At 72.6% G+C, this 171,087-nt stretch carries 138 protein-coding genes and 2 pseudogenes (1 of these 140 cut by a window edge); 76 read left to right on the top strand and 64 right to left on the bottom strand.

Annotated features, from left to right (window positions below):
• Positions 1-6,135, top strand: a 6,135-nt coding sequence (locus KM933_RS08080; protein WP_221349653.1) for a type I polyketide synthase, incomplete at its 5' end; no start/stop codon positions are given.
• A gap of 541 nt (positions 6,136-6,676) precedes the next feature.
• On the opposite strand, the gene KM933_RS08075 is transcribed toward KM933_RS08080, so the two are convergent.
• The 11 genes and pseudogenes from KM933_RS08075 to KM933_RS08030 form a co-directional block, all read right to left on the bottom strand.
• Positions 6,677-7,525, bottom strand: a complete 849-nt coding sequence (locus KM933_RS08075; RefSeq protein WP_173894508.1) for an ABC transporter permease — start codon at positions 7,523-7,525, stop codon at positions 6,677-6,679.
• 130 nt (positions 7,526-7,655) lie between these two features.
• Positions 7,656-8,666 (bottom strand): ATP-binding cassette domain-containing protein, encoded by a 1,011-nt coding sequence (locus tag KM933_RS08070; protein WP_221349651.1) that lies wholly within the window; start codon positions 8,664-8,666, stop codon positions 7,656-7,658.
• A gap of 235 nt (positions 8,667-8,901) precedes the next feature.
• Entirely contained in the window at positions 8,902-11,211 is a 2,310-nt protein-coding gene (locus KM933_RS40545) for an acyltransferase domain-containing protein (protein ID WP_430727291.1), read from the bottom strand.
• A gap of 12 nt (positions 11,212-11,223) precedes the next feature.
• Positions 11,224-11,424 (bottom strand): annotated as a pseudogene (locus KM933_RS40540) (hypothetical protein); the annotation flags it as partial.
• Positions 11,425-11,528: 104 nt separating this feature from the next.
• A pseudogene (locus KM933_RS39080) lies at positions 11,529-14,438 on the bottom strand (beta-ketoacyl synthase N-terminal-like domain-containing protein); the annotation flags it as partial.
• A gap of 188 nt (positions 14,439-14,626) precedes the next feature.
• Positions 14,627-17,035 (bottom strand): aminodeoxychorismate synthase component I, encoded by a 2,409-nt coding sequence (pabB, locus tag KM933_RS08060; RefSeq protein WP_260333213.1) that lies wholly within the window; start codon positions 17,033-17,035, stop codon positions 14,627-14,629.
• Positions 17,036-17,237: 202 nt separating this feature from the next.
• Entirely contained in the window at positions 17,238-18,008 is a 771-nt protein-coding gene (locus KM933_RS08050) for a thioesterase II family protein (RefSeq protein WP_221349649.1), read from the bottom strand.
• Positions 18,009-18,300: 292 nt separating this feature from the next.
• Positions 18,301-18,495, bottom strand: a complete 195-nt coding sequence (locus tag KM933_RS08045; RefSeq protein WP_221349646.1) for a ferredoxin — start codon at positions 18,493-18,495, stop codon at positions 18,301-18,303.
• A gap of 129 nt (positions 18,496-18,624) precedes the next feature.
• Positions 18,625-19,806, bottom strand: a complete 1,182-nt coding sequence (locus KM933_RS08040; RefSeq protein WP_221349644.1) for a cytochrome P450 — start codon at positions 19,804-19,806, stop codon at positions 18,625-18,627.
• A gap of 94 nt (positions 19,807-19,900) precedes the next feature.
• A complete protein-coding gene (locus KM933_RS08035) occupies positions 19,901-20,959 on the bottom strand; it encodes a DegT/DnrJ/EryC1/StrS family aminotransferase (RefSeq protein WP_221349675.1) in 1,059 nt (352 codons plus the stop codon).
• 86 nt (positions 20,960-21,045) lie between these two features.
• A complete protein-coding gene (locus tag KM933_RS08030) occupies positions 21,046-22,422 on the bottom strand; it encodes a glycosyltransferase (protein ID WP_221349641.1) in 1,377 nt (458 codons plus the stop codon).
• 332 nt (positions 22,423-22,754) lie between these two features.
• On the opposite strand from KM933_RS08030, the gene KM933_RS08025 reads away from it, so the two are divergent.
• The 5 genes from KM933_RS08025 (at position 22,755) to KM933_RS08005 (ending at position 33,541) form a co-directional block, all read left to right on the top strand.
• On the top strand, positions 22,755-25,652 hold the full coding sequence (locus KM933_RS08025; protein WP_221349639.1) for a helix-turn-helix transcriptional regulator: 2,898 nt from the start codon (positions 22,755-22,757) through the stop codon (positions 25,650-25,652).
• Positions 25,653-25,735: 83 nt separating this feature from the next.
• Positions 25,736-28,678, top strand: coding sequence for a helix-turn-helix transcriptional regulator (locus tag KM933_RS08020; protein WP_221349637.1), 2,943 nt, complete (start codon positions 25,736-25,738; stop codon positions 28,676-28,678).
• A 4-nt stretch (positions 28,679-28,682) separates the two neighbouring features.
• On the top strand, positions 28,683-31,511 hold the full coding sequence (locus KM933_RS08015; protein ID WP_221349634.1) for an ATP-binding protein: 2,829 nt from the start codon (positions 28,683-28,685) through the stop codon (positions 31,509-31,511).
• 508 nt (positions 31,512-32,019) lie between these two features.
• A complete protein-coding gene (locus tag KM933_RS08010) occupies positions 32,020-32,715 on the top strand; it encodes a PAS domain-containing protein (protein WP_260333212.1) in 696 nt (231 codons plus the stop codon).
• A gap of 52 nt (positions 32,716-32,767) precedes the next feature.
• A complete protein-coding gene (locus KM933_RS08005) occupies positions 32,768-33,541 on the top strand; it encodes an aminotransferase class IV (RefSeq protein ID WP_221349630.1) in 774 nt (257 codons plus the stop codon).
• An 83-nt stretch (positions 33,542-33,624) separates the two neighbouring features.
• On the opposite strand, the gene KM933_RS08000 is transcribed toward KM933_RS08005, so the two are convergent.
• Together KM933_RS08000 and KM933_RS07995 are read right to left on the bottom strand one after the other, a co-directional pair.
• A complete protein-coding gene (locus tag KM933_RS08000) occupies positions 33,625-35,943 on the bottom strand; it encodes an FdhF/YdeP family oxidoreductase (RefSeq protein WP_221349628.1) in 2,319 nt (772 codons plus the stop codon).
• Positions 35,944-35,981: 38 nt separating this feature from the next.
• On the bottom strand, positions 35,982-36,500 hold the full coding sequence (locus KM933_RS07995) for an SRPBCC family protein (protein ID WP_221349626.1): 519 nt from the start codon (positions 36,498-36,500) through the stop codon (positions 35,982-35,984).
• Between the two features lie 229 nt (positions 36,501-36,729).
• Between KM933_RS07995 and KM933_RS07990 the strand changes: the two genes are divergently transcribed.
• The 8 genes from KM933_RS07990 to KM933_RS07955 all read left to right on the top strand — a co-directional run bounded on the left by KM933_RS07990 (position 36,730) and on the right by KM933_RS07955 (position 43,912).
• Positions 36,730-37,290 carry an RNA polymerase sigma factor gene (locus KM933_RS07990; protein WP_221349624.1) on the top strand — a complete coding sequence of 187 codons (561 nt, stop codon included), beginning with the start codon at positions 36,730-36,732 and terminating at the stop codon, positions 37,288-37,290.
• A complete protein-coding gene (locus KM933_RS07985; RefSeq protein ID WP_221349622.1) occupies positions 37,287-38,123 on the top strand; it encodes a zf-HC2 domain-containing protein in 837 nt (278 codons plus the stop codon). Before KM933_RS07990 ends, KM933_RS07985 begins: the two co-directional genes overlap by 4 nt.
• Positions 38,120-38,953 (top strand): ABC transporter ATP-binding protein, encoded by an 834-nt coding sequence (locus tag KM933_RS07980; protein ID WP_221349620.1) that lies wholly within the window; start codon positions 38,120-38,122, stop codon positions 38,951-38,953. Before KM933_RS07985 ends, KM933_RS07980 begins: the two co-directional genes overlap by 4 nt.
• On the top strand, positions 38,950-40,329 hold the full coding sequence (locus KM933_RS07975) for a hypothetical protein (protein ID WP_221349618.1): 1,380 nt from the start codon (positions 38,950-38,952) through the stop codon (positions 40,327-40,329). Before KM933_RS07980 ends, KM933_RS07975 begins: the two co-directional genes overlap by 4 nt.
• A complete protein-coding gene (locus tag KM933_RS07970; protein WP_221349617.1) occupies positions 40,326-40,898 on the top strand; it encodes a hypothetical protein in 573 nt (190 codons plus the stop codon). Before KM933_RS07975 ends, KM933_RS07970 begins: the two co-directional genes overlap by 4 nt.
• A 334-nt stretch (positions 40,899-41,232) precedes the next feature.
• Positions 41,233-42,513 (top strand): MFS transporter, encoded by a 1,281-nt coding sequence (locus tag KM933_RS07965; protein WP_221349615.1) that lies wholly within the window; start codon positions 41,233-41,235, stop codon positions 42,511-42,513.
• A 237-nt stretch (positions 42,514-42,750) separates the two neighbouring features.
• Entirely contained in the window at positions 42,751-43,347 is a 597-nt protein-coding gene (locus KM933_RS07960; protein ID WP_221349613.1) for a hypothetical protein, read from the top strand.
• Between the two features lie 31 nt (positions 43,348-43,378).
• Positions 43,379-43,912 carry a 2'-5' RNA ligase family protein gene (locus tag KM933_RS07955; protein ID WP_221349610.1) on the top strand — a complete coding sequence of 178 codons (534 nt, stop codon included), beginning with the start codon at positions 43,379-43,381 and terminating at the stop codon, positions 43,910-43,912.
• A gap of 179 nt (positions 43,913-44,091) precedes the next feature.
• Here the strand turns inward: KM933_RS07955 and KM933_RS07950 are convergent, their stop codons facing one another.
• From KM933_RS07950 to map, 4 genes are all read right to left on the bottom strand, one after another.
• On the bottom strand, positions 44,092-44,271 hold the full coding sequence (locus tag KM933_RS07950; protein WP_221349603.1) for a hypothetical protein: 180 nt from the start codon (positions 44,269-44,271) through the stop codon (positions 44,092-44,094).
• A gap of 241 nt (positions 44,272-44,512) precedes the next feature.
• Complete coding sequence (locus KM933_RS07945; RefSeq protein ID WP_221349601.1) at positions 44,513-46,243, bottom strand: SpoIIE family protein phosphatase; 1,731 nt, start codon at positions 46,241-46,243, stop codon at positions 44,513-44,515.
• Between the two features lie 12 nt (positions 46,244-46,255).
• Positions 46,256-47,284 (bottom strand): dihydrofolate reductase family protein, encoded by a 1,029-nt coding sequence (locus KM933_RS39075; RefSeq protein WP_308013303.1) that lies wholly within the window; start codon positions 47,282-47,284, stop codon positions 46,256-46,258.
• A 102-nt stretch (positions 47,285-47,386) separates the two neighbouring features.
• On the bottom strand, positions 47,387-48,163 hold the full coding sequence (gene map, locus KM933_RS07935; RefSeq protein WP_221349599.1) for a type I methionyl aminopeptidase: 777 nt from the start codon (positions 48,161-48,163) through the stop codon (positions 47,387-47,389).
• 93 nt (positions 48,164-48,256) lie between these two features.
• Here map and KM933_RS07930 point away from each other — a divergent pair, with 93 nt between their 5' ends.
• A complete protein-coding gene (locus tag KM933_RS07930) occupies positions 48,257-48,523 on the top strand; it encodes a helix-turn-helix domain-containing protein (protein WP_221349597.1) in 267 nt (88 codons plus the stop codon).
• Between the two features lie 234 nt (positions 48,524-48,757).
• Here KM933_RS07930 and KM933_RS07925 read toward each other — a convergent pair whose 3' ends face one another.
• Positions 48,758-50,443 carry a tannase/feruloyl esterase family alpha/beta hydrolase gene (locus KM933_RS07925; RefSeq protein WP_308013302.1) on the bottom strand — a complete coding sequence of 562 codons (1,686 nt, stop codon included), beginning with the start codon at positions 50,441-50,443 and terminating at the stop codon, positions 48,758-48,760.
• Between the two features lie 301 nt (positions 50,444-50,744).
• Between KM933_RS07925 and KM933_RS07920 the strand changes: the two genes are divergently transcribed.
• Positions 50,745-51,125, top strand: a complete 381-nt coding sequence (locus KM933_RS07920; RefSeq protein WP_221349595.1) for a VOC family protein — start codon at positions 50,745-50,747, stop codon at positions 51,123-51,125.
• Positions 51,126-51,157: 32 nt separating this feature from the next.
• Here the strand turns inward: KM933_RS07920 and KM933_RS07915 are convergent, their stop codons facing one another.
• The 3 genes from KM933_RS07915 to KM933_RS07905 form a co-directional block, all read right to left on the bottom strand.
• On the bottom strand, positions 51,158-52,381 hold the full coding sequence (locus tag KM933_RS07915; RefSeq protein ID WP_221349593.1) for an MFS transporter: 1,224 nt from the start codon (positions 52,379-52,381) through the stop codon (positions 51,158-51,160).
• Between the two features lie 250 nt (positions 52,382-52,631).
• Entirely contained in the window at positions 52,632-52,988 is a 357-nt protein-coding gene (locus tag KM933_RS07910; protein ID WP_221349591.1) for an STAS domain-containing protein, read from the bottom strand.
• Complete coding sequence (locus tag KM933_RS07905) at positions 52,985-54,319, bottom strand: PP2C family protein-serine/threonine phosphatase (protein ID WP_221349589.1); 1,335 nt, start codon at positions 54,317-54,319, stop codon at positions 52,985-52,987. Before KM933_RS07905 ends, KM933_RS07910 begins: the two co-directional genes overlap by 4 nt.
• Before the next feature lie 203 nt (positions 54,320-54,522).
• Here KM933_RS07905 and KM933_RS07900 point away from each other — a divergent pair, with 203 nt between their 5' ends.
• Both KM933_RS07900 and KM933_RS07895 read left to right on the top strand, forming a co-directional pair.
• Positions 54,523-58,698 (top strand): SpoIIE family protein phosphatase, encoded by a 4,176-nt coding sequence (locus KM933_RS07900; protein ID WP_221349587.1) that lies wholly within the window; start codon positions 54,523-54,525, stop codon positions 58,696-58,698.
• Positions 58,698-59,012: an STAS domain-containing protein gene (locus tag KM933_RS07895; protein ID WP_221349585.1), complete on the top strand. Its 315-nt coding sequence runs from the start codon at positions 58,698-58,700 to the stop codon at positions 59,010-59,012. Before KM933_RS07900 ends, KM933_RS07895 begins: the two co-directional genes overlap by 1 nt.
• A 39-nt stretch (positions 59,013-59,051) precedes the next feature.
• Here KM933_RS07895 and KM933_RS07890 read toward each other — a convergent pair whose 3' ends face one another.
• From KM933_RS07890 to KM933_RS07875, 4 genes are all read right to left on the bottom strand, one after another.
• The gene (locus KM933_RS07890; protein ID WP_221349583.1) at positions 59,052-59,465 is read right to left on the bottom strand and encodes a DUF4190 domain-containing protein; all 414 of its coding nucleotides are present in this window, start codon (positions 59,463-59,465) and stop codon (positions 59,052-59,054) included.
• A 233-nt stretch (positions 59,466-59,698) separates the two neighbouring features.
• Positions 59,699-59,926 carry a hypothetical protein gene (locus KM933_RS07885; protein WP_221349581.1) on the bottom strand — a complete coding sequence of 76 codons (228 nt, stop codon included), beginning with the start codon at positions 59,924-59,926 and terminating at the stop codon, positions 59,699-59,701.
• A 75-nt stretch (positions 59,927-60,001) separates the two neighbouring features.
• Positions 60,002-61,564: a DUF4139 domain-containing protein gene (locus KM933_RS07880; RefSeq protein ID WP_221349579.1), complete on the bottom strand. Its 1,563-nt coding sequence runs from the start codon at positions 61,562-61,564 to the stop codon at positions 60,002-60,004.
• Positions 61,565-61,571: 7 nt separating this feature from the next.
• Positions 61,572-63,767 carry a DUF4139 domain-containing protein gene (locus tag KM933_RS07875; RefSeq protein ID WP_308013301.1) on the bottom strand — a complete coding sequence of 732 codons (2,196 nt, stop codon included), beginning with the start codon at positions 63,765-63,767 and terminating at the stop codon, positions 61,572-61,574.
• A gap of 173 nt (positions 63,768-63,940) precedes the next feature.
• Here KM933_RS07875 and KM933_RS07870 point away from each other — a divergent pair, with 173 nt between their 5' ends.
• Positions 63,941-64,291 carry a PRC-barrel domain containing protein gene (locus tag KM933_RS07870; RefSeq protein ID WP_260333210.1) on the top strand — a complete coding sequence of 117 codons (351 nt, stop codon included), beginning with the start codon at positions 63,941-63,943 and terminating at the stop codon, positions 64,289-64,291.
• A 30-nt stretch (positions 64,292-64,321) separates the two neighbouring features.
• On the opposite strand, the gene KM933_RS07865 is transcribed toward KM933_RS07870, so the two are convergent.
• Positions 64,322-65,362, bottom strand: coding sequence for a LacI family DNA-binding transcriptional regulator (locus KM933_RS07865; RefSeq protein ID WP_221349577.1), 1,041 nt, complete (start codon positions 65,360-65,362; stop codon positions 64,322-64,324).
• Between the two features lie 439 nt (positions 65,363-65,801).
• Between KM933_RS07865 and KM933_RS07860 the strand changes: the two genes are divergently transcribed.
• The 7 genes from KM933_RS07860 (at position 65,802) to KM933_RS07830 (ending at position 76,122) form a co-directional block, all read left to right on the top strand.
• Complete coding sequence (locus tag KM933_RS07860; RefSeq protein WP_221349575.1) at positions 65,802-67,613, top strand: coagulation factor 5/8 type domain-containing protein; 1,812 nt, start codon at positions 65,802-65,804, stop codon at positions 67,611-67,613.
• A gap of 499 nt (positions 67,614-68,112) precedes the next feature.
• The gene (locus KM933_RS07855) at positions 68,113-69,426 is read left to right on the top strand and encodes an ABC transporter substrate-binding protein (protein ID WP_221349573.1); all 1,314 of its coding nucleotides are present in this window, start codon (positions 68,113-68,115) and stop codon (positions 69,424-69,426) included.
• A gap of 232 nt (positions 69,427-69,658) precedes the next feature.
• Positions 69,659-70,624 (top strand): carbohydrate ABC transporter permease, encoded by a 966-nt coding sequence (locus KM933_RS07850; protein ID WP_221349571.1) that lies wholly within the window; start codon positions 69,659-69,661, stop codon positions 70,622-70,624.
• Entirely contained in the window at positions 70,621-71,466 is an 846-nt protein-coding gene (locus tag KM933_RS07845; RefSeq protein WP_221349569.1) for a carbohydrate ABC transporter permease, read from the top strand. The genes KM933_RS07850 and KM933_RS07845 overlap by 4 nt, the downstream gene beginning before the upstream one ends.
• A 167-nt stretch (positions 71,467-71,633) precedes the next feature.
• A complete protein-coding gene (locus KM933_RS07840) occupies positions 71,634-74,201 on the top strand; it encodes a glycoside hydrolase family 2 protein (RefSeq protein ID WP_221349567.1) in 2,568 nt (855 codons plus the stop codon).
• On the top strand, positions 74,194-75,270 hold the full coding sequence (locus tag KM933_RS07835) for a LacI family DNA-binding transcriptional regulator (protein ID WP_308013300.1): 1,077 nt from the start codon (positions 74,194-74,196) through the stop codon (positions 75,268-75,270). Before KM933_RS07840 ends, KM933_RS07835 begins: the two co-directional genes overlap by 8 nt.
• 174 nt (positions 75,271-75,444) lie before the next feature.
• Positions 75,445-76,122 carry an alpha/beta fold hydrolase gene (locus tag KM933_RS07830; RefSeq protein ID WP_221349565.1) on the top strand — a complete coding sequence of 226 codons (678 nt, stop codon included), beginning with the start codon at positions 75,445-75,447 and terminating at the stop codon, positions 76,120-76,122.
• 27 nt (positions 76,123-76,149) lie between these two features.
• Here KM933_RS07830 and KM933_RS07825 read toward each other — a convergent pair whose 3' ends face one another.
• Complete coding sequence (locus KM933_RS07825; protein WP_260333209.1) at positions 76,150-77,124, bottom strand: glycoside hydrolase family 26 protein; 975 nt, start codon at positions 77,122-77,124, stop codon at positions 76,150-76,152.
• A gap of 386 nt (positions 77,125-77,510) precedes the next feature.
• Between KM933_RS07825 and KM933_RS07820 the strand changes: the two genes are divergently transcribed.
• The gene (locus tag KM933_RS07820) at positions 77,511-77,774 is read left to right on the top strand and encodes an HU family DNA-binding protein (RefSeq protein ID WP_221349562.1); all 264 of its coding nucleotides are present in this window, start codon (positions 77,511-77,513) and stop codon (positions 77,772-77,774) included.
• Positions 77,775-77,879: 105 nt separating this feature from the next.
• Positions 77,880-78,371 (top strand): DUF5949 family protein, encoded by a 492-nt coding sequence (locus tag KM933_RS07815; RefSeq protein WP_221349560.1) that lies wholly within the window; start codon positions 77,880-77,882, stop codon positions 78,369-78,371.
• Between the two features lie 177 nt (positions 78,372-78,548).
• On the opposite strand, the gene KM933_RS07810 is transcribed toward KM933_RS07815, so the two are convergent.
• Both KM933_RS07810 and KM933_RS07805 read right to left on the bottom strand, forming a co-directional pair.
• The gene (locus KM933_RS07810) at positions 78,549-81,836 is read right to left on the bottom strand and encodes a LamG-like jellyroll fold domain-containing protein (RefSeq protein WP_221349558.1); all 3,288 of its coding nucleotides are present in this window, start codon (positions 81,834-81,836) and stop codon (positions 78,549-78,551) included.
• A gap of 615 nt (positions 81,837-82,451) precedes the next feature.
• The gene (locus tag KM933_RS07805) at positions 82,452-83,996 is read right to left on the bottom strand and encodes a hypothetical protein (protein WP_221349556.1); all 1,545 of its coding nucleotides are present in this window, start codon (positions 83,994-83,996) and stop codon (positions 82,452-82,454) included.
• A 285-nt stretch (positions 83,997-84,281) separates the two neighbouring features.
• Here KM933_RS07805 and KM933_RS07800 point away from each other — a divergent pair, with 285 nt between their 5' ends.
• On the top strand, positions 84,282-85,190 hold the full coding sequence (locus KM933_RS07800) for an LLM class F420-dependent oxidoreductase (protein ID WP_221349554.1): 909 nt from the start codon (positions 84,282-84,284) through the stop codon (positions 85,188-85,190).
• A gap of 139 nt (positions 85,191-85,329) precedes the next feature.
• Positions 85,330-85,542: a hypothetical protein gene (locus tag KM933_RS07795; protein WP_221349552.1), complete on the top strand. Its 213-nt coding sequence runs from the start codon at positions 85,330-85,332 to the stop codon at positions 85,540-85,542.
• Between the two features lie 138 nt (positions 85,543-85,680).
• On the opposite strand, the gene KM933_RS07790 is transcribed toward KM933_RS07795, so the two are convergent.
• The 4 genes from KM933_RS07790 to KM933_RS07775 form a co-directional block, all read right to left on the bottom strand.
• Positions 85,681-86,757, bottom strand: a complete 1,077-nt coding sequence (locus tag KM933_RS07790) for a lytic polysaccharide monooxygenase (protein ID WP_221349550.1) — start codon at positions 86,755-86,757, stop codon at positions 85,681-85,683.
• A gap of 160 nt (positions 86,758-86,917) precedes the next feature.
• Positions 86,918-88,045, bottom strand: coding sequence for a glycoside hydrolase family 12 protein (locus tag KM933_RS07785; RefSeq protein WP_221349548.1), 1,128 nt, complete (start codon positions 88,043-88,045; stop codon positions 86,918-86,920).
• A 229-nt stretch (positions 88,046-88,274) separates the two neighbouring features.
• Entirely contained in the window at positions 88,275-89,297 is a 1,023-nt protein-coding gene (locus KM933_RS07780; RefSeq protein WP_221349546.1) for a LacI family DNA-binding transcriptional regulator, read from the bottom strand.
• Positions 89,298-89,523: 226 nt separating this feature from the next.
• Positions 89,524-92,808 (bottom strand): GH92 family glycosyl hydrolase, encoded by a 3,285-nt coding sequence (locus KM933_RS07775; RefSeq protein WP_221349543.1) that lies wholly within the window; start codon positions 92,806-92,808, stop codon positions 89,524-89,526.
• 2,124 nt (positions 92,809-94,932) lie between these two features.
• Between KM933_RS07775 and KM933_RS07770 the strand changes: the two genes are divergently transcribed.
• Positions 94,933-95,670 carry a Crp/Fnr family transcriptional regulator gene (locus tag KM933_RS07770; protein WP_221349541.1) on the top strand — a complete coding sequence of 246 codons (738 nt, stop codon included), beginning with the start codon at positions 94,933-94,935 and terminating at the stop codon, positions 95,668-95,670.
• An 85-nt stretch (positions 95,671-95,755) separates the two neighbouring features.
• Positions 95,756-96,274: a hypothetical protein gene (locus KM933_RS07765; RefSeq protein ID WP_221349539.1), complete on the top strand. Its 519-nt coding sequence runs from the start codon at positions 95,756-95,758 to the stop codon at positions 96,272-96,274.
• Between the two features lie 153 nt (positions 96,275-96,427).
• Here KM933_RS07765 and KM933_RS39070 read toward each other — a convergent pair whose 3' ends face one another.
• Positions 96,428-96,619: a fibronectin type III-like domain-contianing protein gene (locus KM933_RS39070; protein WP_260333232.1), complete on the bottom strand. Its 192-nt coding sequence runs from the start codon at positions 96,617-96,619 to the stop codon at positions 96,428-96,430.
• A 351-nt stretch (positions 96,620-96,970) separates the two neighbouring features.
• Between KM933_RS39070 and KM933_RS39060 the strand changes: the two genes are divergently transcribed.
• The gene (locus KM933_RS39060; protein WP_260333231.1) at positions 96,971-97,381 is read left to right on the top strand and encodes an MmpS family transport accessory protein; all 411 of its coding nucleotides are present in this window, start codon (positions 96,971-96,973) and stop codon (positions 97,379-97,381) included.
• Between the two features lie 321 nt (positions 97,382-97,702).
• On the opposite strand, the gene KM933_RS07755 is transcribed toward KM933_RS39060, so the two are convergent.
• Together KM933_RS07755 and KM933_RS07750 are read right to left on the bottom strand one after the other, a co-directional pair.
• The gene (locus tag KM933_RS07755) at positions 97,703-98,155 is read right to left on the bottom strand and encodes a lamin tail domain-containing protein (protein ID WP_221349535.1); all 453 of its coding nucleotides are present in this window, start codon (positions 98,153-98,155) and stop codon (positions 97,703-97,705) included.
• Complete coding sequence (locus tag KM933_RS07750; protein WP_221349534.1) at positions 98,152-98,394, bottom strand: choice-of-anchor K domain-containing protein; 243 nt, start codon at positions 98,392-98,394, stop codon at positions 98,152-98,154. The genes KM933_RS07755 and KM933_RS07750 overlap by 4 nt, the downstream gene beginning before the upstream one ends.
• Positions 98,395-98,660: 266 nt before the next feature.
• On the opposite strand from KM933_RS07750, the gene KM933_RS07745 reads away from it, so the two are divergent.
• The 12 genes from KM933_RS07745 to KM933_RS07690 all read left to right on the top strand — a co-directional run bounded on the left by KM933_RS07745 (position 98,661) and on the right by KM933_RS07690 (position 113,230).
• The gene (locus KM933_RS07745) at positions 98,661-99,416 is read left to right on the top strand and encodes an aspartyl/asparaginyl beta-hydroxylase domain-containing protein (RefSeq protein WP_221349532.1); all 756 of its coding nucleotides are present in this window, start codon (positions 98,661-98,663) and stop codon (positions 99,414-99,416) included.
• Between the two features lie 34 nt (positions 99,417-99,450).
• Positions 99,451-100,821: an MFS transporter gene (locus tag KM933_RS07740; RefSeq protein ID WP_221349530.1), complete on the top strand. Its 1,371-nt coding sequence runs from the start codon at positions 99,451-99,453 to the stop codon at positions 100,819-100,821.
• A 107-nt stretch (positions 100,822-100,928) separates the two neighbouring features.
• A complete protein-coding gene (locus KM933_RS07735) occupies positions 100,929-102,101 on the top strand; it encodes a beta-ketoacyl-ACP synthase 3 (protein ID WP_221349528.1) in 1,173 nt (390 codons plus the stop codon).
• Complete coding sequence (locus tag KM933_RS07730) at positions 102,098-102,334, top strand: acyl carrier protein (protein WP_221349526.1); 237 nt, start codon at positions 102,098-102,100, stop codon at positions 102,332-102,334. The genes KM933_RS07735 and KM933_RS07730 overlap by 4 nt, the downstream gene beginning before the upstream one ends.
• A 54-nt stretch (positions 102,335-102,388) precedes the next feature.
• Complete coding sequence (gene scoE, locus KM933_RS07725; protein ID WP_221349524.1) at positions 102,389-103,279, top strand: (3R)-3-[(carboxymethyl)amino]fatty acid oxygenase/decarboxylase; 891 nt, start codon at positions 102,389-102,391, stop codon at positions 103,277-103,279.
• The gene (scoD, locus tag KM933_RS07720) at positions 103,276-103,824 is read left to right on the top strand and encodes a (2E)-enoyl-ACP glycyltransferase (RefSeq protein WP_308013299.1); all 549 of its coding nucleotides are present in this window, start codon (positions 103,276-103,278) and stop codon (positions 103,822-103,824) included. Before scoE ends, scoD begins: the two co-directional genes overlap by 4 nt.
• 51 nt (positions 103,825-103,875) lie before the next feature.
• The gene (locus tag KM933_RS07715; RefSeq protein ID WP_221349522.1) at positions 103,876-105,471 is read left to right on the top strand and encodes a fatty acid--CoA ligase; all 1,596 of its coding nucleotides are present in this window, start codon (positions 103,876-103,878) and stop codon (positions 105,469-105,471) included.
• Positions 105,472-105,596: 125 nt separating this feature from the next.
• Positions 105,597-105,854, top strand: coding sequence for a phosphopantetheine-binding protein (locus KM933_RS07710; protein ID WP_221349520.1), 258 nt, complete (start codon positions 105,597-105,599; stop codon positions 105,852-105,854).
• A 76-nt stretch (positions 105,855-105,930) separates the two neighbouring features.
• Positions 105,931-110,217, top strand: a complete 4,287-nt coding sequence (locus KM933_RS07705; RefSeq protein ID WP_221349663.1) for a non-ribosomal peptide synthetase — start codon at positions 105,931-105,933, stop codon at positions 110,215-110,217.
• Between the two features lie 92 nt (positions 110,218-110,309).
• Positions 110,310-111,395, top strand: a complete 1,086-nt coding sequence (locus tag KM933_RS07700) for an ABC transporter substrate-binding protein (RefSeq protein ID WP_221349519.1) — start codon at positions 110,310-110,312, stop codon at positions 111,393-111,395.
• A gap of 65 nt (positions 111,396-111,460) precedes the next feature.
• Positions 111,461-112,426: a FecCD family ABC transporter permease gene (locus KM933_RS07695; protein ID WP_221349517.1), complete on the top strand. Its 966-nt coding sequence runs from the start codon at positions 111,461-111,463 to the stop codon at positions 112,424-112,426.
• Positions 112,427-112,429: 3 nt separating this feature from the next.
• Entirely contained in the window at positions 112,430-113,230 is an 801-nt protein-coding gene (locus KM933_RS07690; RefSeq protein WP_221349516.1) for an ABC transporter ATP-binding protein, read from the top strand.
• Positions 113,231-113,319: 89 nt separating this feature from the next.
• On the opposite strand, the gene KM933_RS07685 is transcribed toward KM933_RS07690, so the two are convergent.
• Positions 113,320-115,548 (bottom strand): MMPL family transporter, encoded by a 2,229-nt coding sequence (locus tag KM933_RS07685; protein WP_221349514.1) that lies wholly within the window; start codon positions 115,546-115,548, stop codon positions 113,320-113,322.
• A 105-nt stretch (positions 115,549-115,653) separates the two neighbouring features.
• Positions 115,654-116,694 (bottom strand): medium chain dehydrogenase/reductase family protein, encoded by a 1,041-nt coding sequence (locus KM933_RS07680; RefSeq protein WP_221349511.1) that lies wholly within the window; start codon positions 116,692-116,694, stop codon positions 115,654-115,656.
• Positions 116,695-117,023: 329 nt separating this feature from the next.
• Between KM933_RS07680 and KM933_RS07675 the strand changes: the two genes are divergently transcribed.
• Complete coding sequence (locus tag KM933_RS07675) at positions 117,024-119,714, top strand: AAA family ATPase (protein WP_221349510.1); 2,691 nt, start codon at positions 117,024-117,026, stop codon at positions 119,712-119,714.
• On the opposite strand, the gene KM933_RS07670 is transcribed toward KM933_RS07675, so the two are convergent.
• From KM933_RS07670 to KM933_RS07640, 7 genes are all read right to left on the bottom strand, one after another.
• Complete coding sequence (locus KM933_RS07670) at positions 119,685-120,620, bottom strand: urease accessory protein UreD (protein WP_221349508.1); 936 nt, start codon at positions 120,618-120,620, stop codon at positions 119,685-119,687. The genes KM933_RS07675 and KM933_RS07670 overlap by 30 nt on opposite strands.
• Positions 120,617-121,312, bottom strand: coding sequence for an urease accessory protein UreG (gene ureG, locus KM933_RS07665; protein ID WP_221349506.1), 696 nt, complete (start codon positions 121,310-121,312; stop codon positions 120,617-120,619). Before ureG ends, KM933_RS07670 begins: the two co-directional genes overlap by 4 nt.
• 25 nt (positions 121,313-121,337) lie before the next feature.
• Positions 121,338-122,012, bottom strand: a complete 675-nt coding sequence (locus KM933_RS07660) for an urease accessory protein UreF (RefSeq protein WP_221349504.1) — start codon at positions 122,010-122,012, stop codon at positions 121,338-121,340.
• 55 nt (positions 122,013-122,067) lie between these two features.
• Entirely contained in the window at positions 122,068-123,897 is a 1,830-nt protein-coding gene (locus KM933_RS07655; protein WP_221349502.1) for an urease subunit alpha, read from the bottom strand.
• Positions 123,887-124,543: an urease subunit gamma gene (locus KM933_RS07650; RefSeq protein WP_221349501.1), complete on the bottom strand. Its 657-nt coding sequence runs from the start codon at positions 124,541-124,543 to the stop codon at positions 123,887-123,889. Before KM933_RS07650 ends, KM933_RS07655 begins: the two co-directional genes overlap by 11 nt.
• Positions 124,544-124,790: 247 nt before the next feature.
• Complete coding sequence (locus tag KM933_RS07645; protein WP_221349499.1) at positions 124,791-126,068, bottom strand: PHB depolymerase family esterase; 1,278 nt, start codon at positions 126,066-126,068, stop codon at positions 124,791-124,793.
• Entirely contained in the window at positions 126,053-126,205 is a 153-nt protein-coding gene (locus KM933_RS07640; protein WP_221349497.1) for a hypothetical protein, read from the bottom strand. Before KM933_RS07640 ends, KM933_RS07645 begins: the two co-directional genes overlap by 16 nt.
• Before the next feature lie 220 nt (positions 126,206-126,425).
• On the opposite strand from KM933_RS07640, the gene KM933_RS07635 reads away from it, so the two are divergent.
• The 4 genes from KM933_RS07635 to KM933_RS07620 all read left to right on the top strand — a co-directional run bounded on the left by KM933_RS07635 (position 126,426) and on the right by KM933_RS07620 (position 128,753).
• Positions 126,426-126,809 carry an ATP-binding protein gene (locus KM933_RS07635; protein ID WP_221349495.1) on the top strand — a complete coding sequence of 128 codons (384 nt, stop codon included), beginning with the start codon at positions 126,426-126,428 and terminating at the stop codon, positions 126,807-126,809.
• A 200-nt stretch (positions 126,810-127,009) separates the two neighbouring features.
• A complete protein-coding gene (locus KM933_RS07630; RefSeq protein ID WP_221349493.1) occupies positions 127,010-127,198 on the top strand; it encodes a hypothetical protein in 189 nt (62 codons plus the stop codon).
• A 338-nt stretch (positions 127,199-127,536) separates the two neighbouring features.
• Positions 127,537-127,875, top strand: a complete 339-nt coding sequence (locus KM933_RS07625) for an STAS domain-containing protein (RefSeq protein WP_221349491.1) — start codon at positions 127,537-127,539, stop codon at positions 127,873-127,875.
• Positions 127,876-128,255: 380 nt separating this feature from the next.
• Positions 128,256-128,753, top strand: a complete 498-nt coding sequence (locus tag KM933_RS07620; RefSeq protein WP_221349489.1) for a hypothetical protein — start codon at positions 128,256-128,258, stop codon at positions 128,751-128,753.
• A 172-nt stretch (positions 128,754-128,925) separates the two neighbouring features.
• Here KM933_RS07620 and KM933_RS07615 read toward each other — a convergent pair whose 3' ends face one another.
• From KM933_RS07615 to KM933_RS07580, 8 genes are all read right to left on the bottom strand, one after another.
• A complete protein-coding gene (locus tag KM933_RS07615) occupies positions 128,926-129,639 on the bottom strand; it encodes a class I SAM-dependent methyltransferase (RefSeq protein ID WP_308013298.1) in 714 nt (237 codons plus the stop codon).
• 115 nt (positions 129,640-129,754) lie between these two features.
• On the bottom strand, positions 129,755-130,024 hold the full coding sequence (locus KM933_RS07610) for a YgdI/YgdR family lipoprotein (protein ID WP_221349485.1): 270 nt from the start codon (positions 130,022-130,024) through the stop codon (positions 129,755-129,757).
• Between the two features lie 82 nt (positions 130,025-130,106).
• A complete protein-coding gene (locus KM933_RS07605; RefSeq protein WP_221349484.1) occupies positions 130,107-131,885 on the bottom strand; it encodes an ABC transporter ATP-binding protein in 1,779 nt (592 codons plus the stop codon).
• Positions 131,886-131,889: 4 nt separating this feature from the next.
• Complete coding sequence (locus KM933_RS07600; protein WP_221349482.1) at positions 131,890-132,306, bottom strand: lasso peptide biosynthesis B2 protein; 417 nt, start codon at positions 132,304-132,306, stop codon at positions 131,890-131,892.
• Between the two features lie 98 nt (positions 132,307-132,404).
• Positions 132,405-132,668: a lasso peptide biosynthesis PqqD family chaperone gene (locus tag KM933_RS07595; RefSeq protein WP_221349480.1), complete on the bottom strand. Its 264-nt coding sequence runs from the start codon at positions 132,666-132,668 to the stop codon at positions 132,405-132,407.
• Positions 132,669-132,672: 4 nt separating this feature from the next.
• Entirely contained in the window at positions 132,673-134,403 is a 1,731-nt protein-coding gene (locus KM933_RS07590; RefSeq protein ID WP_488269382.1) for a lasso peptide isopeptide bond-forming cyclase, read from the bottom strand.
• A gap of 270 nt (positions 134,404-134,673) precedes the next feature.
• Positions 134,674-134,781, bottom strand: coding sequence for a keywimysin-related RiPP (locus KM933_RS07585; RefSeq protein WP_221349476.1), 108 nt, complete (start codon positions 134,779-134,781; stop codon positions 134,674-134,676).
• A gap of 411 nt (positions 134,782-135,192) precedes the next feature.
• Complete coding sequence (locus KM933_RS07580) at positions 135,193-135,807, bottom strand: GtrA domain-containing protein (RefSeq protein WP_308013297.1); 615 nt, start codon at positions 135,805-135,807, stop codon at positions 135,193-135,195.
• A gap of 110 nt (positions 135,808-135,917) precedes the next feature.
• On the opposite strand from KM933_RS07580, the gene KM933_RS07575 reads away from it, so the two are divergent.
• From KM933_RS07575 to KM933_RS07565, 3 genes are all read left to right on the top strand, one after another.
• Positions 135,918-136,559 carry a TetR/AcrR family transcriptional regulator gene (locus tag KM933_RS07575; RefSeq protein ID WP_221349474.1) on the top strand — a complete coding sequence of 214 codons (642 nt, stop codon included), beginning with the start codon at positions 135,918-135,920 and terminating at the stop codon, positions 136,557-136,559.
• 212 nt (positions 136,560-136,771) lie between these two features.
• Positions 136,772-137,473 (top strand): TetR/AcrR family transcriptional regulator, encoded by a 702-nt coding sequence (locus tag KM933_RS07570; RefSeq protein ID WP_221349659.1) that lies wholly within the window; start codon positions 136,772-136,774, stop codon positions 137,471-137,473.
• Between the two features lie 120 nt (positions 137,474-137,593).
• Positions 137,594-139,156 (top strand): MDR family MFS transporter, encoded by a 1,563-nt coding sequence (locus KM933_RS07565; RefSeq protein ID WP_260333228.1) that lies wholly within the window; start codon positions 137,594-137,596, stop codon positions 139,154-139,156.
• Between the two features lie 321 nt (positions 139,157-139,477).
• Here the strand turns inward: KM933_RS07565 and KM933_RS07560 are convergent, their stop codons facing one another.
• Positions 139,478-140,041 carry a dihydrofolate reductase family protein gene (locus tag KM933_RS07560; RefSeq protein ID WP_221349470.1) on the bottom strand — a complete coding sequence of 188 codons (564 nt, stop codon included), beginning with the start codon at positions 140,039-140,041 and terminating at the stop codon, positions 139,478-139,480.
• A 298-nt stretch (positions 140,042-140,339) separates the two neighbouring features.
• Here KM933_RS07560 and KM933_RS07555 point away from each other — a divergent pair, with 298 nt between their 5' ends.
• The 4 genes from KM933_RS07555 to KM933_RS07540 all read left to right on the top strand — a co-directional run bounded on the left by KM933_RS07555 (position 140,340) and on the right by KM933_RS07540 (position 143,739).
• Positions 140,340-140,984: a dihydrofolate reductase family protein gene (locus tag KM933_RS07555; RefSeq protein WP_221349468.1), complete on the top strand. Its 645-nt coding sequence runs from the start codon at positions 140,340-140,342 to the stop codon at positions 140,982-140,984.
• A 439-nt stretch (positions 140,985-141,423) separates the two neighbouring features.
• Positions 141,424-142,293 carry a helix-turn-helix domain-containing protein gene (locus tag KM933_RS07550; protein ID WP_221349466.1) on the top strand — a complete coding sequence of 290 codons (870 nt, stop codon included), beginning with the start codon at positions 141,424-141,426 and terminating at the stop codon, positions 142,291-142,293.
• 14 nt (positions 142,294-142,307) lie between these two features.
• Positions 142,308-143,291 (top strand): helix-turn-helix domain-containing protein, encoded by a 984-nt coding sequence (locus tag KM933_RS07545; protein WP_221349464.1) that lies wholly within the window; start codon positions 142,308-142,310, stop codon positions 143,289-143,291.
• Positions 143,292-143,397: 106 nt separating this feature from the next.
• Positions 143,398-143,739, top strand: coding sequence for a DUF5713 family protein (locus KM933_RS07540; protein WP_221349462.1), 342 nt, complete (start codon positions 143,398-143,400; stop codon positions 143,737-143,739).
• A gap of 143 nt (positions 143,740-143,882) precedes the next feature.
• On the opposite strand, the gene KM933_RS07535 is transcribed toward KM933_RS07540, so the two are convergent.
• The gene (locus KM933_RS07535) at positions 143,883-144,146 is read right to left on the bottom strand and encodes a GlsB/YeaQ/YmgE family stress response membrane protein (RefSeq protein ID WP_221349460.1); all 264 of its coding nucleotides are present in this window, start codon (positions 144,144-144,146) and stop codon (positions 143,883-143,885) included.
• Between the two features lie 217 nt (positions 144,147-144,363).
• Between KM933_RS07535 and KM933_RS07530 the strand changes: the two genes are divergently transcribed.
• The 3 genes from KM933_RS07530 (at position 144,364) to KM933_RS07520 (ending at position 147,354) form a co-directional block, all read left to right on the top strand.
• Positions 144,364-144,753, top strand: a complete 390-nt coding sequence (locus KM933_RS07530) for a BlaI/MecI/CopY family transcriptional regulator (protein WP_221349458.1) — start codon at positions 144,364-144,366, stop codon at positions 144,751-144,753.
• Positions 144,754-144,759: 6 nt separating this feature from the next.
• Positions 144,760-145,692: a M56 family metallopeptidase gene (locus KM933_RS07525; RefSeq protein ID WP_221349455.1), complete on the top strand. Its 933-nt coding sequence runs from the start codon at positions 144,760-144,762 to the stop codon at positions 145,690-145,692.
• A gap of 327 nt (positions 145,693-146,019) precedes the next feature.
• Positions 146,020-147,354 (top strand): LCP family protein, encoded by a 1,335-nt coding sequence (locus KM933_RS07520; protein ID WP_221349453.1) that lies wholly within the window; start codon positions 146,020-146,022, stop codon positions 147,352-147,354.
• A gap of 51 nt (positions 147,355-147,405) precedes the next feature.
• On the opposite strand, the gene KM933_RS07515 is transcribed toward KM933_RS07520, so the two are convergent.
• Positions 147,406-147,759, bottom strand: coding sequence for a nuclear transport factor 2 family protein (locus KM933_RS07515; RefSeq protein ID WP_221349451.1), 354 nt, complete (start codon positions 147,757-147,759; stop codon positions 147,406-147,408).
• A gap of 43 nt (positions 147,760-147,802) precedes the next feature.
• Positions 147,803-148,630: an SDR family oxidoreductase gene (locus KM933_RS07510; protein ID WP_221349449.1), complete on the bottom strand. Its 828-nt coding sequence runs from the start codon at positions 148,628-148,630 to the stop codon at positions 147,803-147,805.
• An 80-nt stretch (positions 148,631-148,710) separates the two neighbouring features.
• Between KM933_RS07510 and KM933_RS07505 the strand changes: the two genes are divergently transcribed.
• On the top strand, positions 148,711-149,514 hold the full coding sequence (locus tag KM933_RS07505; RefSeq protein WP_221349447.1) for a MerR family transcriptional regulator: 804 nt from the start codon (positions 148,711-148,713) through the stop codon (positions 149,512-149,514).
• Positions 149,515-149,563: 49 nt separating this feature from the next.
• Here KM933_RS07505 and KM933_RS07500 read toward each other — a convergent pair whose 3' ends face one another.
• On the bottom strand, positions 149,564-150,163 hold the full coding sequence (locus KM933_RS07500) for a TetR/AcrR family transcriptional regulator (RefSeq protein ID WP_260333206.1): 600 nt from the start codon (positions 150,161-150,163) through the stop codon (positions 149,564-149,566).
• Positions 150,164-150,273: 110 nt separating this feature from the next.
• Here KM933_RS07500 and KM933_RS07495 point away from each other — a divergent pair, with 110 nt between their 5' ends.
• Together KM933_RS07495 and KM933_RS07490 are read left to right on the top strand one after the other, a co-directional pair.
• Positions 150,274-150,552, top strand: a complete 279-nt coding sequence (locus KM933_RS07495; RefSeq protein ID WP_260333223.1) for an SDR family oxidoreductase — start codon at positions 150,274-150,276, stop codon at positions 150,550-150,552.
• A 156-nt stretch (positions 150,553-150,708) separates the two neighbouring features.
• Complete coding sequence (locus KM933_RS07490) at positions 150,709-151,728, top strand: AraC family transcriptional regulator (protein WP_308013296.1); 1,020 nt, start codon at positions 150,709-150,711, stop codon at positions 151,726-151,728.
• A gap of 216 nt (positions 151,729-151,944) precedes the next feature.
• On the opposite strand, the gene KM933_RS07485 is transcribed toward KM933_RS07490, so the two are convergent.
• Positions 151,945-152,532 (bottom strand): TetR/AcrR family transcriptional regulator, encoded by a 588-nt coding sequence (locus tag KM933_RS07485; protein WP_221349438.1) that lies wholly within the window; start codon positions 152,530-152,532, stop codon positions 151,945-151,947.
• A 359-nt stretch (positions 152,533-152,891) separates the two neighbouring features.
• Between KM933_RS07485 and KM933_RS07480 the strand changes: the two genes are divergently transcribed.
• The gene (locus KM933_RS07480) at positions 152,892-153,650 is read left to right on the top strand and encodes a hypothetical protein (protein WP_221349435.1); all 759 of its coding nucleotides are present in this window, start codon (positions 152,892-152,894) and stop codon (positions 153,648-153,650) included.
• Positions 153,651-153,813: 163 nt separating this feature from the next.
• Here KM933_RS07480 and KM933_RS07475 read toward each other — a convergent pair whose 3' ends face one another.
• On the bottom strand, positions 153,814-154,503 hold the full coding sequence (locus KM933_RS07475) for a type 1 glutamine amidotransferase domain-containing protein (protein ID WP_221349433.1): 690 nt from the start codon (positions 154,501-154,503) through the stop codon (positions 153,814-153,816).
• Positions 154,504-154,867: 364 nt separating this feature from the next.
• Between KM933_RS07475 and KM933_RS07470 the strand changes: the two genes are divergently transcribed.
• The 4 genes from KM933_RS07470 to KM933_RS07455 all read left to right on the top strand — a co-directional run bounded on the left by KM933_RS07470 (position 154,868) and on the right by KM933_RS07455 (position 157,935).
• On the top strand, positions 154,868-155,374 hold the full coding sequence (locus KM933_RS07470) for a DUF2617 family protein (protein WP_221349431.1): 507 nt from the start codon (positions 154,868-154,870) through the stop codon (positions 155,372-155,374).
• Positions 155,371-155,784 (top strand): DUF4247 domain-containing protein, encoded by a 414-nt coding sequence (locus tag KM933_RS07465; protein ID WP_221349429.1) that lies wholly within the window; start codon positions 155,371-155,373, stop codon positions 155,782-155,784. Before KM933_RS07470 ends, KM933_RS07465 begins: the two co-directional genes overlap by 4 nt.
• A gap of 97 nt (positions 155,785-155,881) precedes the next feature.
• Positions 155,882-156,319: a DUF350 domain-containing protein gene (locus tag KM933_RS07460; protein ID WP_221349427.1), complete on the top strand. Its 438-nt coding sequence runs from the start codon at positions 155,882-155,884 to the stop codon at positions 156,317-156,319.
• Positions 156,320-156,330: 11 nt separating this feature from the next.
• Entirely contained in the window at positions 156,331-157,935 is a 1,605-nt protein-coding gene (locus KM933_RS07455) for a polyamine aminopropyltransferase (protein ID WP_221349425.1), read from the top strand.
• Between the two features lie 233 nt (positions 157,936-158,168).
• Here KM933_RS07455 and KM933_RS07450 read toward each other — a convergent pair whose 3' ends face one another.
• The 3 genes from KM933_RS07450 to KM933_RS07440 form a co-directional block, all read right to left on the bottom strand.
• Complete coding sequence (locus KM933_RS07450) at positions 158,169-158,483, bottom strand: TetR family transcriptional regulator C-terminal domain-containing protein (RefSeq protein WP_221349423.1); 315 nt, start codon at positions 158,481-158,483, stop codon at positions 158,169-158,171.
• Positions 158,484-158,549: 66 nt separating this feature from the next.
• Positions 158,550-159,626, bottom strand: a complete 1,077-nt coding sequence (locus tag KM933_RS07445; protein WP_221349422.1) for a response regulator — start codon at positions 159,624-159,626, stop codon at positions 158,550-158,552.
• Entirely contained in the window at positions 159,619-159,867 is a 249-nt protein-coding gene (locus KM933_RS07440; protein ID WP_260333205.1) for a hypothetical protein, read from the bottom strand. The genes KM933_RS07445 and KM933_RS07440 overlap by 8 nt, the downstream gene beginning before the upstream one ends.
• A gap of 580 nt (positions 159,868-160,447) precedes the next feature.
• Between KM933_RS07440 and KM933_RS07435 the strand changes: the two genes are divergently transcribed.
• Both KM933_RS07435 and KM933_RS07430 read left to right on the top strand, forming a co-directional pair.
• The gene (locus KM933_RS07435; protein WP_221349420.1) at positions 160,448-161,419 is read left to right on the top strand and encodes a bacteriorhodopsin; all 972 of its coding nucleotides are present in this window, start codon (positions 160,448-160,450) and stop codon (positions 161,417-161,419) included.
• Positions 161,420-161,518: 99 nt separating this feature from the next.
• The gene (locus tag KM933_RS07430) at positions 161,519-162,484 is read left to right on the top strand and encodes a Brp/Blh family beta-carotene 15,15'-dioxygenase (RefSeq protein ID WP_221349418.1); all 966 of its coding nucleotides are present in this window, start codon (positions 161,519-161,521) and stop codon (positions 162,482-162,484) included.
• A gap of 159 nt (positions 162,485-162,643) precedes the next feature.
• Here KM933_RS07430 and KM933_RS07425 read toward each other — a convergent pair whose 3' ends face one another.
• A complete protein-coding gene (locus tag KM933_RS07425; RefSeq protein WP_221349416.1) occupies positions 162,644-163,693 on the bottom strand; it encodes an LLM class flavin-dependent oxidoreductase in 1,050 nt (349 codons plus the stop codon).
• A 538-nt stretch (positions 163,694-164,231) separates the two neighbouring features.
• Here KM933_RS07425 and KM933_RS07420 point away from each other — a divergent pair.
• The 6 genes from KM933_RS07420 to KM933_RS07395 all read left to right on the top strand — a co-directional run.
• Positions 164,232-164,993: a GTP cyclohydrolase II gene (locus KM933_RS07420; protein WP_221349414.1), complete on the top strand. Its 762-nt coding sequence runs from the start codon at positions 164,232-164,234 to the stop codon at positions 164,991-164,993.
• A gap of 217 nt (positions 164,994-165,210) precedes the next feature.
• Positions 165,211-167,106 carry a WD40 repeat domain-containing protein gene (locus KM933_RS07415; protein ID WP_221349412.1) on the top strand — a complete coding sequence of 632 codons (1,896 nt, stop codon included), beginning with the start codon at positions 165,211-165,213 and terminating at the stop codon, positions 167,104-167,106.
• Positions 167,103-168,131: a formylglycine-generating enzyme family protein gene (locus tag KM933_RS07410; protein WP_221349410.1), complete on the top strand. Its 1,029-nt coding sequence runs from the start codon at positions 167,103-167,105 to the stop codon at positions 168,129-168,131. The genes KM933_RS07415 and KM933_RS07410 overlap by 4 nt, the downstream gene beginning before the upstream one ends.
• On the top strand, positions 168,121-169,002 hold the full coding sequence (locus KM933_RS07405) for a flavin reductase family protein (RefSeq protein WP_221349407.1): 882 nt from the start codon (positions 168,121-168,123) through the stop codon (positions 169,000-169,002). Before KM933_RS07410 ends, KM933_RS07405 begins: the two co-directional genes overlap by 11 nt.
• The gene (locus tag KM933_RS07400; protein ID WP_221349405.1) at positions 168,993-170,885 is read left to right on the top strand and encodes an outer membrane protein assembly factor BamB family protein; all 1,893 of its coding nucleotides are present in this window, start codon (positions 168,993-168,995) and stop codon (positions 170,883-170,885) included. The genes KM933_RS07405 and KM933_RS07400 overlap by 10 nt, the downstream gene beginning before the upstream one ends.
• Positions 170,882-171,087, top strand: partial view of an MFS transporter gene (locus KM933_RS07395; protein WP_221349403.1) — the 5' end (the start) only. 1,045 nt of this gene lie beyond the right edge of the window; only the first 206 of its 1,251 coding nucleotides appear in the window; the start codon lies at positions 170,882-170,884; the stop codon falls past the right edge of the window. Before KM933_RS07400 ends, KM933_RS07395 begins: the two co-directional genes overlap by 4 nt.

Genomic DNA, 171,087 nt, shown 5'->3' with positions numbered 1-171,087 from the left:
CTGCGCCTGCCGGCCACCCTGGTCTTCGACCACCCCAACGCCCTCGCCGTCACCGAGGTCATCGAGGAGGAACTGGCCGCCGCCTACCCGGCGACCGGGACGGACGGCGCCGGAGCCGACGGCGAGGACGGTATCCGCCGTGCCCTGTCGACGATCCCGACCCGGCGCCTGCGGGACGCCGGCCTGGTGGAGACCCTGCTGGAACTCGCCGGTGAAACCGGTGGCCTGACGGACACCGACCAGGACGCCCTCCTGGCGATGCTGGACGGCGACGGCGACGGCGACGGCGACGGCGACGGCGACGGCGGCGGCGACGACGGCGACCGCCACGGCGAGGACGGTCACGACGACGCCGCGCACGACAACGCGCACGACGCCGCAACCGCGCACACCGGGGAGCACGCCCCCGGTGCCGACGTGGAGGCCGCTACCGGTGCCGACGCCCTGCGCGACGCACAGGCCGAGACCGCCCGCCTGCGCCGCGACAACCGCAGGCTCACCGCGGCCCGGCACGAGCCGATCGCCATCGTCGGCATGGCCTGCCGCTACCCGGGCGGGGTCGCCTCGCCCGAGGACCTGTGGCGGCTGGTCACCACCGGCGAGGACGCGATCGTCCCCTTCCCCCAGGACCGCGGGTGGGACCTGTCGATCCTCCGCGACCCCGAGGGCAAGCACCCCGACGGCCTGTACGCCAGGGAGGGCGGCTTCCTCGAAGGAGCGGCCGACTTCGACCCCGGCTTCTTCGGCATCTCGCCCCGCGAGGCCCTCGGCATGGACCCGCAGCAGCGCCTGGCGCTGGAAATGTCCTGGGAGGCGCTGGAGCGGGCCGGGATCGACCCGACCTCGCTCAAGGGCAGCAGGACCGGCGTCTTCGCCGGTGTGATGTACCACGACTACCCGGGCAGCGACGGCAACGGCAGCGTCGTCACCGGGCGGGTCGCCTACAAGCTCGGTCTGGAGGGCCCGGCGGTCTCCGTCGACACGGCCTGCTCCTCCTCCCTCGTCGCGCTGCACCTCGCGGTGCAGGCACTGCGGCAGGGCGAGTGCTCCCTCGCCGTCACCGGCGGTGTCACCGTGCTGTCCACGCCCGCCGTGTTCGCCGAGTTCGGCCGTCAGGGCGGGCTGGCTCCCGACGGCCGCTGCAAGTCGTTCGCCTCCGCGGCCGACGGCACCGGCTTCTCCGAGGGAGCGGGCTTCCTCGTGGTCGAGCGGCTGTCCGACGCCCTGCGCAACGGTCACGAGGTGCTGGCCGTGGTCCGTGGCTCCGCCGTCAACCAGGACGGCGCGAGCAACGGCCTCACCGCGCCCAACGGCCCCTCCCAGCGCAGGGTCATCCGCCAGGCCCTCGCCAACGCCCGGCTCGCCGCCGACCAGGTCGACGCGGTCGAGGCGCACGGCACCGGTACCACGCTCGGCGACCCGATCGAGGCGCAGGCACTCCTCGCCACGTACGGCCAGGACCGTGGGCCCGACCGGCCGCTGCTGCTCGGCTCGGTCAAGTCGAACATCGGTCACACCCAGGCCGCGGCCGGTGTCGCCGGTGTCATCAAGATGGTGATGGCCCTGCGCAACGGGCTGCTGCCCGCCACGCTCAACGTCGACGCGCCCAGCGACCAGGTCGACTGGACCACCGGGTCGGTGGAGCTGCTCACCGAGGCGCGGGAGTGGACCGACACCGGCCGGCCCCGGCGCGCGGGCATCTCCTCCTTCGGGATCAGCGGCACCAACGCGCACGTCATCGTGGAGCAGGCACCCGCCGCGGCCCTGCACCACGCACCGGCCGCACTGCCCGCAGCCCCGGCCGGCACCGATGCCGTTGCCGGCACCGGCGACGACGGCACCACCCCCGCCCTCGCCCCCGCCTCCGCCCCCGCCCCCGTCGTCCCGTGGCTGCTGTCCGCCCGTGACCTGGATGCCCTGCGCGCCCAGGCCGAGCGGCTGCTCCACCACCTGACAGCGGAACACCCGGCAGGGGCCGGGACGTCGCTCCCGGCCGGGGCGCCGCGTCCGCTGGACGTCGCGTACTCCCTGGCGACCGCCCGCACCGCCTTCGAGCACCGGGTGGCCGTCACCGGCGCCGACCGGGACGGCCTGCTGGCCGCGCTCGGTGCCGTCGCCCGCGGCGAGGAGCCCGCGACGACGTCCGGCGAGGGGCTGCTCGCCCTCCTCTTCCCGGGACAGGGCTCCCAGCGGCTCGGCATGGGCCGTGACCTGTACGAGCGGTTCCCGGTCTTCGCCGAAGCGCTCGACGCGGTCTGCGCCGCACTGGACGAGCACCTGGAACGACCGCTGCGCGAGGTGATGTGGGGCGACGACGAAGCCGCGCTCAACGCCACCGCGTACGCCCAGGCCGCCCTGTTCGCCCTCGGAGTGGCCCTCCACCGGCTGACCGGGTCGTGGGGGATCACCCCCGACCTCGTGGCCGGCCACTCCGTCGGCGAGGTCGTCGCGGCGCACGTGGCCGGGGTGTTCTCGCTGGCGGACGCCTGCGCCCTGGTCGCCGCGCGCGGCCGGCTGATGCAGGCCCTGCCGGAGGGCGGTGCCATGGCCGCCGTACAGGCCACCGAGGAGGAGGTGCTGCCGCACCTCACCGACGGCGTGTCCGTCGCCGCGGTCAACGGACCCGCCTCCGTGGTGGTGTCCGGCACGGCGGAGGGCGTCGAGCGGGTGACCGCCGCCCTGCGCGAACTGGGCCGGCGGACGACCGCGCTGCGCGTGTCGCACGCCTTCCACTCGCCGTTGATGGAACCCATGCTGGACGCGTTCCGGGCGGTCGTCGCGGGACTCTCCCCGCAGGCCCCCGCCGTCCCGGTGATCTCCAACCTGACCGGGACCGTCGCCGGTGCCGAGGAGCTGTGCTCCGCCGAGTACTGGGTGCGCCACGTCCGCGAGGCGGTCCGCTTCGCCGACGGCGTCCGTGCCCTGCACGAGGCCGGTGTCACCCGTTTCCTGGAACTCGGCCCGGACGGCGTCGCCTCGGCGATGGCCCGTGAGTCCCTCCCCGAGGAGGCCGTCACGGTCGCCGCCCAGCGCCGCACCGCACCCGGTGAGTCCGCCGTGGTGGACGCTCTCGCCCGGCTCCACGGGCACGGCGTACGGGTCGACTGGGCCGCGTTCTTCGCCGGTCTCGGCGCCCGGCGGGTGGACCTGCCCACCTACGCGTTCCAGCGCCGCCGCTTCTGGCCCGCGGAGATGCCGGTGATGGGTGCCGGGGCGGAGGCCGCCGGTCTCGCGCCCGCCGACCACCCGCTGCTCGGTGCCGCGGTGGAACTCGCCGGCACCGACGGGCACCTGTTCACCGGACGGCTCTCCCAGGGCACGCACGGCTGGATCGCCGACCACCGGGTCATGGGCGCAGTCCTGGTGCCCGGTACCGCCCTGCTGGAACTCGCGGTCCACGCCGGCACCGTCCTCGGCTGCGACCGGGTGGAGGAACTCACGCTGGCCGCGCCGCTGGTGCTGCCCGAGCGGGGCACGGTGCAGGTGCAGGTCGGTGTCGGAGCCGAGGACGAGTCGGGTCGCCGTACCATCGGCATCCACTCCCGGCCCGCCGACGACCCCGGCGCGCCCTGGACCTCGCACGCCGACGGCACCCTGGCGTCCGGCCCGGCGGCCCACCCCGCCACGGACTTCGACGCCACGGTGTGGCCGCCCGAGAAGGCCGAACCGCTCGACGTCGACGGGCTGTACGAACGCTTCGAGGACGCCGGGTTCGTCTACGGACCGGTGTTCCAGGGGCTGCGGGCCGCCTGGAGCAGGGACGGCGAGGTCTTCGCCGAGGCCGTCCTGCCCGAGGGCACCGACGGCGGCGCGTTCACCCTGCACCCGGCGCTGTTCGACGCCGGACTGCACGCCACCGCGCTGGCCGGCGCCGCCGGGGAGCGGACCGACGGCGAGGAGGCGGGCCCCGGCGGGGTCCCGTTCTCCTGGAACGGGGTGTCCGTGCACGCCGTGGGCGCCTCCGCGGTGCGGCTGCGGCTGTCCCGCGCCGACGACGGCACCCTCGCGATCGCCGTCGCCGACACCGCGGGCTCCCCGGTGGCCGTGGTCGGCTCCCTGGTGACCCGCCCGATCTCCGCCGGACAGCTCGGCGGCGCGGGCGGCCCGGGCCGCGACTCCCTGTTCACCCTGGACTGGCTGCCCGTGGACGACGATCCCGCCCGGACCGACGGGGCGACCGGCCCCGTGACCGTGGTCGGCCCCGACTCCGCTCTCCTCGGAGGTATCGGCGCCGGGCGGGTGCTGCCCGACCTGAGCGGCCTCGTCGACGCCGTGGCCGGTGACGCAGCCGGTGGGGACGTGCCGTCCGTGGTCCTGCTGCCGGTCGGCACCGCTCCGGCGGCGGAACCGGGCACGGAGGACCGGCCGGGCGCGCCCGCCGACGCGGCGACCGCCGCCCGCACGGTGACCGCCCGGGTCCTGGAGACGGTCCGCGCGTGGCTGGCGGACGAGCGGTTCGCCGCCTCCCGCCTGCTGGTCGTCACCCGTGGCGCGACCGACGGCGCCGACCCGGCCGCGGCCGCGGTCTGGGGACTCGTGCGCGCCGCCCAGGCGGAGCACCCCGGCCGGTTCGCCCTGCTCGACCTGGACGGGACTCCGCCGGACGCAACCCCGGACGAGCAGACGGTCCTGCGGGCCGCGGCGGCCTCCGGGGAGCCGCAACTCGCGCTGCGCGAGGGCCGGCTGCTGGCACCCCGGCTGGTGCGGATGCCCGCGCCCGCCACGGACGCGGACGCCACGGACGCGGACGGACCGGCCGGCTGGGACCCGGAGGGCACCGTGCTGGTGACCGGCGGCACCGGCGGCCTCGGCGCCGCCGTCGCCCGCCACCTGGTCGACACCCACGGCGTACGCAGCCTGCTCCTGGTCAGCCGGCGCGGCCCGGCCGCTCAGGGCGCCCGGGAACTCACCGCCGAACTGGAGGCGGCGGGTGCCCGCGTCACCGTCGCGGCCTGCGACGTCGGCGACCGGACGGCCGTGGACGCCCTGCTGGCGGGCGTCCCCGCCGACCGTCCGCTGCGCGCCGTGATCCACGCGGCCGGCGTCCTGGACGACGGAGTCGTCGACTCCCTCACCCCGGAGCGGCTGGCCGCGGTGCTGCGGCCGAAGGCGGACGCCGCCTGGCACCTGCACGAGGCGACCGCGGACCTCGGGCTCGACGCCTTCGTCCTGTTCTCCTCGGTGGCCGGCACGCTCGGCAGCGCCGGACAGGCCAACTACGCCGCGGGGAACGCCTTCCTCGACGCGCTGGCCCGCCACCGCCGTGACCGCGGTCTGCCCGCGGTGTCGATGGCCTGGGGCCCCTGGACCCGGGGGAGCGGCATGACCGGCGAGCTGACCGAGGCGGACATCGCACGGATGACCCGTGCGGGCATGCCGCCGATGACCCCCGAGGAGGGCCTGGCCCTGTTCGACACGGTCACCGGTTCCGGCGCGGCCGGATCCGCCCCGGCCGTCCTCCCGGTACGGCTGGACCTGGGCGCCCTGCGCTCCCTGGGCGAGGTGCCGCCGCTGTTCCGGTCGCTGATCCGGGTCCCGGCACGCCGTACCGCCACCGCCGCCGCCGGTGGTGCCGAGGCGGCGGCCGACCTCACCCGGCGGCTCACCGGGCTCACTCCCGCCGAGGGGCAGGAGATCCTCCTGGAACTGGTGCGCGGTCAGATCGCGACCGTACTGGGCCACGCGGGCCTGGCCGACGTCGAACCGACCCGCGCCTTCCAGGACCTGGGCTTCGACTCGCTGACGTCGGTGGAACTGCGCAACAGGCTCGGCGCCCTCACGGGCGTCCGGCTGCCGGCCACCCTGCTGTTCGACTACCCGACGCCCAGCGAACTCGTCGCGCACCTGTACGCCAAGGTCGCCCCGGCCCCGGCCGACGGACCCGAGGCGGTCCTGGCGGAACTGGACAAGCTGGAGCGGAGCCTGAACGGCATCGAGACCGGTGCCGAGGAGTTCGGCGCCCTCTTCGACCAGGTGGCGGGCCGCCTGGAGGTGCTCCGCAGCAAGTGGCAGTCGCTGCGGACCGAGGGGGGCGCCGGGGCCGCCGAGAAGGCGGAGGAGGAGTCCTTCGACTTCGACTCCGCCTCCGACGAGGACATGTTCGACATGCTCGACAACGAGCTCGGACTCTCCTGACCCCGGGGGAGCGACGCTCCACCCGGCCGACCCCACTGCGGGCCCGGTGCCAATGGCACCGGGCCCGCAGCCCGTCCGCCCGTCCGCCCGTCCGTCCGCCCGTTTCCGGATCCCCGGCGACCGCCGCCGGTAAGGACCTGCGGCGGGGCACGCCCACACGTCCCGGTGGGCGACGGGTGCACCCCCGGAGGACCGGCACACCACGCCCGTTCCCCCACTTCCCACGCCCGCGACGGGCACCGCCCCGCAAGGGGCGCGGGACACCGCCCGCGCCCGGCGGGGCCCCGTGAGGGGCGCGGGGAACCGCGCGCCCAACCACGGCCTACGGCCAGCCGCAACACGTCACCCGCACCCGGAAAGGCCGCACGGGCCTTCGCCGCACAGGGCGGAGGCCCACGCGGCGGAGGCGGCACACGGCGGAGGCGGCACACGGCAGAAGCCCGGGGACGGCGGAGGCCGCACATGGCGAAGGCCCGCGGACGCGAAGGGTGGGCGTCCACGGGCCTTGCCCCGCCCGCACGCGGGGGAGTCCGTGCGGGTGTCAGAGGGGCCGGCGGAAACCGCGCAGCGCGGCGACCATGCCGACCACGGCGATCACCGCGCTGATCACCACGGACGGGATCGCGTGATCCAGTCCGGGCACGTCCAGCGCGAGCGCCCGGCTCGCGTCGATGGCGTACGTCAGCGGGTTGACGTTCGCGACCGCGGCCAGCCAGCCGGGCAGGTCGGCGACGGGCACGTACGCGCTGGAGGCGAACATCAGCGGGAAGATCACGATCAGGGCGAGGTTCTGCAGCGGTTCCGCCCGCCGCAGCCACGCGCCGGCCGCGATGAACGCCCAGCCCAGCGAGAAGCTGATGAAGACCGTCAGCCCGGCCGAGAGCGCCAGTTCGGCCACGCCGCCGTTGGGCGAGTACCCCAGGACGGTGATCGCCAGCACCATGATGATCAGCACCTGCACGGTGGCGCGCACCAGCCCGACCAGGCTGCGTGCGGCCAGCAGCGCCCCCGGGTGCACCGGGAGGGAACGCAGCCGGGCCACCATGCCATTCTTCTGGTCCTCCACGAGGCCCACCCCGGACTGCATCGCCGACTGGGCTGCGTTGTCCACCAGGATGGCCGGCAGCACGTAGTCGAGATAGGTGACGCCCTCCGGGAAGTGCGGCGGCATGCCCATCTTGCTGAACACCTGCGTCAGGACGAACAGGATGACCACCGGCTGGATCAGGCCGAAGAGGACGATGCCCGGGTCGGTCACCATGGCCCGCAGCGACCGCCCGGTCAGGATCCGTATCTGTGTGAGGAGCGAACTCCCCCCGAACACGGGCGCCTCACCGGCCGCGGCCCGGAGCGCGGCCGGCCGGGGGGCCGGGGTCAGCTGAGTGGTCAAGAGGTCCTCCACGGAAGACGCCGGGCGGCGGTCCCGCCCGACGGATGGTCGCGTTGCTGGTCCGGCCCGGGGCACCGCCCCGGCCGGCCGGGGCCGCCGGGCCTGCCGGAGGCCGGGCGTCCCGCCCCTGTCACACCGGGGTGCGGGCCGCGGACTGGTCGGCGAGCGCCAGATAGACGTCGTCGAGGGTGGGTTCGCCGAAGGTCAGCTCGGTGGCCTCGACGCCCACCTGGTCCAGGGTCCGGACGACCTCGGCGATCTCCCGGGTGGCGTCGATCGGGACGACGACGGTCCGGGGGTCCTCCTCGCCGTTCACGGGCGTGAAGCCCGCGCCGCGCAGGGCCGCGCCCGCCGTGCCGCGGTCCTCGCCGGTGTCCAGCGTCAGGGTGACCGTACGGCGCCCGACGGTCGCCTTCAGCTCCGCGGCGGTCCCGGCGGCGACGACCCGGCCCGCGGACAGCACCGCGATCGAGTCCGCCAGCCGGTCGGCCTCCTCCAGGTACTGCGTGGTCAGCAGCACCGTGGTGCCCTGCTCGACCAGACCCTCGACGATCTCCCACAGGTTGAGCCGGCTGGACGGGTCCAGGCCGGTGGTCGGCTCGTCCAGGAAGAGGACCTCGGGGGCGCCGACCAGGGACACGGCGAGGTCGAGGCGGCGCCGCAGACCGCCGGAGTAACCGCTCGCCCGCCGGTCGGCGACGTCGGTGAGCCGGAACAGCTCCAGCAGCTCGTCGGCGCGGGCCCCGGCCGCCCGGCGTCCGGCGCCCAGCAGCCGGGCGATCAGCACGATGTTGTCCCGCCCGCTGAGCTGCCCGTCCACGGAGGCGAACTGCCCGGTGAGCCCGATGCGCCTGCGGATCTCGACGGGTTCGCGGGCCACGTCGTACCCGGCGACCCTGGCCCGCCCGGAGGTGAGCGGCAGCGCCGTGGTGAGGATGTTGACCAGGGTGGTCTTCCCGGCCCCGTTGTGGCCGAGGAGCCCCAGGACCGTGCCCCGGGGCACCCCGACGCTCACCGAGTCCAGGGCGTGCACGGCACCGAACGACTTGGTGACGTCGTCGGCCTCGATCATCAGGTCACGGTCACCGGAAGGGGCGACCGGGCCCGGCTGGGCGACGGGGGGCGTGACGAGCCCGCTCATGAGGTGTGCTCCCGCTCGTGAGTCTGCGGAGGGTGGACGGCCGGCCGACGGCCGGCCGGGTGGGCGCCCGGCGCCCGGGTGACGGACGGCGGCGGGCGGTGCGGACCGGACAACGGGCCCGGCCCGGCACCGGTTCGTACGTCACCGGTGCCCGACGGCGCGGACGCCGGCCCGGGCGCCGGACCGGAGCGGGCACGTGTGCCGCCGGATCGGGCACGGAGTCCGGCGGAAGCGGTCACCGGACACCACCGGCGGCGTCACCGCTGTCCGCGCCACCGGCGCCGCTCACGGCGCCGTCCATGAGGCGGAACAGCTCCTCGTCGGACGCGGACTCCAGGTCCAGCGGACCGGTGCCGACGCCGGGGTCGGCGCCGGTACCGCTGCCGTGGTGCGCCGCGCCGTTCCGGGACCGGGACCAGCGCCCGGACAGCGCCCGGAGCCGGGCCTCCGTGTCCGAGTCGAGCGGGGCGCCCGAGACGAGCAGCGCCTCCAGCTCGTCCACCAGGGACGCGGTGTCCCGCCGGCGCGGCGGTCCGGAGCGCCGGAGCACGTCGCACACCAGGCGGGCCACCGCCGCGGGGGAGGGGTGGTCGAAGACCAGGGTCGGAGGCAGCCGTACCCCGGTGGCGGCGGTCAGCCGGTTGCGCAGTTCCACGGCGGTCACGGAGGTGACACCGAGTTCGGTGAAGGCCAGGTCGGCGCCCGCGTCCGGAGGGAGCTCCCCGCCCACCACGGCCGTCAGTTCGGCCCGCACCAGTTCCGTGACCAGTGCCCCGGCCTCCTCCTCGGACAGGCCGGCCAGCCGTTCGGCCAGCTCCTGCCCGGCGGAGGCACCGGCCGGGGCGCCGATCGGATCCGCCGACGGCAGTCCCACGGCCACCGCCGTGGACGGCACCGAGGCCAGCCAGTACGCCTCGTGCTGGAACGCGTACGTGGGCAGGGCCACCGTGCGCGCGCCCGGCAGGACCGCCCGCCAGTCCACCGGCAGGCCGAGCGCGTGCAGACGCACCGCCGCGCCGAGCACCGCCCGCGATTCCTCCCCGCCGTCCCCGCCGGTCCCGCCGTCCCCGCCGGTCCCGCCGTCCCCGCCGCCACGCAGCAGCGGCTCCACGGCGGGCCCGGTGCCCGGCTCCCGCTCGCCCAGGCACTCCTCGACCATCGGTGTGAGCGCCGCCTCCGGGCCCAGCTCGACGTAGACGGCGGTCCGCTCGTCGGCCAGCCGGCCGACCGCGTCGGCGAACCGCACCGTGTCGCGGACGTGGCGCACCCAGTGCTCCGGGTCGCGGGCCTCCTCCGCGGTGAGCGGCCGTCCGGTGACACCGGAGACCAGCGGCAGCTCCGGCGCGTGGAAGGACAGCCGGGCGACCGTCTCGCGGAACTCGGCGAGCATCGGCTCCATGAGCGGTGAGTGGAAGGCGTGGCTCACCACCAGGCGCCTGGTCCTGTGCCCGGCGGCGGACAGTTCGGCGGTCAGTTCCGACAGCGGCTCCTCGGCGCCCGACAGCACCACCGAACGCGGTCCGTTGACGGCGGCGACGGACACCCCGTCGACGAGGCGGGGCAGGACCTCCGCCTCGGAGCAGCGCACCGCGACCATGGCGCCGCCCGGCGGCAGCGCCTGCATCAGCCGGCCGCGCGCCGCGACCAGGGCGCAGGCGTCGGGCAGCGACAGCACGCCCGCCACATGGGCGGCGGCGATCTCGCCCACCGAGTGGCCCACCAGCCGTGCGGGGACGATGCCCCAGGACTCCAGCAGCCGGTACAGGGCCACCTCGAACGCGAACAGCGCGGGCTGGGCGTATCCGGTGCGGTCGAGCAGCTCCGCCTCCGCGCTGTCCGGGGCGGCCCACATGACCTCGGTCAGCGCCCGTTCGAGCATCGGGTCGAGAACCGTGCACACCTCGCGCAGGGCGGTGTCGAACACGGGGAAGTCCGCGGCGAGCCCCCGGCCCATGCCGAGGCGCTGGCTGCCCTGCCCGGTGAGGACGAACGCCGGTTCCGGTGCGCCGCCGAGGGGGCCGCGGCAGGCGCTCCCCGGAGCTTCCCCGCGGGCGAACGCCTCGGCGGCCCCGCACAGCGCGTCCCGGTCCCCGCCGGTCAGCACGGCCGTGCGCGGGTGCAGCGTGCGAGTGGTGAGCAGGGAGTACGCGATGTCCCGGGCGGACACCTCCGGGTGCGCGGCGGCGTACGCGGCCAGTCGCCGGGCCTGCCCGCGCAACGCGTGCCCGTCCTTCGCCGACACCAGCCAGGACACGGCGGACCCAGCGGTGAGGGCGCCGGTCTCCGGCGCCTGGCCGGAGACCGGGTCCGGGTCCGGGTCCGGACCGGGGTCCGGCTGCGGGGCCTCTTCCAGCACCAGGTGGGCGTTGGTGCCGCTGATGCCGAAGGAGGAGATCCCGGCGCGGCGCGGCCGGCCCTCCTCGCGGGGCCAGGCACGGGCCTCGGACAGCAGGCGCACGGTGTCCGCGGACCAGTCGACCCGCGAGGTCGGGGTGTCCGCGTGCAGTGTGCGCGGGAGCAGCTCGTGCTCCAGGGCCAGCACCATCTTGATCACCGCGGCGGCGCCCGCGGCGGCCTGGGTGTGCCCCAGGTTCGACTTGACGGAGCCCAGCCACAGCGGCCGCCCCTCCGGCCGGTTGCGCCCGTAGGTGTCCAGCAGGGCCTCGGCCTCGATGGGGTCGCCGAGGGCGGTGCCGGTGCCGTGGCCCTCGACCACGTCCACCTCGTCGGCCCGCACCCCGGCGTCGGCCAGCGCCTGTCGGACGACGCGCCGCTGGGCGGGCCCGTTGGGGGCGGTGAGANGTCCACCTCGTCGGCCCGCACCCCGGCGTCGGCCAGCGCCTGTCGGACGACGCGCCGCTGGGCGGGCCCGTTGGGGGCGGTGAGACCGTTGCTCGCGCCGTCCTGGTTGACGGCGGAGCCGCGGATCACGGCGAGGACGGGGTGGCCGTTGCGGCGGGCGTCGGACAGCCGCTCAAGGAGCAGCAGTCCCGCGCCCTCGGACCACGCGGCGCCGTCGGCACCCTCGCCGAAGGACTTGCAGCGGCCGTCGGGCGACAGGCCCCGCAGCCGGGAGAAGCCCGTGAAGGCGGCCGGTGTGGCCATCACGGCGACCCCGCCGGCCAGCGCCAGGTCCGACTCCCCGGAACGCAGTGACCGGCACGCCAGGTGCAGGGCGACCAGGGAGGAGGAGCAGGCCGTGTCCACGGAGAGCGCCGGGCCGTTCAGGCCGAGCGTGTAGGAGATGCGGCCGGAGAGCGCGCCGCCCGCGGTGCCCACCGGCAGCAGGCTCTCCAGCTCACCGGCCGGGTCGGCCGCACCGGCCGCGTAGTCGTGGTACATCGCGCCGGTGAACACCCCGGTGCGGCTGCCGCGCAGCGTCGCGGCGTCGATCCGGGCGCGCTCCACGGCCTCCCAGGCGGTCTCCAGGAGCAGTCGCTGCTGCGGGTCGGTGGCGAGGGCCTCCCGGGCCGACATCCCGAAGAACCCGGCGTCGAAGTGGGCCGCGTCGCGCAGGAAACCGCCCTCGCGGGCCACGGAGGTGCCGGGGGCGTCGGGGTCGTCGCCGAAGAGGGTGTCCAGGTCCCAGCCCCGGTCCTCGGGGAAGGCGGACACGGCGTCGGCGCCCTCGCGCAGCAGTTCCCACAGGGCTTCGGGGGAGGTGGCGCCGCCGGGCAGGCGGCAGGCCATGGAGACGACGGCGACCGGCTCGCCGTCACCGGCCGCCGTACCGGACGGCCCCGTCCCCGGGGTCTCCTCCGAGGACTCGTCGTACGGCTGGTTCAGTCCGGCCAGTTCCCGGGCCAGGGCGGCGGGCGTGGGGAAGTCGAAGGCGAGGCCCGCGGGCAGCGGCAGGCCGGTGGCCTCGGCAAGCGCGTTGCGCAGCCGCACCGAGGCGACCGAGTCCAGACCGTGGGCGCGGAAGGTGGTGTCCGGGCCGATCGGCGCCGGCACCGCACCATCGTCGCCGTCGCCGTCGCCGTCGCGGTCCGCACCGGCGCCGTTGTCCAGGTCCGCACCGCCGTCCTTGCGGGGGGCGGCGGCCAGTACCTCGGCGACCGTGGCGGTCACCAGGTCGAGCGCGGCCCGCAGGGTGGGGCGCACCGCGTCGGCCGGTACGGCCACGGGACTCGCGGCGTCCTCGGCCAGGAGCCGTTCCAGCGCCAGCCGGTTGATCTTCCCGGCCGGGGTGCGGGGCAGCTCGGGCAGCACCACCAGCTCCAGCGGGATCTTGTACTCCGCGGTGCCCAGGTCCCGCAGGAACGCCGTGGCCCCGTCGAGGCCGACCGTGCCGGCGCCCGGGGCGTCCCCGTCCGCGGGGCGCTCGGTGACCACCAGCACCGGGTACTCGCCCAGCCGCGGGTCCGGCTTGGCGACGACGGCGAGCGGGCCGATGCCGGGCAGGTCCGCCAGCAGTGCCTGGACCTCCACGGCGTTGAACTTGCGGCCGCCCACGTTGATCAGTTCGGCGGAGCGGCCGTGGAAGACGACGAGCCCGTCCCCGTCGATCGCGGCGAGGTCGCCGGTGCGCAGCCAGCCGTCCTCCGACACCGCGCGCCGGGTCAGCTCCGGCTCCCCGAAGTAGCCGCGGAACATGCTGGGACTGCGGTAGTGCAGCTCACCCGGCACACCGGGCGGGCACGGGCGGCCGTCCTCGTCCAGGACGCGCATCCCGGCGTCCCGGGTGGGCCGGCCGACACTGCGGGAGGCCACCTCGGGCGGGTCCCCGGCCAGGCTGCTGGTGCCGTTGCCGATCTCCGACATGCCCCACACCACCACCAGCGTGGTGTCCAGGGCCTCCCGTACGTCGCGCACCAGCGCCGGGGGCAGGGCGGCCCCCGCGGTGAGGATCCGCTCGGGGCGGAAACCCGCGCCGTCGGCGCGGTCCCGCACGCGGGAGACCATGTCGTGCAGCTGCGCGGGGACCGCGATCACCACGGTCGGGCGCTCCCGCCGGGACAGCTCCAGGAACCGGTCGACGTCCCAGGAGTCCAGCAGTACCTGGCGACCGGAGCGGAACAGCGCCGAGTACGCCGACTGGAGGCCGAAGCAGTGGGTCAGCGGGCACGCGGTCAGCACCGTACCGGCGAACGCGTCCGCCGAGTCCTCGGTCGCCGCGCGGGAATTGGTGAGCAGCCCCTCGTGGGAGTGCAGGCAGATCTTCGGCCGTGCGGAGGTGGTGCCGGAGGACGGCAGCAGCAGGAACGGCGACTCGGGGCGCACCTCCACGGCACGGGGCCGCCGCCCGGACGACTGCTCGATCAGCTCGGTGACGGTCCGGGTGCCGGGGGCGGCGGTGTCACCGGTGACCAGGACCGCGCGCAGCGTGGGCAGTGCCTCCCGCAGGGCCGTCGCGGCCAGCGGGCCGTCGCCGTCCTGGGTGCGGGGCGGCAGGGCGACGGCGGCCGGGCCGACCCGCTCCAGCAGGACCCGTACGTCCGAGGCTGCGTTGCCCCGGTGCACGGGCATCGTGACCGCCCCGACCGAGGCGGCCGCCAGGTGCAGCGTCAGGAACTCCCAGCTGTTCGGCAGGTGCAGCGCCACCACGTCGCCGGGGCCGACCCCGGCCTCCTGGAGGCCGTGCGCCAGCGCGTCCACCTCGGCCCGCCAGGCGTCCCAGGTCCGGGCGCGATCCCCGTCGAGCAGGGCGGTCGCGTCGCCACCGCGGCGCACGGCCGCGGCGAACACCTCCGGCAGGGTCAGCCCGTCCAGGGCCCGGCCGGTGGCACCGGGCGGATCGGTCACGTAGTCGTTCGGGTGGACGGGCACCATCACTCCCGGGATGTCGAGCGTCGCCGTCGTACGGGGGTCCGTCCCAGGCTCTTGCCGCGCGGTCCGGGTTTTCCCTAGAGATCGCGGCACGGCGGTCCGGCATGCCTCCGGGAGCCGGAAGAGAACCGGGAAATGACGGGAAAAGAAGGGCCGCCGACCGCGAACCGCGGTCGGCGGCCCCGGCGCGGTCAGCCGGGGAGGGTGAGCTCCTCCCGCCGCGCTCCCCCAGCCTCGGCAGCAGTCCCGGGAGCAGCCCCGGCAGCAGTCCCGGGAGCCTCCGGGGACCCCGGGACGTCCGGGCCCCCGGCGGCCCCGCCGCCGAGCCGGGCGAGGTCCTCGCCGGGTGCCTCACGGCCCGGGAACCGGGCGCCGAGCAGCCGCAGCAGCGGGGTGGCCTTGACCGCCGTCTCCTCGAACTCGTCCACCGGGTCGGACAGCGCGATGACGGCGCCGCCGACGCCGTAGCGCAGCCGGTTCCCGCTGAGGACCACGGTGCGGATGACGATGGACAGGTCCACCGCGCCGGTCAGCGAGAAGTAGCCGATGGCGCCCGAGTACACACCGCGCGGCCCGCCCTCCAGGCGGTCGATGATCTGCATGGTGCGGATCTTCGGGGCGCCGGTCATCGACCCGCCCGGGAAGGCGGACCGCACCGCGGCCACCGGGCTGCTGTCCGGGCGCAGCCGTGCCCGGACGGTACTGACCAGCTGGTGCACCGTCGCGTAGCTCTCCACCTGGAACACCGGGTCGGCGACGACCGACCCGACCGCGGCGCACCGCCCCAGGTCGTGCCGGACCAGATCGACGATCATCAGGTTCTCGGCGCGGTCCTTCTCGCTGGTCGCCAGGTCGTCGACGAGCCGGGCGTCCTCCTCGGGGGTGGCACCGCGCGGCCGGGTGCCCTTGATCGGCTTGGACTCCATGCCGCCGTGCCGGTCGATCCGCAGGAACCGCTCCGGGGAGCTGCTGAGCACCGCCATCGACCCGAAGTGCAGGAACGCCGCGAAGGGGGCGGCGCTCACCCGGCGCAGGGCCCGGTACGCCTGCCAGGGGTCCAGGTCGGTGTCGGTCTCGGCCATGTTGGTCAGGCAGACCTCGTACGTCTCGCCGGCGGCGATCTCCTGCTGGCAGACGTCGATGAGCTTGAGGTAGGCGTCCCGGTCGTGCCGCAGTTCCACGGGTCCCGTGGTGCACTCCGGTGCCTCGGCGCACGGCTCCGGCGACTGTCCGGCGATGCCGTGCAGGGCTTCGGCGGCGTCCGCGAGCCAGGCGCGCGCGGCGTCCTCGGCGCCGTCCTCGGCCAGCGCCAGCAGATAGCCGGTGTCGGTGCGGTGGTCGAGGACCAGGGCCCGGTCGGCGAAGACGAGGACCGCGTCGGGGTCGGGGGAGCGGTGCGCGGCGTCGCCGTCGCACTCGGCCTTGAGCTCGTAGCCCAGGCAGCCGACCCAGCCGAGGGCGAAGTCGAAGGGCAGGTCCGGCACCTCGGTGCGGAGCCCCGCCAGGTCGTTCTCCAGCCAGGCCAGGAAGGGGCTGTCGACGGTACGGCTCGCACCGCCGGCCGTGACCTTCACGGTGCCGGCGTTCACGTCGGCCTCCGCGATCCGGGCGAGCGGGCCCGAGGCGTCGCCCATCACCGACAGCTGGCCCAGGCGTCCCCCGGGGCGGGAGCTGTCGAGCCAGAAGGGGTGGTCGCCGGTACGGAAGAGGGTGTCGAAGGCGACCTCCGCGTCCCAGCGCGCGGGCAGCGCCTCCGCGAGCACCCGCAGCCGCCGGACACCGCCGGACGCGTCCGCGGAGGTGCCGCGCGGTATCAGGATCTCGGTGGCCGCAGGCGCGTCCGCGGTGACCGGCGCGTTCGCGGCGGCGGTGCGCTGCGCGGGGACGACCGGACCCGGTTCGCCCGTGTCGGACGGAACGGAACCGTCCGAAGCAGCGGGAGCGGCGGAAGCGGCGAGGGCGCCCGGCCCGGCGGAGGCGGCGGTCGCGGCCGGCGCGCCCGCGCGGTCGCGCGCGGGACGGCCGTACCGCTCCGTGAGCCGGCGGAAGTTCGCCAGCAGCCGGTGGCCCTCCTGGGTGCCGATCGACTCGGGGTGGAACTGCACGCCCCACAGCGGCAGCGTGCGGTGGCGCAGCGCCATCAGCACACCGTCCGCCGACCAGGCGGTGGCCTCCAGCTCCGGCGGCAGGTCGGTCACCGCCAGGGAGTGGTAGCGGACGACCTCCAGCGGGTCCGGCAGCCCTTCGAAGAGCCCCGTGCCGTCGTGCCGCACGGCGGAGGTCCTGCCGTGCCGCGGTTCGGGCGCGCGGCCCACCCGCGCGCCGTGGGCGAGTGCCATGCCCTGGTGGCCGAGGCAGACACCGAGCACCGGCAGCCGGCCCTCCTCGGCGATACCGGCGCACAGGCCGAAGTCGGCGGGACGGTGCGGGGTGCCCGGGCCGGGGGAGAGCACCACGTTGTCGAACGCGTCGAGCAGCCCGGGCCGCCAGGCCGGGTCGTCGTTGCGGATGACCTCCGGCTCCCGCCCGTTGACCCGGGACAGGTAGTGGAAGAGGTTGTAGGTGAAGGAGTCGTAGTTGTCGACGAGAAGTGTGCGCATGGTGTCCTTGTCCAGGAGGCGCGTGAGCGGAAAGTGGCGTGAGGGACGGCGGACGGGGTCGCCGTCCGGCCGGGTGCGGGCTCTCCGGTGATGCGTCGGCCACGGCCGCGGCGGCCGTGCCCGGGCACGGCGCCGACGGGTGTGCGCCGGTCACGGCTCCAGCGCCTGCCCGGGCGGTCCCGCCACCGCCCGGGCCGGACGCTCAGGAGGCCGTGGTGTGCCGGGCCGGGTCGAGGGCGCGTCCGATCTCGGCCTGGACCTCCGAGAGGTGCTGGGTGAGGAAGAAGTGGCCGCCGCCGAACACCCGCAGCCGGAACGGCCCCGTGGTGTGGTCCTGCCAGCGCTCGGCCTCCTCGACCGTGGTCAGCGGGTCGTCCTCGCCGGTGAGGACGGTGAGAGCGCAGCCCAGCCGCCGGTCGGCGGGGCAGGAGTACGTCTCGATGGCACGGTAGTCGCCGCGCAGCGCCGGCAGCGCCATGCGCAGGATCTCCTCGTCGCCGAGGACGCCCGCCGCGGTGCCGTTCAGCCGCTTCATCTCGGCGACGATCCCGTCGTCGTCCCGCAGGTGGACCTCCTCGGCGCGGGTGGTCGAGGGTGCCCGGCGGCCGGAGGCGAGGACGGTGTGCGGTCCGGCGTCCTTCCGCTCCAGGCGCCACGCCGTCTCGAAGGCCAGGGCGGCGCCCATGCTGTGCCCGAAGAACACCGTCGGCCGCTCGTCCAGGGCGAGCAGCTGCTCGGTGATCAGGTCGGCCAGGGTGCCGAGATCGGTCACACAGGGTTCCTTGCGGCGGTCCTGGCGGCCGGGGTACTGCAGCGAGATGACCTCGGCGGACGGCGCGAAACGCGCCGAGACCGGGTGGTAGAAGCTGGCGGAGCCGCCGGCGTGCGGGAAGCAGACCAGCCGGACCGCGTCGGCGCCGGCCGGGTGGTAGCGCCGCAGCCAGAGGGCCCCGGTGTCGTCAGCGGTGGTCACGGTGTGTCCCTTCGGTGGTGCTTGCTCAGTGGTGCTTGCTCGATGGTGCTTGCGCGGCGGGCTTGTCCGGTGGTGCGGACCCGGCGGACCGGCCCGGTGGTCGTGCAGTGGGCGGTGTTCCCCCGTCGGGGGCCCCGGGTGCGGCGGGCGGCCCCTCCGTCCCCGCCCGCCGCACCCGGGGCGGTCCATGGTGACGGACGGGTCCCCGCGCCCCGCCCGCCAGGGGTGCGCCCGGGGGCCCGGCAGGCCGGGGAGGGACCCCGCGGCCCGCCCCGTCGACACGCGTCGCGTCTCAGTCCTCGTGGACGGCGACCGAACCCGACGGGCACAGGTCGCCCGCGGCGCGGACCGCGTCCGCGTCCTGCTCGTCGGGTTCCTTCCGCAGCAGGAGGACGACCCCGTCGTCGTCCTGGTCGAAGACGTCGGGCGCGTTCAGCACGCACTGCCCGGCTCCGACGCACCGCTCGCTGTCGACGGTGACACGCATGATCGTTGGCTCCTCGGTGGGGTGAAGGGGGATCGGCGAAGAGGCGCGGTCCGCCCGGCCGCGCCACGGCCGGGCGGGGCGGGGCTCCGGGTGCCGCCGGGACCGTCCGGCGGCACCCGGCACCGGCGGCTACCAGCGCACCGGCAGTTCGTGCAGTCCGAACAGGATCCCGTCGTACTTGAAGGCCAGCTCCTCCATCGGGACGGCCAGCTCCAGGGTGGGGATGCGCTCGAACAGTCTGCGGTAGGCGATCTCCATCTCGACCCGCACCAGGTTCTGGCCCAGGCACTGGTGGACGCCGTAACCGAAGGCGACGTGCCGTCGCTCGGAGCGCTCCGGGTCGAAGGCGTGCGGGCAGCCGAAGACCTCGGTGTCGTGGTTGGCGGCGGCGATCAGCGGGACGATGCCCTCACCCTTGCGGATCGGCTGGCCCGCGATCTCCACGTCGTCCACGGCGACCCGCAGCGCCACCATGTCGGCCACCGAGTGCAGGCGCAGCAGCTCCTCCACGACCCGGTCGCTGCCGATCCACTGCGGGTTGGAGAGCAGGGTGACCACGCCGAGCCCGATGTTGTTGGCGGTGGTCTCGTGCCCCGCGATCAGCAGGAGCAGCAGGACGCCCGAGAGCTCCTCGTGGCTCAGCTGGCCCGTCGAGAGCAGGCGGCTGATCAGGTCGTCCCCGCGCCACTTGTCCTTGATGACGATGAGCCGGTTGATGTAGCGCAGGAGCTGCCGGGTGGCGGTGGCGCGCTGCTCGTCGGTGGAGGTGCGGATGGCGACCAGGGTCCGGGTGCGGGACTCGAAGAAGTCCCGGTCGGCCGCCGGCACGCCCAGCAGCGAGGAGATCACCAGGGACGGCACCGGCAGCGCGAAGTCGTTCACCAGGTCCGCGGTGTTGCCGCCGGCCAGCATCGCGTCGATCCGCTCGTCCACGGTCCGCTCGACGGCGGGGCGCAGCTCGCGTACGCGGCGCACCGTGAACTCGGGGATCAGGACCTTGCGGAACCGGTCGTGCTCGGGGGAGTCGAGACCCACGAACCAGCCGGGGATCTGGTCCTGCTTGGGCACGCCCATCGTCTCGCCGACGTTGGGGAAGCCCTCGTTGTCGGGGTTGGCGCTGATCTTCGGATGGGTGAGCACCGCGCGCACGTCCTCGTGCCGGGTCACCAGCCAGACCGGCACGCCGTTCGGCAGATGGGTCTGCACCAGGCCGGGCTGCTGCCGGTGGCTCGCGTACTGGGACAGCGGCAGCGGTTCCTCCGGCGTGCGAAAGGGGAAGTCGACCACCGTGGGGCCGGTGCTGGTCGTCATGTCCGCTCCTCGTTTCTCTTCCTGCGGTCGCGGTGCCGTACCCGGTCGGGCCGGCGGCGCGCGGGCGCGGCGGCCCGCGGCGCGGGCCGGCCGGTCAGCCCGCGGTGTAGAACTCCCGGACGGCGCCGGTGATGTACTCCTGGTCGGCGGCGGTCAGCCCGGTGTGGGTGGGCAGGTACAGCCCGTCCTCGCTGAACCGGTGGGCGTTGAGCGTCGGCCACACCGGGTCGAGGTAGCCGGGCTGGCGGCTCATCGGCTTGAAGAACAGGCGGGTCTCCACGCCGCGCGCGTCGAGGTGGGCGCGCAGTTCCTCCCGGCGCTCGGCGCGCAGGTCGTACATCCACAGCACGTCGCGGGCCGGCATCAGCGTGATGCCGGGGACGTCCTTGAGGGCGGCGTCGTAGCGGGCCTCGATCTCCCGACGCGCGGCGAGGATGTCGTCGAGGCGCTCCACCTGGGCCAGTGCCACGGCGCCCTGCATGGCGGTCATGCGGTGGTTGTAGGCCAGCTTCTTGTGCAGGAAGCTGTGGTCGCGGGTGAAGGCCATCGCCCGCAGGTGCGCCATCTGCTCGGCGAGCCGGGGGTCGTCGGTGAGGCAGACACCGCCCTCGCCGGCCGTGATGATCTTGTTGGCGAAGAGCGAGAAACAGGCGATGTCCCCGACCGGACGCACGCCGTGCGCCTCCGCGGAGTCCTCCACCACCCGCAGGTTGTACTGGTGGGCGATGTCCATGACCGCGTCCATGTCGCAGCGCCGCCCGTAGACGTGCACCGGCATGATCGCCTTCGTGCGTGGGGTGATCTTCTCCTCGACACGGGTGACGTCGATGTTCAGGTCGTCCGCGCAGTCGACGAAGACGGGGGTCGCGCCGGTGTAGGTGACGGCCCACGCGGAGGCGATCATGGTGAACTCCGGCACGATCACCTCGTCGCCCGGCCCGATGCCCAGGGCGCGCAGCGCGAGGGTGAGGGCGGCCGTGCCGGAGGAGCAGGCGACGCCGTGCGCCACGCCGTTCCACGCGGCGAAGGCCTCCTCGAAACGCCGTACGTACGGTCCCTGGGAGGAGATCCAGCCGCCGGACACGGCGTCGGTGACGTACTCCAGCTCCCGGCCGTCCAGGAAGGGCCGGGAGACGGGGTGGGTGAAGGCCATGGGGTCCTCGCTGCTGTGGCTGTGGCTGTGGCTGTCGCTGTCGCTGGGCTGTGGCTCGGTGGGGTCCGGCCGGGGTGCCGGGTGGGTCATGCCGCGGGGAGCAGGCCGAGCACGACGTCGGCGGCGGCCTCCCGGCCGCCGGCCGCCTTCTGCAGGGCGCCCAGCCGCTCGGCCCGCTCGCGGAAGGACGGGTCGGAGGTGACCCGGGTCAGCTTGTCCACCACGTCGTCCGGGTCGACGGTGTGCGGCCGGTCCAGGGTCAGGCTGATGCCGAGATCGCGCCCGCGCACCGCCTGGTCGAAGCAGTCCACCCACAGCGGCCGCACCACCTGCGGCTTACCGAAGTAGACGCCCTCGTGGTAGGCGTTGCCGCCGCCGTGCGAGAAGAACGCCGACACGTTCGGATGGGCCAGCACGTCCAGCTGCGAGGGCACCCAGCTCTCCACCCGCAGGGTCGCCGGCAGCGTCCCGGCGGACGGCAGCAGGTGCTGCTGCTCCGCGGGCAGCTTCCACAGGAACTGGTGCGTGCCGGACATCCGCCGGGCCACCTCCACCAGCGCCCCGACCTCCTCGCGGGTGAGGCGGGTGATGGTGCCGAAGCCCATGTAGACCACCGAGGACTGCTTGTCGAGCCACCCCGACACCCCGGTGTCCTGCGGCGCCTCCGGCAACGGCGGCAGCACGGCTCCCACCAGGCGCAGCTTCTCCGGTACGTCGAAGGGGTAGTCCAGTTCCGCGACGGAGGAGCAGACCACGGCGGCGGCCTCGTCCACCCGTGTCATCGCGTTGGGCGGGGCGATGCCCAGCTCCTTGCGGATCGCCGCGTCCTCCCGCAGCACCCTGCCCATCGCCGGGTGCAGGAACATGCCCAGCGTCCGCCACTTGAACAGCGTGTTGGCCAGCTTCTGGCGCCTTGACATCGCCAGCGGCAGTCCCGAGTTGGGGACCGGGAAGTTCTTGGGCGTGTACGAGGCACCGAAGGGGTTGTGCGAGGTCAGCACGTTGCTGGCGACGAACGGCACGTTCAGCACGTACGGGATGCCGCGGGCCAGCGCCAGGTCGACCGCGAAGCCGGCCACGCAGTCCACGACCATGAGCGCCGGGCGGACCTCGTCGACGACCCGCTCCAGCGCCCGGAACTTGCGGGCCTGGAGGGCCGGCTTGTACGACTGCCGCACCACCGCGCGGTGCGCCTTGAACCGGGAGGACTGGGTGACCTCGCGGTACACCTCGTCGTCCCAGGTCACCGCGGACAGCTCGGGGACCACCTCGCCCAGTGAGGCGAACGACACCGCGGAGGCGGCGGAGAGCGCCTCCACGTCCTGCCGCCGGTGCTCGTCGGTGGCGAACCACAGGCCGGGCACGCCGCGCCGGGCCAGCTCCCCGGCCAGCACCAGCAGCGGGTTCAGCAGCCCGCTCTCGGGCAGGCTGACGAAGAGGATCGGCCGGGCGGCGGAGTCCATGGGGGCCCTTTCACGAAGTGACTGCCGTGGATCGCCGCGGCCCGGTCGAGCGTGGACGGGCGCGGCGGTGCGGTGCCGTGCGGCCTGCCGGCCGGACCGGACACGCGGGGTGCCGATCGCACCACCACTTGATCTCATGTCCGCCACCGGGGAAATCCTTAGATTTCCCGCCGCGAGGGGACGCGGGGGCGTTCCGCGGCCCGGATGTGGCTTGAATGTGTTTCCGGTGGGCAGGCGCCGGATCGCCGCCGGTGACCGGCTCCGGATGCCGCGCCCGTGCCCGGCACGGGAGCCGCCGCGCCGTCCGCCCCGCACGACGTGAAGGAGAGCAAGTGACCAACCGGGCCCGCACCGCGACCCCCGCACTGCCGCTGGTCGGGCGGGCCCGGCACCTCGACGCCCTCGCCGGGTACGCCGGGGCCGCCCGGGCCGGCCGGCCCGCACTGGTGCTCCTGGACGGTCCGGCCGGGGCCGGCAAGACCGCCCTGCTGCGTGCGGCCCTCGCCGACGGCGGTCCCTTCGCGGGCCTGACCGTCCTGCACGGCACCTGCCGCGCCGTCGACGCGGCCACCGGCTACAGCGGAGTGCGCGCGCTGTTCGGCCGGCTCGTCCCGGCCGGCCGCAAGGGGCGCTCCTCGTCCCTCCTGGAGGGCGGCGCCCGGCGTGCCCTGCCCGCCCTGGCCGCCGGACCCGACGAGCCGGACACCGAGCCCGGCACCACCTTCTCGGTGCTCCAGGGCCTGTACTGGCTCGCCGTCAACCTCATGGCCGACGGCCCCCTGGTGCTCGTCCTCGACGACGCGCACTGGTGCGACGAGCGCTCCCTGCGCTGGCTGGACTTCCTGCTGCGCCGGGCCGACGGCCTGCCCCTGCTGGTGGTGGCCGCCCACCGCACCGAGGCCGGCCACGCCGCGCCCGCCGCCCTCGCCGACCTGGTCGGCCACCACCTCGCGGTGCCGCTGCGGCTCGGACCGCTGAAGACACCGGAGCTGGCCGAGCTGGCCGGCCTGGTCTTCCCCGCGCAGCCGCCGCAGCCGTCGTTCGTCGAGCGCCTGGCGTCCGTCACCGGCGGCAACCCCCTGGAGGTCGTACGGCTGCTGCGCGACCTGCGCTCCGCCGGCCTGGGGCCCGACGACGCCGGGGCCCGGCAGATCGCCAAGGTCGGCGGGAGGGTCGTCGCCGCCTCCGTGCAGCGGGCGCTGGAGCACCAGCCCGCCTGGGTGCGGGAGGCGGCCTGCACCCTGGCCGTGCTCGGTGACGAGGACGTCGAGTACCTCGCGGCCCTGGCCGGGGTGTCCGCCGTGCACATCGACGAGGCGGTGGAGATCCTGCGCCGGGCGGGACTGGCCCGGGCCGACCGCCGCGAACTCGTCCACGACATGGTGGGCGCCGCGGTCCTGGGCGCCCTCGGCACCACGGGGACGGCCGACCTGCGGCTGCGTGCCGCCCGGCTGCTCAGCGACATCGGACGCGCTCCCGAGGAGATCGCCGCACAGCTGATGCTGGTGCCCGGTACCGCCGGCGCCTGGACCGTCCCGGTACTGCGGGCCGCCGCGGCCCAGGCCGAGCAGCGGGGCGCCCCCGAGGCCGCCGCGCGCTACCTGGACCGGGTGCGCGAGGCGGAGCCGGACGACCCCGAGGTCCTGACCAGGCTGGGGCGGGTCCTGGCGGAGAGCGACCCGGAGCGCTCGGCGGAACTGCTGCGCAAGGCGCACGACGTGACCCGGGACGTGCGGGCCCGCGCCTCCACCGCCGTCCAGTTCGCCCTGACCTGCCTGAGCGTCCAGCGGGCTCCGGAGGGCACCCGGGTCCTCACCGAGGCCCTGGACGCCCTCGACGCCGAGCTGGGACCCGAGCCCGACCCCGCGGACGGCGAACTGCGCACGCTCGCCGAGTCGGCCCTGCTGATCGTCGGCGCCGACGAGAAGTCCACCCTGCCCGAGGTCCTGCGCCGCACGGCCGGGATCACCCCGCCGCCCGGCGACACCCCGGCCCAGCGCCAGCAGCTCGCCATGCTGAGCGTGCTCTCCGCGGCGGACGGCGGCTCCGCCGGGGAGGTCGCGCGCCAGGCCCGCCGTGCGCTGCGCGCCCCCGGTGTCCCGCTGGGCGTGTGGTCACTGCTGCCCGCCTCGCTGGCCCTGCTGCTGGCCGAGGAGGACGAGGCCGCCGACGAGGCCCTGGAGACGGTACTGCGCGGCAGCCGGGACACCGCCGCGGTGTGGACGTACGTCCTCGCGCTCTCCACCCGGGCCCTGTTCCGCCTGGAGAACGGCGCGGTCGCGGACTCCCTGGCGGACGCCCAGACGGCACTGGAGATCCTCGGGCAGGAGCGCTGGGGGGCGAACCCCGTCATGGCGCACACGGCGTACGCGGCGGCCCTGGTCGAGCGCGGCGAGGTGGCGCGCGCGGAGGAGGCCCTCGACGCGATCAGGCGGCCCCACCTGGACCGCTTCGTCTGGGAGTACCACTGGTACCTGATGGTGCAGGGCCGGGTCCGGCTGGCCCGCGGCGACCTGCACGGGGCGCTGGAGGCATTCCGGACCTGCGGGGACTCGCTGGAGGCGGCCGGGCTCACCAATCCCGTCTTCGCCCCCTGGTGGCTGGAGAGCGCCTGCGTCCTGGGCGGCCTCGGCCGTACCGCCGAGGCGCTGGAGATCGCCGGGCGGGGCGCCCGGCGCGCCGAGCACTGGGGGACCCGGCGCGCCCTCGGGTACGCCGCCCTGGCCCGCGGCGCCGCCACGCCGGGGGCGGCCGGGGTGGAGCCGCTGCGTGAGGCCGTCGCCCTGCTGCGGTCCTCACCGGCCCGCGGCCACGAGGCGCGTGCCGTGCTGCTGCTGGGGCGGGCGCTGCTGGCGGACGGCCGTGAGAAGGAGGCGCGGGAACACCTGCGCGAGGCGGTGGGGCTCGCCAGGCGCTGCGGTTGCGTGGCACTCGCCCGGGAGGCCCGGCGGAACCTGATCGCGGCCGGCGGGCGGATGCGGGAGATCACCTCGTCCGCGCTGGACATGCTGACGGGCACGGAACGCACCGTGGCCGCGCTGGTCGCGTCGGGGGCGGGCAACCGGGAGGTCGCGGAGTCCCTCTTCGTCACGGTGCGCACCGTCGAGCTCCATCTGACCAGCGTCTACCGCAAGCTGGGGGTGGCCCGGCGCGCCGATCTGGCGGACGTCCTGGGGCCGGGCGGCCCGTCGCCCGCGCCCCCGTCCGGCGGAACTCCGGCGGAACAATGACGGCGAACGAAAGAATTCGGGAACGGAAGAATAAAACGTTACAGGGTTTCACCACTGTTACGGAATAAACATATGATCAGGCCATGGTCTCCCCTGATCTACTCCTTCTGGAGCGCGACCGAGAACAGGCCGTTCTCTCGGCTGTGATCGGAGAGCTCAGCGCCGCCCGTCCTGCCGTGGTCACCGTGACGGGGGAGTCCGGCCTCGGACAGAACGACCTGCTGTGCTGGGCCGCCCGGCACGCGCGGCGGCAGGGACTGCACGTACTGAGCGCGCGCGCCAGCCCCGCCGAGCACGAACTGCGGTACGGCGTCGTCGCCCAGCTCCTCGCCGAGGAGGGCCCCCACCTCGCGTCCCGGCTCTTCCTGACGCAGGACCGGCCCGGCGGTCTGCCCGGCCTCAACGCACTGCTCGCCGCCGCCCGCGACCGGCCCACCCTCCTCGTGGTGCACGACGTCCAGTGGCTGGATCCGGCCTCCCTGCGCTGGCTGGAGGCCCTCGCCCGCCGTCTGCCCCAGGTCCCCCTGGCCCTGCTCGCCAGCAGCACCGGCACCGCCGTCGACCGGCCCGAGTGGAGCGTCGGCACCCCCCTCACCGGTCTCGCCAGCACCGTCGAGCTGGCCCTGCCGCCCCTCACCGCGGGCGGCACGGCCGCCGCCGTGCGCGCCGTCTGCGGTGCCCCCGGCGACCCCGCCTTCACCGAGGCCCTCGCCGACGCGACCCGCGGCATACCGGCCGTCGTCCACGACGTCCTGCACCGCTTCACCCTGGCCGGCCACGCCCCCCGCGCCGAGCGCGTCGAGGACCTGCGCGCCCTCGCCGCCGAGGTGGTCGGCGACCACGCCGCCCGGGCCCTGGACGAGCTGCGCGACCCGGCGGCCGTCGACGTCCTGCGCGCCCTCGCCGTCTGCGGCGACCTGCTCGACTTCCGCCTGGTCTGCACGCTCGCCGGCCCGCACCCCGTGCCCGAGGCCCGGCTGCGCGCCACCCTCAGGGCCAGCGGCCTCACCACCACCCGCGACGACGGCTCGCCGCGCGTGCAGGACGCCGTGGTGCGGGCCCGCGTCCTGGAGGGGATGCCCCCCGCCGACCGCGCCGACCTGTACGCGCGCGCCGCGAGGCTCGCCCAGCGCGTGGCGGCCCCCGACCAGGGCATCGCCGAACTGCTGCTGCCCACCCGCCCCGTCGGCGAACCCTGGGCCGTCGACACACTGCGCCGGGGTTTCACCGCCGCGCTGCGCAACGGCCGGCGGGACCGGGCCACCGCCTACCTGGCCCGCGCCCTCGACGAACCCCTGGACGCCGAGGACCGGGCCCGCGTCGAACTGCAGCTCGCCTCCGTGCAGATGGTCACCGCCCCCGCGGCCGCCGAACGCCGTCTGCACGGGCTCATCCGCTCCCGCGCCACCGGCGGACTGCGCTCCCAGGCCGTGGACCTGTGCCTGCTCGGCGGCGACACCCGCGCCGCCCGCCTCGCCGGGACCCCCGCCCCGGCACCGGGCGGTCCGGACGCACCCGGGACGGGACACGGCACCCCTCCCGCCGCGGGTACGGAAAAGAGCCCCGGCCCCGCCGCACCCCGGAGGAGCGGCGGGGCCGCCGCGCCACCGGTGCCGGCATCGGCATCGGCATCGGCGTCCCAGGACACGTCCGGTACGGACCCCGCCGTCGCCGAACGCCACGAACTGACCGCCCTCGCACGGGTCGCCATCTTCCTGCGCCACGAGGACTCCGAGCTGGACGTCCTGCCGGTCCCCGACCTGCCCGAGCACTCGCACAGTCCTGCCGTCGCGGGGGTCCGCGCCTGGGAGCAGGCCCTGGCCGGCGTCCACCCCGACGCGTCCCGCCGCCTGGCCAGGGCCGCCTTCGCCCCCGATCCGGCCGGCCGGCCGCCGCTCGTGGTGCCCCGGCTGTTCGCCTGCCGCGCGCTCTTCCTCACCGACGACGGCGACGAGGCCGAGACCCACCTGGGCGCCCTGCTCGCCGAGGCCCACCGGCAGCGCGCCGCCATCTCCGTCGCCCACGTCCTCGCCGTCCGCGCCGACCTGCACGTGCGGCACGGCCGCCCCGACGCCGCCGCCCGGGACCTCGCCGCGGCCGAGGCGGAACTGCCGCCCACCAGGCTCCACCCGCTGTTCGTCCCGTACTGGACCTCGCTCAACCTGGTCACCGAGATCCAGAACGGCCGGCTCGACCGGGCCCGCGAGGCCGCCGCCCGCCCCGTCCCGTCCCTCGCCGAGGAGTGCGCCACCACCTCCTACCTCCTGTTCGCCAGGGGCATGCTGGCCCGCGCCGAGAACGATCCGCACCGGGCACGGGAGTACTTCCGCGCCTGCGGCCGCTGGCTGCTGCGGTACGGCTGCGTCAACCCGGCCGTCCTGCCCTGGCGCTCCCTGGCCGCCGAGGCCGTCCACGCCCTCGGCGACGGCGAGGAGGCGCTGCGCCTGGCCCGCGAGGAACTGGCGCTGGCCGGCCGCTGGGGCGCCCCCAGCGCCCTGGGACGCGCCGAACTCAGCCTCGCCGTGGTGAGCGGGGAGGACCGTACCCAGCGCTTCCGCGCCGCGGTCGCCACCCTCAGCAAGTCCCCCGACCGCGCCGCGTACAGCCGTGCCGTGCTCGCCCTGGCCTCCGAGGAGCGCGACGAGGACCGGCGCAGGTCCACCGCGGTACTCGCCTCCACGGGAACGGCCCTCCCCGCTGTCGGCCTCGCTCCCGACGCGACCGGCGACCTTTCCGCGCGGGACCGGCCCACGCGGCTCGGCAAGGTGCCCGTCCAGGGCAGGCCCCCGCAGGTCCCGGCACCGCGCACCGCGGACCGCGCACCGGATCCCTGGCACGGTCTGAGCCCCGCCGAACGGGAGACCGCGGTCCTCGCCGCCCGCGGTCTGGGCAACCGGGAGATCGCCGCGGCCCTCTCGGTGACCACCCGCACCGTGGAACTGCGCCTCAGCGGCGTCTACCGCAAACTCCGCATCCGCGGACGCGACGAACTGCGCGCACTGACACAAGGATCGGAGGGCAGCTGACCCCATGCTGCTGGAGCGCAACACCGAGATCGCCCTGGTCGACGCCGCACTCGGCGCCGCGGCCGAGGGACGGTCCTCCCTCGTGGTGGTCACCGGCCCCCTCGGCATCGGACGCTCGGCACTGCTGCAGCGCCTGTCCGCGCTCGCCGACGGCCACGACGACGTCCGGGTGCTGCGTGCCAACGCGGCCCCCATGGAACAGGACTTCGCCTTCGGCGTCGTACGGCAGCTCTTCGAGACCCTGCTGAGCGACTCGCCCGAGGACCTCCGGGACCGCTGGATGGACGCCCACGCGTCCTTCGCCCGGCACGTCCTGGCCGACGACACCACCTCGCCCGGCGCCGACCAGGCCATCGCCGCCACCGAGGCCGTACTGCACGGACTGTTCTCGCTGCTCGCCAACGTCAGCGCGGACAGCAGGCTGCTGATCCTCGTCGACGACCTCCAGTGGGCCGACGTGCCGTCGCTGCGCTGGCTCACCTTCCTGGCCAAGCGGCTGCACGGACTGCGGGCCGTCGTCGTCTGCGCCCTGCGCGACGGCGACCCGCGCACCCAGCACACCCTGATCCGCGAGGTGCGCGAGGCGGCCACCCAGACCCTGCGGCCCGCCTCCTTCAGCCTGGAGGCCGTCCGCACCCTGGTCGGCGAACGCTTCGGCGAACCGGGTGACGAGGAGTTCGTCCGGGCCTGCCACGAGGCGTCCGCGGGCAACCCGCTGTTCCTGATGTCGACCCTCCTCGGCACGGACGTCCTGGGCCGCCGCCCGCGGGCCGAACACGCCGACATCGCCCGCGGGCTGAGCCCCTCCCAGCTGCGGGAGCGCCTGGCCAGCATCCTGCGCGCCCAGCCCGCTCCGGTGCGCGACCTCGCCGCCGCCGTCGCGACCCTGGGCGAGCAGGGCGACGCCCACACCCTGGCCCGCCTGGCCGGACTCGACCCGGCCGGCTACTCCGGAGCCCTGCGCGCCCTCGGCGCCCTCGGGCTCCTCACGGCCGCCCACGAACCGCGGTTCATCCACCGCGCCGTCCGCGACGCCGTCGAGTCCACCCTCACCATGGTCCAGCGGGAACGGATGCACGACGAGGCCGCCGCCCTCCTCTACGCCTCCGGCAGCCCCGCCGAGCACGTCGCCGCCCAGCTCATGGCCGTCGTCACCCGGCACCAGCCCTGGGCCGTCGACGTGCTCCGCTCCGCCGCCGACACCGCCCTGCGCCGCGGGGCTCCCGACGCCGCCGCCCGTTATCTGCGGCGCGCCCTCCTGGACAGCCCCGTCGAGGGCATCGACCGCGCCCGCCTCCTGGTCGAACTGGCCACCGCCGAGCGGGGCTTCGACCCCCTCGCCTGCGAACGGCACATCGCCCAGGCCATGAGCCTGCTGCCCGAACCGCGGGACCGGGCCGTGGCCGCGCTGCGCCTCTCGCCCACCCCGCTGGGACCCGCGCCGCTGGCCGTGGTCGACCTGCTGCGGCAGGCGGCCGAAGGGCTCGGCCCGGCGTCCCTGCTCACCGGCTCCGACCGCGATCTCGCGCTCCGTCTGGAGGCCAGGCTGCGGCACTGCGGTCACGAGGACCCCGTCGAACTGGCCGCGGCGGCCGACCGGCTGAAGGAACTCGGTCCCGAGCCGCCCCTGGACACCGGCGCCGAGCGGGAGCTGACGATCGCGCTGCTCGGTGCCGTCACCCTCGGCGGCCGGCTGCCCGCCGGAGAGGTGGTGCGCCTCGCGGAACGCGTCCTGGAACGCGAACCCGCCACCTCCGCCCGCATCCACTCCACCCTCCCGCTGGTGATCATCACCATGATCGCCGCAGACTCGGTGGAGGCCCTCGACTCCTGGCTGGCCGTCGAGCACCGCGCGCGCGTCCAGCGTTCCACCCCCGCCAACGCGCTGGTCCACATCGAACAGGCCCTCGTCCACCTGGGCCGCGGCCGGCTCGTCCAGGCCCGCGAGCAGTCCGAGACGGCACTGGGCATGACCGAGTCCGACCACCACGCCCTGGGCACGGTCGCGACCATGACGCACGCCATCGTCGCCCTGGAGTCCCGCGACCCGTCGCTCGCCGAGCGCGTACTGCACCGCGCGGGCCGCATCCGCCCCCAGGGACTCACCCTCACCGGACTGCTCCGCCTGCTGGAGGCCACCGGCGAGATCGCCGCGGGCGACCACACGGGCGCCCTCGACTCGCTCCGGTCCTGCGGCCGTCAGCTGGAGGCCGCCGGCTGGTCCAACCCGGTGCTCTTCCCCTGGCGCCCGTGGGCCGTCGGTGTCCATCGCAGGCTGGGCGACATCCGCGCCGCCCGGGTCCTGGCCGAGGAGGAGCACGCCCGCGCCCTGCAGTGGGGCGCGCCGGTCGGTGTCGGCCGGGCCCTGCGGCTCCTGGGCCGGCTGGAGGACGGCGGCCGGGGCACGGCGCTGCTGCGCGAGGCCGTCGCCGTGCTGCGCGGCTCCGCCAACCAGCTGGAACTCGCGCGTGCGCTGCTCTCGCTCGCCGAACGTCTGGGAAGCGGTCCGGAACCCGAGGCGCTCGCCCGGGAGGCCGCCACCCTGGCGACCGCCTGCGGTGCACCCGGCCTGGCGGAGCGCGCGGCGCGCGGCACCGGCGAGCGGCCCGCGCACCCGGTCTCGCCGGAGAACGTGCTCACCCCGACCGAGCGCCGGGTGGCGGGATGCGCGTGCCGGGGCCTGACCAACCAGGAGATCGCCGGCGAACTGGGGGTCAGCTCCCGCGCCGTCGAGAAGCATCTCACCCACGCCTACCGGAAACTGGGCATCCCCGGACGCCGGGAACTCATCGCACTGATTTCCCGCACGAAAAGCCAGGACGTCCCCGAGTGAGCCATAAGGGAAATTTTCCGGGCCCTCCTCCGCATATTCGGGGGAGGGCCCGGTCGTTTCCGTTTGCCGGTACGGGATGTGGCCGCGTCCAGGGGCCGCCCCTCTCCGGTACCGCCGGGCCGCGTAGGTGAAACGGTGTCATCTTCGCCCGAGGAGAAGGATGACCGTCCGTGCGGGCACGGAACCGCTCTGTCAGACGGTTGGGTGATTTGGGTTCTCTGCCGGTTTTCCCGGTCGGTCGGCCGCCGAAGGGTTCGGTATACCGCACCGAACCCCACCCCACCGAAACGTTTCGGTGCGGGACCGTACCTACCGAAGGGGTCACCACAGTGTTGGCTGGTCAAACCTCTGTTGCGTTGACCCGCCGTCTCCCGCCTTCGTAATATCCACGGCATCTCCTTTCCGTCGTGTCCTTTTCTGCAGGGCCGGGAGGCACGGGTTTTTATTTCCCGGGCATTCATCTGCTTACTCCCGGTGATGAACTAGAACAAGAAGGGTTTTGAGATCCTTGTCGCCCACCCCCCACGCCACGCTCATGGACCGCACGCCCGTCGTCGGTCCGGTCGGCTCCTCCGAGCCGGCCGACGGTCTCACCGAGGGGTTCGACCGGGCCGGTGCCTACGTGGCCTGTCTCGACACCTCCCTCACCGTCCAGCAGGTCAACCAGGAGTTCGACCGCCGCTTCGGGGGAGCGGCCTCCCCTCTCTGCGGCAAGCACTTCTGCGACCTGATCCACCCGAGCGTCCGCCAGCCCCTCGTGCAGCAGTTCTCGCGCATGCTGGAGGGCAAGCGGCACAGGTTCACCACGGAGGTCATCGCGGTCGGCCAGGACAACACGACCTCCACGCTCCCGCTGAGCGCCATGGCGGTCCGCGGCGGCCACACCCCCGACGTGGCGGCGATCCTCGTGGTGATGTCCGCCGCGGACGAGCGGGCCGGGTCCCCGGAGGTGATGGCGCCGCGCAAGAAGCTCCTCAGCGAGATCGACGCCCGCATCCTGGAGGGCATAGCGGCCGGAGTCTCCACGATCCCCCTCGCCTCCCGTCTCTACCTCAGCCGCCAGGGCGTCGAGTACCACGTCACCGGCCTGCTGCGCGCGCTCAAGGTCCCCAACCGCGCCGCCCTCGTCTCCCGCGCCTACTCCATGGGCGTGCTCAAGGTCGGCACCTGGCCGCCGAAGGTCGTCGAGGACTTCATCAAGTGAGACGGCCACCGCACCTTCCGCACGACGGCGGCCACCGCGACAGGGTGACGCCATGATCGAGATCGACGGGGGGCCCGCGGCCCCCGACGACCTGACGGCCCTGGCCCTGACCAACTACGGCCACTTCACCACCCTCCTGGTGGAGGACGGCCGGGTGCGCGGCCTGGACCTCCACCTGGAGCGGCTGATCCGCGACTGCCGGATCCTCTTCGACACGGCGCTCGACCCGGACCGCGTACGGGCCCTGGCCCGCCGGGCCGCACCGGACCGGGGCCGCAGGATCGTCCGCGTCACCGTGTTCGACCCCGCGCTGAACCTCGCCACCATCGCCGCGGACGCCCGTCCGCGGATCCTGGTCACCGCGCGGCCCGCCCCGGAGGCGGACCCCGGTCCCCTGCGGGTACGGACCGTGGCCCACCGCCGCGACCTGCCCGAGGTCAAGTCGGTCGGTCTGTGTCCCGCGCTGCGACTGCGCCGCCGGGCCCAGCGGGACGGCTACGACGACGTGCTGTTCACGGGACCCGACGGGGAGATCCTGGAGGGCGGCACCTGGAACCTCGGCCTGGTGCGCGACGGTCGAGTCGTCTGGCCCGGGGGAGACATCCTCGCCGGCACGACCCGGCACCTGCTGCGCCGCGCGGGGGAGGACCCCACGGACCTGATCGACCTGTCCGGACTGGACGGCTGCGAGGCGGCGTTCGCCACCAACGCCGCCGTCGGCGTCCGCCCCGTCACCCGCATCGACCATCGGGAGTATCCCGCGTCCCATCCGGAGGTGACACGGCTCGCGACCCTCTACCGGGAGCTGCCCACCACCGTGCTCTGACGGACGGCGGACGGCGGTACCGGGCCGCCCTCCCATGAGCGGGCGGCGGCCCGGGACCTCCCGGACCGCCGCCCACCCGGGGGTCAGCTCCCGGCGGCCGCGGGTACCGGCGCCGCCGCGGGCTCCAGGCGTACCACGATCCCCTTCGACGTCGGCTGGTTGCTCTTGTCGGCCACGCTGTCCAGCGGCACCAGGACGTTGGTCTCGGGGTAGTACGCGGCCGCACAGCCCCGCGCGGTCGGATAGGGGACGACCCGGAAGCCCTCGGCGCGGCGCTCGGTGTCGTCGTCCCACACGCCGACCAGGTCGACGTACTGCCCCTCGGCCAGACCCAGCGCGGACACGTCCTCCGGGTTGACGAGCACCACCCGGCGGCTTCCGCGGATGCCCCGGTAGCGGTCGTCGGCCGTGTAGGGGACGGTGTTCCACTGGTCGTGGGACCGGAGGGTCTGCAGCAGCAGGTGCCCCTCGGGGGCCCGCGGCATCTCGAAGGCGTTGGCGGTGAACAGCGCCTTGCCGACGTCGTTGTGGTAGACGCCCTCGTTGACCGCGTTGGGCAGCTGGATGCCGCCGGGCCGCGTCACGCGCCGGTTGAAGTCGTGCAGCCCCGGCACGATGCGGGAGATGCTGTCACGGATCACGCCGTAGTCGGCCTCGAACCGGTCCCAGGGGATGTCGCCGACGCCGTCGCCGAGGGTGTGGCGGGCGAGCCGGCACAGGATCGAGATCTCGCTGAGCAGCAGCGGCGACGACGGCCGCAGGCGCCCGTGGGAGGTGTGCACCTCGCTCATCGAGTTCTCGACGGTGACGAACTGCTCCCCGTCGGCCTGGACGTCCCGCTCGGTGCGGCCGAGGGTCGGCAGGATGAGCGCGGTCTCGCCGCACACCGTGTGGGACCGGTTGAGCTTGGTCGAGATGTGGGCCGTCAGACGGCAGCCGCGCATGGCCTCCTCGGTGATCTCACTGTCCGGGGCGGCCCGGACGAAGTTGCCGGCCAGGGCGAGGAAGAACTTGACGCGGCCCTCACGCATCGCCCTGATCGCGTTCACGGAGTCCAGCCCGTGGGCGCGCGGCGGGTCGAAACCGAACTCCTCCTGGAGCGCGTCCAGGAAGTCGTCCGGCATCTGTTCCCAGATGCCCATCGTGCGGTCGCCCTGCACGTTGCTGTGCCCGCGCACCGGGCAGGCGCCGGTACCGGCCCTGCCCACGTTCCCGCGCAGCAGCAGGAAGTTGACCATCTCCCGGATGGTGGGGACGGCGTGCTTGTGCTGGGTGATCCCCATCGCCCAGCAGACGATGACGCGTTCGCTGCGCAGCACCTCGTCCCGGACCTGCTCGATCTCCTCGCGGGTCAGACCGGTCGCGGCGAGGATGTCGTCCCAGCCGACGGTGCGGACGTGCGCGGCGAACTCCTCGAAGCCCTTGGTGTCGCTGCGGATGAAGTCATGGGCGAGCACCCGGCCGGGCCGGGCGTCCTCGGCCTCCAGCAGCAGCCGGTTGATCCCCTGGAACAGCGCGAGGTCGCCGCCGTTGCGGATCTGCAGGAACCGGTCGGCGATCTGGGTGCCCTTCCCGATCAGCCCACGGGGCTTCTGCGGGTTCTTGAACCTCAGCAGCCCGGCCTCCGGGAGGGGGTTCACCGCGATGATGCGGGCCCCGTTCCGCTTGGCCTGCTCCAGCGCGGACAACTGGCGCGGATGGTTGCTCCCGGGGTTCTGCCCCACGACGAAGATCAGGTCGGCGTGGTGCAGGTCGTCGAGGCTCACCGTTCCCTTGCCCGTCCCCAGCGTCTCGTGCAGGGCGAAGCCGCTGGACTCGTGGCACAGGTTGCTGCAGTCGGGCAGGTTGTTGGTGCCCAGTGCCCTGGCGAACAGCTGCAGGAGGAACGCGGCCTCGTTGCTGGCCCGGCCCGAGGTGTAGAACACGGCCTCGTCGGGGGAGTCCAGCGACTTCAGCTCCCCGGCGAGCAGCCCGAAGGCGTCGTGCCAGCTGATCGGCTCGTAGAAGTCGGAGCCCGGCCGCTTGACCACGGGCTCGGTGAGCCGTCCCTGCTGGTTCAGCCACTGGTCGGACCGCCGGGCCAGTTCGGAGACCGTGTGCGTGCGGAAGAAGTCGGGGGTGACGCGCCGCGACGTGGCCTCGTCGTTGATGTGCTTGGCGCCGTTCTCGCAGTACTCGTTGCGGTGCCGGTGCCCCGGCGCGGGATCCGCCCACGCGCACCCGGGGCAGTCGATGCCGCCGACCTGGTTCATGGTCAGCAGCGTCTCCCCGGTGCGCACGGGGGAGGTCTCCTCCAGGGAGTACTCCAGGGCGTGCACCACCGCGGGCACGCCCGCGGCCCACTTCTTCGGCGATGACACGGTCAGAGCCTCGTTCGGCTCGTCGCCGGGCGCCTTCTTCATCAGGTTGCCTCTCGCTCACACTGCTGCCGCTCGCGGAATCAGCCGACGGGCCAGTGGGCCGCGCGGCTCCGGTCCGGCTTCGGTTCCCGGGGCCGTACGCGCCCGTCGCGGATGACGCCGCGCCAGGCACCGCTCTCCGCGCCGAGCCCTTCGACGTACTCCTTGAAGTGCGTCAGCTCCGTCCGCACGACACGGCCGGCCAGCCGGGGAAGGCCGCCGAACACACCGGTGGCGCCCCGCGAACCGATCTCGATCCGGACGGTGACGGCCGTACCGCCCGCCGTGCCGGGCCGGAACGACACCTCTCCCCGGTGGACGGGACGCCGTCCGAGGCCCTGCCAGGTCAGGTGCGAGTCGGGTTCCTGCTCCACGATCTCGATCTGGAACTCGCGGTGCACGGGGCCGAACCCGAGCGTCCAGGTGAGGAGCGCCGGCCTGACCTGGACCACCTTCTTCACCACGGTCATGAACCCGGGGAAGCCCTTGAACTGGGTCCACTGGTTGTACGCGGTCCGCACCGGAACCGCGACCTCGATCGTTTCCTCAACCGTATACATGGCCCACCCATCGTCAGGCGTCGCTCGCCCCAGTCTCACCGCATGTCCGGCCGGTCGCCACACGTGATCACGCGGGCAGCCGACAGCCCTCCCTGCCCGGCGTCCGACTACCCGTGATGCAGATCCCCTAACGCGGGGCGGGACGCGCCCCGGCCGGGCGACCGGCCACGGAGTGACGGGGATCACGTCCCGGCGAAAACCCGGAGCCCGGGCCCGGCGTCTAGCCGGTGTGAGATCAGTGAGGAAGGCACCGGGCGAGCCGGACGAGGAACGTCTCGTCCGGCTGGTGGCCAAGGGCGACCGCGCGGCGTTCGAGGAGCTGTACCGGCGCACCGCGCCGTGGTTGGCGGTGCGGCTGCGGCGCCGCTGCGCCGACGAGCAGATCGTCGCCGAGGTCATGCAGGAGACGTACCTGGCGGTGTGGCGCGCGGCGGGCGCGTTCGCCGGGGCCGCGGTGGGCGGGACCGCCGTCGGCTGGCTGTGGACGATCGCGGCACGCCGTCTCGTCGACGCGTTCCGGCGCAGGGCCCACCACGCGCAGCCGCCGCCCGCGGCGGCCCCGTGGCCGGTGGCGCCCGCCGCCGAGGAGGAGGCGCTCGCGGCCGGTGTCGAGGGCGACGTCGGGGACGCGCTGCGGCGCCTGGCGCCCGAACTCGGACAGGTGTTGCAGGCCATGGTGCTCGACGGGCTGTCCGTCCGGGAGACCGCGGTCCTGCTGGGCGTGCCCGAGGGCACGGTCAAGACCCGGGCCCGCCGGGCCCGGACCGAGATGCGGAGGGCCCTGGCATGAGCGCGGAACACGTGGCGGCGCGGCTCATCGACGACTACGCGCACGGCGGGCCGGACATCGCCGCCGACGAGCTGTGGGCCCTGGAGGCCCATCTGGAGGTGTGCCGGGACTGCCGTGCGCGGCTGTCGGCCGCCGTCGCGGCCCGGGCACCCGCCGTGACGGCGCTGGTCGACACCGTGTGGACCGGCCTCGAACCCCGGCTGGCCGCCACCGCCGGCCTGCCCCGCCGCCGGCGCCGGCCCGCCTGGCTGTCGGCGTGGCTGACGCCCACGACGGTGCCGTGGCTGGCCATGGTCATGAGCGTGACCCTGCTCGCGCTGCTGCTCGACCTGGCCGGCCCCGGCACGGGGTACGGCTCCGGTCCCGGCGAGGTGCCGCTGCTGCTCCTGCTCGCCCCCGTCCTGCCCGTCCTCGGCGTCGCGGCCTCGTGGTCGCGCGGCCTGGACCCGGCGTACGAGCTCACGGTGTCCACACCACGGGCGGGACTGCCCCTGGTGCTGCGGCGCACCGCGTCCGTGCTCGCCGTCGTCGTCCCCGTGCTGCTTGCGGGCGGACGGCTGACGGGGACGACGGCCGCGCAGTGGCTGCTCCCGTGCCTGGCGCTCACCTCGGCGACCCTGGCGCTGGGCGCGGTGATCGGCGTGACCCGCGCCGCCGTCGCGCTGGTGACGCTGTGGGCCGCCGTGGTCCTGGCACCGGCCCTGGCCACCAGCCGTACGCCCCTCGTCCTCCACACCCACGGTCTGCCCGTGTGGGGACTGATCCTCGCCCTCGCCACCGGTGTCGTGATCGCCCGCAGGGGCGCGTACGCCGAGCTGGGGGCCCATCGATGACCGACAGGAAGGAACACCACGTGATGTCCGCGGTGAACGCGGCCGACCTCGCACCGGCCCCCTACGCCTGGCAGATCCGGGCGACGGGGCTGAAGGTGCGGGCCGGCCGCACCCGGATGGCCGTCGACGGGCTCGACCTGTCGCTGGGCACCGGCGTGCACGGCCTGCTCGGCCCCAACGGAGCCGGCAAGACCACCCTCATCCGGGCGCTGGCCACGGTGCTGCGCCCCGCCGGGGGCACTCTGGAACTGCTCGGCGAGTCCGTGGGAGGCCAGGGCGGACACCGGGCACTGCGCCGCCGCATCGGCTACCTGCCGCAGGAGTTCGGTTACTACAAGCGCTTCACGGTACGTGAGTTCGTGGAGTACATGGCCTGGCTGAAGGAGGTCCCCAAGGCGGACGTCCCCGCCGCCGTGCAGCGGGCGATCGAGCGGGTCGGCCTCGCCGACCGCGCCGACACGCGGATGAAGGCCCTGTCGGGCGGCATGGTGCGCAGGGCCGGGATCGCCCAGGCCGTCGTCAACGATCCGGCGGTCCTGCTCCTGGACGAACCCACGGCCGGTCTCGACCCGGCCCAGCGGGTGCGCTTCCGCAAGCTGTTGCAGGAGCTGGGCACGGACACCTGCGTGGTCGTCTCGACGCATCTGGTGGAGGACGTCGCCGCCGCCTGCACCGACGTGGTGCTCTTCGCCGAGGGCCGGCTGGTCTTCCAGGGCACCCCGGACGAACTGGCCGCGGCGGGCGGGCCCGGACACGTGGGCGACAGCCCGCTGGAGCGCGGCTACTCGGCCCTGCTGCTCACCCCCGGGCGGACGGGAGGCGCCTGGTGAACCTCCGTGTCCTGCGCATCGAGTGGAGGCGTTCCGCCGCCCCGTACGCGTCCGCCGTGCTCCTGGCGACCGCGGTGGCGTTCCTGTACCTGCTGTCCGGAGCGTGGTCCAGGGGCACCGCGCAGTGGACGGCCCAGTGGACGTCCATGGCGCTGTGGACCCGCACCCTGCTGGTCTTCCTGTGGCCGCTCGCCGTGGCGTTCGGGGCGCTCGCGGGCCTGCGCGACCACCGTTCGGGGATGTCCGAGCTGCTGACCAGCACGCCGCGGCCCGCCCGGCACCGCGCCGCGACGACGGCGGGCGTGACCGCGGGCGCGATGGCCGCGGCCTTCGCGCTCCTCGTCCTCCTGGGCGCGGTCCAGGTCCTCGGCGACACCCGGTACACGCACCTCGGCTGGCTGCCGATCCCACTGGTCGGCGTACTCTCCCTCGTCGCGGGAGCCGTCCTCGGCATGGGGATCGGGCGGACCCTGCCCTCCCCCCTCACCCCGCCGGCGCTGGCCATGGCCGCCTTCGTGCTCGTCAACCTCCTGCGGCGCTCCATGGACGTGGCGGTGCCGACCGCCACCGTGCCGAACCGGATCTCGCTGCTGTCCCCGGTCGAGGGGGAGGTGCGCGAGATGCTCCTGACCCTCTCCACCGCCGTGCACGCCGGCCAGACGGTCTGGCTCCTCGGCATGGCCGCCACGGGCTTCGCCCTCCTGACCGCCGCGACCCGGCGCGCCCGGCTCCTCGCCCTGGCACCCGTCCTGGCGGGCGCGACCGTCGCCCTGCTCGTCCTCCCCGCCGATCCGCGCCGGACGTACGTGGTCGACGAGGCCGCCGCCGCCCGGGTGTGCGACGGCCCGGTGTGCGTGACGAAGGCGCACGAGGCGCGCCTCGCAGGGCTCGCGGGGCCAGGAAAGAAGACACTGCGTCTCCTGCGCGGCGCCCTGGGCGGGCAGGCACCGGCCGCGGTCCGGGAGAGCACCGCCCTGCGCGGAATCCTCGACCCGGCGGACCGGTCCCGCACGGCCGTGCTCGTCGACTTCGACGACGACGCGATCGCCGGCGCGAAGGGCGAGGAGCTGACCCGCGCCCTGCTGGGCCAGGGCCTGGCGCCGGTCTGCTTCGCCCGCAGCGCCGCCGAGAGCGGCTCGCTCGGCGAGACGGCCGCGCAGACCGTCGCGGCGGCCTGGGTCCTCGGGGACCTCGAACCGCTCGGCGGCACCGTGTACGCGCCGGACGAACAGCTCGACGTGGCCCGCCCGGTGTGGACGGAGCTCAGGGCGGCGCCCCGGTCCGAACAGGTCGCGCGCGTCAGGGCGGCGCACACCGCCGCCCTGACGTGCGAGGGCGACCCGCTCGACGTACTGAACGGCGGTCCGGGCCGATGAGATGGCTGACGCTGTACGCGCGTTCCCGGCAGGTGCCCGCTTCGCTCGCGGCGGTGCTGGTCAGCACGGCGGCGGTGTGGGCGCTCACCCGGGACGGCGGGGGACCGGCCGATCCGAAGACGTCCGTGTTCGTCCTCGTCGCCGGGGTGACGGCGGCGTCGGCCGGGCTCGGCGGACAGGACCCCGCGCTGGACCGTACGGCCGCGATCGACTGGCGGCCCCGCCGGGCGGTCCACGTCCTGCTCGTCGGCAGCGTCGTCGCCGCCGTGCTCCTCGCGGCGCGGGCGGCGGGCGCGGACCCCGCCCCGGCCGCGTTCGTCGTCCGGGACAGCGCGGGGCTGGCGGGCCTCGCCGCCCTCGGCGCGGTGGTGTGCGGGGCGCAGTACGCGTGGACCCTGCCCGTCTCCTGGCTGTCGTTCTCGGTGCTCGTCCCGGCCCCGGCGAGCGTGCCGATGGAGGCGGCGGCCTGGATGGTGATGCCGCCGGGCACCACGACGGCCACCTGGACGGCCGTGACCCTGGCGGTCACCGGCACCGCGGCGTACGCCTTCGCGGGTCCGAGGCGGTAGCACGACGAAGGCGGCAGCGGGGTGGAGGCGGTAACGGGGCGAGGGCGGTAACGGGGCGAAGGCGGCCGCAGGGCGGGTTCGCCGTGCCGCGGGGACTTCAACCGCTTTCCGCGCCGGGCCGCCGGGGCTAGTGTTCCGGCACGGCGAGTGATCCACGAGGAGCGAGGACATGCCCGGTCGTCCGAGCGCGCGTTGACCCGTGGGCCGTGCGCGGCCCGTCATCGCGTGCTGCCCCGATACCGCGGCACAGCGAACCTTCCGCCGCCCGAACGTCCGGCGCGCCTCCCGTGCGCCGGACGGCGGGCCCCGTCGCCGTACCTCCGAGGGGTCTTCCGTGCCGTCCGCGTCCTCCGCCGTGCCCGGTCCCGGCCGGCCCGTTCCGCCGGGTCCGTGGCACGACGCCGACTTCCGCAGGCTCTGGACGGGGCAGACGGCCTCCCAGCTCGGCGAACACACCACACTGGTGGTCCTGCCGCTCTTCGCCGTCCTGACGCTCGACGCCGGCGCCGGCCAGCTGGGTGTCCTGCGCGCGGTGGGGCAGGCGCCGGTCCTGCTGCTCTCGCTCCTCGTCGGCGCGTGGGTCGACAGGTGGCGGACCCGCACGGTGATGGTGCTGACGGACGCCGGCCGGGCCCTGGCCCTGGGCGCCGCCGCCGTGGCGGGCGTCCTCGGCGTCCTGGGCCTGCCGGCGCTGTTCGTGGTCGCCTCCGTCGTCGGGGCCCTGTCCGTGTTCTTCGACGTGGCGTACCAGGCGTCCCTCGTCCGGCTGGTACGACGCGACCAGCTGGTGCGGGGCAACAGCGCGCTGGAGGGCAGCCGGTCCGCGGCGCAGATCGGCGGCCCCGCCCTCGGCGGTGCGCTGGTGTCACTGCTGTCGGCGCCGGCCGCCGCCGCTTCCGGCGCGCTGTTCTTCGCGCTGTCGTTCCTGTCGGTCCGGCGCATCCGGCGGACCGAACCACCCCCGAAGAGCCCGCGACGCCCCCCTCGGGTCCGGCGGCGCATCCACGAGGGACTCCGCTTCGTCGCCGGCGAGCCCCTGCTGCGGACCGTGTGCCTGGCCTCGGCGGCCTTCCAGTTCTCCCTGGCGGCCGTGATGACCGTCTATCTCCTCTTCCTGCCGCGGGAACTGCACCTGTCGGGCACCGCCGTCGGACTGGCGCTCGCGGCGACGGGGCCGGGCGCGCTCCTGGGCTCGCTGCTCGCCGCCCGCCTGCCGCACCGGTTCGGGCACGGCGCGGTGCTCGTGTCCGCGGCGGTACTCGGCGACGGCGTGTTCCTGTGCGTGCCGGCGCTGCACGGCTCCTCCGCGGTGACCGTCGCCGTGCTCCTCGCGGTCAACTTCGTGTTCGGGGCCGGCGGTCAGCTGGTGAACGTCACGGTCATGGCCGTCCGGCAGGCCGTCACCCCGGACGGGATGCAGGGCCGCGCGGCCGCGACGATCACGTTCGTCGGCATGGGACTGACCCCGCTCGGCTCGCTGCTCGGCGGGCACCTCGCGGACGAGTGGGGGGTGCGCACCAGCCTCCTGGTGACGGCCGCGGGCATGCTGCTCTCCCCGGCGCTGATGGCGGTGTCCCCGCTGGCGCGCCTGGGAAGGACGCTTCCGGCGGCGTAGGACGCGGCACGCGCCCCGGCTCCGGCCTCGGCCCCGGTCTCCGGGCCGGGGGCGCGGGCGGACCGCTCGGCCACCGGACGCACGACCTCGGGCGGCCGCAGCCGCCCCGGCCGGCGCCGGGGGTGACCCGTTCGTACCAAGCCCGCTGGCGCCCCGCTCCCGACGCGGGTCAGGGTGGGCAGGACCGCTCTTCGGCTGTTCCACCGGTTCACCCGACCCCTGCGAAGGAGTTCCCTCATGTCCGAACGCAACACCCTCATGCGCGGCCTGCACGACGTCGGACTGGCAGCGTGGTTCGGCGGGTCGCTGATGGGCGCCGTCGGCCTCAACGGCGCCGCCGAGTCCGAGGGCCGGTCACGGACGGCCACCGCCCGGATCGCCTCGTCCGGCTGGGCGAAGTGGACGCCGGTCAACGCCGTCGCCATCGGCATCCACCTGTTCGGCAGCGGCGGAATGCTGGCCTCGGACGCCTCCCGCGTCGCCACCCAGCCGGGCGCGGGCAGCGCCACCGTCGTCAAGACCGTCGTCACCGGTGCGGCCCTGGCCGTCACCGCCTACTCCCGCATCCTCGGCAAGAAGGTCGAGCTGGCCTCCTCGGACGACCCCGAGGACGCCGAGAAGGCGGCCAAGCACCCCATCGACACCGAGAAGGCCCAGCGCCAGCTCGTCTACGCGCAGTGGGCGGTACCGGCACTGACCGGCATCCTCGTGGTCCTCGGCTCCCTGCACGGTGAGCAGCAGCGGCACGCCGGGCACACGCAGGGCATGATGCAGCGGGCCCGGTCGATGTCGTCCAGCACGCCCTCGGCCTTCGACCGGTGCTTCACGCGCTGAGCACGCCCGCGGCGTCCCGCGGAGGGGAGTGATGGACACGGTCGAGTTGCTCCTCGAACGCGACCTGGAACACCGGGTCCTGGACGTCTGGGAGCAGCTGGCCGCGCGGGGAGAGCCCAGCCGGCGGAACCACGGCCACCCGACGAACCGGCCCCATCTGACCCTGGCCGCGGTCGACTCCCTGACCGCGGCGGCGAAGGACGAACTGCGGGGGCGGCTGGGCGGCCCGGACTGCCCGGCCGTCCTCGACGGGCTCGTGCGCTTCTCCGGCCGTACGCACGTGCTCGCCTGGCGCGTGCGGCGCGTTCCCGAACTGCTCGCCGTGCACGCCGCCGTCCACGACGTGCTTCTGGCCACCGGGTGCGAGCCGGACCACCCCCTGCTCCGGCCGGAGACCTGGCAGCCGCACATCACCCTCGGCCGCAGCCGCCGCCCGGCGTGGAACGTGCCGGACGACCAGCTCCTGCCGCCCGGCCTGCGGGACGGGCCCGTGCACGGCCGGTTCACCGGCGCACGCACCTACGACTCGCGCACCCGCACCGTCACTTCACTGTCGCCCGGATGAGAACCGGCGCGGAGCGCACCGGCAACCGGGGGCCGCCGCAGGCACGGTGCCGAAAACGCCGTGCCACGGGCCGGCGACGGCCACCCGGCGCAGTACGTCCGGCATCCCGGCGACGCGCGGGCCGCCCCCGACGGCGCGCCGCGTACCCCGCGGCCCGGAGGAACCGCGTACCCCGTGGCTCAGAGGAAGAAGACGCGGGCGGCGAAGAAGCCCGCGAAGACCACGGCGCCGAGGATGATCAGCCAGAGCCAGACGCCGGGGTGCTCCCACACCCCTCCGTCCGCGCGCTCCTCGTGCGCCTCGGCGGTCGAACCTTCGACCTGGGGCGTCTCCTCCGGGGGCACGCGCGAATCCGTCATGACTCCAGGCTCGTGCAAGTCACCCGCGCGCGCATCCGCAGACTCGTGCATGCCCTGGTCCGTCCGGTGGGAACTCCGGCCGGTCGCGGCCGTCCGGGCGTTCGTGGCCGCGGCCGGCGTTCAAGGCAGACGATCACGACGGGCCGTCCGACCGGTCCGGCGCCGACCGTGGTCCGACCGCCGGCGCACTGTACGGACCGTGTCCCGCCGGTGGGGGCGCCGCGGGAGGCGGTACGCGCCGTCACTCCTGGGCGGGAACGGGTGTGCGCAGGGCGATCAGGGCGACGTCGTCGTCGTTGTCCTCGGGGCGGACCTGGTCCAGCAGGGAGTCGCAGAAGGAGTCCAGCGGGCGGTGGGCGAGGGAGGCCGCGTGACGGCGCAACCGGTCCAGCCCATGGTCGATGGAGTGGCGCGGGGACTCGACCAGTCCGTCGGTGTAGAGCAGGATCGTGGCCCGGGGCGGCAGGACGGTGTCGGCGTCGGGGCGCGGTCTGGTGAGTCCGGTCCCGAGGAGTATGCCGTGGGCCTCGTCGAGGTAGCGGGCCTGGCCGTCGTGGGTGACGAGCAGGGGCGGCGGGTGGCCGGCGTTCGTCCAGCACAGGCGCCACAGGGCGTCCTCGCCCAGGGTGAGCCTGGCGAGGATCATGGTCGCCATGGGGACCTCGGCTATGTGCATCACGGCTTCGTCCAGCCGTGTGACGACGTCGCTCGGAGCGGCCTCCGGATGGGACCAGGCGAAGGCCCGCAGCATGTTGCGGACCTGCGCCATCCCGGCCGCGGCGTCGAGATCGTGCCCCACGACATCGCCGATGGCCAGTGCGTGGGCGTGACTGGCCAGGGCGAAGGCGTCGTACCAGTCGCCACCCACGGCCGAGGCGTCCGGAGCGGGCAGGTACCGCGCGGTCATCTCCAGGCCGGGCAGGGAGGGGAGCTGCGGCAGCAGGTGCCGCTGCATGGTCTCGGCGACCTTGCGCTGACGCTGGTACAGGCGCGCGTTGTCCAGCGCCAGGCCCGTCCGGCGGGTGAGGTCCTCCAGCAGAGGCAGGTCGGCGGGGGTGAAGGCGCCATGACGCTGTGCCCGGCCCAGGGTCAGGGCACCCAGTACGTCGCGCAGGCCGCGGATGGGCGCGATGGCGGCGGAGTGCATGCCCGTCGTGGTGAACAGGCGCTGCTGTTCGACCGCGATGCCCGAGTCGGGCGGGCCCTGGTAGGTGGCGGGACCGGCGAGCGAGGAGGAGGCGCCCCGCAGGGCCCGTGACAGGGGCATCGGGGACTCCGCCGGCACGGGGGGCATCGGACCCTGCAGGTCCTCCCGCTCGACCAGGATGCCGTCCTTGTGCTCCATCACCAGGACACGTCGCACCTCGTCGTGTTCGGTGAGGAGGTCGAACACCGCCCAGTCCGCCAGCCGTGGCACGGTCAGGGCCGCCAGCCGGTGCAGCGCCTCGTCCACGTCCAGGGTGGACGTGAGCTGGGTGGTCGTCTCCGCCAGCAGGGTCAGGCGGTCCAGTTCCGTCAGCGGCGCGGAGTGCACGGCGTCACCCTGGTGCTCCCTGTCCTCCTCGTACAGCAGTACCAGCGCACCCGTGACGCCCGGACCCGTCGTGCAGGGAGTGATCAGCCAGGACAACTGGACGAGGCGGCCGTCCCCGCGGACGAACCATTCGGCGCTGCCGTGCCGGGTGTCCCCCGTGAGGAGCGCCTTCCTCATCCGGCAGCGGCTACGGGGCATGGAGTGCCCGTGCTTGTTCCGGTGCAGCAGGTCGTGGGAGTCCTGGCCGACCAGTTTCGCGGCGCTTCTGCCCAGCAGGCTCTGCGCCGCGTCGTTGGCCGCGAGGATGAGGCCGTCGTCGTCGAGCACGACGGCGGACGCCGTCAGGTTCTCCAGGAGCCCTTCCAGCAGGGCCCCGGGTACCGTCCGACGCCCGGGCACGGCTCTGTCTCCCGCGCCGGGAGCGGCAAGGCCGTCCATGTCCCTCCTCGATCAGAACACGATCTGCTGCAGTACCCCGGTGGAACCAACCACAAGCACATGAACTCGCAGTCTTCGCGGACTGTCCACCGGACGATCTCCCACCGTACGGGATACCGACAGGGTGGCCGGGACGCTCGGCGGACGCGGCAGGGAACCCTTCCCCTCCGAGCCGGGGCCCGCTGCCCGTACCCGGCGGACCGGACCGACCGGGCGAGGCCGGTACCCGGCGCCGTTCCCGGGGGCCGAGTGGCGTGCCGTCCACGAGGCGGTCGCCGGGCCATCGCGGTGAGGGGGCGTGCCCGTGTCCGGTTCCTGGGCACCCGTCCGCCGCGCGGCAGCGCCCCCGTCTCCTTCCCCTCGGTCTTCGGCTCGGTCTCCGGCGGGCTGTCCGACCTCACGTCGGCGCCGGACCGGGACGGCGTGGGTGACGGTCGACGAGCCGGTCAGCCCGGACACCCGGTAGCCGTCGATCGCGTCACCCAGACGGTCGAGCGGGCGTTCCCCCCGGCCGATGAGGACCGGCGCGATCACCAGGTGGAGTTCGTCGATCAGGCCGGCGCGCAGATACTGCCGGATGACCGCCGCGCCGCCGCCGATCCGGACGTCCCTGCCGTCCGCGGCGTCGAACGCGCGCCGGAGCACCGCCGTCGGCGGCTCGCCGGTGAAGTGGAAGGTCGTTCCGCCGGCCATCCTCAGCGCCGGGCGCGGGTGGCGGGTGTGCACGAGGACGTCGTGGTGATAGGGCGGGTTGTCGCCCCACCAGCCCTTCCAGGACTCGTCCTCCCACGGCCCGCGCTGCGGTCCGGACATGTTCCGCCCCATGATCGTGGCGCCGATGTTCCGCTCGCCGCGGACGAAGTGGTCGACGTCGGTCCCGGTCCTGCCCGCGGCGGCGTCCGCCGCCGCGGAGACGTACCGGCCGTGCAGGTCGTCACCCCAGCCGACGCCGTCGCCGAACGGGGCGTCCGGGCGCTGGTTCGTACCCGCCATGAAGCCGTCGAGGGAGATCGTCACATTGTGGACGCGGACCTTGGGCACGGGCTCCGCCTTTCGCGTGGCGGTCGTTCTCTCACCCCCGCGTCGTACGGGACCTGCCCGGGTCGACATCCCCGCCCGTGTTCTCCGCCGGTCCTCCGGCCCCTACTCGCTCTCCGGGCGCCGGGTGAGCACGAGCGGACCGGTCTCGGTGATGGCGACGGTGTGCTCGGAATGGGCGGTGCGCGAGCCGTCGGCCGAGCGGATCGTCCAGCCGTCCGGGTCGTAGACGATCTTGTCGGTGCCGGCGGCGAACCAGGGCTCGATCGCGATCGTCAGACCGGGGCGCAGTTTCCAGCCGCGGCCGGGACGGCCGTCGTTGGGGATGTGCAGCTCCTCGTGCATCGTGCGGCCGATGCCGTGACCGCCGAACTCCAGATTGACCGGGTAGCCGTACTCGGCGGCGACGGCGCCGATGGCCGCCGAGATGTCCCCGAGCCTGTTGCCCGGCCGGGCGACCTCGATCGCGGCTTCCAGGGCGACCTCGGTGGCCTCGATCAGCCGCAGGTCCTCCTCGGCCGGGGTGCCGACGACGACGGAGTAGGCCGAGTCGGCGGCCCAGCCGTCGATGGTGACCGCCATGTCCATGGTGAGCAGGTCCCCGTCGCGCAGCTTGTAGCTGTGCGGCAGCCCGTGCAGCACGGCGTCGTTCACCGAGAGGCACACCACGTTGCGGAACGGCCCCTTGCCGAACGAGGGCTCGTAGTCCCAGTAGCAGGACTCCGCGCCGCGCTCCTTGATCCGGCGGCGGGCGTGGTGTTCGAGGTCCAGCAGATCGACCCCCGGCTCGGCCAGGTCGCCGAGTTCGGCCAGCAGCCGGCCGATGAACCGGCCGGTGACGTGCATGCGCTCGATGTCTCCGGGTGACTTGTGCTCGATCACTGCGATCCTCGATTCGTGGGGCGGCCGACCGGTATATTTATACCAGAGGGGAGAGTGGTTGCCGCCGGACACCTGCGCCTCTAGCATGTGCGCATGGTTCGTCATCCGCTCGCCCCCGAACAGATCGAGGCGGGCCGACGCCTCGGGGGCGCGCTGCGCTCCGCCCGGGCCGGACGCAGCCTCGTCGAGGTGGCCCTGGCGGCGGAGATCTCGCCGGAGACCCTCCGCAAGATCGAGACGGGCCGGCTGCCGACGCCCGCGTTCGGCACCGTCGTCCGGCTCAGCGAGGTACTCGGCGTACCGCTGTCCGAACTCGCCTTCGTCTGGCGCACCGATCCCGCGCTGAGCAAGGTGTCCTAGTAACAGCCCTCGGCCCTTGACGGTCCCCGGCGCCCCCTGGCGGCGCGTCCGGCGCCACCGCGACGCTCCTGACACCACGCGTGTCACGCACACCGTACGCCGTACGCCGCATTGAGTCATGTGCGCGTCATGTCCACGCCGGGCCGCCCCGCGCCCGGCTGGGGGAGCCGGGCGCGGGGCGGCGTGCGGTGTTCCTCGGCGGGTGCGGTGCTCCTCAGTGCTCCTCAGCGCTCCTCAGTGGGTGCAGGCGAAGCTCGCGGCGTCGTCCGGGTCGCCGGTGCGGTGCCTGGGCCAGGTGGGGTATTCACACAGCGGACGGGTGCGGTCGTGGACCGCGTCGGTCACCACCGCACGGCCCGGCGGCCGCCCCTCCTCGACCCAGCGCTCCAGAGCGGAGAGCGAGTCGGCGGCGGCCGCAAACGCCGGCGAGCCGAAGTTCGCGTGGTTGGCCCCGGGCAGGACGTAGTACCGCAGGAACCCGCGGGTCGGCCCGGGGCCCAGAACGTCCCGCACGCGCTCGTAGTAGTCGCTCGTCGACCGGTCGGAGACGAGCTCGTCCGCGGCGCCGTGGAGCAGGATCAGCTTGCCGCCGGCGCGGGCGAACGGACGGAGGTCCGCGTCGTTGCGGTCCTGGACCGCGGAGAGGTGACTGATGCGGGCCAGCCACTTCCCCGGGCGCCGGGGATCCACCGCCAGGGGGTCGTGGAGCGGGTCCCGCGTCAGGAAGTACTTGACCCACTGATCCCAGTACTGCATCCCGTAACCGCTCGTCGCCGGCATGGGACCGGCCGGCGCGGTGGTGCCGAAGCCGAGGAACGGGGTGCTCATGTCCGCCCCCGAGAGGAACGGGAAACCCGGGTACCCGGTCTCCCCGCTGGCGATCCGGTACGGCCACCTGAACGGGCGGGACATGGCCGTCACGGCCCCGATCTGAGCATCCGACAGACAGACCGGACCGGTGTCGGCGCCATCCGGGCAGCGCAGCGCACGAGGATCGAAGTGACAGCCGCCCGGGTTCGAGACCACACGGTCCTCGACGCCGTCCAGGCCGTCGCACGCCCCGACGACGCCGCGGTGGAGGAGCGTCTGCTTCTCGGGTCCGGGGAAGGCGCCGGGACGGGAGAGGACCTGCGTCAGGTACCCCAGGGCGAGGACCTCACTGAGGTTGTTCCAGGCGGGATAGGCGGAGATCACGCCGCCGAACGCCGCCGGCCACCGCTGGGCGACCACGAGGGCCTCCCGGCCGCCCGTCGAGCCGCCCGCGAAGTAGACCTCGGCGGGGTCCGTCCCGTAGGCGCGGCGGACGAGGAAGAGGCTCGCGTCGCGGGTCTTCCTGAGCGCGTCACCGGCGGCGAAGTTGTGCAGGGCCTCGTCGTTCACACCGAACGACCCGTCCAGCGACGGAGGAACCGCCGGGCTCTGCCGGTGGCCGGAGTCGCCGGCGAACGTCGCGTAGCGCCGGGCCAGCGGCGCCGGCCGGTCCGTGGGGCCGAACGGGACATCGGCCGTCAGGTCCGGGACGGTGCCGTTGTAGCCTCCACCGCCGAACATCATCGCCTTGCGGTTCCAGCCGTGGGGCAGGGCGACGCGCATCCCGATGTCGGGCGCTGCCGGGTCGACGGGGGAGATGGCGGCGTCGACCTGGCAGTACGTGACCGTCTCGCCGCCGACGACATCGGTCCTGACCGAGACCGCCCGCACCCGGGCGCCACGCGTCGGCAGGCTCACGGCCGACGCCGGGATCCTCGTCCCGGCCAGCCCGGCGCACCGCGGCGTCGTCGTCGGGTGACCCGTCCCGGGCGAGGCCGCCGCGGTGGAGGGACGGGGCCCCGGGACGAGGATCGCGCCTGCCGACAGGACCAGGACCGCCCTCATGGCGAGCCGGCGGGTCCGCGCGCCTCTTGCCGGTGTTCCTCTCACGCTGGCCTCTTCTCTGAACCGCATGAACACGGATCGCCCGAACCGCGGATCGCCCGAACCACGGATCTTCTGAACCGCAAGTCCCCTGAACCGCGGGTCTCCCGAACCGCGGGCACGGAGTCCCTGAGTCTTGCAGGCACGGGGGCGTTCCGTCCGGCACCGGCCCGCTCGGCCGCGGAGCCGCCTGCCCGGGACGGTGCTGGCTCCGGGCGCGGTGGGAACCACCCACTGACGCGCCCGCCCCGGCGGCGATTTCGCACACCGGGGACGGGCACCCGGCGGGATCACTACCCTGATGACCATGCACCGGTCGAGAATGTACGCACTGATCGTGGACGCTCCTGACAGGGATGCCCCGCAGGCGGCACGCTTCTGGTCACAAGCCCTGGGCGTGCCCGCCCGGGTCGACCCGGCGGAGCCCCAGTTCACGTCGTTGGCCGGCGCGGTGGACGGACTGGCCGTGGCGGTCCAGTCGGTCGACGACGCGCCGCGCGTGCACATCGACATCGAGACCGACGACGTCGACGCCGAGGTCGACCGCCTGGTGCGGCTCGGTGCCACGGAGGTCTCCCAGTGGCTCCAGTGCCATGTGCTGAAGGCACCGGGCGGACACCTGGTGTGCGTCATCCCCGTCCACAGCGACCCGGAACTCTTCGCGGCGACCGCGCGCACCTGGGAGTGAGTCGCCCGCCGCGCCCGGACCGGCCCCGACGGCTACGTGCGCTGGGGAACCGTACCGTCCTCGGCGGTCGCCGGGACCGCTCCCGCGGACGAGGCGACCGTCTCGGAGGGGGTGCGGTCCCGGTCCAGGAGACCTCCCGCGAAGGCGAGGCCGAGGCCCGCCACGGCGAGGGCCGCGCCGACCAGGTTGGGCGCGGCCCAGCCCCAGCCCGCCGAGATGACCAGCCCGCCGAGCCAGGCGCCGCCGGCGTTGGCCAGGTTGAAGGCCGAGTGGTTGGAGGCCGCCGCCATGGTCGGGGCGTTCCTTGCCTTGGCCATGAGGAGCATCTGGACGGGCGTGGTGATGAGGGAGCCCATCGCCCCGATGAAAGTGATCGTGACCAGGGCGGGCACGGTGCTGTGGACGGTGAAGTAGAACGTCGCCAGCGCCACGGCGAGGAGGGTGAGCCCTCCGTACAGCGTCGGCCGCAGGGCGCGGTCGGTGAGCGGGCCCGCGATCAGTGTGCCGGCGGTCATGCCGACGCCGTAGAGCGCGAGGACCAGCGTGGTCGAGGAGTCGGAGAAGCCCGTCAGGTGCGTCATCATGGGCACCAGGTAGCTGTAGACGGCGAAGAACCCGCCGAACCCGACGACGGCCGTGGCCAGGCCGATCACGACCTGCCTGTTGCCCATCGCCCGCAGCTCGTGCCGGACGCCGGACTGCTGCCCGCGCGGCTGGTGCGGGACGAAGAGGGCCAGCGAGACGAGCGCGAGGAGCCCGATGACGGCGACCGCCCAGTAGGCGGAGCGCCAGCCGAACTGCTGGCCCAGGGCCGTGCCGGCCGGTACGCCGACGATGTTCGCGACGGTCAGTCCGAGGAACATCTTCGAGACGGCGCGTGCCGCCCGTTCGGGAGCGACCAGCCGCGAGGCGACGACCGCGCCCACACCGAACAGCGCTCCGTGCGGCAGGCCCGCCAGGAAGCGTGCGGCGAAGAGCAGACCGTAGTCGGGGGCGAGCGCGGACGCGACGTTGCCGACCACGAACAGCCCGGTCAGGAGCAGCAGCAGCGGCTTGTGGGACATGCGCGCGCCGACGCCCGTCAGGACGGGGGCGCCGATGACGACCCCCAGCGCGTAGGCGGAGACCAGGTTGCCGGCGTGCGGCACGGACACACCGACCCCGTCGGCGATCTGGGGCAGCAGCCCCATGGTGGCGAACTCGGTGGTGCCGATGCCGAACGCGACGACGGCCAGGGCCAGCAGGGCCAGGGGCATGGTGCGGAAGACCTTTCGAGGACTGCGGTCGGGTCGTGGGAGGCGAGGCCGGCTCCGCGGACCCGTCCGGCCTCGGCGGCCCCTCGCGCTGAGCACCGTTGCCCGGCAGCCCCAGAACGGGGCAAGCCTATAGAAGGCGGCACGAGGACGGAGCGGCCGAGCCCTCCCGGGTGAGCAAGGACACGGGCCGCCGCCCCGGCTTTCGTACCGGCCGCCGCCCGGAGCGACGGCGACCGCTGCCGGTCCCGGGTCAGGACCGCATGGCGGACACGGCCTCTTCGGGGGTGCTGTGGAAGGTGAAGACCTGATCGAGTCCGATGAGTTCGAAGACCCGCATCTGGTCCGGGTTGACACCGGTGAGACTGAGCTGCGACTCGGTGGCCCGGGAGCGGTTGTACGCGGTGATGAGCACCGTGATGCCGGTCGAGTCGCAGTAGGTCAGCCCCGACAGGTCGATGATGACGTTCTCGTCGGCGAAGGGGGCTTCGTTGACGGCGTCCGTCAGGAGGCTGGAGGTGTGGTAGTCCAGTTCGCCCGTCACCGACAGGAGGAAGACCCCTTCGGTGGCATGGCTCGGTGTGACGGTCAGGTGTGCGGGCTCGGTCACCTGTTCTCCTGAAGTGGGGTCTCGGGGTGTGCGGGTACGGAGAGGGCCATGAGGGCGGTGTCGTCGCTGACACCTTCGCCCAGATTGTCCAGGAGCGTCTCGATGCTGCGCAGCAGAGCTCGCTGCGGATCGTCGGTGGCGCCGACGGCATGGGCGGCCGCCAGGTACCGGGTGAGGCCGTCCTCACCGAGCATGGCGCCGTCGGGGGTGCGGGCCTCGGTGAGGCCGTCCGTGTACAGCAGCAGGCTCTCGCCCGCCGACAGCGTGGTGGTGGTCCGGACGAACCGGGGGGCGGGCAGCATGCCGATGAGCTGCCCGCCCATGGTGGAGATCGGCTGTACGGTGCCGTCCGCGCGCAGGGCGAGCGCCGGAGGGTGGCCGCCGCCGGCCAGGGTGACGGAGAAGGAACCGTCGGGCAGGGGTTCGAGCACGCCGAAGACCGCCGTGCAGTAGCGGGGGGCACCACCCTGGTACTCGCCCTTGAGGACGAGGTCGAGGTTGGCCAGCGCGGCGCACGGGTCGGGATCGTAGATGGCGGCGGCGCGCAGGGTGTAGCGGGTCAGGGAGGTCAGCGCGGCGGCGTCCGCCCCTTTGCCGCAGACGTCGCCGAGGAAGAAGGCCCACCGGCCGTCGTCGAGGGGGAACAGGTCGTAGAAATCGCCTCCCACCTCGTGCTGCGAGGCCGTGTGGTACGCGGCCGCCGCCTGCAGACCGGGCACCTCGGGAAGGGTCGGGGGCAGCAGGGTGCGCTGCAGGGCACGGGCGAGGCGCTCCGCACCGGTCCGCCGCTCGCGTTCGGCGGCGATCGTGCGCGCGGCGGACAGCCGCAGCTCGAATGCGTCCATGGCGAGGGCGGCCAGCTCCCGCAGCGAGTCGAGCTGGGCGCCGGTCGGCCGGCGCGGCCGGGTGTCGAGGACGTCGACCGTGCCCAGGCGCTGGCCGTGGGCGGTGGTGAGGGGAGCCGCCGCGTAGAAGCGGACGCCGGGGTCCCCCTCGACGAGCGGGTTGCCCCGGGTACGGGAGTCGGTCCGCGCGTCGGTGACCACGTAGGGCCCGTCCTGCAGGACGGCGGACGCGCACAGCCCCGGGACGCGGCCCGTCCGCGGGGGACCGGGCAGCCCGTGGGCGCCCTTGACCCAGACCCGGTCGGAGCCGACGATCGTCACCGTGGCCATCGGGGCGTCGAATATCCGGGCGGCCAGGGACGCTATCCGGTCGAACGTCCCGTCCGGCGGGGTGTCGAGCGCGAGGTAGCGGTGCACCGCGGCCAGCCGTCGGGTCTCCTCGTCCACCGGCAACGCCGGGGAAGCCTTCGACGGCGTTGTCGTCATCTCTGTTCCGTTCCCCCGCTGCCCGGTCCACTGCCCCGCCCGAGCGATGGTGTCCCGGCCGACTGTCCTATCCTACGAAGTCGTTCCAGCCGGCTGTCAGGCCCCCGGGTGATCAACGTGCGTCATGGGCGTCGTATGCCTCCATCGCAGGTCCGGCCGGCATCACGGCCGGCGGTCGGGTACGAGGGAAGGAAGGGTGTCCAGTGGCGCGTTCGGAAGACGCCGGCCACCACGAGCGCGCTGCGGGCGCCGGGGCCGGTGTGTTCGCCGCCGACGCGGAGGTCGGGCGGGACCTCGCGCGGGTGGACTGGTCGGCGACCCCGCTGGGCCCGCCGGACCGGTGGCCGCAGAGCCTGCAGACGGCGGTGAGCATCCTGCTGTCGTCCCGGTTCCCGATGTGGATGGCGTGGGGCGAGGAGCTGACGTTCTTCTGCAACGCCGCCTACCGCCGCGACACGCTCGGCCAGAAGTACCCCTGGGCCCTGGGACGGCCGGCCGGCGAGGTCTGGAGGGAGATCTGGGGCGACATCGGACCCCGGATCGACACCGTGATGACCACGGGCGAGGCCACCTGGGACGAAGCCCTGCTGCTCTTCGTGGAACGGTCCGGCTACACGGAGGAGAGCTACCACACCTTCTCCTACAGTCCGCTGCGCGACGACGACGGCACGGTGGTCGGCATGCTGTGCGTGGTGAGCGAGGAGACCGAGCGGGTCATCGGCGAGCGGCGGATGACGACGCTGCGCGACCTCGGCTCCGACCCCAGCGTGGTACGCACCGAGCAGGAGATCCTGGCCTTCGCCGACCAGCAGCTCAGCGGCAACCCGCAGGACCTCCCCTTCACGCTGACCTACCTCTTCCAGCCGGACGGGTCCGCGAAGCTGGCGGGCTGCAACGGAATGTCCTCCGGGCACCCGGCCGCCCCCGCCGTCCTGCCGCCCGGGGAAGGCGTCTGGCCCGCGGCGGAGGCGGCCGGCGGCGAGTCGCTGCTGGTGCCGCTGGACGGCCCGCCGTTCTCCGGCCTGCCGGCCGGCAGCTGGGCGAAGCCGCCCACGCAGGCGCTGGTGACGCCCCTGCTGCGGCAGGGCGACACCCCGTACGGATTCCTCGTGGCCGGACTGAACCCCTTCCGGGTCCTGGACGACGGCTACCGCGGCTTCGTGGAACTGCTCGCCGGACACCTGTCGACGGGCGTCGCGAGCGCCCGCAGCTACGAGGCGCAGCAGCGCAGGGCGGAGGAGCTGGCCGAGCTGGACCGGGCCAAGACGACGTTCTTCTCCAACATCAGCCACGAGTTCCGCACCCCTCTGACGCTGATCATGGGGCCGCTGGAGGAGCTGCGCACCCGGTTCGCGGACGGCGACCGCCGGGTACGGGAGGAACTGGACGTCGTCCACCGCAACGGCCTCAGACTCGGCAAGCTGGTCAACACCCTGCTGGACTTCTCCCGCATCGAGGCGGGACGGATGCAGGCCACCTACGAGCCGGTGGACCTGCCCGCCCTCACCGGGGAACTGGCCAGCGTCTTCCGCTCCGCGGTGGAGAAGGCCGGCCTCGTCTACGACGTCGACTGCCCGCCGCTGGACGAACCGGTCTTCCTGGACCGCGGCATGTGGGAGAAGGTGGTCCTCAACCTGGTGAGCAACGCGCTGAAGTTCACCTTCGACGGCTCCATCCGGATCGCCGTGCGCACGGAGGGTTCCCACGCGGTGGTGACGATCGCCGACACCGGCATCGGGGTCGCGGCCGACGAGGTGCCCCGCCTCTTCGAGCGGTTCCACCGCATCGAGAACGCCCGCTCCCGCTCCAACGAGGGCAGCGGCATCGGCCTGGCCCTGGTGAAGGAGCTCATCGGCCTGCACGGCGGCACCATCACCGCCGACAGCACCGAGGGCGAGGGCACGCGCTTCACCATCCGCCTGCCCTTCGGCACGGCGCATCTGCCCACCGCCTCCGTGGCACCGGCCAGGGACACCCGCACGGTGTCCTCGGCGGACCCCTACGTGCAGGAAGCCCTGCGCTGGCTCCCCGACGAGGACGGCACCGGCGCCGGAGGCGGCGTGCCCCCCGTGCCGCCCACCGGCGCGGACACGTCACCGGACCGTGCCACCGGACCGGCCGTGACGGCGCGGGTCCTGGTGGCGGACGACAACGCGGACATGCGTGACTACCTCACCCGCATCCTGACCGGCGCCGGATACCGGGTCGACACCGTCGAGGACGGTGCGCAGGCCCTGGAAGCCGTCCGCGCCCAGGCTCCCGACCTCGTGATCAGCGACGTCATGATGCCCGAGCTGGACGGCCTGTCCCTGGTGGCGGAGTTGCGCGAGGACCCGCGTACGGCCTCCGTGCCCGCGCTGCTGCTGTCCGCCCGGGCCGGGCAGGAGGCATCGATCGAGGGGCTGCAGGCCGGCGCCGACGACTACCTGGTCAAGCCGTTCGCCGCCGCCGAACTCCTGGCCAGGGTCCGGGCCAACATGGAACTGGCGCGGCTGCGCAACCACCAGGCCCGCTGGCGGGCCGCGCTGGTGGACTCGTTGCAGGAGGCGTTCTTCGTGTGCGACGAGAACGGCGCCGTCATCGAGATCAACGCCGCCTTCACCGACATCCTCGGCTACGGGCCCGAAGGACTGCCGTACCAGCCGATCCACCCCTGGTGGCCGGACGCCGAGACCGACGCCGCGGCCCACGACCAGGTCGCCGCCGCCTTCTCGCAGCTCGTGGGCGACGCCAAGGGCTCCTACAGCATCCCGGTCACCCACCAGGACGGGCACCGGGTGTGGGTGACCGCCATGTTCAGCGAGGCCCAGGACCCCGACACCGGCAGCCAGGTCATCGTCGGCACCTTCCGCGACGTCACCGCCGAGCACTACGCCATCCAGCGGGAGAGCGCGCAGGCCGCCCTCGGCATGCGCGTGAGCCGGGCGGCCAGTCTGCCCGAGGCGCTGACGGGCGCCCTGGCCGAGCTGAAGGACCTGTGGAGCGCCCGGCGGGTCCTGGCCGTGGTACGCGGACAGGGCCAGGAACCGGAGGTCACGTCCACCGACCCCGACCTGACCTGGGAGATGCTGTCCGCCGAGCGGCGGGAGGAGTTCACCGGCTGGCTGGAGCAGCCCCCTCTCACGGCCGTCTCGGACGCCAAGGGCGCAGGCATCACCGTGAACCACCCCGAGGGCCCCATGGTGCTGCACGTCACCCTCGGCGAGAACCGTCCCTTCACCGACGAGGACCAGCTCCTGCTGTCCCTGATGGCCGGACAGCTCGCCCAGGCCCTGGCCCGCGCCCACCAGATCGACCAGCAGCGCGAGACCGCCATCGCCCTGCAGCGGGCCATCCTCGGCCCCTCCCACCTGCCGGAGGGGTTCGCCGTGCGCTACGAGCCCGCCACCCGCCCGCTGGAGGTCGGCGGGGACTGGTACGACACCGTCGCCCTGCCCGACGGCCGCATCGGCATCGTCGTCGGCGACTGCGTCGGACACGGCCTCCAGGCGGCGACCGTCATGGGGCAGCTGCGCAGCGCCTGCCGGGCCCTGCTCCTGCAGGACGCCAGTCCCGCCAGGACGCTCATGGCCCTGGACCACTTCGCGGCGGGCATCCCCGGCGCGCTGTGCACCACCGTCTTCTGCGGCGTGCTGGACCCCGGGACCGGCGAACTGACCTACTCCAGCGCGGGCCACCCGCCGGGCATCCTCACCCATCCGGACGGCACCACCACCCTGCTCGAAGAGGGGCGTTCCATCCCGCTGGCCGTCCGTCCCGGACGGCACCGTCCCGAGGCCGGCTGCACCGTCCCGGCACGCGCCACCCTCCTGCTGTACACCGACGGCCTCGTCGAGCGCCGCAGCCGTCCCCTGACCGCCGGCATCGACCAGGCCAGCGAGGCCGTCCAGGACGGCCGCGAGGCCGCCGTCGACGACCTCGCCACCCAGGTGATGACGCGGCTCGCCCCCGCGAACGGCTACGACGACGACGTCGCCCTGCTGCTGTACCGCCACCCGGCGCCGCTGGAGATGAGCTTCCCCGCCGAGTCCTCCCAGCTGGCGCCGGTCCGCAAGGCGCTGCGCAGCTGGCTGGGTCAGTGCGAACTGCCGCCGCACATGGTGCAGAGCGTGCTGGTCGCCGCCGGGGAGGCATGTGCCAACGCGGTCGAGCACGGGCACCGCGACGCCCCGGGCGAGACCGTGCGCCTGCGTGCCGAGGCCCATGCCGGCGCGCTGCACCTGACCATCGCCGACAGTGGCCGCTGGAAGCAGCCCCAGCCCCATCTCAACACCCACCGGGGCCGCGGAGTCGGTCTCATGCACGCGCTGATGCAGCGGGTCACCATCACGGCCGGTACCACCGGCACCATCGTCGACATGCACACGAGGATCGCCTGATGACCACCCCGCTCACCCTGATCCCCGGTCACCAACCGGACGGCAGTCCGCTGCTGACGGTCGTCGGTGAGATCGACATGACGAACACCGGCGCCCTGGCCGAGGCCCTGGACGGGACCGAGGGGTCCCTCGTCGTCGACCTGACCGCGGTGGAGTACCTCGACAGCGCCGGGCTGAGTGTCCTGTTCGCGCACGCCGACCGTATCGAGCTCGTCGCCACGCCCCTGCTGGGGCCGATCCTGACGGTGTCCGGCCTCGCCGAGCTGACCACCGTCCACGGTCTGACCGCGGAGGGGCCGGCCGGCGACCGCTGACCGGGCGGGCCGTGGTCCGCACGGCCCGGACCGGGAGGGTCAGTTGCCGCCGTCGACGTCGCGTTCGAAGTCCTTGGCGCACTGGTCGCGGTCGGACTTGCCGTCGGCGTGCTGGATGCAGTCGTTGTAGTCCTTGAACGAGTCGGAGCTGAAGAAGGAGACGCCGATCGCGACGATCACGGACGAGACGACGAGGGCCAGGGCGCTGAGCACCGCGCCCGTAATGGCCATGCCCCGGTGCGGCGCCCGTCCGCCGCGGGCGCGCCGGGCGGCGACGACACCCAGCACCAGGCCCACCAGGCCCAGGACGATGCCGCCGAGGACGGTCCAGAAGAACACGCAGGCCGCGATACCGAGCACCAGTGCCGCGACCGCCATGCCGTTGCCCGTCCGGGGCGCGGGCTCGTAGGAGCCGGGGTGGTGGGGGTGCGCCGCTTGACCGTGGAGTGTCATCAGGAGGTCCTCGCTCTCTGTTCGCCGTGACGAGTGCTTGCGGTGCGTGCAGTGCTTGCGGTGCGTGCAGTGCTTGTGCCAGGACGTGTTCCCCGTGATCTGTGCCACATGCCGCGGTCCGCCGGCGGGCGGTGACAGGGGAAGAGCGCGACGAAACCGGGCCGGGACTCCGTGGGGAGTCCCGGCCCGGTTCTTCACCGCGCGCCGCCGTTCCCGGCGCGCCCGGCGGTAGTTCAGTGGTTCCGGGACGTCGTCCCCGGTCCGTCGTGGGTGCGGGATTCCTCCGATCCGTCCCCCTCGTCGGTCTCGTCGGTCACGTCGGCCCGGTCGGGGGCCTCACTGTCCCATGCGACGGGCGGTGTCGGCGCCGTGATCGTCTGCGGCTCGTCGGAACCCGGCCGGACGCTCGGCTGCGATTCGGCTGCGTGGGGCGTGTGCGTTTCGTCAGTGGGCTTCGTCATGGCGTACGTGTTCCCGGCGTTCCCGTTCGAATGCCTCGACGGAGCCCTCTGTCGGCCGCCCCGGTGCGGTCCCGCTCAGATCCCGGTGACCTTGCTGCCCGCCGACATCTCGTAGACCAGGGTCACCGTGCGGCGGCCGCCGGGCGGGAGGGGGACGTCCCAGCGGACGATGCCCTCGCCGTCGACGGCGTCGGGCACGGGGGAGCAGGCTTCCGTGCGCAGGCGGACCTCGACCGCCGAGACCTCGGAGACGGGGACGCGTTCCCGCAGGACCACGACCCGCGCGCCGTGCTCCCCGGGCGCGGAGAACCGGGACAGGTGCAGCCGCACGGTGCGGGTGACCACGGTGCGCCGGTCCATTCCCGCGGAGGTGCGGGACTCCTCGGTGTGCCGGACCACCCGGCAGTCGTCCGAGCTGCCGAAGGCGAGCTCGGCGGGTGCGCCGGGCGCGGTGAACGGCAGGGTGCCGCGGCCGATGAAGCCGCTGCCGCGGACCAGGTCCACGGGGCCCGCGAGCAGCGCGTGGCCGGACCGGTTGTCGAACCGCGCGACCCGGGTCACCAGGGGGGAGAGTTCGGGTGCGCAGGCGTACTCGTCGGCGGCCGCCGTGGTGAAGGAGGAGAGCGGGACCCGGTGGGCGCGGCCGTCGCCGGGGACGGAGACCGGTGCGGGGGAGCGGAACACCCGGGTCTCGCCGTCGTCGTCCACGCCCGGCAGGCCGAGCACCGGAGCCGGACCGAGGTCCCCGATCTCCTCCTCCCGCACCTCCACGTCGACCGTGCGGCGCTCGGCCGCGGAGCGGTCCCGCAGGGTCAGTCTGTCCTCGTCCAGGTGCGGTGGATCGGTGGCGAGCGCGGACCGTGCCGTCGAGAACGTCAGGCGTACGTCCGACCAGTCCTCCCCGGTGCGCTGCCAGACCATCGCGTCCGTCTCCAGCGTCAGGGAGCCGCCGTCGAGCACGGCCCGGTAGGCGGGCCGCCACAGTGCGCACGGCAGGAGGTGGCTCACGCGCAGCCCGACGGGTCCGGCGGTCGCGGCCTCCACGGTCAGCTCGACGTGCCCGACCAGCTCGGCGGGTTCCGTCCCGGCGAGCCACAGGGCGCGCCGCGTCTCGTCCAGTTCGGCGGCGAGCTCCGCCGACCGGCTCTCCGCGGAGCGGAGTTGCTCGCCGTACGTGTCCCGCTCGGCGTCCACCCGGTCCAGTTCCCCGGTCCAGCGGGGCCCGTCGACCGTACCGGAGCCCGCGCTCTCCCCGATCTCCCGCAGCAGGTCGGCGGCCAGGCGCCCGAGCAGGTCGAGGCGGGTGTGCAGCCGGTCACGCGCCCGGCCCAGGGTGAGCTGTTCCTCCTCCAGGAGGTGCACCCGCCGGCGCAGCGCCGAGTCGTCGTCGGGGGACGGCAGGGGTCCGCGCGGCGTCCAGGTGCGTACGATCCGCGCGTCGAGGACCGTCGCGGAGCGCCCGTCGGCCGGTTCGGCGTGGAGGGAGCGGTCGACGGCCAGCGCGCTGACCGGACCGAGCCGCAGCCGCTGGACCCCGGCCTCCAGGTCGAGCACGGCGGTGCGTTCGACGTGGGCGCGGTCCTCCAGGCACGTGACGGCGGTGACGGGCAGGGCGATCGGCTCGGTGTCCGTGGACATGGGGATGTCAGCTCCTGCGGTTTCCGTCGACCAGTGCCTTGCCGGCCGGGATGCGTATCTCGTAGCCGCCGTCGAGCCGGGCGGATCCCCCGGGCGGCAGGTCCACCCGCCAGACGCGGGTGCCGGGGGCCAGGCGGTCGGGTCCCGCCCCCTCCTCGGGGACCGTCCAGTCCGCCCGCTCGTCGATCCGCACGTCCGGATCGGAAGTGACCGGTACCCGTTCGCGGACCTCGACGCCGACGGGCCGGGCCAGCCGGTTGGAGAGCTCCACGTGGACGCGGTGGTCGAGCACGGTGGTGCCGTTGCGCAGTCCCGCGGACGACTCGCGCAGCTCCGTACGGCGGGTGACCCGGACGGCCTCGGCCGGCCCGAGCCCCACCCGGCGCGTCCCGCCGGGGGCGAGCGTCGGCAGCGCGGTGGTCAGGAGGAAGTCGTCGTCGAGGGTGACCTCCACGGGACCGGCCAGCCACGCCTGTCCGGTGGCGTTGGTGAGCACCAGCGTCGCGTGGACGGTCTCGTCCACGGACGGCACGCAGAGGTACTCGGTCCGCAGCGCGACCGGGATCCCGGTGACGGTGACCGTGTGCCAGGTGCCGTCCGAGGGGATGTCGGTGCGGGCCGCCGCGTCGAAGCGGTGGTCGAAGGAGCCCGCCGACTCCCGGGGCCGTACGGCGTGGCCGGGCAGCGGCAGGGACGCCACCGCCTCGGCGCGGCGGCGGTGCTCGGCCGCCACCGGGTCGAAGGACGCGTCGGGGAAGAGCCGGCCCCTGCGGCCGGCCTCCTCGTCGGGGCCCGCCAGGACGAGGGCGACGTAGTCGAGTTCGGCGACGCCGGGACGCGGCGGACCGGCCTGCGGGACGGCCGACCCGGGCACGGCCGGCACCGGGGCGGGAGACATGGGGGCGGGTGACGCGGGGGCGGGCGGCATCGCCGCGGCGGGCATCACGCCGCCGGGAGCCGAGGGCGGCAGGGGAGCCGGGGGCGGAAAGGAAGCCGGGGGCGGCAGGGGGACGGAGGTCTCGAAGGGGCCACCGGCGGGAGCGCCGCCATGGGACGGACGGCCTTTCCGGGAGCGCGCCGGCTGCGCGGGACCGGCCCCCGGGCCACCGCGGACCGGGGGAGCGGACGCGCCGGCACGGCCGGGCACCGGAGGCGGGGGAGCCGCGGTGCCGTAAGCCTGAGGTACCGGCACCGGTGTCGGGGGAACGGGACCGGGCGCGAAGGCGGACCCGGCGAACGACCCGGGGGCGGCCCCGACGGCCGCGGGCGCCCCCGCGACCGCTTCGTGCGCGACCGCCGCAACGGGGCGGGGCGCCGCGGCGTCGTACCCGGTGAACAGGTCGGCGAGCCCCGTGGGGGGCTCCCGCCAGCCGGAGGGCGCGGGGTCGGACTGCCGGCGTCCGATCCGCAGCGAACGGAGCGCGGGCAGATCGGTGCGGCGGTGGAGGTCGGCGGTGGCCAGGGCGATACGCACGCCGTTCCAGTCCTCCCCGGTGCGCTGGGCCACCGAGGCGCGCAGCACCAGACGGCCGCCGCCGTCGCCCTGGCGGTAATGGAGACGGTATGCCGGGGACCAGACGGCGCCGGGCACCTCGTACTCCAGCTCCAGTTCCGCCTCGCCCGTGCCGTCGAGGGTCACCGCCGCCGAGACCGTGGTCGCCACGTGCGCCGACGGCGCGTCGGTGGAGGCGTGGGCCAGGGCGTCCGCCGCGACCGCGAGGTCGTGCTCGGCACGGAGCAGCGCCTCCTCCAGCTCGCCGAGGCGGGTGTGCAGGTCGCGCAGCCGCGCGTCCACGAAGTCGGCCAGCTCCAGCCACGCCTCGACCGGGGTGCGGCGGGGCGGGTCCTCGCGCCTGCGGGCGGGCGGGGCCGGACGGAGCCCCCGGACCTCTTCGACGAGACCCAGGTGCCGGTCCCGCCGTGCCCGCGCCGCCGCGCACTCCTCGCGCAGCCGCTCCACCTCGCGCCGCAACCCGTGCGGCGCGCCGGGGGCGTCCGGCTGTGCGTCGACCTCGACCCGGGCCTCGACGACCCGCACCCCGCCGGCGCCGACGACACGGACCAGCAGGGAGCCGGGGCCCGCCGTCCGGGGCAGCCCGGTGACCCGGACCCTGCCGTCCGGCGGAACGCTGCCACGCGCGACGCGCCTGCACAGCGCGCCTTGTGCGTGGACCACCACCGAGTCGAGGACCGAATCCCACACCTGATGAACTGTCTCAGCCTTCAAGAACTCCCCCTGGTCGTGCCCGTACCGCGCACAGCGTACGCCCGGTCGCCCGCTTCAGGTCTGCCATCCGCCCCAGTGGGCACACGCCTGATCAGGAACACGAGAGAGAGCACCAGAGGGAACACCAGAAGGACCATGAGAGGGAAGACATGATGGGCGACCACCTGACCGACCGGGTGCCGACCGCCGGCCACACCCCGGACGACGACCTGACCGGCTACCGGGTCGAGGCCGAGGACGGCCGTGTCGGCAAGGTCAGCAAGTACACGAACGACCTGGGACCGGGCTTCCTGGTGGTGCGCACCGGTGTCCGGTTCCTCGCCAAGGACGTCGTGATCCCCTCGGACACGGTGACGGACATCGACCACGAGACCCGTCTCCTCCGGCTGTCCGGCGGGAAGGAACAGATCAGGACGGCACGCGTCTTCGACCCGGACACCTTCCTCGGCGATCCGCGCCACCGCGACCAGCTGGGCGGCAGTCGGGGTTCGGGGCACTGACACCGGCGGGCCCCGTGCACCGGCCGGGCCCTACGCCGATTCCCGGACCACCAACTCGGGATCGAAGACGACGGACGCCGGTTCGGTGCGCGCCCCCCTGATGTGCTCGGCGAGCAGCCGGGCCATCGCCGCCGCCATGTCCTCGACCGGCTGGCGGACGGTGGTCAGCGGCGGCCTGCAGGCGACCGCCACGCTCGAATCGTCGAACCCGACGACCGCGACGTCGTGCGGCACCCGCCGCCCCCGCTCCCGCAGCACCTGGCAGATTCCCTGGGCCATCAGGTCGTTGGCCGCGAACACCCCGTCGGCCTCGGGGTGTTCGGCGAGCAGCTCCGTCATCGCCGTCATGCCGCTGTCGACGGTGAAGCCGCCCTGGACGAACGGGACGTACGCGTGCCCGTGGCGGGCCATCGTGTCGCGGAACCCGGCCAGCCGCTCCTGGCTCGCGGACACGGCCAGCGGCCCGGACACGGTGACGATCCGCCTGCAGCCCCGGCCCAGCAGGTGCTCGGCCGCGAGACGTCCGCCGTCCCGGTGGGCGAGGTCGACATGGCTGAGCGCGACCGGCCGGGAGGGCCGGGCGAAGAGCACGGCGGGCAGTCCCGCACCGGCCAGCAGCGCGGGCAGCGGATCGTCTGCGTGCGTCGAGACCACCAGGGCCCCGTCGGCGCTGCCCTGCCGCAGATACCCGACGACCTCCTGCCGTGCCTCGGCGGTCTCGGCGAACATGAGCACCGGATGCATCGACCGCGGACGCAGCTGGCGGACGACCCCGCTCACCACCCGGCCGAAGAACGGATCCGTCAGCGCCCGCGCGGCGAACGCGTCCTGTTCCTCGTCCGAGACGTCGCCGGCGCCGGACATCACGAGTGCCACGGTCCCGGTGCGCCGGGTGACCAGCGACCTGGCGGCCTGGTTGGGCGCGTAACCCGTTCTGCTGACCGCCTGCCGGACCGTCTCCCGGATGGCGGGGTCGACGTTGCGGACACCGTTGATGACGCGGGACACGGTGGCCCGGGAGACACCCGCCTCCCGGGCCACATCCTCCAGGGTCGGGGCCTGTCTGCGCATGCCCGCACCCTAACGGCCCGGCCCGTGGACGGCGTGCGCCCGGTGCGCGGGGGAGGAGATGAGCTCATGGGGTCTTTCGGGTGGGGGTCTCCGGTGCGGACGGGGGCGGGAGGGCGGCCGGACCATGGAGGGAGAGCGCTCTCCCGTGACGGAGTGTCGAGGTGGAGGCGCACGGGTGTCAAGGGGTCCGGCGCAAGGGACGGCCGGCTTCTCCCGCCCACCTCTTGAACGCTCCGGCGAGCCGGGAATCGCCCGTCAGTCGGGCGAAAATCCGTCAAGCATGCTTCTGCCTGCGGGACTTGCCGGATGAAGGGCGGCAACTTCCGTGACTCCGGTCGCAACTCTTGACGCGCGCTTCACGCGGATGAAGCATGCGAGGGCGAGAGAGCGCTCCCCCAACCCCCCACCGTTCGTTTCCTGAACAAGGAGAGTCGCGCCCATGTCCTCTGCCCCCATGGATCCCCCCACCTCCCGATCCTCGGTCGGACGCCGCACCGTCCTCGGTGCCGCCGCGGCCGCGGCGACGGGTTCGGCCCTGTCCGGCCTGTCCTCGCCCGCGTCGGCCGCGTCGGCCGCCCCCACCGCGCCGAAGACCCCGCGCGCCCTGCCCGGCGGCGGCGACCTGGGCCCGAACGTCATCGTCTTCGACCCGTCCACCGCCGGTATCCAGGCCAAGCTGGACGAGGTGTTCCGGCGGCAGGAGTCGGCGCAGTTCGGGACCGGCCGCTTCGCCCTGCTCTTCAAACCCGGCACGTACCACGGCCTCAACGCCCAGCTCGGCTTCTACACCTCCATCGCGGGCCTCGGCCTGTCGCCCGACGACACGACCATCAACGGGGACGTCACCGTCGACGCGGGCTGGTTCAACGGCAACGCCACCCAGAACTTCTGGCGCTCGGCGGAGAACCTGGCGCTGGTCCCGGTCAACGGCACCAACCGCTGGGCCGTGGCGCAGGCGGCGCCCTTCCGGCGCATGCACGTACGCGGCGGTCTCAACCTGGCCCCCAATGGCTACGGCTGGGCCAGCGGCGGCTACATCGCGGACAGCCGCATCGACGGCCAGGTCGCACCGTACTCGCAGCAGCAGTGGTACACCCGCGACAGCTCCGTCGGCGGCTGGGCCAACGCCGTGTGGAACATGGTGTTCTCCGGTGTCGTGGGCGCACCCGCGCAGAGCTTCCCGAACCCGCCGTACACGACGCTGGACACGACCCCCGTCTCGCGCGAGAAGCCCTTCCTCTACCTGAACGGCAGCGAGTACCGCGTCTTCCTGCCGGAGAAGCGGACCAACGCACGGGGTGTCACCTGGGGCAACGGCACGCCGAGGGGTACGTCGCTGCCGCTGTCGCAGTTCTACGTCGCCAAGCCCGGCGTGTCCGCGGCCACCCTCAACCAGGCGCTGGCCGAGGGGCTCCACCTCCTGCTGACGCCCGGCATCTACCACCTCGACCAGACCGTCCAGGTGAACCGGGCCGGCACCGTCGTCCTCGGCCTCGGCTACGCGACCCTGATACCGGACAACGGCGTCACCGCGCTCAAGGTCGCCGACGTCGACGGTGTACGGCTGGCCGGATTCCTCATCGACGCCGGGCCGGTCAACTCCGCCACGCTGCTCGAAGTCGGCCCCCGGGGCGCGACACGGGACCACTCCGCCAATCCCACCACCGTGCAGGACGTCTTCATCCGCATCGGCGGGGCCGGCGCGGGCAAGGCCACCACCAGCATGGTGGTCAACAGCCGGCACACCATCGTCGACCACACCTGGGTGTGGCGTGCCGACCACGGCACCGGCGTCGGCTGGGAGACGAACCGGGCCGACTACGGCGTCGTCGTGAACGGCGACGACGTCCTCGCCACCGGTCTGTTCGTGGAGCACTTCAACAAGTACGACGTGCAGTGGTTCGGCCAGCGGGGCCGCACCATCTTCTTCCAGAACGAGAAGGCGTACGACGCCCCGAACCAGGCCGCCATCCAGAACGGCTCCCTCAGGGGGTACGCCGCGTACAAGGTGGGCGACTCCGTCACCTCCCACGAGGGCTGGGGGCTCGGCAGCTACTGCTACTACAACGTCGACCCGACGATCGTCCAGCACCACGGCTTCGCCGCCCCGAACACCCCGGGCGTGAAGTTCCACCACCTCCTCGTCGTCTCGCTCGGCGGCCAGGGCCAGTACGCCCGCGTCATCAACGACATCGGGGCGCCCACGTCGGGCACGTCCACGGTGCCCTCCACGGTGGTCTCGTATCCCTGAACGGGAACCCCCCGTCCGTCACTCGGGACCCCGGGTCCCGTCACCCGCGGCCCTCGCAGCCCCCGCAGCCCTCGCAGCCGACAGGCCGCGGGGGCTGCGGCACGTCTCCCGTGGGCCCGGGTCCTTCCCGGAGGCGGGTATCAAGACACATGGCTCAGGAATGGGACCACAGTCCGGTGACTACGCATGGTGATGTCTTTCCGATGGGTGACGCGTACGGCCCGGCCGCGCACTCCCTATCCGACCACTCCTTTGACAACGATGTCCAGGCGTCGGGCGTCTCTCCTCGCACAAGAAGCTGAACCCTTGTGGCGTTCAGTCAAAGTTTAGTAAAACCGCTGGTCATGGCCTCAAACAACGGTGAAATTCAGATAGACCGGTCTATGGACATTGCCGCGAAGTTACGTCTACGTTGAGCGCTCATCAGGCCGGGGTCCTGATGACCGACGCGGTCATTCCCCGCCTGACACCAACAGCTGTGCGGCGAGAGGTGACGGGGATGCGGAAGAGCTGGATGGCCCTTGTGGCGGCGACCGCGGTGGCGGCGACAGCCTGTAGCGGACAGGGGGGCGGCGGGCGTGGCGAGATCGCGGCCCCGCCGAGCGACCCGGCGAAGGTGTCGGGCGAGATCACGGTCCTGACCAACAGGTCGGACCAGATCGCCGACGGCACCCTGGAGAAGTACGCCGAGGAGTTCGGCGAGGTGTACCCGGGGGTGAAGGTCAAGTTCGAGGGTCTGACCGACTACGAGGGCGAGACCAAGATCCGGATGAACACCGAGAACTACGGTGACGTCCTGCTGATCCCGAACTCCCTCTCCGTCGAGCAGTACCCCACCTTCTTCGCCCCGCTGGGCGAGGCCGGTGAACTGTCGAAGAAGTTCGACTACACCGACCACGCCACCGTGGACGGCCAGGTCTACGGGTTGGCCAACATCGGCGTGGCCAACGGGTTCGTCTACAACAAGGCGGTGTGGGCGAAGGCCGGCATCACCGAATGGCCCGCCACGCCCGAGGAGTTCGTCGCGGACCTCCGGAAGATCAGGGCGAGGACGGACGCCGTCCCGTACTACACCAACTACAAGGACGGCTGGCCGCTCACCAACTGGACGAACGCCATCGGCTCGCCCGGGTGCGACCCCGGCTCCTACGACTCCCTGGCGAAGACGGCGAAGCCGTGGAGCCCGGGATCGGACCTGCACACGATCGACGAACTCCTCTACACCGTCGTCGACGGGAAGCTGTCCGAGTCCGACCCCACGACGACCAACTGGGAGGACTCCAAGACGCAGATGGGGGCCGGCAGGATCGCTTCGATGTGGCTCGGCTCCTGGGCGATCTCCCAGATGCGGACCGCGGCGGAAGCGGCCGGCAAGAAGCCCGACGACATCGGGTTCATGCCGTTCCCCGCCCAGAAGGACGGCAAGTTCTGCTCCGTCCTGCGCCCCGACTACCAGTACGCGGTCAACGTCCACTCCGGCAAGAAGGCCGCCGCCCGTGCGTGGATCGACTGGTACATCACCAAGTCCGGTCAGGCGGCAGCCGAGGGATCCATCTCGTCGGTGAAGGGCGCTCCCTTGCCCGACACGCTGAAGCCGTTCTCTGACAACGATGTCACCCTGATCCCGCAGCACCAGGAGAACGTCGCCGACGTCCACGCGATCGACAAGGCGTCCGAGATCGGCATCACCGTGCAGGACTACCGGCAGAAGCTGGTCGACGTCGCCCGCGGGGCGGCGGACGGGGACATGGACAGCTACTTCGAAGAGCTGAACGGGAAGTGGTCCGAGGCTCAGCAGACCCTCGGCGGCTGACCGCACCGCCGCGCGGTGGGACCACGGACGGGGGGTGGTCCCCTGCGCAACGGCCCAACGGCCCAACGGCCCAACGGCGGTAGGCGGTACGGCTGTACTGGAACTCCGCGTACATCGCCGCCCGCGTGCCGCGTGCCGCCTGTCGCCGTATCGCCATGCTGCGTGCCGCCGTGCCGTGATGCCGGTGTCCTGCCGCACGACCGATCCCGAACCCACCACGAGGAACCATGAGATGACCGCTGTCCAGAAGACCCGCGCCGAGGCGTCCGCCGTCGGCCGGCGCGGTGCTCCGCCTCCCGGACCCGCCGGCGGCCGGCCGCGCCCCGGAAGGCGCCGCCGCACCGCCGCCCTGACGCCGTGGCTGTTCCTGGCCGTTCCCCTGACGTTGCTGCTGGTGTTCACCTACCTGCCCGTGGCGGACATGGTCGGCTACAGCTTCACCGACTGGGACGGCACCAGTCCCGAGCGCTCCCTGGTCGGCGGGGAGAACTACACCGACCTGGTGACCCGGCCGCAGCTGTTCGAGGTGTTCCTGGTCAGCGGTTTCTACCTCGCCGCCTCGTTCGTGCAGATCGCGGTCGCCCTGTACTTCGCGACGGTCCTCAGCTTCAACACCCGCTTCCGCAACGTCTTCAAGGGCCTGCTGTTCTTCCCCTACCTGGTCAACGGTGTGGCCGTCGGGTTCGTGTTCCTGTACTTCTTCCAGCCCGACGGCACCCTCGACACCCTGCTGCGCCTGGTCGGCGTGGACGGCAGGCACCTGTGGCTCGGAGACCCGGACCTGGCCAACCCGTCGCTCGCCGGGGTGTCGGTATGGCGCTTCACGGGTCTGAACATGGTGCTGTTCCTGGGCGCGATCCAGTCGATCCCACCGCACCTGTACGAGGCCGCGCAGCTGGACGGGGCCAACCGCTGGCAGCAGTTCCGGCACATCATCGCGCCCGGTATCAAGCCCGTCATCAGCCTGAGCTTCATCCTCGCGGTGTCCGGGTCACTGGCCGTCTTCGAGATCCCGTACATCATGACCGGCGGCGCCAACGGCACCGAGACGTTCGTCATCCAGACCGTCAAACTCGCGTTCCAGTTCGACAAGGTCGGGCTGGCCTCGGCCTCGGCCGTCGTCCTGCTGGTCCTGATCCTGCTGATCACCTGGGTCCAGCGCCGGCTGATCCCCGAGGAGAGGGTCGAACTCTCATGACCGCCGACACCGCCGACACCGCCGTTCCCGGCCGGCGCCCGTCCCGTGCCGGCAGCACCGCGCTGTCCCGGACCGCCGTCGCCCTGAAGTACCTCTCCCTGCTGCTGGCCTCGGCCGTGGTCCTCGTCCCCCTCGGCGTCGTCCTGCTGACCTCGCTCAAGACGCAGACGGAGCTGGCCGACGAGGGACCGCTGTCGCTGCCCGACAACTGGTTCCACTTCGCCAACTACACGACCGCCTTCGAACAGGGCGCGATGCTCGGCGCGTTCGGCAACACGACGCTGATCCTCGTGGTCTCCACCACCGGGACCGTGCTGATCGGCTCGATGACCGCCTACGCCGTCGACCGCTTCCAGTTCCGCCTGAAGAAACTGGTGATGGGCCTTTTCCTGCTGGCCGCGCTGGTTCCCGGCGTCACCACCCAGGTCGCCACCTTCCAGGTGATCGACGGACTGGGCGCCTTCAACACCCGGTGGGCGCCGATCCTGCTCTACACCGGCACCGACATCGTCTCGATCTACATCTTCCTGCAGTTCATCCGCTCCATCCCGGTGTCCCTGGACGAAGCGGCGCGCATCGACGGCGCCAACTCCTGGACGATCTACCGGAAAATCATCTTCCCGATGCTGCGGCCGGCGATCGCGACCGTCGTCATCGTCAAGGGCATCGCCATCTACAACGACTTCTACGTGCCCTTCCTCTACATGCCCGATCCCGAACTCGGCACCATCTCCACCGCCCTGTTCCGCTTCAAGGGCCCCTTCGGCGCCCATTGGGAGACCATCTCGGCCGGCACCATCCTGGTGATCGTGCCGACCCTGGTCGTCTTCCTGGCGCTGTAGCGCTTCATCTACAGCGGTTTCGCGGCCGGTTCGACCAAATGACCCGCACGTCCCCCTGCACCCGCACGTCCCCCTGCACCCGCACGTCCACCCGTGCCCGCATGTCCACCCCTGCCCGCACGCTCGTCCGCGCCCGCACCACGTCGCACGTCCCACGAGGAGTCCGCATGAAGGTCCGCACCCCGCTGTCCCAGGGTTGGCTGCTGCGCCTGAACACCGACCGCCACACCCCCGCGGAGGCACCCCCCGGACTGGCGGGGACGGCCGTGCCCGCGCAGGTGCCCGGCTGCGTCCACACCGATCTGATGGCGGCGGGCCTGCTGGCCGACCCGTACCTCGACCGCAACGAGTCGGAGGTGGCCTGGGTGGGCCGCGCCGACTGGACGTACACGACCGAACTTCCCGGTCAGGAAGCCGGCTTCGAGCGCACCGACCTGGTCTTCGACGGTCTGGACACGGTCGCCTCCGTCCATCTCGCGGGCCGGCTGCTGGGCCGTACCCGCAACATGCACCGGTCCTACCGGTTCGACGTCACCGAGCTGACGGCGGACGGACCCGCGCCCCTCGAAGTCGCCTTCACCTCCGCCTACACCGAGGCCGAGGCCGTACGGGCCCTGCTGGGCGAGCGGCCCAACTCCTACCCCGAGCCGTTCAACCACATCCGCAAGATGGCCTGTTCGTTCGGCTGGGACTGGGGTCCCACGCTGGTGACGGCCGGCATCTGGCGCGAGGCGAGGATCGAGCGCTGGTCCACGGCCCGGCTGGCCGCCGTCCGTCCGCGGCTCACCGTCGCCGACGACGGGACGGGCGTCGCCGAGATGGTCGTCGACCTGGAGCGTACGGCGACCGGCCGGGACCGGCCCCTGCGGCTGGTGGCCGCCGTCGGCGACGCGTCCGCGGAGATCACCGTCGGCCCAGGGGAGGAGACGGCCACGGTCACCGTGCGGGTCCCGGACGCGGCGCTGTGGTGGCCGCGCGGTTACGGCGGCCAGTCCCTGTACGGGTGCACGGTCGTCCTGAGCGAGCCCGACGGCGGCCGGGCGCTCGACACGTGGGAGCGCCGCGTGGGCTTCCGCACGGTCCGGCTCGACACGTCCGCGGACGAGCACGGCAGCGCCTTCACCCTGGTGGTCAACGGCACACCCCTGTTCGCCCGGGGGGTGAACTGGATACCCGACGACGCCTTCCCCGCCCGGATCACGGCCGACCGCTACCGCACCCGGCTCACCCAGGCCGCCGAGGCGGGTGTCGACCTGGTGCGCGTGTGGGGCGGCGGGATCTACGAGGACCGCGCCTTCTACGACATCTGCGACGAGCTGGGCCTGCTGGTCTGGCAGGACTTCCTGTTCGCCTGCGCCGCCTATTCGGAGGAGCAGCCGCTGCGGTCCGAGATCGAGGCCGAGGCCCGGGAGAACGTGGCCCGCCTGATGCCGCACCCGTCGCTCGTCCTGTGGAACGGCAACAACGAGAACCTGTGGGGCTTCGCCGACTGGGACTGGGAGCCGGAGCTCGCCGGCGACTCCTGGGGCGAGGGCTACTACCTGGGCCTGCTGCCGCGCATCGTCGCGCAGACCGACCCGACCCGCCCGTACTGGGCGGGCAGCCCCTGGTCGGGATCGTGGGAGCACACGCCGAACGACCCCGACCACGGCACGGCGCACTCGTGGGAGGTGTGGAACCGCCGTGACTACGGCGACTACCTCACCTCGGTGCCGCGCTTCGTCGCCGAGTTCGGCTGGCAGGCGCCGCCGGCCCTCGCCACCCTGCGACGGGCGCTGTCCGAACGCCCGCTGACCGCCGACTCGCCCGGCATGCTGCACCACCAGAAGGCCGAGGACGGCAACGGCAAACTGAACAGGGGCCTCCTGCCGTACTTCCCGGCGCCGGCCGACTTCGACACCTGGCACTACCTCACCCAGCTCAACCAGGCACGCGCCGTCGCCGCCGGGGTCGAGCACTGGCGCTCCCACTGGCCGCGCTGCGCCGGCACGGTGCTGTGGCAGCTCAACGACTGCTGGCCGGTCACCTCCTGGGCGGCGATCGACGGCGACGGCCGGCTCAAGCCCCTGTACTTCGAGATGCGCCGCCTGTACGCCGACCAGCTGCTGACGATCCAGGACCGCGACGGCGAGCCGGCGCTCGTGGGCTGCAACCAGGGTGCGCGGACCTGGGACACCACTGTCACGGTCCGTCGCGTCGGGGCGGACGGCACGGTGCTGGCGAGCGCCGAGGTCGCGCTCAAGGCCGCGGGCCGCGGCGTGGCCCTGGAGCGGCTGCCGGACCCGGTGGCCGTGTTCGGCGACCCGCGCCGGGAGTTCCTGGTCGCCGACGTACGGGAGTCCTCCCGTACGGACGGTGCCGGGGGCGGGGAGGGCCTGCGCGCGGTGCGCTTCGCGTGCCCCGACCGCGAGTTCGCGTACCCCGCCGCCGTGTACGACGTGCGGGTGCGCGAGGACGGCGAGGACGGCGAGGGCGGCGAGGACGCCGCGCTGGTCACCGTGACCGCCACCACCGTCGTACGGGACCTGCTGCTGCAGGCCGACCGGTTGGACGCCGGCGCGCGCACCGACCACGGGAGGGTGACGCTCCTGCCCGGCGAGAGCACGACCTGGCGGGTCACCGGCTGGCCGCGGCCCGGCGCCGAGGCCGCCCGCACGGCACTGTTCTGCGTCAACGGCGCAGGGGCGGTCGACGGCGCAGGAGCGGTCGGCGGCGGAGGGACCGCCGGTGACTGAGGAGCCGTCGGTGACCGGGGAGCGGGGACGCCGGCCGGGTCGCGTCACGATCACGGATGTGGCGGCCCGGGCCGGTGTGTCCCGGGGAGCGGTGTCCCTGGCCTTCAACAACCGGCCCGGTGTCTCGGAGGCCACCCGTGAACGCGTCATGGCCGCGGTCGCCGAGCTGGGCTGGGTGCCGAACCAGGCCGCGATCAAGCTGTCCGGTTCGGCGACCGGCGCGGCGGACACCGTCGGTCTCGTCATCGCACGCCCCGCACGCCAGCTCGGGCTCGAACCCTTCTACATGGAGTTCATCTCCGGGGTCGAGTCCGTCCTGGAGGAGCACGGGTGCTCGCTGCTGCTGCACCTGGTGCGGGACACGGCACAGGAGATCGCCGTCCACCGCCAGTGGTGGCAGGCCCGCCGGATCGCCGGTTCCATCCTGGTCGACCTCCAGCACGACGATCCGCGGATCACCGAGCTGGCGGCGATCGGGCTGCCGGCGGTCGCGGTCGGCCATCCGTCCCTGACCGGTGACTTCACCTCGGTGTGGACCGACGACGAGAGTGCCGTGCACGAGGCGGTGCGCTATCTCGCGGCTCTCGGGCACCGGCGGATCGCGCGGGTGGGCGGTCATCCGGGGCTCGGGCACACCGCGCTCCGCACCGCCGCGCTGGACGCGATCGTCGCGGAACTGGGACTGGAGTCGGCCCGCAGCGTCACCACCGACTTCTCCGGTGAACAGGGGGCCCGCGCCACCCGCTCGCTGCTCGTCTCCCCGGAGCGGCCCACGGCGATCGTCTACGACAACGACATCATGGCGGTCGCGGGACTGTCCGTGGCCGCCGAGATGGGCCTGAGCGTGCCGAAGGACGTCAGCCTGATCGCCTGGGACGACTCCCAGCTGTGCCAGCTCACCCATCCCAACCTGTCCGCGATGAGCCACGACGTCTTCGGCTTCGGCGCCGATGTCACCCGTCGGCTGTTCGACGTCGTCCACCGCCGCAACCCCTCGTCCGGCCCGGTCGCGACGCCCGTCCTGCTGCCCCGCGGCAGCAGCGCGCCCCCGCGGGGCGCCACCGGCTGAGGGCGTGGTACGGGTACCGGTGGCCCGGGCCGGGCGTCCGCCCCGCCCGGGCCGTCCCCGTGCCGTCCGCACCGGGCGCCACCGGCCCCTCCCACCGAAAGGCGGATCCCCCGTGCCTCTGCCCCTGCCCGTGGCCCCGCCCGTGCCCCTGCCTCGTCGAGGGGGACGGATCTCATGAGACTCGCGACCCGCGTATGGGGCGAGGGCCCCCGCACGGCCGTCCTCGTGCACGGCATCATGACGGACTCCCGCAGCTGGAACCGGGTGGCCCCGGCGATCGCGGACCGCGGCTACCGGGTCCTCGGTGTGGACCTGCCCGGCCACGGAGCCAGCCGACCGGCCGCGGCCTACACCCCGGCGGCACTGGCCGCCGACCTGCTCGACACCCTGCCCCCGGCCCCCGACCTCGCCGTCGCCCACTCACTGGGTTCGGCCGCCCTGCTGCTCGCCGCACCAAGGCTGCGCTGCGCCCGCGCGGTCCACTGCGACCCCGCGTGGCTGCGCCGTCCCCGGGACCTGGACGCCCTGCGGGCCGTCAAGCACGCCACCCGGCGGGAGCTGCGTGCCGCGCACCCGCGCTGGCACGACGACGACATCACCGCCGAGCTGCGGGCCCTGGCCACCTGGGACCCGGCCTCGGTCACCGCGCTGCGGCAGCTGCCCGGCCTGCCGTACGCCCCGGCCGTCCCCTCACTGGTCCTGCTCGCCGGCCCCAGCGAACGGATCCCGCCGGCGGAAGCCGCGGCACTGGCGCGCCGCGGCTGGCGGGTACGCACGGTGGACGGTGCGGGACACACCGTCCACCGGGACGATCCCGCCGGGTTCCTGCACGGACTGCGCGGGTGGCTGTGACCGCGCCGGGCCGTCAGGGCAGTACCGTCAGGGCAGTGCGACCTCGCCCTGGTTCAGCACACGGGGATGGAAGTACGCTGCCTGGATCTCGGCGTTGGTGTTGTTCCCGCGCAACTGCTCGGACCACATCATGAACCAAGCCCACTGGGGCTGACTGCTCAGCAGGGAGGCGGTCGGCATCTTGCCCATCTCCGCCAGCGCCATCGGTTTCGTACCCGCAATGCTCCGCAATTGCTGGTAGTCGGCGGAACTGGGGTGGTTCTTGTACCAGACGTCCAGGGAGACGACATCCACGTACGCATTGCCGGGATAGTAGTTGCTCCAGCCCCCGGCCGGATTGTCCTGCACGTTCCACACCCAGATCAGATTGTCCAGCCCTTTGGTCCCGGCGAGGTAGTCACGGGTGATCTGATAAAGGCGCGCGCTGCCGTTCGCACCGGGCCGGTTGCCCCACCAGTTCCATGCCTCGTTCATTTCGTGCAGCGGACGGAAGAGGACCGGAACACCCGCACTCCTCAGTTGCTGGAGATAGGGGACCACCTCGTCGAGTCGCCGCTTCCAGGCGGTGTTCAGGGCGCTGCCCTCGGTGAGTATCTGCGAGAACTGCGCCTGGGAGATGTTCGACTTCACACCGCCCTCGAACGCGCAGGTGCTTCCGCCGGTCGGCGGGCAGACGTGCCAGGTGAGGGAGACCAGCGACCCGTTCGCCCACTCGGTCTTCGCCTGGTCCACCACGCGCTGGCGGTTGGCCACGTCCGCGGAGGCGAACATCAGGTCACCGCCCCACAGGCCGGGGTACTGCCCGGTGACGTCCTTGACCTGCTGGGTGTACTGCCCGGGCGCGGAAGCGGGCTCCTTGTTGTGCTGTCCGGAGACGACGTGATTTCCGGAAATCGACTTGAGGTAGTTCAGTACATTCTGTTTGGGGGTCGGGGGAAACGCCTGCGCGGATTCCGTCACAGGCCAGACGAAGACGGCTGCGGCAACGGCTGCCGCAGCCATGACGAATATGACGCAGCGCCGGATCGGTCTCATGAGCATCCAAGCTCCCGTGGTGGAAAGAAATGCGTATCGCCAAGGTGGCCGCTGCGCCGGTGCCCGTCAATGGTTCGTGGCACAACCCGCAACCCGTCCGCGGGATTATTTACTTAACGTTTTCCGAACGCCGCCGAAGAAATGGCTCCTTGTCCGCCATGCGTGTTTTGCCGCGGCGGCCCGCCGTCGCCGGATCCGTCCCGGCCGGCCCCGGCCGCCAGAACCCGCGAAATGCGCCGAACGCCCACAGCCGTGATCGTGGTGGGGAAGCAGTTCGCTCCTCGAAGGCCCGGGTACGCGAGCACGGGGGTAGCCGGGCGTTCGAGCACCACGACGGGATACGGGTTCGGCGCATGGACAAGCACCAGTTGATCGAGAAGACCGCGAGCCGGACGGGGGCCGCGGGGGACGGCGAACGGCTCGCGCCGCACGAGGTCGAGCGCGTACTGGACGCGCTGTTCGGGACCGTGGACCACTCCGGTCTGATCGCCGAGGCCGTCAGGGCGGGGGAGACGGTCGTCCTGGGCAGCTTCGGCGACTTCCACGGCGCCGACGGCACGGTCGCCTTCCGGCCCGGCAGGGCCGTGGCCTCCTACCTCCAGGGCGACACCGGGTGAGCGCGGAGGCGCCCCGTCCTTCGTTCGGGTGGAGCTGCCGAGAGGCATCACCCGGCCGGGTGAGCGTGGACGGGCCGTGCCGCACGGCGTCGGTACGGTTCCCCGATGACCTCGAACTCAACAGAAGCGCGTCCGGTGCGCTCCGCCGAACTGGGCACGCTCGTGGCCGTGTCGTGGAGCCGCGAAACGCCCCAGGGCAGTGTCCCCTACATCCTCGCCTGCTCCCTCGGGGACGGTGAGAGGGGTCCGGACGGTTCGTCGGCATCCGTCGCGCAGTTGCTGCACAACTGCGGGCTCTCCACGGAGGAGGGCCTCGTCGATGCCTCCGCCCGCCCGGCCCTGCCGATCAGCCTGCTGGTCGTGGACGGATCGATCGTCCTCACCATGCCGCAGATCAACGCCCAGCTCGTGCCGTCCGGGCCCTGGCTCGACGCCGTCGCGGAGCGCGGCTGCGCGTGTCTCGTCATCACCACGCGCCCGTGGCCCGGTGGCGACCTCGACGACAACGAAGCGCTGGCTGCCTTCGCCAACGACGAGGAGACCCTCAGGGCGGCGGCCGTTGTCGCCCTCCCGGCCCGCAGCCTGCGCGACCGCTGACCCGTACGTCCGTACGCCCCCTGACCCGTACGCCCGCTGGCCCGTACGCCCGCTGGCCCGTACGCCGTACGGTCGCACGCCCGGCCGGTGTGCTCCGGCCGGCCGGGCAAGCGGAGAGGTCCCGGTGGCAGGGAGGAACCCCCCCGCCACCGGGACCTCGGCCGTACGTTCTGCCGGCTAGCGCTTCACCCCGCCGTGCAGGGCGCTCACCTCCTCGGCGGTGAGTGCCCGGTCGACGGCCCGGACCTCGTCGACCGCGCCGTTCCAGAAGTCGACCTTCGAGCCGTCCCAGTGGGCGCGGCCGACGGTCAGCGGACCGGTGCTCCCGAGGGCGGCGCCACCGGTGGCCGTCGCCGCGAGCTTCCCGTCGAGGTACAGCCGGATCTCGTCGGTGCCGGCGTCCCGGACGCCGACAAGGTGGTACCAGCGGCCGGTCTCCGCGGCGACGGCCACCTGGGCACGGCGTTCCCCCGGGGTGCTGAAGGCGAAGTTGCCGTGTCCGTACTGCAGGTAGAACGAGTTGGCCAGGGCACGGGTGTCCTGGCTGACCGCCGTGCCGTAGTTGCCGGGGATCCCGTCGAGCCGGACCCAGGCGGACACCGAGTAGCTGCCGCTGGTGTCGAGCACCGGACCCGAGGTCTCGGCGTACTGCTTCTGGCCGTCGAACTTCAGGGCGCCGCCGCTGACGCCTTCGGTCCAGGAAGCGCCCTCGCGCAGGGTGAGCGGTGCCTTGTTGGGACCGGAGTCCTCGGCGGTGGTGCCGGTGCCCTCGTCGAGGGTCCAGTGCCCGCCGCCCTTCAGGTCCTTCTTACCCGCCGCGGCGCCGGCCGCGATCACCTTGAGGTTGACCTTCCGCACCTCGGCGGCGTCCATCTTGATGTCGCGCCGGTCGTACGTGTACAGGCCGTTGAGCTCGTTCTCCAGATCGGTGATCTGGGTGTACACCGAGCCGGACAGCTCGGCGCCGGCCTGCTCCAGGTAGAACTTCTCGGTGTTCTCGACGTACTTGCGGGTCAGCTCCGCCTTGGTGGTGACACCGCTGTAGATCACCGTCGGGGCGCCCGGCCACATGTGGCCCGGAGTGCGCAGGGTGAAGCCGCCGTGCTCACCGTCCATGGCGGCCCGCTTCCCGTCGGGGAAGGGCGGGTCGTCGTTGTTGTAGTCGTGGTGGTCGATGATGTCGCCCTTGCCCGAATCCCCCTTGGAGTTGCAGCAGTTGACACCGCTGTGGGCATTGACGACACGGGACGGGTCGGCGGCCTCCACCGCCTCGGTGATACGGCCCGTCTCCTCGCGGTTCCACTCGCCCCAGCCCTCGTTGAAGACGATCCAGCCGATCACGGAGGGGGAGTTGTGGTGCTGGCGCATCATCTCCCGGCCCTGGTCGACGAACGCCTTCTGGCCCGTCTCGTTGGTGATGTTCCCGGAGACGAAGTCCTGCCAGACGAGCAGGCCGAGCTTGTCGGCGTGGTAGAACCACCGCGCCGGCTCCACCTTGATGTGCTTGCGCACCGCGTTGAAGCCGAGCTTCTTGTGCGCCTCCAGGTCGAAGGCGAGGGCCTCGTCGCTGGGGGCGGTGTAGAGACCGTCGGGCCAGAAGCCCTGGTCGAGGGTGGCCAGGGAGAAGACCGGCTTGCCGTTGAGGGCCAGCTTGTTGAAGCCGCCCACCTTCTTGACCTCGATCTTGCGCATACCGAAGTAGCTGCGGACCCTGTCGCTCGACCTGCCGTCGGTCAGCGTCACGTCGAGGTCGTACAGGTACGGGTCGTCGGGGCTCCACAGGTGCTGCTTCGCCACCGGCAGGGTGAGCTTCCTGCCCGCCGCCCCGCTGACCCTGCCGACGACCTTGCCGCGGGTGTCACGGGCGACGGCCTCGACGCGGGCGGAGGAGGACGCGCCTTCGGCGTCGACCGTCACCGCCAGGGTGCTCGTGTCGATGTCGGGCGTGGTGACGATGTTCCCGATCGAGGCGGGAGCCACCGGCTCCATCCACACGGTCTGCCAGATGCCGGAGGTCTGCGTGTAGAAGATGCCGCCCGGATTGGTGGACTGCTTGCCCATGGGCTGGTCCGCGCCACCGGTGTCGGTGACGGCGACCACGATCTCCTGCTTGCCGCCGCCCTTCAGGGCGTCCGTGATGTCGGCGCTGAAGGCGTTGTAACCACCGGTGTGGTCGGCGACCTTCTTGCCGTTGACGTAGACGCGCGACTGGTAGTCGACGGCGCCGAAGTTGAGCTTGAGCCGGTTCGAGCGGCTGTCCTTGCCGACCTTCCAGTTCTCGGGCACGTCGATGGTCCGGCGGTAGAACATGTGGTCCTCGTGCCGTTCGAGCCCGGACAGCTGCGACTCGACCGGGAACGGCACGATGATCTTCTCGTCGAGGTTCTTGCCGAAGACCGGCTGCTCACCCGCCTTCGCGGCGCTGAACTGCCAGGGCCCGTTCAGGTTCTCCCACCTGGACCGCTTCTGCTGGGGACGCGGGTACTCGGGCAGCGGGTGCTTCTTGTCGACCCTGTCCCCCCACTTGGTGGTGAGGCGGTGGGTGGAGGCGTTCTCCGCGTACCGGATGACCTTCGGTACGGCCTTGCCGCCGGCGGTCAGACCGCCCGTACCGTCGTACGAGACCCGGACCAGCTGGTTCTTCTGGATCGGCTCCGACAGGTTGACGTAGAGGGAGGAGGAGTCCCCCGGGACGGACGTGACCGACCTGATCGGCATGGCGGTCGTGTCGGCCTCGACCTTCAGATGGTCCTTGACCGCCTGCAGGTTGCCCACCCTGCCCTCGAACCGCGCGCGCAGCCGCCGTCCGTCCCCGGCGACGGTGAGCTCCACCGGGAAGACCTCGAAGTCGGCCGGCGGGGTGAACGCGGACATCGGCACGATCTGCTTGGCCAGGGTCGGTGTCGACCAGCGCAGGTACATGTTGGCGCCGCCGGTGTCCTGGAACAGCTCCAGACGGAACGTGTGCTTCTTGCCCGCGGTCAGCCTCACGGCCTGGCTGGTCTGCTCCCGGTCCCAGTCGCCCACCCAGTGGTCGATGACGGGCTCGTCGTCGATGTGGAGCCGGAAGCCGTTGTCGCCGATGGCGTAGAAGGTGTAGTCACCCGTGGCCGGCGCCTCGATCTGCCCCGTCCAGCGGGCGGTCGTGTGCTCCGTCCTGCCGGTGAACTCCTTGAAGGTGTCGGTCAGACCGGAGAAGTTGATCTGCGGGTCGAGCGTCGTCCCGCCGAGCTCGGCGAAGTCCCGGGCGCCGGGAGCCGACATGCTGAAGTACTCGCCCTTGAGGCCGTGCGTCACAATGGCGGCCTGTTCGGCGGCGGACGCCGAGGAGGCGCCGCCCGCCGGCTCTGAGGCCACCGCGGTGGGCAGCATTCCGCTCGGGGGCAGCACCAGGGCCGCCGTGGCGAACAGCGCCAGCAGTCTGGCTCTGCGTCGGGCACTGGGGCGGGTGTCGTGTCGTCTCATCGAACCTTTCCTCGTACAGAGGCCGTGACCGCGTTCGACTGCCGGGCAGGGTTACGGGCTCCTGCGAAGGAGCTCGTAGGGAGAAGCTGCACACAGGCTGAGGCGGGTTCGGTAAGCGGCCTTTTCAACGTTGGAAACCCTCTGCCAGCGGTATGACAGCACGCCCACAGGAGCCTGTCCAGACCTCGCGCAGCACTCTGTTGCCTGACGTCACGACGAGGAGTGCCCGGGAACCACGGAGCCGGCTGACCCGGCGAAGGAGCCCGCGAAGGTTCTGCCGCGCTGATCAAGCCGGTGCGCGGGGGCGCGAGTCGGGGTGGGCGGGCTTCCGGGGCGGCCGCACCGCCGGCGGGTACGGACCATCGGTGGGTACGGGATGTCCGTGGCGCCGCGGACGCGACGCCGCACCGGGCGCCGAACCGGCCAGATCCGTGAGCCGGGTCCGTGAGCCGGGTCCGTAAGTCGGATCCGCGAGCCCGCCGCCGGAGAGCCGGAACGGTTTGCGCAGCAGAACCGCAACCCGGTACCGACGGCATCGTCATGGCCCGGCCCGGCCCGGCCGGGTGCGGTACCCGCCGCGGCCGTTCCGGCCTGGTCGCGGCCGCTCCGGCCCGGCTAGGGAAGAGGGCAGGTGAGCGGCAGGATGCGTTCGCACACCTGCCCGGTGAGACGGGTGTCGGTGAAGACGGCGTCGGCGAGCCAGTCCGCCGCGGTCAGCCGGTCGACCAGGAGCCGCAGTTCGCCGGGATCCACCGGGACCCAGGCGGTGAGTGATTCCAGGCAAACGCCCTGCCCACCGGGGCCGAGGCGGCCGTCGGCGCTCGTCCGGGAGGCCAGCGTCAAGGAGAGCAGCCGGACGGCCGGCGGGGCCTTGGCCTTGCGGAGCTTCTTGTCCGAGACGACCCTCTGGGCCCAGCCGCTGAGTTTGGGCCGCATCTTCTTGCCGAACGTGAACGGTCCGGGGCCGTCCTGGCCGGGCACCAGGGACGGGACGCTGATGGGGGTGGGGTTCTCCGGCCGGGAGGCGAGCAGGTCGGCGACGGTGCCGGGAAAATCCAGCCAGCCGCAGCCGGTCAGCCTCTCGACCAGGTCCTCCGGATCGGTCAGACCCAGGGCCGTGACGTCCTGCCCGACGAGGTTGCCGGTCCCGGAGTGCGCGGTGCGCAGGGTCAGCATCAGCACCAGCAGCCGTGCCTGCGGTCCCGGCAGCGGACAGTGGTCGGCCACGTGCGCGAGGACGGAACGCGCGTGCTCCCACTGGGTCGGCGCGGTCAGCAGCCGGGCCACGGCCGGTCCCTCGCCGTCCGGGCCGCAGCCGATGCGCTGCAGATGCTGGGAACGGGCGGTGGCGGCGGCCTGCTCGGCACGCACCGCCTCCAGTCGCAGGTTGATGTCGTCGGTGACGTCGGCCCAGGTGCTGAAGGCGCGCGCCTTGCGTTCCTGCAGGTCGGCAAGGAGCGTCAGATCGGGTTCGGTGCGCTGCTGGTAGGCGCGGAACAGATCGCCGAGCTCGACGAGTTCGTCCCGCAGGACGACGGGCCGCAGATCGTGGGGGATGATCCGCTGCGCGATCTTCCTGTACGGAGGACGGCGCCGCGTCGGCACGGAGCGGGGCGCCGGTACCTCGCGCGCGACGTCCGCGGGCGGGGGACGGTCGGAGAACCGCGGCCCGCCGACCGCGGCGGGCGACGGGCGGTCGGCGGTGACCGGGGCGCCGGCCGCCGGGCGGGACACGGCGGGAGCGGTGGAGACGACCTTCGCGCCGGACGTGGCGGCCGCGCAGCGTGAACAGCACTCCATGGCCTGCCACCAGCGGCCCTCCCGGTCGGTGACCACGGCCAGGACGACCGCCCCGCCGCACTGCCAGGGCTGGGCACGCGTCTGCCGCTCGTCGGGACGGATGTGGACGTGGCAACTCTCCGCCCTGCACGCGCAGTACGCCTGTGCCCGGGGCGCCGCGGCGGCCTTCAGGTGTGCCTTCACATGGGCGATCGCCGCCGCACGGCCGGCTGCCGCGGACGGCAGACGCCGGGCGGCACAGGACGGCCGGCTGCAGGAGACGCGCACCGCCGTGCTGCCCCGCCCGGCGGGGTCCAGTCGCACGGTCCACCTGCGCCCCACGACCCGCTCGTCCAGTTCGCCCGCCGCGGCTTCCGTCATCCTGCTCTTCCTCCCGTTCCCTGCCCCACGGCCTGCACCGTTCCCGCCGTCGCGGGCATGGGGCGCCAGCCGGGCCCACCGTACGTGGCAGGCGGCTTCGCCGACCGGGTAACTCGCCTTGTTCACCTGGACCAGCGAGGGCACCGTTCTCCGCGAATCGAAGGAGTGACCGAACGGGCCCGCGGATGACTCGCGGAGTCGCTTCCCGTGCGGGCCGTGAGGGCCATCCGGGCGAATCGCCTTCCGCCGGGGAACAGGGGCCGTGGGACCGCAGTTGACCATGGCATGACTTCGGAGACACGCCAGACACACCAGACACTCGGAACACTCGGACGTATCGGCATCTGGAGCGGCGCGCTGCACGGATCACGGACGGACGACGCGGGCAGGAAAGCGATCGCGGAGGCGGTCGCCGAACTGGAGGAACTGGGATACGGCACCCTCTGGATGGGCGGCAACCCGTCCCCCGACGACGCCGTGGCCGTCATCGCCGCCACCCGTACGGTCACGGTGGCGACCGGCATCCTGAGCATCTGGGAGCACACCGCCGAGGAGGTGACCGCGCGCATCGCGGCGCTCGACGAGAGCGCCCGCGAAAGGTTCGTCCTGGGTCTGGGCGTCAGCCACAGCGTGCTGGCGCCGCAGTACGCGAAACCGTACAGCGCGATGGTGGCCTACCTCGACGCCCTGGACGCCGCCGCCCCGCCGTCGGGCGCGGGACGCCGGGTCCTGGCGGCGCTGGGCCCGAAGATGCTCGAACTCGCGACCGGCCGGGCGTCGGGAGCCCACCCCTACCTCGTCACCACCGAGCACACGGCGGAGGCACGCGAGGCGCTCGGTCCCGACGCGCTCCTCGCCCCGGAACTCTCCGTGGTGCTCGACACCGACCCGGACCGGGCGCGCACCACCGCGCGGAACATGCTGGACATGTACCTGAAGCTGCCCAACTACACCAACAATCTGCTGCGCCTCGGGTTCACGGAGACCGACTTCGAGGGCGGCGGCAGCACACGGCTGCTCGACAGCCTCTTCGCCCTGGGCGACGCCGAGCGCGTACGGGCACGGGCCCGCGAGTACTTCGACGCCGGGGCCGACCACATCGCTCTGCAGGTGCTGACGGCCGACGAGGGCGGTGCCGGTCTGCCGCGGCCCGAATGGCGCGAGCTGGCCGCGGCGTTCGCCGGCGAACTGTAGGGGGCGACCGGCCCGGGGCCGGCCCGGGCACGAAAGCCATGATCGCTGAGCGCGGATACCGGGCATACGAACCGCAGGTGCGGTGCGGACGGTGCAGACACGGCGCAGGGGTGGCTGACGGAACGGCGGGAGACGGCGGATGGGCGAGCAGCACGGACGGGACTGGACGCTCATGACTCCGGACGACTTCGGCCAGGACGCGCCCCGGCCCCCGGACGCGCCCGCCGCCGTCCCCGCCGTACCCGACGAGTGCGGTACGGCTCCGCTGTTCGGCGACGACACGCCCGCTCCGCGCCCCCGGGGCGCGGAGCAGGGCGCTGACCCGCTCGACGAGCAGCTCGGGTTGTTCTGAAGCCGTTCCGGCCCCGCGGGCGCTCCGCGGGGCCGGAACGGCGGTTTCCCGGGACGTGCGGGCCGCGGGCCCTGCCGTCAGGGCACGGCCGGGTCACCGGGTCGCCGGGCGGCGGTCACCGGCCGCCCGGCCCGTGCGTCACGGGTCCACACAGCCGATCGTGCCGACGGGGAAGTTGTTGCCCGTGGACGTGGCGGTGAAGCCCAGCGTGGTGGTGCCGTCGGCGGCCACGGTGCGGTTGTGGTCGGCGTTGCGGACCGTGACCGTGCCGTCCGAGGCCGTGTCCATCGAGCCGTTCCACACGCTGTTGATCTTCGTGCCGGTGCCGGGCTTCCACCGTACCGCCCAGCCGTCGAGCGGCTGCGTCCCGTGGTTCATGACCTGGACGGAGCCCTGGAAGCCGCCGTTCCAGGAGTTGACCACCTCGTAGACGGCCATGCAGGAGCCGGTGTGCGGCGGCTCGGTGCCCGGGTCCGTCGGCTCGGGAGTCGGCGTGGCGCCGCCCCGGATACCGGTGACCTCGCCGTTGCCGCCGTCGAACACGACGTCGGAGCACGAGAAGAAGTTCTCCTGGCTGTCCGAACGCACCCACTGCATGAAGATCATCGCATTGCCGGAACGCCCCGCGGGCAGCCTGAGGTCCCAGTAGTAGTGGCCGCCGCTGGTCCCCACCGAGCCCTGCTGGGGCGGGTTGGTCACCGTCTGGATCAGCTCCAGGTCGCCCCAGCCCAGTGGCGAGGTGGGCGACCAGCCGGGCTTGGAGACGTAGACCCGGAAGTCACCCGGGTGCGCCGCCCAGTTGCTGTACTTGACCCGCATGGTGGCCCCGGACGTCAGGTGCGTCCGCGGCCAGTCCGCCCGGGCCGTGTTGTAGGCGGAGAAGTCGTAGGGCGACCGGTCGCCGGCGCTGCACAGCTTGCCGTCCGGCACGTAACCCGCGCCGCGTCCGCCCGCGTTGGAGTCCAGGACGGCGAACCAGTTGTACAGCGCCGTGGCGCCGCTCTGGTTGAGGGCGGCCCGGCACGCCGGGTTGGTCGGGTCCAGGGCGCCGGTGCCGGTGATGGCGTCCAGCTGGCAGAGGTAGGTGCGTGAACCGGGCATCATGGCCACGCCATGGGCCGCGGCCTTGCCCTGACCGAGCAGGATCAGACCGAGGGCGCCCAGGAGGGTGGCCAGTGCCACCCCGAAGGAGATGACCCTCGTGCGTAACGACATGCGTAATGACATGGATTCTCCTGTACCGGATCGAACGGTGCGTGTGCGTCGCCCCCTGGGCGGCCCGCAGGCCGGAGGACTGCGCCGGGACCCGCCCTGTCGGCGGGGGAAGCGGACGGGTCCCGGGCCGGCCGGCCGGCGGCGGGGCCGCCGCCGGACATCACGCGGTGGCGCAGGCGGTGCCGTTCAGGGTGAAGCCGGACGGCTCCGCGAAGGTGCCGGTGTACGTGCCCTGGAAGCCGAACGACTGGCTGCCCCCGGCGGCGATCCGCTGGGTGTGGGCGAGCGGGCGCGCGGTCACCGTCCCCGAGTCCGGGGTGACGGTGGCGTTCCAGGCGCTGGTGATCCGCTGCCCGGCGGGCTGGGTGAAGTCCAGCTGCCAGCCGTCGACCGGCGCCGGGCCGTCGTTGCCGACGGTGACGTTCGCGGTGAAGCCGCCGGGCCAGACCTCAGGGGTGTAGGACACCGTGCACGCCGCCGGCTGGCCCGGTCCGCCCGGTGTTCCGCCCCCGGTGGAGACGGTCGAGGAGAAGGAGTTCACGGCCAGCCCCGCGCCGCCCTGCCAGGGTTCGAAGCCCGCCTGGACGCTCGTCAGGTACCAGTCGGGCCGGGCGAGTCCACGGGCGACCGCCTGGTCGACGAAGTCCATGACGTCGAAGCTCCAGCTGCCGATCGCCGACGGGGCGACGAAGGACAGCACGTCGTTGCCGCCGTTGCTGCCGCTCCACACCTCCCAGGTGCGTCCGCCCACGGTGGCCGTACCGACCGGTGAGCCGATCGGCTGGATCGGGCCCACCCGGTTGAACCAGATCATGATCTCGGTCTGGTTCACGCCGTCGGTGCGGGGTGTCGGGTCCAGCCAGATGTCGTAGGAGGCGTTGTAGACGGCGTCGTTGACGTAGCCGTACGAGATGCTGCTGGGAGCGGTGGAGACGGTGTCGATCCTCACCGGGAGGTTGGTTCCCGGCGAACACCTGGTGTAGTGACAGCCGTTGAAGACCGAGGGGTACGACTTCGGGGCTCCGTTGGTCGGTACCGAGCCGTCGGCCTGGGTGAGCCGGAAGCCGGAGTCGCCGACGCCGATGCACTGGGTGGCGCTGGTGCCCCACCGGTTGTTCTGCACGACGTAACGGTTCTGGATCGTGGTCGCTCCGTACTGCTCGCAGATCGTGGTGTCCGCGTGGGCGGGCGCCGTCGTGGTCAGCAGCGCCGCGACGGAGGCGAGCGTCGTGAGGAGCGCTGCCAGCAGGTGGCGCGCGGTGCGGAGGTGACGCGGAGTCGATCGCATGGGGGACCTCTCGGGGGAGGGTGCGAATGACCGGGCCTACGGGAGCGCACCCGTCCCCGTACGGATGGGAGCGCTCCCAGTTCGCTGTTGGCACGGGACTGTAGAAGCCCTCCATGTCCCTGACAACCCCGCGCGCACCGATGGGTCGGGGAAATCTCGGAACCACCAGCTCAACGACGGTTCCCCACGGGACCGGTGCGGTGACTGGGAGCGCTCCCGAAACATTCGGTCAGGTCGAGGCGCGCTCCACCAGCTCCGTCCGCAGGATCACATGGCGCCACGCACCGGAGGAGTCGTGCATCACCTCGAACAGCAGCCGGACCATGGTGCGCCCCATCTCCTCCATGGGCTGGCGGACGGTCGTCAGCCGGGGATCGGTGTGCTGGGCCAGCGGGAAGTCGTCGAACCCGATCACGGCGACGTCCTCCGGCACCCGGCGTCCCGCCGCGCGCAGCGCCTCCAGCGCGCCCGCGGCCATGGTGTCCGACGCGGCGAGCACGGCGTCGACCTCCGGCGCGCGGACGAGGAGTTCGGCGGTCGCACGGCGTCCGCTCTCCTGTGTGAAGTCACCCTCGGCGATCCAGGACGGCCTGATCTCGACGCCCGCGCGTTCGAGGGCCTCACGGTAGCCGCGCAGCCGGCTCCGGGCGACGTACATGTCGGGCGGGCCGGTGATGGTCCCGATCGCCGTGCGGCCCTTGCGTATCAGGTGGGCGACCGCGCTGCGGGCCCCGCCCACGTTGTCCGCGTCGACGTACGTGACGGCCTCGTCGCCGGAGCGGCGGCCCAGCAGGACGGTGGGCAGGCCCGCCTCGGACAGCATGTCGGGCAGCGGGTCCTCGGCGTGGACGGACATCAGCAGGACACCGTCGACGCGGCCGCCGCGTGCGTACTCGACGAAGTGGCGCCGCTCGACGTCCGTACGGACCAGGGTGAGCAGGAGCTGCACGCCGGTGTCGGTCAACGCGTCGCCGACGGCGCCGACGACCGCCGAGAAGAAGGGCTCCCCGAACTGCCGCCAGTCCGGCTCCGTCATGACCAGCGCGACGGCGTCGGAACGCCGGCCGGCCAGCGAGCGGGCGGCCAGGTTGGGCACGTACCCCAGTTCCGCGATGGCGCGTTCCACCGCCTTGCGGGTCGAGAGCCGTACTCCGGCCGCGTTGTTGATGACCCGGGAGACGGTTCCCCGCCCGACCCCGGCGAGCGCTGCGACCTCCTCCAGCGTCGGTGTGCCAGGGCGCTGCCTGCCCATGTCGACCTCCCCCCATGAGATCACCCGATAGTACGTCCACGGCCGGGCCGATCAACGAGTCTCGGCAGAGCTTCCCGGCCCCCGGGACACACCGGTCCGCGGCCCGCACGCGGATGGCAGCGTGACCCCGGGGTCACGCTGCCATCCGGCGGCCTCCTCGCACGAGGGGCGAGGGCCGTCGTACCTACGGAGCCCTCCTTGAAGGTGGGCGGCCCTGCTTGAGGCCCTACTTGAGGGTGATCGCGTAGACCTGCACCCGGGGATCGTCCTGCAGGCCGACGGAGCGCACCGTCTTCGACGGGTCGAGGTCCGCGGAGGCGGCGAACAGACGCACCGGCGGGCCGTCCACGCCCTGCCCGCGCTTGATCCGGTGCGGCATCTCCAGTGCCACGGAGGTGCCCTGCGGCGCCGACCCCGCCCAGTCGCCCACGGTGACCGGCACCTCGCCGGTCGTTCCGTCGGTGTAGCGGACGGTGAGCATGGTCGTCACCGGACCGTGGTGGGCCACGGCGACCAGGCGCAGCGCGCTGTACGACCCGCCCGGGAGCAGCATGGCCTGACCGCGGGCCTCGACGAAGTTCGCAGCCGTCCCCGACGGATCGGGAGCGTCGTACGTCACGCCGTCCCAGACGACCGGACCCGCCGCGGGGAACAGATCACCGTCGAAGCTCCATCCCGATCCGTCGAAGTCCCCCTCGCCGGAGGCCGCGACAGTCGCGGTTCCGTCGTGGTTCACCTCCTCGGCCAGGTCGACGGCGCACTGCCCGTCGGCGTCCGCCGCACAGCGGGCCGCGGCGCGCACCTCGATGGTCGCGACCCGTTCCACGGTCTTCACGCCCTTCGCGGCCGCGGTGATCCGCACGGTGTACGAACCCGGCGCGGTTCCGGCGGGCACGTTCACGTCCACCGCCGCGGTCCGCTGGACCGGAAGCCGGTGGGACGTGAGGGAGAAGGGCTTGGCGGTCTTCACGGTCCAGCCCTCGGGGGCCTTCGCGCCGACTGCCACCCGCAGCGTGCCGGGGGACTGGCCCAGCACGTCCAGCTTCAGCCGGACGCCCTGCTCGCTGTCGGCCGCCGGCAGGACGTCGGAAGCGGTGCGCAGCGAGGCGTCGAGGTGGTGGCGGGAATCGGCCGCCGCGCGGTTCACGGACGGCGGCTCGGCGCCCTTGCCCGTACCCCATGCCGAGGGCCTGTCGGTCATCTCGAAGGCGAGGTTCCCGCCCTCGGCGACCGCGTCCCAGTCGAGCCAGGTGGCGCGCAGGTTCCTCCCGTCGAACCTCGCCTGCTTCACATAGCGCCGGCTGTCGCTCGCCCCCGGGGCCTTGACGGTCAGGGTGCCGCCCTGCTTCTTCCCGTAGGCGCCGATGCGGACGGCCGCCGACGGGAACTGCGGACTGGAGACGGCGAGGAAGTCACCGCCGTTCGTCGTCGGGTACAGGCCCAGGGAGGAGAAGACGTACCAGGCGGACATGGTGCCCAGGTCGTCGTTGCCGGTCATGCCGTCGGGCCCGTCCGTGAAGAGCGTCATCGCGGCGCGGACCACGGTGGCGGTCTTGGCGGGCGCGCCGGCCCACAGGTACATGTACGGGGAGTGCAGGTCGGGTTCGTTGTTCGGGTTGTAGGTCGGCTTGCCGTAGTAGTCGTACGGTGCCGAGATCCAGTCCTTCCGGGCCGTTCCGGCGGGATCCGTGAGGAGCTTGTCGTAGGCGAAGAAGGCGTCGAGCCGCTTCTCGGTCGCCCGCCTGCCGCCCATCAGGGAGACGAGCCCGGCCGGGTCCTGGGGTGCCAGCCACTGGTACTGGTAGGCGCCGCCCTCGTGGAACTGGTGCCCCGCCTCGACGGGGTCGTAGGGCGTCAGCCAGGTGCCCTCGGTGGTGCGGGGCCGGAACTGCTGGATGGAGGAGTCCCACAGGTTCCGGTACCACTGGCCGCGTGCCGCGAACAGGCGGGCGTCCGCGGTGTGCCCCAGTCCCTCGGCCATCAGCGCCAGCGAAGCGTCCGCCGCCGCGTACTCCATGGTCGCCGACGCGGGATGGCGGCAGTCGTTGTCGCCGCCCTTGTCCGCGCAGTCCTTGCCCGGTTCCAGCCCGCTGGGTATGTAGCCGCGCTCCTGGTACTCGGCGATCCCCGCCCGGCCGTTGTAGGGGGAATCGTCCGGCGGTGTGCTCAGGGCGTTCTTCCTGAGGAGCGCGTACGCCTCCTTCTCGTGGCCCGCGAGCAGGCCCTTGGACCACGCCTCGACCAGGAAGGGGGTCACCGGGTCGCCGGTCATGATGTTGGTCTCGCTGTTGGCGAGCGACCAGCGCGGCAGCCAGCCGCCGTCCCGCCCGATCGCGACGACCGACAACGCGACATCACGGGCGACCTTCGGCTCCAGCATCTGGAGCAGCTGGTTCTGCGGCCGGTGGGTGTCCCACAGCGACAGGTTCTGGTAAGGCGTGAAGCCCGACGCGAGATGGGTCTTCCCGTCGAAGCCCGCGTACCGGCCGTCGACGTCCCCGGCGAGGTTCGGGTGCAGTTGCGCGTGGTAGAGGGCCGTGTAGAACGCGCGCTGCCGCTCGGTCGACCCACCGCCGATCTTCACGGCGGCGAGCTGCCGCTCCCAGGTCGTGTGCAGCGCCGCGCGCGTGGCGTCGAAGTCGTACGAGTCGTCCGTCTCCGCCTTCAGGTTCTTCCGGGCGCCCTCGACGCCCGTGTAGGAGAGCCCCACCTTGACGACGACGTCACGGTCGGCCTCGGCGTCGAAGGTCACCCAGGCGCCGTTCCCGCCCTCGCCTGCCGCGTCCCGCCCACCGGGGGCGGGGGTGGTGCCGCGCCAGGTGCCGTGCGAGGCGAACGGCCTGTCGAAGGTCGCGGTGAAGTAGACCGTGTGCCGGTCCTTGCCCGCGCAGAAGTTGCCCGCCTCGACACGGCCCTCGACCGTCCGGTCGCCGACGACGTGCACCTCCGAGCCGTACACCTTCTGGTTGGCCTTGCCCGTGTTGAACAGGACGTTGGCGCGGTCGGTGGAGGGGAAGGTGTAGCGCTGCCACCCCGTGCGGGGGGTGGCGGTCAGTTCGGCGTCGATGCCGTACGTCTTCAGCCCGACGCGGTAGTAGCCGGGCTCGGCGTCCTCGTCGTCGTGCGAGTAGGTCGAGCGGTAGGCGTCGGGGTCGACATTGTCGACGGCCCCGGTCGTCGGCATGAGCGGCAGCTCGCCCATGACGGAGCAGCCGACGCCGGAGAGGTGGGTCTGGCTGAACCCGTGGATCTTGTCCTGCTGGTAGTCGTAGCCGCCCTGGCCACCGGTGTCCGGGCTGACCTGGACCATGCCGAAGGGGGCACTCGCACCGGGGAAGGTGTTGCCGAAGTTCTGTGTGCCGATGAACGGGTTGACCAGCGAGGTGGGCTGGGCGGCGGCCGCGGGGGCCTGGGCGGCGGCCGGCACCGGTCCCAGGGCGCCGCCGGCGACGAGCAGCGCGGCGAGGGCCGTCGACGCGCGGTTGCGCCATCGGTGGAAGGGTCTGTGCATGGAAGCGTTCTCCTGTTCCTCACCCGTCATGTGCTGCGTGACGTGAGGGGTGATCTCCAAGCGACGGAGGGGGTGTCCACATTCGATCGGTCACACGTGCGGTACGCGGACAGGGGGTGCCGGGTGCGCTCGCGGACGCCGGACGCGCACCTCTTCGCACCGCCGGCCCGAGGGAAGATCCGGCGCTCGTACGTCTACTCGTCTCATGCACGGGGAGGAGACGGTGTGCAGGTCATCGCGGTGAGTCCCCTTCGCAGCGCAATCAGCGGCACCTGGCTGGATCGAAGCGGACTAGATCACGCTCTTGACATCGTTGTCAATACTTCTGACACCGGCGGCCGGCGGCCCGTCGTCCTGTCCGTCGACAGCGGCGGGGCGCAGGAGGCGTTGCCGTACGGGACCCGCTTCGGAGCGGACCCCGTCGGCACTGTCACGGCGCCCGGCGGTCCGTGATCGACGGGGTGCTCGACGACCGCCCGTCCGAGGGGATCGGGTGGAGGGCCCGTGGTGCGTGGCCCACGGCTTGTGGCCTGCGGGTCCGTGGCCCACTGCCGGTAGCCACGGCCTGTGGCCCACGGGCCTGTGCCCTGCGTGTCTGTGGCCCGCGGCCCGCGGCCCGCGGCCTGTGGGCTGGGGGTCCGTGGCCCGTGGGATGTGCGGAGTGTGGTGGTTCGGGGTCGCCTTGCGGGCGGGCGGGTGACGGACGACGACCGGTGGACGACGGCTGTCGGGCGGTCGACGGACGACTGTCGGGCGGTCGACGGGCGGGCGATGGGGCGCTCGGAGTGGAAAGCTTTGTTTGAAGTGCGCCGGGTGTGACCAAAGGGGGTACGCCTGATGGATGACGATCACGCTACGTGCCCGAGCGGTCGGTGCCCGTACCGGAAGCGCACCGGCCCCGGATCCCGTTCGGTCCGCAACCTGCGTGTGCCGAAGCTTTGCTGACGTGGCGGAAGTTTTCGGTGAGGATGGTGGCGGGCCCGGTGGGGCGAGAAGCGTGTACAGGGCCGCGAACGGCGAATCCGCGCACCGGTCGACATGTGCGGCGCTTGTGTGCGGCGCGCGGAGTTCGTGCCGGGATTCCGACCGTTGCAGAGTTCGATGAATATGTGTTTGGCATAGGCGTGCTGCCTCGAATTTTTCTTCGCATATCACGTGATGTGAATGATCGGGAATGCTGACCGGTTGTTCTGCTGTGGCTGTTGCTTGCACTCTGTCCGGTGCAGCCGACCGACGGTGGATGTCTGCACCTGACTGAAATTGGTTGGTCCTGACCGGTGTCAGTTGGTGATAACGCTGTCACGTGGGCGTGCCGACAGGGCCGCTTCACCTGCGAACGGGCAAAAGGGGCGAAGCGTCGAGCGGGGTGAACGGCTCATGGGGGCGACCGGATCGAGTGCGGCTCCGTAACAAACCCCTCCGGCGGGGGGTCTTTTTGTTCGATCGGCGTTGTCTGGCCTGGAGTGACCGGTCGGCAGTGTCCTCGGGCTCTCCAATGGTGTTAGCGTGGCAGTGGTCTGAACCTTGGTGGGTCCGGACCTCTCCGGGAGGTCCTGAGGGTGGTGCCTCAGGACCTCCCGTTTTTGCTGTCCGTTTGAGTCCCCGTCACCTTTCGATCGGGGCAGGAAAACCTTTCGGACGCGCATATCGGCGTTAAGGGAAGGCTCTCGTAAATCCTTCGGGGACGCGACGACCCCTGTTCGTGCGGGCTGCCTCGGGTGCCGTTTGTAACAACCCCCCACTGTGGAGGGGGTTTCGGCTGGATCTTGATTGTCCGGGAGACGCTCGAAAGCGTGAGTGGCTCTTCACTCCTGCGGAGGGGTAGCTTGAACTCGTCGAGAACCACCATCACCTGACCGGGCCACACCACCCGGTCGGTACCGCACCTCCCGGAAAGGACAACGGACCCACCACGTGGGACCCCGCCGCTCGGCGGGGTCCCCGCACCACAACGGAACAAGGATTCAGACAGCTCATGCGAACCGCCACTGCCGACGGCGCCATACCGCCGTCCCGCCGCGGGCACCGCGGCACCCTGCTGGTGACACGCCGTCACGAACGCTCCTTACGGGGCGTGCACGCCGGAGCGTGTTCCACCACGGCCGCCGGAGCGGGGGGATGAGGATGCACCCCACTCTCGAAACCGCCCGGCCGATCGACCTCCAGGACAACACCGGCTTGCCGGAAGGTACCTTTCCGCGTGGCCTGCGCCCCGACACCTGGCGGCTCCTGCTGCGGGCGGGGCTGCGCGGCCACTTCTTCAAGCCCGGCGAGAGTCTGCCGATGGGACCGGGCGACCGGGACGTCTACATCATCTGGGACGGCGCCGTGCAGCAGGAGCGCTTCCCGCTCGGTGAAGGGCGCGGCGCCCCCAGGATCACGAGGTTCAGGGGACGCGGCCAGGTGGTGGGCGAGGCGAAACTCGTCACCCCCGACGATTCCTCCGTGCACACCCGGTGCCTGACCGCGACCGTCGCCATCCCGTGCGACGAGCGGTCGTTCAACGCACTGCTCCGCCGGCGGCTGGAGGCCCAGCGCGCCCTGCTGCGCAGTCTTGAAGCACGCAACCGCAGCGACGAACTCCTCTACGCCACGGTCACCCGGCCGCCCCTGGAGCGCGTCAGCCGGCTCGTGGCCCACCTCGCCGACACCACCGGCGTCCCCGATCCCCGAGTCCCGCATCGCACCGTCGTCTCCGGCATCGGTCAGAAGGACATCGCCGCCGCCCTCCAGATCGCCGTCTCCACCACGGAGAACGCGCTCCGGACCCTGCGTTACCACGGCGGCATCGTCGAAGCCCGCTACCGGCAGCTCGTCGTCAACAGCGTCGACGAACTGCGCCACTTCGTCGCCGGGCTCTGACACCGCCCCGGCACACCGGACCCACCATCCGACACTGCTGTCCGTCTCGTGCGGGCAGCGGCGTCTCCCTGAACGGACCAACAGCATGATGACCAGCAACACGCTGGCGATCGGGACCAGCGCCGGCATCCTGGTGGCGACCACCGTCGCCGCTCTCGTCACGGGCGCCCTCACGACATACACCCTCCTGCACCACCAGCAGGTCTTCACATGGCTCCAGAAGGTCCGCCACAAGGACCGGGCGAACGCCGAACTCGACAAGCCCGACCAGTGGCTCTCCGACCTCTACCAGGCCCAGTGCCGCCTCACCCAGAAGCCCTGTCACATCGGGGACTTCGAGGACATCGTCCAGATCACCAACATGATCAAAGGAGTCGTCGACCACACGGAGGTCATCGGCCCCGACCTGACGAAGGTCGTCGAGCGCGTCGAGGAGTACCTCGTCACCGCCCTGCCCGAACCCGAGCCCGACTCCTCGGCGGTGCTCCTGCCCGAGCACCGCTCCCTGCTCGTCAAGGCCATGAAGCAGGAGAACGCACGGGTCGAACTGACGCGGGCCGTGGTGGCCGCCCAGCAGCGGATCACCCAACTTCGGCGCGGCTGAGGGAACACCACCCACTGCCTGTCCGCAGCCGCCGTCCGTCCCCATCCCCCCATCCCCCGGACCCCTCCGAAGCCGCACCGGAGATGGCCGCCGTGAACCAGCAGCGCGGGTTCGCGGCGGTCACCTCCGGTGCCGGCACGGACCCGTGGCCCGTCAGCGCACGGAGACACTGCCCGCGTACTCGGTGTCGGCCGAGGAACGGCCGACGTATACAGGTACCTTGCCCGCGGGCGTCACCCAGCGGCCCTTCGCCTCGTCCCGGAAGGACAGGGTGCGGCGCGTCACGGTCGCGGCGGTGCCGTCGACACCTCCGGCTGGAAGGAGACGTACGGCACGCCGACCCATGCCAAGGCGGACGCCCTGATCCAGGAACTGGTGCCGCTCCTGGAGAACCTGCCCCACGTCGAGCGGTACGCCCGGTTCGCCGACGACTGGGCCGGGACCGCCAGTTGCCGGTACTCCACGCTCTACGGCGCCGACGGCAGGCTCACCAGCCACGGCAGCGCGTACGCGGCCGCCGGGCCGACCGGCCCCACCGGCCGCTTCCGGCTGGTCGACAAGGCGCGGGGCACCGCCCTGCAGGGGAACTTCCTGCCGAACCTCTCTGACCTGCTACTTCGTTGGATGCGTAACGTTTTGACTTTGCCCTGCCTTTGCGATTGGCTACGCGTCCGACTTCAAGATCCGGGGGGATCCATGAACCGCACCGTCCGTGCCGCCGTCCGCGCCGCCGCCGTCGCCGGCCTCACGCTCGGCCTCAGCTCCTGTTCCGAGGCGGTCGACCAGGTCGACAAGGCGGTGGACGAGACATACGAAGTCACCTACGAGGTCACGGGGAAGAACGTCGACTCGATCGGCTTCCACGGCGGCGGTGGCACGGCCATGAAGCCGAAGATCGAGTCGGTGTCCGGGCCTGAGCTGCCCTGGAGGAAGACGGTCGAGCTGCGCGGCATCATGCCCGCGGCGGTCATGCCGGTCGCCGCGGACCCCGAGGGTGCCGCGGTCACGTGCACGATCACCTACAAGGGCGAGGTACTTGAGGAGAAGAGCGCCGAAAGCCTGGTGACCGCCGGCGGCTGCGTCGCGGAGTCCCCGGTCACGGGGTGACCCCAGGGGAGGCTCCGGGGGCCCCGCCCGCCGCCGGTCCAGCAGTCCTCCGCGGCTGGTGCGGTGCCCGCCGACGGTCGCGGTTGAGGAGTACGGCCAGGGGTACCCAACAGTACGGGGAGCACGAGGACGGTCTCCTGCACCGCGTGCCCACGTCCTCCGAGGAGTCCCTGCAGCCCACCGGACGCCAGGGGTCCCCGACCGACGGGGTGGAAAACACCGGCGCGGACCCGGACGACCTGCCCTGAAGCCGCCCGGCGCCCCCGGCGGCGCACCCGTGTGCCCGGGGTCCCGGCCGAGGACGGCCGGGGCGGAGCGGGTTCAGGGAGTGGCGGCGGAGCCGTAGGAGTACCGGGAGACGAGGTTGCCCCGGGTGTCCCGGAGCTCGGCCGCGTCCCTCTGGTCGTTCCAGATGGGCCGTCCGCTGCCGTAGGAGTGGCCGCCCCACTCGGGGTGGACCTGGTTGGTGTGGACGCGGATGCGCTGACCGGGCCGGAGCACCGTGTTCGGCGGGAAGGTGAAGTCCTGTCCGGCGTCGTCGGCGCCGAGGACCCAGCCGGTGATGTCCGCGGGCGCGGTGCCCCGGTTGACCACCTCGACGTACTCGTCGGCCTGGGTGCGCTTGACCTCGCCCTTGAACCGTACGGTGGTGATGTGCACGTCGGGCCGGCCCGTCCGGGAGAGGACGGCGACGAGCTCGGCGTCGTTGGCGCCGTTCTCGGGGCTGACGAACCTCGTGACGATCCTGCCGTTCTGCTTGAAGCCGGTGATCACGACCGCGTGCTCGGTCCCGTCGATATCCCCGTGATCGGGTAGTTCTGGTGCGTGATCGTCCCGAGTGCGAACTCGGTGCCGTCCAGCAGGGCCTCCACGGTCCCGCCGGTGAACACGTACCCGCTCTTGCGGCTTTCCGCGGGAACGCCCCAGGTGACATGGCTGGTGTTGAGGCCTTCGAGGCTGGGCGGTGTCACGCTGATGGCGGTCCAGGTGCCTGATGTGTCGACTTTGGACATACGCCGTTTCATCTCCCCGGTCGAGGGTCGGGCGGACCTGTCGGCCCGGCGCCGTGAGACTGGCCGCCAGGGCATGACCGGAAAAGGTGAATAACAGCCATGAGGGGAATGGGGCGAATGACCGTCTATTTCCCGTCATAATCCTTTTCCCGGCCGGTGTGCCCGAGAGCCGGCGGAACTCGTGGGAACCCGTCGCGTCCCGCGCCCGACTACTGGTGCGACGACCCGGCCCCGCGCCTGGTCGTGGCACCAGTCAGGAGGGCCGTATGACGCCGGAGATCGAGAACGCCTTCGCGGCGATCGGAAGAGACCACGGAGCGGACTCGGTCAGCCGTGTGGAGCGGATGCTGGAGCCCGGCGGGGGCGGGCCGCGGCACCCCCTCCAGACAGGCGCCAGGTGGATCCTGCCCGGACTGTCCCCGATCCCCTGGCACGACCCCTACGCCTACCCCGAACTGACCCCGGTCGTCGAGGCACTGGAATCGGCTCATCCGGCCATCAAGGAAGAACTGGGATCGGCGTGGAAGGCCCGGCGGGAGGTGTTCTCCGACTACGAGCACTACCTGACCCGGCAGGAGAACTGGCAGGCCCTCTATCTCTACCGCGGCGGAAGCCTGGTCGGTGAGGCGGCCGACACGGTGCCGACCGCCTGCAAGGTGCTCGAGGAGTTCGCCGTCGACACCGGGAAGATCTGCCCCCTGCTGGAATCCCATTTCTCCACACTGCTGCCCGGGGCCTCGATCGCTCCGCATTGCGATCTGTGGAACTTCAGCATCAACCTGCACCTCGCCGTCGACATTCCGGACGGGTGCAGCCTCACGGTGGCGGGGGAGACCCGTTCCTGGCAGGAGGGGCGCTGCCTGCTCTTCGACTACTCCTTCGAGCACGCGGCACGCAACGACGGGGACCGGCCGCGCACCTGTCTGCTCGTGGACCTCTGGCATCCGGAGACGACCCTGCCCGAACGACGGGCGCTGACGGTCCTCATCCAGGAGATACGGCGACTGATGGGGGAGCACTGAGTACCTGAAATCCCTTCGGTAAAAGGATCGATTCATGCACGCCCGGCTTTCCCTGCTCGTCCTGTCCCTGGCCCAGCTGGTCATCGCGCTCGACTACAACATCGTCTACGTGGCACTGCCCGGGATAGGCGCCGATCTCGGCTTCGCCGACCACGACCTGCAGTGGGTGGTGAGCGCCTACGTCGTGACGACGGGAGGCTTCCTGCTGCTGGGCGGACGGACGGCGGACCTGCTCGGCCGCCGCCGGACCTTCGTCGCGGCAGCGCTCGTCTACGCCGGTTCCTCACTGGTGGGCGGGTTCGCGCAGTCCCCCGGGGTGCTCGTCGCGGTCCGGGCCCTCCAGGGCATCGGCGGATCGCTCCTGTTCCCGGCCACCCTCTCCCTGATCAACACGATCTACCCGGAGGGCGCCGCCCGGAACCGGGCGCTGGCGGTATGGGGCGCGGCAGGAGCCGGCGGCCTGTGCCTGGGCTCCCTGCTCGGCGGAGTCCTGGTGGACGCGTTCGGCTGGCCCTCGGTGTTCCTGGTCAACGTCCCCGTCGCGGCGGGCATCGCCTGGGCGGGACGGAAGCTGTTCCCCCCGGACGCCCGGCGGACCGGCACCGGGCAGTTCGACGTGACCGGCGCCCTGGCCGCGACCGCGGGGATCACCCTGCTGGTGTTCCTGCTGGTCAACGCACCCGAGACCGGTTGGACCAGTCCGCTCACCCTGGCGAGTGCCGCACTGTCACTGGCCTTCCTGGCCCTCTTCGCCGTCGTCGAGAGGCGTTCCCCCGACCCGCTGGTGCCGGTACGGCTGTTCGCCCGGCGCGGCCCGACCGCCGCGATGGCCGTCACCGCCCTCTACAGCGCGACCTTCAGCGCACTTCCCTATTTCCTGACCCTCTATTACCAGACCGTGCGCGGCTACAGCGCCTTCGCGACCGGTCTGGCCTTCCTCGTACCGGCCGTCGTGACGGCCGTCGGCACCCAGCTCGGTGAGCGGGCCGTGGCCGTTGCCGGCGTGCGCCGCATGCTGGCCGGGGGCATGGCGCTGGGCGCGACCGGAGCCGCCGCCCTGGGGCTGGCCCTCACCGCGGGCGGCCCGTACGCGCTGCTGCTTCCCGGGATCGTCCTGCTGGGGATCGGGCAGGGCGCCACGTGGACCGGCATGTGGATCGTCGCCGCCTCCGGTGTGGCCCCCGAGGACCAGGGCGTGGCGTCGGGAATGGCCTCCACCAGCCTCCAGGTGGGCGGAGCGGTGGGTCTCGCCCTGCTCGTGGCCCTCGCGGGCGGTGTGGGACAGGGACCGTCGGACGGCGCCCTTCTGAGCGGGATCCGGGCCGCGGTGTTCACGGCGGCGGCCGGCATCGGCTGCGGCGCGCTGCTGACGTCCGGCCTGCGCAGAGCGGCCGCGCCTGTGTAGCCCGGCCCCGGCCCGGTCCCCACTGTCCCCACTGTCCCCCATTCCAATCCCCGTGCCCTCGACCTCTCCGTCATCCGTACCGCACCCCACTCCTCAGGAGGACCGCCGTGCCCGTACCCGCCCCGACCCCGCGGGCTCCCGCCGCTGTCCTGTGCGCAGTGGCCGGCTGGGTACCGCCCCGCGTGGTCACGAACGACGAACTCGCCCAACGGCTGGACACCGACGACACCTGGATCCGGACCCGTACGGGAATCCGCCGCAGGCATGTCGCCGAACCCGGCCAGGCCACCTCCGACCTGGCTGTCGAAGCGGGGCGGCTCGCCCTGCGCAACGTGAGGCCCGTCCTGGGCGAATCGCCGTCCGCCGGCGAGGATCCGGTCGACACGGTGATCGTCACCACCACGACCCCGGACCGGCCCTGCCCGGCGACCGCACCCGTGGTCGCCGCGCGGCTCGGCCTGGACCGGGCCGCCGCCTTCGACGTCGGCGCGGTGTGCACCGGGTTCGTCTACGGACTCGCCACCGCCGCCGGACTGATCGCGGCAGGCGTCGCACGGCGGGTCCTGCTGATCGGGGCCGACACCTACTCCACCATCGTGGACCCCCTCGACCGGGCCAACGCGATCGTCTTCGGAGACGGCGCCGGAGCCGTCGTCCTGCGCGCCGGGCACCCCGACGAGCCGGGTGCGGTCGGCCACTTCGACCTCGGCAGCGACGGCACCCACGAGGACCTGATCATGGTCGCCGCAGGCGGTTCACGCCGGGGCCCCGCCGAAACCGAGCCCTCGCGCACCGAGCCCTCGCGCACCGAACTCCCGCACACCGAGCCCTCGCGCGCCGAGCGGCACTTCGCGATGCGCGGCAACGAGGTCTACCGGCACGCGGTCACCCGCATGGCCGCCTCCGCCCGCACGACCCTGGCCGCCGCCGGCTGGAAGACCGACGACGTCGACCACTTCGTACCCCACCAGGCCAACCTGCGCATCCTGCACGCCGTCGCCGACGACCTCGGCCTGCCCCGGGAACGCTGCGTCGCCAACGTCGACGCGGTGGGCAACACCGGTGCCGCCTCCATCCCGCTCGCCCTCGCCGACGCCGCCGCCCAGCGCGCGCTCCGCCCCGGCGACCGGCTCCTGCTCACCGCCTTCGGCGGCGGACTGACCTGGGGCTCCTGCTTGCTGACCTGGCCGGATCCGCCCCCGCCCGCCCCGCCCCGCGAACCCCTCGCCCCGTACGGCGCAGACAGCGCAGACAGCATCGGAGAGGACAGCCCGTCATGAGCACCACCTACGACCGACTGGTGGAGATCGTCGCGAAACTCCACGGCACCCCGGTCGAGCGGTTCACGCCCGAGGCGACCTTCGCCGACCTGGACGTCGACTCGCTGACCCTGGTCGACATCAGCATCCGTATCGAGCGGGACCTCGGCGTCACCGTCCACGACAGCGAGCTGCGTCCCACCCTCACGATGGCCGGCGCCGCGGAGCTGATCGACGCCGGGGAAACGGTCTGACCCACCCCGACAGGCAGACCCCGGCACGCAGACCCCGACACAGAAGGCGACATCATGAAGATCACCGATCAGCCCGGCGCGTTCCTCGGAGCGAGCGTCGAGGGCTTCGACCACACCACCGCCTCCGACGCCGACGTCGACACGCTCAAGCGGACCGTCCGCACGAAGAAGATCGCGGTCCTCAAGGGCCAGGACCTCTCACCCCGGCAGTTCCTGGCGCTCGGCCGGCGCCTCGGCCGTCCCGAGACCTACTACGAGCCCATGTACCGGCACCCGGAGGTGCCGGAGGTGTTCGTCTCCTCCAACGTCCCGGAGAACGGCAGGCAGATAGGTGTCCCGAAGACCGGCAAGTTCTGGCACGCCGACTACCAGTTCATGCCCGACCCCTTCGGCATCACCCTCATACATCCGCAGGTCGTCCCGGAGAAGAACCGCGGCACGTACTTCATCGACATGGGCCGTGCGTACGCGAGGCTGCCCGCCGACCTGAAGGAGGAGATCGGGGGCACCTTCTGCAAGCACTCCGTCCGCAAGTACTTCAAGATCCGCCCGCATGACGTCTACCGCCCGATCTCCGAGATCATCGACGAGGTCGAGACCAGGACCCCGGCCGTCCGCCAACCCACCACCTTCATCCATCCCTTCACCGGCGAGACCGTCCTGTACATCAGCGAGGGCTTCACCGTCGGTATCGAGGACGCGGACGGCAACCCCCTCGACGACGAGCTCCTCAAGCGGCTGTTCGACGCCACGGGCCAGCTCGACGAAACCTTCGAGCACGACAACATCCACCTGCAGGGCTTCGGGAAGGGCGACCTGCTGGTCTGGGACAACCGCAGCCTCATCCACCGCGCCCGGCACACAACCACCCCGGAGCCGACCGTCTCCTACCGCGTCACCGTCCACGACGGGCGCAAGCTGCACGACGGGATCCGGGCCGCGTGAGCGCGCCCGCCGCCGACCGCGCCGAGGCCCCGCCGGAACACGTGTACCCCACGGACGGGGAACTGCTGGCCCGCGTACTCGTGCCCTACAAGGCGCACTGCAAGTACCTCAGGAGCGCCCGGGTCACAGCGGAGGCCGGACTCGCCTCGGCGCGCTGCGAGTTCGCCGTCGCGGACTCCTGGTACATCGACGACACCGGCCATCTGAACGCGGTCGAGGCCAACATCGCCTACAACCAGATGATGTACTACCTGGTCGCCAAGTCCGTGCGGGAAGGACTGCTGACCGGCTTCGAGTCCTGGACGCCCGACGACTTCTGGCGGCACCAGCTCCCGGACATCCTCATCGCCCGCTTCACCGGTAATTTCCGCCGCCCGGTCGACCCCCGCTCCTTCCACGGGGAGATCCGGTTCCGGTCCGTCACCCGGCGCTCCCCGGGCGGCGGCAGCCCGTTCCTGCACGCCGAGACGTCGTACCGGTACTGGGACGCCGGCCGTGGCCGCTGCGACGGCGAGGTGACCCTCGCCTTCGTCGGCATTTCCTGATCCCACCCTCATCCCACCCTGTCTCTCCCCCTGATCACCGGAGGACCGCCCATGAAGACCTCCACGGCGACACCGCCGCCGGCGGCCGACCGCATCCACCACCCCGAACTGCGCACCCTCGTGCACAGCGCCCGGTTCCACGCCGGGCGCCGGCCCGACCGGGCCGCCGTGCTCTGCGAAGGGCGCACCCTCTCGTACGGGGCCCTGCACCGCGGCAGCAACCGGATCGCCCACGCCCTGCGCGCCGCCGGACTGGGCGAGGGCGACCGGGTCGCCTACCTCGGCAAGGAGTCCGAGCACTACTACGAGATCCTCTTCGGCTGCGCCAAGAGCGGCACCGTCCTCGTGCCCGTCAACTGGCGGCTCACCGCACCCGAGGTCAGCCACATCCTGCAGGACTCCGGCGCCCGGCTGCTCTTCCTGGAGGAGGAGTTCGCCCCCGTCGTCGACGCCCTGCGGGGCACACCGCCGGAGACGGTCGTCGCCCTCGCCGGCGCGGACGGCTGCGCGGAGTGGACAGCCGGCCACTCCGAGGCCGAGCCGGAGTCCGGGGCCGGTCCGGACACCCCGGTGGCCCAGCTCTACACCAGCGGCACCACCGGACTGCCCAAGGGCGTCGTCCTCGCCCACCGCAGCTTCTTCGCGATCCGCGACGCGCTGGCGGGCGAGGGGCTGGACTGGATCGACTGGCGTACCGGTGACATCGCCCTGATCGGCATCCCGGGGTTCCACGTCGGCGGCCTGTGGTGGGCCACCCAGAGCTTCAACGCGGGTACGACCGTCGTGGCGATGCGCGCCTTCGCCGCCCGCACGGCCGTCGACCTCATCCGGGACCTGGGCGTCACCACCGCCTGCGTCGTACCCGCCATGCTCCGCATGATGCTGACCGAACCCGGCGTCGACGCACAGGACTTCACCACCCTGCGAAAGATCGTCTACGGCGGCTCCCCGGTCTCCGAGGCGCTCCTGGAGCAGAGCCTCGCCGTCCTGGACTGCGAGTTCGCCCAGATCTACGGTCTCACCGAGACCGGCAACACCGCGGTCTGCCTGCCGCCCGCCGACCACGTTCCCGGCGGCCCGCGCATGCGGGCCGCCGGCCGTCCCTACCCCGGCGTACGCGGCAAGGTGATCGACGCCGAAGGGCGTGAACTGCCGCCCGGCGAGGTGGGAGAGGTCTGCCTGGCCACGCCCGCCCGCATGGTCGAGTACTGGGGACTGCCCGGGAAGACCGCGGAGACCCTCGTCGACGGCTGGATCCACACCGGGGACGCGGGCTGCATCGACGAGGACGGTTACGTCTTCATCCGCGACCGCATCAAGGACACCGTCCTCGTGGCCGGCGAGAACGTCTACCCCGCCGAGGTCGAGAACGTCCTGGAAAGCCATCCCGGGGTGGCGGAGGCGGTCGTCGTCGGCGCCCCCGACGAACGCTGGGGCGAGTACGTGCACGCCTTCGTCGTCCCCGTCCCCGGGCAGGAGCCCACCCCCCGGGACCTGCACACCCACCTGGTCCCGCGGCTGGCGAGCTTCAAGCTGCCCGCCAGATACGAGTTCGTCGACAGCGTCCCGCGCAACCCCAGCGGCAAGATCCTGCGCCGGGAACTGCGCGACCGCTTCTGGGACGGCTTCGACCGCAAAGTCAACTGACGCGCCCCGCGCCCCGCACCCTGCACCCTGCACCCTGCACCCCACGTTCCGCACCCGGAACGCGGTCACCGTCCGCTCGCCGTCGTCGAGCCCTCGAGCCCTCGAGTCCTTGAGAGAGAAGCCGCATGCCTGAACCCCTCACCCAGGAGAGTTTCCGAGCCGACCTCGCGGAGTTCCTCCACCTGGGGCCCGACGAGGTCGACCTCGAAGAGAGCCCGTTGGACGCGGGGCTGGACTCCCTGCGCATCGTCACCCTCCTGGAGCGCTGGCAGGCCGCCGGCGTCGACGTGGGTTTCGTCGACCTCGCCGAACGCACCTCCTTCGCCCAGTGGTGGCAGCTGCTGGAGGAACGCCGCAGGGGAGCAGCCCGTGCCGACACCTGACCGTGCGCCGGCCCGTACGTCGGCAGACACACCGGTAGGTACAACGACAGGCACACCGACAGGCACGCGGCACCCGCTGCTGGCCGCCCAGGAAGGGATCTGGACCGGCCAGCAGCTCGACGCGGACAGCCCCGCCTACAACACCGCCGAGTACGTGCGCATCGACGGCCCCGTGGACACGGCGGTCTTCGACACGGCCCTGCACCACGTCGTCGCGGAGACCGAGGCCCTCAACGCCACCTTCGTCACCGATGCCACCGGCCGCCCCTGGCAGCTCGACACCCCGGCCGGTGAATGGCGCACCCACGTCGCCGACCTCACCGCCGGGCCCGCCCCGTACGCCGTGGCCCTCGCCTGGATGGACCAGGACCTGGCCCGTCCCGTCGACCTCACCCGTGGCCCCCTCTTCGGACACGCCTTGCTCAGAACCGGACCGGAGCAGTACCTCTGGTACCACCGTGTCCACCACATCGCCCTCGACGGCTTCGGCCTCGCCCTCGTGGCCCGCCGGGTGGCCGAGGTCTACACGGCACTCGCGACCGGTGAACCCGTTCCCGACAGCGGTTTCGGCACCCTGGAATCCGTCCGCGCCGAAGAGCTGGCCTACCGCGGATCCCATCGCCGCGCCAAGGACCGCGCCTACTGGACCGGCCGGTTTGCCGACCGTCCGCCGGCGGACGGCCCCGCCGGCCGCTCGGCCCTGCCCGCCCGCACCTTTCACCGCCGCGTCAGCGACCTCGACCCGGCCACAACGGAACGACTGCGCGCGGTCGCGCACGACCTGTCGGTGACCTGGTCCGAGATCGTGCTCGCGGTGACCGCCGCCCGTCTGCACCGGATCACCGGCTCACCGGAGATCGTCCTGAGTCTGCCCGCCATGGGCCGCCTCGGCTCGGTGTCCCTGCGGGTGCCCGCCATGGTGCGCAACATCCTGCCCCTGCGGGTGCCCGTCACCTCCGACGACACCCTGCGCGACCTCACCGCCGGGGTCTCGCGCGAACTGCGCGCCGGGCTGCCCCACCAGCGCTACCGCTACGAACAGCTGCGTCGCGACCTGAAGCTGGTGGGCGGCCGGCGACGGTTGTCCGGTCCGGGCGTGAACATCATGCCGTTCGAGTACGGCCTGCGGTTCGCCGGACACCACAGCACGGTCCACAACGTGTCCGCGGGGCCCGTCGACGACCTGGCCGTCAACGTCTACGACCGGTCCGACGGCACCGGCCTGCGCATCGCCCTGGACGCCAATCCCGAGCTGTACACGACGAGCGAGGTGGCCGCTCTCCAGGAAGGACTGCTCGATCTCCTCGGCACGGCGGTCACCACGCCCGACCTGCCGCTGCGGAAACTCGCGGCCGGCCCCGCGCCCGCACCCACGTCCACGTCCACGTCCACCCCCGTGCCGGTCCTGGACGGAGGGCCGCTGCCCGGCCCCGTCCGCCCGGTGCTGAGCCTGATCGCCGATCACGCCGCACGGCGCGGTGCGGCTGTCGCCGTGGAGCACGCCGACACCACGGTCACGTACGCCGAACTCCTCGGCGGCGCACGGGACACCGCCCGCCGCCTGGCCGCCCACGGGGTCGGCCGTGGCGATGTGGTGGTCGTGGCCCTGCCCCGTGGCATCGGCGCTGTCACCGCCGTGCTGGGCGTCCTGCTGTCGGGCGCCGCCTACTGCCCCCTCGACCCGAAGGCACCGGCCGACCGCACCGCCCGCCTCCTGGCCGGCACCACCCCCGCCCTCGTGGTCACGACCGGCGACCGCACCGCCGACTTCCCGGACCACGCCGTACTCCTGCTGGACCGGCCGGCCGGGCCCGGCGGCACCGCCGCTCCCTCCACGCCGCAGCCCACGGACACCGCGTACGTGCTGCACACCTCGGGATCCACCGGCCGGCCCAAAGGTGTCGAGATCGGCCACGGCGCACTGGCGCATTTCGTCGCAGCCGCCGGCCACCGCTACGGGATCCGGCGCGGCGACCGCGTCCTGCAGTTCGCCCCGCTGCACTTCGACACCAGTGTGGAGGAGCTGTTCCTCACCCTGTGCGCCGGCGGCACGCTCGTGATCCGCACCGACGACATGATTGAGTCGGTACCCCGCTTCCTCGACGAGGCGGCCCGCCTCCGTGTGAGCGTGCTGGACCTGCCCACCGCCTACTGGCACGAGGTGGCCTACGCCGTCTCGACCCGCACCGCCGCGCTCCCCGCGACCGTGCGGACCGTCGTCATCGGCGGCGAGGCGGCCCTGCCCGAACGGGTCGACCGCTGGCGCGCGGCCGTCGGCACCTCGGTCGCGCTGCTGAACACCTACGGTCCCACCGAGGCCACCGTGGTCGCCACCGTCGCCGACCTGCACGACCCCGCGCTCGCACCCGGCGACGTCCCCATCGGCCTGCCGCTGCCCGGCACCCGGGCCGCTGTCGTCGACGGCGAGCTGTACCTGCTCGGCGACACCCTGGCGCGCGGTTACCGCGGCGATCCCCCGGACAGCTCCCGCTTCGCCCCCCTCGCCGCGCTTCCCGGCGCCCCCCGCGCCTACCGCACCGGCGACCTGGTGAGTGTCGGCGAGGACGGGTACCTGCGCTTCCTGGGCCGCGCGGACGACGAGTTCAAGATCAGTGGTCACCGGGTCCAGCCCGCCGAGGTCGAGAGCGCCCTGCTCACCCACCCCCGCGTCCGGGAGGCCGCCGTGGTGGGCCGGGCCCACGCCGACGGAACCCGGCGTCTGGTCGCCCACCTGGTCGCGGAGCCACCCGCGCCGTCCGCGTCCGACGTCAGGGAGCACCTGCGGGCGCGACTGCCCGCAGCGCTGGTCCCTTCCGGGATCGAACTCCTCGACCGGCTGCCCCGCACGGGCTCCGGCAAGATCGACCGGACCGCCCTGAGCGAGCCGCCGGAGCTCCGGGCCCCGACCACCGGTGGCGCCCTGGAGCGGACGATCGCGGGCCTCTGGCGGCAGATCCTCGGCACCGGAACCGTCACCGTGCACGACGACGTGTTCGACCTGGGCGCGCAGTCGCTCCAGGTCATCCAGGCGGCCAACCGGCTCGGTACCGAACTCGGCCGCGAAGTGAAGGTCGCCTGGCTCTTCCAGCACCCCACCGCCGCCGGACTGGCACACTTCCTCGATGAGGGCTCCCGGCTGCCCTCCGCACCGGCAGGGCTCCCGTCGGCGCTCCTCGCCGACACCGCTCTCGAACCGGGCATCCGGCCCGGCACCGACCGCGTCCCGGACGGTTCCCCCCGTCGTGTTCTGCTCACCGGCGCGACCGGTTTCGTCGGCGCCCACCTCCTGGCGGAACTTCTGGCGGGCGCGACGGCCGAGGTCGTCTGCACGGTGCGGGCCCGCGACCGGGCCGAGGCGACCGACCGCCTCCACCAGGCCCTCGCCCGGCACGGCATCACCCTCGGCGAGCGGGCACGGGACCGTGTGACCGCCCTCCCCGCCGACCTCGCACGCCCCGGCTTCGGCCTGACCCCGGACGTGCTCTGCGACCTGGCCGCGACCTGCGACGCGATCCTCCACAACGCGGCGACGGTCAGCATCATGCGCGACTACGCCACCCTGCGCGCCGCCAACACCGGCTCCACCCGCGACCTGCTGCGCCTGGCCGCCGTACGCACGACACCCCTCCACTACGTGTCCACCCTGTCCGTGGCTCCGCCCGCGAGCCGCAGTCCGCAGGTGCCGGAGGAGTTCCTGCCGCCGCACGAGGGACTGCGGTACGGCTACCAGCAGTCGAAGTGGGCCTCCGAACGCCTGCTGGAGCAGGCCGCCGAACGGGGTCTGCCGGTCACGGTGCACCGCCTGGGCCGGGTGGTCGGACCGTCCGGCACGGGATACGTCAACGAGCGGGACTTCCTCTGGAGCGTGCTGCGGGCCGGCATCCCCGCCGGGATCGTCCCCGACCTGTTCGAGGACGAGGTCTGGACGCCCGTGGACTTCGTGGCCCGCTCCCTCGTCCATCTCTGCCTCGGAGCCGGCCGCCGGGCCGCCGGTCCCGTCTTCAACCACGCGACCCTGCCCCGCATGCGGCTCGCCGACGTCTACGACGGGGTGGCGGAGTACGGCTATCCGGTACGGCGGCTGCCGCCGGCGCGGTGGCGGCAGGAACTGCCCCGTGCGACCGATGCCGCCGCCACGACCCTGGCCTTCCTCGACTCCGCCGAACAGGCCGCCGCCCCCGACCTGCGCCTCGGCCACGTCCGCGCGGACAACGTCCGCGCCGGCCTGGAGGGCAGCGGCATCGGCTCCCCGTCCCTGGACCGCGACCTGCTGTTCCGCTACCTGGACCACTGCGTCGCCGCGGGGACGCTGCCCGCTCCGGCCGGACGCGGCCGCCCCTCTCGCGCGACGCCCGCACATTGACCGGGAGGTGCCGGGAACTCACGGCCGCCCCGCCCCGACTACTGCGACAGAACCCCTCGGACACAAGCGCATCTCGTATGCAAGGAGCCCGCATGTCGATGAACCGGCCGGCCGTCACCGCCCTGGCCGCAGCCCTGTGCCTGCTCACGGCGGCATGCGGCGACTCCTCGGACGACGACAGGACGAGTACGGAGAGGACGACCGGGGCCGTGGACGCGAAGACCGGCTACCCGGTGACGCTGGAGAACTGCGGCGAGAGGATCACCTTCGAGAAGGCTCCCAGCCGGGTCGTCGTCATGAACGGCGCCTCCGTCGGCGAGGTCTCCACCCTCCTCGCCCTCGGCGTGCAGGACAGGATCGTCGCCAACCAGCAGGGCTACGGCAGGTCCGAGGTGAAGGGCCGCGCCGCCGCCATCAAGGCCCTGCCGACCGGCGACGTGAAGCCCAACGACGCCTTCGACGTCCCCCGTGAGGCGATGCTCGGCCTGCGCCCCGACCTGGTGCTGTCCACCACCTCGTACGGCTTCGACGCCAAGAACGGCTTCGCCACCCGGGACCAGCTGAAGGACGTCGCCGCGAACAGCTACGTCTCCCCGCAGGGCTGCGGCCAGGACAACTCGAAGATGACCATCGCCGACAGCTACACGCTGCTGCGCGACATGGGCAAGGTCTTCAACGTCGGTGACAGGGCCGAGGAGGTCATCGCCGCCTCGCAGAAGAACATCGCGGCCGTCTCGGCGAAGGTGAAGGCGAAGATGAAGGCGAAGGCCAAGGGAAAGGGGGAGGGCAAGGGGAAGAAGACACCGAAGGTGATGGTGCTGTTCTCCAACATGTCCATGGGCAGCAACGACTTCAGCTCGGTCGTCGCCAAGGGCATCTACAACGACATCCTCGCCGAGGCCGGCGGCTCCAACCCCTTCGAGAACGCCTCCAGGACCTCCTTCGCCGACCTGAGCAAGGAGAAGGTGGCCGCCACCGACGTGGACGCCCTGGTCGTCGTCGCGTACAACGACCCGGACCCGGCGGCCTACGCCGAGAAACTGCTCAAGGAGTTCCCCCAGTGGCCGGCCGCCAGGAACAACGCGTACGTGACGCTGTCGGACTCGATGTACATCGGCCCCAGCAACGACCTCGCCGTGGCGAAGATCGCCAAGATGCTGCACCCCGACGCCTTCTGAACAGGCCCGGCCCGCTGAGGGTCGCCCTCGCGTCCGCCCTGCTGCCCGTCCTGCTGATCGCCACGATGATCGTGGCGATCAGCATCGGGGCGGTCACCGTTCCGGTGGGCGACGTGTGGGCGATCGTCTGGCACCACGTCACCGGCGCGGGAACGCCACCGGACGATCCCGCGCTCGACCAGATCGTCTGGAGGTTCCGCACCCCGCGTGTGGTGCTGGCCGCCCTGGTCGGCGCGGCTCTGGCCGTGTCGGGCGCGGTCCTGCAGACCGTGGTGTCCAACCCCCTCGCCGACCCCATCGTGCTGGGCTTCTCCTACGGCGCCACACTCGGCGCGGTACTGGTCATCACCCTGGGCGGCGGCGCCGCGCTGGCCGGGCTCGGGGTGTCGGCGGCGGCCTTCGCCGGGGCGGTGGTGGCGGGTGCGCTGGTGTTCGCCCTCGGGCAGCGGCGCGGGCGGCTGGCGCCGACCCGGCTGGTGCTGGCGGGGGTCGCCGTCGGCTACGTCTTCCTCTCGGCGACCAGCTTCGTCCAACTCCAGGCGACACCGACGGAGTTGCGCACCGTCATGTTCTGGATGCTGGGCAGTGTGGCGGGCGCCCAGTGGGACCAGATCCCCACCGTCACCGTGGTCGTACTCCTCACCACCGCGCTGCTGGTCCTCTTCGGGCGGCGGCTCAACGTCCTGCTGGCCGGCGACGAGTCCGCCACCGCGCTCGGCGTCGACGTCAACCGGCTGCGCGCCGTGCTCCTGGTGCTCAGCGCGCTGCTGACCGGGACCGTCATCGCCGTCGCGGGCAGCATCGGTTTCGTGGGCCTGATGATCCCGCACCTGGTGCGTCTCACCACCGGCGCCGACCACCGCAGACTGCTGCCCCTGACGGCGCTGCTCGGCGCGGTCTACCTGGTCCTCGTCGACCTGCTCTCCCGTACCGTCGACCGCCCCAACGAACTGCCGCTGGGCATCCTCACCGCCCTCCTCGGTGCCCCTTTCTTCCTGTGGCTGCTGCGCCACAACAAGGGTCTGGACTGACGCATGAAACTCACCGTCGACCGGCTCCACGTCACCCTGGACCGCACGCCGATCCTGCGCGACGTCAGCCTGGAGGCCCACAAGGGCGACATCGTGGGCCTGGTCGGTCCCAACGGCAGCGGCAAGTCGACCCTGCTGCGCGCCGTCTACCGCTCCCTGCGCCCGGCGGGCGGAGTCGTACGGGTGGGCGACGACGACGTGTGGACGCTGTCCGCCCGCACCGCCGCCCGCCGTACCGCCGCGGTCCTCCAGGACGCCACCGGCGACACCACCGGCCTGACCGTCGCCGGCATCGTCGCCCTGGGCCGGTCCCCCCACCACGGACTGCTGGGACGGGACGGCGCCGAGGACCGCCGTGCCGTGGAGGAGGCCATCGACCACTGCGGCGTACGGGCGTACGCGGACCGCGACTACGCCTCCCTGTCCGGCGGGGAGCGCCAACGGGTGCTGCTCGCCCGGGCGCTGGCACAGAGCGCCCGGCTCCTCGTCCTGGACGAACTCACCAACCACCTCGACATCCGTGCCCGGTTCGAACTCCTGAACCTGATCCGCGCCACCGGGATCACCACACTGGCGGTCCTGCACGACCTGGACCTGGCCGCACGGCTCTGCGACCACCTGGTCGTCCTGCACGAAGGGGCGGTGGTGGCCGCGGGACCGGTCCTCGAAGCACTGACCCCCGGCATCCTCAGGGACGTCTTCGGCGTACGGGCCGGCGCCGGGCGGCACGCCGACGGTGTCATCCGCATCACCTACGACGCCCAGCCGCTCGCCCACGACCGGGCTGCCGGGCGTCGTAGGTGATGGCGGCTCGGTCACGGATCACGGCGGCTGCGTGGGACGGGCCCGCCTCCTCGTGGGAGGCGGGCCCGTCCTGTGCGGGGTGCGTGCGGTCAGACTCCCGTGGTGCTCTTCGCGCGTACGGGCGGGGTCGTGGGCCCGGGGCTGTTCTCGCTGAGGCCGTAGCGGTTGTGGAGGGTGCGCAGGAAGGGGGGCGCGTACCAGGCGGTGCGGCCCAGGAGCCGCATGGCGGCGGGGACGAGGATGCCGCGTACGGCGATGGCGTCCAGGAGGATGGCCAGTCCGCTGCCGAGGCCGAACATCTGCATGAAGCTGAGTTGGGCGGTGCCGAAGGCGAAGAAGCTGACGGCCAGGAGGCAGGCCGCGGCGCTGACGATGCGTCCGGTGTGGCCCAGGCCGTTGACGACGGCGGAGGTGGTGTCCTGGCCGCTGTCGTGGAGTTCCTTGATGCGGCTGGTGACGAAGACTTCGTAGTCCATGGACAGGCCGAAGGCGATGCAGAACATCAGTACGGTCATGGACACGTCCATGGGCTGGGGGGTGAAGCCCAGCAGGAAGGACAGGTGGCCGTCCTGGAAGACCCAGGTCATGGCGCCCAGGGTGGCGGCCAGGCTGATGAGGTTCAGGGCCAGGGCGCGCAGGGGCTGGATGAGGCTGCCGGTGAACAGGAACAGCAGGACGAAGGTGCTCAGGGCGATCAGGGTGATGGCCAGGGGCAGGCGCTGGGCGACGGAGTCCTTGGCGTCGACCAGGACGGCATCGGTGCCGCCCACCAGGGGCCGGGTGCCGGCGGGCGCGGCCAGCGAGCGTACCTGGTCGACCAGGTGCTGGGCCTGGTCGGACTTGGGGGTCAGGGCGCTGACGACGGTGATGTGCTGGGCGTCACGGCGGCCCAGGGCCGCGTTGGCCGCCCCCGGCGGGTCGGCCTGTCCTCGGGTGTAGGTGCCGGTGGCGGCCTCCACCCGCATCACGCCCTCCAGCCGGGAGAGGGAGCGGGCGTAGGAGTGCAGGGGGGCGCTGTCCACGCTCTCGTCGAGCACGATGTGCAGGGCCGCGTCGTCGTTGCCGGGGAAGGAGGCGCGCAGGGCGGTGGAGACCTGGCGGCTGGCGGCCTCCTCGGGCAGTACCCGCTCATCGGGGGTGCCGAAGGTGATGCCCAGCAACGGAGCCGCCGCCACCAGCAGGACGGCCAGGACGGGCAGCGCGGTCAGCGCGGGCCGGCGCATCACGGTACGCGCCACACGTCCCCACAACGGCAGCCGGCCGCCGGCGGGCTGAGGAGCGGGGTGCCTGGCCCAGGGCAGGCGGCCGCTGTTGACGCGGTGGCCCAGCACCATGAACAGGGCGGGCATCACGAACAGGGTGCTCAGGGCGGCGATGGCCACCACGCCCGCTCCCGCGTAGCCGAAGGAGCGCAGGAAGTACTGGGGGAAGACCATCAGCGCGCCCAGCGCCGCGGCCACGGTGGCGGCGGAGAAAGCGACGGTGCGTCCGGCGGTGCTCACCGTGCGCCGCACCGCCTCCTCCACCGTGGCCCCGCCCGCCAGCTGCTCGCGGAAACGGCTGACCATCAGCAGGGCGTAGTCGATACCCAGTCCAAGGCCCAGCGCGGTGGTGAGGTTGATCGCGAAGAAGGACACGTCGGTGAGGCTGCCCAGCACGAACAGCTCCGCGAAGGTGCCCATGATGGCGATGGTGCCGATCACCAGCGGCAGCAGGGCCGAGACCACGCTGCCGAAGACCACCAGCAGCAGGACCAGCGTCAGCGGCACCGCGATGGCCTCCGCCAGCAGCAGGTCCTTGCCCGACTGCTCACCCATGTCGCTGTTGACCGCCGCACCGCCACCGGCCTTGACACTCAGAGTGCCGTCGTAGGTGCCGCTGTAGGCGTCGATGACAGCGCCGGCGTTCTCGTCGCGCTCGGTGTCCTCGCCCCTCACGTGCACCAGCACCATCGCCTGACGCCCGTCCTCGGAGCGCAGGGCGGGGCTGCCGGTGTCCCAGTAGGAGACCACGTTGCGCAGCGTGCGGTCCTCCTTGAGCTCGGCCACCAGCGCCCGGCCGCTCTGCCTGGCCGCCGCACTGTCCACGCGGCCCTGGGCGGCGCCCACCAGCAGGACCAGGTTCGTCTCCCCGCCGAACTTCTCATCGATGACCTTCGCGGCCCGGCTGGAGGGGGAGGCCGGATCGTCGTAGCCGCCTCCCAGCAGCTTGCCGAACGCGCCTGCGCCCGCCACCCCCATCAAGGCCAGCGCCACGACGGTGACGGCGAGTATGAGCCGAGAGCGACGGATCGCCAGCTCGGCTATGCGCTCAAACACGAACAATCTCCTCTGGGTTTCCGCATGCGTGTCCACATGCGAGTAAGGAAGTGGCGAAGTGCCAAAGTGATGAAGTGATGAAGTGATGAAGTGATTCGAGTGGTGTCACGCCCCGGGGACGATGACGACCTTGCCGGCGACGGTGTGGGACTCGGCGAGCTTCAGGGCCGAAGCGGCGTCCCGCAGGGGGACCGCCGCGGCGATCCGGGGGACGAGGGCGCCGTCGGCCACCAGGCGCGGCACCTGCGCGAGGTCCTCGGCCATCCGCTGCTGCCAGGCCGTCCGGCAACGGCGTCTGCCCGCCCAGAAGGCGCAGAACTGCGCCCTCCTGCCGTTGGGCAGGGAATTCCATGCGGCGAGCCGTGCGAACAGCTTCCTCCACGGCAGCTGTGAGTTGCCGTCGTCGTCCTTGGTGGCGGCGCTGCCGTAGGGGACCGGGACCCCGCCCCGGCGCAGCAGCTGCCACGACTGCTCCAGCCCGGGGCCTGCGACATGGTCGGAGACATGGTCGGACACGGCGTCCACGCCGTCGGGTGCGAGCTCGCGGATCCGGGTGTACATGTCCGGGTCGCGGCGGTCGACCGGGGTCGCGCCGACGGTGGCGTGGTGCCGTTCCGACGCGGTGCCGGTCACGGTGATCCCGGCGGCGCGGGCCAGTTGTACGAGGGTGGAGCCGACGCCGCCGTTGGCACCCAGCACCACGACGGTCCCGCCGGCGCGGACCTCGGCGACGCGGTGCAGCATCTGCCAGGCGGTGTTGCCGTTGACGAGCACGGTCTCCGCGGCGACCGCGTCCACCCCGTCCGGTACGGGCATCAGGTCCACGGCGTCGACGAGCAGGTGGCTCGCCCGGGCGCCGGTCCTGGTGACCGCGGCGAACCGGCGTCCGGCCAGTGCGGAGTCCGCGCCGGGGCCGACCGCCGTGACGGTGCCGACCAGGTCGTAGCCGGGCACGAAGGGGAAGGGCGGCCGATCGTGGTAGGTGCCGCGGCGCATCTGCTGTTCGGCGAACGAGACCCCTGTCGCGTCCATCCGCAGGACGACCCGGCCCTCGGCCGGGTCCGGCAGGTCCCTGGTGCGGAGCTCCGGACCGTCCGGCTCGACCGCGCCGGGCAGGACGGTCTCGATGAGAGTGGTGGCTGTCATGAGGTACCTCTGAGGTTCTTGCCGTGTGCTTGCGTTCATGGGGCTGTGCGGGTGCTCGGGGGCACCCCGCCCGCCCTTCTGCAGAACCCCGGTGTCATCGACGATCAGGAAGTCCTGGACGACCTCCCGCGCCCGTCGTCCCGACGTCCCCGTCGTGTGAACGTGACGCGGTTGCCGTGGTGGATCATCGGGCTCTCTCGTGGTCGCCAGGGGCGGAGCCACCAGACTCGCGCCGGCGCACGGGGGTTCGCGTCGGTGAAAGATGCCTAAGGGACGGCGGTCGGCACCGCACGGACCCGGGCGACCGCGGCTCGTCTACCGTGTGCTCCATGACGTCGGCACACCCACCCGGTCAACTCATCGGCAGGCAGGCGGAGACCGCGCGCCTCGGCGAGTTGACCGGCGCCGCGCGCACGGGCCGGGGAGGGACCCTCGTCCTGTGGGGCGAGGCGGGCATCGGCAAGAGCGCGCTGCTGGACCACGTACAGGCGGCGAACCCCGGGTTCCGGACCGTCCGGGCGTCCGGGTCGCAGTACGAGCGGGAACTGCCGTTCGCGGTCCTCCACCAGCTGTGCGTACCGCTGCTCCCGCACCTCGACGAACTGCCCGGCCCGCACCGCGAAGCCCTGCGCACCGCGTTCGGGCTGGCCGCGGGCGCGCCGGACGTGTTCGGCATCGGGCTCGCGGCCCTGGAGCTGCTGTCCTGCGCGGCGCGCGCCCGCCCGCTGCTGTGTCTGGTCGACGACGCCCACTGGCTGGACGCGGCGTCGTCGAAGGTACTGGCCTTCCTCGCCCGGCGCGTCGACTGCGAGCCCGTGGCCGTGCTGTTCGCGGCCCGGCCGCAGCCGAGGGCGGACGGACTGGACGAGTTGCCCGGCCTGTCCGTCGGCGGACTGAGCGACACCGACGCGCGGACCCTCCTGGCGGCGGGCAGCCATGTGACGCTCGACGGCCGGGTGCGCCGGCAGCTCCTGGCCGAGGCGCGCGGCAACCCACTGGCACTGCTCGAACTGCCCGGCGCCGGCGGATTCGCGCCGCCCGACACCTCGTCCGTGGCGACGCGGATCGAGCGGGGATTCCGGTCCAGGCTGGCCGGTCTGCCGTACGGAGCACAGCAGTTGCTGACCGTCGCCAGTGCCGACCCGACCGGTGACCCCGCCCTGCTGCGGTCCGCCGCGCGCCTGCTGGACATCGATGTGACGGCGGCCGGCGCGGCCGCGGCGGCCACCGGGCTCGTCGAGTTCTCCACCCATGTCCGCTTCTGCCATCCACTGGCCCGGTCCGCGGTCTACCGGGCCGCGGACGCGGCCCGGCGCCGCAGTGCCCACCGGGTACTGGCCGACGTCACCGACCCGGCCGCGGACCCCGACCGGCGCGCCTGGCACCGCGCCCAGGCCGGCACCGGACCCGACGAGGAGGTCGCTGCCGAACTCGAACGCTCCGCGGCACGCGCGCGGTCCCGCGGCGGCGCGGTGGCCGCGGCTGCCTTCCTCGAACGGGCGGCGGCCCTGTCGCTGGACGCCGCCCGGCGGACCGAACGGACCCTCACGGCCGTGCGGGCCCAGCTCGACGCGGGCCTCACCGGCCTCGCGGCGCAACTCCTGGAGACCGTCGACAGCGCGGCACTGGACGAGGTCCAGCACGCCCGCACGGATCTGCTGCGCGGGCGGATCGCCTTCGCGGGGCACAACGACGGCGACGGGCCCGCGCACATGCTGAACGCCGCACGGCGCCTCGCCGGAGTGGACCCGCAGTGGTCCCGGGAGTGCTTCCTGGACGCCCTCGAAATGAGCCTCGCCGTCGGCCGGGCCGCCGGGGTCGTGGACACGGTCCTCGCGGCGGCCCGGACGGCGGCGCCGGCACCGAGCTCCCCGGACGCCCTGGACGCGCTGGTACGGCTGGCCGCGGACGGGCACCGGGCTGCCGTCCCGCTGGTACGGAAGGTCCTCGACGGTGACGACGCCCCCCTGTGGGCCGGCCGGCCCGCGCTCGCCGTCATGCTCGCGGGCGAGGTGTGGGACCCGCACACGCACGCGGCGATCGTCGACCGGCTGATGGAGACCGGACGCGCGTCGGGTTCGCCGCCGGTGCTGCGTCTGGGCCTCGCCCAGCTGGCATCCTGCGCCGTGCTCTCCGGCGACCTGGCGCGGGCCACGGCGGCGATCACCGAGGAGGAGGCGATCGCGGACGCCGTCGGCGGACCACCGGTGACGTACCACCGGCTGCAGCTGGCCGCGCTGCGCGGCCGTCGCCAGGAGGCGCTGGAACTGTTCGACACGGCCGTCACGGCGGCGACCGCGAGCGGCTCGGGGCAGCTGATCGCCAACACCCACTGGGCGGCGGCCGTGCTGCACAACGGCCTGGGGGAGTACCCGGCCGCACTGGCCGCGGCCCGGCGGGCCGCCGCGCACGGCGACCTCTTCCTCGCCGGTGTCTCCCTCCCCGAGCTGGTGGAGGCGGCCGTCCGGTGCGGGGAGCGCGACACCGCCGCCGAGGCCCTGGAGTCACTGACCGAGCGCACCGACGCCAGTGGCACCGGCTCGGGCCTGGGCATCGCGGCATACGCGCGCGGGCTGGTGACCGGGGTGGAGGACCACTACCGGCAGGCCGTCGAACACCTGGAGAAGAGCCCGCTGGTTCCCTACCGGGCCAGGGCGCACCTCCTGTACGGGGAGTGGCTGCGCAGGGAGGGCCGCCGCCGCGACTGCCGCCCGCACCTGCGCACCGCCCATGAACTGCTGACCGGGGCGGGCGCCGAGGCATTCGCCCGGCGGGCCGCGGACGAACTGCGGGCCACCGGCGAGAAGGCCCCCGGCCGGTCCGGAACCGCCTGCGACCGGCTCACCGCGCAGGAGCTGTACATCGCACGGCTGGTCGCCGGCGGAGCCACGTCCAAGGAGGTCGCCGCCCGGCTGTTCCTCAGCCCGCGCACGATCGACGCCCATCTGCGCAGTGTCTTCCGCAAGCTGGGTGTCACCTCCCGCAGACAGCTACGGGACCATCCCGGCCTCGGCGCCTGAAGCGGCGGCGAGGATGTGCGCGAGGCCCGTGTCGAGGAGCCGGCGCAGGCGGGCCGGGGTGGGGGCGATCGCGGTGACGAGGAGCGCGGGGGCGTTTGGCAGGGGGACGAGGACGGCGTGGCCCGTGGCCGGGTCGTCCTCGATGAGGAGCGGCCGGCGCTCCGGCCGCAGGCGGGGGTGGACGGCGAGGAGCTGGCCGCAGGCCCGGTGGGGACCCAGGACGGCGGGACCGTCCCAGGCGGGGGCCGGTTCGCCGTAGCGGGCGTGCTGGTCCAGGAGGGGCTGGCCGTCGCGCCGTACGGTCAGCCGGCTGGAGAGCAGCCCGGGGGGTTCGGCGGTGCGGCCCAGGAGCTGTTCCTCGCGCAGCAGCAGCCGGGCGGTGGGGGCGAGTTCGACGGTACAGGTCTGGTACAGGGTGCTGCCGCGCGTGCTGATCAGCGGTTCCGGCAGCCAGTTCAGCGAGGCGCCCTCGCCGACGCCGAGGCGGACGTCGTACGTGGCGGGTGCGCGGGTGGGGCCGCGCAGGGCGAGGGTGGCGGCGGCCGTGGTCACCTCCAGGCGGGCCCGGGGCCCGGCCACGACATCGAGTGCGAGGCGGTCGCCGCCCAGGGGCGCGCTCATGGCCCCGATCACGCCGACCCGGGCCCGTGTGCCGCGGGGCCGCAGCCGCCTCAGGTGGAAGGGACCGTCGCTGTGCAGGAGCGGGACGGTGGTGGTCCGGCCGTTGTGACCGGCGCGGACACGGGCGGTGGCGTGGACCCCGGAAGGGGGAGAGTTCCGGCCGTCGTGCACGGAGGTGCCGGACGGGTGCGCCGGAGCGGTGACCGGTGCCTCTTCGGCACCGGTCCGCGGCCGGTGGCCGGGCGGAGCCGGTGCGGTGAGGGGAAGGTGTGCGGTACCGGTCATGCGGTGCCCCGGGCATGCCAGGCGGTGAGGCGCTCGGTGAGCCAGTCGGCGACGGGACCGATGCCGCCGGTGGTGGCGAGGCTGATGAAGGCGACCGGCAGAGGGCCGCGCTGCCTCCTCGCGTCGGCCGCCATGGTGTCCAGGTCGGCTCCGACGTGGGGTGCGAGGTCGGTCTTGTTGACGACCAGCAGGTCGGCCGTGGTGATGCCCGGCCCGCCCTTGCGCGGGATGTCGTCGCCGCTGGCCACGTCGATGACGAACACCTGGGTGTCGACGAGTCCGCGGGAGAAGGTGGCGGTGAGGTTGTCGCCGCCGGACTCGACGAGGATCAGGTCCAGGGGGCGCAGCGTTCGCTCCAGTTGTTCGACCGCTTCGAGGTTGGCGGAGATGTCGTCGCGGATCGCGGTGTGCGGGCAGGCCCCGGTCTCCACGGCGGCGATGCGCTCCGGGGACAGGACGGCCTCACGGCGCAGGAACTCGGCGTCCTCGCGGGTGTAGATGTCGTTGGTGACCACGGCGATGGACAGCCGGTCGCGCAGCGTGCGGCACAGGGCGGCGACGGCGGCGGTCTTGCCGGAGCCGACCGGTCCGCCCAGGCCGACCCGCAGTGCGCGGCGGCTGCCGTCGGGACGTACCGGCTCGGCGCTGTGGGAGTGGTGGTGGGGAAGGGTGGTGGAGTGGTCGAGGTGCACGGCGGCTCCCGTGGACGGGGTGGGTTCAGGACGCGAACAGGCGGACGGTACGGGCGGCGTGCCGCTCGCCGATGATGTCCAGCAGCGGGGCGGAGGCGGCGGGCAGCGCGCCGACGCCGTCGGCGGTGACGCGGCTGGCCGCATCGGTGGCCGCGCGGGCGACGTCGTCGACCTCGCCGGCGATCCGGGCGAGCAGCGCGGTGGCGTCGAGCGGGTCCAGGCCCAGCAGCCGTACCGCGGCGGTCGCCGGCCCGGCTGCGCTCTCGTAGGCGGCACACCGCGCGGCGTCGAGCGGCGCCAGGCCGGCGGTGCGTGCCGTGGCGCCGAGGACGACCGGCTGGTGCACCCCTTGCGGCCGGCTGCGGGCGAGCAGGTCGAGGTCGGGTGAGGGCCAGGTGGCGCGGGCCGCCCGCAGCAGCTGGCGGCCGAGCCTGCGGGCGGCCGCCCGCACGGCGGGAGCGGGTGTGCGGGCGTCCGCGGCCCCGTCCAGCATCAGGGGGTCGTGTCCGGCGGCCGCGGCGGCGGCGAGACCGGCCGCGGTCAGCCCGGCGGTGTGCAGGCGCCCCCGGCAGAACGCCGCCAGGCTCGCCGCGTCGTGCACGCTGCGGGAGGCCACCGCCGCCTCCATGCCTCCCGAGTGGGCGTACCCACCGGCCGGGAAGCGGCCGTCGGCCAGGACGAGCAGGGCAGCACCGGTCATGGAGCAGCGGCCCGCCTTTCTCCGAGAAGGACGGCCCGTACGGGCCGCGGACGGTTCAGAAGAGGAAGTAGCGCTGGGCCATGGGCAGTTCGGTGGCGTAGTTCAACGCGACCTGATGCCCGTCGACCGTGGTGCGCACATCCGATTCGACGGCGCCGCCGATGGTGACGTCGAAGGTGTCGGGGCCGACGACGACCTCCGGCACGCCGTCGTTGTGCACCATGTCGGCCTTCGTCACCCCGCGGGTGTCCTTGATGACCCGCAGCCCCTTGAGCAGGCCGCTGCGGGACAGCTCGCCGTCGGCGGCGAGCCCGGCCACGAAGTTGAAGGAGTTCGCGCCGGGGGAGCGGCCGCCGGCCCCCCACACCGGGCGCGGCAGGAACGGCTGCGGGGTGGGGATCGAGGCGTTGGCGTCGCCGATCTGCGCGTAGGCGATCTGGCCGCCCTTGATGACCATGTGCGTCTTCACGCCGAAGAACTTCGGCTCCCACAGCACCAGGTCGGCCAGCTTGCCCACCTCGACGGAGCCGACCTCGTGGTCGATGCCGTGGGTGATGGCCGGGTTGATCGTGTACTTGGCGACGTAGCGGCGGGCGCGGAAGTTGTCCGCCTGCGCGTCGTCCTCGTGGAGGTGGCCGTAGCGGGTCTTCATGACGTGCGCGGTCTGCCAGGTCCGCATGATCATCTCGCCGATGCGTCCCATGGCCTGCGCGTCGGAGGACATCATCGAGATGGCGCCCATGTCGTGCAGCAGGTCCTCGGCCGCCATGGTGGAGGGCCGGATGCGGGAGTCGGCGAACTTCATGTCCGCGTCGACCTCCGGATTGAGGTGGTGGCACACGATCATCATGTCGATGTGTTCCTTGACGGTGTTGACCGTCAGGGGACGGGTGGGGTTCGTCGACGCGGGCAGCACGTTCGGCCTGCCTACCAGGCTGATCATGTCGGGCGCGTGGCCGCCGCCGGCACCCTCGACATGGAAGACGTGCAGGCTGCGGTACCGGTCGTCCTCGGCGGCCGGGTTCCTCGTCGCGGCGAAGGTCTGCTGCACGAACCCGGACTCGTTGAGGGAGTCGGCGTGCAGGGCCACCTGGACGCCGGTCTCGTCGCACACCCTCAGGGCCGCGTCGATCACCGCCGGGGTGGCGCCCCAGTCCTCGTGGATCTTGAAACCGAGGGCGCCCGCGGCGACCTGGTCGCGCAGCGCCTTCTCGGACACCGTGCTGCCCTTGGCGAGCAGGCCGATGTTCACCGGATACGGGTCCAGCGCCTCGAACATCCGCTGCAGGTGCCACTTGCCCGGCGTCACCGTGGTCGCCTTGCTGCCCTCGGCCGGACCGGTGCCGCCGCCGATCAGCGTGGTCACGCCCGAGGCGAGCGCCTCGTGGATCTGACCGGGACACAGGAAGTGCACATGGGTGTCGACGCCGCCCGCGGTCAGGATGCGCCCGTTGCCCGCGATCACCTCCGTCTCGGGCCCGACGACGAAGTCCGAGAAGCGCTGGAGACCGTCCGGACCCGGCGCCATCGTCTCGGGGTTGTACGCCCTGCCGATCGCCTGGATCCGCCCGTCGCGCAGTCCGACGTCGGCCTTGACCACACCCCAGTGGTCCAGGATCAGTGCCCCGGTGATCACGGTGTCCGCCGGCTCGCGGGGATCGTCGCGGGGAATGTGCGACTGGCCCATGGACTCGCGGATCACCTTGCCGCCGCCGAAGACCATCTCGTCACCGCTGCGGCCGGGGCCGCCGCCGAGGTCGGCGTCGATGCGCAGCACGAGGTCGGTGTCGGCGAGCCGGACCCGGTCGCCGGCCGTCGGACCGTAGAGGTCGGCGTACCGGGAGCGCGTCAGCGGGTCGTACGGCCGCCCGGTCTCACCGTGCATCGAGGTTCGCCTCCCGCTCGCTCTTGCCGGCCCGCAGGCCCCGGACGACGCGCTCACCCGCGATGGGTACCAGCCGTACGGTGCGCTCGTCGCCGGGCTCGAACCGCTCCGAGGTGCCCGAGGGGATGTGCAGACGCATGCCGTGCGCGGCCTCACGGTCGAAGTCGAGTCCCTCGTTGGCCTCGGCGAAGTGGTAGTGCGAACCCACCTGGACCGGACGGTCGCAGGGGTTTCTCACGACCAGGTCGACGTGGGCCGCCCCCGCGTTGAAGACGATCCGGTGGTCCTCGTCGTCGGGGAGGAGTTCCAGCTTGCCCGGATGGACGGCCACGTCCTTGTCCGCCTCGTCGAACGGGTCGTGGATCGTCACCAGCTTCGTACCGTCCGGGAACGTCGCCTCGACCTGCACGTCGCCGATCATCTCCGGGACCCCGTCCATGACCTCGTCCCGGGTCAGCACCCGCCGGCCGGACTCCATGACCGCGTCCACCGTCGCCCCGGCCCGGGCCTCCTCGTACACGTGGGCCGTCAGCAGCGCCATGACCTCCGGGTAGTTCAGCCGCAGGTGCCGCTCACGGCGCCGCCGGGCCACGTCGGCGGCCACATGGACCAGCAGACGCTCCTGCTCGTGCGGAGTCAGATGCATACGCGCTCCCCCTTCCTCGCTCGTCGGTCGATCTGCGCGGCCGGACCCACAGGGACAGCGCCGGAACGCCGGAACGCTGAAGCCGCAGACCGATCCTCGACCCGGCAACCGGCGGAATCGGCGCAACGGCGACTATTCGCACCGATGGGGTGGAGCGGGTGCACGGGTGCACGGGTGGCGCGGAGAGGGCGCTCGTGCCGCAGCCGCAGCGGCCCTCTCCACCCGGGCCCCGGGCCCACGGGGTCCGTCAGCGTCGGCGCCGGGCGGCCATCCACTGCCAGATGCGGGTCCCGTTCGTGCTGGGGTCGTTGCGGGCGACGTAGATCCACGACCAGTGGCCGGAGAACCGGTGGCCGTTCCAGGTGACGTCGTCGTAGAGCGTCATGAGCGAGCCGGGGATGAGGCCGTGCGCGTGGACGGTGTTGGCCTGCGGGTCCACGGTGGTGTCGTCACGTGAGGTGACGAGCCAGCTGGGGGTGCTGATCCCCGCCAGCTCGCTGTCGGGGATCAGCGGTGCGCCGCCGGGCGGGAAGGATGTGACGACGCCGCAGATCGGTACGGAAGAGGCGAACAGGGTGGGGTAGACGGTGGTCATCTTCATGCTCATGTAGCCGCCGTTGCTGCAGCCGGCGACGTGGATCCGGTCGCGGTCGACGCGGTTCCCGCGCACGACGTCGCGGATGATCTCGTGGATGAGGGGGGCGAAGCGGGGGCCGTCCTGCATCCAGGCGGAGGTGCTCTGCGGGGCCAGGACGTAGGCGCCGTCGAAGATGCGCTGTGCCTGGGGGGTGGCGAAGCCCAGCGCGCCGCGGTTGGCCCGCAGCGTGGTCTCGTTGTCGTAGTAGCCGTCGGGCAGTGAGGCGCCCTCGCCCCCGCCGTGCAGCCAGACGACGAGGGGGTGCCCGCCCCGTCGGGAGGGGCGGCGGCCGGTGGGCGAGTACAGCCGGTACTTCATCCCCGAGCGGGAGACGTGGGAGCTGAACGCGTCCACCTCGGGGTCCGACAGCCGGCGGTTCTGCACGAAGTTCTCGATGGTGATCAGGCGGTGGTCGCGCAGGGCGATCGGGGTGTGCTGGGTGATGGTGTAGACGAGGTCGAGCATCACGTTGCGGCCCCGGCCCGCGAGGTAGCCGAGGGTGCCGCCGCCGGGCAGGCCCTCGGCGTGGTCCAGATCGAGGACGATGTCGCCGCGGTGGTCGAGCCGGACGGCGGTCACCGTGCGGTCGAGGTCGTACTCGCCGTAGATGACGTCCCCGGCGGTGAGGGGGATCGGGCTGGTGGCCCTGGCGTGCACGGTGAAGGTGCCGGTGGTCAGACCGGCCGGGTCGACCGGGCCGAGCCGGGAGGTGCCGAGGGTGACCGAGGTGACCTGTTCGCCGCCGTCGAGCACCCGGGCGTTCAGGGTGAATCTCACACTGCCGGCGGCACGGTCGTCGGCGTGCGCGGCGACGCCGGGCAGGGCGAGACCGGCGGCGGCGCCCGTGCCGGCGGCCAGAACGGTGCGACGGCTCAACGGTGTTGCCATGCGGACTCCTTGTGCGGTGGGGGCTTCGTCGCGGCCTGTCCGCCGAACCCGGCGGTGAGGCCGCGGAGGAGTTGGCGGCGGCCCACCTCGTGCGGGATCGGGGTGGGCAGTGGTGCGAACGGGACGGAGGCGGGCACCGCCGGCACGTTACCGGCGCCGCCGCACGGCGGCCAGGTACCGCTTCGGCTTTTCTCAGGCGGCGACGGCCGGTCCCCGGACCGGTGCCGGAGCCTCATGTCTGATCGCCGGTGGCGGGGGCACGAGGGTTCGGCAGGCAGTATGGGCTACGACGGTTGCGTGGAAGGCGGCGGCCGGTTCGCGGCGGAGCAGGGGGAGCAGTCGGTGGATACGGGGCACATGCAGCGAAAGGTGGACTCCGCCGCCGGAGCCCGCGAGGAAGTACGCCGTGTCCTGGGCGACTTCTACGGTGCCCGTGCCGACGGCGGTCCCGCGGCGCGCACCACCGTCGGGGACGCGCTGCTGGTGACCAGCGAGCTGGTGACCAACGCGATCCGCCACGGTGGCGGCCTCCTCGGCTTCGAGGCCCGCGTCAGCGAGGGCGAACTGGTCCTGCACATCACCGACGCGAGCCCGGAGGAACCCGCCACGCCCGCCACCGCGCACCCCGGCAGGCCGGGCGGCTTCGGCTGGGCGCTGGTCCGCCGGCTGTGCCGCGGCGTCGTCGTACGGAGGCATCCGGACGGTGGCGGCAAGACCATTACCGCCCGCCTGGCCCTGTAACGGGCGAGATGCCGGGTGGGTCATGAGGTGCTACCGAGTGCCCCGTACGTCTCGGACAGCTCACTGTGCTCCACGCCACGCCGGTCACCACGGCCGGTCTTTCCGGCGTGGTCCGGGCATGGGAGGCTGCTGGCTTGAACGGGCCATGAACTGCTTGAATGACGGCCTGCACGGACCGGGGCGTCGGAGAGGACGGCCGCATGACGAGTACGAAACGCCGCTACAGCCTGACGTGGACCGACCCGGACGGCGCGGCGCAGGCGTCTGCCGGCCGCTACAACAAGCGTTCGGCCACGCAGCGCCGGAGGGCGCTGGAAGCGGTCGGCTGCACCCGCGTCGAGGTCGTCGTGGTGGAGCCCGGCGAGCTTCCCGAGCCGGCGACACTGTGACCCGTCCCACCGGCTCTGACCCACCCCACCGGTAGGCAACCCACGTTTCCCGCCGTGCGGCCGCGGCTTCGAGGGGCGACATTCGGCCTCGATGACGTACATACCGGTCCGTGAGAGTCCCGCAGCGCGGGACGTCCTGGCCGGAAGGTTGTCTCTGTGCAACGATGGCCGGACAAGAGATTGATCGGCCTCCCGTTGCTGCGGGTTGCGGGGGGCCGGTTCACGGGTTCCGGGAATCGCCCTCCTCATGGGCACCCGGTCCCGCCATTGCTGCCAGGCGGCCTCTGCCGGCGTCTGCGCATCCTTGGGCTCATAACCCCCGATGGGGGGCGCCCGCCATGAGCATCAGCACCACGATCGACGGCACCACGGTTGTGATCCGCCCGCGCGGAGAGATCGACTTCGACACCCTGCCCAACCTGCTCGCCACCGCCCAGAAACTGCCGCAGTCCGTCACCGAAGTGGTCTGGGACCTACGGGAAGCCCAGTTCATGGACGTCTCCGCGCTGCATCTGCTCGTCCACCAGCGGCTGGCCTGCCAGGAAGCGAACCGGACGCTGACGGTCACCGGCCTGAGCCAGCAGCCGCAACGTCTGCTGCAACTGGCCCAGGAACTCTTCCCGGCGGACCAATGGAGCGACTTCTTCCCCTCCGGTCTGTCCGCGGCTGTCGCCTGACAGCCGAGGCCCTTTGCGTCAGCCTGCCTCCAGCCCTCCGGCCGTACGGGGAGCCGGAGGCTTTTTCAGTCCTGCCGCGGCCCGGCGGGGGCCCTGCCGGGCCGCGGCGGCCGGTCGGGACGGCCCCGGCTACCGCGCCGGTTGTACGGGCCGGAGCGCTACCGCGGCGGTACCACAACGGATTACCGCCGGCGGTTGACGCCGCGGGGCCGGATCCGCCGTAGCGTCGTTCGGGGCCGGGGAATTCGGCCGGGGGTAACGGGGGGCGACGGGGGTGACGGCGTGTCGGCTGCGTCGGTGCAGTTCACCGGGGTACTGCGGGGCCGGATGCGCGCCACGGGGAGGCTGCGGCGGCCGGGTGGCCGGCCGCCGCCCGCCGGATGCTGGAGCAGCCGCCGGCGGTGCCCGCCGTACGCCCGGTCCCGGGCCACCGCCGGACGACCTCGCTGACGTTCGCGCAGACCCTGCACGGTGTCTGCGCCGCGTCCACCGGGCCCGGCGGGGAGCGGGCGCGGGCGCGGTTGACGCTCGCCGTCACCGTGGACGACGCCGAGGCGTTCCTGGACGACCCGGATCCGCGGGCCCGGGCCGAGGGCCACCTCGACTGGCCCCCGCTGGGGAGCGGCCTCGCCGTCCGGGGAGAGGTGCGGGTCACCGCCCGCGACGGCACGGCCCACCACCGGCTGGACCTCACCGCTCCCGGCGGCCGCGGCCTGCGGCTGCTCGGCCGCCAGCGGCTCCCGGGAGCCGTACTGCGACCGGGGCACCCGGCCTTCGACATCATCGAGCCGGGAACCGGAGGGGCCGGCGGGCTCGGCCGTCCGGTCGCCCGCGGCACGGTCGGGCTGCGGCCGGGGCCGCGCTGCTGCTGCCGCTGACGATCCGTACGACGGGTCCCCGCGGGCCCGGAGCGGCGGCGCAGGTCGGCGCTTCCCTGCTCGGCGCACTGTGGGGCAGGGGGCGCGGTGACCGGCCCGGCCGGCGGGGCCCACCCCTTGCGGTCCCTCTGCCCCGTACCGGGTCTGCGCCCAGCGGGGGAGGAGGGGGCAGTCAGCGCAGCCGGCGCGCCCGCAGCACCACGTCGTCGGTGTGGTGCGCACCGGCACCGCCCTCGGGCACCACCCGCGGCCGTACCTCGTCCACCTCCACCGTCCAGTCGTCGTCGAGCAGAGCGGTGACCATCGAGGGCCAGACGTAGTCGGCCGGGTCGAACTCGCTGTCGTGCGCCTGCTGGCTGTCCATCCCCGCGTGGTGCACGAGCAGCAGCGTGCCACCGGGGGCGACGGCCGCGAGCAGCGCTCGCTCGGCCGCGGCGTCGGGAGTGCGCAGCAGAGCCGGGTACTGTGCGGAGACCAGGTCGAAGGAGGCCGGCGGAAGCGCCGCTTCCGTCAGCGCGGCGTGCACCCAGCGAATGGTGAGGCCGGCGTCCCGCGCGTGTTCCGCCGCCCGCTCCAGCGCCACGCCCGAGACCTCGAGCGCGGTCACGTCCCAGCCGCCGCGTGCGAGCCAGACGGCGTCCGCGCCCTCGCCGCAGCCGACGTCGAGCACCCGTCCGGGTTCGAGGCCGGCGACCTCGGTCACGAGTGCACCGTTGGGCCGGCCGCTCCACAACTGCTGCCGGTCGGTGTACCGGTCGTCCCACTCCGCCCGCACCGCGGGGTCTCCGACGTATCCGTCGGCAGGGAAGGGAGAGGAGCGAAGGGAGGCGGGGGAGGGGAGGGAGGGGGTGTCGGACGCGGGTGATCCCGTGATGTTGTCAGTCACGGTCCCACCGTCACCCCTCATGTCCCGGTCACGCCACTTCTGTTGCCGCTCCGGCAAAACGCCGTCCGGGCGACGGGGAACGGCACCGCCCGCCATGGAGACGCACCGGCTGCGGTCACTTCGCGTCCCGGTCCGGGAGGGGCGAGTAGCGGGTGGGCCCCGGTGTCCGTCCCTCGGGCGGGTATTCGCAGTCGAGGCTTGAGACCTCGTAGTCGTCGCCCTCGTTCTGCTCCTTGTCGACGATCACCGCCGCAGTGCAGACGCGGCCGTGCTCGTCGGTGAACGTGACGATCTCGCTGGTGTCCGTCGGGGTGCCGCATCCCGCCAGCACCAGCGCCACCGTTCCGGCGGCCACCACCGCACCGAACCCCCGCAGACGTCTCATCTCCGCCCCTCCGCAACCATCTCGTCCTCGCCCTCGCAGTCCCGCTCGCCTGCCGCTCCACACCGTAGCCGCACACCGGTGTCTACCGCTCATGAGCGGAACCGCCGTTCAGGAGCTGGGTGTTCACCAGCTCGTCGTAGAGCGCGTCCCGGGCGAGGAGGTCGGTGTGGGTGCCCACGGCCCGTACCCGTCCCGTCTCCATGACCACGATCCGGTGGGCGGCCGTCACGGTGGACAGGCGGTGGGCGATGACGAGCACGGTGGTGTCGTGGGCGGTGCCGGCGATGGTGTCCCGCAAGGCCGCTTCGTTGGCCGCGTCGAGCTGGGAGGTGGCCTCGTCGAGCAGGAGCAGCGACGGGCGGCGCAGCAGGGCGCGGGCGATCGCCACGCGCTGGCGTTCGCCGCCGGAGAGCCGGCTGCCGCGGTGGCCGACGTCGGTGTCCAGCCCGCGGGGCGAGCGGTCGGCGACCTCGTCCAGCCGGGTCAGACGCAGAACACGTGCGAGTTCGTCCCGGGAGGGGGTGACGCCGCCGAGTGTCAGGTTGTCCCGCAGGGTCCCCGCGAGGACGGGGACGTCCTGCTCGACGTAGCCGATGCAGGCGCGCAGCCGGTGCAGCGGCCACTGCCGGACGTCTTCGCCCCCCAGCAGGATGTGACCGGAGTCGGGTTCGTAGAAGCGCTCCATCAGGGAGAAGAGCGTGGTCTTGCCCGCGCCCGAGGGGCCGACGAACGCGGTCAGCCCGCGGGCGGGAAGGGTGAAGGAGACGTCGTGATGGACGGTGGGGGCTTCGGGCCGGTAGCTGAAGGACACCTGATGGAACGCCACCGTGAGGGGGAACCGCCCGGCTGCCCCTTCCCCGGCTGCCTCGGGTGCCTCGGGTTCCACGTGCTCCACGTGTTCGACGTCGAGCTCCTCCACCTGCTCGATGCGGGTCGCGGCTGCTGATGCCACCTGCAACTGGCCCACGCCCTCCACCAGTTGCCCGATCCGGGGAGCGAGGGCGAAGAGGTAGAGCAGGAAGGCGACGAGGGTGGAGACACCGATGGCGCCGGAGGCGACGCGTGCGCCACCCACCCCGAGCACCACGAGAAAGCTGACCTGGACGACGACTGCCGAGACCGTCGCCGACACCGCTTCCCACCGGGCGGCGTGCACCGCGGTGCACCGTGCGTCCTCGGCCGCCCGGTGCAGTGCCTCGGCCTCCTGGCGCTCGGCCCCCGACGCCTTGACGGTACGGAAGGCACCCAGCGCCCGCTCCAGGGCGACTCCGATGCGTCCCACCGCTTCCTGGGTGCCGCGGGTGGCCCGGCCGATCCGGGGGGCCACCAGGGCGACGAGGAGACCGACGAAGGCGACGACCGCCAGGGTGACGCACAGCAGCACGGCGTCGAGCAGCCCCATCAGCACCACCGTCGCCGCGGTGACCAGTGTGCCGGTGACCGCCGCGGACACTGCTTGCGGGGCGCTCTGGCGCAGCAGCGTCGTGTCGGAGGTCACCCGGGAGATCAGGTCGCCGGGTTCGGTGTCCTCCACCACGGGCACGCGGAGCCGCAGGATGCGGTCGGCCAGCCGGCGGCGGGCGGCACAGACGACGGACTCGGCCGAGTACTGGAGCAGGTAGTGGCCCAGCCCCACCAGGACGGCCCCGGCGACCACCAGCACGCTGAGGACGAGGACCGTACCGGCCGCCGGCCGGCCCTGGCCCATGTCGTCCATCACGCGCTTGGCCGCCAGCGGCTGGGCCAGCCCCAGTACGCTGCCCGTCAGACCGACGACGACACCGATGGTGATACGGGCACGCTGCGGGAGCAGGTGCCCCGCGAGTGCCCGGTGGCCCGGGCGGGCAGGACCGGTGGTCATCTGCTCACTTCACGGTGAAGAAGCGCTGGAAGTAGCCGGCCGGCACGTCTTCGCCGACGAGGACGCCCTCGGCCTCGACCCAGGCGTGCGCGGCGAACGGCGGCCGGCTGCGCACCCCTACGCACCAAGTGGGCCAGGAACCGTAACAGCGGCACAGCAGTACGGTGGCCAGGGACCGGGGCAGGCAGCCCTTGTGCCCTCCGGCGGCCAGGCTCACGGCGAGCACCGCCTGCCTCGCCGCGGCCGTCTCGGCGAGGGTGGCGGGTCTGGCCCCGCCGCGCACCCGGCTCAGGACGGTACGGATGCGCTGGGGCGGCTGCGTCGCCAGCAGGTGGGCGCAGACCACGGCCGTCCGCGCCAGGAGACGGCGGGCGACCGGGATGGACCGCGGGTCGTAGGGCATCGCTTCCGGGGTCGTCATGGGTGCCTCATCGATGTGGAGGGACGGGCCGGCCGCGCACACCCGGTGGTGTCCCGGGGCAGGGCTCGCAGGCCGGTTGGTCGAGGAGCCCGGGACCCTCACGGGCCGGGAAGGACGAGCCCCGCGTCGCGCAGCTCGCCGATGATGCGCCTGACGTCCTCCGCCGCCGCGTCCGTGTCCACGTCCTCGTAGCGGGCGGTAAGGATCTCGACGGCCCTCTCGACGTCCCCTCCGTCCAGCAGGTTGCGCAGGACGACCGCGGCCGTCGGGTTGAGCGTCCAGTACTCGGCGCTGCCCTGGTCCAGGAGCGCCAGACCGTACTCGGTCTCGGTCAGCAGGACATCGTGCTTCAGCGTGGGCATCGTTCTACCTCTCCTCACGTCTGCCGTCGGCCGGCAGGGGCGTCCTCTCCCGCGAGCGCAGCCACACTTCGCAGGCGATCGTGGAATGCAGCAGATAGCTTTCCGACTCCGCCGACAGGGCACGGCGGCACCAGGCCCGCAGGACACCTTCGTCGACCAGGCCCAGCCGGGCCAGCCGGGAGTCCTCGCACAGCGCCAGCAGGGCCGAGCGGTGCTCCCGCACCCCGGCCTCCTCCTCGAACGTGGCGTTGGCCTTGGTGGCGCGGGAGCGGACCGCCTCCGGCACGATGCCGCGCATGGCCTCGGCGATGAGGGGCTTGTACCGCCAGGGAGTGATCCGCTCCTGCGGCCGGACGGCCAGGGCCGCCTCGATGACGCGGGTGTCGTAGTAGGGGGCGGAGACGGCGATGCCGAGCGGAGCGGCCATCTGCCCGATGTGCCGGGCCCACTGCGAGATGCCGTCCATCGCGACCAGCTCACGGTGCTCGCCGTGCCCCCTGCCGCGGGGCTCGACGGCGCTCCGGCCGCCGCGCAGGAGCTCGCGGGCCGCCGCGACGGCCTCCGCCGTGGCCCAGGGCGGCATCCGGGGAGGCACCGCCCAGTCGAGCAGCGGTTCCCCGGCCGCGACGGGGGGTTCCGTCAGGTCCAGGGCCACCCGCTCGATCCAGGTGCGGTAGGGGCGCCGGTCCGCCAGCTGACGCAGTACCGCCCGCCGGTCCCACCGGTATTTGGCCGCGTACCCCCGGACCGACCGCAGGGCGACGAGGGGGTGGGTGAGTACCAGTGAGTGCAGCCGGGCGGGCGTTCCGGCCAGAAGTTCGTCACCGCCCAGACCCGTCAGGTGCAGACCGGAACCGCGGGCCGCGGCCAGCTCCACGATCCCCATCCGGCGGTTGCGGTCGACGGTGAGGATGCTGGGGGTGTCGAGGATGTCGTCGAGCGTGTCGATCCCGTCGAAGGTCATGGCGACGTCGCCGGCCGGTACGACGTGGTGTTCCATGCCGCCAAGGGCCTGGACGGTGCGCCGGGCGAAGTGCACGTCGTCGCCGGCCTCGTCGTGCAGGGCGGCGGTGTAGGCGACCACTTCGGCGTCCCCGCGCGCCGCGGCGCAGTGCACCGCTGTGGAGTCCACGCCGCCCAGGTCCGAGGTCACCAGGTCCCGGCCGCCCGTACGCACTCCCACCGCTTCGACGAGCGCTTCCCGCAGCCGCACGGCGCCCTCGGCCAGCGGAACGACGGGATCGGGCGGCGACCACCAGCGCGCGGTGCGGGCACGCCCGTCGGGGAGCAGGGTCAGGTGGTGGCCGCCCGGCAGCGCATGCAGCCCCCGCCACACGGGGGCGCCCGCCCAGGGGTACGGCGCCCCCGTGCTGAGCAGCTCCAGGGCGATGCGGCGCTCGTCGAGCCCGGCACCGGTCAGTTCGGCGAGGACATCGGCCCGATCACAGGCCATGACCACCTCCTGCGAACCAGGCCGTGCCGTCCCGGTGTGGAAGACGCGCCGCAGCTCGACCACGGTGCCCTGCACCCGGACCCGGCCGCCGCAGCTGGCGATCAGGTGGAAGCTGCCGGCCCAGTCGGCGGCATGGTCCAGCGCCTTCAGGGAGTGGGCGCGAGTCACCGCCGCGGCTGCCCGTTCGGCATCCCGCGCAGTGACGGCGTGCTCGCCGATCACCGCCACACGGGCGTCCTCGTGCTCCCCCACGACCATGGCCCGCGGCCCCCAACGACCCACGAGCCAGGGCCTTCCCGAGGCATGACACAGATTCTGTGACGCGTGGTGGAGGGCTTCGGCGGCAAGGGGGGCTGCCGCGTCGGTGTCGGGGAGGACGACGAACCAGGCGGATACGGCCTGGAGTGACGGGAACCGGTCCATGTACCTCGGCCTTCGGTCGGTTGCTCGGACAGTGGAGCGGGTGGTGGCCGGAAGCCACCACCCGCGAGACCGGGCCGGCCCGGTGGTCCGCCCACGACGCACCTGCCCGGCGGGTGCCGACAGCCTGCGTCAGAGAAGCTGCTTGCCTCCGAGGATGTCCTTGGGCCCGGTGTTCTTAAGGCCGGTGGCCTTGCGGAAACCGCCCGCCTTGGCGAGGGTGGGACGCTCGTACGTCATGACGTTCTCCTTCGTCTTCGGAAATGCCGTGACCGGCAGGCGCGTATACGTTGGCCCTTGAACGAATTCCCGGTGGGAATACCGAGCAAGGATCTGCGCTACTTCCAGCCAAGTGCTACAAGCCGATTAGCGCAACGCCCCCTGGGGGGGCTTGAAGGTGTTCGGAGGGGGCGCGAGAAGTGAACTCCATAGACGGCCGCATCCTTCACAACCTCGAAATCGCACAAGGCCGAGCGCCGGCTGTACTCGAATTTTCAGAACCTGACGTGTGGACAGGTGTCATGAAGAGTTACGGACACGGGCTGTGAGCCTTTCGGTAAAGGCATCCGTATCGCCGGAATTCGCGCGGTGGGCATCGCGTACCGGATCGTCGGCGCATCGCCCGGGCGCGGACAGCCCGCAGCCGGCCGGTCAGACTCCGGCGGCGAGCACCAGCCGGGAACGGGGCACCCGGGCGGGCGACGCGCGCGTGACGGCCACCGGGATCACGGCCGGCGCGGCGAGCGGCCGGGAAGTGACCTCGTCGCGTCCCGCGCACCCGTGATCGCCGTCGCGTCCCGCGCACCCGTGATCGCCGTCGATCCCCGTGCGCCCGTCGTCGCCGGTGAAGACGAACAGCCGCAGCACCAGGAACCGTCCGATCCCTGCGAGCGCGGAAGCGCTCAAGTAGACGACCTGCTCGGTCGGCGCCCCCGGCGAGGGGTGCAGCAGGTGCAGGACGAACACGGCGAGGGAGGTCACCGCGTAGGCGACCGCGGCCGATCCGGCGGACTGCCGGTGCCGGCGCCATCCGGCCCGCCTCCCGGTCCCGAAGGTGAAGAGCGCGTGCAACTCCGTGCACAGGGCGGTCGACACGACGGTGACGACCGCGTTCGCCACGCCCCAGGGCATCGAACCGGCCAGCAGCGCCACAGCCGCGCCGGCCAGGATCCCGGCACCGCCGCCGCACACCACGAACCGGACGAAGGAGGCGAGCGGCCCGGGAGCGGCCCGGTCCGCCGTTTCGGCGCTGGTGATGCTGCTCATGCTGCTTCCGATCTGCTCGTCCCGTCCGGCTAACGGCTGTAAGGCTACGAATGTTAGTCACTCCGGTGCAAGAGGAAACAGCTGTAAGTTTTTTCCTGTAAGGTCATGGCATGGCAGACGATGCATCAGCTCCACCCGTCCGCGTCCGCAATCGCCGTGGCCAGGGCGACCGGCTGCGCCAGGAGATCGTGACGGCGGCGACCGGCCTGCTCGACGAGACCGGTGACGAAAGCGCCATCACCCTGCGCTCGGTCGCCCGTCGCGTAGGGATCGCCGCCCCGTCGATCTACCGCCACTTCCCCGACCAGCCGGCCGTCGTGCTGGCCGTGGTGCGCAGCGCCTTCGCCGAGCTGGACGAACGACTGCGGGCCGCCGTGGACGCCGCCGGCCGGACGCCCCGCGAGCGGCTCCTGGCCCTGTGCCAGGCGTATCTGGAGTTCGGCCGGACTCGTCCCGGGCGCTACCGCACCATGTTCGGAGGGCTGTGGGTGCCCGACCTGGCCGCCGGTTCCGTGACCGAGGAGGACATGGCCACGCTCGGCCGGCAGAGCATGCGGCGGCTCGCCGAGGCCCTGGAAGCCTGCGTCGGTGCGGGCTGCTCGACCAGTGCCGACGTGTCCGCCGATGCGGTCGCGCTCTGGCTCGGCCTGCACGGGCTCGCCCACCAGAGGGCGGTCTCCCCTTCCTTCCCCTGGCCGCCGGACATCGCGGAACGGGTCGTCACCGCGCTCGCGCACCTCACGGACGCGTAAGGACCCGTTCGGGGCGGACCTGGAGGGGGTGGGCGCGCCGGCCCGCCTGGCCCTCGTCGAGGAGGTACCGCTCACCCCTGCAGGAGAACCCGGCCAACGGCGGCTCGCCACCGAAGCGCGGCAGCCCCGAGGCGGGGCGGCCGTACGTCGCACGGGGTGGGTCCCGTGCGACTCGGGGAAGGATTATTGCAGAGCCTGCATTTTTGCGTAGTATGCAATGCGTGAGCGAGAAGAACACCGCGGAAGACGGTTGGCGTGAGCGCAAGAAGCGGGCCACGCGTGCCTCACTCGTCGAGTCGGCGGTGCGGCTGGCCGCCGAGCACGGGCTGGAGAACGTCACCGTCGACGCGATCAGTGCCGCGGCGGGGGTCTCCGCACGCACCTTCTTCAACTACTTCGACTCCCGCGACGAGGTGTTCGTGCTGATCGGCGCGGAATCGAGCGCCCGGGTACGGCGGGCCCTGCTGGACGCGCCACGTGAACTGTCGCCGCTGGAGGCGCTGCGTGACGCCATGGCGGGGGAGTTGCAGGAGGTCGAACAGCAGACCGACCTGTGGCGCCTGTACGTCGAGGTGCTGGGCAAGGCCCCGGAACTCCTCGCGCGCAGTCTCGGCGCCCACCTGGCGGACGAGACCGGCCTGGCTGAAGCGGTCGCCGAGCGGATCGGCGCCGGTACGTCCCCGAGCGCCGACGACGGTCCGGCCGACGTGTCGCAGGACGAGCGGCGACGCACGCTCGACCTGTACCCGCGGCTGCTGGCAGCGGTCGGCGCCACCGCCGGCCGTATCGCGGTGGAGCACTGGTGCGTCCGCCAGGACGAAGCCGATTTCGCCGATGTGTTCCGCGAGGTCTTCGAGCAGCTGGCTGCCGGGCTCCCGCAACCGCCGGTGCCGACCACGTCCGGTCGACGCTGACCGGACCCTTTGGTTCAGGGCACCCCACCGTCCTTCCACCGCGTGGGGTGACCCCGTTCGACCTTCGAAAGAGATGAAGTGACTTCACCAGCGGCGCCGGAAGAGGCGTCCCCGACTGCCATGTCCCACCGGCAGATACTGCAGGCCATGTCCGGACTGATGGCCGGCATGTTCGTGGCCATCCTCGCCGGGACCGTGGTGGCCAACGCGCTGCCGCGGATCATCGCCGACCTGGGGGCGAGCCAGTCCTCCTACACCTGGGTCGTCACCGCCGAACTGCTGGCCATGACGGCGACCGTGCCGTTGTGGGGCAAGCTCGCCGACCTCTACGACCAGAAGCTGCTGCTCCAGCTCTCCCTGGGCATGTTCGTGGTCGGCTCGCTGCTCGCGGGCTTCTCGCACGACGTGGGACTGCTGATCTTCAGCCGGGTCGCCCAGGGCATCGGCGCGGGCGGGCTCACCGCCCTGGCCCAGGTCGTGATGGCGGCCATCATCCCGCCCCGCCGGCTGGGCAAGTACGCGGGCATCTTCGGCGCGGTCTTCGCCGTGGGCACCGTGGCCGGCCCGCTCATCGGCGGCGTCCTGGTCGACACCTCCTGGCTGGGCTGGCGCTGGTGCTTCTTCATCGGCGTACCGTTCGCGCTGCTGGCGATCGTGCTGCTGCAGCGCACCCTGCGGCTGCCCGCCGTCCGCCGCGAAGCGAAGATCGACTTCCTCGGCGCCTTCCTGATCGTCGCGGGTGTCTGCGCGCTGCTCATCTGGGTCTCGCTGGCCGGCAACGAGTTCGACTGGGTCTCCTGGCAGACCGCGGCCCTGACCGGCGGGGGAGTGGTGGCGCTGGTCGCCGCCCTCGTCGTCGAGTCACGGGTCGCGGAACCCATCATCCCGCTGGGCATCTTCCGCAACCGCACCGTGTCGCTGACCACGCTGGCCAGCCTGTTCGTCGGTGTGGCCATGTTCGGCGGCACCGTCTTCCTCTCGCAGTACTTCCAGGTCTCCCTCGGCAAGTCCCCGACGGCCGCGGGTCTGATGAGCCTGCCCATGATCCTGGGTCTGCTGGTGTCCTCCACCCTTGCGGGGCAGATCATCAGCGCCACGGGCCGCTGGAAGATCTACCTCGTGATCGGCGGCGTGTGCATGACCGCGGGCCTCGCCCTGCTGTCCACCATCGACGCCGGCACGCACTTCGGCCTGCTGAGCGTCTACATGGCGGTCATGGGGGTCGGCGTCGGCCTGCTGATGCAGAACCTCGTCCTCGCGGCCCAGAACGACGTCCCCGCCGCCGAACTCGGCGCCGCCACCTCGGTGCTGTCCTTCTTCCGCAGCATGGGCGGCACCATCGGAACCAGCGTGCTCGGCGCGATCCTCGCGAACCGCGTCGCCAGCGAGATGGCCAAGGGCCTGCAGGACGCCGGCACCCCGGCCGGTGCCGCCGAGGGCGGTGCCCACAGCGTTCCGGACATGACGAAACTGCCGGCGCCGATGCGGGAGATCGTGGAGCACGCCTACGGCGTCGCCACGGGTGACCTCTTCCTCGCCGCCACCCCGTTCGCCCTGCTGGCGCTGGTCGCCGTGCTGTTCATCAAGGAGAAGCCGCTCAAGGACACCAGCGGCATGGAGCGCCTCGCCGAGGAGGCGGGTGGCGCCGGTGCACCGGCGCCACCGGCGACACCGGTGGGCTGACACGACGGGGCGGCGGGGGCTTCAGGCGGAGGCAGTGGCACCGTGCCGGCGCACCGTGCCACACCTCGCCCCGGAAGGGGCGGGCAGGACCGACGGCCGACCCGGCTCAACCCCTGTCCTTGCCCCTGTCCCTGTGCTCGCTCGCCGTGCGGCTGCGCTTCACGTTCGAGCAGCGGCGCGCACCCCAGCGAGGGAGACCTGAGGTTCACCGCCGAACCCAGGGAGCACAGGGAGGAGTTCGACCAGGGGACCCCCGCGTGCGAGGGCCCGCCGCCGGGTCCGGCCCGAGCCGGGGACCAGGGTGTCCGCGGTGCGCAGAGGTCAACCGCTGGAGGGCCGCGCCTGCTTCCGCACGCGGAAGCGGAGCATCGTGACGGCGCCCGACCGGGTGGCACCGGAGGGTTCCAGGTCGACCCTGCCGAGGCCCGGGGGCGAGAAGCGGACACCGTCGCCGAGCAGCACCGGCACGACGTACACCAGGATCTCGTCGACGAGCCCGCGCCGCAGGCACTGGGCGGCCACATCGGCACCGAGGATCTCCAGGTTCCCGCCGCCCGCGGCGCCGCGGGCCGTGTCGACGGCCGCCTCGAGATCGCAGGTGAGGAACGTGACGGCAGGGTCCGGCTCGCCGGGAGGCTCGTGGGTGAGGACGAACTGTGCTCCCCCGTCGTAGGCGGTGTCCTGGGCGGACATGCGCTTGGCGACCTCGTACGTGCCGCGGCCGATGAGCATGGCACCGGTGGCCGCCATGACCTCCGGGAACATGTCCGCGGTCAGGTGCTCGGCGACCCAGTCCATCGCGTGACCGGGACCGGCGATGAAACCGTCCAGCGACATCGCCCTGTTCACGACCACTTTGCCGGTACCGGTGCTCACATCGCTCATGCGTTTTCCCCAAGGACGCCGGAGGCTCGGAGCCGAATCATAGTTCGCCGGCGGGAAGCACGAGGGCGGACGTCGAACGTGTGTCCGCGCCGCCGGAACGCCGGAACGCCGCACCGCCGCGCGGCCGGAACGCCGCACCGGTGGGCACCGGAACGCCCGGACGACACACGTGAACCCCCGTGCCGGACGCGTCCCGGAAGAAGTCACGAGCCGCTGTCGACCCTGCCATGTCCCGTTCGACGTCCTGATGCGGGGCACCCCGCCGCACGAGGAGCGACCGGACCTGACGAGGAGACACGTGGATCAGCTGCTGAGAGTCATGAACTTCAGCGTTTCGAGTGAGGGAATCGGTGCCGGCGGGCACCAGAGTCTTGAGAACCCGTTCGGCCACGTCGACCCCGGGAGGCTGTTCGCCTGGGCCGGCGCCACGGCGAGCTGGCCCATGCGCACCGACCCCGGAGGCAGCCGCGGTCTCGACGACTGCTTCACGCGGGACTTCGCGCGCAACATCGGCGCCGAGATCATGGGCCGCAACAAGTTCGGTCCCCAGCGCGGGCCCTGGCAGGACCACGACTGGCGCGGCTGGTGGGGCGAAGAACCCCCGTTCCACACCCCGGTGTTCGTCATGACCCACCACGAGCGCCCTTCGATCACGCTCTCCGACACCACGTTCCACTTTGTCGACGGCGATCCGGTCACGGTCCTCGAACGGGCCCGGGAGGCGGCCCAGGGCAAGGACGTCCGACTCGGCGGCGGGGTCACCACCGTCCGGCAGTTCCTCGACGCCGATCTCGTCGACACCCTGCACGTGGCGGTCTCCCCGGTGAAGCTCGGGTCAGGTCTCCGCCTGTGGGAGTCGCCCGAGGAACTGCTCGACCGGTTCCATCTGGAGGTCGCGCACAGTACGAGCGGCGTTGCGCACCACCTGTTCTGGCGGAGGTGACACCCTGAGGTGACACGAGGCCCACCCCGGCGACCGGCCGGGTCCCCCCTGCTGCCGGCCGGGCCCCCCCACGTGCGACCACGACCGCCGTGCTCCGTACCGACTGCCGCCCCGCGACGCCCCGCCCTCTCCCCCGGCGAGGACGAGGCGCCGTCCGGTGGGGCGGCGCGGGGTGGACCACGCCGCCCGTTGTGCACCACGGACACTGCCCGCCGACCCGCCCCTCGCGCCAGGGCAGCCGCTCGACTTGGGCGTGCCCGGGACGCCCCTGCCGTCGACCTGCGGGAACTCCGGAAGAGGCGCGGCTTCGGTGGGACGCCGGGACGGGCCGGAACGGCTGAAACGGTTCGGTCACTCCTCCGGTCCCTGTCACGGGAGGGAACTGGAACGGGAAAGTACGACATCTTTCTGTGAGGGACTTCAAGACGTGGGGTGGAACATGTCTCGATGGAAGAAACTGCCCGACTCGCTCGACCCGCAGGTCCGGCAGTTCGTCGTGCACCTACGAAGACTCAAGGATCACAGCGGGCTCGGACTCGCGACGCTGGCCGAAAGAACGGCGTACAGCCGATCCTCCTGGGACCGCTACCTCAACGGGAAGGCACTGCCCCCGGTCGAGGCGGTCGAGGCCCTGGCCAGGGCCTGCGACACCGACCCGGTACGGCTCGTCGCCCAGTGGGAGGTGGCCGCGGAGGCGTGGGGCACGGCACCGGAGTCCGGACTCCCGTCCGGACCGGGCTCCGGGCCGGAACCAGGACCTGACCGGGGACCAGGACCTGACCGGGGACCGGGGCCTGAGCGGGGGCCGGGCCCCGAACGGGAGCCGGGGCCGGACGGGACCGCGCCCGGTCACCGCGGCACACGGGTGCCCTGGCTGGCGATAGTGCTGTCCAGCGTCACCACGGCCCTGGTGATCCTGGCCGTACTCGCGTTGATCGCTCCGTGGGAGGACGACGACGGGGACGAGGGCGGGGAAGCCAAGCCGTACACCGGTGAAGCCCACCCGAAAATGGGGGAGTTCGTCTACCGGCCGGGCAAGGACTATCCCTGCACGGTGAAGCGCGACGACGACGGCCTCCTCTACGCGGGCTACAGCCGTACGCGGGTGGAGCTCATCCAGCAGTCGTCCACCCGGTGGTCGGTGGTGGAGGCGCAGTGCCTCCTCAAACACCACCGTCAGTCGCCCGGTGCGGCCGACGGGGTCTTCGGCAATGCCACCGAACGCGCCGTCAAGCGCGCGCAGGAGAAGGGAAAGGTCGCGGTCGACGGAAAGATCGGACCGGACACCTGGGGGGTGCTGCGGAGGTGAACCGGGAGAAGCAGGTGGGAGGCCCGCGTCCGCGGGATGCGGGAGGGACGGCGAGCGGTGCCGCGCGGCCGGCGCAGTGCGAGCGGCTTGCCCGTACGTTGCGTGAGCTGCGGTCCGCGACGGGGCTGAGCCTGGCCGCGCTGGCGGCGAAGACCCCGTACAGCAAGTCCTCCTGGGAACGCTATCTCAACGGCAAGGCGCTGCCGCCCCGGCAAGCCGTCGAGGAGCTGTGCCGCCTCGCGGGCGAGCGCCAGGACCGGCCGCTCGTCCTGTGGGAACTGGCCGAGGCGGTCTGGAGCGGGCGGACCGGTGAAGGAGCCGGGGCGGCGAGCGGGGGCGCGGTGCGGGACCCGGCAGCCGTGCCCGACGTACCGCCGGCGCCGGGTCCGCTCGACCTCCCGGTCCGGCACCACCGCCCCGTGCGCCCCGTGCGCCACGTCACCGGGGTGCTCGCAGGGTGCGCGGCTGTCGCCGCCGGAGTGCTCGTGGTGACGTGGGGCTTCAGCAGCGGTGACAGCGACGCGAAGGGCGGCGGCGCGCCGAGCCGCTCCGCGCTCGAAGCGAGCTGTTTCGGTGACGCGTGCACCGGCAGGAATCCGGAGTCGACGAGATGCTCGAACGCCGACCACCCGCCGAGCACCCTGGCCGAGCGGCGCTTCGGCGGGGGCACGGTGGTCAAAGTGCGCCATTCCGCGAGGTGCGGGACGGTGTGGGCCCGTATCGACCGGGGCCGCGAGGGGGATCGTGTCGAGATCACCGCCCCGGGAGCCGAACCCCAGCAGAACGAGGTACGGGACCATTTCGACGAGGAGGGCTCCCTCTCGACGCCGATGGCGGCGGTGAGCCCCAGGGCGTTCCCCGAGGTCGAGAGCTGCCTCGTACGCGACGGCAGGCGCGACTGCTTCCTGCCGGCGCCCGGGAAGCGCGCCGGCGGCGAACGCGAGGACGGCACCCGCACAGGAGCAGCCGGCCGGCTCCTCGGCGTCGTCCGCCCGTGAGAACCGGGCCGTCCCGCACGGTCCCGCCCGGGCACCCGGACGGCTTCGTCTGTCAGTGCCGTGCTGCATGATCGGCACATCGATTCCGCTACGGGGACGGGGCACAGTGATGATCACGAACGAGCAGGTGGCGGGGCGTACGTTTTTGCGGCAGCTGTACGCGGACCCGTACTACCCCGATCACGTCGTGGACCGGGGCGCGGCGATCCTGGTGCGGCTGTGCGGGCGGATCGAGGCCGAACGGCCGTCGGACCTGAAGGCCCTCCATGCGCTCACCCACGCCGCGACGCAGGAGTTCAACCTGCTGGAGGCGGAGTTCGAGGCAGCCGGGAGCGGGATCGAGACCGTGGCGCGGGAGGAGATCGCGGAGGACTTCTGGTTCGTCGCGTCCGCCTACGGCTTCAGTGACGCGGACGCGGAAGAACTGATCGCCCCCCGGGAGTGGTGAGCGCCGCGTCGGGTCGGCCGCCCGGTGCGCGGACCCGTGCTGCGCCGCATGCTCGGTCCGCAGGCGTCAGCCGTTCACCCGGGAGGCGGCGCCCCGCCGGCCGGACGGCCCGACCCGGCGGGGTGCAGCTCCCCGGAACTGCTTCAGCGACGGCCCTTCAGACGTTCCACCGCTGCGACGCCGACAGCTGCGAGACCGATCTGGACGGCCAGTTCGATCCAGTCGACGCCGTCGGTGTCGGCGACATCCAGGGCTCCGGCGACGGCCGTGCCGACCAGTGCGGCGAGGATGCCGACTCCGACGGTCCACAGGACGCCGATGTGCTGGCGCCCGGGAAGGGCGAGCCTGCCCAGGACCCCGATCACGATACCGATCACGATCGCGGTGATGATTCCGGAGATCTCCATCAGTGGCCTCTCTTCCGTTACTTCTACATGACTGTCGAATAAGCGGTGCCCCGGTTCAGGAGGAACAGTCCTGTTCCTGCCGGTCACGGCCGGGCGCAGCACTGCGGGCGTCCTGACCGGCCACGGAGCGTCGATACGATGGACCGGCCGGGACGCGGGAACGGCGAAGGCGTGAGACGTGAGACGTGAGAACGACGTGGAGACAGGGAGACGCGGTGTGACGGACCAACGGCAGCGCCCGCCACGGCGGGGGCAGGGCGAGCTGGAGGCGCAGATCCTGTCGGTCCTGCGTGCGGCGGAGGGGCCGGCCACGGCGGGCTGGGTGCAGGAGCGTCTCGACGGTGACCTCGCCTACACGACGGTGATCACGATCCTGACCCGGCTGCTGAACAAGGGCGCGGTGACCCGCGAGCGCGTCGGCCGGTCCTTCGCGTGGACCTCGGCGTCGGACGAGGCGGGCCTGGCGGCGCACCGGATGCGCAGGGTGCTCGACGCGGAGAGCGATCGCGAGGCCGTGCTCGCCAGCTTCGTGACCTCCTTGGAACCGGATGACGAACGGCTGCTTCGCGAACTCCTGGGCCGGGCCGAGAGCGAAGGGGAAGACTGAAGCCTCATGGGGGTGTTCGTCTTTTTGCCGCTGGTCCTGCCGTTGACGGCGTGGCCGGTCGCGCGCCTCGCCGAGCAGCGGCTGTACCCGCGGGCCGCCACCCGGCTGCTGGCCGGGCTGGCCGTGGTGATGGCGGTGTGCAGCACCGTGTGCCTGGGGCTGCTCATGGTGGTCGGCACGGCGCAGCTGCCCGGCAACCCACTGCCCGACGCGTGGTCGGATCCCGAGGTGCGCGCGGCGGTGCCGTACGACGAGATCGCGGGCAAGGTCGCGATTCCGGCCCTGATCGCGGTACTGCTGGCCTGCGGTCGCACCTTGTGGCGGCACGGCCGGGTGCGCCGCCGTGCCCACCGGGCGCTCGTCGGCCTGCCCGCGACCGAGGTGGCCGTCCTGCCGGACGACACGCCCTACGCGTACGCCCTTCCCGGCGGACGGCGGGGCCGTGTGGTGGTGACCACCGCCCTGCTGTCCTGCCTCGAACCCGCTGAGCGGCGCGCACTGTTCGCCCACGAGCGCGCCCACCTCGCTGCCCGGCACCACCGGTTCCTGCTCGCCGTCCAGCTCGCCGCGCGTGCCAACCCGTTCCTTCGCCCGCTGCGTACGGCGCTGTCCTTCACGGCGGAGCGCTGGGCTGACGAGGAAGCCGCACGCGTGGTGGGCAGCCGCAGAGCTGTGGCGCGCGCGATCGGCAAGGCGGCCCTGGTCTCCCGGGGCACTCCGGCGGTCACCCTCGCGGGCTTCGCCGCGCCGGGCCCGGTGCCGCGCCGGGTCGCCGCACTGCTCGGCCCCGCCCCCGTGATGCGCAGCTGGCCCTCGGTGTTCACCTCGGTCGGCCTGGCCGCCTGGGGCGCGGCTGCCGGGACCGCGGTGTCCGCGCTGTCGTCCGCGAACTCCGCGGTGACGATGGTGCTCATCCTGCACGCGGCGACGCCTTGGTGAGGTCGCACCTTCGAGTGAAGGATGCCGCTCGCGCACTGAACGGGTGAAGGGCGCGGGTTGTGGGCGTCCCGGCGGTCGGTCGTCCTCCGGTCAGTCACCCTCCGGTCGGTCGGAGGAGGGGGTGGCCGGTTGCCGTTCGGGTCCGGCGCCGGTGGGGCGTACCCATCTCCCGACCTTGTTTCTACAGGGTCGTAGAGTTAAGTCGTCCGGTACATGGGAGTGCCGGACGTCCAGGAGTGACGGACCGGCCGTACGGCCGCGCGGAAGAAATGAGCGTTTGTGGGCAGTGAGGGGCAACAGCGACGCACCGCGGCCGGAAGCACGCCGATGAGACTGACGCGGCGGGGCCGGATCCTCGTATGGGCGGTGCGGGCCCTCGCGCTGATCATCCTCGCTGTGGCCGGGGTCGGCGCCTGGCTGTACCAGGACCTGGACGACAACATCGGCGCCGCCGACATCGACGACAAACTCGGCGGGGACCGCCCCGCCAACCTCAGTCCCGGCTCGAAGAACATCCTGGTCGTCGGCTCGGACAGCCGCGGCGGGGACAACGCGGAGTACGGCGGGGGCCTGGACACCATGCAGTCCGACAGCCTGCTGGTGATGCATGTCCCGGCGAACCGGGAATGGGCGACCGTGGTGTCCTTCCCGCGCGATTCGTGGGTGCGGATATCCGCGTGCGACAAGGGTGACGGCACTGCCTCGGCGCCCCACCACGCCAAGATCAATGAGGCGTTCGCGATCGGCGGCGCCGGTGGCGGGGTCGCCGACGCCGCCGCCTGCAGCATCAGGACGGTCGAGGCGAACACCGGGCTGCGCATCGACCACTTCGTGTCCGTCGACTTCCAGGGCTTCAAAGGCATGGTCAACGCCCTGGACGGCATCGAGGTCTGTCCCGAGCGGGCCATCCACGACGAGAAGGCGCACCTGGATCTGGAAGCCGGCTGCCAGACCGTCAAGGACGAGGAAGCGCTCGGCTACGTCCGCGCCCGCTACAGCGTCGGCGACGGCTCCGACCTCGGGCGCATCGGCCGTCAGCAGGAGTTCATGCAGGCGCTGGCCGGTAAGGCGCAGTCCGAACTGGCCAGCCCGAACGCCCTCTACGGCTTCCTGCAGTCGGCCACGAAGTCACTGACCACGGACAAGGGCCTGGCCGGTATCCAGCCCCTGTACGGCCTCGCCTCCGAGCTGAAGGGCATTCCGGGCGACAGGCTGACCTTTCTCACCGTGCCCAACTATCCGCGCGAGGCGGACGTGGCCGCCGACAAGGCCAACGTCGTGTGGCAGTACCCGCAGGCCGGCGAGTTGTTCACCTCCCTCGCCAAGGACGAGGAGGTCGACAGGAAGAAGGTGCAGGCCGAAGCCGAGCACCCGATCCACGCGTCCAGTGTGCGCGTCCGGGTGCTCAACGGCACCGGCGTCCCGGGGCGCGCCGCCACCGTGGCCGCAGAGCTGCGCCGGGCCGGTTTCACCGTCGTCGGCACGGGCAACGCCCCGGAGACGACCCGTACCGCGGCGACCTACCCGCAGGGGATGGGCCGGCAGGCGGAGGTGCTGGCGTCGCGGCTGTCCGGCACCCGGGCCACGCAGGAGGCGGACGCCGTCGCGGGAGTGGTGACCCTCACCGTGGGGGCCGACCTCGACCCCGACGGCATGCGGTGACGCGGCGCGGCCGACGTGTGCCTCGCAGGCGGTGTCCCACGGGGCAGGCGACTACACAGGGCCGATGACGAGTGCGGCGATACGCGCGTCGGCGATCGTGAAGCCGTAGTCGAGGTCGACCGTGCCGCCGGGAAAGTCTCCCGCGAGGTGCTGGGTCACGTGCCAGCGCTCCTCACCACGCCGGACGGCGGAGACGGGGGTGGTCGTGTACGTGTACTCGGCCGACGAGCGGCCGAGCCAGTCGCGGACCTCCTCGCGGCCGCGGTGGGTCCTGCCGTCGTCCACGACCACGGCGGTCGGGGCGAAGCATGCGGCCGCCGTGGTGACGTCGCCCCGGGCGTGCGCGTCGAGGTAGGCGTGGAGGACGCCCGGCAGGTGCCGGAGGCCGGTCGGGAAGGTGGTCATCTCTCTCCTCGGAGTCGTGGGATCGCCGCCGGTGCAGGTGTGTCTAGACGGTCGGGACGGTGCCGCCGTCGATCGTGTGCTCGGCGCCGGTGATGGCACCGGCCCGGTCGGAGAGGAGGAAGGCGACGAGCTCGGCCACCTCCTCGGGGCGGGCGGGACGGCCGAGGGGAATCCCGCCGAGGGACGCCAGGACCTGATCCCAGGCGGCGGCCTGGCCGATTCCCCGTGACTGGGCGATACGGGTGACGAGGGCCGTCGCCGCCTCGGTCTCGATCGCCCCCGGGGAGACGACGTTCACGCGTACTCCGTCGGGGGCCAGCTCACGGGCGAGCCCTTTGCTGTAGGTGGTCAGCGCGGCCTTGGCGGCGGCGTAACCGAGTGTGGCGTCGAAGAGCGGCAGCCGGCGCTGGATGGACGAGACGTGGACGACGGCACCGGAGCCGGCCCGGCGCATCGCCGGCAGCAGCGCGCGGTCGAGCCGGACCGCGGCCAGCAGGTTGAGGGCGAGTTCGTCCTGCCAGTGCTCCGCGGTGAGGGCGGCGAACCCTCCGGCGGGCGAGCGGGATCCGCCGAGCGTGTGCACGAGGAGATCGGGAGTGCCCAGCCGCTCCCGCACGGCTGCGACGACGGTGTCGACGCCCTCGGACGAGGTCAGATCGGCGGCGACGAAGGAATTCCCGTGCGCGCCCGCGGGCACCGTGCGCGCTGTGGCGAGCACGGTTGCGCCGGCCGCGCGAAGGCGCGCCGCGATCGCGGCGCCGGTGCCTCTGCCGGCGCCGGTGACGAGGGCACGACGTCCTTCGAGATCGAGGGAAGGGGAGAGGGAAGTGGACAGGGAAGGAGGCAGGAAAGTGGATTTCGTGCTGGTCATGTGTCCGAGCGTGCGGCCTCCCGCGGGGGCAGGGGCAAGCCGTTGACCCTCCCCCCGCGGGAGGGTGCACAGTGGGACACGTGCTGACGATCGGTGAATTCGCCCAGATGACCCACCTGAGTGTCCGGACCCTGCGCCGCTACCACGAGGCCGGGCTGCTGGAGCCGGCGCACGTGGACCCGTCGAGCGGCTACCGGTACTACGGCGCCGCCCAGATCCCCACCGCGCAGGTGATCTTCAAACTGCGGGAACTGGATGTGCCGCTCGCGGACGTCCGGCAGATCCTCATCACCCAGGACCCGGTCGTGCGCGCGGCCCTCGTGGCGGAGCACCTCGAAAGGCTGGAGGACCGGATGGCGCGCACGCGGGCGGCCGTGGCCTCCCTGCAGCGGCTGCTGCGCCCTGAGCCGGCGGGCCTCGCCGTCGAACTGCGCCAGGTGCCCGCACAACTCGTGGCCGGGGTGGAGGACACCGTCGCACACCCGGACGTGCTCGGCTGGTACGCCGGCGCCATGGCCGAACTCGACGCGGCCGTCCGCGAACCGGCGGGCCCCGCGGGCGGGCTCTACGACAACGCGCTGTTCAGCGAGGGGCGGGGACATGTCCTGGCGCACGTTCCGATCACCGCGCCCGTGCCCGGCGTGGGACGGGTCCGCAGTACCGAACTGCCGGGGGCGGAACTCGCCGTCGCCGTGCACACGGGCACCCACGACACGATCGACGTGACCTACGGCGAGCTCGGCAGGTGGGTGGCGGACCACACTCTCGCCGTGGCCGGGCCGGTACGCGAGACCTACCTCGTCGGCCCGCGGGACACCCCGGTGGCGGCCCGGTGGCGGACGGAGATCGGCTGGCCGGTGTTCCGCGTCGCCGGTGCGGCCTGAACCTCCCCACCTGCGACACGTGCTCCCGAAATCCCCGGCAGGGCCGGGCTCAGAGAAGGGACCGTTGCGGTCTCGGGTCGCAGATCGGCTCGTTGCTGCTGCTCCGGATCGCCCGGCCCAATTGCGTGACCACGTCGTCGAGGGTGTACTCCCGGGCGCCGGCGACCGCCCCGATGCTGATCTCCTCATGGACGACGCGGACGGCGGCCGTCGCGGTCGCCGCGCTCAGGGAGACCCGGAAGTCGTCGGAGGGAAGGTCCAGACGTCGCGCGATGATCGGAGCGAAGGCGTGCTCGGCCCGGCCGCACACCATCAGCCATGAGGCGCGCAGTGCCGGCTCGTCGCGTACGAGGGAGATGATCCGCACCGATGCGATGTCATCGGCCAGGTCCTGCGGTGTCGGTGGGGAGGCGGACAGGTCCTCGGTCAGGAAGTCCTCGAACGAGGAGGAGAGCGGCCATCTGCGCAGCGACGCCATGAACCGGTACGCGGACTCGGCCAGCAGCGGCTCGACGCAGCTCTCCTTGGAGCGGAAATAACGCCATACCGTGCGGGTCGAGATGCCGGCGGCGGAGGCGATGTCGTCGCCGCTGGTGGCTGCCACGCCCTGGGTCCAGAACAGGGTGGCCGCATGCCGTGAGACGGCCATGCGGGCTTCGGCCAGCTTGTCCGTGGAGACCGATGTCTGATGTCACTCGATGGCAGGTCAGTTATGTCGCTGAGTGACACAGCGCCAAAGAACGCAACACCGAGGAGAAGCTGTTCGGCAGCAGCGTCGGTGCCGCGGTGAACGCCGCCGCCAGGTCACCGGCGGTGGAACTCGCCCCGATCCGTGTCAACGCGGTCGCTCCCGGCGTCGTGCGCACTCCGCTCTGGGAGGGCGCTCCGGACCGGCTCTTCGGCCAGCTCGCCGGGGAGACCCTGCTGGGCAGGGTCGCCGACCCGGAGGGCGTCGCGCAGGTGTACATCGGCCTCATGCGCCAGGACCACGTCACCGGCCACATCGCCCTCGCCGACGGCGGCAGCGTCCTGAAGTAGTGCCGGCGACGGCCTCGACCCCGGCCCCGGTCGCCGGCTCGCCGAGCCGTTCACGCCGTATGCGGACGTCGTGCTCACGGAAGGGAGCGCCGCCGGCCTGCGACCCACCAGCCCGCCGGGTCAATGGTGTGCACTCGGCTTGCTACGATCCATAACGTGGAATCCAGGATTTCTTATGCATCGTCCACTGTTGGGTCGCCGCTCGGGTCCAGTGATCCGATCGCCGACGCCATAGGGCTGCTGCGGCCCCGCACCGTGATCGATCCCGGCCTCCGTGCCGCGCGATCATGGGCGGTGCGTTTCGATGCGTTCCCGCACGTGAAGATCGGGGGCGTCGTGCGCGGTGAATGCTGGCTGGCCCTCGACGGGCAGGAGCCCGTGCTCCTGCGCGAGGGCGACTTCTACCTGCTGGGCAACCCGCCGTCCTACCGGATGGCCGGCAGCCTCACCGCGGAACCGCAGGCCGCGGAAGCCTTGTGGGAGACCGCCAGGAACGGCGTGGTGCGCATCGGGCCCGAGACCGAGGAGGACACCTACCTGTGCGGCGGGTACTTCTGGTTCGACCAGCCCAATGCCTCGATGCTGATCGATGTCCTGCCGCGCCTCGTCCACGTCCGGGCCACCGATCCGCGGAACAGGCTGCTCGTGCACGTGGCCGAACTGCTGAACAGCGAGGTGGAGAACAACGCCGTCGGCCGCTCCCTGGTGCTGGACCATCTCGCCCAGATCCTGTTCGTCCACGTGCTGCGCGCCCACGCCGAGCAGACCGACCGGCCCACCGGCTGGCTGGGAGCGCTCAACGACGACGGCATCGGTGCCGCACTTCGCGCCATGCACGCGGACGTGGCGCACAGATGGACCCTCCAGGAACTGGCCGGCATCAGCCGCATGTCCCGCTCGGCGTTCGCCGCGTCCTTCAAGAGACAGGTCGGAACCGCGCCACTGGAGTACCTGATCCAGTGGCGGATGAGCCTGGCCCGCGATGCGCTGCGCCGCAACACCAGGTCGATCTCCGAACTCGCCGCCGCCACCGGCTACGAATCCGAGAGCGCGTTCAGCACTGCCTTCCGCCGCGTGGCCGGCTCCTCGCCCAGACAGTTCCGCGACACCGCACATCGTGTCGACAGCGGGCCGCGTCAGGGGGAACTCGCCGAATCCGGCACGGTTCGACGGTGAGTCCGGCCGGTTCGGGCAGGGCCCGGAACGGCAACAGGCTCAGAGCGGGAATCAGGAGCAAGGGCGCCGGAGCCGCGTGCGACGAGGTGCTGTCAGCGGACGACGGGCCGGCGGGACGAGGGACGTGGTTCCGTCAGGGGGCGCGGAGCACCGGTACGAGCGGGCCAAGGCCAGGACCACGTCCTCCCGGGGGTTCTCCCGGTGGTCCAGGGGTTGTCAGATGTGCAGGACCTGGCGGGTGACGGTCATGGCACGGTCGAGATGGTCCGGGCTGCGATGGATCTTCGCCATCATGCTCGCTCCGAGCCACAGGTTGTAGAGGGCCTCGGCTGTCGTGCGGGGGCTGCCGTCGACGGACACGGACCCGTCCGCGATGCCGTTGCTGATCATCCGCTCCAGCCGGTCGACGATCGCGGTGGTCCCGGCCTTCGTCGCCACTCTCATCGCCTCGGAGAGGTCGGCGATCTCGGCGCCGACCTTGACGACCAGGCAGCCGCCCTGGCAGTCGTCCACGGCCTGTGTGTCGTAGAAGTTCTGCCAGTACCTCATCAGGTGCTCCGCGGACTTCTTGCCCTTGTCGGCGACGATGCCGTCGACGGTCGCGAGGTAGTCGTCGAAGTAGCTCTTCATCATCGCCTCGCCGAAGGCGTCCTTGGAGCCGAAGTAGTGGTAGAACGACCCCTTCGGGACGCCGGCCGCGGCGAGGATCTCGTTGATGCCGACCGCGGCGTAGCCCTTCGATGCCACGATCCGCCGTGCGGTGTCCAGGAGGCTCTGACGTGTTTCCACCTTGGTGACTGGCATGGCTCAACCGTAGCACCGGAGTAGACCGGTTCTCTAGAAAATTAGACCAGTCGTCTTATGCCGCACGGCGGCGGATCGCCGAGCGGGGGCCGCCCCTGTCGCGCGCCCGCTCCCCGTCGTGGCCGACCCGCGGACGGCCGGTTCCGGCCGGTGCGCGACGTGGGCATGTTCATGCATCGCTGAGCGCCGCACCTTCTTGAGGGGCAGCCGGTAAAAGGTGTGACTGGGCGTGCGAGTCGGCTGTCAGATTGCTTGCGTTCTGCAAGCCGGGAGCGATTGATCTCGACACATGCAGGGAATCGACCCCCACGGGGCTCACCCACTGGACGGACTTGGCGCCGAAAGTCTGTGAGGTGTGTATGGATGGTTCGCGGACCGCTTCGGAACCGGGGAGTTTGCTGGAGCGCTGGGACGAGCGGGGTTTGGCCATCGCTTGTCTTGTCGCCGTATGCGGTTCGGTGACCGCCGGGCTCTTCGGGCTGTCCGTCGCCTGGCAGATGCCCTTCCTGTTCACGGCGGTCTATGCGATCCTGCGCTCCCTCGTCCCCATCACCGCGTCACGCCGGGAACTGGCGGATCTCCGCACTGAATTCGAACTGCTGCGGCGAGACTTCGATCGGGTGAACTCGTCACGTATAGAACACTATTCGGACGCGGCCGCCTTCTACAGGGCCGAGGTCGATTACCTCGTCAACCGCTGCCCCAGTCATATGGACGCATGGTATATGCGGCTTGAAACGCCGGATGACTTCGGCGCGTCGTCCACTGCTTTCTCGGACTACTTCCAGGCAGTGCTCGATTGGGCGCACGCCGGCGGATCGGTGCGGCGCCTGTTCTGCCTCGGTTCGGCCAGAATGTCTTCCGGCTGGACGGTGCGGCACCGGGAGCAGACCCGCCACCTGCGCAGTTACAGCATTCGTGAGGTGGCTTGGCCCATCAAGGCCGACCTCATGAGCATGGCCATCATGGACACGAGCGCGGTGTTCCTCGCCTTCACCGTCGGCGACCGGGTCCAGGGCATGCGCATCGAGGACAGCGAGGCCGCGTCGTACTTCAAGTCGTACTTCGACAGGCACTGGGAGAACGCCAGGGAGGTGACGCGTACTCCCACGCGTTGAGGTCCGTTCGGATCCGAGGAGCCGTTCCGCTCGCCTCGTGGCCCGGGACGGGAGTCCGGCCGTGTGCGGGCGAGCGGTACGGGATGCCGGACGACGACCTCGTCAGGCATCCCGCACCGCTGCCGCTGTCGCTGCCACTACCGCTGTCGGGCGGGAGGTTTGTTCACGCGGTGACCGTGTCGGCCAGCTTGATGAGGGCTTCGGCGGCCGGGCCGGAGGAGGCGGGGTTCTGGCCGGTGATGAGCAGGCCGTCCTGGACGACGTAGGGCTGCCAGTCGTCGATCTTGGAGTAGACGCCCCCGAGGCTCTTGAGTTCGTCCTCGACCAGGAAGGGGACGATCTCGGTGAGGGCGACGCCCTCCTCCTCGGAGTTGGTGAAGCCCGTGACCTTCTTGCCCCGCACCAGCGGCGTGCCGTCCTCGTCGACGGTGTGGCGCAGGACGCCGGGCGCGTGGCAGACCAGCGCGAGGGGCTTGCCCGAGCGCAGCGTGGTCTCGATCAGACGGACGGAGTCGGCGTCCTCGGCCAGGTCCCACAGCGGGCCGTGGCCGCCGGGGTAGAAGACGGTGTCGTAGTCGTCGGCGGAGACGGAGGCCAGGCGTACGGTGTCCGACAGGGCGGCGGTCGCCTCCGCGTCCGCCTCGAAGCGGCGGGTCTGTTCGGTCTGGAAGTCCGGCTCGTTGCTCTTGGGGTCCAGTGGAGGGCGGCCGCCCTCGGGCGAGGCGAGCGTGATGTCCCAGCCGGCCTCCTTGAAGTGGTAATAGGGCGCGGCGAGTTCCTCCAGCCAGAACCCGGTCTTGCGGCCGGTGGTGCCGAGCTCGTCGTGCGAGGTGAGAACGATCAGAACCTTCATGGTCAGTACTCCTCTGTCGGTGGACCGGGGTCGGGCGCCTGTGCCGCTGTCGCTTCGGAGGGGTGCCGGGAGGCCGGCCGCGGTGGGGTCGTGCGATCCCGTGCCGGTCCGCCGACGGCTGTGCGGTTCTCCGTACCCGCCTTGATCCGTCCCATGGCGTTCAGCCTTTCCGCAGCGTGTGCCGCGTTCCGATGTCCATGACTATACGACTGGTCTACTCGATCGGCAACCCGTACTGCCGAGAGGGTGATCCGTGGCGCGGGCGAGCCCTCCACCGTGGAACCGTCGCCCCACCTCCCAGGTCCCACGAACGCGTGTGTCATACTCGGGCGCTGCTTATGGCAAGAAACGACCGGGGGGCCGTGTGTACGCCGTTTCTCTGGACGCCCCCTATCTGGACACGGACGCGGATCAACTCTGCTTCTCGCTGGACCTGACGGAGCGTCCGGCACTGGCAGAACGTGTGGTGTCGCTCGGCGGGCTGGATGTGCGGCTTCGGCTGCTCGGGGCCTCGCATCAGGTGTTCGCCGGTCCCGTGAGGGAGACGGTGGCCTGTCTGCAGGGCGCGGTGAGGGGTCTGCCCCGGACCTGTGCCCGCCGCCTGCCGGGCCGGGCCTACGAGTTCGGCGCCACCACCCGCCGACTGGCTCCCGGAGAATTCAGTGCCCGGGTGGCGCACATTCTCGGCCGGGCCGCCGACGCCGAGCACAGCCTGTGCGGAGTCTTCCCCGGTTCGCCGGAGGCGGTCACCGCGGTGGTCGCCGAGACGGCCGAGGGACCGTACGGCGCCGGACTGGCCTGGCGCACCTGGCACACGTATCCACAGAACTGCCAGATCGTATCGACGTACAGCCGGCTGGAGGCCCGATGAACAGCGCCCGACTCGTCCGTGCGGCGGTGGCGGCCGTGCTGACCGCGACCCTGCTCGCCGCCTGCTCCGACGACGGGGACGGGGGCAGCGGCAACGCGGTCCCGCGCGAGTGGATCAGAAAGACGTACACCGAGACCGGGGCCGACTGGCGCGATCCGAACAGCCCTCCGAGCCAGGTCGCCCGGGCGATCCGCGCCGAGCGGAGGGCGGAGGACCGCGCCTCCGGCGGCAGGAAGGAGTTCCTGCGCTACGGCGACGACATGGTCACCGTCTCGCCGCACCGGGGCGGCAGTCTGATCGAGATCGAGGACTACCGCAACGGCTACCACCGCCACCAGCGGTACCTCGCCTCCTGGCCGAACCCGAACAGCTCGAGCTTCCGCGGCGGCGGTCCCGGCGAGGGCAAGTAACGCCCGCTGACCGGCCGGATCCACCCCCGGCGCACCACCCGCTCCTTCCGCACAGCACCTGATCACGCTCCGGCCCCACCCCAGGAAAGGCAACGCAGTGACCGAGATCTTCGAGTCGACCGGCCAGGCCCTGCTCTACGGCATCGTGGGCCTCGTCGTGATGGCCGTCGGCTTCATCGCCCTCGACCTCGTCACACCGGGCAAGCTGTACCACGTGGTGTGGACCGACCGGAACCGCGGCGCGGCCGTTCTGCTGGGCAGCCAGTCCGTCGCCGTGGGCCTGGTCATCATGAAGGCCATCGAGGCGAGCGAGTCCGAGCGGGGCCTGGGTTACGGCCTGGTCAGCACGCTGCTGTACGGCCTGGCCGGGGTGCTGGTGATGACCGCCGTCGGCGTGGTGATCGGCGTGTTCACACCCGGCCAGATGGGCGCGGTCGTCCTCGACGACCAGGACGGCCGTCCGCACCCCGCCGCCTGGGTCCAGGCCGGCATGTACCTGGGCACCGGGTTCATGGTCGGCGCGGCGATCTCGTAACGGCGTCCCCGATGAGCGCCACCACCGTGCAGGGCAGCGACACCGCAGCGGCGCCCTCCCGACCCCCGGCCGTCCGGCACACCCGGGGAGCCCGCTTCCTGCTGCTGTTCGCCGTCTTCCTCTGCGCGGCCTGCGGTCTCGTGTACGAGCTGGCCCTGACCGCGCTGGGCAGCTACCTCATCGGCAACTCGGTGCTCCAGACCTCCGTGGTGATCTCCGTCATGGTGTGCGCCATGGGGGTGGGCTCCCTCGCCGCCAAACCCCTGCGCCGCCGCGCGGTGGGCGCGTTCGCGCTCGTGGAGGGCGTGCTGGCGCTGGTCGGCGGGCTGTCGGTGCTGGTGCTGTACTCGGCGTTCGCCTGGCTCCAGCTGTACACCCCGGCGATGATCGTGATCGCGGTGGCCGTGGGCGTGCTGATCGGCGCCGAGATCCCGCTGCTGATGACCATGCTCCAGCGGATCCGGCGGCAGGAGGCGGGCAGCGCGGTCGCCGACATGTTCGCCGTCGACTACATCGGGGCGCTGGTCGGCGGCCTGGGTTTCCCCCTGTGGCTCCTGCCGACGTTCGGCCAGCTGAAGGGCACGCTGGTGGTCGGCGCGGTGAACGCGGTGGCCGGTGTCATCGTGGTGGTGTTCATCTTCCGCCGGCAGCTGCGGCGCTGGGTGCGCAACGCCCTGCTGGCCGGGGTCACGGCGGTCCTGGCCGTGCTCGGTACGACGTACGCGCTCGCGGACGACCTGGAGATGACCGCGCGCCAGCAGATGTACCGGGACCCGATCGTCCACGCGGAGACGACGCCGTACCAGGAGATCGTCGTCACCCGCTCCACCGCCTTCACCGGCGAACCGGACATGCGGCTCTTCCTCAACGGCGATCTCCAGTTCAGCTCCGTCGACGAGTACCGCTACCACGAGTCCCTCGTCCACCCCGCGCTCGCGGGCTCCCGCGCCAACGTGCTGATCATGGGCGGCGGAGACGGGCTCGCCCTGCGGGAGGTGCTGCGCTACGACGACGTGCAGCACGTCACCCTCGTGGAACTGGACCCGGCGATGACCCGGCTCGCGCGCGACTTCCCGTCCCTGCGCGACCTCAATGACAGGGCGTTGGACGACCCGAGGGTCGAGGTCGTCAACGCCGACGCCTTCAACTGGCTGCGCGGTGCCCGGCAGCGGTACGACGCGGTCGTCGTGGACTTCCCCGACCCGGACACGGCGGCGCTGGCCAAACTGTACTCGGTGGAGTTCTACCACCTGCTCGGCCAGGTCCTGACGCCGCGGAGCAGGGTGATGGTGCAGGGCGGGTCGCCGTTCTTCGCGCCGAAGACGTACTGGTCGATCGCGAGGACGATCGAGACGGCCGGCTACGCGACCACCGAGTTCCAGGTCGACGTACCGAGCTTCGGCAACTGGGGTTTCGTCCTGGCGGCCCGAGGCGGCGGCACGCCCCCGCCGCTGCGGCTGGCACCGCGGGCCCCGCGCCTGCGCTACCTGGACGAGACGGTCCTGAAGGCTGCCGCGGTCTTCCCCGTGGACCGCCGCCGCCAGGACGTACGGCCGAGCACGCTGATGGACCCGGCCGTGATGGAGTACGTGCTGGACGAGTGGGAGAACTACTGACCGCCCGCACACGGGATCACCGCGCGCGTTCTGTCGTAGCCGGCCACCGTGCCCGGCACGCCGGGCCGGGTCTTCGCCGCCCCGCCACTCCACGCCCCGCCACTCCACGCTCCGCCACTCCACGCCCCGCTACTCCACGCCCTGCTGCTCCGCCCCCCGTCACTCCACGCCCCGCCGCCGCGCCCTGAGGGGTCCGCGACCGCACCGGCGCCCGCCCGCCGTTCGCCGCCTTCTCAACTCATCGGCGTGAGGGCCCGGTCGAGCAGGGTCTCCGCGGCGGCGCGGGCGTGCCGGCCGTAGTCCGGCTGGTCCAGCACCATCGCACGGCTGGCCGCACCGTCGGCGAGCGTGACCAGCTGCTCGGCGAGCACGGCGGGCTCGGCAGCACCCAGTTCCGCCGTCAGCTCGGTGACGAGCTGCGCCATCAGCAGCTTCTGCTCGCGCGCGTACCGGTGGATCGCGTGGTGCGGGTCGGGGAACTCGGCCGCGGCGTCGATGAACGGGCACCCGCGCACGGGGGACGTGTCCGGCGCCGGGAGGTCGAACATCCGGAGGATCCGCTCCCGGGGATCGAGGTCCTCGCGGTGACCGGGCAGTACACGACCGCTCGGGGCCTACCGGCCGTGACGCTCCAGATGGATGGAGGTGAACACGGCGACCTTGGCACGCAGGGCCCACGGGTCGAAGGGCTTGCTGATGTAGTCGACGGCTCCGGCCGCGTATCCGCGCGCGGAGTGTTCGGACCCCGTGCCCATCGCGGTCAGGAAGATGATGGGGACGTCCCGGGTCCTCGGTCGGCGTTTGATGTGCGCGCAGGTCTCGTAGCCGTCCATCTCCGGCATCTGCACGTCCATGATGATGACGGCGAAGTCGTCGTGGTCGAGCAGAGCCTTGAGCGCCTCCCGGCCGGAGGACACCGTGACGAGTTCCTGTTCGAGTGTCGCGAGGACCGCGGTCATCGCCAGCAGGTTGTCCGGCTGGTCGTCGACGACGAGGATCTTGGGCATGTTCTGCGGCCCTGTCGGCAACACCGCCGCGGTGGCCTGCTCGACGGCGTCCAGTTGGCGTTCGAGCAGATCGCAGCGGCCCTCCGCCGCGGCCCGCTGGGCCTGTGCCTCGCGAAGGGCTGCTTCGAGACGCCCGACATCCAGCTGGAGCGCGTTGCGCTCCTGGATGAGGCCGGAGACATCCGGATGCGCTTGCGCGAGCTCGTCCGCCCGCCGCTGCTCCGCGATGCGGTCGGCCTCCAACTGGTTGAGCCGTGTCTCCAGGTCGGCGATGCGCTGTGTCCGGTCCAGCAGCGCATCGCCGAGGACGTCGCCGCGGACACTGGACCGCCGGGAAACGTGGTCGGCGTCGGCCAGCTGCTGTTCCAGGATCTCCAGCGCGTGCTTGGGGGACGAGGCGGCGTCCACGGCCGATCCGTACAAGCCCCGTACCAGTTCGATGGCCTCCGTGGTGACCGCGGTCCCACGATGCTCGGCGACATCGGCGAAAAGGTCACTGATGACCTGCCACGGAGGTAAACGGGTACCGTTCAGGTAGCGCGAGACCGTACCCGGATCGAGCCGGCGCCGTGCCGCATACCGGCGGACGGACAGGTGAAGACTCTCGAAGAGCTCACGCAACGCCTCGGCCAACGCCCGGGAAGCATCGTTGAGGTCGTCCCCCAGCGGCCGCAGTTCACCCACGGCTCTCCTCCTCGACCGTGTCGGCCCCCGCGGCCGGTGACGGCTGGGCGGCGCTGCCCTCGGGGGCGATGAGGCGGTCGAAGAAGGGCACGGCCAGTCCTGCGGCGGCGAGGCCCGCGAGCAGGCTGCGCGCGATGTCCTCCCCGGCAACGGCCGTCAGACCACTTGCCGCCCCGCCGGTGAGCAGGGCGAGCAGAAATATCAGGGCTGCCCTCAGTGACAGCAGAGGACGGTCCACCATGCTCTCCATTCGTCCGACCCGCCGCAGCGCGACAGGGTTCGTCCTCCGTCCGGCTGGTTGCGGACGGAGAAACCAGGATGGGCGAAGCCGCAGGTGTTGCAGTCCATGATCCGAAAATAGGCAATACGGACGGCCTGTTGCGCGAGCGTTGTCGTCGTTCACGGCGAACTCCCGGCCGGTCAGGCGTGTGACGGCCCACCTGTTGCCGCAGTGTTGCTCTGCAACGCTGTCGGTCTTCGGCAACGCCCGACCCCGTGAATCAGCCGGGACCGACGGACCGAACACGCAGTTCTTCGACCCCGGCCCTCCCCGGTTCCCGCCGGCCCGAGCCCTCCGACCCCGTTTCCGTACGACAGCCCTTCACCCGTCACCCTTCGGCCGAGGCTGCACGCCCGTCCCACCGCTTCACTCTTCCGGGCGCCCCGGGTGGCAGGGGAGGACGTGCGGGGATGGGATGGGCTCGGCCCTCCGGGCGGTGTCGCCATCGTCACCCGTCTCGCCGACCCGGTCGACGGAGACCGGGACCGGCGTGAGGACCGAGGGCTGGAAACCGCACAGTCCCCATCACTGGGAGTTCGTCATGACCCTCGTCAGCGGGCCGCAGGCCCCACCGGTGCAGGGGGAGTTCAGCGGAGTACTGATCTACACCTTCGGCGAGTACTACCTGGTGCAGTACGCGCTGGCGGCGGCGGGTCTGGCCATGCTGGCCGGCTTCCTCTACGCGATCTCCAGCCGCAACGACGTGGCGCCGCGCTACCGGGCCGCCAGTAACGCCAGCGCCCTCATCCAGGCAGTCGCCTTCCTGGCGTACGCCGCCCTGTTCGTCTCCTGGCAGACCTCCTTCACCCTCGACGGGGACCGCTACGTGCCCGACGGCACCTCACTGTTCGCCGGAGGGCTCCGCTACGCGGACTGGACGGTCACGGTGCCGCTGCTCGCCGTGGAGCTGCTGAGTGTCTGCGCGCTCGCGGGCGGCCGTATGTTCCGCCGGCGCACCGCGGCCATGACAGCCGCCTTCCTCATGATCTTCACCGGGTTCCTCGGTGCCCAGGTCCTCGATGCCGGCAACCGGGTGCTGTGGCTGGTGGTGTGGGGACTGATCAGCACCGTGTTCTTCCTCGTCCTGTACGCGGTGCTGGGCACCGCGGTGGCCGCCAGCCGCGACGAGCTCTCCACGGGGGCGTTCACTTCGCTGAAGCGGGCGACCATCGTGCTGTTCAGCAGCTTCGGCGCCTATCCGCTCATCTACCTGGTCCAGCAGTACGTCTCCGCCGACTCCAACCTGGTGGCCTGGGCCCTGGTCACCCAGCTCGGCTACTGCACCGCCGACGTCGTCGCCAAGGTGGGATTCGGCGCGATGATCCACAAGGTCGCCAAGCTGCGCACCGCCGACGACGTGCGCGCCGGCACCGAAACACACCCCGAAGAGATCTGGGTCTCGCACGTCAAGCAATCCGAGGCATGGCCGCCGGTGGCAGCGGCACTGAGCGGACACGGAGCCCACCCCGCAGTCGTGACCACCCGTCCCGGCAACGGGCACCGCACTCCCTGAACGGGCCTGTCCCCGGTGCCCGTCTTCCCCGCAGACCGGCGGCCCGCCCCACGAGGGGCCGCCGCGCCCGCGACCTGCCCACAGGGTCGCCTCCTGCTCATGGGCACGACGCGGGTGTCCGCCGCCGCCGTCGTCGGTGCGCTGGTCGTGCAGCTGGCTGCGCCCAGCACCTGGCACAGCGCGTCCCTTGCCGTCTTCGCCTCGGGGGTGGCCGTCGGCATCCCGCACGGCGCCGTGGACCACCTCGTTCCCGCCTGGTTCAGGATCGGCACCACAGCCGTCGGCCGGGTTGCGGTCCTGTCGGGATACGTCGCCGCCGCTGCCGGGGCTTTCCTCTTCGCCCTGTGGGCGCCCTCCGCGGCACTCGCCCTGTTCCTGGCGGCCTCGGTGATGCACTTCGGCCGCGGGGAAACCGCCGTCAGCGCTCTCCGCCGCCCCTCGCACGCACCTCCCCGGCAGGTCGACCGCATCTGCGTGGTCGCCTACGGTGCGGTCACCACACTGCTGCCCCTGGCCCGCTGGCCCCGGGTGGTCCGTCCCTTCGTCCAGCAACTGGCTCCCGGTGCCGAGAGGCTGCTCACCCCGACCACCTGCCTGACGACCATGGCACTGACGGGTGGCGTGGTCGTGCTGGCCGGTGTCGCCCTGGCCCGCACCGCCCGCTTCCTTGACATCGCCGAGCTTGCCCTGCTCACCGCCCTGTTCGCGCTCCTCCCGCCCCTGGCGGCCTTCGGCATCTATTTCGGGGCCTGGCACTCCCCGCGCCACATCGGCCGCCTCGTCTGCACCGACCCCGCCAACCACGCGCTCCTCGCGGCGGGCCGCCTCCCAGCCGTCCTGTGGCGCTTCACCCGCCAGGCCGCCGCCCCCACGGCAGCCGGTTTCCTCGCCCTCACCGCCCTGCTGTACGCATCCCAGACCCACCGCGACGCCTTCGTCCCGGTCGGCATCGCCTTCCTCGCCGCACTGACCGCCCCCCACCTGGTCGTCGTCGCCCTCCTCGACCGGCACGCCGCCGCACCGGTCGACGCCTTCCCGATCCGGCCCGAGCACGGTGATCTGTGATCTGTGATCGCCCCGAGGAAGCTGTGGGACGGTTCGCGACAGGGGCACACACATCCGGGCACGGCGGCCACGCACGGAGCGGGACGCCGCACGCACGGAGCGAGACACCCGCCGGCCCGTCCGGCCTGCGGGGGCGGACCCCGGACGTGAAGGACAGCGTCAGGCGAACGCCGGCATGATCCGCTCGCTGATCAGGCGCAGCTGCGTATTCACGTCCGCCGCGTCCGTGAGGTCGCGACCCGTGAACGCCTTGACCAGCGTGCGGTCCGTGACGGCGCAGATCATGTGGTTGACACCGCTGGGCGCGATGTCCCGGCGGATCTTCTCCAGGCACTCCTCGGGCGTGCCTGACACGGACAGCCGCTCGGCGACCTCCGGGGAGGTCAGTTCGATACCCCTGGCCAGTTCACCCGCGCCGATCGCCTCGACGACCGGGGCCAGCTCCGCCGGGTCCACGCCGTTGCGGCGCAGTTGTTCTTCCGGCATGGACGAGGCGTAGATGCCGACCATGCTGCGCGCGGCCTCCCTGGCGACCGCGGAGTCCGGACCGGTCGCCAGGACCACCCAGGCCCCGATGTCCAGTGTCCGCCAGTCCTTGCCCGCGCGTTCCGCGCCCGCCCGGATGTGCCGCACAGCGTAGTCGTACGCCTCACGGGTGTAGCTCAGGGCGTGATGACAGCCGTCCGACAACTCGCCGGCCGCCTCGAAGGATTTCGGGCCGCGCATCGCCCCGAGCTTGAGCGGCAGGTGCTCCTGCACCGGGCGGGCGAAGGTGAACAGGCCGTCGTAGGAGAAGAACTCGCCGTCGTGCGTGATGGCGCCCTCGTCGAGGAAGGTACGCATCACGTGCAGTGCCTCCCTGACACGGGACAGGGGCTTGGTGCGGGCCCAGTCGATGCGGTACTGGGCGAGGAGACCGAAGTTGCCGCTGGACAGGACGCCCTCGGCGCGTCCCTCGGTCAGTTCGTCCAGCGTGGCGAGGGCCTGCGCGATCAGCGTCGGCTCACGCAGGGTCACGGGGGACACGCTTGGGCCCAGTCTGATGCGGCTGGTCTGCCCGGCCGCGGCGGCGAACAGCAGCCACAGATCCTTGTGCCAGGTCTCGTCGGCGGCGTAACAGGCGTGGAAGCCCAGTTCGTCCGCGAGCCGGATGGACTCCAAGGACTCGGCGAGCGGGTAGTCGGGGAGCACGGCGTAGCTGAACTTCACGGGCGCGACCCTCCTCCGGAGGCGAGAACAGTGTCTGATCGTCCTGTGCTGGACCGCTGTCCGAGCATGTGCCCCCGTGTGACAGCTGTCCAGTGCGCGACCGAAGTCGACCCTCCTCGGTGGCCGGGTCTGCGGCCCGCACCTGCGACGGCATCGACCGTGAGAGCTACGCCCCGTCCCGTCCCGTCCCGGGACCACGGCGACCCCGCAGGTCAGCGCCCTGGGGATCCCGTCATCGGGGAAGCGCGCGGGACACGGTTGCGGCGGACGCCGCAACGCCGCCACAGTCGGATCACTCGATTCCGCCGCCGCTGCGGCCGCTACGGAGGTCCGGCCGTCAAGACGGCCGGACCCGGACCGGACGGCCGCACGGCCCGACGGGCACCCGCCCGTCCAGCAGCCAGCAGCCCCGGCCCCGGCCCCGCGGAAACCGATGCATCCGGGACGTCGCACGGACAGACGACGCGCCCCACCCCGACCTGCCGTGCCGGCGGCCCGGACCCCGGTACCGACTACCGACGTACCAGCGAGGACACCCATGACGCGACCACACCCCCACCGATCGCCGGCCGACCGAGCCGACGAGCTCAGCCGGAGCGGCCCGGCGAGCCACGGTCCCGCTGCCGCCTCGGTGCGCGCCCGCGTCCCCCTGACGTCGCAGCGCGCCGCACGGACCGGTGCCCGGGCGGTGCACCGGGACGGACCGCGAGCGGAGGGCCGTCACAGTGAACTGGTCAGCTTCCGGGGCCTGTCGGACGGACGCGAGCACATCGCGTACGTGGCGGGCCCGCTGCCGGAGACGCCGCTGGTGCGCGTGCACAGCGAGTGCTTCACCGGCGATGTGCTGGGCTCGACACGCTGTGACTGCGGACCGCAACTGGACGAGGCGCTCCGGCGGATCGGCGATGAGGGCGGAGTGCTGCTGTACCTGCGTCAGGAGGGACGCGGGATCGGGCTCTACAACAAGCTGGACGCCTACCTCCTCCAGGACCAGCACATCGACACCTACCAGGCCAACCTGATGATCGGCCGGCAGGCGGACGAGCGGGACTACCGGGCCGCGGCGCAGATGCTCGCCGCGCTCGGCGTGCGGTGCGTCCGGCTGCTCACCAACAACCCCGTCAAGGTCCGCCGGCTCGTCGCCCACGGCGTCACGGTGGCCGAAAGGGTGCCGACGCTGGCCCACGTCACGAACGACAACGTCCCGTACCTGAGGGCCAAGCAGGACATCGGAGGGCACCGCTTCCGGTCCGCGGTCCTCAGCCCGGTGGACACCGGGCTCATCGGCTCGGCCGAGTGACAACCCGTTCTCGGTCGTACCACCGCACCGGTGGAAGGAGGTGATTCCCGTGTTCGTCAAGCCCGTTCGCCGCAATGTGCGCGCCGACATCTCGAACCCGCTGTAGCAACACGACGCCGGGAGGGTCCGGGGCCGTGCTCCGGGCCCTCCCGGCCCCCGTCGCCGGCGTCGGCGTGCGACGGGGGAGACCCGCACCGACGGAAAGGCGGACAAGGACATGCGCAGCATCAACCTTCCCGTACGCACGACCGGGCACGCGGCGCCCGTCACCCACGTGGCGTGGCACCGCACCAGGCCCTGGCTGGCGACGGCGTCGTACGACGGAACGGCCGCGGTGTGGGAGGTGACGGACGGAGCCGCTCGTCCGACCCGGCGGCTCAGGCACCGGCGGCTGGTCAACTGCACGGCCTGGAACCCGGTCCGGCACGATGTGCTGGCCACCGCGTCCGCGGACAAGACCGTCGCCGTCTGGGACCTCGCGGAGGACGGCGCGGGACCCCGGCGCGTGCTCGCCCGGCACACCGACGACGTCAACTCCGTGGCCTGGCTCCCGGACGGCGAGCGCCTGGTCTGCGTGTCGCAGGACGGCTCGGCCACGCTGTGGAACACCGCCGACGGAACCCTGCTGGGCACGCTCGTCTCACACACGGCGCACTGCATGGCGGTGGACGTGAACGCCGACGGTCTCGTGGCGACGGCCGGGGAGGACGGACTGGTGTGCGTGCTGGCACCGGACGGGACAGGGACTTCCGCCGGAGCCCGGAGGCGGTACGCCACGTCGGTGGAGGGATGCGCATGGTCCCGTTCGGGACGGCTGCTGGCGGTCGCCCGGGACGACGGGTTCGTGGACGTGCTGGACCAGGACCTCACGGTCGTGCTGTCCGTGTGGGTCTCCCGCGCCGCGACCCGCAGCGTGGCCTGGACCAGCGACGACTCGATGCTGCTGGTGGGCGCCTACGACGGCCATGTGCACTTCCTGCGGGCGCTGGACGGCACACGGATCAGTCGCTACGAGGACGCCGCCGTCTGGCCCCGCTCGGTGGCCGCGGGGACCTCCGCGGTGGCGGTCGGCTCGTTCGGCGGCTCACCGGTACTCCTCGACGCTGCGGACGGCGGCCGGATCGGCGCCACCCCGGCCGCCACCCACGGGATCAACGCACTGACCGTCCTCAACGGCCGCCTCGCCCTGGGCTGCGACTCCGGGCTGCTCCTTGAAGTGGACCTCGCCTCGGCGACGAGCAGCGCGCCGCGCGCCCGCGCGACGCGGATCGGCCGGGGGCCGGTGCTGTCCCTGGCGGCCAGCGGCGGCGATCTGTACGCCGGCACCTACGCCGGGGACGTGATCGTGCGGCGGCCCGGCCAGACCGGGGTGCTCGCTCTGGAGGCGCCCGTGACCTCGCTGATCGCCCACGACGGCGGTGCGGTCGCCGGGACCTACGGCGGCGAACTCGTGCGGATCGGCACCTCCGGCACGGCCGTCGCACGACGGCCCCACGCCCACCAGGGATCGATCAAAGCGCTCGCCGCGCTGGACGCCACCGCGTTCGTCTCGGCCGCCACCGACCACCGGCTGGCAGCCGGCGGGTTCGGCCGGCGTGACGACCTGTGGCGGCACGGCAACCTGGTGAACGCCGTGGCGACCCTGGACGCGGAACTGGTCGCGACCGCCTCGCGGGACCACACGGTCCGCGTCGGACACGTCGAACACCGCTCCGGGACATGGCGGGTGCGGCGGGAGTGGACACTCCTCGGCGCGGACGAGTCGGTCAAGGCCGTCGGACTGCTCGGTCACGCGGACCACCCCACGGTACTGGCGGGTTCGTACGACTTCACGCTGCGCGCCTGGCGCCCGGGGCCGTACGGCACCGGCCTGACCGACGGCGAGATCGTCGCGGAGTTCGACCAGGCCGTCTCCTGCGTGTGCCGGATCGACCGCACCACCGCGGCCGTCGCCGGATGGGACGGCCGGCTGCTGCTGGTGCGGGCGGAGGACGGCCGTACCCGGGTGGTCGGGCGACTGGACGTCGAGTCCCTGGCGGACCTGGCGGGCCTGGCGGATCTGACGGACCTGGGAGACCCGGCGGGCCTGGGGGACCTGGGGGAAGAGGCATGAGCGCGGAACACCGGGGGCGCACGGACGGGGGACACCCCCACCTCACGCGGGAAGCACCGCTGAGCACGCTGTGCGCAGCGCTGGCCGGGACCGCCGCGGTGCGCGACGCGGTACGTGCCGGTGACCTGGTGCGCACCGTGGAGAGCACGCGGGCCCCTCTGCCCGAGCGCCTCGCGGCGGGCGCGCTGCTCGGGCTGGCGGGCGATCCCCGCACCCCGGCCGTCCCCGCCCTCCTGCCGGTGCCCGGAGGGGGGACGACCATGGGCCTGGACCCGCAGGACGTGCCGGCGGTGACGCGGACCTGGGCCCACGTCGGGGTCGAGGACCACTGGATCCGCAAGGAGACACCGGAACATCCGGTGGTGCTGGAGGACTTCGCGCTGGCTGCCTACCCCGTGACGAACCACCAGTACCTCGCCTTCCTCCTGGAGAGCGGGTATCCGCACAGGCCCGGTACCTGGCCACTGGGGGCGTATCCGTGGCAGTCGGCCAACCATCCCGTGTGCGGGGTGACCCCGCAGGACGTGGAGGCGTACCTGGCCTGGCTGCGGGAGGTGTCCGGGCGCCGGCCCTTCCGCCTGCCGACCGAAGCCGAGTGGGAACACGCCGCCAAGGGTTTCGAGGGACGGGAGTTCCCGTGGGGCGACACCTTCCGCGCCGACGCGGCGAACACCCGCGAGTCCGGCGTCCACACCACCACGCCCGTCGGCGTCTACCCCCGGGGCCGGTCCCCGTTCGGGCACTGGGACATGGGCGGCAACGTCGAGGAGTTCACCGCCGACCGCTACGCCCCCTATCCCGGGGCCGAGCCCGTCATGGACGACCTGAGCAGGACACTGGGCTCCTACCACGTGACCCGGGGCGGCAGTTTCACCCGCCACGGCGACCTCGCCCGCACCCGGCGGCGCCACGGCGCGTATCCGGGACCCCTGTACCCCATCGGGTTCCGCGTCGCCTGTGACGTGGTGACCGACGCGACCGGCGCGACCGGCCACGGCGGGAAGGCGGCGGGCGATGAGCGCTGATCTGCCCGCCGACCTGTGGAAGAGGCTCACCGGCACCGTCGGCCTGGTCGTCGTCCGGCGCGACGGGGAACCGGTCAACGTCATGGCGGCGGAGTGGGCGTACTTCGTGAACAGGACACCGCTGTACGCGGCCGTCGCCCTCGGCCCCCGGGCGGTGACCCGCGGCCTGATCGAACAGGCGGGCGGCTACTCGCTGACGCTGTGCGCCCAGGAGCAGGCGGAACTGGCCGACTTCGCGGGCAGCTTCTCCCTGGCGGACGTCGACAAGACCACGAGCACACTCATCGACTTCGGTTCCCCGACCGTGACGGACACACCCTGGGTGCGCGGCGGGGTGGTGGCCCTGGAGTGCGAGCTGAGGCACGTACTCGCCCTGCCGGTGCACCGGCTGTTCGTCGCCGAGGTGGTCGCGGCCCACCTGCCCGACACGCCCGCGCGCCCCCTGGTGAAGCACGGCCCCATGCACGGACTCGGCCCGGCCCTGCGGGCCGGACGGGTCGTCGTGGGGGTCCGCCGGGACCCGGCGGGCGTACTGACCGTCGCCGCCACCGGGCCGGGCGGCACCGGGGACCCGTGGCGCGTCACACTGCTGCCCCACGAGGCCGGCGAGATCCCGCTGGGCGCGTACCCGTCCACCGCGTACGGCGATCTCCGGGTCCGCATCCCCCTGCCCCCCGCCGTACGGCTCGCGCCGCTCGACCACGCCCGGGTGCGGGTCGAACGGGACGGCGCCCACCCGGGATTCGCCCGCCTCACCCCGCCCCGCGGGCCGGCGACCTCCCCACCCCACGAGCCGGCGACCTTCCCGCCCCACGGGCCACGAACCTCCCCGCCCGCACCCACCTCCGCGAAGCAGGAGCCATGGAACTGACCAACCGCATCACCCGGATCCTGCCCGTCGACGGTGTCGGCCTTCTCGCCGCCGACGTGGTCGGCCGCATCCATCTGCTCGACGACCGTCTCCGGCTGCTGCGCTCCTCACCGGTACCGGCCACCACGACCCCGCCCTGCGGCTGGCCCGTGTACACGGTCGCCGTCGCCGGGTCCTGGGTGGTCACCAAGGACAAGTACGGCACGATCACCAGATGGGCGCTGGACACGCTCGACCCGGTCGACGTCCTGGACGCGAACGCGACGGCCGACCGGGACCGTCTTTCCGAGGACGAGGAGCCCTCACCGGAGATCAGCCGGGGAATCGCCGTCTGGAAAGGGCGTGTCTACGTCAACAACGGCTTCCGGCAGCTGGTCGTGATCGACCTCGGCACCTTCGCCGTGGAACGGATCGTGCCCTCCTTCACCGGGGAGACGGCCCTGGAGTCCGTGTGCACCGACCGGCCCGGGGTGCACGCGGTCGGCGACCGCGCCGGGCGCGTCCATCTCGGCTCACTGGAGGACCTGGCCTTCCCGACGGTCGTCCGGGTCGACCACGGCAACATCCACCGGCTCGCCCATGACCGGCTGCACGACCGGTTCTGGGCCACGCAGGACATCGGAACCGGTGACGACCGGTACGTCCGGCACGGCCTGGCGGTTCTGACACCGGAAGGACAGCTCGTGCACCGGATGCCCTTCGCCCGCAACGACGTGGAGGCGCTCGCCTTCTCCCGCGACCACACCCGCGCCTACGTCGGCGGGTTCGACGGTGTGATCCACGTCCTGGACAACTCCCGTCCCGAGCCGCGCATCACCGGCACCCTCGACGGCTTCAGCCACCAGGTGTCCGACTGCGCGGTCACCGAGGACGACGCCCTCGTGGTCCTCACCCAGGACGGGCACCTGGTCCGCACCGACCCGGCCCGCAACACGGTGACCGCCCGGGCCCCCTTCCGCCGCCAGTGCGTATGGGACCTCCAGGCCGACCCGGGCTCCCCCGGAACCCTGTACGCCGCCACGGACGACGGCGTCGCCGTGGTACGGGCCGGTGGTACGGCGGCGGCGCCTTCGCTTTCCGTGATCGCACACCACATCACCGGGCTGGGCTTCACCCGTCGGGTCCAGCCGATGCCCGACGGCTGGATCGGTGTCACCTGGGACCGCAAGGTCGTACGGGCCGACCGCGACGGCAACCTCCGGTGGACCAGCGCCATGCCGGACATCGCCCACACGGTCGCCGTCTCCCCGGACCGGCAGCGCGCCCTGGTGGCCACCAACGCCGGAGCCGTCGAACTGGACACGGCCACCGGCCGCACCGTCGGCCTCCTCGACGTCGACGGCCTGCCGGTGTGGGCCGCCACCTACCTGCCCACCGGCGAGCGCGTCGCCGGCACCCGCACCGGGGAGCTGCGCGCCTTCGACGCGCACGGCACATCGGTCACCTGGAGTCTGCGCCTGCGCCTGGGCGAGTACGTCAAACGCCTGTGGGCGGACGCCCACCACCTCTACGTGACCGGCTCCGACGGCCTGAAGCAGATCCCGCACCACGGCGACGACGTCGAGCACCGGTACGTCGAACTCCTCGACAACACCGTGGAGAACGGGGTGGTGCACGCCGACACGGTCTGCGCGGTCTCCTACGGCTGTCAGCTCGCCGCCTACGACCGGCACACCGGCGACCTGACCGGCCTGGTGGAGGACCTCCCCGGCGAACCGAAGGGCGTCGCGCTCACCGGCGTCGATGCCGAGACGTTCCTGGTGGTGGGAGGACGCGGCGGATACCTGGACCTGTACCGCCTGCGTGACCGCTCGCCGAAGGGCGCACTCGCCCGCGTGCGGCGCACCTTCCTCCCGCGCGGTGCCACCCGGACCACCCGATGAGCACCGCCCCGTCCGGGGGCCGGGCGGGCACGGCGGTGGCCGGGGAAGTCACGGAGCCCTCCGTCTGGGCGGACCGCCGCTTCGTGGCCTTCGCCGCGGGCAACACCGTCAACAACCTGGGTGAGGGCGTCCACACCGTGGCCCTCCCGCTGCTGGTCTACGACCACACCCGCAGTCTCACGCTGATGTCCCTGCTCATGGC

The organism is Streptomyces beigongshangae (assembly GCF_019710745.1).
GTDB lineage: Bacteria > Actinomycetota > Actinomycetes > Streptomycetales > Streptomycetaceae > Streptomyces > Streptomyces beigongshangae.
Note: the sequence above shows the minus strand (reverse complement) of the source record. Positions and strands in the feature narration are given on the sequence as shown.

Excerpts from the sequence above, each read along its gene's own strand:
- KM933_RS08070 (WP_221349651.1), bottom strand. The coding sequence starts at position 8,666 with ATGAGCGGGCTCGTCACGCCCCCCGTCGCCCAGCCGGGCCCGGTCGCC.
- KM933_RS40545 (WP_430727291.1), bottom strand. The coding sequence starts at position 11,211 with ATGGTGCTGGCCCTGGAGCACGAGCTGCTCCCGCGCACACTGCACGCG.
- pabB (WP_260333213.1), bottom strand. The coding sequence starts at position 17,035 with ATGCGCACACTTCTCGTCGACAACTACGACTCCTTCACCTACAACCTC.
- KM933_RS08045 (WP_221349646.1), bottom strand. The coding sequence starts at position 18,495 with ATGCGTGTCACCGTCGACAGCGAGCGGTGCGTCGGAGCCGGGCAGTGC.
- KM933_RS08040 (WP_221349644.1), bottom strand. The coding sequence starts at position 19,806 with ATGACGACCAGCACCGGCCCCACGGTGGTCGACTTCCCCTTTCGCACG.
- KM933_RS08035 (WP_221349675.1), bottom strand. The coding sequence starts at position 20,959 with ATGGCCTTCACCCACCCCGTCTCCCGGCCCTTCCTGGACGGCCGGGAG.
- KM933_RS08030 (WP_221349641.1), bottom strand. The coding sequence starts at position 22,422 with ATGGACTCCGCCGCCCGGCCGATCCTCTTCGTCAGCCTGCCCGAGAGC.
- KM933_RS08020 (WP_221349637.1), top strand. The coding sequence starts at position 25,736 with ATGGTCTCCCCTGATCTACTCCTTCTGGAGCGCGACCGAGAACAGGCC.
- KM933_RS08015 (WP_221349634.1), top strand. The coding sequence starts at position 28,683 with ATGCTGCTGGAGCGCAACACCGAGATCGCCCTGGTCGACGCCGCACTC.
- KM933_RS08005 (WP_221349630.1), top strand. The coding sequence starts at position 32,768 with ATGATCGAGATCGACGGGGGGCCCGCGGCCCCCGACGACCTGACGGCC.
- KM933_RS08000 (WP_221349628.1), bottom strand. The coding sequence starts at position 35,943 with ATGAAGAAGGCGCCCGGCGACGAGCCGAACGAGGCTCTGACCGTGTCA.
- KM933_RS07995 (WP_221349626.1), bottom strand. The coding sequence starts at position 36,500 with ATGTATACGGTTGAGGAAACGATCGAGGTCGCGGTTCCGGTGCGGACC.
- KM933_RS07985 (WP_221349622.1), top strand. The coding sequence starts at position 37,287 with ATGAGCGCGGAACACGTGGCGGCGCGGCTCATCGACGACTACGCGCAC.
- KM933_RS07980 (WP_221349620.1), top strand. The coding sequence starts at position 38,120 with ATGACCGACAGGAAGGAACACCACGTGATGTCCGCGGTGAACGCGGCC.
- KM933_RS07970 (WP_221349617.1), top strand. The coding sequence starts at position 40,326 with ATGAGATGGCTGACGCTGTACGCGCGTTCCCGGCAGGTGCCCGCTTCG.
- KM933_RS07960 (WP_221349613.1), top strand. The coding sequence starts at position 42,751 with ATGTCCGAACGCAACACCCTCATGCGCGGCCTGCACGACGTCGGACTG.
- KM933_RS07955 (WP_221349610.1), top strand. The coding sequence starts at position 43,379 with ATGGACACGGTCGAGTTGCTCCTCGAACGCGACCTGGAACACCGGGTC.
- KM933_RS07950 (WP_221349603.1), bottom strand. The coding sequence starts at position 44,271 with ATGACGGATTCGCGCGTGCCCCCGGAGGAGACGCCCCAGGTCGAAGGT.
- KM933_RS07945 (WP_221349601.1), bottom strand. The coding sequence starts at position 46,243 with ATGGACGGCCTTGCCGCTCCCGGCGCGGGAGACAGAGCCGTGCCCGGG.
- KM933_RS07930 (WP_221349597.1), top strand. The coding sequence starts at position 48,257 with ATGGTTCGTCATCCGCTCGCCCCCGAACAGATCGAGGCGGGCCGACGC.
- KM933_RS07920 (WP_221349595.1), top strand. The coding sequence starts at position 50,745 with ATGCACCGGTCGAGAATGTACGCACTGATCGTGGACGCTCCTGACAGG.
- KM933_RS07915 (WP_221349593.1), bottom strand. The coding sequence starts at position 52,381 with ATGCCCCTGGCCCTGCTGGCCCTGGCCGTCGTCGCGTTCGGCATCGGC.
- KM933_RS07905 (WP_221349589.1), bottom strand. The coding sequence starts at position 54,319 with ATGACGACAACGCCGTCGAAGGCTTCCCCGGCGTTGCCGGTGGACGAG.
- KM933_RS07895 (WP_221349585.1), top strand. The coding sequence starts at position 58,698 with ATGACCACCCCGCTCACCCTGATCCCCGGTCACCAACCGGACGGCAGT.
- KM933_RS07890 (WP_221349583.1), bottom strand. The coding sequence starts at position 59,465 with ATGACACTCCACGGTCAAGCGGCGCACCCCCACCACCCCGGCTCCTAC.
- KM933_RS07885 (WP_221349581.1), bottom strand. The coding sequence starts at position 59,926 with ATGACGAAGCCCACTGACGAAACGCACACGCCCCACGCAGCCGAATCG.
- KM933_RS07880 (WP_221349579.1), bottom strand. The coding sequence starts at position 61,564 with ATGTCCACGGACACCGAGCCGATCGCCCTGCCCGTCACCGCCGTCACG.
- KM933_RS07870 (WP_260333210.1), top strand. The coding sequence starts at position 63,941 with ATGATGGGCGACCACCTGACCGACCGGGTGCCGACCGCCGGCCACACC.
- KM933_RS07865 (WP_221349577.1), bottom strand. The coding sequence starts at position 65,362 with ATGCGCAGACAGGCCCCGACCCTGGAGGATGTGGCCCGGGAGGCGGGT.
- KM933_RS07860 (WP_221349575.1), top strand. The coding sequence starts at position 65,802 with ATGTCCTCTGCCCCCATGGATCCCCCCACCTCCCGATCCTCGGTCGGA.
- KM933_RS07855 (WP_221349573.1), top strand. The coding sequence starts at position 68,113 with ATGCGGAAGAGCTGGATGGCCCTTGTGGCGGCGACCGCGGTGGCGGCG.
- KM933_RS07850 (WP_221349571.1), top strand. The coding sequence starts at position 69,659 with ATGACCGCTGTCCAGAAGACCCGCGCCGAGGCGTCCGCCGTCGGCCGG.
- KM933_RS07845 (WP_221349569.1), top strand. The coding sequence starts at position 70,621 with ATGACCGCCGACACCGCCGACACCGCCGTTCCCGGCCGGCGCCCGTCC.
- KM933_RS07840 (WP_221349567.1), top strand. The coding sequence starts at position 71,634 with ATGAAGGTCCGCACCCCGCTGTCCCAGGGTTGGCTGCTGCGCCTGAAC.
- KM933_RS07830 (WP_221349565.1), top strand. The coding sequence starts at position 75,445 with ATGAGACTCGCGACCCGCGTATGGGGCGAGGGCCCCCGCACGGCCGTC.
- KM933_RS07825 (WP_260333209.1), bottom strand. The coding sequence starts at position 77,124 with ATGGCTGCGGCAGCCGTTGCCGCAGCCGTCTTCGTCTGGCCTGTGACG.
- KM933_RS07820 (WP_221349562.1), top strand. The coding sequence starts at position 77,511 with ATGGACAAGCACCAGTTGATCGAGAAGACCGCGAGCCGGACGGGGGCC.
- KM933_RS07815 (WP_221349560.1), top strand. The coding sequence starts at position 77,880 with ATGACCTCGAACTCAACAGAAGCGCGTCCGGTGCGCTCCGCCGAACTG.
- KM933_RS07810 (WP_221349558.1), bottom strand. The coding sequence starts at position 81,836 with ATGAGACGACACGACACCCGCCCCAGTGCCCGACGCAGAGCCAGACTG.
- KM933_RS07805 (WP_221349556.1), bottom strand. The coding sequence starts at position 83,996 with ATGACGGAAGCCGCGGCGGGCGAACTGGACGAGCGGGTCGTGGGGCGC.
- KM933_RS07800 (WP_221349554.1), top strand. The coding sequence starts at position 84,282 with ATGACTTCGGAGACACGCCAGACACACCAGACACTCGGAACACTCGGA.
- KM933_RS07795 (WP_221349552.1), top strand. The coding sequence starts at position 85,330 with ATGGGCGAGCAGCACGGACGGGACTGGACGCTCATGACTCCGGACGAC.
- KM933_RS07790 (WP_221349550.1), bottom strand. The coding sequence starts at position 86,757 with ATGTCGTTACGCACGAGGGTCATCTCCTTCGGGGTGGCACTGGCCACC.
- KM933_RS07785 (WP_221349548.1), bottom strand. The coding sequence starts at position 88,045 with ATGCGATCGACTCCGCGTCACCTCCGCACCGCGCGCCACCTGCTGGCA.
- KM933_RS07780 (WP_221349546.1), bottom strand. The coding sequence starts at position 89,297 with ATGGGCAGGCAGCGCCCTGGCACACCGACGCTGGAGGAGGTCGCAGCG.
- KM933_RS07775 (WP_221349543.1), bottom strand. The coding sequence starts at position 92,808 with ATGCACAGACCCTTCCACCGATGGCGCAACCGCGCGTCGACGGCCCTC.
- KM933_RS07770 (WP_221349541.1), top strand. The coding sequence starts at position 94,933 with ATGCACCCCACTCTCGAAACCGCCCGGCCGATCGACCTCCAGGACAAC.
- KM933_RS07765 (WP_221349539.1), top strand. The coding sequence starts at position 95,756 with ATGATGACCAGCAACACGCTGGCGATCGGGACCAGCGCCGGCATCCTG.
- KM933_RS39070 (WP_260333232.1), bottom strand. The coding sequence starts at position 96,619 with ATGGGTCGGCGTGCCGTACGTCTCCTTCCAGCCGGAGGTGTCGACGGC.
- KM933_RS39060 (WP_260333231.1), top strand. The coding sequence starts at position 96,971 with ATGAACCGCACCGTCCGTGCCGCCGTCCGCGCCGCCGCCGTCGCCGGC.
- KM933_RS07750 (WP_221349534.1), bottom strand. The coding sequence starts at position 98,394 with ATGTCCAAAGTCGACACATCAGGCACCTGGACCGCCATCAGCGTGACA.
- KM933_RS07745 (WP_221349532.1), top strand. The coding sequence starts at position 98,661 with ATGACGCCGGAGATCGAGAACGCCTTCGCGGCGATCGGAAGAGACCAC.
- KM933_RS07740 (WP_221349530.1), top strand. The coding sequence starts at position 99,451 with ATGCACGCCCGGCTTTCCCTGCTCGTCCTGTCCCTGGCCCAGCTGGTC.
- KM933_RS07730 (WP_221349526.1), top strand. The coding sequence starts at position 102,098 with ATGAGCACCACCTACGACCGACTGGTGGAGATCGTCGCGAAACTCCAC.
- scoE (WP_221349524.1), top strand. The coding sequence starts at position 102,389 with ATGAAGATCACCGATCAGCCCGGCGCGTTCCTCGGAGCGAGCGTCGAG.
- KM933_RS07715 (WP_221349522.1), top strand. The coding sequence starts at position 103,876 with ATGAAGACCTCCACGGCGACACCGCCGCCGGCGGCCGACCGCATCCAC.
- KM933_RS07710 (WP_221349520.1), top strand. The coding sequence starts at position 105,597 with ATGCCTGAACCCCTCACCCAGGAGAGTTTCCGAGCCGACCTCGCGGAG.
- KM933_RS07700 (WP_221349519.1), top strand. The coding sequence starts at position 110,310 with ATGTCGATGAACCGGCCGGCCGTCACCGCCCTGGCCGCAGCCCTGTGC.
- KM933_RS07695 (WP_221349517.1), top strand. The coding sequence starts at position 111,461 with ATGATCGTGGCGATCAGCATCGGGGCGGTCACCGTTCCGGTGGGCGAC.
- KM933_RS07690 (WP_221349516.1), top strand. The coding sequence starts at position 112,430 with ATGAAACTCACCGTCGACCGGCTCCACGTCACCCTGGACCGCACGCCG.
- KM933_RS07680 (WP_221349511.1), bottom strand. The coding sequence starts at position 116,694 with ATGACAGCCACCACTCTCATCGAGACCGTCCTGCCCGGCGCGGTCGAG.
- KM933_RS07675 (WP_221349510.1), top strand. The coding sequence starts at position 117,024 with ATGACGTCGGCACACCCACCCGGTCAACTCATCGGCAGGCAGGCGGAG.
- KM933_RS07670 (WP_221349508.1), bottom strand. The coding sequence starts at position 120,620 with ATGACCGGTACCGCACACCTTCCCCTCACCGCACCGGCTCCGCCCGGC.
- KM933_RS07660 (WP_221349504.1), bottom strand. The coding sequence starts at position 122,012 with ATGACCGGTGCTGCCCTGCTCGTCCTGGCCGACGGCCGCTTCCCGGCC.
- KM933_RS07655 (WP_221349502.1), bottom strand. The coding sequence starts at position 123,897 with ATGCACGGTGAGACCGGGCGGCCGTACGACCCGCTGACGCGCTCCCGG.
- KM933_RS07650 (WP_221349501.1), bottom strand. The coding sequence starts at position 124,543 with ATGCATCTGACTCCGCACGAGCAGGAGCGTCTGCTGGTCCATGTGGCC.
- KM933_RS07645 (WP_221349499.1), bottom strand. The coding sequence starts at position 126,068 with ATGGCAACACCGTTGAGCCGTCGCACCGTTCTGGCCGCCGGCACGGGC.
- KM933_RS07635 (WP_221349495.1), top strand. The coding sequence starts at position 126,426 with ATGCAGCGAAAGGTGGACTCCGCCGCCGGAGCCCGCGAGGAAGTACGC.
- KM933_RS07630 (WP_221349493.1), top strand. The coding sequence starts at position 127,010 with ATGACGAGTACGAAACGCCGCTACAGCCTGACGTGGACCGACCCGGAC.
- KM933_RS07625 (WP_221349491.1), top strand. The coding sequence starts at position 127,537 with ATGAGCATCAGCACCACGATCGACGGCACCACGGTTGTGATCCGCCCG.
- KM933_RS07620 (WP_221349489.1), top strand. The coding sequence starts at position 128,256 with ATGCTGGAGCAGCCGCCGGCGGTGCCCGCCGTACGCCCGGTCCCGGGC.
- KM933_RS07610 (WP_221349485.1), bottom strand. The coding sequence starts at position 130,024 with ATGAGACGTCTGCGGGGGTTCGGTGCGGTGGTGGCCGCCGGAACGGTG.
- KM933_RS07605 (WP_221349484.1), bottom strand. The coding sequence starts at position 131,885 with ATGACCACCGGTCCTGCCCGCCCGGGCCACCGGGCACTCGCGGGGCAC.
- KM933_RS07600 (WP_221349482.1), bottom strand. The coding sequence starts at position 132,306 with ATGACGACCCCGGAAGCGATGCCCTACGACCCGCGGTCCATCCCGGTC.
- KM933_RS07595 (WP_221349480.1), bottom strand. The coding sequence starts at position 132,668 with ATGCCCACGCTGAAGCACGATGTCCTGCTGACCGAGACCGAGTACGGT.
- KM933_RS07585 (WP_221349476.1), bottom strand. The coding sequence starts at position 134,781 with ATGACGTACGAGCGTCCCACCCTCGCCAAGGCGGGCGGTTTCCGCAAG.
- KM933_RS07580 (WP_308013297.1), bottom strand. The coding sequence starts at position 135,807 with ATGAGCAGCATCACCAGCGCCGAAACGGCGGACCGGGCCGCTCCCGGG.
- KM933_RS07575 (WP_221349474.1), top strand. The coding sequence starts at position 135,918 with ATGGCAGACGATGCATCAGCTCCACCCGTCCGCGTCCGCAATCGCCGT.
- KM933_RS07570 (WP_221349659.1), top strand. The coding sequence starts at position 136,772 with ATGCAATGCGTGAGCGAGAAGAACACCGCGGAAGACGGTTGGCGTGAG.
- KM933_RS07565 (WP_260333228.1), top strand. The coding sequence starts at position 137,594 with ATGTCCCACCGGCAGATACTGCAGGCCATGTCCGGACTGATGGCCGGC.
- KM933_RS07560 (WP_221349470.1), bottom strand. The coding sequence starts at position 140,041 with ATGAGCGATGTGAGCACCGGTACCGGCAAAGTGGTCGTGAACAGGGCG.
- KM933_RS07550 (WP_221349466.1), top strand. The coding sequence starts at position 141,424 with ATGTCTCGATGGAAGAAACTGCCCGACTCGCTCGACCCGCAGGTCCGG.
- KM933_RS07535 (WP_221349460.1), bottom strand. The coding sequence starts at position 144,146 with ATGGAGATCTCCGGAATCATCACCGCGATCGTGATCGGTATCGTGATC.
- KM933_RS07525 (WP_221349455.1), top strand. The coding sequence starts at position 144,760 with ATGGGGGTGTTCGTCTTTTTGCCGCTGGTCCTGCCGTTGACGGCGTGG.
- KM933_RS07520 (WP_221349453.1), top strand. The coding sequence starts at position 146,020 with ATGAGACTGACGCGGCGGGGCCGGATCCTCGTATGGGCGGTGCGGGCC.
- KM933_RS07515 (WP_221349451.1), bottom strand. The coding sequence starts at position 147,759 with ATGACCACCTTCCCGACCGGCCTCCGGCACCTGCCGGGCGTCCTCCAC.
- KM933_RS07510 (WP_221349449.1), bottom strand. The coding sequence starts at position 148,630 with ATGACCAGCACGAAATCCACTTTCCTGCCTCCTTCCCTGTCCACTTCC.
- KM933_RS07500 (WP_260333206.1), bottom strand. The coding sequence starts at position 150,163 with ATGGCCGTCTCACGGCATGCGGCCACCCTGTTCTGGACCCAGGGCGTG.
- KM933_RS07485 (WP_221349438.1), bottom strand. The coding sequence starts at position 152,532 with ATGCCAGTCACCAAGGTGGAAACACGTCAGAGCCTCCTGGACACCGCA.
- KM933_RS07480 (WP_221349435.1), top strand. The coding sequence starts at position 152,892 with ATGGATGGTTCGCGGACCGCTTCGGAACCGGGGAGTTTGCTGGAGCGC.
- KM933_RS07475 (WP_221349433.1), bottom strand. The coding sequence starts at position 154,503 with ATGAAGGTTCTGATCGTTCTCACCTCGCACGACGAGCTCGGCACCACC.
- KM933_RS07465 (WP_221349429.1), top strand. The coding sequence starts at position 155,371 with ATGAACAGCGCCCGACTCGTCCGTGCGGCGGTGGCGGCCGTGCTGACC.
- KM933_RS07455 (WP_221349425.1), top strand. The coding sequence starts at position 156,331 with ATGAGCGCCACCACCGTGCAGGGCAGCGACACCGCAGCGGCGCCCTCC.
- KM933_RS07450 (WP_221349423.1), bottom strand. The coding sequence starts at position 158,483 with ATGTTCGACCTCCCGGCGCCGGACACGTCCCCCGTGCGCGGGTGCCCG.
- KM933_RS07440 (WP_260333205.1), bottom strand. The coding sequence starts at position 159,867 with ATGGTGGACCGTCCTCTGCTGTCACTGAGGGCAGCCCTGATATTTCTG.
- KM933_RS07435 (WP_221349420.1), top strand. The coding sequence starts at position 160,448 with ATGACCCTCGTCAGCGGGCCGCAGGCCCCACCGGTGCAGGGGGAGTTC.
- KM933_RS07430 (WP_221349418.1), top strand. The coding sequence starts at position 161,519 with ATGGGCACGACGCGGGTGTCCGCCGCCGCCGTCGTCGGTGCGCTGGTC.
- KM933_RS07420 (WP_221349414.1), top strand. The coding sequence starts at position 164,232 with ATGACGCGACCACACCCCCACCGATCGCCGGCCGACCGAGCCGACGAG.
- KM933_RS07415 (WP_221349412.1), top strand. The coding sequence starts at position 165,211 with ATGCGCAGCATCAACCTTCCCGTACGCACGACCGGGCACGCGGCGCCC.
- KM933_RS07410 (WP_221349410.1), top strand. The coding sequence starts at position 167,103 with ATGAGCGCGGAACACCGGGGGCGCACGGACGGGGGACACCCCCACCTC.
- KM933_RS07405 (WP_221349407.1), top strand. The coding sequence starts at position 168,121 with ATGAGCGCTGATCTGCCCGCCGACCTGTGGAAGAGGCTCACCGGCACC.
- KM933_RS07400 (WP_221349405.1), top strand. The coding sequence starts at position 168,993 with ATGGAACTGACCAACCGCATCACCCGGATCCTGCCCGTCGACGGTGTC.